A 230686-nucleotide genomic window follows, 5' to 3' on the forward strand; every position below is an offset into this window, starting at 1 on the left:
ACAGGCGCTTATAAATTCAAAAAATTTAATGCCTGGTAAAAAAGTTGTAATTGTGGGCTCTGGTGACATTGGTCTTATTATGGCACGTAGGCTTACTTTAGAGGGCGTAGAGGTTATTTGCGTAATAGAAAACAAAATACTTATGGAGGTCTAAAACAAAACATAAAGCAATGTTTGGAGGACGTTAATATTTCATTATCCACTAATACTGTTATTGCAAATATTTATGGAAAGACAAGGGTTTCTGGGGTTGATGTTGTAAAAGTTGAGAATGGACAAATTGTAGGACAAGTAAGCCATATTACTTGTGATACCATAATTATTTCAGCAGATCTTATTCCAGAAGATAGTATTTTAAAAACGAAAAAAGATAGTATTTTTGTTTGCAAAAATGCACTTTTTGTCCATGGGCTAGTTGATGATGTATCCAATAGTGGTGAAGAAGTAGCTGCAGAGATAAAATCATATTTAAGTGGAGATTATAAAAAGCTTGAGATGTCAAAATATATAGCTAAAAATATACTTCAAACAAGAAAAGCACAAGCGGAGTTTCTATATAACAAGAAGCTCGAAGAAGTAAAATATAAAGATTTAGGTACTATTACTTGCATAAAGTGTCCAAACGGGTGTGAGATAGGCAAATTGTTTAACGGTGGTAAATGCGATAAAGGAGCTGAGTATGCTAAAGAAGAGCTAGCTAATTCGTCTAGAGTGTTGACTTCTTCCATTAAGGTGGTTGGTGGAGAACATCAATTGATAAGCGTAAATACGACAGCCCCAATACCTAAAAGTATGCTTTCAGAAGGAATGAGAATCCTTAAGGACATTGTTATTGAAGCACCGGTGTAGTGTGAGTTATCTTAGAAGATTTTATTGTAGAAGGAGTTAAGTTAATAGCAACAGTGTAAAATATAGTGGCAAGTGTATGCTTGTCGCTTTTTGGGTTCTATGGTAAAATTATATACATTAAAGAGATAACAAAGGGGAATTTAGATGGAGTCTATTAAGAATTTTTTATGCGGTGTGATTATCGGCATTGCCAATGTCATACCAGGTGTCAGTGGTGGCACGATGGCGGTTATTTTAAATGTGTACGATAAGATTTTATTTGCATTCAGTTTGAAACATATAAAAAAGAATATTGTGTTTTTAGGGTTTCTGGGAGCAGGAACTCTTTTTGGTATTCTGTGTTTCAGCAGAGTCATTACATATTTATATGAAAATTATTATATGGTTGTAAATTTCTGTTTTATTGGGTTGGTGCTAGGAAGTGTCCCTATGATTTATGAAAAGGCAAGATTTCAGGGAGTTCAGGCGAAGAATTGGATCCCTTTTGTTCTTACCCTGATATTTATGATTGGTATATCTATATTAAAGATTATGCATGATGAGGCAAACTTGGATACTGTGGCAAACGCAGCAAATGGTGTTCAATCGCTGCCTTATACAACTATGCTGGCATGGCTTTTTATTTCGGCATTTATTAGCACCATTGCTATGCTATTACCGGGTATAAGCGGGTCTTTTATGATGCTTTTATTTGGTTGCTATACTCTGGTAATGAAGGCTATTGCAGATATGAGTTTAATGATACTGTTTATCACAGGGCTAGGGGTAGCTAGTGGAGGCTTGGTTGGAATAAAGCTGATCAAGATTATGCTGAGAAAGCATCCGCAGGCTCTATATTTTGCGATTCTGGGTCTTATGATCGGTTCTATATTCGGCATTTTTCCTGGGTTTAGTTTGGACATGCAGGGCTTATTTGCAATGTGTGGTATGGTTGCCTGCGCAGGAATAAGTTATGGATTTGGGAGGTTTGGAAATAATGGCTAGAGAAATTATCGTGAAAAGGCCGTACAGGCATTTTAAAGGAAAGCTTTATTATGTCTACGACATCGTAATGCATACAGAAACTAGAGAACGGATGGTATCTTATCAGGCCCTATATGAGCCTTATGATATGTTTGTAAGGCCTCTCGATATGTTTGCAGAGGAGATTGATCCAAGTAGGCCAGATAACATTACGAAGCAGGTCTATAGATTTGAACTTTATAATGGAGTATAAGCTACAAGGGGATTAAACTTCATTATTTAAAAATATATTTATACTAGGGGGACCCGTATGAAAAGAGGAAAAGGGATTAGCAGAGTTTTAGTTGTTGTTTTAGTTGTAGCTTGTGCATTATTATTTACAACCACATGTATAGATTTGCCTGAAGGCAGTGTGGGTTCAACAGATAGCAAGATAATTGCTTCAAAACCAGTACAGGAAGATGAGCAGGCGAAGCTGACTGCATTACTGGGGGATTTAAACAAAGATGCGCCAGAGAAAGTTAAGCAGGATGTAGGCACATTATTACATAAAGCTGTGGACTTAAGGCAGGAACGCGAGTCTAAAGAAAATTACAAAATGTCAGAAAAGGAGTATGTGCTTTGGGAAAAGATCACTGGCCTGTTGGATAAAGAAACCATAAGGCAGTTTGGGAAGGATAATTATAAAGAAGATGAGCCTAATCCAAAGTTAGATTATGGCAAAGATACTATGGCGAACCTCAAAAAAACACTGTCAAAGGAAGACTGGGAAAAGTTAAATAAGCTTAGAAATGAATACTTTAAGTCTACAGCCAATGAGGACGAGGAGTACGATGTAGATATTGTGGCAGAGATAAAAGGCATTGTAGGAAAATACAAGGGCCTGGATGCAGATGCAATTCAGTTGAATCTGCTTGATGATAAGAGTCAGAAAAATTTAGGAATATTTTGTATTACACCTGAATGCAAGGCAGTATATCAAGATGGCTCTAAGAATGGGTTAGACTCCCTTTCTAAAGGAGAACAGAAGAAACTAGAAAAAGACTGGAAGGCGGTTACAGACATTCTTCCAGAAGAATTATTTGCTAGTTTTAAGTATTTTAAAGTTGGTGGTGACGGTGAATCCGGAACATATGCTTATGTAATACCTGTAGATGATCAGGGTAAAACTTGGTGTATGACGGTAGACCCTGCCGATATAACGGATGATGGGCTGTTTCCATATACCGTTGTACATGAAATGTGCCACTATTTGACTTTAAATGAAAAACAGGTAGAGTACTACAGGGATAGTGATAAGTATTATCCTGAGGACAGGTATAGCGATTGGGAATGTGTGGCAAAAGAAGATTCTTATTTGCAGGGATATTATAAAGCCTTTTGGAAAGATATAATAAATGATTGGGCTACAGATCCAGAGAATCCGTATTTTTATTATCGCCACCAGTCAGAGTTTGTGACGGGATATGCAGCAACGGAGTGTGCAGAGGACTTAGCGGAATGCTTCTGCGCCTATGTACTTTTAGATTCTGCTGATACCCCGAACATTCAGGCTAAATTTGATTTCTTTGACAGTTATCCGGAATTAAGGCAGCTGAAAAAGCAGATATTGAAGAAGGTAAAAGATAATGATGTTTATGTCAATCCGGAGATTGAACCACAGGACGAAGAAATTTTTGAAGATGCTGCATAAATTACATTAGCAAATTTATTGGAATTAAAAGTGGAGAAAGTGCAAAGTAATTATGGATTAAAATATATTTTCTCAATCTAATTCTTGGTATATAACTTGCAATCTAATAGGGTAGTATAAAGAGGTAAATATAAAAAAAGTATTAATTTCAAGGCTTGAATATAGTTTTGTTATAAAATATAATGAACCCGAATATGGGACTTAGGTGGTAACATTGGAGGGGGAAAATGGAAACGAAAGAATACAAGTTGCTTTTACAGATTGCGGATGACATGAGAAATGTTAAAACTGACATTGCGGAACTAAAAATAGGTTTAGCCAGATTAGAAGCCAGAACAGAAAGATTGGAAGAACGTATGGACAGGCTGGGAGAACGCATGGATCGTTTAGAAAAAACTCAGGATGAATTTGGGAAAATGTTGGATGAACTGAATGAGAAAGTTACGCAAACACAAATTGTGGTTGAGAATGACCTTAGAAAGCAGGTAGGCAGTACCTATGATGGATATTTACAGCTTTCGCAGAAAATGGAACGAATAGCTGAAGCCGCAGGCAATGGTTATGTGGCTAATGTTGATATTTAATAAGCTAATATGATATATTATATCAATTATATAATATGAAAAACAACTCAAACAGGAGGAAAAAGCATAGCAAATTTTCTTAAGTTTTACTATGTCAGATAATTATAATGAAGATTTTGGTAACAGGTGGAGCGGGCTACATTGGCAGTCATACTGTCCGTGTCTTGCAGGAAAAAGGTTATGAGGTTGTAGTTTATGATAATCTTTCAACAGGGCATGAATGGGCACTGAAAAATTGTGAATTGGTAATAGGCGATATAGCTGATACAGAGCGGCTTAAAAGTGTTTTTGATACACATCAAGTGGCAGTAGTTGTACATTTTGCAGCAAGTTCTTTAGTAGGGGAATCAGTGAGTAACCCAGCTAAGTATTATGAGAATAATGTGGTAGGCAGTAAAAGACTTTTAGATACAATGCTTTTAAAGGGCGTGAATAAGTTGGTATTCTCTTCTACTTGTGCAACGTATGGATTGCCAGAGGTTGTGCCCATTACAGAGCAAGAAAAGCAATGTCCTATCAATTCTTACGGGTGGACAAAATTTATGATTGAGAGAATCATGCAGGATTATGGACAGGCTTATGGGTTGAATTCTGTAGCACTTAGGTATTTTAATGCAGCCGGTTCCGCCTATGAGGCAGGACTAGGTGAGGCACATAACCCGGAATCACATGTAATCCCTTTGCTGCTTGAAACGGTCACTGGCAAACGTGAAATGTTTTCTCTATTTGGTCGGGATTACGACACCAAAGACGGAAGCTGCATAAGAGATTATGTTCACGTGAAAGATTTGGCTAGCGCCCATGTGATGGCTCTGGAGAGACTGATGGGGATTAATTCTTTAAACGATACATCTGGTGTACAGGCAGCAGAGCAGCAAGGTTTTGATTGCTTTAATTTAGGAACAGGTGAAGAGGTTTCCGTTTTACAATTAATATCTGTGGTGGAAAAGGTTACTGGTAAGAAGGTACCGTTAAGGATTTGTGAACGAAGAGAAGGAGATCCGCCGGTACTAGTGGCAGATAACAGTAAAGCACTCAATGTCTTAGGTTGGAAACCTATGCATTCAAATATAGAAAACATTGTTCAAAGTGCTTATAAATGGGAGACGATGAAAGCCTTTTGCACAGGTGATGCAAGTCAGATTGGAAATAGGATTTTGTAATATTCATGAATACTCAAGATTAAATTATAAATTATAAACTTGTTAAGTGCTAGTAGATGGGTTTTAATGGGTGCTCTACCCAATGGCTAATGTTATTAATATTTTCTTCGGAATTTACAGATGTATGATATAATAAAGTCGAAAAAATAAATTATGTCATTTGATAAGAGGTGAGTAGGGTGAAAAATTTAAAAGAAATTCGATGGAAGCAAAGATTTCAAAATTTTGATAAAGCGTTCTGCCTGTTTGAAAAATATGCAGATAGGTTAGAGTATACGGAACTTGAACGCGCTGGTCTAATGCAGCTCTTTGAAACTGCCTTTGAACTGGCATGGAAGGTACTTAAAGACTATTTGGAGGTTGAAGGCTATACAGTAGCATCCCCAAGAGAAGCTATTAAAAAAGCTTTTCAGATAGGTGTTATAAAAGATGGAGATACCTGGTTGGAAGCTCTAGAAGACAGAAATTTGACTTCGCACACTTATGATGAAGAAGACGCTATAAAAGCAGTCGTGAGGATTAAAGAAAATTATGTTTCTATATTAGATTCATTACAAAATTTTTTACTAGAAAAATTAAGTGAATCGGGTGGTATGGAATAATGTTTGGACTGAAGGAGAATGAGATAGCTCAGCTAAAGTGCTGTTTTTTGAAATATAAACAAATAGAAAAAGGAATTGTATTTGGAAGTCGAGCAATGGGCAATTATAAAAAGGGTTCGGATGTGGATATTGCACTAGTTGGTGAAAATATTAGTCATAAAATTATTACCCAGATTCTTAATGCTTTAGAAGAAACGGTTATGCCTTATGAATTTGATTTACTTATTTTTAATTCAATCAAAAATAAAGAATTAATCAGGCATATTGAGGAATTTGGGATCGAGATATATTCTACAAGTTAAATTTAAGCTAAGAGCCTTAGAAATGCATATACTATGCATTTCTAAGGCTCTTATTTCATTTTTAACGGATGTTTACCGCTTTGATTAAGATTGACATAGTCCCATCTTCATTCATGATAAATTCGATTTTTTTCTGATTTTCAAGATAGTCTACGGGCAAGCTTATTTCAATGCCTGTATCGGTTGTTATCTTTTGTTTTCTGGCCACTGTTTTTTCAATCTCAGAGGTTACTTCAAAAGCACGTCCTGAAATACCTTTCTGAGCTACTTCATCTTTATAACGTTGCTGAGCAGAGAAATTGCCATCGAATACAGAATTGGTTATTCGGTCTATTTCTACGATACTGCTTTCATCCACGCAGGTTTTTAGTTCAGTTTTTAATTGGGACACCTTTAAAGGGTCATCCCCGTAATATTCTTTGATAACTTTTTCGGCAGCTTTTTCTACAATCTTTACTTTGGTCTTTGGTGAAAGATCAGTAGTAACATTAAGTATACGGTTGGATAGATAGAATTCCTTTGCTCCGTTTATTTCATATTTCTTTTCTTTAAGCATTACGGTGAAATCATCTAATCGTATAAAAGCAAATTCATCTAACTTTTGATTCTCGTTTGCAATCGTTGCATTCTGCTGTACGATTCCTGTTTCTTTTTCATCTCCGACCATGGCAAAGTGGTGTATGTAAGACTGTTTATAATTAAATTTTAATAGGCCAAAGTATATCCCATTATCATACTTAAAGTGACACATAAGAACATCTGCAGCAGGAATGCCAGGGTTTATCACGGCCAGATCAAATATGTTCTGCGCAAGCTGCTGAGAAACAACAATGAAGTTTGCAGGCTCTAAATTGCTGATAGCACTTTTAAATCCTTCTGTATCAAAGTTGTCAGTCGACGCCACAGCATCAGTTGCCAAACCAGGTTCCACCATGTGAACGGTGTCTTCTACATTTGAGGAACCACCTTTTTTAAAGCCGCCTTTCTTGATATCCCCATCCTCCATCGCCCGGGCAATATGAGTTGTTAGAAATTCATTTGCCTGTGGGCTGAAAGACATTAGCTTGTCTGCCAATACAGGTGCATCAATACTTGTATCTAATATATGTAAAATAGCTTTATCTATAATAATATCATTCATTTTATTTTATTATCCTCCAAATTATGGTGAGCTGTAAAACATTCATTTGCTATTATACCACAATATTTCAATGACATTGAAACTTATATTTTCCCTTTTGCAATAATGTTAGTGATTCCTGCCATAATGAAAGCATGACACTTCAATAACTTTAAGTCTATAAAAACGTAAAATAGTCAACAAAAGCTAGAAAACCTTGACCTAAGGCTAGGTAAAAAGCACTAATTATGACAAAACCCTAATTCTCCCAAGATTAAGCACTGGAAATCCCCAATTATTGCAATCAGAGGCTCCAACCACTAATATCGGATTATAATATATGGATACATGGAATTCCATAGTCAAACTCACTGTAGACTTAGAAGTCAAGTTCAAAAACAAAAATACGGACGGGCAAAGCCCATCCGCACATTATATTTGTATCAAAGTTTTCAAATCTAAATAATTTCAAATCAGAAAATCTCTCTAATGCTTATTTCTTAAGAGTAACCTTTGTCATTTGTGCTCCTGTAGGGAAGCTAATTACAATTTTTTCCGTACTTGCAGGTACTGCCTGAATATTTTTTGATTCATCCGCTTTTACGGCCCCCTTCAGATTAACCTTAATGAACGCGCCACTTGCGTCATACTGAACGGTTAAAGGCTGTCCGTCCACGGTTACGGATATATCTCTTGGAGCAGAATCCTCGTTCAAGCCAGCTAAGCCTGCTAATCTTACAGTGTACTCTCCACCTCTTACACAATAGGCGTCAAGTTCCATGGTTGTACCTGTTGCAGCTCTCATGCTTCCATCGAAACCACTTCCTTTTTTAGATGGGTTCTGTCCCCAGACAGTACTTCCAGATAAAGCAGAAACATTATCTGGTATTGCATCGTTGTTTGCATCAACAGCATACTCAGAGTTAAAAATGGTTTTAGAAAAAACATCTATTGCCTGAATAAGCCCGGAATTATCAAGAGTTTCAATACCAAGAAGCTTTCCAATCAAGGCGACATTACCAGCATCTAACATAGCATCATCAAGATAGGTGGCGTTTCTTTCCTGTAAGTTTCTGTAGTATCCAAGAAGTCCTTCAATGTAATAATCTTTATTTTGGAACAAGTGCACAAGAACTAGCATTGGGTCATCTCGGTTAGTATCAATAGCCGTATCAAATATTTTAAATAAGCGATTCCAAACTTCAGGGGAAGCCCTTTCTTTACGCACTGCAATGGAACCTGTTTCAAAAAGTTTGTTATCCTGTTCTGTACTAAAGTAGTAAGGAAGTAAGTAATTTAAAACTGCTTCAGTATTATCCGTTAATTCAGCAGCAAATTTATTTGCTTGATCATAGTTTTCTTCAAGACCGTAGGTGATGGTAGCAACAATATAAGTAGTTTTATAATCATCACTTTCAAATTTATCAATTTTAGTAAGACCAGCCATTTGTTCCATGGTGCAGTTGCCGGAGGCAGCTTTGTAGTGTGCGTAAAGGTTTAGAGCAACAAGCACAGCCATTAAAAGAGTTATAGCAATAATCACTATTCTTGAAACCATACCCCCAGTAACCACTAGTTTACCATTTGGTTTTACACTAACCTCATCTGTGCAGTCTGTTCTATTTGATGAGACATGTTCAACTAATGAAACCTCATCTACAAATAACTTAGAATCGATTATTATTAGCAGTGCTATAATTCCAAAAGCAATAAGCAAGAATGGACCTGTAGACCAAGTAACGTCAGTAATCGCTTGACCAAATATTTGGAATATGCAAGCTGCTAATACAGGAAGAGCAAAAGCACCAGCATTTTTATAGTCAGCAGTTTTACTACGTTTAACTAGTTTAATAATAGACATAACACATAGAACTAATATAGACATAAATAATCCAAAACCAACAATTCCAAGGTCACAAAGAGTCTCAATATAGTGATTATGAACATATTTTGTTTCATAATAGAAATTCTGGACGGAAGCAACTCCGTCTTCGTAACCATTTAGACCATGCCCAATGATAGGACTTTGTTCGAATAATTTCATCCCATCTTGGAAGAAAACCATACGCTGTACAGAGTTTTCGTTTGCCCTTAAATCTTGTATACGATTGGCTGCTATAGCAGGAAGAAGTTTGTAGTCAAGTTTAATTGAGACCATTTCTTTATTAGAATCAGAATTATTATTGGCAGGTGCATAAGTCACTTTTTCGATGCGATTCCCACTTGGGCTGCCTGTAAAAAATAATTTAACAATTTTTGAATCTTCAGGTACAGAGAATTCAGCAGCTTTTAAAGGTCCGTTATAAAGTTCAGTAGAAGTGTGTACCTTAAGATTTGTATAACTTTGTGTAATAATTCTAACTGTAGTAGAGGTCTCAGGGCCTGCGCTTGAACTATCCGTAGACGCTAATTTATATTCCCCTTTGTCAAGATAAAGTGCACGCATTACCGTTTCATTAGCAGTCAAAGTTAAAGGGCCTGTGATGTTAAGCGCAGCAATAATATAGCCAACAATTAGTAGGACTATAATAGCTCCTGTAATCAGGGTACCCTTTGTATTGGAAGCAAGTTTGTCAGTAATAGGCTGACGAACAAAGCTGTCAGCGCACCAAAGAACGACTGCGTTTAAACCGATTGACAGGAGAGGAATCAATGGTGAAGAACCTAGAGTAATAAGTGATACTCCAGTAAACACTAAAGTAATGACAGCCGTTTCAGCCATTAGAATAAAGGTTGAAAGTCGTTCGGATTTATTACTTGTAGCGATCATAAGGATGCAGGCAATTAAGAACATAAACAATGAACCCATACTGAAAAGCAAAATATAGGCTAATGAATTTATAGCCAAAAGTACTATTGAAATCGTACGATTTTTCTTTGAATCACAATGAATAACAAGAAAAATAGAAAGAAATACGCCAAGAGCCATGAAACCAGCAAATGTGTTGGCGTTTCCAAATATACCAGTGATACGAATGCCATCCTCAAATCCGCCCCAATTAGCCATACTGTCTGTAAATAAGCCCATAAAGGCTTTAAAGGCAGCAGCGATGGGACCATTTGAAGCTGCATCAATAGAGACAATAGCAAAAAAAGCAGTTGTTATGGAGGTTATCCCTGAAACAAGTTTAACACCCCTTTTAGTTGGTGCAGTAAATGTAAGCACCACAAAAAACACGGCAATAGCAGCAATTGACTTAGTAAATTCAAATAAAGCTCCTTTAGGAACAGCAGCATAGAATATCGATATGCCGTTCCAGATAACATAACCTACAATAGCGATAAAAAGGGGTGTTGTATAAGATTTAAACACATCTTTTACTTTAGGTGCAAGCATTAGCCCAAGTATTACAATTAAGCATATGAAAGCGGTCCACTTTTGAACCATAAGATCAAAAGAACCCATCATTGCGGTAGCAAGTATGAGAAGTAGTGTAAATACAGCAGGCAGCAGATCCGTGAATTTTTTTGTCATTTTAATTTTTCCCTCCGTTTTAATTAATTAATCTATAATTTTTCCCCATTAATTACGCCTTTGAACAGCGTTAGGAATAATATACGAATATCAAAAATAATGGTCCAGTTTTCTATGTAGTAAATATCGTGCTGAATTCGTTTTTCTATGGAAGTATCACCTCGTAAACCGTTAACTTGTGCCCAGCCTGTAATGCCGGGGCGAACCTGATGCTTCACCATATATAGTGGAATACTTTCTTTAAATTGATCCACAAAGAAGGGTGTTTCCGGTCTTGGACCTACCAGGCTCATATCCCCCTTTAGTACGTTGAAAAATTGTGGCAGCTCATCTATAGAAAACTTGCGTATAAAGGATCCAAATTTAGTTTTTCTGGGATCATCCAGGGTTGTCCAACCAGTTTCTTCTACGGCATTTACCCGCATAGATCGAAATTTATACATAGTAAAAGACTTTTTATTTAATCCAATTCGTTCTTGTTTAAATATAATAGAACCTGGTGACGATAGCTTTGTACCTATAACTGTCACTAACATAATAGGTACAGAAAATAATATCAGCACAAGTGAACCGATTATATCCATAGTTCGTTTTGCCATAGCATTAAGCAAGTTATCCAAAGGGATGCGCCTCATATTGATGAGAGGTATCCCTTCTATTTCGTCCATATATGGATTAGAAGGCATGTACCTAGAATAAAAAGGAATAACGGATAGTTTGGTACCCGATTTTTCACAACTGCTTATAATCTTAGGCAATAGCTGAAATTCATCGGCTTCTAAAGCGACAACAACTTCATCGGCATTAAATAAGTCAAGGGTTTCATAAATGTTATCATAATCTCCTAAATACCGTAGATGTTTTAGTGCTTTGCTGGCAGAAATGTAACCCAGTACAGAGAAGCCTAACGCTTTATTTTTATATACTGCGTTAAGATACTCTTTTGCCAGTGGGCCGGCCCCAATAAGGATTATATGCTTGATATTATATCCTTTTTGACGGTATTTTTTCAAAATATCACGCATAAAGTATCTTTTACAAGCTGTGCCTACTATGTTAAAAATAAAGAAAAACACCAATGTCCATCGGGACAGGTCAATCTTCTTAAACATAAAAAGACAAGTTAAAAGGAATACAATCCCTAAAAGATTAGATTTGATAATAAGCTCAAATTCTTTTAAAAAATCCTTTTGGCGAAAGGATTCATATAAGCCAAAGCCGGTATAGATTAGTAAATAAAGGGGGATAACCACAAGGCCTAAACTTATATATATCTTTAGTGTTACGTGTCCTGATTCACCTTGAAACACAGTGAAACGTATGATGTATGCAAGCACCATTGCCAAAAGAATAATAACGCCATCTGTAAAAATGTTAAATTGATTTAATACTTTTTGATTTTCCTTAATCATATTTGAATTTTCTCCTGAGTTCTAATTATATGGGAATATAGACCATAGGCATAGACATTATATTATAACATATTTAGAGGGAAAATGTGTACAGGATAATATAAAATAACATAAAATGTAATTATTAAAAAATTATTGCGCTTTTTGCCCATAAAATGGTATACTAGAGAATAATAGGGATTTATAAATAGTAAATTTAAAACTAACTAGTAGTGTTCATTGGGGAGAACGAAGCATGAAAAGGAATCAAAGGATTATAGGGATTTTATTGTCGCTGTCTTTAGTATTAGGAACATCTAATTTGGCGTATGGAGCTGTATCGGGAAAGACAGCATCAAGTAATGTGCTTGCGTATGTAAAGCCTGAAATTGTTGTGCAGTTAAATCAAGAGATGCAGATTTTCAAAGATGTAAAAGGACAGAGGGTGTACCCAATCGTTTACAATGGAAGTACATACCTTCCAGTACGTGCAATTTCTGCGCTGATGAATGAAGACATACAGTGGGACAACTATGGCAAAACAGTTTATATTGGGAAAACGTTTAATAATCCAAACAAATCAAAAGCTAAAATGAGTACGGAAAATAAAGGGGCGGCACAGGGGGTTGATCAAGAAGACTATGTTCAGCCAACTTGGAAATCTGCACAGGTAACTGTTAGTGTCAGATCAGACATTACCATAATGTATGATTTTGAGGTGCAGCAATTTAGGGATGCAAGTGAAAATCGTATTTACCCAATTGTATATGAAGGAAGTACGTATTTACCAGTTCGATCCATATCAGGAATGATGAAGAAGCAAATACAGTGGGACAATGTTACGAAAACTATAACCATTGGTGATAAGCAAGAAAAACAAGAGCAAGAAGCAGAGCCTTCTATATATACAAAACGGTTAAAGGCAGAGCTCGAAAGTGCTATTGAAATTTATGATCAAGCTACAGAGAAAATAGTAAATGTGCAAAAGACTACAGATGCTGCCATGAAAGTAATGCTGGCAGATTCTATTAGTGTAGATCTTAAAATTGCTGAAAAACAGACAATTGCTATAAATAATATGAAGAAAAGCAAAATGACAGAGGAAGAGCAAGCGGCGCAGGAAGCTCTATATAATTTTTCAAAGGTCTCAGAAAATTATTTGCTTATTTTAGAAAATATAGCATATTTAGCTGTTGCGAAGGAAGATTATTCTATGTTATCGGATACCTTTGTAAACCTTGCTTTGGACTCTCAGTCAAAAATGAATACGGCGAGGAAGCTTATAGAGGCGTTGTAGACTATAGAATAGAATAGTAAAAATAGATATTGCCAGTGCGATAGAAAGGGTGGGTTCTTTTACCCGCCCTATTTTTACGATAGCAGAAATACTTGCAACGAATTTATGACCAGTTGATGCTGGTCAGGATTTCCATTTCCCCAATTTATGAATTGTATGTATAATATGTAGAAGAGGACAAAGGTAATGGGTAGTTACAATAGATAATAAGTGAATAGTTCAGGAGAAAAAAGATGGTTAAATTTTCAAGAATTGCAATACTTTTATTGATAGATATTTGTATTGTAAACCTTTCATATATTGCAGCATTTTTGCTGAGATTTGATTTTAATGTAAATACTTCCGTATTTGATGCGTGGTTCGGGATATATGCCAATAATTTATTTCCAATTACTATAGCATGTTTAATTGCATTTAGCGTTTTTGGTTTATACACTAGTATGTGGCGCTATGCAGGCACAGAGGAATTGATAAAAATAGTTGGGGCTTCTGGAGTGGCACAGCTATTAGTTATGTTTTATGTAACCTTTTCTGTTTTGTCTATGCCACGAGGGATTTATATTATGGCATTTTTGTTTATGGTTTTTTTGTTATCAGCCTGCAGGATTTCGTATCGTTTTATAAGGAATTTAAGAAATCCAGGAACTTTTAATAGTTTTGTACTGAGGATTGGCAGGAAAGACCTCATTGGCGGAAACGTTACAAAAGTAATGATTGTGGGTGCTGGCGAAGCAGGAGCGTCTATGATAAATGAAATAAAGAACCACCATGAGTATGGTAAAAAAGTAGTGGTTGCCATAGATGATGATGTGTCCAAACAGAAACATCGGATCTGTGGGGTAAAAGTTTATGGCGGACGTGGTGAAATTAAGCATGCGGCCAGAAAATATGCAGTGGATGAAATCATTATTGCAATTCCTTCTGCAAATAAGAAAGCCATACAAGCCATAATGGATGAGTGTAAGCGTACTCGCTGCAAGATTAAGATGTTACCTAGTTTAATTGATTTAATAAATGATAAGGTTAGTATCAGTAAGCTTAGAGATGTAGATATTGAGGATTTTTTAGGGCGTGATCCGGTCCATGTAAACTTGCGAGAAATTAGCAGTTATATAGAGGGTAAAATTGTAATGGTAACAGGTGGAGGCGGATCAATTGGGTCTGAACTCTGCCGTCAGATTGCAAAATTCAGACCACGCCGGCTAATTGCTGTAGATATCTATGAAAACTCTGTATTTGAGCTTTCTAATGAAATTCGTGAAAACTATAGTTTCTTAGAATTTGAAATTGTTATTGCTTCTGTCCGTGATAAAAAACGAATGAGAGAAGTATTTGACAAGTATAAACCCCATGTAATTTTTCATGCAGCGGCTCACAAGCATGTGCCTCTTATGGAAAAAAATCCGAAAGAAGCAGTTGTAAACAACATTCTGGGTACCAAAAATATGATGGATCTAGCAGAAGAATTTGCAACAGAGAAATTTGTAATGATTTCAACAGATAAAGCGGTTAACCCTACTAATGTAATGGGAGCCACTAAGCGTGTAGGGGAAATGATATTACAGGAAAAAAGTCAAAATTCAAGAACTACATTTGCGGCGGTTCGTTTTGGAAATGTTTTAGGGAGTAATGGCTCGGTAATTCCTATTTTCAGAAAGCAGATTGAAAAAGGCGGTCCGGTTACCGTTACTCATAAGGATATAACCAGGTATTTTATGACCATACCAGAGGCTGTTGAATTGGTCATACAGACAGGCGCTATGGCACAGGGGGGCGAAATATTTATTTTAGATATGGGTGAGCCTGTAAAAATATTGGATTTAGCAGAAAATGTTATCCGGCTATCAGGATATGTCCCTTATGTGGATATTGATATTGCGGTTACTGGATTGAGACCGGGAGAGAAACTCTATGAAGAATTGCTACTAGATGAAGAGGGCATAGAGAAAACAGCACATAATAAAATTTATGTAGGTCATCCACTTCCGGCGAATCCAGCATTGAAAGCTATGCTGGATGCAGAAGACCAACAGGAATCCATAGAAAGTGAAGTGAAAAAAGTATCGGATATGAATGAAGCAGAGGTTAAAGAGTGGCTTCATGAAATTGTACCCAATTACACACCACAAAAATAGAGAAAGCGGCAAAGCGTATTGCCGATTGACGATATGAAGGAGAACCATGGATGGATTTAAAGATTGATATTACAAAGACAGGTATTTCCAAAGAAGAAATAGCGAAATATTCAGGGGATATAGAAAATGCCATGGAAAAGCTTTGGTCAGAAAAAGAAGAAATGACAGGCTGGGTCAAGTTACCCATGCAGATAGACCAAGAGGAGTTAGAGAAGATTTTAAATACCGCAATTGCAATTCAGGAACAGTGCGAAGAGATGATTGTGATTGGAATAGGAGGATCCTATCTGGGTACTCGTGCGGCAATTCATGCATTGGTGGGGTTTGATGAAGTTTATGGCACGGGTATACCCTCAAGTTTGTACCCTGCTGTGAAATTCGCGGGAAATACTATGAGTGCAGTTTATTTAAAAAAGCTTTTAGAGGATATTCGAACAAAAGAGGTGTCCCTATGTGTTATTTCTAAATCAGGAACAACGATTGAACCGAGCATAGCTTTTGCTGTGTTGAAAGAGGCCTTAATAAATAAATATGGAAAAGAAAAAGCTGCAAATAGAATTTATGCTATTACAGATGCTGCTAAAGGGGTGCTTCGGGAAGAAGTGGAGTGTGAAGGCTATGAGAGCTTTGTGGTACCAGATGATATCGGAGGCCGTTATTCAGTCCTTTCACCTGTAGGCCTTTTACCAATGGCAGTGGCTGGGATTGATATTAAGACTATGCTGGCCGGTGCAGAGGCAATGGCAACATCACCTAGCTGGGATTTTGATGCTGCAGATTATGCTGCTGTCCGCTATGCTCTTTTGCAATCGGGCAAGGACATAGAAATCTTTGAGTATTACGAACCACAGCTAGAATTCTTTGCTGAGTGGATAAAGCAGCTTTTCGGTGAAAGCGAAGGGAAAGATGGTAAAGGATTATACCCTGATTCCTTGCGGTTTAGTTCAGATTTACACAGCATGGGACAGTTCCTGCAAGAGGGACATCAGATTTTCTTTGAGACGGTTTTAAATATAGAAAAACCCTCCAAGGATATCATTATTCCTGAAAGTGCAGGAGAATTGTTGGCAGGTAAAAGCATCAATCAGGTGAATAAGGCAGCCATGGAAGGTGTAATGTCTGCTCATGAAGAGGCAGGAATTCCTATGGTTAAAATTGATATACCAGAGTTAGACGCTTTTTATTTTGGACAAATGATTTATTTTTTTGAAACTACTTGTGCCATTACATCATATTTAATGGGGGTGAATCCATTTAATCAGCCTGGGGTAGAGCAGTACAAAAGGGAAATGAAGAAAAGATTAACGGAGCTATAGGTTATCTAAAATTGAAATTAGAGAATCAACTGTAAGTTCTCTGAAAACAATGTACAGAATATAGGTAAAATCAGCTGGAAAGTGAAAAAATAAAGATTTGTATCCTAAATCAATGCTTTTCTCCTGTTTAGGGCAAGGTTTTATAAAATTGTGGCACATAAAATAACTATTTTGGGTTATAAGATGTTCGTAAAGCGGCAAAATGGAATCTAGCGTATTAATTTTGCCCTAATTTTTAATCAATAAAGGGTTTTAGGGCAAGATAGTTAGAAGAACTTGCCCTAAAATAATTCAATTAGTTAATTTAGGACACAAATGGAAAAAAACTAATCCGTTTATCCTTATAAAAGCTTAATCTTAATAATATCTTGAAGTTCTTTAACATCAATACCGCCGTCTGCACTCTCAAAGGTAATAATCAGGCGGTCTCCCAAGTTGATACCATGTTCTCGGTATAATAATATCTTTTTAAATGCCTTTTCCAAATATTCCGGGTCATCTATCAATCCAAAATGCTCCCAATATATGATTTTATTATCTCTTGGGCGAAGTATAGTAAAGTCAGGAAAAATCTTTACTTTACCTAATCGTAAAGCAGCTTCGTATCTGTAAGGAACCTGATAGGCATCTAACATACATGCTATTAGAGCCTCTGATTTGGAGCGAACCATTTCACCTTTTGAAGTTTGATGGACTTTATGCTCAGGATATTTATCTGTAGTTTCAAACTGCTCATGAATCCATGTCTTAACATCTTTAGTGTAAGATTCATTATAACATATTAAGGGAAGGTCTTTATATGTACAAGCCAATTTATTACTTATATCATCAGGAGAATAAGCTTGAAACTTTGTAATAAAAGTATCTAGAAGATGTATATTGTTAGAAATAGATTTTATTGATTCTTCTAAAAATCTACGCCTTTTCAATTGCACAACAAAAAAATATTGATTCTGCTTAAGTAGTTTTTGTTCAAACTGCCCAGTACTCGTTTTATATTGGTGATAATAATACACCTTATTATTTCTGTGTTTTTTGCATAACGTGCCTTTGGGAAGCTTTTTTAACTCCGTTTGATATTTAATGAGTAATGTCTGTTCCCATTGATATTCAGCGGTTAAAATACTTTTTATTTCTTCCATATATCCCCTATTAATACAACTCAAAAAACGAAAATAACTTTTTACCAGATTAGATAGGTTTAGCTAAAATGATTTACATATATTTACATTTTAATACGGAACAATAAAAAGTCAAATAAAATTTGACAAAATATTACATTATTGTATGATATAATCAAACAGAATAGCTACTTAAATCAGAAAATTCAAATATGGCAGCAATCTAATCGTTAAAAAAATAACGTTATAAAAATATAGAAAAATAGCAAAAACCCACGGATATTGGGAACTGTAAGGGTTGCATACAAAATACAAACATTGATTGCGTTAAAAAAAAAACAACACAAGTTTGAAGAATATGTTATAATATATTCAATAGCATTGATAATGCTTAGAAGGATGATTACATAAACTAAGGAGGACAATTGTGATGAAGAAAATTGGTGTATTAGGAACAGGTACTATGGGCGCTGGCATTATTCAGGTCCTTGCTCAAAATGGATACGAAGTGGTACTTCGAGCTAGAAGAGAAACTTCAGTTGAAAAGGGTATCGCTACAGTAAATAAGAATTTAGATAAGATGGTTGCTAAGGAAAAGATTACTGCTGCAGACAAAGAGGAAATCATGGGCAGAATTCACGGATCAACTGATATCTCTATCGTTAAAGATGCAGATCTTATTATTGAAGCGGCTACAGAAGACATGGAATCAAAGAAAGCTTTGTTTAAGGAATTAGATGAGCTTTGCAAGCCTGAAACTATTATAGCTACAAACACATCAGCCCTTTCAATTACTGAAATTGCTGCTGCAACAAACAGACCTGACAAGATTATCGGAATGCACTTCTTTAATCCAGTTCCAGCTATGAAGTTAGTTGAAATTGTTAAAGGGCTTACTACCTCAGATGAAACAAGAGAAACAATTCTTGCTTTAACTGCAAATCTTAAAAAGACTCCTGTAGATGTTGCAGAAGCTCCTGGATTTGTTGTAAACAGAATCTTAATTCCAATGGTTAACGAGGCTGTTGGTATACTTGCTGATGGCGTTGCTAATGCAGAAGGCATTGACGAAGCTATGAAGCTTGGTGCGAACCACCCAATGGGACCTTTAGCATTAGGAGACTTAATTGGTCTTGATGTTTGTCTTGCTATCATGGAAACTCTTTATAAAGAATTTGGTGATACAAAGTACAGACCTCACCCATTACTAAGAAAAATGGTTAGAGCAAATAAGCTAGGAAGAAAGACTGGTATTGGTTTCTTCGATTACAGCAAATAAAACTTAGTTTTATATAGAAAAATGTTTAGGTCATCTGTTTACAGATGACCTTTTAAATTTTGGGGAAATATGGATGCAAGAAGCCACATTTTTTCTTGCAAAATAGTACAAATTAGTATATATTGAAGAAATGAGTATAAAAGGGGAAGTAGAAATGAATAACAAAAAACAATTTGCACTATTTTTTTTAATATCGTTTGTAATATTCACAATAGCCCTTATGCCAGTGCGTTTTGCATTAGGAAAGGTTGGGGAGGTTCGTATATTCGGGGGTAGCGAATCAATTATGAAGGATATGGATTATATAGTGGATGAAAGTGGTCCGTATTATGAGTTATTCTCAAAAAGTAATCGTGTAAACATTTTAATTTTAGGGGATAATGACAAACTTACTGACACAATAATGCTTGCAAGCTATGATATGAAAAATCAAAAAGTAGATGTAATTTCAGTACCTCGTGATACGTACTATCCAAGACCTAAATATAAAGGGGCTGCAGCACAAAAAATAAATGCCGTTTATGGAAGTGAAGGCGTTATTGGAACAGCAAAAGCTGTTAGCGACACATTGCTGGGTATTCCTATTAACTATTATGCAATAATTGAGTTTAGTGATGTAGAGAAGATAGTAGATAAAATAGGCGGTGTACCTATGGATATTCCATTTACTATGAAGTATGATGATCCTTATGATAAACCTCCACTCCATATATATATTGAGAAAGGACAGCAGACCCTGAACGGAAAAAAATCTGTACAGTTCTTAAGATATAGGCATGGGTATCCAGAGGGTGATATTGGAAGAGTGAAGGCACAGCAGCAATTTATTCAGTCAGCAGTAAAACAGGCAATCGGTCCAGAACTACCAAGCGTAGTAAAATTGGGATTACAGGAAATAGACTCAGATATAACCTTGGGTATGGCAACAAAAATTGCAACCAAAGCAATTGGCCTTGATACTGAAAATATGTCAACCTATTTGACACCTGGTGGGCCAAAGACCGTAAATGGAGCATCCTATTGGTTTGCTGATACGACTAAAGTTGGTGAAATGATTGAACAAATATATAATCCACCAAGTAAAGATGAATCTGCAAGTGAAGATAAAGCACAAAATGAAGAAGATAAAGAATAATTCACCAAAATACTTAGGAGAGAGCTGCCACAAATTTTGCGGCAGTTCTTTTGATTTTGTAGCCACATTTTTGATTTATAGTATTTATTTTTACGCATAAATAGTATAAAATATAAGTTCAGGAATAATAAAAAGGGAAACGGAAACAAAACAAGAGAGGTTATAAACGGATAAATGAACAGAGCTGAGAAGAAACAAAGGGCAAGGGAACGAGAAGAAAGAGCAAAACAGAGAGAAGTTGAAAAAGCTGGATATGACTATTATGAAGATTATCAGATGGAACAGACAGCTAAAACAGGGAAAAAAATAAAAGTAAAAAAACAAACTAGCGGTGGCAAATTATTTTTAAGGACTTTTATTATTGCATTTGCAATTTTGACAGCAGGAAGTTTAGGAGTAACTTCGGCTATAGACAAAATTGCAAACTATAATCCCTTTGACCCGGGGAAAGAATATACTCCGGTGTTAGAAGAAGAATTACAATTAGAATCTCTAGTAGATGAAAACAGTCCTTTTTTTCAATCGTTTAAAGATTCTAAAAGAGCGAATGTGTTATTGCTTGGAGTAAACGGTGGTTTGACTGATACTATAATGCTTGTAAGTTTCGATATAGAAAATAATAAGGTTGCTGTTATCTCCATACCTAGAGATACATACTATGAAAGAAAAGGGTATAATGGGTTAGCGGAGAAAAAACTAAATGCAGCATATAAAGGGAATCCTGTAAATACGGCAAAAGCAGTAAGCAAACTGCTATGTGGTATGCCTATTAACTATTACGCAGTTATAGAGTATGATGGAGTCGAAAAAATAGTAGACTCAATGGGTGGAGTTCCTATGGACATTCCTAACATACAGAAAAAAGGTGGTATGTATTATAACGATCCTTATGACACACCTCCTTTAAAGATTGCTATTCCTGCGGGGCAACAGACTTTGGACGGCAAGCATGCAGTTCAGTTTTTACGATTTAGACATGGATATGCAGAAGGTGACTTAGGGAGAGTGAAGGCGCAACAGGAATTTGTAAAAAGTGCTTTCAGACAATGCATAGGTTTAAGCCTCCCTTCTGTTGCTAAAACTGTTTTTCAAAATGTAGATTCAGATATTACCCTGGGAACGGCCATAGGACTGGCAAGTAAAGCTGTTGGGATTTCTGGAGATAGCATTTCAACGTACACACTTCCCAATAACCCGGATCCAGAGCCTCCATTCTATGTTTATCCAGATAAGGATAAAACAGAAGATATGATAAGGCAGATCTATTCGGTCCAATCTGATGAAACCACTGAGAGTGCAGTAACGACAGATTAATATGTCAAATTTTTAGCTGACGGAGTGAAGCTTGTCGAAATAATTTAGAAATGTATTATATACCCCCGGGCTTGGGGGTTATATAATATTTTTGAAAGGGAATTTTTATGGAACAAAATGTTTTAAAAAATAAAAAAATCTCAGAGCTAAGGGAAATTGCAAAGGCTTTTTCTATCGAAGGATATGAGAAAATGAAAAAAGCAGAACTTCTTGAAGCACTTGGTGCCGGTGAAAATGCACAAGATGGAAATCATCCAACTGTTATTATTGATCCAGATATTATAAAAGAAGCTGAGACCACAGCTGCACAGAATGAAATGGCAGAGAACGTAAATGTAGCAGGAACAGGATCGGATAATAATGAAATACTTGACCAGAAGCCTCATAAAGACGACAGACCAGAAGTGGAAGGTATACTCGAATTGGCGGATGGCGGGTTTGGATTCTTAAGATTTTCAAATTTTTTAACAAGTGATAAAGATGTATATGTTTCACCGTCACAGATAAGACGATTTAATTTAAAAACCGGTGATAAAATAAAGGGAATATCAAGGAAACCAAATGAGGGGGAACGCTTTGGCGCATTACTTTATGTTCTTACTGTAAATGGTGATGAGCCGGGAGTGGCTATAAAGAGACCTGATTTTGATGATTTAACACCAATATTTCCTAAGGAAAGGATGTCCTTGGAAACGGACGCCAGAAGTGATACAGCTATGAGGCTTATTGACTTGGTTGCACCTATAGGAAAGGGGCAGAGAGGCATTATTGTTGCACCGCCGAAAGCAGGTAAGACTATATTATTGAAGAAGATAGCCAATACGATTGAGTCAAAGTATCCTGAGATTGAGATGATCGTTCTTTTAGTAGACGAAAGACCAGAAGAAGTGACCGATATGAAGAGATCACTTATTAGCGGAGAAGTTATTTATTCTACTTTTGATGAAATGCCTCAGCATCATGTAAAAGTTGCAGAGATGGTTTTGGCCCGTGCCCAGAGATTGGCGGAGCATGGGAAAGATGTAGTCATACTTCTTGACAGTATAACAAGGTTGGCGCGTGCGTATAACCTTGTGGTACCGGCTTCAGGCAGAACCTTATCTGGGGGTCTTGATCCAGGAGCATTACACAAGCCAAAGAAATTTTTTGGTGCAGCAAGGAAACTTGAAGAGGGTGGCAGTATTACCATATTGGCAACAGCTTTAGTAGAAACAGGCAGCCGTATGGATGATGTTATTTTTGAAGAGTTCAAAGGAACTGGTAACATGGAACTTCATTTGGATAGGAAGCTGTCTGAAAAGAGGATTTTCCCAGCTATTAATTTAAATAAGTCAGGAACAAGACGTGAAGATTTACTGATGAGTGCAGAAGAAATCGAAGCTGTATGGATGATGAGAAGAGCCATGGCTAATCTGGGGACTCAGGAAGTGACGGAAACAATTATTGATAATCTTGCTCATACAAGAAATAACGCAGATTTTATTCAAGTAATAAAGAAGAGTAAGCTTGCAGAACAAAAATAGAAGTAAGGAATGTACAAGAACTTACAATAGGAGCAAAATATGGATTTAAGTAAAATATTTTTAAAAGAAGCCTGCCCCACTAGCGTAGGCGGACAGGCGGTTATGGAAGGTATCATGATGCGGGGGGAGGAGCGCACTGCAATAGCCGTACGCATGCCAGATGGTACCATTCACCTGAAAACCGAAAAACTTAAGCCGAGGGGAAGACTGGATAAAATTCCCATTGTCAGGGGGGTTGTATCCTTTGGATCGGCACTTGTTACAGGGACCAAAACACTGATGTACTCTGCTGAAGTTTTGGAGAATTATGAAAACGACCATGCTGAAGAGCTGGCTAAAATGCGCGAAGAGCAAAGAGCGGCAGGAACAGACGAGGGTAGTATTAAAGGACCAGAATATTACGAAAAGGACAAATTCACTTTATGGGTTGAAAAGCACTTTGGTGAAAAAGCAGCATGGAACATTATGATTTATGCTTCAGTTGTGCTTGCGCTTGTCTTTACTGTAGGAATATTTATCGTTGTGCCAACAATTGCAGTTAACTGGTGCAGTGTATTAACTGAGAATGAAGTGGTTCTCAACTTGATTGAGGGTATATTACGTATTGTGTTATTTGCAATATATATATTACTGATTTCAAAGATGGAGGACATTAGGAGAGTATTTCAATTTCATGGAGCAGAACATAAAAGCATCCATTGTTTTGAAAATGGATTAGAACTTACGCCGAAAAACTGTCAGCAGTTTTATACCTTGCATCCAAGGTGCGGAACCAGCTTCCTGATGTTTATTATGGTTCTTAGTTTAATCCTATTTTCACTATTAGGGTGGCCAAATCTGATTTGGCGAGTGACATCTAGAATATTACTGATACCTGTCATAGCTGGACTTTCATATGAATTGTTAAAATGGGCAGGCCGCAGTGATAACAGCCTAGTAAGAATTTTAAGTTTGCCAGGAATATATTTACAGAAACTTACAACCAAGGAACCTGATGAAAAACAGTTGGAAGTGGCTATAATCGCCATGAAAGCCGTTATGGTTCCTAAGGAAACAGAAGAATTAGACCTTTATATGCCAAACTATGAAGCATATACAAAAGAGGTTTTATTAGGTAAATAACCAATCCAAGGGGGAACATATAAAATGGCGATGATTGTAAAAGAAATGCTGGAAATGGGGCAGAGAACACTAGAAGGAGCAGGTATCTATGATGCAAAGGTAGATGCTGAGCGCTTACTATGCTACATGCTCAAACTTGAAAGAGGAGAGCTGTTTATGATTTGGTCCAAAACTATGGATGACAGTCAATGCAATAGTTACTTTGAACTGATAGATACTAGAGCAACAAGACTGCCTTTGCAGCATATAACTGGCGTACAGCAATTTATGGGATATGATTTTAAAGTAGATAAGAATGTTTTGATTCCACGTTTGGATACAGAACTTTTGGCAGAAGCGGTTATGGATTATGCAAATTGCTTTAAGGGTAAAATAACGGTGCTTGATCTTTGTTGTGGAAGTGGTGCCATAGGAATAAGTTTAGCAAAGCTTTGCAAAAATATGAAAATTGTATGCAGTGATATTAGTGAAGATGCTATAAGAGTTACGAGGGAGAATGCCAAGGCATTAAAAGCAAATATAACCATAAAAAAAGGAGATATGTTCGATCCCTTTAAAGGTCGTATGGGCAATACTAAATTTGACATAATAGTTTCTAATCCACCGTACATAGAGTCTGAAGTTATTCCAACATTAGAGGAGGAGGTTCGAGTACATGAACCACAGCTTGCCTTGGATGGAGGAGAAGACGGTTTAGATTTTTACAGACAGATTTTAAAGGAAGCTCCAAAACACTTGAATAGAGGTGGAATGTTATTTTTGGAAGTTGGACACAACCAGGGCAATATCTTAGCAGATAAACTTGCACATATGGTGCAGTATACAGATATAGAAGTTAAAAAAGATTATAATGAGTTTGATAGAGTGTTAATCTGTAAAACTCAAGTGAAATAGAGAAAGTTAGTTTAAATGAATGCTAATAGGGAAAACAGAGTTCTTATATTTTTCGTTATAATTACAACAGCTATTTGTCTTAGAGCTCCCATTACATCGGTGGGCTCTATATTATATTGCATTGTAGAAGACCTGAATTTATCCAACACCATTGCAGGCGCTATTACTACGGTACCTTTAATAGTCATAGCTGTTTTGTCACCCTGCATCAGTAAGATTAGTGAGAAAACTGGTATTATCCAAGCATTATTGCTAGGAATGGTTACGATGTTATTGGGAATTATGCTTAGATCTTTTGGTGGCATATTTGGATTACTTTTGGGCACGGCATTAATAGGAGCGGGCATTGCTTTTGGCAATGTGTTGATTCCGGCAATTATAAAAAGTTTTTTTCCAGATAGAATAGGCACCATGACGGGTGTGTTTACGACTACCATGTCAATTTGCTCAGGAGTAGCAGCGGGCATCAGTGTACCTTTAGCGGCGGAACTGGGCTGGAGGTGGACCTTCTGTATTTGGGCAGTGACTGCTTTGCTGGCAATCATCATTTCTATAATTCAGATTAAAAGAATTCCAAATGTTAGCGATTCATGTGCAAAGACAGAAGTAAAAAGTCAAACGCAGAAACCATTATATAAAATTCCGTTGGCTTGGTGGATAGCTGTAATGTTTGGAGGACAGTCTTGTGTATTCTATATAATGGTTACCTGGCTGCCTACAATAGTTACTGACAGAGGAATTTCTGCTATGTCGGCAGGAGTAATTGCTACAATTTTACAGTTAGCTGCAATTCCTGCAAATTTTGCAACACCTATGCTGGCGGGGTACTTTAAAAATCAAAGCAGATTAGCGGTAAGTGTGGCAGGCCTTGGAATTATTGGACTCTTAGGAATACTATTTGCGAAGTCTATGTTATTATTTGCTATAAGCACAGGAATACTAGCGTTAGGATTAGGCGGAACTTTTAGTCTGAGTTTAGTGATATTTGGTATGAGAACCTCTGATGGCATACAGGCAGCCCGTTTATCAGGATTTGCCCAAAGCGCAGGTTATGTGATGGCTGCTATTGGGCCCACTTTGGCAGGAGCCATATATGATTTTTCTGGAAATTGGGTATTACCAATAACTGTAGCTATTGTGATAATGATATTTGATTTAGTGGCAGCTAACATTGCAGGGGCAGATCGGCAAATTTAGATAAAAGGGTTTTTGTAAAAACCTCTTGCCAATAATCAATGCTTTTGATATACTATACAAGCTGTAGTTTACAGTAATAATGCGGAGGCCGCGGGGCCAAGAGCAAGAGAGGTGCATAGCATGAAGGAAGGAATCCATCCAAGTTATAAGGAATGTAAAGTTACTTGCGCATGCGGCAACACGTTCATGACAAAGTCAAATAAGGAAGAGATCAGAGTTGAAGTTTGTTCATCTTGTCATCCATTCTTTACAGGACAACAGAAGTTCATTAACCGTGGCGGTCGTGTTGAAAAGTTTAAGACAAAGTATAATATCGACTAATGAAGTAGCTTTAAATTAACTGGAAATTTTAATTTCCAGTTTTTTTTTATGATAAATTATGTTATACTAAATAGTTAGTATGGAGAGGACTGGGCATTTGGGCCAAACGGTCCTGGTTCGGCGTTTAGATAGATAACCAATAAATTAAGGAGAACGATAAATGTTTGATAAACTGGATTTTATATTAGAAAAGTATGAAGAGCTTTCTTTGAAAGTTTCTGACCCAGAGATTATTAACAATCAGCCGGTTTGGCAGAAGCATATTAAGGAAATGGGCGAAATGGAGCCTATAGTAAATAAGTACAAAGAGTATAAAAAAGCCAAAGAGGACCTTCAAGCGGCAAAAGAGATGCTTGAAGAAAACGACGAAGAACTTCGTGAAATGGCAAAAATGGAAATTAATGAACTGGAACCTGCTATTGAAAGTATTTCAGATGAACTGAATATTTTACTTCTTCCAAAAGACCCTAATGATGAGAGAAATGTTATTCTTGAAGTAAGAGCGGGAACTGGTGGTGATGAAGCAGCATTATTTGGTGCTGACCTTTTAAGAATGTATATGCGATATGCGGAACGACGTGGATGGAAAACTGAGATTCTTGAGATGAATGACACTGGTATTGGCGGAGTTAAAGAAGCGGTAGTTCTAATAAAGGGTAAGGGAGCATATAGCAGACTGAAATATGAAAGTGGTGCTCACAGAGTACAGCGTGTACCTGAAACAGAGTCTTCAGGACGTATTCATACATCGGCTGCAACTATTGCAGTACTTCCTGAGGTTGATGACGTTGAAGTTTCTATTAACCCAAATGATGTTCGTGTAGACGTATACCGTTCATCTGGTAATGGTGGGCAGTGTGTAAATACAACGGATTCAGCGGTTAGACTTACTCATATGCCAACAGGATTGGTAGTAACCTGTCAGGATGAAAAATCACAAATAAAGAATAAAGAAAAAGCCTTTAAGGTTTTACGCTCAAGATTGTATGATTTAATGCAGCAGGAACAGAATAAGGAAATCGCCGACCAAAGAAAGAGCCAGGTAGGGAGCGGCGATAGAAGTGAAAGAATAAGAACCTACAACTTCCCACAGGGCAGAGTATCCGATCACAGAATTAATCTTACTATATATAAATTGGATTATTTCCTGGATGGTGATTTAGATGAAATTATTGATGGCTTGATTACAAGTGACCAGGCAGAGAAGATGAAAAACTTTTAAGGTATGAATAGATGGAAACTAAACTTTTAGACGTAACAACTGAAAATATCGAACTGGCGGCTGCACTGATTGCTGATGGCAAATTGGTGGCTTTTCCTACAGAAACTGTTTATGGACTTGGAGCAGACGCGATGAATGGCCGGGCAGTGGGGAAAGTGTATGCAGCAAAGGGAAGACCCAGTGACAATCCGATGATTGTTCATATAGCAGAGAAAGAGGAACTAGCCAGGCTTACACCTGTAGTTACACCAATTATGGAAGCTTTAATGGAGACATTTTGGCCAGGTCCACTTACTATGGTAGTAAGAAAAATGCCGGGCATTCCTGATGCTACAACAGGGGGATTAGACACTGTAGGCGTTAGAATGCCCTCTGATGAGATTGCAAGGAAATTAATCAGAAAATCGGGTTGTCCCATCGCGGCTCCCAGTGCCAATATATCAGGAAGACCAAGCCCTACAAAACCAGAGCATGTGGTAGAGGATTTACAAGGCAGAATAGATGCAATCCTTATGGGGCATGATTGTCAGGTAGGGATTGAATCTACAGTTGTAGATGTAACGGATGATATACCTACCATCTTAAGACCAGGTATTATCACCCAGAAAGATTTAGAAAAGGCTGTAGAAAAGCTAGGCAAGAAAGTTGAAATGGACCCTGCTTTATTTGTGAATCGCCCAAGGGACGTTTCCGATAAGGATTTTAAGCCGAAGGCTCCTGGTATGAAATATAAGCATTATGCTCCAAAAGCAGAGATGCTGATAATTTCTGGGGAAATAAGTAAAGTTAAGGCTGAAATAGAAAAATTGAAAGCTGAGAATGAGGCAAAAGGAAAAAACGTAGGAGTGATATTATTTGGAGACCACCAGTTCAAAGAGGCGGCTCACGACTTTTTTGCTAAACTTCGAGACTTTGATGTACAAGCGGTGGATATGATTTTGGCAGGAGCTTTAGATTCTAATGATGGAGTAGGCTTTGCGGTAATGAATAGAATGCTGAAATCAGCAGGATACAGCATTTTAAATGTATAAAAACACCATATATGCAAAAGAAAGGAAAGCAAATATGAAAATAGCAATGGCATGTGACCACGGCGGTTTAGAACTAAAAGAAAGCATTAAAAAGTATTTAGAAGAACAAGGAATTGAAGTTCTTGACTTAGGAACAAATACAACAGATTCTGTTGATTACCCTGAGTATGGAAAGGCATGTGGTGAGGCGGTAGCTTCAGGCAAAGTCGAAAGAGGAATTGTTTGCTGTGGAACAGGCATTGGCATTTCGATTGCAGCAAATAAGGTAAAGGGTGTAAGATGTGCATTATGTACAGATGCACACATGGCAGAAATGACAAGAAAGCATAATGATGCGAATATCCTTGCTATGGGTGGAAGAATTATAGATGTAGAAACAGCAAAGAATATTACACAGACTTGGCTGGATACAAAATTTGAAGGCGGCAGACATCAGCGCCGTATAGATATGTTAAACAATATGTAATAAATTAAATAATTAAATGCAAGCAATGCAGGGAGGAAACAATAAATGGGTAAAGTATATGTATTTGATCATCCGTTAATTCAGCACAAGACAGCAATGATTAGAAAGATAGATACAAGTGTAAAAGATTTCAGAGAAATGGTTAGAGAAATCTCCATGCTTATGGGATATGAGGCTACTAGAAATCTTCCACTTGAAGATGTTGAAATTGAAACACCAATGTGCAAGACAACCATGAAGATGCTTCAGGGTGAAGATATTGCCATAGTTCCAATTTTAAGAGCTGGTCTTGGAATGGTAGACGGAATGTTAGCACTTGTTCCAAATGCAAAGGTTGGACATGTTGGACTATATAGAGACCCAGAAACTCACATTCCTGTAGAGTATTACTGCAAATTGCCAACGGATATTGTAAAAAGACAGGTATTTGTCGTTGACCCTATGCTTGCTACAGGCGGTAGTGCTATTGCTGCTATTGATTTTATAAAGGACAAGGGAGCAAAAGACATCACCTTTATGTGTTTGATTGCTTCTCCTGAGGGGATTGAAGCCTTACAAAAGGCTCATCCGGATGTAGATATCTTTATTGCGGCTAAAGATGAAAAGTTGAATGAAAATGCATATATTATTCCAGGTTTGGGCGATGCTGGGGACCGTTTATACGGTACAAAATAATTGAAAATTTCTAGCAGCTAATAACTGCTGAAATTCTGTATGAGACCTGCAATCCACATCACTGATGTGGGCAGGACTTCAAATGTAGGATTTAGTCACTAGTGCAGAAAAGGTGGCTGATTGGAGGAAGTAGTATGAATTTTATACCAGATAACGTGAGTAAGCATGATAATGTATTTGACGTGCTGAAGGAAAGAGGCTTTATTGAGCAGTGTACGAATGAGGAAGAAATTAAGGAACTTTTAGGAAAAGAAAAAATAAAGTTCTATATAGGATTTGACCCAACCGCAGATTGCCTGCATGTAGGTCACTTTATGCAGGTTATCATCATGATGTACATGCAGAAGTATGGGCATACCCCAATTGTTTTAATTGGCGGAGGAACTGGAATGGTAGGGGACCCGTCAGGCAGAACGGATATGCGTCAAATGATGACGACTGAAACTGTACAGAACAATTGCAATGCTTTTAAGAAACTTTTTGACAAATTTCTTGATTTTGATAATGAATGGGTATATACAGGCGGAGATGGTAAAACTATTGGCAAGGCTTCGGCAAATAAGGAGCCGGATCCGGGAAAAGCTATTTGTGTAAATAATGCGTCTTGGCTTATGAATCTTAACTATATTGAATTTATCAGGGATATTGGAAGACATTTCTCTGTAAATAATATGTTGCGTGCAGAATGCTTCAAGCAGAGATTAGAAAAAGGCCTTTCTTTCCTTGAGTTTAATTACATGCTTATGCAGGCATATGATTTTATGGTAATGGCTAGAGATATTGACTGCAAGATGCAATTTGGTGGAAATGATCAATGGTCCAATGTACTTCAGGGTGTTGATTTGACAAGACGTGAAGTAGACAAACAGGTTTACGGCATGACTTTCTCTCTTCTTACAACCAGTGAAGGCATTAAGATGGGTAAGACTCAGAAGGGCGCTTTATGGCTGAATGCTGAAAAGACTACTCCGTATGAGTTCTATCAATACTGGAGAAATGTTGCAGATCCTGATGTAAACAAATGTCTTCGTATGTTAACTTTTCTTCCTATGGAAGAGGTAGAAAGACTATCGTCTCTTCAGGATGCAGAAATTAACAAAGCAAAAGAAGTTCTGGCATTTGAAGTTACTAAGCTTGTTCATGGTGAAGAAGAGGCTGAAAAAGCTCAGGAGGCGGCCAGAGCTGCATTTAGTGGCGGTGGTGATATGAGTAATATTCCAACAACTAAAATGGCAGCTGCTGACTTTGATGGAGACGGAATGGGCATAGTTAACCTAATTAAGATGCTTAAGTTAGTGCCTAGCAATGGAGAAGGTTTTAGAACCATTGAGGGCGGTGGACTTTTAATTAACGATGAAAAAGTTACAAACCCTAAAATGATGGTTACAAAAGATATGTTTAAAGAAGGTGCCATTATTATTAAAAAAGGTAAGAAGACCTTCCATAAGGTAGAAATCTAAAGGCTTTAAAATGAGATTCTGAAAGTTAGAAACTGAGCAATGTGGTGCTCCCAATAAGGGGGCACCTTTTCTTTTTTTGAAGCTATCAGGACAGACTAGGCAATTGAATTTCGGACATAAATCCTTTATTCTAAAAGATATCAGTGAGGCTAAAATATACAGAAAGCAATTAATAAAAATGAACCAAAATACAAAAGGTCGTCTCTTATATATGTGTACACGGAAAGGAGATAAACATGGAAGATAATAGTGCAGAACTTGTTATAAGACTGCAAAAGGGGGATAAAGCTGCTTTTGATAGAATTTTTAAGTTATATAAAGTTAAAGCAGTAAGGACGGCATACCTTTTAACGAATAATAAAGCTTTAGCTGAAGACATTACCCAGGAGGCTTTCGTTCAATGCTATCTAAAAATTAGAAACCTTAAAAACCCAATGCAATTTAAAACCTGGTTTTTTAAGAGCTTAACAAGAATTGCATGGAGAATGTCTGCAAAAGAAAAAACAGTTGTACCTGTTGAAAATATATTTGAGCTTGCTGATTACAAAGACACAGAACAAATTGAACTGGATTTTATTAATAAAGAAAATGCGGAAAAGATTATGTCAGCTGTTAATAGGCTTGAAGAAAAACAAAAAACAACAGTTTTGCTTTATTATTATAATGAATTTTCTGTTTCAGAAATTGCAAGTATTATGGGATGCTTTGAAGGAACGGTAAAATCAAGGCTGCATACTGCAAGAAAAAATCTAAAGAAAAGTCTGCAGATACAAGAAACAGGTACGGGGGAGGGTGTGACAGATGCGGTCATTTATAAGGTTTGAGGATGAGTTAAAACAAGCAGTTGGGCAGAAGGCAAAAGAAATGAATCCTTCTGCGGATATGTTTGAAGTGATTAATATGAAAATTGAAAGTAGAAATAGGGAGGAACAATATATGAAAACAGGCAGATGTAAAAAGACTAGAGGAATTTTAGTTGCTTGTATGTTATTAGTGTTAACAACGGTTGCTTGCTTTGCAGCAACAAAAATAGTAAATTATTCAGGAAGCTTAGATAATAAATTCGAAAGTTATCCTAGCGAGAGACAAATGGAAAAGGTTGCTGGTTTTGTTCCTAAATATCTTGAGGAGTTTGAAAATGGGTACAAATTCAAAGTAGGTTTCGTGGGTGAGTATGAAGGTAAAAATGTAGAGAACAATACAACAGTAATGTTAAAATCCGCAGATTTTACTTACCTAAAAGGGGATTCAGAACTATATTTATATATTATGGAAAAACCAGAAGGTGTTGAGTTTGACAATGGTTTAGAAGACGGAAAAAAAATTGCGGTTTCAGGGAAAAATAATGTGTATTATTATGATTATTTAAATAAACTTAAGCCGGCGGATTACGTTATGACAGAACAGGATAAGATTGATGAAGCTAATGAAACTTATGTATTTTCTTTCGGAGAAGATTATGATTGTGTAAAGCATATCCAGATACTGGGATGGGAACAAGATGGAATTAGTTATTCTTTAGAATGTTACGATGATAAGCTGACAAAAGAAGAACTGCTGCAAATGGTTGAAGAAATCATTGAGAGCTAAACGGAAAAAAGTCAAAAGAGGCCATCTGCAAATTTTATTATTTGAGATGGCTTTTGTTTTATATAATCTTAAGATTTCTTAAGATTATATAAAGAGTTTTTTAAGAATAAAAGGTTAAATTGAGAGGGTAATTGGCAGAAATGAAAAATTTTTGAAAATAATTGGTAAAAATGTGAAACGTTTTTGCAACTGGTTACGTCTTATATAGTATAGGATTATTGGGACTGGAGATTTTATTGTCGAAAAAAGTAATTGTTTGTCAAAAAATATCTAAAACAGGGGATTGACAGTGTACTACTACAAGTAGTACACTGTAGACACAGAAGGTGTATTGTGAAGTAGTATGTCATAAAAGAGTGGGGGCTCTTGACATATGAAGACAAACAATTAAATTGCTTTAAACTGCGAACTCTAGGGGTGGAGTTCGCTTTTTAAACTTGTTGTAAATAGAGGGGAGACTGATGGAACCGCTAATTAAAGTAAAAAATGTCAGAAAAATATATAGAATGGGCGATGAAAAAGTTGTAGCTCTAAATAATGTAAGCCTGGAAATATATAAGGGAGAAATTGTATGTTTCTTAGGGACTTCGGGGTCGGGTAAATCAACCTTTCTAAATATGGTTGCAGGGCTTGAAAAACCTACAAAAGGCCAGATTTTTATCGGAGGGATACCTATACATAAATTAAATGAAGAGAAGGTAACTTTATTTAGACAAAAAAATATTGGATTTATTTTTCAGGCTTATCATTTACTACCAATGCTGACAGCTGCTGAAAATGTCAGCCTTCCCTTAATTTTTAGAGGTATCGATAAGAAAAAAAGAAATAAAATTGCAGAAGATGCACTGAAAGCAGTAGGACTAAAAGGGTATGGAAATCGTAGACCTACACAAATGAGTGGAGGACAACAGCAGAGGGTTGGAATTGCAAGAGCATTAGCGGGAACTCCTAAAATTATCTTTGCAGATGAACCCACAGGAAATTTGGATACCAATACCACTAAGGAAGTAATGAGCCTTATTGTAAATCAGGTACGACAACATAAACAGACCTTAATAATAGTAACTCATGACAGAAGCATTGCAAATTATGCAGATAAAGTAGTAACAATTCAGGATGGAAATATACTAAGTGTTACTGTAAAGGATAGTGTAGAGAAGGAACAAGAAGAGGGAGAAAAGAGCGATGAACAGTAAAAGAAGTATTGTAAAACGTGGGTTGGGTCTATCAATGGCAATAGCTATGGTGTTCTTATATTCTTTAGCACCAGGATTTATGCCAGCACTTGTAAATGATAGTGTTGCTTATGCAGTCACTAATGGCGGAGTCAAAATAGAAACGATAGGGTCCCCAGGAGGAATGCAGGGAGATAAAAATATTTCTGTAGGTTTTCAAATTGAAAATAATAGAGATGAAACGGTTAATGTACAAAATTTGACCTTGAATATTGAAGGTGCAGGTATTAATATTAACCAAAATGCAGGAAGTGTGTCTATACCCTCAGGGGCCAAGCAAACGGTAAGTTTTATGGTAGAAGTAACAAAATCAGCTAACACAGGAGAAAGAAATTGCAGGTTTTCTGCAAATCTGAAAGATTCTGGGGGAGCAGATTTGCCTAATCAAAAAACTTTGGAACAAAGTACAACTTTTACGGTTTATGAAAGACTATCCACAGATAATAGAGACTCTAAAACTGTAGCAGGAGTGGATATTTCTCATGCAGTACAACCTGCCGGAGGCTTTGTTCAGGGCAACGATAACAAATTGACAATTGAAGTGTACAACTATGGAAACACAACCCTCAAAAATGCAGTAGTCTCTTTGAATCTTCCAGAGGGTTTATCCATTTATAATGGAAGTAATCAAACCCAATTGGGATATGTATCCGTTGGGACAAGAAAGACAGTAGAGTTCCCTATTACGGTAAAAGAAGGCATAGAAAGCAAGAACTATCCAATAGAGGTTGAAGTTTTAGGTCTTAACTATATGAATGGAGACGTTGAAGCAAAGAAAACTTTCTATATTCCTATAGAAGGATCAGGGAATGTTAGTACTGACAACATTTCCATAACAAATGTAAATATTCCAGAGCAGGTCAACTCAGGACAACCTTTTAATCTTGCATTTACTGTTCAAAACACTGGGAATTCAGAGATTAAAAATGTTAAAGTAGCAGTGGAACCTGCTGAAGGTATCATTAATAAATCAAGAAATATTTTTATAGATAATATTCCAAAAGGTGGCAGTAAGCAATATAATATCAAGCTTTATTCTTTTGATGGGGCAGATCAAAAAAGCTACCCTATTAAAATAATGGCATCTCCTACTAATGCCGCTACTTCGGAAAAGGATACCGTTACTGGTGTAACGCAGTACGCCACAGTTACTATTCTATCGGATGGATCAACTGCAAAAAAACCACAATTGTTAATTGACAATTATTCTTATGGTGGCAGTGTTGTTCAGGCTGGGACAGATTTCTATTTAAATATAGGGCTATTTAATACTTCAGGTAAAACCCTTTCAAATGTTAAAGTTTCTTTAACAAATGAAGATGGTGTGTTTGTACCGGTAGGTGGAAGTAATTCATTTTTTATTGATAGTATTAAAGCAAAAGGACATTATACAAAAAGTATCAGGTTAAGTACAAAACCGCAGGCAGAGCAGAAAACCACACCTATAACAGTAAAAATGACATATGAGGCTGGTTCTGGAGATCCCCTTGAGGCAGATGATGTTATAGCTATTCCGGTAACACAAAAAACCAAACTGGTTGTGGATGAAATTGTTCCACCAGCAGAAGTATATGTAGGTCAGCAGGGTACTTGCGAATTAGAATTTTACAATATGGGGAAAACGGTTTTAAGTAATTTAAGGGCAAACTGTGAAGGCAATTTTGATGTTATGGAATCCAATAGTTATTATGCGGGAAACATGGAAAGTGGAAAAAGTGACAGTTACAGATTTAATTTTGTACCAAAAGAAGTAGGCCCAATGACAGGAACTATAACATTTACATATGAAGACGGAAAAGGAGAAGCTCAATTCCTTGAAGTGCCATTTACTTTTGAAGTTATGGAGGCTCCGGTATATGATGAAGAGAATCCTGAAGACATGCAGCCTGAAAAACACACTCCATGGGCTCTTATTATAGCAGGAGGCGTTGTTGTGGTAGGTATTATTGCAGGTATTTTGTTTAAAAAACATAGAAAGAAAAAGCTTAATGCAGCGCTTGAGATAGAAGATGACTATGACATAGAAATCGCGGAGACTGAGGACGTAAATAAAAAGCCAGAGGGCAAATAAGGAGCAGAGGTTATGAATAGTAGAGATTTAATTGACTTGTGTTTTCGCAATTTGCTCAGACGGCGAACAAGAACCCTGCTTGCAGTTGTTGGTGTAATTGTCGGTACCTGCGCTATTGTTGTAATGATGTCCATTGGATTTGGATTAACAGACAGCTATCAGGAACAGATTGAAAGTTATGGTAATCTTCATATGATTACGGTTATGAGTAATGGCAACGGGCAGATGATGCAGCAAATGCAGGATGCCAAAGGAGTAATTAATGATAAGGCACTTAAGGATATGGAAAAAATGGAGGGTGTAGGAGCTGTCACACCAGTCATAAGTGAGTATCTTGTTATTGGTGCGGGTAAGAAGATTGCACAGACTGAGGTACAGGGTATCCGCCCTGAAGTGTTAGAAAAGTTTAACTATAAGGTTCTAGATGGTGGCAGACTTTTAAATTCTACAGATGAGTACGAAATTTTGTTTGGTAATCAAGTTCCAACTTGGTTTCAAGATCCAAAAAGTAGTGACTGGAGTGGAACACCATTAGATGTAATGTCAGTGAAGAAAATGATTATTACTGGGGATGAGAATTATGGGCAGAAAAAACAAAACACAGGCGAAGATGAGTCGGATAAGGTAGTATATAAAGAATATGAAACCAGAGCTGTTGGGGTACTTGAAAACCCTGATGATGATTCGGCATATTGCGCTTATATGAATATTGAAGCGCTTGAAGATATATCTAAGGAAATAAAAAAGGCTAAAAAAGAAAGTACTTTTTCATCAGGGTCTAAAACGTATGATCAGGCATTAGTATATGTAACAGATATCAATGATTCAGCCAAAATAAGTGAACAGCTTCGAGATCAGGGATTCCAGACTTCAAGTCCTAGTGACTGGCTTGAATCCATGAAAGAGACTGCTAAAATGATTCAGGGTATACTAGGCGGCATTGGAGGTATTTCCCTGTTAGTTGCTGCTTTAGGCATAACAAATACAATGATTATGTCCATTTACGAAAGAACAAAAGAAATTGGAGTTATGAAGGTAATTGGGGCAAATCTTCGTGATATCCGTAAAATGTTTTTGCTTGAAGCAGGTTTAATAGGGTTCTTAGGCGGTGTAGTGGGGCTGGCTTTCAGTTTTATTGTTTCATTGCTAATGAATACCGTACTTAAGGATATAATAAGCATAGCACTTGGTAGTATAGGCGGAGGTGGAGGATCCTCCATTTCAAGAATACCCATTTGGCTTGCAGTGGCAGCAGTTGTATTTGCAACTGCAATCGGAGTAATAGCAGGATACTATCCGGCGAAGCGTGCCATGAATTTAAGCGCACTTGAAAGTTTAAGGAATGAATAAATAAATTGTTTAATTAAAATTAGGGGATGTTGCCAAATAGCAAATTGTGAGGTAACATCTCCTTTTTTATGTTATATCCTAAGCTTTGCCACTTTGTTTAAACTATGTTATTATTAACCTTAAGAAATTTGTAAGAGTTTCGACAGTTTTCTTGTAAGAATTAGAATTTATTATATAAATATAATCAGAAAGAAGGCAAAATGGCCAGATGCGCAGTCAGGAGCATGGCTTTCTGTAGTGGAGGTATGAATGAATATTTTAGTATGTGATGATGACAAAGAGATAGTTAATGCCATAGAAGTATATTTGAAAAATGAGGGATATGAGATTTTTAAAGCATACGATGGCTTTCAGGCTCTTGAAATAGTTGACAAAAGCCCAATTCATCTTATTTTGATGGATATTATGATGCCAAACCTTGACGGCATGCGTGCAACTATGAGAATCAGAGAAGGCAAGAATATTCCTATTATCATGCTTTCTGCTAAATCAGAGGATTATGATAAAATCACAGGGCTGAACATAGGCGCTGATGATTACATTACAAAACCATTTAATCCTTTAGAGCTAATTGCCAGGGTCAAATCACAACTAAGGCGGTATGTAAGCCTTGGCAGCCTTGAGAAAAAAAATGGGGTTTTTAAAACAGGGGGACTGGAAATAGACGATGAACAGAAAACTGTTACACTAGATGGTGAGCAGGTGGTTGTAACGCCTATTGAGTACGGAATTTTAAAATTACTAACAGAAAATGCGGGACGTGTATTTTCTATGGAGCAAATATATGAGGCAGTCTGGAATGAGCCCGCATATAACCCGGAAAATACAGTGGCTGTGCATGTAAGACGAATTCGGGAGAAAATCGAAATTAATCCGAAGGATCCTAGATATTTAAAGGTGGTGTGGGGCATTGGATACAAAATTGAAAAAATTTAATGATAATCTGGCAGTAAGAATTTTTGCCTTGATTATGTGCGTAATGTTATTTGTGGCAGCTCTTATTGGAAGTATTGCTACTGTTATTGGGATAGAAAAGGCAGGCAGAAGTTTTACTTTAGATGAAATATTTGGTACCAAAAACTACATAGAGAGTAGTGATTTACAAGGGGAGTTTAGTAAAGAATCTAATGATCTTTTACAGTTAATCGGAGATTACAAGAGTGAAGCAAATATAAAGGCAGGCAAACTATTAGATGAGAATGAAGGTCCATTGTATGAGGCTATTGCACAGCTTTATTTTGATGGAACTTACTACTGCGGGGGTAAGAAAATAGTAGCAAACCAATTGCAGATGTCATACGATTCAGTGCAAAAGGATGGAAAAAATATACCCGTAATGATTATTAACGGAATTCAGTATCCTATGGAAAAAGATATTTATGATTATCAGGATATGGATGCCGAAGAAACGAAAGATTATGCTTATCAATATGTTACTTATGATGCAGATATAGAAAATAATCAGACTGTGAGAAGTGCCTTTATTGAAGCAAATAAACAGCAAATTGAAGAAATAAAAGATACGCTGATTAAAGATCAGCTAAGAAGTTTTAATTCGCTAAAAGATGAAATAAATTCACAAAAAAACATGATATATTTTGTGACAGATGGTATCAACACGCTTACCAATATGAAACTGACAGCATCAGAACAGGGTAAAGTAGTTGTTCCAGATACTAAGGAATTTGAAAAAAATCCCGCATATATGATTTATAAAGGCGGGAAGCTGACAAAAGTACCGGAATCATCAGATAATGCCACCTCATGGGTAAGGGATATTGACCAATCAATTGAAGATTCATATTTTACACTATATAATGATAATTTAAAAGTATATCTTGCTTTTAATGACCATTATATTAATGAGAAACAGTTAGCGTATCAGGATACTTCAGATATTATTCAGCTGGTTCCTTTGATTGCTGGATGTGCGGCTGGAAGTTTATTTCTATTCCTATATCTTGTAGTAACTACTGGAAGAAAAGATGAAGAAGGAAAGCGTAAACTTTATATCTTAGACAGAATCTGGACAGAAGTTCAAATTGCAGCAATTGTGACGTCGGCAGCAGCAGGCTTTTGGGTAGTGGCTTCAACATTAGATAACTGGGAGTACTCTAGAACCATGTCTTCAATGGAAATCGCTATTTTGGCAGCTATTTGTGCGGCAATCGCTGTTATTGGTTTATGGTTTATTCTTTCTTGTGTAAGATTGCTTAAAGCGCATTGCTTTATAAAAAAGGCACTAATTTATAAACTTTGGAATCTAGTTTTTTATAGATGGTGTGGAAGATTATGGAATAGCGTTAAAGATATATATAATGGCAGCAGCTTAATGAAAAAGATAGTTATATGCACGCTAGGGGTATGTGTGCTTTCTGCTACCGTATTTTTAGCACCACTAGTCTTTCTTGTGATAGTTGTCTTCGCACCAAAATGGGTAAAGAAATTTGAAGGGATTAAAGAAGGCATAGAAGAAGTGAAAAACGGTAATTTAACTTATAAAATTCCTATAGAGGGAGATGGAGAATTAGACAGACTTGCACAAAGTATAAACGAAATCTCAGAGGCTTCAAATGTTGCAGTACAAAATGAATTGAAAAATCAGAGAATGAAAACAGATTTGATTTCAAATGTATCGCATGATTTAAAGACGCCGCTAACCTCTATGGTTACTTATATAGATTTGCTCAAAACGGAAGGTCTTGACAGCGAGAATGCTCCTGAATATTTGAGGATACTAGACGAAAAAACAGAGCGTCTGCGTCACTTAACAGAGGATTTATTTGAAGCGGCCAAGGCCTCCAGCGGAGCCATGCCTGTACACTTAGAAAAAGTTGAACTCCTATCTTTGATCAATCAGGGATTAGGTGAAATGGATCAAAGGATTCAGGCATCAGGTTTAGATTTTATTATAAATGCAGATAGAGACAAATATTATGTGATGGCTGACGGCCAATTGCTATGGAGGGTAGTAGAAAATCTTTTTGGTAATGTTTTAAAGTATGCACTTGAAAACAGCCGAGTTTATATTGATGTTAAAGAAATTGGGACTAAAAGTGAAAGTGTTACCAGTGTAATAACCTTAGAAATGAAAAACATTTCTAAAAACCCTTTAAACATCAATGCTGATGAATTGATGGAAAGATTTAAGCGGGGTGATGAGTCTAGAACTACAGAGGGTAGTGGATTAGGCTTAGCTATTGCAAAAGATTTAGTAAAGCTACAAAAAGGCTGGTTTGAAGTGGTTATTGATGGTGATTTGTTTAAAGCACAGGTTATGTTAAATAAATATGTAGATGCCCAGTAAAGGCAAATTTCACCCGATTTATAATAGTTTTAAAGAAGAGGTATAGGCCCACAGGTTATATACCTCTTCTTGTTTTTGTATACATAGTTGTTTGACATGTATACGACACTAGTATAAACTTGAAGAAGTATGGAAATATTTTTGATAAATTGTATCAAGCAAAGAATAATGGCAGAAATCAACATTGTATTACAAAATACGACGGGATATCTTGCAAAAAAAGCAGTGATTTTATATAATGAAAAAATATTAGGTGAAGGTTGATCGGTATTACAGAAATTAAAATGGATACTATATATTTATTGGCGGATATGAATTAATTGAGAGGGGAAAATGATGACAAACATGGGCTTAGTCAGGGTGGCTGCTATATCACCCAAGGTTAAAGTGGCTAATACGCAGTATAATTCAGATGAAATAATTCAGTGCATGAGACAGGCAGCAAGTGAGGAAATGAAAGCGGGGATTGCTATATTTCCCGAATTATGTATTACAGGATATACTTGTGCAGACTTATTTTACCAACCTCATTTGTATGAGCAAAACTTGAAGGGGCTAAAGCAGATTGTGGAAGCATCAAAGGGTTTAGAACTTGTAACAATTGTGGGGTTTTATTTTAAAATTCAGGGTAATTTGTACAATTGTGCAGCATTAATTCAAAATGCCAAGATTAAGGGAATTGTGCCTAAGATGTTTATTCCTAACTACAAAGAGTTTTATGAGGATAGGTGGTTTGCCGCAGGTTCCAATATTATAAAAGAGGTTAAGTCCGTTCGGATATTTGGGGAAGAAGTTCCTTTTGGTACTATTGTATTTAGAGATGAGCAGGCTGGATTTGGGATTGGCCTAGAGATCTGTGAGGATTTGTGGATGCCGATTACTCCAGGTACCCATCTGGCCTTGAATGGAGCAGATATCATTTTTAATGCTTCAGCCAGTAATGAAACGGTTGGAAAAGAAAGTTACAGAAAAAGTATAGCGCTTTCTGAAAGTGCAAAGAGTACTTGTGGTTATGTATATACTTCAGCAGGAGTTAATGAATCCACTACAGACCTTGTGTTTAGTGGACAGACTTTGATTGCAGAGAATGGCTCCCTGATTGCAGAGGGAATGAGATTTCAAAGAGAGAACGTTATTCTAGTTGGGGATATAGATTTTCAGAGGATACAGTTTGAAAGAAGCCACGGTCAGACGTTTAGTAATAGCATCACTGCGTATAGTGATAGAACTAGATGCATAAAGGTAGACTTAGAACCCATAAGGTTAGTAAATTCTGACATGCAGGTGAAGCGACCTTATGAAAAGAATCCATTTGTGCCTGGTAATCCTGCGGTAGTGGATGACAGTTGCCGTGAGATATTTAGTATTCAGACTGCTGGGCTGGCAAAAAGAATTGAGCATTCCCATGCAAAAAAATGTATTGTAGGAATATCAGGGGGGCTGGATTCCACGCTTGCACTGCTTGTTACAGCACAAACACACAAATTGCTGGATAAGCCTGCTTGTGATATAGTTGCAGTTACTATGCCCGGATTTGGAACCACAGGAAAAACATATAATAATGCATTAACCATAATGAGGCTTTTAGGAGCAGAAATCAGGGAAATTCCTATTGGAGACGCTGTCCTAAAACATTTTGAAGATATCGGACAGGATAAAGATGTTCATGATCTGACTTACGAAAATTGTCAGGCTAGAGAGCGTACTCAGATTTTGATGGATGTTTCCAACAAAGAGGGCGGAATTGTTGTAGGTACTGGTGATTTGTCAGAACTGGCACTTGGATGGTGCACTTACAATGGAGATCATATGTCGATGTACGGCGTTAATGCAGGTATTCCAAAGACCTTGGTGAAATTTGTAGTAAAATGGGTTATGGACAATTTGCTGAGTGGAGCATCAGAGGATAAGGGTTTTAGTCGAGACAATGCTTTGCTAAAAAAAACGCTTCAGGATATTTTGGATACCCCTATTTCCCCAGAACTCTTGCCGCCTGACGAAAACGGTGATATAGCACAGAAAACAGAGGATAGCGTTGGACCGTATGTTTTGCATGACTTTTTTATTTTCTATACCCTGCGACATGGGATGCCGCCAAAGAAGCTGCTTAACATAGCAAAGCAAGTATTTGCAGATGACTACGATGAAGAATTTATAAAGAAATGGCTTAAGACTTTTTATAGAAGGTTTTTTAGCCAGCAGTTTAAAAGAAGTTGTATTCCGGATGGGCCTAAAGTTGGATCGGTCAGCCTGTCGCCTCGTGGGGATTGGAGAATGCCAAGTGATGCAGATGTGTCCATGTGGCTGGCTGAGTTAGAATAATTGCAACTTAATTAAATATGAGTATGAATTTAAAAGAAAGGATTTAGTCAGAAACTAAGTCTTTTCTGCGTTTTTGAATGATTCTTTACTTTGAATAATTGGAGGGTGTCGTTTTTGTTTTATTGAGTTACTACATATCCAGGTATATACTGAAGATAAAAAAGAAGTGAGTTAAATTAGGGGGGCGTTAAATGTATTTTAGAAAATATGCATTTGCAACGGTTTTAGCAATAAGCTTAATATTATCTGCCGGTTTTTTATCTGGATGTCAATCTACAACTACACCAGAAGATATTGAAAATATTGCAGACAATATATATGGAAAATTAAATGAAGGTGAAAACACAGCATCTGCTAGCATTTTGGTGGTGAAGGATGGAAAAAAGATTCTGGAAAAATCATATGGACACAAAAATGTAGAAACTGGAGAACTCGCAACCCCAAATACAAGCTACAGACTAGGTTGCCTATCAAAATGTTTTACTTCTGAAAGTATATTAATGTTAAAAGAACGAGGCTTAATAGACTTAGATTGGAAGGTCAATAAGATTCTTAAAGATTTTCCTGATTACGCAGAAGATGTCACTATTGCAGATTTAATGACGAATACCGCAAGGCTACCTGAAATATATAGTTTATATCCAGAAGATGGTACATCTTTATCAGATAGGGATTTATATGAAATCATTAAAAAACATCCCCGCCCATCTTTTCCAGAATCGTCATATGCTGAGATAAGTAATGACGCCGGATTTGTCATTCTTGCTCTAATTGTTGAAGAAGTAACCGGTCAGAACTATCAGGATTTTGTGGATGAAAATATATTTGCACCATTGGGTATGGATAATTCGGCGGCTTTGGTAGAAGGCTATAACTCGGTAGGTGACAGGGCTTATGGCACTATACTTAAAGATGGAAAGTTTGTAATAGGTGATCAGCATGCTTATAGCAGAACCCTTGGCGATGGGGGGATTTATTCAAATGTAAATGATATGTATCTTTGGGATCAGGCAATTGATAAGAGCCAATTGGTAAGTAATAAAACTTTTAACGAAGCAATGAAATTGGGGGTAATAGTTGAACACTGGCAGTATTTAAATGAATTTTGGTGCTATGATAGTACTACTGATAGGCCTGCAAAATTTAGTTGTGGTTGGTATAGTACTACTAACAATGGGTTAGATGCCCTATGGGCAGAGGGTGGCTCCATCGGATTTAGTAACATGTACGTAAAGATTCCAGAAGAAAAGCTAAGTGTCATAATACTAACAAATCTTAAAGGAAACTGGGGCATCATTAAAGAATCTAATTTATTGGTGCAGGCAGCACTTAAGCTGCCTGATAAAAAGTCTTAATCTCTATATTTTAAGAAACTTGATCCTTTATAGAGGGTTGTTAGCAAAGTAAAGTGCTAACAGCCCTCTTTCGTGACCTGAGCATACAACAGAATCCTATTTTAAAGATAAAGCTAGTGCAAAAATGGAAGTAAAATGGTAAACTAGGGATTTTCTCTTAAAATCAGTCAAATACCCAAAAGCCTCAAATAACTAAATATCCCAATAACTAAATCAAAATTAGAAATTCATATAACAAAAAAGTGTAGAAAGTGAATATAAAAAAACAAAAAAATTAAAATAGATTGACTATAAACATTTTACATATTATAATATAAATGTAAAATATTTACATAAGCATTACAGGAAAAAATCATATTGGGAACATTTTGGACTTTTAAACGATGAGAAATACGTAAACAACATTTATGAAAAAATAATTATCTTTGCTCAAAATGACATTGTATTGTGGGACAATTTAATTATTACTTTTGATAAGCCAGATGGTTTCATCGATGTTTGTGAAATTCAATTGCTGATTCGGCCAAAGTTTTTTTGAATTTGTTGCACGCAGTAAAGGATTTAGTATATACTTATATGTGCCCATATGCAATTAGATTGGGTAAGGAAAGGACGACGATAATATGTCGTAAGGTATGACTCATGAAGGAATTTTATATTGCTGATTTTAAAACAGACGAAGAGATAACAGACTTTTTTATCATAAAAACTATAGCATTAAAATTGGGTTCTAATAAGAAACAATACTTAGATCTGTTAGTAGCGGATTCTACAGGAGAAGTAACTGCCAAGAAGTGGGATATTTCAGATTCAGAATTACCATCTATTAATGAGATTAAAGATGGAGATATTGTTAAAATTAAGGCTGTAGTAACACAGTGGAATGGATTGAAACAGCTTAGAGTTATGAAGGTACGAAAAAAAGTTGATAACGATCCTATAGAGTTGATGGATTTAATAAAAGCTGCGCCAGAGCGTGCAGAAGATATGTATGAATACATATATAAACGCGCAGAGGATATGGAAGACAAGCATTTAAAAGCTATTTGCATTAAACTTCTGAATGAAAATAAAGAACGACTAATGTATTATCCAGCAGCGCAGAAAAACCACCATGCACAATTGGCAGGTCTTTTATACCATATAAAGAGAATGCTAATGAACGGAGAAAGAATGTGTCAAGTATATACAAATGTAAATGCAGATTTAGTAGCTGCAGGCGTGATATTACATGACATGGAAAAATTAAATGAAATAGACTCCAATGAGCTGGGTATTTCTACAGGGTATTCTTTTGAAGGGCAATTGTTGGGACATTTAGTGCAGGGAATCAAGTCTATTGAAAAAGTTGCTGAAGAAATTGGGATGCCTAAAGAAAAGACTATTATGTTGGAACACATGATTTTAACTCATCATTATGAACCAGAGTTTGGAAGCCCTAAAAAACCAATGTTTCCTGAGGCCGAGATATTACATTATCTGGATATTATCGATGCAAGAATGTTTGACATGGCAGATGCACTACAAGGCGTGCAGCCGGGTGAGTTTTCTGATAGGGTATGGACTTTAGATAATAGAAAAATTTACAAGCCATTAGGAGAGTAAAGGAGAATCAAAATATGGTCGTTTTGCCAAGAGAAATTAGTGATATAGTTAAAAATCCAAGTAAGGAATTTGAAGAAAATCCAATAGGAATACTTGAGATTATTTCTTTTGCCTGTGAGGCTGAGTTTGATTTAGATGAAACTGTATTTGATGCAGCAGTAGCTAAAGTCAAACTGATAGATAGTGTCTCAGTTGATCAGATTAGAACGCTGTTTGAAAAGATAATTTCTTCTAAGCGGGCGGGCAAAGGTCTTACTTTATTAGCTCGGGTTGGGGCGTTGGATTGTATCTTGGGGGATGAAGTAACACAAAAGCTGTCTAAAGCTGAAAAGGAAGATCTCTCTATTTATGTAGAAAATATTGACAAAACAATGCAAACAAGATTAAGAAGAATAGCATTGTTTTATAAGTGTTTGGCTCCTAAAAAAGCGGAGGCCGCCATAAAAAAATTAGGGTATAGTGAGGAAGATGAAAATTTCCTATTAGATGGAGTTTATCTACTAGATAAAATATATTTTTTGACCAATAAGTACGATTTGAAAAAGTTTCTTGTAAAATACGGTTTGGAAAGATATGAATTTTTAAATAATCTTTCAAAGGCTCAAAGAATTGTGTACGATTTGCCCGTGAACCGTGTAACATCAAGACAATATGTTCTAGACAATATAAAAGAATTTAATGAACCTATTTTTGTGGAGGATTTAGCAATTGGCCAACAAGATTTAAGGGATGAGGGCATAGATGAAAAGGATTTTGACAGAATTCTAGATGAACTTTTAGATTTATCACATATGAAGCCTAATTTAAATACTAAAAAAGATATGCTTGAACATGCACGGAAATATAGCAAAAATAAATGGGCTGCAACTTTTAAAAAACTTAAATATATAAAATAGATAGGAAAAAATATGGCATTGACTGATGTAAAAAAAGGGACAATTGAAGACATAATTTTTAGAAATAAAGAAAATGGATATACCATAGCAGTAGTTGAAGATGAAGATAAAGATGAGATCTTTACGGCTGTGGGATATTTGCCTTTTGCAGACAACGGCAGATGCTATGAATTTATTGGTACATGGAAGACACATCCCACTTATGGGGAACAATTTGAGGTGACAGAGGCGAAAGAGATGCTGCCCACTTCAACTAGAGGCATAGAAGACTTCTTGGCATCTGGAGCCATAAAAGGAATAGGCAAGAAGACTGCAGCTTTAATTGTTGGGAAATTTGGATTAGATACATTAAGGATTATGGAAGAATTACCAGATAGATTGTCAGAGATAGAAGGTATCGGTCCTAAAAAGGCAGATACAATTGGTGAGGCTTTTAAGGAGAAAAGAGCGGTGGCAGAAGTGTCAATGTTTTTACAGCAATTCGGCATAACGGCTAATTATGCTATCCGTTTATATAGAGAATATGGTATGGCAGCTATTGATATTGTATCTCAAAATCCATACCAGCTAGTTAGTGATGTCTATGGTATTGGTTTTAAAAAAGCAGACGCGATTGCAGAAAAGATAGGGTTGGCAAAAGACGATGAATACCGTATCCAGAGTGGGGTTAAATTTACCTTAAATTATTATGTGAACGAAGGCCATACATATATACCACAGAAACTTCTTTGTGAAAAAGCAGGACAGCTTATGGACATTTCCACAGAAGCAGTAAGTGATGTTTTAGTAGGGATGGCTTTCGAAGGTGACCTTCAAATTGAAAATTTGGAAGGGCAGACTGTCGTATTCTTGATGCCTTATTTTATGGCGGAGCAAAACGTATGTAAAAGATTAATTGCAGTAAATAATGCAGCACTTAAAATAATAAATGCTGATCTTGACAGCCTTATAGGTATTACAGAGAATGAAAAAGGATTAGAACTTTCGGAAAACCAAAAATTTGCAGTTAAAAGCTCACTGCAGAATGGAGTTTCTGTTATAACAGGGGGACCTGGGACTGGAAAAACCACAATTATTAATGCAATCATGAATATTTTAGATCATAGTGGTATGAAGACAGCCATAGCTGCCCCTACAGGAAGAGCTGCAAAACGTATAACAGAGACATCGGGGTATTATGCGTCTACTATACACAGACTCTTGGAATATTATTATTCTGAAGGAGAAGATGTGATGAGATTTGGAAAGACTGAAGAAAATCCTTTGGATTATGATGTGGTAATCATTGACGAAGCCTCTATGATTGATATATTACTTATGAATGGACTGATGAACGCTATAGTACCAGGGACCAGGCTGATATTTGTAGGAGATTCGGACCAGTTGCCATCAGTTGGGGCAGGAAATGTTCTTAGAGATATAATTGATAGTGAAGTTATTTATTCAGTAAAACTTACAGAAATTTTTAGGCAGGCCAAAGAAAGTTTGATTGTTGTAAATGCACATAAAATTAACAAAGGGGAAAATCCAGACTGTAATGAAAAGGATAAGGATTTTTTCTTTCTACAAAAAAATAGCGAAAAGGATATGCTAGAAACTATCAAGGATTTATGTGTTAGGAGGTTACCGGCATATTTTAAAGAGTGTGATGCTATGAAGGACATGCAGCTTCTTACTCCGGTAAGAAAAGGCTTGCTGGGAAGTATTAATTTAAATAAAGAAATGCAGGCTGTGCTGAATCCATCCAATCCTGATTTGGCGGAACAGAAATATGGAGAAAAGATTTTTAGGGTTAATGACAAGGTAATGCAGATAAAAAACAATTATCAAATGACTTGGAAGCGTATTGAAGATTTTACAGAAGGTCAGGGTGTTTTTAATGGTGATGTGGGATTTATAAGCCATATTGATAAGGAATTTAACGAGGTCGTCGTTGTATTTGATGATAGTAAGTATGTTACTTATGATGTAACACACCTAGATGAGCTGGAATTGGCTTATGCGGTGACAGTTCATAAAAGCCAAGGAAGTGAATTCCCTATAGTCATAATGCCTGTAACTTGGTTCCCGCCAGTACTAGCTACCAGAAATCTGCTCTACACAGCTGTGACCAGGGGAAAACAGGCTGTTGTTTTAGTAGGTTCTATGAACAAAATGTATGCTATGGTCCAAAACAATAGAATAACGGACAGATTTACAGGATTGAAAGCAAGACTACAAAGCTTATTGTAATTTTACGGAAGTAGGAAGAGATATGGTGGGATTTTCATTAAAAACTGGGGGTAAAGATGACACTGAATCTGGATAAAGTTGAGAGTCTCAGAGAAATGATATTAGATTTATGTTTTCCATCAAATATTTATTGCATTTGCTGCGGAAATTTAATTGATAAGAGCAGAGTGTACTCTTTATGTGACCAATGCTTGGAATCTTTAAACTGGGCCAATGGCAGAACTTGTAGTAAATGTGGGAAGGTTCTGGCTGATACTGAAAAAAGAAAGCTTCTTGATGAAATCAGAGAGGAGCTGGAACTGTGTGATGACTGTAAAAATAACAATTTTTACTTTGACCGTGGGTTCACTTGTATGCAATATGGTTCTGTAGAAAAAGAAATGGTACATAAATATAAATTTAATGGTTGTGCCTATATGGGTGAAAAGCTAGGCAAAATTTTGCTGGATCGGATTTTACTGGAGAATTTGAGGGTGGACATGGTTATGTCAGTTCCTATGCATCCAAAAAACCAGTTGAAACGAGGGTATAATCAATCAGAACTTATGGCGAAAGTAGTTGCCAAAGGACTGGGTGTAGTCTATAATAATCGAGTGCTCCTTCGAAAACATTATAAAGCCCCCATGAACAAGTTGGATGCAGAGCAACGGCATGCAAATGTCAAAGATTCTTATGGAATAGCAGAAGAATCCCTAAGACTGCAAAGAGAACGCATATTGTTAATAGACGATATATACACAACAGGAAGCACTGTGGATGAGTGTAGCAGGATTTTAATGGAAGCGGGGGCCGATAAAGTTTATGTATTGACTCTAGCAGCAGGAGCTAATTAAATAAAATTATTATGCTAATAGCAGCAAAATATATATTGAGATAAGGTGACTGTTCAGGTCTGTGGTTGAAAGTCCAAGCCAGTTACGGGCAAAAGGATCCACGTAAGCTGATCCGCGAGGCGGCAGTGATCATGGCGTAGCTTAGAAGTAAGTCCTCTGACAAAGTCAGGTAAAGGCAAGTGTGGGGTCAAAGACCAGGTCAGCTGAACAGTCACCCTATCTCAATATTTTTATATCTTTTTTTCAGAAAATTGTGGAAAATGTCGAACGTGGGTGATATAATATACTTAACAACTCAATAAAAGGGAGGGCATTTATATGAAGATTATAATTACTAGTAAAAACCTAAGTTCAAGTGACTATCTAAAGGATGCAATTGAGAAGAAGTTGGAAAGACTTAGTAAGTATTTCTCTAATGACATTATAGCAAATGTAATGGTTTCTGCGGAAAGTGATAAACAGAAGATAGAAGCAACTATAAATGCAGGAGGAACTATTTTTAGAGCAGAGGAGTCTGCAAATGTTGCTTATGATGCGATTGATGGAGTTGTTGATAAACTATCATCACAAATGTCAAGATTTAAGACAAAATTGCAGAGAAAGCATAAAGATAATAAGGGGTTCATGTTTGGAGAAATTCCAGACTATGATAATGAAACAGAAGAGATAACGGTTGTAAAGAAAAAGAAAATGGAGATTTGCCCCATGAACACGGAAGAAGCTGTTATGCAGATGGAATTGTTAGGACATGCATTCTTCGTATTCATGAATATGGATACAGAATCTGTAAATGTAGTATATAAAAGAAAGAATGGCAATTACGGCTTGATTGAAACTGTATATTAAATTTAAAACATAAAAACTATAGCAGGGATAAAAACCCTGCTATTTTTTCGTCTTACATTGTACTTTAGCTATTGAAAATACTACTTTTTTTTTGTACAATGGAAGGAGGGTACCAATGGGGATAGAATAGGGGAAAGCATATGCAGAATTATATTAGCAACATAGTTTCTGGTATTAGTATTACGGATGCTATAGATGTTTGTATTGTAGCATTTATAATATATAAAATACTGGGATTTATAAGGGAATCAAGAGCAGAGCAGTTAGTAAAGGGTCTGCTTGTTTTAGTGCTTGCAACCTTAGCCTCTGAGCAGTTTCATCTGTACACTTTAAATTGGATATTAAAGGGAACGATGACGTTGGGAGTTTTGGCTTTAGTTATAGTTTTTCAGCCTGAACTAAGAAGAGGATTGGAATATGTGGGAAGAAGCAAGTTAGTAAAGGCACCTTTCGGACAGTTTGATAAGGATAAAGCTAAAAATATTACTGCTCAGTTTATAAAAGCAGTTGACGATTTTTCGGCCAATAAAGTAGGTGCACTTATTATATTAGAGAGAGAAACCTCTTTAACAGATATTGCTGAAACAGGTACTATATTAAATGCGGAGATATCGACCGAACTTCTAGGAAACATTTTCTATGAGGGGGCTCCACTACATGATGGTGCTGTTATTGTAAGAGGGGATAAAATTTATGCGGCTGGATGCGTGCTTCCATTAACGCAGAATAAAAATTTATCCAAAGAACTTGGAACAAGGCATAGGGCAGGTATTGGTATTACGGAAAATTCTGACGCCATTACGCTTATTGTTTCAGAGGAAACGGGAATTATTTCAATAGCTGTGGATGGCAAATTATCTAGATTCTTGGATATTAAAACGGTTGAGAAGACTTTGCTTAATTTGTTTTTGAATGCCACAGGTGATGAAAAGAATGTAGCAGCAAAAAGTCTGGCTGCAATTTTCAATATGTTGGGGAGAAAAAACGATGCTGCAAAATAAGAATTTTACGAAATTACTTTCAATAGTGTTGGCGATTTTCTTGTGGGTATACGTAGCTGCTGTTGAGAATCCACCAACAAAAGTTAAGATACCAAACGTGCCAATTAAGCTTGTAAATGTAGAGAGCTTAAATCAAAGAGGATTGGCCATTAGTTCTGATGAAGATTATTTTATGGATATTGTTATAGAAGGAACTCGCTCTGATGTATTAAAGATTTCGGCTAATGACATAATTGCCACAGCTGATGTGTTTGGATATGGGGTAGGTGAAAATTATATCCCAGTAACGGTAACACTTCCTGATTCAGTAAGTGTAGCAAACCAGAAAACCACTAGGCTTACTATAAACATAGAAGAACTAGTTTCAGTATATAAACCGGTAAATGTCATCTTTAACGGGGCTATTGATTCTAAACTAGAGGCTACAGTCTTTAGCATGACTCCTGAGGAAGTGGAAGTTAAAGGTGCTAAATCAAGAGTTGCTAGTGTGAAATCAGTAAATGCAACTATTGATGTATCGAAGCTTACAAGCAAATCTCAAGCATTTACAACGGAGTTATCTACTGTAGATTCAAAAGGCCAAAGTGTAAAGAACATTAAATTGTCCTCTGATACTGCTGATATTGAAGCAGCCGTATATCAAATAAAAGAAGTTCCTTTAGAGGTGGAAGTTAAAGGTGAAGTAGATAAGGCGTATCAGGTTACGGATATGAACGTTCCACATAAGGTAAAAATAAAGGGATTAAAAGAAGATTTAGAAAAAATAAGTAAAGTAACGGCAGATCCGATTGATATAAGTAAAGTGACCGGTACTACTGGAATCCCGCTCTCTGTAAAACTGCCTAAGGGAGTCATGCTGGCACAAGAATCACAAAAGGCAGCAGTGAGCATAGATATAAAAGGCATAAGTGTGAAGGAATTTGAGATACCAAGCAGCAGTATTACTGCACTCGGACTTGGAGAAAAACTTTCACTTGTAATAAATACACAGAGTGTTAAGGTCAAAGTCTCAGGGAAAGAGGCCGATGTAGAAAAACTAACAGCTGATGACATTGGGCTTTCTATTGATTTGACAGGGCTTGGAGCAGGAATTTATACGGTTCCTCTGAAGGCTGAAAAAGAAGGTGGCATATCTGAGATTGTGGAAACACCTAGTGAAATTCATATAACGATTAACGAGGCTGTATAACCTCGTTTTTCGTATTTTTTAATACGGAGTGGCGAAGCCACATTTTTTATACATACATTTAGGAGGACTATTTTAATGGGTAGATTGTTTGGAACTGACGGAGTAAGAGGCATAGCAAATTCAGAGCTGACTCCGGAACTGGCTTTTAATCTAGGTAAAGTGGGTGCTTATGTACTTAGCAAAGAAGAGCAGAGACCAGTTGTTCTAATTGGTAAAGATACAAGAATATCAGGAGATATGCTGGAGGATGCGTTAAGTGCAGGCATCCTTGCTATGGGCGGAAATGTTATAAAGGTTGGAGTTTTACCTACGCCTGCAGTTGCATATCTTGTAAAGTATTATAAAGCAACAGCTGGTGTAGTAATATCAGCGTCACATAATACTTTTGAGTACAATGGCATTAAATTTTTTAATTCAGAAGGTTTTAAGCTGGATGATGAATTAGAAGAACAGATTGAAGACATTATTATTAGAAATATTGATATAAACAGCCACATTACAGGGGATAGACTAGGGCGATGCTTAGCAGCAGAGGATGATGCGCTTGATTTATATGTAAAATTCCTTGAGAGCACGATAGATACCAGACTTGATGGAATGAAGATTGTTTTAGATTGTGCAAATGGAGCATCTTATAAAGTGGCAGAAAGAGTTTTCAGTGACTTAGGTGCAGATATTACAGTAATAGCAAATAACCCAGATGGGATTAATATTAATGCAGGATGTGGTTCTACTCATCCTGAAAATTTACAGGCTCGAGTGATAGCAAAGAAGGCTGACTTAGGGCTTGCTTTTGATGGTGACGCAGATAGATTGATTGCTGTTGATGAACTCGGCCGCATTATTGATGGAGATAAAACTATAGTAATGTGTGCAAAAATGCTTAAAGACACAGGCCTTCTAGCAAAGGATAAAGTTACGGCTACAGTTATGAGCAATCTCGGATTTCATAAAGCTGTAGAAGAAATGGGATGTAATGTTGAAGTTACCCAGGTTGGGGATCGATATGTTCTGGAAAGTATGCTTAAAACTGGTGGTGTAATAGGTGGAGAACAGTCAGGGCATATTATTTTCTTAAATTATACGACTACTGGTGACGGTATATTATCTGCATTGCAGCTTGTTAAGGCTATTAAAGCCAGTGAAAAGAAACCTTCTGAAATGTCAGATGAAATCATCATTTATCCGCAGGTTTTGAAAAATGCAGCCATCAAAAATGAAAATAAGAAAAAGTATATGGAGGACCCTGAAGTCAGTGCAGAAATTGCAAGGGTAGAGACATTAATGGCTGGAGAAGGAAGGGTATTAATCAGACCTTCAGGAACAGAACCACTTGTAAGAGTTATGATTGAGGGGCAGAATATAGAAGATATAACAAAATTAGCGCAGGAACTAGCACTTTTGATAACAAAGAGATTGGGATAGGAGGACACTTAATATGTGTGGAATAGTAGGTTACGTAGGTAAAAGGAATATAAGAGATGCAAAAGACATCATTCTCGATGGATTAAAAAAATTAGAATATAGAGGATATGACTCATCAGGTATTGCTTTAAATATAGGAGGCAGACTTGAAGTAAGAAAACATGTCGGAAGAATTACGAACCTTGAAAATCTTATGGCAGGTGAGACTTTAAACAGTAATATAGGTATAGGTCATACCAGATGGGCTACGCATGGGGCCCCATCTGATTTGAACTCACACCCACATTGCAATAGCGATGGATCAATAGCTGTAGTTCATAATGGTATTATTGAAAACTATGTAGAAATAAAAGAATGGCTGTCAAAAGAATTTGGAGTTGTTTTTAAATCTGAAACGGATACGGAAGTGATTGCGCATCTTATTGGTATTTATTATGATGGAGATCTTCAGGAGGCTGTTTACAAAGCTGTTGACAAAATGAGAGGTGCTTATGCAATTGGTGTTGTAGCAGCATCTGAACCTGATAAAATTGTTGCGGTAAGAAAAGATGCTCCTCTTATTGCAGGACTTGGAGAAGGATGTAATTTTATAGCCTCTGATATTCCTGCGCTTTTAAAGCATGTTAGAAAAATTTATTTAATTGAAAACAATGAGACCGTTGTAGTTACAGCAGATGATGTGAAAATTTATAATGAGGCCCGTAAAGAGATAAAACGTGAAGTTTTTCATGTGACTTGGGACGCTGAAGCAGCTGAAAAGGAAGGCTATGACCACTTTATGCTGAAGGAAATACATGAACAGCCAAAAGGAATTTATGAGACTTTAAATAGACGTATTGAAGAAGATGGTAGTATCAAGCTTGATGGCATTAATATGACGAAGGAAGATATCGAAGGCTTTAACAAAGTATTTATTGTTGCCTGTGGCACGGCTTATCACGCAGGGTTAGTTGGCAAATTTGTAATAGAAAATCTTGCAAAGATTCCGGTTGAAATCGATGTGGCTTCGGAATTTAGGTATAGAGACCCATTTGTAGATGACAAAACATTGTTTATCGCTATTAGCCAATCTGGCGAAACGCTGGATACGTTAGCAGCACTACGAGAAGCAAAGAGCAAAGGCGCTAGAATATTATCAGTTGTCAATGTAGTAGGAAGTTCAGTTGCACGGGAATCAGACGATGTATTTTACACTTGGGCAGGCCCGGAAATTGCTGTTGCATCAACTAAGGCTTATACGACTCAGTTAATGTGTATGTATTTAATAGGACTTTACATGGGGCGCACTAAAGGTGTTATTGCTGATGAAAGATATAATCAGTATATGTCAGAGCTTAAGGAAATCCCAGAAAAGCTGACAAAATTGTTAGAAGGTGAATCGTCAATACGCGATTTAGCAAAAGAGCTATATAAGAGAGAGCAGGTTTTCTTTATTGGAAGAGGGCCTGATGCAGGTGTTTCTTATGAAGGTTCCTTAAAGCTGAAAGAAATTTCTTATATAAATTCTTTTGCAATTGCAGCAGGTGAATTGAAGCATGGCACTATTGCGCTTATAGAGAAGGATACACTTGTAATAGCTATTGCTACTCAGGATAAGTTATATGAAAAAATGCTTTCAAATATTCAGGAAGTAAAAGCAAGAGGTGCTTATGTAATAGGCGTTGCAAAAGAAGGTAATAAGGAGATTGAGAAGCAGGCAGATAAGGTTATTTATATTCCAGATTGTATAGATGAAGTGTCACCTCTTCTTTCTGTAGTGCCACTTCAAATTATGGCTTATTATATAGCCAAGGAAAGAGGATGCGATATTGATAAGCCAAAGAATTTGGCTAAGAGTGTAACTGTTGAATAGTTATACTGCCCATTTAAAAACTTATTAAAACTTAAAGTGTGTATTGGGAAAAGGGGAATTTTCATGGGAGTTTTAAAAGGGGACGGCAATAAGAAATCAGATAGATATTTGAAGCTGGCTGTAACTGCGGGTGTTATTGCAGTAGCAGTACTTGCTGTTATAATAATTAAGAGCGCTCTTGATGAAGATATGGCTGTTTCAGCAAAAAACACAAGTTCTGAAAAGAATACTGTAATAGCTGAGGCAGACAAACTGGCACTTGGATATTTTTATGATGAGGCATTGGAGGTTTTGGAAAAAAATCCGGAATTGACGGATGAAAATCTTACTGGGGATGCAATTCAGCTAAAGATAGCTGATATACAAAAACAAAAAGATTCTTTAATAAAATATGAAGGCGTAGTAGAACATGTTTTTTTCCACAGTCTGATTATTTATCCGGAGCTGGCTTTTGATAAGAAGGGACATCCAGCACAGGGGTATAATATGTGGATGACTACTGTTAAAGAATTTAAAGCTATGCTTCCAGAACTTTATAAAAGGGGTTACGTGCTTTATCCTTTAAATGAAACCATTAAAGTGAATGAAGACGGAAGCATAATGCCTAAAGACATTTACTTGCCAAAGGGTAAAAAACCATTAGTTATTTCTATAGATGATGTAAATTATTATGATTATATGAAGCCAGATGGATTTGCTAATCGATTAGTTATCGGATCGGATAAAAGAGTATGGACTGAAGTAATAAATCCTAAAGGAGAAACCCAATTAACTCGTGATGGCGATGTAATGCCGATTTTAGATGACTTTGTATTAAAACATCCGGACTTTTCATGGAAAGGTGCAAAGGGTGTGATAGCGCTGACTGGTTATGAAGGAGCATTGGGATATAGAATTACGGATGACTTACCAGAAGAGGCCAAATGGCAGCAGGAGGTTAAAGCTGTTGCAGATAATCTGAAAGCTGATGGATGGTTGTTTGCTTGTCATAGTTATACACATAATGGCTATTTTAGAACTGGAAAGGTCACCATGGCTCAAATGAAGTATGATACAGACAGATGGAAACAAAAAATTGAACCTTGGGTGGGGAAAACTAATATTTACATATCCCCTTTTGGCTGGCATTGGGATAACAAAAATTCAATACATAGATACATTGCGGATAGTGGATATAAAATATTCTGCCCTGTAGATATCAGCAGGAGAACTATATTTTATAAAGATATAATGGTTATGCCAAGAGTAAATCTAGATGGGTATACCATGCAGAAACGTCCAGATTTCGTAAATCAATATTACTATGATGTGAATAAGGTTTATGATTCGTCAAGACCAGAAGTAAATTACTAGGGGGTTAGAAATGGGAGAAAAACAAAGTATGATAATGGATAGATTCATGAGGAGATTATTTTGCTTTACTATAGGCGCTGTGTTAATCGTAGCATCTTTAGTGGGGCTATCTGGCTGTGGGCATAAAACAGCAGAAGAACAACAAGTAAATAAGCAATTGAAGCTTTATTTTGTAAATAATGACTTTATTGCAACTGGTGATGAAAGTAAGGGTGCATTAATAGCATATGATGAATCAATCTATTTACCTGAAAAGACGCCTAAAGGAATGACAGATGAAGAGGCTGCTTCTTATGCATATACAGAGGCTATTACTCACTTATGGGAAGTACCTAAAGAGTTAAAAAATGCGGACACATTAGTTTCTGAAAAGTTTGGAATGCATAACATTACATGCAAAGAAGGAACTGCTTATGTAGATTTAATCGGAGAAGATTTGAAAGGCAGTGGCGGATCTCTTGAAGAAACAGTGTTTATAAGTCAGATTGTAGAAACTCTTATAAACAGTTTCGATGAAATAGAACGAGTACAATTTTTAGTAGATGGTAAAGAGGCTGAAACGCTTATGGGCCACTGCGATACTACAGAGCCTTTCACAGGGAGCTTATTTAAGTAGCACCTTTAAATAAACGGAAAATGTTAAGAAAACACAATGAAGGAGATAAAGAAATGAATAAATATGAAATCAGAGATATTGCGTTAGCACCATCCGGACATCAAAAAATTGAGTGGGTTAAAAATAACATGCCGCTTCTGAGGGGTTTTGAAGAAGAGTTTGTAAAGACAAAGCCATTTGAGGGCATTAAGATAACACTTTCAGTACACCTTGAGGCTAAAACTGCATATTTATGTAAAGTATTAGCAGCAGGCGGTGCACAGATGTCAGTTACCGGAAGTAATGTGCTTTCTACACAGGATGACATTGCTGCGGCACTAGTTGAAGATGGGCTTATGGTTTATGCATATCATGGAGCAACTTCTGAAGAATATGAAAGACATATTGAGATGAGCCTTGAACATAGACCAAACATTATTATAGACGATGGTGGAGATCTTGTTGGTATGGTTCATAATAAGAGGCCTGATCTTGCTGAAGAAGTCTGGGGTGGCTGCGAAGAAACTACAACGGGTGTTATTAGACTTAAGGCGATGGAACGTGAAGGCGTTCTTAAGTTCCCTATGGTAGCGGTTAACGATGCACAGTGTAAGCACTTATTTGACAATAGATATGGCACAGGTCAGTCTGTTTGGGCTAGTATTATGACAAATACCAATCTAATAGTGGCTGGAAAAACTGTTGTTGTTGCTGGTTATGGATGGTGCTCAAGAGGCATTGCTATGAGAGCAGCAGCTATGGGTGCAAACGTAATCGTTACAGAGATTGATCCAGTGAAGGCTATTGAAGCCCGTATGGATGGGTATAGTGTAATGACTATGGCTAAGGCTGCACCATTAGGAGATATGTTTGTATCAGCTACAGGATGTAACCATACGATTACTATGGAACATATGCTTACTATGAAGGATAGAGCAATCTTGACAAACGCAGGACACTTTGACTGTGAAATCGATATGGCTGGGCTGGAAGAAGCATCCGTAGAAAAAATGGAAACCAGAAAAAACATTATGGGTTACAAACTTGCTAATGGCAGAATGGTAAATGTTATTGCTGAAGGCAGACTTGTAAATATTGCGGCTGCAGATGGGCACCCAGCAGAAATTATGGATATGAGTTTTGCGGTGCAAACTTTATCTGCACTATATATTAAGGAAAATCACAAGAGCTTAAAGAATGGTGTGATTGATGTATCAGCTGAAATCGATGATATTGTTTCAACTAGAAAGCTTGAAGCTTGGGGCATTGAGATTGATAAGCTTACTCCTGAACAGGAAAAGTATCTTAACAGCTGGCAGGTATAATAACCAATAGGACTAGGTTAAATTAGTTATTGAGTATTTCATATATACAAAAATTAAAAATGAAAACAGATTTATTAATCTAGAAAATAGTAACACATTATGGAGAAAAGACATATCATATCATACAAACAATAAATTTTAAAGGAGCAGGTGATTATAAATGTCAAACGGTTGTGGTTTATTTAATGGCGAAGGCGTTGATACTAGCTTACTGTTTTTCTTCTTGCTATTGGTGATTATCTTCTGTAATTGTTATAGCTAAATTAGTAGTACATCAACCCATATCAAAAGTCAGAAAAGGGGCGCTTCAATTGAAGCGCCCTACTTTTTTTATTTGTTACTAAATTCAACGATAGCATAAGGGCTGCCTTCTATATCACATATAGAAACACAAATAACAGAGGACTGATATTTTGTGTCAGTGGATAGTTTTACAAAAACTCTATCCCCTAAAGTGGCCTGCTTTTTATATTCTACTCGGAATTGTGCTACCCTAAAATCATCAGGAAGATAATTATAGGCAATTCTTACATATTGACCATTATTCATATGATTGTTTATATCAAGATGATGAATATTAACATCAAACTCCTCAACAACTTTGGTAGTTTCTGGTAGACATATATGTTTATCCTGGAATGATACGGAGTTACACGGGGTATCTGGATTAATGTCATATTGCTGCCACTCTTCGGGTGGAGTTTTAACAGGTCGTCCGGTTTCAGCATGAATAAAAACCCCCACAGAGTTTGAGGCGATAGCCAGTGCACCTTTGTCATCCCATATCATGCAGTGACGAAGTCCTGTGGCCGATTTAAAACCATAAGCTTGAGTACCAACCGTTATTTTGTCAAAAAGTTTAGGTAGACTAAAAATTTTCACTTGCCAGCAAGTAACTACTAATAGTTTGTTTTTTTCATCAAAATGATCAAGACCTACACCTAAGTCCTCCAATTGAAACATTACACAGTTTTGCATAGCATCTATAATCGCAGGAATAGTCCAGTTTCGGCGTTTGTCAGTTTCACTCATTTTTACACGGTCATTATATGTGTACATTTTAAATTCTCGCTTTTATTCTGCTGCACGTTCTTTCTTCACCAAGAATCTGCTGAATTTCCCAGATATCAGGTGATTGAGAACGACCCATTACAGCAATACGAATAACTGTGCTGACATCACCAACATGGCCTTTATACTGGTCAGGATTCTTTTTGTAATCCTTAGGTTTTGCAGCATATCCCAGTTCGGTACCAATACTTCTGATTTTATCGAACCACACAGACTGATCATCGTTATGGTCATAATTGTCTAAATAGGCAGTTAAAATGGCTTTTGCATCTTCATCACTTACATTTTCAGGATTAACATCTTCAATCTTGAAATAATCATCAAAAAAGTAACTAATAAATTCAAATATCTGTTTTGCAAAGATTAAATCCTTTCTTGGCTTCGCACCTTCACGTCCAAGATTAAGAATCTTTTCGATATACGCTTCATTCCCTTCAAAGAGAGAAAGAATCTCAGGTTTAAATTCTCTGGACCAGTCTTTCATAAATTTACAGAGGTCAGATGCAGGAATTTTAACAAGGACATCTTTACAGATATCATTTAATTTGTTTAAGTCAAATAACGCACCAGAATTGCTCATTTTTTCAACGGTAAATTCAAAGTCATTAATAGGAGCATCAGGATTGGCTATACGCCATTCTTCAAAGTTTGAGTTTAGAATGGTCATAAGATATTCCCTGACAGCAGCAGGGTGGTAACCTTCATTTCTATAGTAATCTAATGAAAGCTCAGGGTCCTTTCGTTTGGAAAGTTTTCTTTTATTGCCTTCTTCGTCGAGCTTCATAAGCTGCGCTGTGTGACAGAAAACTGGCATTTCAAATCCAAGTTTTTCAAATAATTCAACATGAATAGGAAGTGATGGTAACCATTCAGCGCCTCTTACCACGTGTGTAGTTCTCATAAAATGATCATCAACAACGTGTGCGAAGTGATAGGTTGGAATACCATTGGCTTTTAAGATTACTACATCCTGATTATTTTCAGGCATGGTTAAAGTCCCTCTGATACCATCCTCTACGGATATAGCCTTTACTTCTTCAGTTGGAAGTCCATGATTACCGTCAGATTTCAATCGAATAACATAAGATTTACCAGCATTTATATTTTCTTCAATTTCTTCAATAGAAAGGTTACGATTTACTGCCCATTTGCCATATATACCAAAGTTCTCCTTGTTTGCTTCCTGTTTTGCATGGATTTCTTCAAGTTCCTCAGAAGTCAGGAAACAAGGGTAAGCTTGTCCTTTCTGTATCAGTTCTTTTACAAAGCACTGATATATTTCGCCTCGCTGACTTTGGTAGTACGGACCGTAATTACCAATGTGACCGTCAATAGTAGCGCCCTCGTCAAAGTTGATGTCAAAAAATCGAAGGGAATTTATAATAACTTCTACAGCACCATCCACATAGCGCTTGTCATCAGTATCTTCAATTCTAAGATAGAAAGTACCACCACTTTGGTGAGCAAGCCTTTCATCAACAAAAGCGCCATAAAGGTTACCTAAGTGAATAAAACCTGTTGGGCTTGGCCCCAATCGGGTGACTTTTGCACCTGCGGGAAATTGTCTTTCTGGGAATATTTCCTCATAATCAGCAGGTGACTTAGTAATATGCGGAAATAGCAAATCCGCTAATTTATTGTAATTCATATTTCTCCTCCATTTGTTATTTAGTCAACGTAATCAAATGCTACGGGCTTAACATCTTTTGTAAGTGGGTAAAATTTATAACCTTTAGCCTGTAAATCCTCTAGGATACTTGGTAAAGCAGATAATGTATCGGATTTATTACTTAAGTCATGCATCAAAACAATAGACTTATTATATTTTTGTACACCGTTTACCACATTCGTGTAAATCTGATCTCTAGTAACAGTACTGGTGGCATCATCTGCGGAAACATTCCAGTCATAATATGTATAGCCTCTTCTTAACATTTCTGAAATAGTCTGCTGATAAACAGCTCTGTTGTAGGAATTAATACTGCCGCCTGGGAATCTAAAAATTTCGGGTTTTACACCTGTTACTTGTTCAAGCATTAACGCGGTCTGTGCAAAATCATCTAAGAATTCACTGGTTGATTGATATATAGTTGCATATTGGTGACAAGTACTATGAACTCCAATGGTGTGACCTTCATCAATCATCCTTTTGTATAATGCCTGAGATTCCATACTATCACTATAATTAATAAAAAAAGTTGCTTTTACGTTATGTTCTTTAAGTATATCCAAAATTTGGGGGGTTAAACTGGAAGGACCATCGTCAAAAGATAAATAAACGGATTTTGGTAAATCGTTATTGTATTTAAAATCGTTTTCAATTGCCAGCTTTGGGTATAGCTTTTGATATTCAAAAGAGGCTGTGGAATTTTCAGAATTATGGTGATCTAAGAGCATATTGGAATCAGAACTTACGGAAGGGCTTTTAGCAGTTACGGCTAAGCCATTTTCTTGAAGAACTTTTTTCATATGGTGATTAGAAATACCCATCAATACGCATGAAGATACAGAAAAAATAACAACTAGAGCCATAACTATTAATATTATATGTTTAAAAAAACGAACACTTCCAAAATACATTTTGACACCTTCCTTATAAGCTAAATAATATAATCTTAGTATAACATAAACCCAATATCTAGGACCACAAAAAAAGTTATTTTTTTAAAGCGCCACAGCAAAAAAATTATCAATATATCCTTTAGAATTCCTTGAAATTTGCCAAATATTTTGATAAAATGGGGGACAATAGTTTTAGATGAAGGAGAACGGTTATGATTAATTACGTAAGTACACGTGGAAGTATAAATGATAAAACAGCAGCACAGGCTGTTATACAGGGAATTTCAGAAGATAAAGGCCTTTATGTGCCTATGCAGCTGCCAACACTGCCATTTGAATTAGGAGAAATGGTGGGAAAGACATATCAAGAGATAGCTTTTAAAGTAATATCTGCATTTTTTACAGATTATACGGAGGAAGAAATGCAGGCTTGTGTAAAGGGAGCTTATGATAGCAAATTTGAAGAGAAGGAGGTAGCACCTCTTGTAAAAGGTGGTTCAGCCTATTTTTTAGAACTATATCATGGAAGAACAGCAGCTTTTAAGGATATGGCACTTTCTATCCTACCTTATCTTTTAACTACTGCAATGAAGAAAGAAAAAGAGGATAAAAGAATCTGTATACTGACTGCTACGTCTGGGGATACGGGAAAAGCAGCCCTTGAAGGCTTTGCTGATGTACCGGGCACTGAAATCATAGTTTTTTATCCGAATCAGGGAGTTAGCCAGATACAGGAAAGACAGATGGTTACCCAAGAGGGAGAGAACACCCATGTATTTGCCATTAAAGGGAACTTTGATGATGCTCAGACTGGCGTTAAGAGAATTTTTAACGATACGGAATTTGCATTAGAACTGGCTAAAATAAACTGTAAATTATCATCTGCAAATTCCATTAATATAGGAAGACTTGTTCCTCAGGTTGCTTACTATGTTTATTCTTATGCAAAGATGATGGAAAAAGGTGTGCTTAAAGCAGGCGAAAAGATGAATGTAGTTGTTCCAACAGGAAACTTTGGGAATATCCTTGCTGCTTACTATGCAAAGATGATGGGAATTCCTATGGGAAGATTAATTTGTGCTTCTAATGAAAATAAAGTTTTGACTGATTTTATAAATACAGGGGTATATGATATTAAGAGAGATTTCTATTTAACCAATTCACCATCAATGGACATCTTAATTTCCAGTAATCTTGAAAGATTATTATATCATTTATCTGGTGGAAATGCTGCAGAGATTAAGGGACTTATGGAAAGCCTTGACAAAGAAAAAATTTATAAAGTAGGGGACAAGATTCAGAGTGGATTAAAAGACTTTTATGCAGGATTTGCTACAATTGACGAAACAAATAATGCAATTGGTGCAATGTATAAAGCGAATGGTTATCTTATGGATACACACACTGCTGTTGCGTATAAAGTTTATCAGGATTATGTGGCAGCAACAGGAGACAATACGCCTACTGTCATAGCATCCACTGCAAGTGCCTATAAGTTTGCAGACAGTGTAGCTAAGTCTATTGGATTAGGTGAAGAAAAAGATGGGTTTGCATATGTTGAAGCACTTAATAAGAAAACTGGCGTGAGGATTCCAGCTGGATTAAAGGACCTTGAAAATAAAGAAATCAGGCATACAGGTGTACTTGATATTGAACAGATGAAACAATCAATTAAGGCTTTATTAGTATAGTGAGATTACAGGCTGTCTTAAATAAATAATTAGTTTGAGACAGCTTTTATTTAAGATGGAGGTAGAGGATGAATTACGAGCAAGTAATACATACTATGGAAAAGCAAAAAAGGGTTGCTCTTGTTGCTCATGATAACAGGAAGGCAGCATTAGTGGCGTGGTGTGAGGAAAATAAGCACACATTAAAGAGGCATTTTCTGTTAGGTACAGGCACTACTTCAAAATTGATTGCAGAAGCAACAGGTCTTCCTGTGAAAGGATTTAAAAGTGGGCCATTAGGAGGAGATCAGCAAATAGGCGCAAGAATCGCTCAAGGTGAGATTGATATGCTTATATTTTTCTGGGATCCACTTGAAGCTCAGCCCCATGATCCAGATGTAAAGGCATTACTTCGTATTGCTGCTGTTTATGATATACCAGTTGCCAACAATCGTGCAACTGCGGATTTTCTTATATCTTCGGAATACATGAATGGTGAATATAAACATGAAGTGTTTGATTACAATAAGATTCTTGAAGAAAGAGTGAAAAATCTTTCGAAATAAAATTGGCATATGACAACTGCTTTAAAATTATTGAACTAGAGGTGGGATTCTACTAGAACATTAACTGTAAAGCAGAGGTCATATAGTAAGGGTACTTTTATAGTATATCCATTAAAGATGTAACAGTCCCTACTCTAATGGGTAGTTTTTGCAAAAAAATTGCAAAATTATTCTTTTTGTTTATAGATTTATTCTTTTTTAAACAAAAAATAATAAAAATATTGAAATGCTGGTAATATTGTAGTATAATAGCAAATGCGTCTGATAAAAAGAAGCAATATAAACAAAAGAATAACTATGTGGAGGATTGACCGAGTGGCTAAGGAGCTCGCCTGGAAAGCGAGTAAGGTGTAACAGCCCCGTGGGTTCGAGTCCCATGTCCTCCGCCAAAGGAACGCTGAAATTTCAACGTTCCTTTTTCATTTTTTGGCACTTGTCGTAAAATTGTCGTAAAACACTTTTTCTATGCCTTTTTCTTAATAAATTCAGCTGACAAATCAGCAGCAATTGACTGATCTGTTTCTTCAAATAAATGAGTGTAAATATTTAGAGTTGTAGAAAGTTGACTATGACCTAACCGCTTACTAATCTGTAGCTTATCTTTTTGCAGATATGCAAGCATTGAAGTGTGTGTATGCCTTAATCCATGCAAGCCTATATTTCGTAGGTTGTTTTCTTTTAGAAATCGCGTGAACCATCTTTGCAGTACCTGAGGATACATTGGTTGCCCAAATTCTCCTTTTAGTATCGCAGGTGATTCTTCCCACTTTGTTCCTAAACGAATACGCTCCTTACTTTGTTGTAACTTCAATTTCTGTAACACTTCAATTACTTCTACAGGTAGAGATATTACACGATTTGATTTATCGGTCTTAGGAGTATCTTCATACACACCATGACCTCTCTCAATCATTCTGGTTCTTCTTATTTTTATCTCTTTTTTCTCCCAATCTACATCTTCCCAGTTTAGGCCTAAAATTTCGCCTTTACGCAATCCTCCAAATAAAGCGATATATATTGCCACTTTAAATTTTAAATCGTTGTTTTGCGTATTTTCAAGGCAATTAATTAACATTGAAACTTCTGATTTATCATAGTAGTTGGCTTCCTTGTGCTCCTTTTTTGGAAGTACAATATCTCTACATGGATTTTGAGGGATAATATCAAAAGTTACTGCAAACTGTAATATTGTCCTAAATGCAGAGTAATAGTTACGAATTGTTTTGGGAGCTCTTCTTGGTAGATCTACATTATCAGCACGACCTTTGTAGAGTTCGTTAATCCATTGCTGAATGTCAAGACGTTTTATTTTAGAGGCTTTCTTATCTTGGAAATATGGTTTAATAGCAACCTTGATTGAAGTCTTTATACTGAGCTGTGATGATTTTTTTAAATTTAGTTTTGCGTATTCTTCAAAGAATAAGTCGCATAAAGCTCCTACAGTAATGGTACTTGCTTTACTTATACTTCCAGATTCACATTCAACAAAAAATCTAGAAAGTTCTTTTTCAGCTTCACGATCTGAGCTACAATGTACCGTTTTACTATATCTGTTCGCTGTGCCTTTAAAATCGGCGCCGATACATACCTCTAAAAGGTATGAATCTTTTCCCCTCTTTCTATAAGTTCCCGGCATGTCATTACCTCCTTGGTGTTTTGATTTTGGGTACAAAAATACCCTTAAATGCTTGTGCTTTAAGGGCGGTAATGATACAATATGTTTGCGAGACATGGGTTGTATCATTACAACCTATATGCATTAGCTCCCAGCAATGGGGGCTTTTGTTTTTATATTAAGTTATCAAGGCTTACAAACCTTGCAAGGTTCATATCCTGCAGTAGTTGCATCAGTCTTTGTCTTAAAGTAAACTACATTTTCAGCTTTAATGCTATCTGCATATCTACAGTCTAATTTATGATATTTTTTTGTGCTACTATTACCTACATAAGTCGCCTCTGCCTGAGTCACTGATGTAGTATTATTATTATTAACCTGATTGTTGGTAGCAGGTGTAGCGCTTTGAATGTTTGAAGTATTATCTCCAGCATCTGCTATAGTTAATTGCGTTGAAGTATTTAAGCTGTATGTACTACCATTCGTAGTTAATACTATGTTGCCAGATTTCTCTGTACCATACACTTTAGCATTTGTGCCTGAAAATCTTTGTAATGCGGCTAAATGCGGATGCTTATAAGTGTTACCTGTCGCACAGCTTACTATTACTGTCTCAGGCTTAGTTTTTGCTAAGAAATCTGCACTTGATGCTGTGCTACTACCATGATGGCCAGCCTTTAACACATCAATATCACCAAACTTGCTTAAGTTTGCTTTTTCTACTGATTGTTCTGCGTCTCCCATAAATAATATTTTAGTATTATTGTAATCTAACTCTGATACTACACTATTATTATTTGGATCACCGTACGAACCGTCCATTTTCATTACCTTGTATTTAGCACCATTACCTAAGTCAATAGTAAGGTCTGTAGCTGTTGTATGAGCACACCCTTCAGCTGTTACAGCAGTTGCATACTCTTTATAAATATTTGTATCCGCTATTCTGCCATTGTCAATGACCTTGCCTACTTTATAAGCTCCAAGTACCGCTGGTAGTCCACCGATATGGTCCTCATGCTCATGAGTGGCTACCACTACATCTAAGTCACCATCTATATAAGGCTTAATATAATTAACAACAGTCTGAGCTGATTCCTTTGGTCCTGCATCTATAAGTATCTCAAATTGGCCTGCATCAATCAGTATGCTATCCCCTTGACCTACATTTATAAAATGTACCTTTGCTTCGGATGCAACTGGTATAGTAGTTACACTAGCACCGTTTTTTATAACTACAGTCTGGGTTGTCTGGTCCCAGCTTACATTTGCTCCGAAAGCCTCTAATACGGCTCTGATAGGGAGGTACGTTCTATCATCTTTAACAAGTGCAGCTGTATCATTTGGAATTTTTACACCATTTTTTAAAATGTAATTTGCTCCGATTGGTACTTCAACTTTTACGCCGTCTTTTTCAACAATTGCTGTTTGAGAAGCCTGATCCCAGCTAACTTGACATCCATAGGATTCCATAGCAATTCTTAGAGGGACTTGCGTACGATTAGAGTTGTCCACAAATGGTGCACCTGTACTATTGTTAAAGTTTACTTTTGTACCATTAATATCAATGCCAACACCAGCAAAAGCTAATGTTGTTGAGCTTGTAATTAACAGTACAGTTAAAATAGTTGATAAAAATTTTCTCATAATCTTCTCCTTAATTTATTAAAATACATGTCATATAGTTAATACTACACTTTTTAATAAATTAATGCTGTCGTATTTTGACGAATTATAAAAATTATCCAACATGTCTTAAAGTTTCTAATACATCCACACTATACATTTTATCATAATCTCTATTGTTGATATGCTCCATCTCGTGGTCATAGGCTTTTATTTGTGTTTCAGAGTTAAGCTTTGCATTTATAAAAATAGTAAAGCTATCATCAGTATTATATATCGTGAGACCTCTTATTGTGGTAGGCATGTCTAATAGATGCACCTGTATATATTCCAATTATTCATCACCCTTTAATCTTTTTACCATATCAATAACCAATTGAATGTCGTTTTTGCTGACTTTTCTAGAGGCATCAAATAGCATTTTTAAATCTTGGTCTTCATATATTTCTTGAGCTATTGCTGCAGCTTCTGGGTCAAGATAGTATCCTTCTTGTTGCTTTTCTTTTACAGAATCCCATTCAAATAAATCATTAGGGTCAATTCCATATATCTTACATAATAAAGAAATACTATCAACATCAGGGCGGCTTACACCATTTTCCCAATTAGAAATAGTCTTTTTGTTTATTCCAGTTTTCTGCTCCACATCGTCTTGCGTCATGCCTTTTTTTTTCCTAGCTTCTTTAAGCTTATCATTTAGTCCCATGTTTTTTTCACCTCTTATCTATATAATACCTAAAAATCTTGGAATGTCAAGATAAAATTATCCAAAAATATTGGATAAAATTATTGACATCCAACGAAATGGGAGTTAATATATAGAAAAAGTCCAATATGTTGGGATAGAGAAAGGAGGTTACTACAATATGACGGTAGCAGAAAAAATTAAATTAATTATTCGTGATGAAGGATACAAGCAGTATGTTGTTGCAAAAAAAGCAGGAATGAGCGCAAAACAATTTAATGCACTTCTAAATGGAAGAAAAACTTTTACGGTAGACTATCTACCACAAATATGCATTGCAATAAATAAAACTCCAAGTGAAGTGTTAGGTTTTAATGAAATACGCAGTTAGGAGGTAATAACGTGGAAAACATAGTATTTGACAGCCACGAAGCAGCAGAGTACTTACATATACATTATGACACAGTAATTAAGAGCGCCCGCCGTGGTGAAATTCCACACTTTAAAGTGGGAAGAAAGTTATTGTTTAGGAAAGAGAGCATTGATGAATTTATCAGACAGCAAGAAGAAGGTGATTCTAATGACATATGCGCAGCAACGTAAACTAGAACGGCGCGAATCTAGGACAAGCATTCAGATACATAAAGCTCTAATAGGGCAGCTTAAGCCCTCTGATATAGAGATAGTTAAGAATTTAAGAGAGGAAGGTAAAAAGTATGCGTTCAAAAGAAGAAATTAGTACAGAAATCAAGAAGGTCAAGACAGCGCGAAAGGCAGCTGTAAAAAAATTGGACCGTTGCAATGAAAGGTTGGAAGAACTGTACATTGAATTAGAGGAGGTGGTAATGTGTCAAAGCAGCTAGAGCGTTATCGTAGTCGAAGATTTAAACAACTAATACGAAGCTGCACAACTGTAATTTTCGGCACAATGCTAATTTGTACAGGAATTAATTTTCATGCAGATTACAGGCTACAGCAGGAACTGGACACAGTGAAAATGCAGCAGACCGATACACTCAATACTCTGATGTACCACAGAATGTATACGGAGCCAGAGCTGACAGATGCGGATCCAATAACAAAACTGGAGAAGAGGGAGCTAGTTAGCTTAGGAAAATTTAGGATAACTCATTACTGCAGTTGTTCAAAATGTTGTGGTAAAGACGATGGCATAACCTATACCGGAACAAAAGCAACTGTCGGTAGAACCATTGGTGTAGATCCGGAGGTCATACCTCTTGGCAGCACAGTGTACATAGATGGACAAGCCTTTGTGGCTGAGGACGTCGGTGGTGGAATAAGTGGTAACCGGATTGATATGTTTGTAGGGAGCCATCAGGAAGCTATTGAAAAAGGTGTGTATGAGAGTGAGGTGTTTATAGAAATATGAAGATAGTTGAGAATGCAGGGACAATGATGTTAATGCCAGCAGCGCCAGGGACTTGCCCTATATGCGCTACTAAACATGATCCTAATATGCCACATAACAGAGATAGTCTTTACTATCAAGTTAGATTTCAAATGGAAAATGGTAGAGGACCTACTTGGTTAGATGCAATGGAACATTGTTCAGATATAGTGAAAGAAATGTGGACAGAGGCATTAAAAGAGCATGGAATAAATTTAGACAAAGAAAAAGCACCTACAGAGGCGGCAACCTCAGACGTAAGTGCACATTCAAATAATCAAGTTAAGAATACATCAGACAGTAAAAGCTGTCAAGATGCATTAAATAATATTTAAAGGAGATTAGATAGATGAAAACAATTTTTGAGTTAAACATTCATGAGTTATCTCAGACCCTTGCAGACGGCAGTCTGGCAAAATTAGCTGATTCGATTAAGAATCTTGAAAAGAACAGTGCAATAGATTGCGGAAAGCCAGAGCAACAAACAAATGCAGCTCCTGTTGTAACTGAAGCACCGGGAATGACTGTCCCCGTAACAGTTCAACAAAATACTGCTGTTCCACAGGTACAACAGGCTCCATTCGTTCAGCAGCCGATTCCAACAACAATGCCTGTATCAGCACCAGTACCAACTCAGCAACCTCAGATGCAGCCACAGGTTATGCAGCAAAGTGCATTACCGGTAACAGAAACCGTATATACAATGGAACAGCTTGCCATGGCAGGTATGCAGGTATGTGATGCTGGAAAGAGAAATGAAGTTGTTGCCTTACTTACATCCTTTGGTGTATCAGCACTTACTGAACTGCCAAAAGAACAGTATGGCGCCTATGCAACAAAACTTAGGGAAATGGGGGCTAAACTTTAATGGCAAAAGAAAATATGGAGAGAGCGCATGCCTTGCTGTCGGCATCTGCTGCAGCCAGGTGGCTGACCTGTACACCTTCAGCAAGGCTTGAAGAAACCTTGCCAGAACAGACTTCAGAATATGCAGATGAAGGCTCACTTGCCCATGAAATTGGGGAACTGAAAGTTAAAAAGACGTTTATAGAGCCTATGACTCCTACAAAGTTTAAAAACGCACTAAAGAAGCTTCAGCAGAAGCCTTTATACCAAAATGAAATGCTGGGCTTTACAGATGAATACCTGGATTACATAGAGAAAACAGTACATGGATTTACATCGCCGCCTTACATTGCCGTAGAGAAGAAAATTAATTTTTCTGCTTTCGTTCCGGAGGGATTCGGAACCGTTGACTGCATTATAATCGGCGGGGGAAAGATGCACATAATTGATTTTAAATATGGAAAAGGTGTTCCGGTCTCAGCAGAGGATAATCCTCAGATGAAGCTTTATGCACTTGGAGCATATATGGAATATTCATTTCTTTATCCTGTTGAAACAATACGCATGACAATAGTTCAGCCAAGATTAGACAGTACATCGGAATATGAAATTTCAAAGTCAGAATTACTTATGTGGGGTGAACTTATTAAACCTGTTGCCATAAGAGCATTTAACGGGGAAGGAGAGTTTATGCCTTCTGAATATGCCTGCAAGTTTTGCAGGGCGAAGTCACTCTGCAGGGCAAGAATGGATTTTAATATGGAACTGGAACCTGAAAAAGGAAAGTTGCCACCTCTCATATCAAATGAAGAAGTAGGAGCTATCCTGCAGAGAGCCAGAGACATTGCAAAATGGGTAAAAAATCTTGAAGAATATGCGTTGAACACCTGCCTTTCTGGTGGAATAATCCCAGGGTGGAAAGCAGTAGAGGGGCGCAGCAACCGAGAATTTATTGACCAGGATTCAGCGTTTAAAAAACTAATTGATGGAGCAATCGTAGAGGAAACTATGCTTTATAAGAGGGAACCCATAACCCTTACAAAGGTAGAGGAACTTCTTGGCAAAAAACAATTTAAGGAGATCCTGGAAGAATGCGTTGCTAAAAAAGAAGGTAAGCCAGCCCTTGCTGCAGAGTCAGATAAAAGAGAAGCTATACAAAATAAAATAACGCCGGAAGAGGCATTCAAGAATACGGAGGATAAATAATTATGGCAAATTTAACACAAGTAACAACAGGCACAGTACGTTTGAGCTATGCTCACTTATTTCAGCCTTATGCGCATCAGCCAGGGCAGGACGCAAAATACAGCACTACTATCTTAGTACCAAAATCAGATATTGCAACAAAACAAAGAATTGATGAAGCAGTCAATGCAGCTATTCAGTCCGGTATTTCTGAAAAGTGGGGCGGACAGAGACCTCCTATCTTAGCAATACCCGTATACGACGGAGACGGTGCTAGACCAAGTGATGGCATGCCTTTTGGAGCAGAATGCAAGGGGCACTGGGTATTTACAGCTTCAAGTAAGCAACCGATTTCAGTAGTTGATATGAATATTCAGCCCATACTAAATCAAAGTGAGGTATACAGTGGCATGTTTGCCAGAGTGTCTGTACAGTTCTTCCCATATAACAGTAATGGAAAGAAGGGGATAGGCTGTGGGCTTGGACCAGTACAGAAGGTTTCTGATGGAGAACCTTTGGGAGGCGGTATTTCTGCGGAGGCTGCTTTTGGTGGCACTAATTTTGCCCAGCCGGTTCAGCAAGTTCTACCAGTTCAAAGTTATGGACAACCTGCACAGGCCATGCAGCCAGTCCAGAATTATGGTCAGCCAGTTCAACCAATACAGCCTACATATCAACAGCCTGTGACGCAGATTGATCCAGTAACGGGATTACCAATTGCTCCAGGAGGAGTTATGGGAATATGAGGCACTTATCAGTTGATATAGAAACTTTCAGCAGTGTGGATATTACAAAAGCGGGATTGTACAAGTGTGTACAGTCCCCTGATTTTATGATACTGCTATTTGCCTATAGCTTTGATGGTGAGCCGGTAAAGATTATAGATCTTGCTTGCGGAGAAACATTTCCACCGGAAGTCTTGTTCGCACTTGCGGATCCAAATGTAATTAAGCATGCCTATAATGCAGCGTTTGAATGGTACTGCCTGAATAAGTACGGACATTCACCGCTTGAACAGTGGAAATGTACTATGCTGCACGGCCTTTATTGCGGATATACAGCGGGACTGGCGGCCACAGGTGACGCATTGGGTTTACCAAAAGACAAGAAAAAGCTTACAACAGGAAAGGCCTTAATAAAATTGTTCTGCACTCCCTGTAAACCGACAAAGTCAAACGGCGGAAGAAAAAGAAACTGGCCAGCACATGAACCTGAAAAGTGGAGTCTTTTTAAAGAGTACTGCGTTCAGGATGTAGTAACAGAAATGGAAATCGAGAGACGCCTTTCAGCTTTCCCTGTACCAGAAGAAGTGCAAAGTGAATGGGTGCTTGACCAGATTATTAATGCCAGAGGAGTTGCCCTGGACAAAGAATTAATTGATGGGGCCTTAAGTTGCAGCGAAATGATTACACAGGAATTAATGGCCGAGGCGGTAGAAATATCTGGCCTTGATAATCCTAAAAGTGTACAGCAGCTGACTAAATGGCTGGAAGTTGAAACAGGAGAAGAAGTAGACAACCTGAGAAAGGAAACCGTAAAAGATTTAATAAAGGATACGGAAAACGATTTAGCAAGACGCATGCTTGAAATAAGGCAGGAGCTTTCTAAGACTTCTGTAAAAAAATATACGGCTATGGACACGGCTATGTGCTCCGATGAAAGAGTAAGAGGATTGTTACAGTTTTACGGAGCGAACAGGACCGGTAGATGGGCGGGAAGATTAGTTCAGGTGCAGAATCTACCGCGAAATTCCATGGATGATACTATGCTGGGTCTAGCAAGGGAGCTTGTAAGAAAAAAAAGGCTGGAAGATTTAAAAATTATCTTTGGGAACATTCCTGATACTCTTTCACAACTGATAAGAACAGCCTTTATACCTGCAGAGGGCAAAACATTTTATGTAGCAGACTTCTCAGCCATTGAAGCCAGGGTTATTGCGTGGTTAGCAGGAGAGCAATGGAGACTGGATGTATTCGCTACTCATGGAAAAATATATGAGGCCTCTGCATCTGCAATGTTTGGTATACCTATCGAGAAGATAAAAAAGGGAAATCCGGAATACGCCCTAAGGCAGAAAGGAAAGATTGCGGAGCTTGCTCTTGGTTACCAGGGAGCTTCAGGGGCATTAATTACTATGGGAGCTTTGAAAATGGGACTAGCCGAGGAAGAACTACCGGACATTGTCAGAAGGTGGAGAAGCTCCAATAAACGAATTGTTGATCTTTGGTATGCAATTGAAAATGCAGCTATTTCAGTAATGAAAAACGGACAGCCGGCAGGAGTGAAAAACTTGATTTTCGCAAGAGAAGCAGACTATAGGACAGGTCAGGATTTTTTAACAGTATTGCTGCCCTCAGGAAGAAAATTGTTCTATGTAAAGCCTTTTTTATCTCCTAACCAATGGGGTAATGATAGCATCCATTATTATGGTATGGATCAGCAGACAAAAAAATGGACAGTGGTAGACACTTACGGAGGAAAACTTGTTGAAAATATTGTGCAGGCGATTGCCAGGGATTGCTTGATGGTAAGCATCACGAGACTATCTCAGGCAGGATACCACCCGGTTTTTCATATTCACGATGAAGTGATATGTGATGATTTAGACGCTGACATAGATAATATGTGCACAATCATGGGAGAACCTATTCCATGGGCGCCGGGATTGATTTTAAAAGCAGAGGGATTTACCACAAACTACTATAAGAAGGAGTAATCGGCTATGAATTATGACCGTCAAATTAAAATAAGCTCAGCAGGAAACAGAAAATCAGTTTCATGGCCACAGCAGACTCTGTGGTGGAGTGAATTTGTAGAAAAATTAAAAATACCCGTAAGAGGAACAGAAAAACTGGAAGCCTATCTTGCACTGCCTAAATCAAAGCAGGATGAATTAAAAGATGCTGGCGGATTTGTAGGAGGCCTTGTACAGGGTCAGAGAAAAGCAGCCAATGTAACAGGAAGAGATTTAATTACTCTTGACCTTGATAACATCCCCTCTGAGGCAACTAATGATGTTATATGCAGAATAGAAGCACTGGGGTGCGGATATGCCATATACAGTACAAGAAAGCATGAACCAGTTAGGCCAAGACTTCGAATATTACTGCCAATTGACAGGACGGTCACAGTTGATGAATACGAACCAATAGCAAGAAAAATAGCAGGGATTATAGGCATAGAACTATGTGACCCTTCCACATTCCAGGCATCACGTTTAATGTATTGGCCAAGCTGCTGCGCTGACAGTAAATATCTTTTCACCTGCAGTGATAAACCTATGCTGTCAGCCGATGGAGTACTTGCAATGTATGGTGACTGGCATAATATGTCCGAGTGGCCACAGATACCGGGTACACTGCAAAGCACCCAAAGGCTCCTACAAAAACAAGGAGACCCAACAGAAAAGAATGGTGTAGTGGGGGCATTCTGTAAGATTTATGACGTGTACAAAGTAATTGATGAACTTATTCCAGGGACCTATGAACCCTGTGATATTGGAGAACGATTTACATTTACCGGAGGATCTACCACCGGGGGAGCAGTTATATATGAAAACGGTAAATTTATTTACTCACATCATGCTACGGACCCCGCAGGAGGAAGGCTATGTAATGCTTTTGATTTGGTAAGGCTTCATAAATTCGGTGAACTTGATGAGGAAGCCAAGCCCGATACTCCTACAAACAAACTGCCTTCTTACACGGCTATGTGTCAATTTGCAGTCTCTGATATAAACGTAACAGCGCTGCTTAATGCAGAAAGATATGATAACGCTGTAGAAAGTTTCGGCCAGATTCCAAAAGAGACGGAGAACTGGATTAAACTTCTCTCAGTAGCACCTCAGTCAGGAAATCCGGATAAAACAATTGATAATATTATTATCATATTAGAGAATGACCCTCTGCTTAAAGAAAAGCTTGCATTTGATGAATTTGCAAACAGGGGGCTGGTATTAGGAAACTTGCCATGGGACAAGAGAGAGGAAAGACGGCAATGGACAGATGTGGATGATGCAGGGCTGAGACACTACATAGAAAAAGTATACCGGATAACGGGCAAGGAGAAGCTGCTTGATGCAACTGCACTAGTAGCACACAAGAATACCATTAATGACGTAAAGGACTATTTAAACAAACTTGAATGGGATGGAGTTAAGCGCCTTGATACTTTGCTTTCAGACTACTTAGGGGCAGAGGATAGCAACTATACCAGAGCAGTAATAAGAAAAAGTTTAGCAGCCGCTGTGGCCAGGGTAATTGTGCCTGGAATCAAATATGACTATATGCCTATTTTTTCAGGTCCTCAGGGACTTGGCAAAAGCACATTCTTAAGGCTTTTAGGGAAGCACTGGTATTCTGACAGCTTGCAGACTTTTGAAGGCAAAGAAGCTTCGGAAATGGTACAGGGAACCTGGATAAATGAAATAGGCGAATTAAACGGGCTTACTAAATCAGAGACCAATTCGGTAAAGCAGTTTCTATCTAAGACAGTGGATATATACAGAGAAGCGTATGGCCGCAGGACTTCCAGTTTTCCACGTAGATGCGTTTTTTTCGGGACTACAAATGACAGTGAGTTCTTAAGGGATAAAACGGGAAATAGAAGATTCTGGCCAGTGGATGTAGGAATTAACGAGCCGATCAAAAATGTGTTTAGCCAGCTCGAAGATGAAGTAGGACAGATATGGGCTGAAGCTTTTACGGTATGGAGACTGGGAGAACCTTTATACATGTCCGGAGAAGTAGAACAGGAAGCCATGAAGCAGCAAGAAGAACACAGAGAGTGCAACAGTAAGGAAGGCCTTATAATTGAGTTCTTAGAAAGACCGATTCCTCCTGATTGGGATAAAAGAAATATTGGTGAGAGGCGTCTTTATTGGAGTGGTGAGTTTAACAGGACCGGAGGCGAAACGATGCCAAGAGACAAGATATGCGCAGTAGAGATATGGTGCGAATGTTTTAACGGAGAGGCTAAATTCATGAAGAAATCTGATACCAGAGAAATCAATGAAATTCTGGGCACTTTGCAGGGTTGGAAAAAGCAAAAAACCAGTGGGAGGTTTGGAACTTACGGGCTTCAAAGAGGTTATATTAAAGTGTCTACATTCTAGTGTCTACATTCTTAAAAATTCGTCTACATTTGCGGAGAATGTAGACAAACAAAATCTACATTGTCTACATTCTTATTTAAAATGTAGACAAGAATGTAGACAGTTAAAAAGATTGAAAAACACACATTTATTTATATGTGTCTACATTGTCTACATTCTATATCTATATAGATAATAAATAGGTAAATAGGCATATATATACACGCCTGACACGCCTACACGCGTAAAAAGATACGCATGTGTATGCGTATGCGCGTAGCAATAACTGTGCCAAAGGAGAAATAGCATGAAAGAAAAAGTAATAGAGGAATATTTGAGACAAAGAGTGAAAGGTCTCGGAGGCAAGGCGTATAAATTTGAATCGCCGGGCAATGCGGGTGTACCAGACAGACTTGTGGTGTTACCGGGAGGGAGAATCTGTTTTGTAGAGCTGAAAAATGAGACAGGCAGATTATCCAGCATACAGAAAAACAAGATTAGAGAACTTAAAAATCTCGGCTGTGATGTGATTGTGGCATACAGTAAGGACGATGTTGACCGGTTTATTTCCTGTTGCCAAGAGGTGATGGAGGAATGAAGTTTATACCGCATGAGTATCAAAGATATTGTATAAACAGAATGCTTTCGGATAAAGCTTTAGGATTGTTCCTCGATATGGGACTTGGTAAAACGGTAATCACTCTTACCGCAATTAATGACCTTAAGTATAACCGGTTTGAAGTTAGCAAAATCCTTGTAGTAGCCCCAAAGAAAGTAGCTGAAACTACGTGGGGAAAAGAAGCTTCTAAATGGGATCACTTACAGTTACTAAGAGTCATTACTGTGCTTGGCAGCCAAAGTAGAAGAATCAGAGCGTTAAATACACCCGCTGATATATACGTTATAAACCGCGAAAACGTACCGTGGTTAGTTGAATATTACCGAAATGCGTGGCCGTTTGATATGGTTATCGTAGATGAGTTTTCCAGTTTTAAAAGTCACCAGGCGAAAAGATTTAAGAGCCTTACCTGGGTAAGAGATAAGATATACAGATTTGTAGGTCTTACCGGTACACCTGCACCAAACGGACTTCTGGATTTATGGGCCCAGGTGTATCTTCTGGATAAAGGGGAGCGACTCGGTAAAAAGATAACGCATTATCGTGAAAGGTATTTTGAACCTGATCAGAGAGACAGAGATCATGTTTTCAGTTACGCACCAAAGCCAGGAGCAGAGGAAGCAATAAAGACAGCTATATCAGACATATGCGTTTCCATGAAAGCGGAAGACTACTTACAGCTGCCTGATTGTTTATCAGTAACGGTTCCTGTGGTTCTGGATGATAAAGCTGTAAAAGCTTATGAAAAACTGGAGAAGGAAATGCTACTTACAGTTGATGAGAATACTATCGACGCAGGTTCGGCAGCAGTGCTTACAAATAAGCTTTTACAGCTATGTAACGGGGCAGTATATGACGAAAATAGGGAAGTAGTAGAAATCCACAATTGCAAGCTTGAAGCCTTTACAGAACTGGTGGAAGCTTTAAATGGCCAGCCGGCATTAGTATTTTATAATTTCCAGCATGATAAAGCGAGAATTATTAAAGCTACAGCCAAAATGGGGCTTGAAGTTAGGGAACTCAAAACTCCACAAGATGCAGACGATTGGAACAGCAGGCAGATTGATATTCTTCTTGCGCATCCAGCAAGCGCAGCTTATGGACTTAATCTTCAGGAAGGTGGAAATCATGTGATATGGTTTGGGCTTAACTGGTCATTAGAACTTTATCAGCAGGCCAATGCAAGACTACATCGTCAGGGGCAGAAAGAGAAAGTTATTATACACCATCTTGTTGTTGAAGGCGGCAGAGACGAGGACGTTATAGAAGCACTTGAGGATAAGAGTGCAACTCAGGAATCATTAATGCAGAGCTTAAAAGCAAGAATAGATAAATACAAGTAGGAGCAATTTATGGGAAGAGGAATAAAGGCAGGTAAGAAAAAAGAAATTACGCCTAATAAGAATTTTATGCTGATGGAAGAAGCTTATAGAGAAGGTTACAGCAAAGGCATAGAAAAGGGATACTGCCAGGGCAAAGATGATTACCTGGGTTTGTCTAATTTATTATTCCGGGCAGCAACAGCAAAAGAATTTGGATGGGGCCAAGAGGAATTTGAAATATTGGAAAAGAGCATAGATAAAATCACATCTAATGCAAACGAGAGAGGCATTGATGTGGTTGCACTTAACGAAGAACTGAGAAGTTCAATTGAGAATGAGGAGGATGAAATAATGTCAGGTAAAGCAAAATATTCGGAGGATAAATATATTAATTTAATTGAAAGTGGACTGGACAATAAGGAAATCTTTAAAAAGCTGAATGTCCCAACTGGTAGCCAGACAAGGGTTGGGAAACACATAGACAATCTTAGAAAGACCCACGGAGCATTAGAGGTGCACATTAAGGAGCCAGCAAAAGAAGTCATAACTGAAGCTGAAGGCATTAATTATGGCAAAGCTAAGGCACAGGAAATTATTGAGAAAAATCGTATAGATGTTGATAATATTATGAGCAGCATCGAAAACAAGAATAAAGCTTTAAAAGGAGAGAGCGTGGAAGATATGTTTAAGAAAAAGCCGGCAATTATTAATCCTGAATTTGAAGCTGCAGTACAGGATATGTTTCCACCAAAGAAAACACCAGAGGGAACTGTAGATGATGTTGCACCGGTCATTGCTCAAGATATAGATCCGGCTTATAGCTTTGATGGTACTGTAAAAGCTCCCTGTGAAACTTCCGCAGCAGTAGGAGTTATTAACTTCAGAGAAAAAGCAGAATTAGCGTTTAAGCGTGATATGGATGCTTATTCAGACAAGGTGTCCATGCTTACTGAAAAATTGAACAGCGGAGAAATTATTGACCTTGCTGACATAGTTGAATACAACAAGATAGCTGAAAAGTATAGAGGGGTATATGCCGATGAAGCAGCCATTGCCACCATGTAAGGATTGCAGTACCAGGGAACCGGCATGTCAGGGGAAATGTAAGAACTATTTGGAATATAGGAAAAAGTATGCTAAGTACCAGGCAATGGTTCAGGCAGAGAAAAATAAGCAACGGGATGTTGACGGTTTTAAATATCAACAAGTTACATACTGCAAAGGATTAGCTGGGAGGTGATAGGATGGCAGAACAAGACGTTTTAAAGATGGTGGCTACAGATGCTGCCAAAGAAGCTATTAAAATGATAAGAGAAGAGGAACGCAAGGACAAAAAGAAAAGAGCCTTTCAGAATACAAATCTTTTACTGGAGCATTATCTGGAACTTAAGGAATTCTGCAATAATGTTGTGTACGAAAGTGCATACGCAATTGATGTGGAACAGAGTAAACTTTATGAGATCATTGACCAGGTTACGGGAGAAGAAATCTCTGTACGAAGTTTAAAGCGTAGCAAGGAAGTGACCTTGATTATGTTGAATCATGTTGATACAGCGTTAAATTGCCTTTATAAAAAATGCAAGAATGATAGCAACTCTGACATGATGACTAAGTACAAGATAATACATCTATTGCATTTAGATCCTCTGATGCAAAAGTTGAATTGGAGTGAAAGAATTGTACAAGTTGCAATAAGACTCAATTGCTCTGAAAGTACAGTAAGGAGATGGCGTACAGAAATGGTGAATAAATTGGGTATTTACTTATATGGCGTGGAAGGATTGAATTTACTATTGTAAAGAGATATTATCGACTGACTATTATGTGACAAAAAGCTGACATTTACATGACATTTTTACTGTAGTAATATGGTATTGGTGAAAGATGTAAAGAATTTCTCCTTTTGAACCCCGTTACACACACTTTTATACCTGCTGGGTTATCTGGCAGGTATTTCTTTTGTCATATTATGTCGAATCATGTTTGTTGAAATATGGAATAATTGGGAATATGATAAAATGAAAAAGGAGAAAACTAAAAAATGAAACAAGATTATAAACACGTACCAGGAAACAGGACTTTGATGCCATACGTGGTGCAGATTTTAAATGAAAACGACGGAACATTAAGCTATGTGCAAGTGGTTTACATGGTGATGTTTAAATTCAACTTACCTACCAAAATGCTAAAAAAAGCATATAAAGAACTTGGATTTACAGGAAGCTATTTAAGAAAAATAGGAGCTTTAAAGCCTGACTCTAAGAAAGGAATATGGTCACTTCAAGAGGATTATATGAATCTAAGTTTTGACGAAGCAAAACGTATTACATATGACAAGTATGACATCTCGTTAGGTAGGAAATAATCGAGGGCACTTTTTTAGATTAAAAATATACGTTAGGATTTAAACAATATAAAACAAAAGAAGTAGCCGAAACTACTTCTTTTAAGATTTTTTATTTATTTGGTAGTATGATAAAGGTAAAAATGAGGAGGCAGTAATGGACCCATTTGGAATCTCCAATAATATTAATGAACAGTATAAAGAAAACATGAGAGCAATTGATAAGAAACATAAGGAAGACGAAGAATATAAGAAAAAGCTTCTTGATACTACTATGAACCTTAATGAAATAAAAAGTATAGTAGACCAGTTAAAGCTATCCGTTGAAGAATTTAACAATAGCAGTAACAAGATATCAAAAAGAATGTATTGGCTCACAGTTTCAATTGCTGTGTTAACAGTAATATATACCGTGGTTGCCATAATACAATTAATAAAAATGTCGCAATGAAGTTTAGAATCACCTCGGTGGTGGTTTCTTGAGTGAAAAAGAAGGTGAAAAAATGTGGTTTATCAAAGCTGAATTTTGGGACGAATTCCAAAGCTTAATAAAAGAGCGCCGCTATGAAAATGATTTACAAGAAGGGGTTTATAGAATTAAAAACATTGAGAAATTCTGCAAGGAGGGTAAAGGCGTTTCTTTTTACAACAGAAGAACTATAAATAATAAATTACTCAAAGAACTTGAAAAATATAAAAATGATAATAATTACCATGAATATGAAATGGATAAAATAAAAGAGCTCTAAGGGGTTCTTTTTTAATGCATCAAAACAAACAATAAGCAAGGGGTGAGGTGATGCCGAAAGCAAGAAGTCCTGACAGAGATAAAGCTTTTGAGATATATAAAGAACATGACGGAAAAGTTGATTTAGTGAATATTGCACAAAATCTTGGATTGTCAGCTGGTACCGTCAGAGGCTGGAAGAATAAAGACAAATGGGAACAGCGGTTGAATGGAACGCTCCAATCAGAAAATACGGAACGTTCCAAACGATCCGGGGCTCCTAAAAATAATAAAAATGCAGTAGGCCATGGGGCTCCGGAGGGAAATAAAAATTCGGAGAAGCATGGCTTTTTTTCTAAGTGGCTTCCAGCTGAGACAGCGGAGATTATGAAGTCCATAGAGAACCTGGACCCGCTTGATATTCTCTGGGATAATATTCAGCTGCAGTACACCGCTATTATCAGAGCGCAGAAGCTCATGTATGTAAAGGACCAGAAAGATATAACAACAACTAAAATTGGTGAAGGATACAGTGATACAGGAAGTAGTGAAAAGTGGGAAGTGCAACAGGCATGGGATAAACATGCTACTTTCCTGAATGCACAGTCAAGAGCTATGAAAACTCTAGAAGGTATGATGAAGCAATATGACGAACTGCTGCACAAGAACTGGGAGCTGGCCACAGAGGAACAGAAGCAGCGTATTGAGAACCTGAAAGCAAACACTGCTAAGATTAAGGGTGATGATCCTGATAATAATGGAAATGAAGATGATGGGTTCATGGAAGCTCTTTCTGGAAAGGTTGATGACGTATGGCAAGAGTAAAAAAAGCTATATTTAAGTTCAAGCCTTTTTCAAATAAGCAACTTAAGATACTTACTTGGTGGCTTCCTAATTCTCCAGTACATGATAAAGATGGAATAATAGCAGACGGAGCAATCCGATCAGGAAAGACGGTGTCAATGGCACTGTCTTTTATTATGTGGGCCATGTACACTTTCTCTGATGAGAACTTTGCCATGTGCGGTAAGACGATAGGGTCCTTTAGACGTAATGTGCTTACGGTGCTTAAGCTGATGCTTTGGTCCAGAGGGTACAAATGGAAAGACCACAGAGCTGACAATCTTCTGGAAGTTACCCGAAAAGGAGTAACAAATTACTTTTATATCTTTGGTGGTAAGGATGAACGCTCACAGGACCTTATTCAGGGTATTACCTTGGCTGGGGTCTTTTTCGATGAAGTTGCATTGATGCCCGAATCCTTTGTCAACCAGGCTACAGGGCGTTGCTCAGTAGAAGGTTCAAAGTTCTGGTTTAACTGCAACCCTGACGGACCATATCACTGGTTCAAAATAAACTGGATTGATAAAATTGTTGAAAAGAATATTATCTACCTACATTTCACCATGGACGACAACCTGTCCTTATCTGAGAAGATTAAGGCTCGTTACAGGGCAATGTATTCAGGTGTATTCTTCCAGCGATATATATTAGGGTTATGGGTAGTTGCCGAAGGTGTTATCTATGACATGTTTGATAAAGCAAAGCATGTGCTTGATGCAGTTACAGAGTTGGTTATAGATATTTACTATGTCAGCATTGACTACGGTACCCAAAATGCCACGGTATTTCTTCTATGGTGTAAGAACAATAGGGGGCAGTGGGTATGCATCAAAGAGTATTACTATTCTGGCAGGGATGAGGAAAGTCAGAAAACAGATACGGAATATGCAGATGATCTAAAAACTTTCTTAGGTGATATAAAACCAGCAAGGATAATCATTGACCCAAGTGCAGCTTCATTTATAGCAGAATTAAAAAAACGAGGTTACTACATAAAAAAAGCTAAAAATGATGTGTTAGATGGAATCCGTTTCGTAGCTTCTATGTTAAATCAAGAAAAAATATGTTTTTCCGCGGAATGCGTAAATACGATATTAGAGTTTAGTTCTTATATCTGGGACATTAAAGCATCTGAGAGAGGTGAAGATAAACCTATTAAACAACATGACCATGCTATGGATGCAATTCGATATTTCTGTTATACCATACTATACAAAGGTAGAGGGCTTAGAACATTCTAGGTTCTTTTTTTATTGGAGGTGATAGCACTGGGACTGATCAAGACACTGCAGAAAGGAGTGAAAGCAGGTATTATGGCAATTAGTGAAGCGAATCAAGAGCTGAATGATAGCAGAATACTGTTTCTTATAAATGAGTTTAACAGTTCTGAGAGGCGTACGTTGATGGAAACCGGGGAGAGATATTACCGTGTTGGAAACGATATTAAGAATCGGAAGAGCAAAGAGGGAAAGGCAAATAATAAGCTTGCACACTCTAAGTATAAAGGGGAAGTGGATGAAAAAGTTTCTTACCTACTTTCCCGAGATATTACGCTAAAAGGGAAAGATAAGAACTTAGTAGAACAGGTAAAAGATATACTGGGTAAGCGTTTTCAGTACCAGCTTTCCTTACTGGGATACGGAGCAAGTAACAAGGGGATTGGATGGTTACAACCATATATTGATCAAAATGGTAATTTAAAAACTATGGTTATTCCAGCAGAGCAGTGTATCCCAGTATGGCGTGATAGTTCTCATGAAGAATTAGACACCATGATTAGGGTTTATCCAACACTTGTATGGGAGTTTAATCAACGCAAGACAGTTACGAACGTTGAAGTCTGGACTCAAGACAGTGTTAAATATTATCGACTTTCAGGTACTTCACTCCTTATTCCGTACAATGTTATAAATCAAGAACAGAATGGCCCCATAGCACACTTTAAAAAAGGAGAAGAGTGGAAAACATGGGGGAAGGTTCCGTTTATTCCATTTAAGAATAATCATTTAGAATTGCCGGATATTGTATTTGTAAAGTCTCTTTTGGATGCTTATGATAGCTCTAGATCTGACGTGGCCGATTATGTAGAAGAGGTAAAAAATCTTATTTTTATTCTATATGGATACGGTGGTCAAGACATTCATGAATTTATGCGTAAATTAAATGAGGATAGGGCAATCCCGCTTGATGCGACAAAAGAAGATGGTGCAGGTGTAGATGCATTGACACCCTCAATGGACATTACAGCACTTAGAGAACACTATGAACAGCTTAAGCGAGATATTACGGAAGATGGTCAGACAATTAACAAGGACTTAGATAAGTTTGGAGCTTCCCCCTCCGGAGTTGCATTGAAATTTATGTATGCAGGTTTGGATTTAAAAGCTAATGCCATGGAAACACAGTTTAAATTTGCCCTTGATACTCTAATGTACTTTGTTGGAGTCTACCTCGGCGAAAATGGTATTGGAAGTAGTTCCGTGCCAGATATTGATGTAGTATTTAACAGAGATATGCAAATTAATGAATCGGAGAAAATTCAGAACTGTACTAATTCTAAAGGCACAATTTCAGATGAAACTATACTTGCTAATCATCCATGGGTCAAAGATGTTGAAACAGAAAAAGCAGCACTGCAACAGCAGAACCAAGAAGCTTTGCCATATAAGGATAAAATACCTATAGGTGGTTCAGATGGTAAAGAATAGTCAGTATTGGGAGAATCGTGTAGCAAAGAAAACATGGCAGACTTACAACGATCTTGAAGAGCGTAACTGGGCACTATTTGAAATGTATCAGGAAGCTTCAGGAAACATATCCAATGAACTCTACAAGGTTGCAGAAAGAATAAATGGCGGCAAAGCTGTCAGTCTTACAGATATGCATAAGTTTAATAGGCTCATGGGTCTCAAAAAAAGTTTTGAGAAAACCATTAGAGAATTAGTTGAGCAGACAGAGGAATTTGCAAAAGAAAACATGCAGCAAGGCTTTAAAGATACATATAAAGCAGCTAGAACAGCAATATCAAGTACAGCTTTTACAATGCCCGATAAAAGGCTTATGGATGAAATGCTGGATAGACCATGGAGAGGTGACAGTTTCTCATCCCGGCTTTGGAAGAACACTTCTATTTTGGCAAACAACTTGAATGAAAGTTTAGTAATCGGGTTACAGCAAGGCAAGACTATTTCAGAAATAAGTATAAAAATGGCTAACGATATGATGCAAGGTTTTAATGTAACACACAGGCTTGTACGGACTGAAACCATGCATTATCTTAATAACTCAGCAGTCAGAGCTTATAAAGATGCTGGAATAGAGTATGTACAGATTTGGGCAGCTGAAGATGAACGTACCTGCAAGCACTGTATGCAATACCATGAGAAGATTTATCCTATAGATAAGGCTCCAATTCTTCCAATACATGCACATTGCCGGTGTACATATTTACCAGTGACAGATAAGAGTTTAATACCGGCGCAACCAGTAGAGAGAAATACGTTTAAAAGGGTTGAATATAATTCACAGGGCGACTATTCTATTAAACTTAGTGGCTATAATAAAACCGTTAATAAAGGATTATCAGAAGCAGCTGAAAATGTCGCAAGGCTAGGTAGTAAAGACAATAAAGAACATTTACACCTTATAAACTTACGGACTGGAGAAAAGATTTTTTATTGTGCCGGCGAATATAGCGCTGTAGGGGGTCCAGAGTTTTGGAAATTCATTGATGCAAATAAGCAGACAGAAATAGCTTTTATTCATAATCATAATACAGACAGCTTTTTCTCTGAAACTGATATAAAAACTCTACTTATTTGTGAAAACATTTCAGCAATGATTGCAGTGAGAAATGACGGTGTTAAGTACATTGCAAAGAAAAAGAAAGGTGTTTCAGCCGTTACAAGTAGATTGGATGAATTGTATAAAGATGATATAGAAGCGTTGAATAATAAAGTTAAACAGGGTATAATACCTATGGAAGATAGGGCGGTATTAAGAGAAGAATTGATAGTAAATAATGCTCTTAGAGATTTTGTTGAGGAAGGGATTGAATTTGATGGAAGAGAGAAATGATAAGTGGCTTACACCAACTTTAAAGGAAGCACCATTTTATTATCCAGGAATTACTTTAGAAGAGTACGAAAGGGAACGCGAATATTTCCAAAATCATCAGACCCCAAAAGATATGATTAATTATGCTCCTTTGTGGAAACAGAAAGAGGGAAGTAAAAATTGAAAATAGTATGTTCTGAATGTGGTCATGAATTTGAATCTTCCAACGATATGCTGATGGAACGTCCTTATAAGGCCCAGTTCATAGAAGTATATTACAGCTGTCCAGGATGCGGCAATGATTTTAGAGTATGCTTACCTAATGCTGAAACTAAGAGATTGCAGAAACAGATAAGCATATCTGAAAAAGCTGGAAACGACACCAAAAAGCTCAAAGAAAAATTGAAGAAAGAATTAGATAGAATAAATGGTAGATAGCCGCTCAACATATGTTAGGCGGTATTTTTATAAGTTGATTTAAGACAGTCAGAAATGACTGTCTTTTGTTATATCCGCCCTTTTTTAGAAGTTGCAGGGCATAAAGAACAACAAGACTCTGAACCGGAAGCAACCGGTATATAAATGCTATGGAGGGAAAGAAAATGGATTGGCTAAAGAAGTTATTAGAAAACGCAAAAATTGTTGATGGAAAATTAGATATAGATGCACTTATGGAAGCTGTAAAAACGGAATTTCCTAAGAATGCTGTACCTAAGGAAACATACAACGATGTAGCGGGGCAGTTGAAAACCGCTAGTGGAACGATTGAGACTCTTAAGAAAGAGCACAAGGATGTGGAAACACTGCAGCAAACTATTAAAACTCATGAAGATACTATTAAAACGATGAAAACAGATCATGAGAAAGCTGTAAATGATATGGCTGTTAATGCTGCCATTGAAAAAGCCCTGACAAATAGTAAGGCAAAACATAGTGATTTGCTTGCAGAAAAGTTCGATCGTGAAAAGATTGTGGTTAAGGAAGGTACAGTAACGGGAGTCGATGAGCAACTAAAGGGCTTAAAAGAAAGTTATAAGGACCTATTTGAAGAAAAGCTGTCAGGTAATCCACCAGCAAGTCCGGATACCGGGAACTTAAAAGGCGGGAATACTTATGAGGCAATTTTAGCTAATGCAGATAATATGACCGCAGAAGAGATTGCGGCTCAGTTTTCAAATTTAAAGTAAAGAAAGGGTGATAAAGAATGTCAGTAGAAAAATTTAAACCTACATTATGGGAAGGCGCATTAATTGCGAACTTCCATTCAGTATCTATTTCAGATGCTATGTTTACAAAGCCAACAGAAATTAAAGGAAATAAGATTATTTTTAACAGAGTTGGTGGCGGCGCAATTAAAGATTATACAGGGGCTGTTGCATGGGATGAGATTAATACAACCCCTATTGAAATGACTTTTGGACAGAAAAAATATTTTGCTTTTGCGCTTGATGATTGCGATAAGGTGCAGCTAAAAGGCGATGTGATGACTGCAACAACAGCGGAACATGCAGCAGTATTAGCTGAAACTTATGACGGGTACAATCTAACAAAGCTGATTGCAGGAGTAAAAAGTGGCAACGCAATTGGTTCTGCTACAAATAAGATTCTGTTAGTGCCAAAGAATGCCTATGATTACATAGTTGACCTTGGTACTATTCTTGGAACGAACAAAGTTCCTAAGACAGATCGATTTGTAACAGTTAATTCTGTGATTTTAGGATTGTTGTCAAAAGATCCACGATTTACCGCTAATCCAAACGTTTTAGCAAATGGTGTGGTTGAGGGACAGAAAATTGGAGGAATGCAGGTAATGTGCTCAGAAGAACTACCAGCAAATAAGATTGTGGCACATCATAAGAGTGCTTTCGGTGCAGCTAAGCAGCTTGATGAAATCGAAGCCATGAGATTACAGTCTGCTTTCGCTGATGGCATTAGAGGCCTCTGTATGTATGATAATGTAACACTAAGAAGTGAAGCTATTTCTGTATTACATTATACTGCAGGTACGGTAGATGATACTCCGGCTACTAAGGTTGTTGTAACAAATACAGCGGAAAATCCAGTTAATACAAAAGCAGTTACAGTATAATGCGGGAGGGTTCGCCCTCCCTATTTATTAGGGGGTGAGTACCATCGAAGAAAGAATATTAGCATCCCTAAAGCTTAGGGTAAAAAATGTATCAGATGAATTGCTGAAAGACCTTACCACGGATGCTATAACTGATGTAAGGACATTTACCAATATATCCAAGGATGAGGAGTTACCTGGTGGATGTGAAACAATAGTAAAAGATTTAGTAGTCCGCAAAATAAATCGGTTAGGTTCAGAGGGAATTGCTTCTGAAAGCCACAGCGGTGTAAGTCAAACATACGAACCTGATTTACCTGAAGATATAAAAAAGAAACTAAATCGATTTAGGAGGCTGCCATGAGTATAAATCAAGAAATGCGTCCATTGATGTTGCAAAAGAGAAAAGATGGGGAGTCACCTACAGGCGCGGTAAAGTATGAGTGGGAAGACGTGAAAACTATTGACGTTGCTGTTTATAAAACAAATAGTACTTTAAATACTCAGAATGTTAGGTACAATGAAAGCTCTCATACGGGACTAACTTATGAAAAAGAAGTTGAGGAAAATCTGTATAGGCTAGTTGATGGTGAAAGAGTATATGATATAACGCTTGCAGACACTAAAAATAGACTCACATCGTTGCTTCTGAAGGAGATTGATACAAATGTCTAGTAATGATGATTTTGTAAGGTCAATAGAAGATGCCACATTACAGCTGATACAGCAGGTAAAAGGCAATACGAGAAGGGCATGCCTCTTTATTGAATCCGAAGCAAAGAAAAATTGCCCTCTAGATCAGGGGCCTTTGAGAGCTGCTATGTTTTCACAGGTAAACTCTACTTCAACAGAAATTGTTGGCACAGTAGGAAACAATAGTGAGACTGCACCTTATGTACACCAGGGGACTGGTATATATGCTGTTGAGGGGAATGGCAGACGAACCCCCTGGAAGTATAAAGCAACTGGAGGAAAATATAAAGGATGGCATGTAACAAGAGGACAGCGGGCAAAACCATTCTTGGATAAAGCCAAGATAGATAATAGGGTGAAAATAAACCATATGCTAGGGGGTGAGTAAATGCTGGAAGTTGTGATAAAACAGGTAATTGAAAGTATTACTAAGCCTATTATAGGTGATAAAAAAGTATTTCCGGTTATGGGTACTTGTAAGCCTCCACTTGTAACTTATACGATTACTCCAGTGGCTGGTGGAACGGTAAAGGAAAGCCAGATTGAAGTTAAGGCTATTGCTGGGGATATAGACAAGGCTATTGAAATTAGAGAGGCTATTTCTGGTAAGCTGGACATGACGGCAGATATTCCTTCAATAGAAGTGGGGAATATTGTTTTTCGGAGCGGGTTAGCTGGAGGAGGTATGCTCTTTAATGACAGTATACAAACGTGGGAGCTAAATAGTATTTTTATAATTACATGGAGGTGTAAAGATTGAGTGATAAAAACGAAATTATATTAGGTGCTGGAGAAGTATTCATGTATGAATTTACAGGAACAACGGTACCTGATACAGTAACGATTGAAACAGAGGGAAATAATGTAGGGCACTGCTCTGGGGGTTTTACAATAAACTATAAGCCGGAGAAATACGATGTAAAAAACCAATACGGTAAAACTGTTAAGTCTTTTATTACCAAAGAAGAAATAACAGCCAAAACTGGTATTTTAAGCTGGGATTTGAAAAGGCTTGAACTATTATCAACTGCAAAAATTACAGAGGATACGGTTAAAAAGCTACGTAAACTTACCTTTGGCGGCGGTGGTGCTTTAAAAACAGTATTATTGCGTTTTGTACATACAAAGTCTAATGGTAAAAAGATTCGTTTTACCATGATTGGCCAAGGCGGTAACGGCTTTTCTTTGGAGTTCGGAGAAAAGGAATTAACGGTAGACAGTGAAATTGCTGCTATCGAGTATGTTAAGAACTTTTTGGCTGAGTTTGAAGAAGAATTGGAGGGAACAGTAAATGGTTGATATCGATAGATATATGAATATTACTGAAGAGTTTATTTTTAAAGGTAAGAAGCTTCATGTGAAACAGCCCTCAGCTAAAGCTACTAAGGAAATAGGGAAACTTGAAACTGCTATGAATGAAGATAACGCATTAGATATGAAGTGCAAAATCACACAAATTGTATTAAACAACAATGAAGAAGGTGTGAACTTTGCCATTGAGGAAGTAGAAGAACTTCCTTTTAAGGTACAGGATGTAATAATAAGAAAAGTCACCGAAATGAAGGTGCAGGCAGATAATGACCCAAACTAAAACTCCCGATTCCAACAGGTCCCATCGGTGAGGCAATAGTATCAAAATATTTTAGTCAAGAAGAATGGGAAAAGCACTATTCATGCTGTACAACTGAAATAAAAGATATAAGCGAATATACAGGACTTAGCTTCAGTGAAGTTTTAGGACTGCCATATTCGCTCTATTTGTTGTATCGAAAAGAAGCATGGCTTCACGAGCTTAAGCATAGTGAATCGGGAAGAGAAATACTAAAAACATTGTGGAGATTACAGCAGACTGAAGCTAATACTGATTCAATTAGGCAGTTTGAGAAGATAAGGAAGGAGTGATTGTTTGGAAGCTGGAATAAGACTTGCGCCATTGCTTACAGAAATTAGAGTAGATATCAATGGCTTTAGAAATCAAATGAGCAGAGCTGCTGTTGAAGGCAGAAATGAAGCTGAAAGAATAAGCGAAGGGCTTTCAAATGTCACGAAAGTTGGAGATAAGCTGTCAAGCGTTGGTGGAACGTTAATAAAAAGTGTCACGTTGCCTTTAGCAGGAGCGGGTATTGCAGCAGGTAAGATGGCAATTGACTTTGAAAGTAGTTTTGCAAAGGTATCTACACTTTTAGATAGTAGTGTTGTTGATTATGGGAAGTATAAAAATGACCTTTTGGATGCATCTACAGAGAGCAAAGTTGCAGTTGATGAATTTTCGGAAGCTGTATATGGATCCATCTCTGCGGGGGTTGACCAGACTAAGGCAATACAGTTTACAACAGATGCAATGAAATTAGCAAAAGGTGGTTTTACTGATGGAGCAAAAGCGGTGGATGTAATGACTACCGCAATAAACGGTTATGGACTGAAAGCTGAGGATGCAAGTAAAATATCAGATATGCTTATTACAACACAAAACTTAGGTAAGACAACAGTTGATGAACTTGCATCTAGTATGGGTGCTGTAATACCAGTTGCTTCTTCTGTCAATTTTGGCATGGAAGAATTGTCTGCATCTTACGCACAACTTACCAAAAATGGTATTGCGACTGCAGAATCAGGAACTTATCTGAAATCTATGTTATCTGAATTAGGAAAAAGCGGCAGTATTACAGATAAGACCCTTAGAAGTTTAACGGGTAAAGGATTCGCTGATTTGAAGAAAGAAGGAAAATCTACATCAGAAATATTAATGCTTCTTAAAGAGACTGCTGAAAAAGATGGAAAAACTTTAAAGGATATGTTTGGTTCTGTAGAAGCTGGGTCCGCCGCATTGGTTTTGGCTAAGGGTGATGGTGAAGAGTATAACGGAATGCTTTCAGCTATGCAAGACAGTGCCGGTGCTACTCAAGATGCTTTTGACAAGATGGATGCAACACCAGCTCAAAAATTATCAGGGGCAATGAACTCTCTTAAAAACTCTGCTATAAAGCTAGGTGTCGAGTTAATACCTATAGCCACAAAGGCAGCTGAAGTTATATCCAAGCTTGCGGACAAATTAGCAGGATTATCCGATGAACAAAAAGAAAACATTGTTAAATGGGCAGGTATAGCGTTAGTTGCTGGTCCAGTTCTAAAGATGGTTGGCGGTGGTATAAGTACTTTTGTAAAATTTAAGTCAATCCTCGGTGGGACTTCTACAGCGCTTAGCTTATTAGGTGGAGGCATGGGAACCGCAACAACGGCTGCTTCTGGATTAGGTACAGCGGCGGGGGTAGCAGGGGGCGCTACAGGATTGGGTGGCATTGCAGCTGGCTTAGGGAGTGCAGCTATAGCAGCAGCACCTTTTGCATTAGCAATCGCTGGTGTCGGTGTAACTGCATATGCGGTACATAAAGAGCTATCAAAAGAAGTCATACCAACGGTAGATTTATTTGCAGATAAAGTTGAATATGCATCGGGTACTGTAAATACTGGTATGGGGAGTATGGCGACAAGCGTACAAACAAGTGTAACTAAAATTTCGGATGCAACCAAGACAGCCGTACAATCTTATGTGGACATGGATGATGAAGTAACAAAAGCACTATATAGCCAAGAAGTGAATCAAACCGTGATAACCGATAAAATTGCATCAGATATGGTAAGTAAATTTACAAGTATGGGCACCAGTATTAAGGATGCTGAGCAGAAGAATTATGAGGAACGTCTTGGAAATCTAAATAAATATTTTACTGATAGCTCCGCGCTCTCTGAAACTAGAGAAAGTGAAGTGTTACAGTTCATTACTACAAAGCATGAAGAAAGACAAAAAATAATAGATGATGCTACTTCAAGAATAACGCAAATATATGCGAATGCAAAAGAAGAGCATAGGAAAATTACAGAACAGGAAATGGAAGAGATTGAAAGTTTGCAGTCACAAATGAGAGACAATGCAATAACTCAACTATCCTCCACCGAAGAAGAGGCAGCTGTTATAAGACAGCGCATGAAAGATTATCAAGGAAGGCTTACGGCTGAAATGGCAGCGGAAATGATTACTAATGCTAATAAGGCAAGAGACGGTGAAATTAAAGCGGCAGAAAAGAAATATGATGAGACAATTAAGCAAGCGGCAAGGCTGAAAGAGGCTGGTGCCATTACGGAAAAAGAATATGAGGCAATGGTGACTGAAGCTAAGAAAACTAAGGATGATCAAGTTAAAGCTGCAAAAGATGCATGTAAAGGTGTAAAGGATGAGATAAAAAAAGCAACTCCAGGAATCGAGAAAGAAGTAAATACTCAGACTGGTAAAATTAAAACCTCATATGATAAGTTGAAAGAAGGTCTAGGGGGATTTTTCAGCTGGCTCTTCGGCCAAAATAAGGAAGCAGAAAAAGCAACTAAAAGATTAGAAACAACCAATACTGTCATAAATGAATCTGCTGCTACGGGCCTTGAATATGTTCCTTTTGATGGATACGTCACAGAACTACATAAAGGTGAAAGAGTATTAACTGCATCAGAAAATAAAGCCTATAACAGAGGGAGTCAGAGTGGTGGAGATACTTATATTTTTAACAGCCCTAAAGCTCTTACTCCGGCTGAAAGTGCAAGGCAGATGGTCAAGGCTAAGAGAGAAATGCTTCTTGATTTTTAGTGGAGGTGGTATATGGAGCTTGAATTAACCAATAAAGTAACAGGGCAAAGAATACAGTTACTATCAGAGAATAAAGATTTTATAATTCAAAAGGTAGACTTTGGACAGGTAAAAGGCAGACATAGTACTACGCAATATATAAACTTAGTAGGGAGTGAAATTGATGCGACAGTTCTTGGAACAAGGGACATATCAATAAAAGGTACAGTATGCAGTAGCGCTGCTAACAATTTAGCTGAAAAAAAGAGTAGATTAAATAGGCTTATAAATCCAAGGCATGATTTAATTATAAGTATAGGAAAGTATCAGATAAAAGCAAGACCAGACTCATCTATTAAATATGGTGTAGGTTATCAGGAGAATAATAATCTCTTTTGTGAGTTCTTAATTTCATGTAGTGCATATGAACCGGTTTTTAAGCGAATTAACGAAGAAGTATTTTATTATTCGAGTGCAAATAAAGTACCTTTGTTTCCTTTAATTATACCAAAATCAAAGGGTATATGCTTTGGTAAAATATCATCCATATCCACTAAAAATGTACCTAACGATGGAGATATAGAGACAGGCTTTGTAGTGAGGTTTATAGCAGATGAAGGGGGTGTTACTAACCCTAAAATAACAAATAATAAGACAGGTAAGTTTATAGAGGTTATTGTAAACATGCTAAAAGACGATATAGTGGAATTGTCCACAGTGACTGGAAATAAACATGTAAAGTTTATCCGGGGCAATACTGAAACAGATATTTTCAAATTAGTTTCCAAGAAATCCACCATGAGCATGACTCTTAATACTGGGGTGAATGATATAGCCATAACAGCTGCAAGAAACGCCTCTAACCTTAATAACATAATTAAATTTACCCCTTTATATTTGGAGGTGCAGGAATAATGGAAATCTATATACTTAATGAAAAGATGGACAGAATTGGTACTGTTGATGTATATCAATCCTTTAGCTGGAATACCTCATATAGTGATGTTGGCTCATTTGAATTACACTGCCCTGTAAAGTTGTTTGCCTTACTTAAAGAAGATAGGATTGTCCAAAACACAGAGGATGATAAGCACAACGGCATAATAGAACGCATTGAAAAGTCGCAGGATGATGAAGGTGTGGAAAAGCTGATAGTAAAGGGCAGAATGATAGAGGCATATTTAGACAGGAGAATTGCACTTGGCAGTTATACTTTTGTAGACATGCAGCCAGCACAGATTGCCTGTAATCTTATAACTCAAAATGTCATTGCTCCGTCAGATGCAAATAGAAAAATAGATATGCAAATAGGCGAACTTGTAAATGCTGACGAGGGGACAGTATGTTATGCCGGGGCAAATGAAAAAATTTTAGATATAACTAAAAAGCTATGCGATGCAGCGCAATTAGGCTTTAGGCTATATGCAGACGATGAAAACAAAAAGTTTATCTTTGATGTATTTAAAGGAGTAAACCGTACAGAAGAAGATAACACAACAACGTCTATAGAAGTACAAAAGGCTATAAATGTTTTAAATGCAGGGCATTTTGAAAACTATCTTACAGGGTGGAATCCGATAGATGGAGGCACCAATTATCAGGGTGAAGAAGTCTTGTCAGTAGAGCCTAATCCAAGACTGTTTAAAAAGACTAAAATAAAGGACAGATATGCTGAATACTGGAAAACCACAGGTAAGTTTAGACGTTGGGTATACTTCTTCCGGAAGGCTGGTTATATATACGGAGATATACAACTAAATAAGGACCACATTTATTATATAGATATAAAGTGTAGTAACCCAACAGATTCGGTACTTGGATACGGAATTATTGATAGTGAGGGGGGTTACACTTTTAACGTTGATAAAACAAGTGGATTTGAGAGATTTAACACCTTTTATGTACCTGAAAGTAGTGGAACATACAAGTTTGCAATGGCTTATGGTGAACTGCCAGAAATAGAAGGTTTAACGGTGGAAACTGAATATGGTGGAATGATAGATCTTACGGCTACTTTCGGTGTTGGAAAAGAACCAGACTTAGATTGGTGTAACAACAATATGTATTATGAAAATGGCATATGGAAGTATAAAGTTGAAATTATCAGTTTTATACCCAACAGTGCGGATCAGGTAGTGTTAAGTAGAGATAGAGATACTCTGGTTGAAGTAGAGTATCTTAAAAACATTACCAATGAATGTACCACAATTTATGTAAAAGGTGATGGAATAGATACTACTGTAAGTACTGGTAATATAGTAGGACTGTTACGTAAAGAACGTTTCTTGGACTTATCCGGAATAACCAGAGTAAGAGACAGTGTTACTATTCCAGAACCAAGTTATATAGCAATGCTTCAAACAAATGCAAAGGCCACACTAAGAAAATTAGTTGTAAATGAAATAATAGACGGTAAATTGTACCTACTAAGCAATAAAAAGTTTGGTAGGGATTTTTATTTAGGGGACATAGTCACATGTACAGATGACAGCATAGGCTTCTCCACAAACTTACGTATTACAGCTGCTACAGAAACTTGGGACATAAATGGATATCAGATAAGCGTAATTTTGGGGGATGATATCCCAGATATTTATGAAACAATAAAATTGGTCACGAAAGGAGCAAAATAAATGAGTATAACAATGAAGGCTATGCCTTTTGACTCTGAGGTTACATTAAACCCTCAAACAGGACAAGAGGAATATGATAGGGTTGCACACTCCAGAGATTTAGCTGACTGGCTGGCAGCATATTTCAGCAACGGTATTCTGGTTAGAGGTTCAGACTTATTAACAAATGAATTACAGGTGCTACACCTGTCTACCATGACTTGTGTAGTTAAGCCAGGAATAATCGTTATAAACGGGAGGACAGGCTTTCTTGAAGCACAAGAAACTATAGAGTTTTCTGTAGGTGAAAGTAATCCTAGAATAGACAGGGTTGTTGCAGAGCTAAACCTTGCAGAAAGAAATGTATATATAAAGATTTTAAAAGGTAGTGCCGCAGTCACTCCTGCAGTTCCGAATATCATACAAACTGAAGATGTTTATCAGATACCCCTTGCACAGGCAAGAATAAATGCTAATCAGTCCGTAATTGCCTCTGTAACGGATGAAAGAGCTGGGTATATCAGTAATGTGCTTTTAAATCAGGCTCCAAGGACAGACGTGCAAGCTGCAGAAATAAAAATATCTGAGGCTGTAAGGACATTATATGGACTATCTATAGATAATGCTAATGTAGATAAAACTTTGCAGAAATATATGCAAGGTGGACTATTGAATGCCTTACTAACTGGGTTCTATAAAACCTCTGATGTTGGGGATATTTTAACCACAGATACACTATTAAAAGCATTAAATAAATTACAAAACAAAATTAACATCGTAAGTGGTAGTGCTACAGCAAGCGGTACTAATCAGTCTATTAGTGTAGGATTTACACCTAAGTTAGTAATAACACAGTATAGTGATAATGATGGTATTGCTGCTGCAAACATATTCAGCACTAATGGTCGGATTAGTGTAAGTAGTGGTAAAGCTTATACAAGTGAGTACTCTGCTATTGTTCCAAATGGGTTTCAACAATCAGGCAGAAGTGGTACTGTAATATACTATACTGCTATAGGATAGGAGGATAAAGATGATAGTATTTGAAAATAAAGGCTTTCAAACTAGGAGTGATAAACCTAATGAGGATTGGACAGGTGAAGCAAAATTTATTGCTGAAGATGGTACAGAATTGGCAAATAAAATTCTTAGCCTATATCCTTATTATAATTTTGTTTTAGATAAAGAAGGCAAGCTAATTGACGTTGTTGCCATAGAAAAACCACCTACACCAGCACCAACAGAAGAAGAGGTCAGAGAAAAATATGAGTCCTTGTCCAAGGAATATATACATGACAAAGTTTCTGGGTATTCACATGATGATGAAACTAAAATAATACGAGAGTATCTGGCTAATATGGATAATGCAACCTATAAAACGGCATTTGAAGGCTATAACGTTTATGTAGAAGAATGTAAGCAAAGAGCACATAAAGAAGTTTATGGATAAATAGCAGAGGCAACTAACAGTCTTATATAACATGATACAGGCACGCATGGTGCGTGTTTTTTTAATGCATTTGAAAGAAGGTGGAAAATTGATAGTATTTAATCATTTGCCGGTTGAGCCATTAAGGGTTACAAGTAAATTCGGACCTAGAAATACAGGCATAAAGGGTGCTTCGACATACCATAAAGGCATTGACTTAGGCAGAGACTTTTCAAAGCCAGAAACGCCCATTTTGTCTGTGGCAGATGGCGTTGTCTTTAACAACTTCTGGAATGACTATAAGGGTTGGGTTGTTATAATCGACCATGGAGGTTTCAAAACCTTATATCAGCATTTAAAGGGCCAAAGTCCACTCGCAAAAGGACAGAAGATAAAAGCAGGAAATCAGATAGGCATTATGGGTGCATCAACCAGAAATATTAAAAATATGGCTATGCATCTACACATGGAGTTAATTGTAAATGGTAAGCAGATAGATCCATTACCATATTTACAAAATATACAGGAGGTAGAAGATATGACAGAAGCAGAGGTAAGAAAAATAGTTAAAGAAATGTTAGCAGGAAGTGGAGATACACCATCAAGCTGGGCTAAAGAAGCATGGGAAGAAGCTAAGAAAAACGGTATCACAGATGGAACAAAACCACAAGGAAGTGTAACCAAGGAACAAGTGGTAGTAATGCTTAATAGGGTAAAGTAGGAGGCTAAAATGAATTGGATTGCACAATATTGGCTAGAGGCATGTTTTGGGCTACTCTCCATAGCTGTGACATTTGGAGCCAAGCGAATATTTACTAAATTTAAAGCTATAAAAGAGGAACAGGCAGCACAGAGTAGGGGTATACAAGCGTTGCTCAGAGACAGTATTGTGCGAGCCTATTACCATTACTGCGATGACGAGGTTATAACTTTACATGGCTTGCAAAATGTAAATGCTATGTACGAGGAATACCATAATCTAGGCGGTAATGGAACAATTACAAAACTTGTAAATGATATAAGAAAATTTGAAGTAGTTGACAGGAGGGACAAAAATGAAAATTAATTGGAAATTAAGATTAAAAAATAAAACTACATTTGCTGCACTTGTTGCGTGTATTGTAGCTTTTGTATATCAAGTGCTTGGTATATTGGGAGTAACAGCTCCTATATCAGAGGACCAGTTTACACAGATTGCTGGACTTGTAGTTAACTTGCTTACTGCAATAGGGGTGCTGACAGACCCGACCACTTCAGGAACAGGGGACAGTCAGCAGGCCATGACGTATAAGCAACCTAAATAATAATTAGTTAAGCCACCTAGGAGTAATCCTGGGTGGCCACTATAATATTAACCAATTTTAGGTTAATATTATTTATATAAAATATAGAAAAATTATCTAAAAATTGTTGACATTTATTTTTATTTATATATAATAAGTATATGGATAATGATTCCATAAAGGAGAAGGAGGATATATTATGTTGACAGATTTCGGAAAAATGTGCAGAAAAATCAGGATTGATGCTGATGAGATTCTTGCGACTATGGCCGAAAGACTCGGAGTTGCAGCTTCATTCCTGTCGGCTGTTGAAAATGGAAGAAAAAATGTACCAGTAGGTTGGTGTGATGCAATTACTAAAGAATATAATTTATCTGATGCAGATGGGCAGAAATTAGTAATAGCAGCAGAAAATTCACAAAAACAAGTTAAAATTCAGCTTGAAAACTTAAAGTCTCAGGACAGGGATTTAGTTATGTCCTTTGCAAGAAAATTTGAACAGTTAAACTCAAAAGAAAAATCTGAGATTTATAAGATTCTAAAGAACGATTAAAAAGGGGTGATGAAGTTAGTGGACAGTTTTTATAGAGCTAAGCCTTTATCAAGGGAAGGTATCGCAAATATAGCTAAAAAAGTTAGAAGAATTTTTGGAATAAGCGATGATACATATTATGTTGATGTAATTGAATTGCTTGAAAAAACTATTCCTAAATTCATAGAAGAATTTCATTGTGAGGTTCGGCCTGATTATGAAATGCAGGAAATGGCAATAACATATCCCAATGAAAACAAAATTGAAATCCGCGAAAGTGTTTATCTGGGTGCAGTGCATGGAAATGGTAGAGATCGCTTTACAATTATCCATGAAATAGGGCATTATGTACTACATGATGAAATTTCAACGTGTTTTGCGAGAAGAAGCGAGAAAATAAAAACTTATGAAAATCCTGAATGGCAGGCTGACGCTTTTGCCGGAGAGTTTCTAATGCTCCGTACATTAATAGCCGATATGAGCTCTGTAAAGGTGGCTAATAAGTGTGGCGTTTCACCTGCTGCTGCGAGATATCAGTGCAAAAAAATAAATGAGATATAAAATCCCACTTACTTTTAAGTGTTTTGATAAATATAAACTGTTGATTGTTGGCGCAATCAACATTCATGGACACATGGCTCGCATGGTCCGCTCTCTTTTAAAGATTTCTTATTTTACCATAAATATGAGAAGAAATCAAGAGTTTTGTTTCGAGCCAGAAAGGAATATGGTGAGAACATGACTTATCCAATTGACCCAAATAGGAAAATAAAAGGATTTATCTTTAGAGCATCATTTACACGAGATGGTGTTACATATTATGCTAAGAATTATGGAAAAAGAGCATTTAAGATTCCTCTTTATTATTAGTTAATAAACATGTTTGACTGATAAATTACCAGGCAAAAACTTAACTATTGAAAATTATAATAAAGGAGGGATTCTTAAATGCTAAGTGTAATTAAAGAATATAAAGGTTTTTTTGTACTTGTTATAGTGATAATTGCTGTTGCCGTATTAATCTCTTTTGCGTCAAGCTTTTACTACTCATTCTTAGGGTTTGAAAGAGTAAAAGATTTAGATGGAGCAACAGACCGTGGAAAGACAATAATGACCAATTGGTTATACGCAGGGGTAGGACTTGATACAGATTATGTTAGCTATGAAGGAATAAATTGGGGTACCAATATTACAATTGAGGCTAAAGGTAAATCTGTAGAAGGAAAATATTTTGGATATAACACACAAGATGATTGCCATTACGTATATCTAGCCCCATTAATAATAGGCGGCGAAAAAGTCTACAAAATTAGTGAAGAAGCTTGCTGGATAACTGCGAATCCAACCGAATAAGTAAATACAGAGATGAAATTAAAGAATTATAATTTAGTTGTCGTAAAAGTTGTCGTAAAACTATAAATTTAGCTAACATTCATAAACATTTTTAAACATTAATAAAAAGGCTCAGCGTATTGGAATTAACACGTTTGAGCCTTTGTTAACATATTGTACCATTATCATAAATTTAAATTCGAGTCCCATGTCCTCCGCCAAAACAAAAAAGAGACTTTCGGGTCTCTTTTTGTTTTGCTTGGAGACAAGACGAGAATCCGCGATTTTTTGTTGCGTGATAGCCTATTCATATTTTATAGAGCAATAAAAAGGAACTTCTTCAGGACTCAAAGTATCCTGAAGAAGCTCACAATAAAATTTTAAAATACATTCAATTATACTAATTTAAAATCCCAAGCGAATCAAAAGGAAAGGCTCTAAAATATACAACCCCAGTGATTTCATTAACATTAATGAATCCAACCGCAGGGTCACGACTGTCAGAACTATGTTCTCTATTATCACCTAAGGCGAAAATACTATTTTCAGGCACTACATAAACGCCATCACCATAAGTAATATTTGTACCAATGTAGGGTTCATTTAGCTGAGTACCATTTCTATAAACATTGCCATTAGAAATAGTAATTACATCACCTTCAATACCAATCACTCTTTTAATCAATACTTTATGAGAGAAAGAGTTGAGCTTGATATTAGTGTTGAAAGTAACTATATCTCCATAATTAAATGAATTTTTATATGTAGATACTTTTTCTGTTAATAGTAAATCATGATTTTGTAAAGTTGGCTGCATGGATTCACCTAAAACAAAAGTTGGTTTTGTAATGAAAAATAATAATAAAATAAATATTATAAAAAATTTATACTCTTTAATGAAATTTTTAACCATAATAATCTCCCCAAATAATCTCCCAATATTTTTATACAAGTATAACATAAAATCTTTAAAATAGGATTAGAAAAATAAAAAATGAAGGTAACAGTTTACAAAGAAAATAAAAACTCGTTTCTTTTACTGTAATTAAAAATCACCGGTGAAAAAGTTAAAACAATTAATTTTATGAAAGAAAAGAGGTAAAAATTATGTCGTATACTAAATGTGAATTATTTGTTGATGCCCTTGCTGAAGAAGTGTTAAACATTAGTCCCAAGAATCATGAAAGATTTTGCTTTAAACCTAATAAGATTTTTAAAGATGATTTAGGCATAACTTCAACTGGAAAGTTAGTTATACTGTCAGAAGGGGATTACAGAATCACAGCTTCTGCTAATATCTATGGAGGTGCTGCTAATGATTTTGTACATTTTGGTTTTGATACTTTAGGCCGTGATGGAGAAACTGGTGCTGGAAAGTATTATGATTATTTACAGACTACAGTAAAATGTGACAGTTCTGGTAATGGAGCACAGATCTTTGGTAATGTTAGCGATGTTGCTCATTTCACGGCAGGTCAAGTTATTGGTTGCATATATCTTAGAGGAAATGAAAATACAGTAAATATTAAGGCCTGTTGCCCAATGATGACAATTGAAAAAATTGGATAATGTAAAAGTCTAAAATATAGCTCCTTTTTATGGGGCTATATTTTTTTACTTGGAATTTTACCTTTAGAATTGCAAGTGACGGGAAGCATAAAACCATATTGTTAAAATATACAATAAAGAAAGAAGTAAACAATATAAAACAATTTATATAACGTTGCGTTTGATGCTAGGCTTGTCAAGTGTTAGTGCTTTGGCGGATGAAGGGGATATTTGGCAAGAAAAAACATATCACAAACTCCTATTTCTTTTATTTTAGTAAATAAGGTTGACAAAAGCACGCATTATTGCGTGTTTTTTAATATACATTTTTTAAGCCCAAAGGGCAGAAAGAGAGGACAATATGTTAAAGAAGGAATTTTCAAAGAAGTATGATGGAGTAATTAGAGACATTGCTATTAAGCAGCAGGTGGACATGGGAACAGCCACAGATATGCTTATATACGAAATCAGAGTACACGCGGGTACTGTAAAGAGACAGGATACCTACATAGATGAGGTTGACTGGAAGCAGGCAAAAAAAGATTTAGACAGCATTACAGACTAGCAGCAAAGGAGCCCTCGGGCTCCTTATTTTTTATGAAATAAGGTGACAAAATGAAAACAAGCGCCTTTAATCACAAGTAACAAATAATAGTCCCCAATAATATATTGTAATATGTTGAATAAAAAGGAGGATATAGAATGAGAAGGGTTAGGAGATGTCAAAACATTTGTATTCCAATTAATCAAGTAAATCTAATATTTGACTCAAGAACAACATGGAGAGATCTTACTGTTTGGCTTAGATCTTATGTGCACACTAAACAGGGAGGATTAGGTGATTTAGATGCAATAAAGGAGAAATTGAATGCGGTACTGGTAAAATCTACCAATATTTTTAGTTTAATATTTGGAGAGCAGTCTGCCGATGAATACGTAGATCTGTGGAACAACTTTATTAATTATTATGATAAACTGATTGAAGCCCAAATCAGTGGAGACATGGAAACAGTAAATAAAAATAAAGAAAAGCTACAGGAAAATTCGGTGCAGACAGCTTGGTTTTTAGCACATATCAATCCTTACTGGACAGAAAGCGAATGGATAGAATTGCTCTCACTATATAATCAAATGTCCATTGACCAATCAACTGCACTTTTAAACAAAGACGATAAAAAAGATATATATGGATTTGATAAGCTCTTAACTCTCTCTTCGAGGATAGGAGACTATTACTCACAAGGCATACTTGACTATTTAATTTATACTAGTAGAGTCATGACATAATAAAATACATAGCAGAACTGTTGCAAAAGTGTTGCAGAATTATTTAAAATGTCAAAAAATAATTTATAAAATATATAAATAAATTTCAAAGGGGGACAAAAAACACAGGTGTGGAAATGGTTTGCAAGTATAATTAAGAAAAAATAAATCATTTCTTTAAAGGAGGAAACGAAAATGGAAGAAAACATGAAAAAACCGGCATTAGGAGTAGCACTGGCAATTATACTCTTCTTGTTTGGAAGTTTCGCTGTACAACTAGTTACAATAGGAACACCTGATGTGCATATGACGCTGATTTTTGCTACAGTATTTGCTGTAGTAATGCTTGCTATTTTTAACAAGACACCTTTATCACTTATAGAGGCAGGAGTTATTCACGGAACTAAGATAGCAACTATATCCATGATGATCCTGATGTTTATCGGAGTTATGATTCCTGCATGGATTGCAGCAGGAACAATTCCATCACTGATTTATTATGGGGTACAGATCATATCACCTTCAGTATTTTTACTGACTACGATCTTGGTATGCTCTTTATCATGTCTTGCAACCGGAACTTCCTGGGGTACTGCAGCAACTTTCGGTGTAGCACTTATGGGTATTGGAGGAGGCCTTGGTGTCGATCCTGCCATGACAGCAGGTGCTGTTATTTCAGGGGCTATCTTTGGTGATAAGCTGTCTCCAATTTCGGATACCGTTAACTTGTCATCCGCTACCTGTGAAGTTAATGTTTTCGCACATATTAAAAGTGTAGCTACTGCAACTGTACCTGGGTACATACTTGCTTTAGTAGTAGCAGTTGTTCTAGGAATGAAACATTCTAAAGGTCAAATTACCAGCGATCAAGTAAGTACTTTGCTTTCCGCATTGAGTACACACTTTAACGTAACACCACTTTACGCACTTATTAGTTTAATACCAATGATTCTGGTTGTGGTACTGGCATTAAGAAAGTTTAATGCACTTGCAACAATTGTAATTAGCGCAATGATAGGAATGATAATCGCTATTATATTTCAAGGCTATAACCTTCAAGAAATGATGTCCTTCATGAACTATGGTTATGTGATAGATACTGGAAATGTGGATGTGGACAAGCTGCTGAACAGAGGTGGTCTGCAGTCTATGATGTGGACCGTATCCATTGGATATTTGGGTCTCTCGTATGGTGGAATACTGGAAAAAACAGGGGTACTTGATACATTGCTGTTCAGTGCAAAAGCTATTACAAGTAATGCACGTAATTTAATATTAACTCACATGTTGGCAGGAATGGCAACGGTTATGGCAACAGCCAGCCCATATGTATGCATTTTGATCCCAGGCAGAATGTTTATTGCAGGTTACGACAAGTTAGGAATTAAAAGAACCGTTGCATCCAGAACCTTAGAACACTCTGGTATTTGTTTAGACCCTTTACTACCATGGTCGCTTGGGGCTGTTTACTTCTCAGGAGTACTTGGTGTCAGCCCTCTAGAGTACGCACCATATGCTGTATTGTGTTGGGCCGTGCCAATAATTGCAGCATTTTACGCTATAACAGGTATCTTCGTATGGAAAGAAGATTCTCCATTAAAAGATGCTGAATCGGAAAAAACAGTAGTTAAGACGAAAGCATAATTAAAGGGGTGAAAATAATGGAACTAGATGTATTGCTTAAAAATGGAATTATATATACAATGGAAGAAGAGGGCAAAACAGTTGAAGCATTGGGTATAAAAGATGGCAAAATTGTATTTGCAGGAAGCGACTGCGAAGCAGAGGGCTTTAACAGCTTAAATATAGTTAATTTACAGGGGCAGGCAGTTATTCCCGGTATGGCTGATTCTCACATGCATATGTATGCCTATTGCCAGAATCAGACTTCTGTCAACTTAGAGCAGGCCAAAAGTATGGATGAGATGATTGTGCTTATGAAGAAAAAAGCAGAAAAAACACCTGAAGGAAACTGGATTAAGGGTGTAAACTTTGATCAGACAAAGTTTAAGGAAAATCGTTTCCCTACGCGTCAGGACTTGGACAAGATTAGTACCGTGCATCCGATTGTAATTAAAAGATGCTGCCTACATGCGGTCGTAGCCAATACTAAGGCCTTGGAACTAGCTGGCGTAGGGGCAGGGTACGATGGTGGTACTGGTGGCATTGTTGAATTCGATGAAAATGGTATGCCTAATGGGATTTTAAGAGAACAGAGTACCAAGGTCTTTGACGAGATTATGCCAGATCCTCTTTTTGACAAAGAAGAAAAGAAAAGAATTTTTCAACAGGTGCTTGCAGACATGTCTTCTAAGGGAGTTACAACGATTCACACTTATGCTGCAAAAATCTGGCGTTATGATGAAGATATTAATACATATCGCGGTCTTGACAACGCTGGGGAACTTCCAGTCCGAGTTACAGTGTATATGGATGAACTATTTACCCCAGAAATTTTAACGGAAGATCAGAAGGATGATGCACACAGGATAGTGCAATTTGGAGGGTATAAGCTATTTTCCGATGGTTCCCTTGGGTCTAGGTCAGCGGCGTTACAGGAACCATATAATGATGATCCTGAAAATAGAGGCTTTGTAGTTTGTGAGCAGGAAGAATTTAATGCAAAAGTGCTGCAAGCTTATGAAAAGGGTCTGCAGCCAGCAATTCATGCAATTGGTGACCGAGCGCTTGATATGACCCTTACAGCTATAGAAGAAACGCTGCGGGTTACAAAAGAAAATGGAATGTCAGAAGAAGAGCAGAAACATCGTCTGCCGTTCCGAATTATTCATGTACAGATGGTTAACGATGAACTGGTTGAGCGTATGAAGAAGCTTCCGCTGGTACTTGACATACAGCCTGTATTTCTTGGCACGGATGCTCGTTGGATTGAAGATCGTATCGGCAGTAAACGTGCAAAGGGAGCATATGCCTGGAAGACACTAAAAAATGAAGGATTCATTCAAACAGGAGGATCTGATTGCCCCGTTGAATCTTTTGACCCGATTGCAGGAATATTTTCTGCTGTTGCCCGTTGTGATAAGGATGGACAGCCTGCAGGCGGCTATGGTCCTCAAGAAAAATTATCGGTATATGAAGCAATTGAAGTTTTTACAAAAAATGTTCATTATGCCACTGGGCAGCAGGACAAGTTAGGGACCTTAGAAGTAGGAAAGTTTGCCGACTTAGTCGTATTAGATTGCAATCCTTTTGAGATTGATGAAATGGCACTAAAAGATATCAAAGTACAGCAAACATATATTGCAGGAAAAAGAGTATTTTAAAACCTAATTCCATATAATAATTGATGGGAATGGCTGGAGGAACAGAGAATGTATGCAGACATATTAATTAAAAATGCAAAGTGTTTAACGATGAAGAACGGAACTACTGCCGATTGGATTGCTATTCATAATGGAACAATCCTTGCTTTAGGAATGAATACTGCGTATTGCGATTTGGTGGCCGATCATACGGTTATAATTGATGCTGGTGGAAATACCGTTCTCCCTGGATTTATTGACAGTCATTTCCATGTTGTACAAACTGCTTTAAATGCAAGAAGCATAAATTTAAGAGGAGTGTGCAGCTTTGAACAAATTGGCGATCAGATACAAAAAGCAGCACTGGAAAAGCCAGGGCAAAGTATTACTGGTATACGTCTGCAGGTAGAGCAGCTCAAAGAAAAGAGCTTCCCTGACCGGCTGACGTTGGACCGGTATTGCAGTGATGTTCCTGTTTGGATTAATTGCCTGGATTATCAAGTGAGTATGCTGAATACTTATGGACTTTTGTATTATAAAGTCCCGTTTAATATGGAAGGTGTAGAAAAGGATGGTCACGATGTTGCCACAGGTATATTCCGAGGAAAGGCAAATGCCGTACTGCGAACGAATATATTAGAAGGCATATCTGATAAAGTTCGAAAAGAAGCGGTTATGGATATCATTCCAGGACTTCTTTCGGTAGGAATAACTACTGCCAATGCAATGGAAGGCGGCTATATGTACAGCGATAAAGATGCAGACTTTATTTTTGAATACGGCAGTGAATTTCCTGTGGATATGGCACTTTTTTATCAATCCCTTGATATGGAAAAGATTAAGAGGATGAATTTAAAACGTATTGGCGGGAGCTTTTATTTAGATGGAACAATGGGGGCAAGGACTGCAGCGCTTTCCTTTGAATATGCGGATTGTCCAGGTAGAATGGGGAGTTTGCGCTATTCGCAAAGTGAATTAAATGAATTTGTGACAGAATGTTATAAAAATAATTTACAGTTGTCGCTGTATGCTATTGGGGACAGGGCTATCGGGGCGGCTCTTAATGCACATGAATACGCATTGTATTACACTGGAATAACAGGTCTTAGACATAGGCTTGAACACGTGGAGCTTGCCAATGCTGAGCATATACGAAAAGCTAAAGAGATGGGAATTATTTTTTCCATGAATCCCACGTATGAAGCATATTGGGGGGGACCTGATAAAATGTATTCACAACGTTTGGGTGAAAATTATGTGAGAACGAACTTGTTCAGAGAGATAATTGACGAAGGGGTCTGCCTTGTTGGGGGATCTGACAGCGATATAACGGAGTACAATCCTATGATTGGTATTGCAGCAGCAGTGAATCATCCTGTTAAACAGCACCGGATTAGTGTGTATGAGGCATTGGAAATGTATACATGTAAGGGGGCATACGCTATCTTTGAAGAAGACAAAAGAGGAACGTTGGAAGCAGGTAAGATCGCGGATGTTATTCTTCTTGACAGTGATATTCTTTCCACCCCGCATGATAATTTAAATCAGGTAAAAGTGATAGCCACAATTAAGTCTGGAGATATACTCTACAATACTATATGTTAAATACAGAATAGGAAGTTGCAATTATGCTGAATCTTAATTTTTTGGGAAAAGCAAGGGTAGAATATAATGGAAAAAGCGTGGTAGAGAGTTTTAGAAACAAAACCATAGCTCTGATTTGTTTGCTTGTCATAAACAATGACAAATATTTAAGCCGAGAAAAAATACTTGACTATCTTTGGCCTGACAGCAGTGAAGAGGCTGCAAAAAATAACCTAAGGTTTAATCTATGGCTGATCAAGAAAAACATTGGTACAAGTGAGACTGACCAGGAGTTTCTTTTTATAGACAAAGATCATTGTGGAATTAATATGAATTATGAATTTCAATGTGATATTTTGGACATTATGAATTTTAAGCCTCAACAAGACCGACCTATTGAAAGTTTGCTTAGATTGAAAAACATGTTTGTGGGAGAGTTTTTAGAGGGATGCTATTATAATAATTGCGACGATTTTAATGAAATTATTATTTTTGAGCGTACTCGGTTCGAAAATTTCAGGGTTCAAATTTTAAAAGGTTTGGAAGAATTATATGAGAAAGATGGCAAAACCGAGGAGTGCTTAAATATACTGAAAGAAATTTTGGATATTGAGCAATATGATGAAGAAGTGGCGGCCAAAATACTTACTTTATATATGAAAATTGGAAATCGTGGCTCAGGAATAGTTTTTTATAATTCATTCCGTGACAGGCTTGCCAGCAGACTTGGAATTCAGCCTTCTGAGAAACTGCGTAAAAAATATGAGGAGATTAAGCAAAGTGAAGAAACAAACTCTCAGCATGGTGATGTGAAGTGTATAAAGCTACAGACAATCTGCATTAAAGATGTTCAGTACTTCTGGATGGCAGATGTGGTAGGAAAGCTCTTTGCGCTAAAACAACTAAAGTGTGATACAAGATTAAACGAAAGAATGCTGAAGGTTCTTGGATATATACAGCCTGATGTTATACCAAATCCAAAGAGTGAGGGCGAGGCTGAAGTGCCAGCTGTTCAGATTGTGAATGCCTTTATTCATTTGATTTTAAGTATATGTAAGGATTATAAGCTAACCATTTTCATTTCTGGGGGTGAAGAAATGGATTCTGTATCAGATGGTGTTTCAAAATATTTAAAGAGCAGTAAAGTAGATGGGTTAAGTATTATAGCAAATTGAATCTAGTGAAACTTAATCTGTAAGATAAATCGCCCCGGATTCTGAATAAGATAAAAGGTCCAACGCGTTAACATGAACGTGATTGGACCTTCTTATTTAATGTGTTTATCTTTAAAATGGGTTATTGCTTTTCAGCAATTGTTAGCATTTCAGAAACATCACAAGTCTTGTGTAAAAAATCACCTCTGAGCATTTTTAATACAACCTTTTCATTTTCTATTTCCAACTCTGTACGTGCACCGAGTTTACGTAATATTGGAAGTGGAGGACACCACCCCTGTAAAGCATGCTGAAGTAGGAAAAAACCAATAGTTCCTGGTAAAAGGAACCAGATACACTGGCTTTTTTTCAAACCTAGTATTGAGCTTATCAATACAACCGATGCAGCATTTGCTTCCAGAATCCGTTCGATATCCCACTCATAATTTAAATTCTTTATTTTGTCCGATAACGCGCTATCACTACTATCCACATAATTTTTTAAAGAGCAAAGTGTCTGACTTCTGATTTGTAAATTTACATTTTTATTTGTATAATTTGGAACCCTTTGTGTTGTTGAAGGAAATATTTTCTTTATCATATCAGTTCTTATCCTTTTTAATTCGTTAAGTTTAGGTCGCCCCTGTTAACTCTTAGGATTTCCTAACTGTTAAATTTTATTACAACATTTTCTAAATATACAATGCAGTAGAGTTTGCTAAGCGTTCATTTATAAAGTGCCGCTATTTTTAATTACTAACCACGGATTCTGGCACTGTAGTATTTACTGCGGCATCTGTGCTGGCCTGCAGTGCTGAGCCTGTGGTTTCTTCTGAGCCTATTCCAAATTTCTTATCATAAGTTTCTTCTTTTAAGGATAACATGCCATCTGTTTTTTCATAAGTAATAGAGGCTGTTCCATTTAGTTTTGAAACAAGCCAAACGATAGATAAGTTTTCAACATTTCCTAATTTAGAATCAACGGAACTAGCAAAACTATCAGAATAGTCTTTAATGATTTGCTGGCTGTCAGAGGGAGTATGTTTTCTATTCCAAGAGATAATAGCGTAAATGTTGTAATTATCTGATGTAGATGATTTTGTGACGGTTAAACTGTCAATTTTAGTACCATCTGCAGCATTAATAAGCCTCTTTGTAAATACTTCTACATTTTTCTCAGATGAACTGGTTGTTAATAAATCAGAGCTGACGGAACTGTCTGCAGCCAGACTAGAATCAGTAGTAGTGTCATTTTTTTTAGTGGCAGAGTCTGTAGATTCTGTCAGATTATCTTTGCCAGTATTTTCATTATCACTTTTTCCACAAGAATTAAAGCTTAATAGTAATACACATATTAAAATTAATAATAAAGTTTTTTTCATAATAAATTTTCTCCAATATTCTAATACTATTTATGTGTGAATGTATCAATAAAATAATATAAAAAGTAAGGTGATAGTTATGAAAGAAAAATTGTGGAATCAAACGATACAAGCAAATTTGTTTTTTTCGGTGTTTATTTATTTGCCCATTTTAATACCATTTTCATCATTCATTACTGCCTATAGAGTTTTATTTCAAATTATACTTTTACACTTACTAATAGTTACGGCTGTTTTATATAATATATCATCCATGGAAGAATAAAAGAAAAATGAAGCACTTAGGATAAGCGGCTTCATTTTATACAAAGCGGTCTCCACCTCTGGAAGCATCATTGATTAATATTTCCCGCTGTTGGGCAAATACAAGTTTAATTAGATTATCCACTGTTTTTCCATTTGCCTCTATCCATTTTACACGATATTTATAATTCCAATCCGCTCTCGTCTTTGTAAAGTCAATTCGGTCTAGAATTTCACTGTTAAATTCAAAGTCTGTTCCACGAAATGAAAATCTAATTAATAGTTCAGAATGAAGTATCATCTGGTCATTGCACATAAAAGCGCAGCCACCACCACTAAGGTCTACAATTCTACCAGATCGTTCGATAGAGGTGTCTGTGTTAGCTTCACTTGCCATAATATAGAAATTTAAATTTACACTTACGGATTGTCTGAAGAATTCTCTTCTTTGTGTAACTTCAGGCCCGGAAATGGCTTGAAATTTACAAGCAGACAAGTTGTCCATTTTTTCTATGCCAAGATAATGAATTATCCAAAGAATAATGCCTTCTTTACCTTTTGCATAAAGTTCGTAAGTCTGGTCTTTAAAAAATATAACCGGTCTACCAGTTTCCGATGACGGAATCATAGTAAAAAAAGTATTATTTAAACCGATATCCTGAATTTTTGTTTTATAGTAATGTTTTTGCAGCTCCTTGTCTGTAATACAAATTTCTACGGTATCTGATATGTTTAAATTTGAAATCATTTTTTTCTCCCCAAAGTATATAACAGGTTGTTTTTATTAATAATAGTTTAACCGTTTCAATTCTATAATATCTATGAAATGAAGTAAAGTAATTTTCGTCAAAATTCGTTGTGATTCGTGGATTTTTTATGGTAGCTTTAAATAATTATTGTTGATATGTAGAATGGAGAGGAATATAATAGAAGATGTAAAAATTCTGACATCCAAGAGTTAATCTGAGGTGGAAGACGCAAAAGAGAACGTGAAAAAGTATTGATTAGTTGATATGCGTCTTTTAGACGCTTTTTTTGTACGATAAAAAGACATGAAGAAAGGATAAATGCATAGAGTGGAAACTAGAGTTGCCCTGCTTGGGATTATTATTGAGAACAAGGATTCAATTGAGAAAATAAATAGTTTATTGCATGAGTATAGGGAGTATATAATAGGCCGTATGGGCATACCTTATGAGAAACGGAAAATAAGCGTTATTAGTATAGCCTTAGATGCGCCTACGGATATTGTAAGCGCTTTATCTGGGAAAATAGGCAGGCTTCCTGGCGTGAGCACTAAGGCGGTGTATTCAAAAGTATGAAGGAATTAATCGACAAGCTCCATATCGAGCAGAAACTGGAACCGCTTGAATTCAAAAATCTGTTGCAAATGGAGGAAAATCAGCGGTATGATTTTGAGGAGAAAGACAAAATAAGCACGTATTTATTTGAAAAAGCCAGAACAGTACGACAGGAGTATTACGGGAATAAGGTTTTTACAAGAGGACTTATCGAGCTTACAAATTACTGTAAAAATGATTGTTATTATTGCGGTATAAGACGAAGCAATTCAAATGCGCTGCGGTATAGATTAGAAAAAGAAGATATTTTAAGCTGCTGTGAAACTGGTTATTTTTTAGGATTTCGGACCTTTGTACTGCAAGGGGGAGAAGATAGGTATTATACGGATAGAATAATGACGGATATTATATATACTATTAAAAGTAAGTATCCAGACTGTGCGGTAACACTTTCTTTAGGTGAAAAAGAATATGAAACCTATAAGGCATATTTTGATGCAGGGGCAGACAGGTATCTTTTAAGACATGAGACTTCGAACTCAGAGCATTATAGAAAACTTCATCCCGAGGAAATGTCTTTGTCTCATAGGAAAAAATGTTTAGAGAAATTAAAAGAAATTGGGTTCCAAGTTGGTTGTGGAATAATGGTTGGCTCCCCTTTCCAGACTATAGATCATTTGGTGGAAGATTTGGTATACATGAAGGAACTTTCACCGCATATGGTTGGGATTGGACCCTTTATACCACATCATGATACACCTTTTGCAAAGGAAAATAGTGGGACAATGGAGCAGACCTTGTTTTTATTAGGTTTAATCAGGCTTATGCTGCCTAAAGTATTGCTGCCAGCAACAACGGCATTAGGCACAATTAATCCTAAAGGACGTGAAATGGGTATTCTTGCAGGAGCTAATGTGGTGATGCCAAATCTTTCACCTTTAAGGGTAAGAAAAAATTATGGATTATATGATAATAAAATTTGTACAGGCGATGAAGCAGCAGAATGCCGGCAATGTATGGATTTGAGAATGAAATCAATCGGGTATGAAATTGTTTCTGAAAGGGGCGATTTTATAAAATAAATTTACTGAAGGGGAAGTCATACTGACCCACAAGAAAGGAAAGAATAATGTACAATCCAAAATCATTAAAAGCAGAAGAATTTATTTCACATGAAGAGGTACTGGAAAGCATTGAATATGCGGAAAAAAACAAGCATAACCTTGAACTGATTGACCGCATTATCACTAAGGCAAAGGATAGAAAAGGTCTTTCGCATAAAGAGGCTTCAGTACTTTTAGCTTGTGATATTGAAGAAAAAAATCAAGAAATTTATGCTTTAGCAGAACAAATCAAAAAGGATTTTTATGGTAACCGTATCGTAATGTTTGCCCCTTTATATTTATCCAATTATTGCGTAAATGGCTGTGTGTACTGTCCATATCATAAGAAAAACAGTCATATTGCAAGAAAGAAATTGACTCAGGAGGAAGTAGAAAAGGAAGTAATTGCACTACAGGATATGGGGCATAAACGTCTTGCAATTGAAGCGGGAGAAGATCCTGAGATGAATCCAATTGAATATATATTAGATTGTATCAAGACTATATATGGAATTAAACATAAAAATGGCGCTATTCGCCGTGTTAATGTAAACATTGCAGCCACAACAGTTGAAAATTATAAGAAGCTTGCCGACGCAGGAATTGGGACTTATATCTTATTCCAGGAAACTTATCATAAGGAAAGCTATGAAAAACTTCACCCAACTGGACCGAAACATAATTATGCTTATCATACAGAAGCGATGGACAGAGCTATGCAGGGGGGCATTGATGATGTGGGACTTGGTGTATTATTTGGACTTGAATTATATAAGTATGAATTTGCAGCACTTTTAATGCATGCAGAGCACTTGGAGGCTGTAGCTGGGGTAGGACCTCATACTATCAGTGTCCCTAGAATCCGCCGTGCAGACGATATTGATCCCGATGTATTTGATAATGGTATTGATGATGACACCTTTGCAAAAATTGTTGCATGTATCAGGGTCTCTGTTCCATATACAGGTATGATTGTTTCTACAAGAGAGAGCCAGAAATGTCGAGAAAAGGTATTGCACCTAGGAGTTTCCCAAGTTAGCGGAGGTTCAAGAACCAGTGTGGGTGGATATGTTGAGCCAGAACCTGAAGAGGAAAATTCTGCGCAGTTTGAGGTCAGCGATACCAGATGTCTTGATGATGTAGTAAAATGGCTGATGGACATGGGATATATTCCAAGTTTCTGTACTGCATGCTATAGAGAAGGCAGAACAGGTGACAGATTTATGGAACTTTGCAAGAAGCAGCAGATACAAAATTGCTGTCATCCAAACGCACTAATGACTTTAAAAGAATATCTGGAAGATTATGCAACTCCTGAGACTAAAAAAATTGGTGAAGAACTTATTTTAAAGGAAATGCAGAATGTTTCGTCGGAAAAAGCCAGAAATATAGCTTTAAATTATCTAAAAGAAATTGAAGCTGGAAAGAGAGATTTTAGATTTTAATAGTAGATTTATTAGAAAGTGCCCATTTTAAATGAGCACTTTCTATATTTTTATGGTTCTTTATTTTTTTGTAAATCTTCCCATTCCTAATTTAATCTATAAATCCACACGATTAAGAAACTTCCCTGCCACAAATGCCTCCAGATTAGCCACACAGCCATCAATAATGATTTGACGCATTTCTTTAGGGGACCAGCACATATGAGGCGTTATAAAGCAGTTTGGTAGACTGACAAGCGAATTGGCAGGATCCGGAGGTTCTTTTTCCAGCACATCCAGACCAGCAGCAGCTAATTTACCTGACTTTAAAGCTTCTGCCACATCTGATTCGTTAAGCAGTATACCTCGTGCAGTATTAATTAAAATAGCGCCATCTTTCATTTGAGTAATAAAGTCTTTATTTATAAATCTCATATTATTTTCTGTAGCAGGACAGTGAAGAGAAAGTATGTCTGATTTTATTGCGGCTTCTTTATTTTGACTGAAGACATTAATTGTCATACCAAAAGCTTTCGCAATTTCGCCAACCTTTTTTCCTATATTACCATACCCAATGATGCCAAGACTTTTACCATTTAAAAGAATTATGGGGGATTTCCAATAGCAAAAATCCTTAGACGTAAACCATTCTCCATCTTTAACAGATTTATTGTGCAGTGCGACCTGACTGCAGATTTCTAAAATAAGAGCAAAAGTATGCTGAGCCACAGCATCAGTAGAATACGCAGGAATATTGCACACTGCGATTCCTAGCTCTCTGCATATATTTAAATCTACATTGTTATATCCAGTGGCCATAACCCCTACAAATTTTAAATTCTTGCATTGAGTAAGAATTTCTTTATGAAGTGATATTTTACTTACAAATACTGCTTCAGCATCACCAATTCTTTCCATAACCAGTCCGTCAGGGGTACGGGGATAGACTGTTAATTCTCCAAACTTATCGAAACTTTCCCAAGAAAGCTCAGGGTCAATAGTAGCCCCATCAAGTATAACCATTTTCATATTTACCACTCTCCTTATCAAAGAAATAGTTATTTTATTACATTTATATAAAAAGTATAATTTGTTAAAAATAAATAGGATAAGCTTATATTACATGATTATCCTTTGAAGGTCTATTCATTTATGCAATCCTTTATGTTTATCAGCAAAATGGCAGATGGTAAATTATATCATAAATTTTAGTAGATTTATGATATAATAGTCTGATTAAAAACAGTTGTGGAGGTAAAAATGCTAAAGTATGCGTTTATTTCTGAGATAAAAGGGGTAACCCCTGAAAACTACTATGCTATCTATGAGAACGAGGAATGCTTTAACTTAATAATAGGTTCACCTAATATGCAAAACACAGAAGAACTTGTAAAGAGATTAGCGTCTGAAGGATATACAATGATGAATTTCTGCGGAGCATTTAACGAGGAACTGTTAGAGAAATTAAGGACAGCTACAGGCAGAAATGTGAAAATGGCTTATGTCAGATATTTTCCAGAGGAACTTGAAAAGTTGACAAAGTTACCATCATTAAAAGAATTTGGGTTAATTATAGAAGGTGCTGATAAATTAACGGAGGTCTGCATAGAATCAGATAGCTGTAATATTCATGCATACTTTGTAAGGGATATGGAGATGGCTAAAGAAGCCGCAAAAAAGTTGGTAGAAAAAGGAGTATACTTTATAGAAATGTGTGGATGGTTTTAGGAAGATATGACCCGTGACATAATTCATGCGATATCAAGTTCTGTTCCAGTGGGATCTGCAGGAATTCAGGGCTGAATAATAAAGAGCTAATTTTTAAACATAATAATAACAAAAAGGAAAATAATAGAAGATGACATTAATGGAAATTGTTTTAATTGGCGTGGGCCTGGCAATGGATGCTGTGGCGGTATCTATGACAAATGGAATGGTATATAGAAACCTGGGAGTCAAAGAATACATAGCCATGCCTGTATTTTTCGGTGTGTTTCAGGCTATTATGCCTCTAATTGGAAATTTTGCAGGGGGCTTATTTACCAGCTTTATTTCAAAGTATGCAGGCATAGTGATACTGTTAATTTTGGGAGTTATTGGCGGTAAGATGATAAAAGAAGGATTTGAACACAGGAGTGACCCAAAAAAAGTGGCCATTGGGAAAAGGCTTAGTTTAGGGGTTCTTATTTTTCAGGCAATTGCCACTAGCATCGATGCTTTTGCAGTAGGTGTTGGTTTTAGTGCTATGCAGGTGAACATTATTCAGGCAGTTGTGATAATTGCCATAGTTACAATAATTTTAACAACAATAGCAATAGTCATTGGACGAAAGTTTGGGGACATATTAGGCAGCAGTGCCGAAATCTTAGGTGGAGTAATCTTAGTAGTCATTGGAATTAAAGCTATAATTACCTAATTAGTAAAAGGAGATAAAAAGAAAATGAGAATAGACCATAGAGAAAACAATCAAATCAGAGATTTGAAGATAACAAATAATTATTTAATGAGTGCAGAGGGTTCGGTACTGATTGAAATGGGAAATACAAAAGTTATATGTACAGCCTCGGTAGATGATTCAACTGCGAAACACTTGAAAGGAACTGGTCAGGGATGGATTACAGCAGAATACGGAATGCTTCCACGTTCTACAGCAACCAGAAAAACCAGAGACTCCAGCCGTGGAAAGATTGATGGAAGAAGTATGGAAATCCAAAGACTGATAGGAAGATCACTTCGTTCTGTAGTAGATATGGTGAAGCTTGGCGAAAGAACTATCTGGATTGACTGTGATGTTATACAAGCAGACGGCGGTACTCGAACTGCCAGCATTACAGGAGCATTTGTTGCAATGGTAGAGGCTATGAAGTGGATGAAGAGCCAAGGCATGATTAAAGAAATTCCTGTGATGGGTCTCGTTTCTGCAATTAGTGTAGGTATAGTAGAAGGTGAAAGAATGTTAGACTTATGCTACCACGAAGATTCCAGGGCACAAGTAGATATGAATGTTGTAATGACAGATAAAGGCGAATATATTGAAGTGCAGGGAACAGGAGAAGAATCACCTTTTACAGCTAGCGATTTGACAGAGCTTTTAGCATTGGCTGCAGAGGGATGCACTGAGCTAAATAAGGTGCAAAAATCTATAACAGGCCAAATTTAAAAGCTTATGTAGAGAAAAATAAAGAGGAGGAAAAATGAATGGCAATGATCGTAGTTGCAGCTTCTCAGAATCAACATAAAATTGATGAAATGGAAGCTATTACAGAAAAGTTTGGAATGAAAATAGTAGGCCGGGATGATTTTGGCTTACCAAAGGTTAAGATAGATGAAGATGGAGATACTTTTGAAGCAAATTCTTTGAAGAAGGCAAGAGAAATCTGCATGATGTGTAATCAGATTACTATTGCTGATGATTCAGGCTTGGTAGTAGATGCACTGGATGGTGCTCCGGGAGTATATTCCTCAAGATTTGCAAGTGAAGAAGGAAATGACAAGAAAAACAATGCCAAGCTGTTAGAACTTTTAAAAGATGTACCTGTGGAAAAAAGAACAGCTAGATTCGTTTCAGTTATTACGATGATTTATCCTAATGGAAAGAAAATTGTTGCAAGAGGAGAATGCGAAGGGCATATAATGTTTGAGGAGTCTGGTGACAATGGATTTGGATATGATCCGTTATTCAGACCATTAGGTTATGAAATAAGTTTTGGAGAGATTCCAGCAGAAGAGAAAAATAAAATCAGCCATAGAGCAAAAGCTTTGGCAGAATTACAGAAACAATTAGAGCAGCTCCATTAATTTAAAGGTGGAATATGAATAAAAAAAGACTTATACAAATGATTATGTTGGGCATTAAGCAGATTCGGGATCCATATTATCAAGGTTTTGCAGCAAAACTAGCATTTTATTTTTTGATGTCTATTGTACCAACCATTATAGTGCTTTCGCAATTACTTGGCGTATTTTCTATATCTTTGGGAGCATTAAGTGATTTGATCCAAAAGTACGTTGCAAAAGATGCGGCAGATGTAGTACTTAAACTGATTTCATACCAATCTACAAAGACTATGAATTTCGTTTTTGTGGCTATTACCTTATGGGCAGCATCCCGAGCAGAGTATGCGCTTATGCATATAGCTAATTTCACACTTACGGGAGGAAAAAGTACAGGAAATGGTTACTGGCGTGAGAGGATAAGAGCTATTAAAACCATGGCGCTTACTTTATTTACCTTGGCATTTGGATTGATTATTTTAGTTTATGGGGAAATCATAATTGATATAATAGCTGCTACACTGATGACAACCATTGGTATAAATTATAAAGTTAATATGTTCTGGCTTGTACTACGATGGCCTGTAACTATGGCACTTTATTTTATGATGGTCAGCTATAGTTATTATATATTGCCTTCACAGAAACTTAAATTTAGTCAGATCATGCCAGGCAGTATTTTTGCTTCTGTGGGGATGTTAGTGGTCACATTTGGCTTCAAAATATATACAGAATATATTTCTAACTATGATATACTTTATGGCTCCATGGCAGCAATTGTTGCTGTAATGATGTGGTTCTACTTCCTTGCATGGGCATTGGTGGTAGGAATTCTTTGTAATAAGGTATGGGCAGATACAAAACGTAGTTAACATTTTGCGAGCAGCAGTGCAGTATACCCTCGCATCTCTGAGCAGATAGGTTGTCTCCGTATTTCTAAGCAGTAGTATAGATTGAATCCTATAGATTAGCTATAGACTAAAAAAGCTGACTTCTATTCAATATAGAAATCAGCTTTTTTATTTCACTTTGTACTATTTAGTGATTACTCTAATTTTAATGATTCCAGGAACATTAAGCTTTGATGCAACTTCAGCTTCTGTTACACTACCATCAATATCAAGAAGTGTGCAGGCATAATCACCTTTACTTTTGTTTAGAAGATTATTGATGTTTAGGTTTAAATCTGACACTGCACTGGTTACCGCACTTAGCATGGCAGGAATGTTTTTATTTAAAACACATATTCTTGTGCCGCTTACAGGACCTAAGCTGCAAGTAGGGAAATTAACTGAATTAGTAATATTACCATTTTCAATATAATCCATTAATTCTTCCGCTGCCATAACTGCACAGTTGTCTTCGGCCTCTTCTGTGGAAGCGCCAAGATGAGGAATGCAGATAACCCCTTCTTTACCAACTAACTTATTGTTAGGGAAATCCGTAATGTATTTTTTAACTTTTCCAGAGGCAAGAGCTACAAGCATATCATCATCATTTACCAGTTTATCTCTTGAGAAGTTAAGGAAAGTGATACCGTCCTTCATAAGAGCGATTGTATCCTTATTTATCATACCTTTTGTTTTGTCCATAGCAGGAACGTGTATAGAAACGTAATCACAATTCGGAAGCAGTTCTTCAAGAGAATGTACTACAGGAATCGTATTTGAAAGATTGTGAGCTGCATTTAAGGTTATGTATGGGTCATTACCAATCACTTTCATGCCAAGTTTCTCAGCAGCATTGGCAACAGACACGCCAATTGCGCCTAGCCCAATAACCCCTAAAGTCTTTCCTTTTATTTCAGTTCCAGCAAACTGGCTCTTGCCCTTTTCTACAGCCTTTGCTGCATCTTCGTTACCAACTAATCCATAAGACCATGTTATAGCATCCGGAATGTTTCTTGCACCCAGGAACAAACCAGCTATAACTAATTCCTTTACAGCGTTTGCGTTAGCACCAGGAGTGTTAAAAGCAACGATGCCTTCTTCAGAGCATCTATCTACAGGAATGTTGTTAACACCTGCACCAGCTCTTGCAATGGCAAGAAGATTTTTTGAAAAATCCATAGAAAGCATATCCTGGCTTCTTACAAGAATACCATGTGCTGAATTAACATCATCAGTAATTGTATATTGTTCTGTAAGTCGGCCAAGGCCTACAGGAGAAATTTTGTTTAGTGTTGCGATATTGAACATTTTTGTCACCTCATACAAATTTTATTAGAAATTTTGTGAATAATCACATTAAAATTGCCTTGTTGCACATTATACCACTTTACTAGCCATGAGTAAAGTGCTATAATAATATTTAATTTACATTTAGAACAGTCTGATGTATTGTTAATCATAACAATAAAATATATGAAAGAGGTGAATTTTTAATGAATCAAAACAACGGCAGAGTATATAACTTTTCAGCTGGACCTTCTATGCTGCCCTTAGAAGTTATGGAAGACGTAGCTAGGGAGCTAACAAATTATAAAGGCTGTGGACAGTCGGTAATGGAAATGAGTCATCGATCAAAGGAATTTGGAGCAATTTTAGAGGAAACAGAAAAGAGCCTTAGAACTCTTATGAACATTCCTGAAAATTATAAAGTATTATTCCTTCAGGGTGGTGGCACATTACAATTTTCAATGGTTCCTATTAATCTTCTTAGAAAATCCAAGAAAGCAGATTATATAGTAACTGGTACTTGGGCTAAGAAAGCAGCAGCCGAAGCAAAGAAATTTGGAGATATTAAAATAGTAGCATCTTCAGCAGATACTACTTTCTCATATATTCCTAAAGTAAATAAGGAAGACTTTAGAGAAGATGCAGATTATGTACATATTACATTTAATAACACTATTTATGGTACACATTATGGCTATATTCCTGAAACTGGAGATATTCCACTAGTTGCAGATATGTCATCCTGCATTCTTTCAGAAGAAATTGATGTAACAAAGTTTGGTTTGATTTATGCAGGGGCACAGAAGAATATTGCACCAGCAGGAGTTACTATTGTTATAATAAGAGAGGACTTACTTGGTTTTGCACCGGAAGAAGCTCCTACTTATTTAGATTATAAAGTACATGCAGATAATGATTCAATGTATAATACCCCTCCATGCTTTACAATTTATGTGGCAGGCGAAGTGTTTAAACACATTTTGAAAAATGGTGGAGTTGCTCCGTTAAATAAAATAGATATTGAGAAAGCTGGAAAGCTTTACAAATATATTGATGAAAGCAAACTATACAGCTGCCCTGTTCAAGAGGATAGTCGTTCTCTTATGAATGTTGTATTTGTAACAGGTGATGCTGATTTAGATAAGAAATTTATTGCTGAAGCAAAAACTATAGGCCTTGTAAATCTTGCTGGACACCGTTCAATCGGTGGTATGAGAGCAAGTATTTACAATGCTATGCCAATGGAAGGCGTTGAAAAACTGATTGAATTCATGAAGAAGTTTGAGGCAGAAAACGCAAAATAGACTTTAGGATATTAACAAGCAAAAGTGATAAGAATTAAAAAATTCTTATCACTTTTCGCGTTTCATTTAAAAATTAGATAAAATTAGTTAATAAGGTAAAATGAGGGAGTATTATGAAGTATTTAATTATAGTTCCCGATGGAGCAGGGGACGAAAAGATTGAAGAGTTAGGCGGAAAAACACCGCTTGAAGTGGCAGCTATGCCGATGATTAATGAACTTGCTGCAAAAGGTGAGGTGGGCATGGTTCAGACTATACCAAATGGCGTGGCACCGGGCAGTGATGCTGCAAACTTATCCGTAATGGGGTATGATCCAGCGGTTTATTTAACTGGAAGATCTCCACTTGAAGCTGCAAGTATTGGTATAGACATGTCTGAAACAGATGTAGCTTTTAGAACGAACATTATTACATTAGTTGATCCTGCAACAGGCCGGCCTGCGGATGAAACGACTCAGACTGCCTATGAGGATTTAATTATTACAGACCATAGTTCGGGTGATATTACAACAGAAGAGGCTGATGTACTAATTAAGGCGGTGCAGCACAAACTAGGAAATGATAAAATACAGTTCTATACGGGTGTAAGCTATCGTCACTGTATGATCGTAAAAGAGGGATCTACTGATTATCAGCTAACTCCTCCTCATGATGTACTTGGAAAAAGAGTTGGAGATTATCTGCCTAAGGGAGAAGGCACTGTCGAAGGTGCAGAATCCCAGGAGGCTGGCTTTATTACAAAATTAATGAAGGAAAGCTATGAACTGCTGAGATGCCATCCAGTCAATCAGAAGAGAATTGCCAAGGGCTTAAATTCTGCTAATACAACTTGGATTTGGGGACAAGGAAAGAAGCCTAGCTTATCTTCTTTCTATGATAAATATAAAATCACAGGAACAGCTGTTTCTGCGGTAGATTTAATTAAGGGTATTGCCATTTGTGCAGGGTTGGATTCTGTAGATGTAGAAGGAGCGACTGGAACCTTACACACTAACTTTGAAGGTAAAGCACAAGCTGCAGTAGAAGAATTTAAAAGAGGTAAAGATTTTGTTTATATGCATCTTGAAGGCCCTGACGAATGCTCTCATCAGGGAGACCAGCCAGGAAAAATTAAATGTATGGAATTAATTGATGAAAAAATTGCGAAGCCGCTTGTTGAATACTTAAGAAGCACAGGGGAAGCATTTAAAGTCTTGGTGGTGCCAGATCATAGAACGCCGCTTTGCATAAGAACTCATTCATCAACACCGGTACCTTTTGTGATTTATGACAGTACAAAGGAACAAAATCTTGATAACGCTAGAGCATTTAACGAAACTTCTGGTATAATGGGAAAGAGCTTTGGCAGTGGATATGAATTAGCGGATTATTTTTTTAAGAGATAAAATTAGATTTGGGGAAACAATGAAGAAAACTATTACAACAATGATTGTGTTATTTTCCTTGATTGCAAGCTTGAGTGCAAATACTGCAGCTGTTTTTGCTGAAACAACTGTAAATGGTACTTCTTCAGCAGATGTCGCTGCAAATGTACCGTCAATTGTGGCAGAGACAGGGGTATTAATTGATGCAAAAACAGGCATGGTATTGTACAATAAGGGAATGGATATACAAAAAGAACCTGCAAGTACTACTAAAATCATTACGGGACTTTTAGCAATAGAAAAATTACCACTGGATAAGGTGGTAACAATTGATGCAGAAACGCCTTTCACCGAGGGCAGCAGAATATACCTTATGGAAGGGGAGAAAATTACAGTAAAAGATTTACTGTATGCGTTGTTTTTAGAATCCGCCAATGATGCAGCAGTTGCCTTAGGCATAGCGATGGCAGGGAATGTTGATGATTTTGCTGTAATGATGAATGAGAAGGCAAAAGAGTTAGGGGCAAAGAATACAAACTTCCGTAACCCCAATGGCTTACATTTAGAGGGGCATGTTACCACAGCTTATGATTTAGCCATGATAGCCAAAGGTGCCATGGAAAATCCTACTTTTAGAAAATATGTAAGCACATATAAGTATACAATTCAGCCTACTAATAAACAGCAAGAACCAAGATATTTGTATAATACGAACAGACTACTTTATGACACCAGAACAAAAGTATCCGCCAATGGAGTGATACGTCCTGCAAAATATGATGGAGTTACCGGAATAAAGACGGGCTATACCGGTGAGGCAGGAGGATGTCTTGTATCTGGAGCAGCGCGAGAAGGAACAGAGCTTATTGCTGTGGACATGAAGTCAACAGATTCTGGAAGATTTGGAGATGCTATTGCTCTTCTGGACTGGGGATTCCAAAATTATCATTCGGTAAAAATTGTAAATAAAGCAACGGATATGGGTACAATAAAGGTATCCAAAGGTGCAGAAAAAAAAGTGTCACTGGTTACAGAAACGGACGGATATGCTACCCTTCCAATTAGTCAAAATGCAAAAAGCCTTAAAAAGGTTGTGAAATTAGCAGACAAAATTGAAGCACCGGTGCAGGATGGACAGGTAGTAGGAAGCATTAATTTCTTTCAGGGGGAAATCCTCATGAGCTCTGTAAACATTGTAGCCGCACAAGCTGTTAAAGAAGGAGCGCTTCTTTCTATACTGGGTAATTTTACTAAGGGTACTGGTAAAATTTATATGATTTTGGGTATTATAGCAGGGATAGTAGCTGCAGCTACAGGCGCATTGCTTTTCATCAGATATAGAAATATTAAGCGTAGGAAACAAAGAAGAGCAGAACGAGCAATGAGAATTGCCATGGAGAGAGAAAGAGATCGATTGTATTACAATAAAGAGAAATTTATAAATAGGTAGATATGTTTGATATTAAAGAAAATCTAAAAAAGCTCCCGGATACTCCGGGAGTTTATATACATAAGGACAAACTGGGGCAGGTTATTTATGTAGGGAAAGCCATTTCCTTAAAGAATCGTGTGCGTCAGTATTTTCAATCGCCTAAAAGCATGCCTGCAAAGGTTAGGGCTATGGTGAGCCACATTGAAGAATTTGAGTATATTACTACTAATACTGAGATGGAGGCGCTAATTTTAGAGTGTACACTGATAAAACGTTACATGCCTAAATACAATGTTTTATTAAGAGATGATAAAACATATCCTTATATAAAAATAACCATGAATGAGGAATATCCAAGGCTGATTAAGACCAGGAGAGTTGAGAAGGATGATGGCAGATATTTTGGTCCCTATACTGATGTGGGGGCAGTGAATCAAATGATAGATTTACTTAATAATATATTCGCACTTAAGAGATGTCCCACAAAGAAATTTCCAGAGATTATAAAGCCTTGTTTGAATTATCATATAAATCAGTGCAGAGGTATCTGTAATGGAAAGGTAAGCAGGGAATCCTACATGCAGGATGTGGCACAAATCATAGAATTCTTGAATGGTAAAACGAAGCCATTTGTAGATATGCTTACTGAAAAAATGTTTGAAGAATCAGAGATGCTAAATTTTGAAAAGGCTGCAGAATATAGAGATTATATAGAGGCAGCTAAAACAATCACTGAAAAACAGCATGTGGTAATGCTTGGAATTAAGGATTTGGATATTGCATTAGCAATCTCCAGTAGCCAAAAATCTTACGTTGTATTATTCTTTGTACGAAATGGAAAACTGATTGGCCGTGAAAACTTTGCTATGGAGGGAACACAAGATAAGGATGAACTGGTATGCGAATTTCTGAAGCAGTATTATAGCGAAAATCCAAATATTCCATATGAAATTTTGGTAGAACGACCTTTAGAAGAAGCAGGTTTAATAGCAGATTTCTTGAGTGAGGTTGCTGGCAGACAGGTGAAAATAACGGTTCCTCAAAGAGGAGACAAGAGAGACTTATTACAGTTAGCACAGAAAGATTCCATAGAAATGCTAAAAACCATTGACGAACGTGAAAATAACCAAAGAGCAAGACGCGCAGCCATTTCAAAAGAAATAGGGAATTTGATTGATTTAATTACTGGAGGATTACCAGATGGGCGACTAGAGCAGTCAAACCACATAGCAGATTTAGGAAAAAAGCAGATTGCTGAAGTTCAGGAATCTGACAATCAAGCTAAAGAATTTAGAGATTACAGAGTAGAGGCTTATGATATTTCTAATACCAACGGGGTGGATTCTGTAGGCGCAATGGTGGTATTTGAAGGCTTAAAACCTAACAAAAAAGAATACCGAAGATTTAAAATCCGAACCATCGAAGGACCAAATGATTATGGCAGCATGCAGGAGGTTATATATCGAAGATTCAAAAGGGCGCTTGAAGGTGACCCTGCCTTCAGCACATTGCCTCATATACTTTTTATTGATGGAGGAAAGGGTCAAGTATCTGCTGTGCAACAGATACTTAGCGCCATGAATTTGAATACAGCAGTTGCAGGAATGGCTAAGGACGATAAACACCGAACCAGGGCATTGGTATATAAAGTTTATGGAACAGAAGAATATGAAGAGATTTTACTGAAGGAGCATCCACTGCTGTTTAAATATACCGGGGTTATTCAAGAGGAAGTTCACAGATTTGCAATAGATTATCACAGAGGATTGCGTGGAAAACGAATCCAAGGATCTGCCCTGGATGAAATTGATGGTGTTGGACCACAAAGGCGGAATTCTCTTCTAGCACATTTTGGAAGTCTTGAGAGGATTAGAAATGCCACAATAGAAGAATTATGTATGGCTCCAGGTATAACAGAATATGTAGCAAACAATATCAAAGAATATTTTGATTGATAAAGGCAAATTATGGTGGTATAGTAATGATGATAGTATATGAAAATTTGCATATACTAAGGAAATTACCAAAACGATTTTTACATGGAGGACTTAAATATGTCAGATAAAGAGAAGTGCACTGGCGGTTGTGACTGCGGATGTGGTGAACACGAACACGAAGATTCAGATTTTTTAACTTTAGAATTTGATGATGGCGTAGAAGTAGAATGCGAAATTATGGGTGTGTTCGATTTTGAAGGAAAAGAATACATCGCGCTTATTCCAGATGACGGAACAGATGATGTTTACATCTATGGATATAAGGAAGTTGGCGAAGAAGAGTTTGAATTAGTTGATATTGATGATGATGCAGAATTTGAAAAGGTTGTTGCTGAATTTGATAAGTTAACAGCAGAAGAAGCTTAATCGTTTTCAAGCGTTTAATAACATGAAAAACAAAATACGTTAATTAAATAAGAAACAAAAAACAGGGAGCGGAATTGCTCTCTGTTTTTTGTTTTGCTGATTTTTTATTTATTTAGGGGAAAATCCATAAGGATAGTTAAATTTTATGGGGATAAAATTTAAACAATTCCCTTAATTTTTTTAAGAATATACCAATTAAAAACTAATGTCAATAGGCAGTTGAAAATACTATATTCTAAATAGTAAGAATAGTACGAATTTGTTATAAGATTGCCATAAAATTACATGTTTTGTACGCAATCTTGCTATTGTATACTTGATACGTATAATCATAGTCCTATTAAGTAGAATTAGAAAAATTTAATGGAATTCAGTATGTTATCGACTTCTGGCTTTCTTTATAAAAGCTATACCAATCAGCGTAAAAAGAAAAAGTCCTGTTATAGTATAAGACTTAAATCCAAAAGTAAGTAAATCAAATATACAATACACAGAGCCTGATAAAAATAATATACCAATGATTAAACTCTTTTTATCCATACTTATTTAAACCTCCGATTGTCAAAAGTAATAATAATAAATAACAACTTTGCTTACAAATCAATATTAAATTTAATTATATCATAAAAAAAGTAAATATTTAATAGTTGAATTATTTTTTTGTTTCGGATATAGTAGCTGTGTATGGTCGAAAGCATGGCCAATCAGTTGGAGGATGTTATGAAAAAATATGATATTATAATTGCCGGAGCTGGTGCAAGTGGAGTATTCTTATCATACGAACTTACGAAGCTTAACAATACAGCAAAAATTTTAATGGTAGATAAAGGTGCACCACTTGAAAAAAGGGTATGCCCAATTAAATTAGGAAAAACGAATAACTGCATAAAATGTGAGCCTTGCCATATCATGAATGGATACGGAGGTGCAGGGACATTATCAGATGGAAAATACAATATTACAACTAAGTTTGGTGGAGATTTACATGCTTACATAGGTCAAGAGCAGGCAATGGACCTTATGGAGTATGTTGATGATGTGCTTTGCAACTTTGGAGGAGCAGACGCTAAGCTTTATTCTACAGGGAATTCTGATTTGAAGACTACGGCTTTAAGAAACAACCTGAACTTGCTTGATGCTAAAGTAAGACATTTGGGAACCGATAGAAATGTTCAGATTTTAGAAAGAATTTGTAACTATACAAAAGACAGAATTGACATGGAGTTTTACGCAACGATATCTGAGGTTACTCAAAACTCAGATGGAACCTTTAATGTAAAAACAAACAAAGGTGGAGAGTACCAATGTAATGATTTGGTTTTAGCAACTGGACGTTCTGGCTCCAAGTGGATTTCACGTATCTGTGAGCAAATGAAAATTGGATTAGAACAAAACAGAGTTGACATCGGGGTTCGTGTTGAACTTCCCGCTGAGATCTTTAAGCACATTACAGATGAAGTATATGAAAGCAAGATAGTATATAAAACAGATAAGTATAATGACATGGTTAGGACCTTCTGCATGAATCCTTATGGTGAAGTTGTTGCAGAGAATACAAATGGCATTGTAACCGTAAATGGACACAGTTATGCTGATCCATCCCTTAGAACAGAAAACACAAACTTTGCACTTTTAGTTTCCAATAAACTGACTGCACCGTTTAAAGACAGCAATGAGTATGGTGAATCAATTGCGAAGCTTTCCAATATGTTAGGCGGTGGAGTTTTAATGCAGAGGTTTGGAGATCTTGTAAAAGGAAGAAGAAGTAGTGATAGACGTATGGAAAAATGCTTTACGCGGCCTACATTAAAAGCTACACCTGGAGATCTGAGCCTTGTACTGCCGAAGAGACAGTTGGATAACATTATAGAAATGATTTATGCATTAGATAAAATTGCACCGGGAACAGCTAATGAGGATACATTACTTTATGGTGTAGAAGTTAAGTTCTACAATTCAAGGGTAGAGGTAAATGAAAATCTTGAAACTAAAGTAAATGGGCTATATGCTTTAGGTGATGGCTCGGGGGTTACACACTCCCTATCACAGGCATCTGCCAGCGGAGTTCATTTAGGTCGGATTTTGGCGAAGAAATATTCTAAATAGCAAAATTGCGCAATAAAAGTAAGATGAAGTAGCAACAACTTCATCTTATTTTTTATTTTTCGACACAAATAGACAGAAAAATACAAAAAAAGAAGTGAATTATGTAGAAATTATGTAGAAATTGTGTTGAAAAATTTAAAATATATGCTATAATAATAAAAAAATAATTGCATCGTTTTTATGATATACGTGATATGCAATGTATATTATTAGTTAATGTTTTAATCCAATTTGATTGTGGGATGCGGATGGTTAAAACTGAAGATTTTAGCAAAGCAGTCGAAAGACTGTGACGCAAAGCTATAGGGCCTGAACTCAAAGACAAAGAGATGGTAGCCAGTTGCATGAATAGGAACTCCTGGTGCAATAGGAGTTTTTTTCGTGGACAAGAAGCAGTACATCTGAATAGCCTGGGGTGCATGAGGGTCAAAGGAGTGTGAAACCATGAGCAATATAGGGATAGCTGTAGTTGAGATAACTAAAGCAAATGTACACAGATTGCTATATGCAAATAAAAATTATTACATGACTAGAAAATATAAGCCGGAAGAATTACAAGAAACATACGAAAATAATGTAGTTGAGCTTATGGATACGGAAAGCAAAATTCGTATGAATATTTTAGTTGAAGAGGCTTTAAGGTACAAAAAGAATAGTATAAATTTTGACATAAAGGTTAACTGCAAGGATGGAGAATGCAAGTGTCTGCTGTGTAAAGGAAAATTTATATATAAACCAGAAAGAGTTACTATGAATATTGTTGAGACGGATATAACAGGTGTAAGTGAAAGCCTTGCGGCTGGCATTTTGTAGCAATTTTGCATGCATTTGGTAAGGGCTACAGAAAAGGGTACATTTTTCTACAATATTTTATCTTTTATGACGCAAAATAGTTGCAAAAACTGCCGAATAATATATAATTTACGTAGGCTAAAAAATGGGTTGATGATACCCATTTTTTTGGAAGGGTGCAAAAAAATGTAAATTATGTAGGGAAGCAAGTTTATATTACGTTATATTAGATGTCACGGATGACAGAATTCAGAAAAAACCAGAAAGGTGGTATGTATATTGTCATTTTTAAGTTCCATGAATATAAGTGCTTCAGCATTAACAGCACAAAGGCAAAGACTTGATATTATTTCAGAAAATGTTTCAAATATTGACACAACAAGAACTGAATCCGGGGGACCTTATAGAAGAAAGATGGTTGTTTTTGAAGACAAAGCGGGAGATGTTTCTTTTAAGGATTCCCTCAACAATGCAATTGTCGAAAGAGGTGCCAACGGCAGATTGGTTAGAAGGGACTACTCACCAGGAGTGAGGGTCAGCGACATTGTAGAAGATCAGAGCGATCTTAAAACGGAATACAATCCAGATCATCCGGATGCGGACGCAAATGGGTATGTTAAACTTCCAAATGTAAACATGCTGGAAGAGACCATGGACAGTATGTCAGCCACAAGATCATATCAGGCAAATGTTACGGTTTTAAATGCAGTAAAACTTATGGCACAGAAGGCACTGGATATTGGCAGATAACTTTAGCTAGCGTGTGAAGAAATTTAATTGGAGGTAATAATCATATGTTTATAGATCCCATGCAGGCAATTAATAATATTGCGAATATAAGCCAGATAAATAAAATTGATGGAAACAATAAGGCAGCAAATGGCGTAACTGAGGGAAATGATACTGGGGCAGCGCAAGGTGCACAAGTTCCGTTTAAATCCGTGTTTGAAGATGCAGTGAAAGATGTTATCAGTACAGATAAGCAGGTAAATGTGGATGCAGAAATGCTTGCAACAGGACAGAGTGATAATTTACATCAGTACAGCATTGACATCGCAAAGGCTCAGCTATCAATAGACCTATTGGTTGAACTAAGAAATAAAGCACTTGATTCATACAGCGAAATCATGCGTATGAGTGTGTAATGTAGGATAAGGTGGCAGGAAATTGCGAGAACGTTTAGGAGAACTATTTACACAAATAAGAGAAAAGCTGGTAGCCATTAACGCTAAGTTAAGCAAAAAGGCTAAAATTATTATTGCAATTGTAACGATTTTAGTAATTGTAATTGCATTTGCATTAGCTCTTGCACTTAATACGACTAATTATTCGGTACTCTATACAGGACTTGATGAAGCAGAAGCCACAAAGATAATTGGCGTACTAGAGGAACAGGCTATCCAGTATGAGCATAAAGATGGAACAATTTTGGTTCCAGAAGAAATGGTTGACAAAGTCAAAGTAGCTTTAGCTGCGGAAGGCTACCCTAAAAGCGGATTTACATATGATATTTTCAAAGATAATGTCAGCTTACTGGCTACAGATTTTGAAAAGTATAAATATGCACAATTTGAATTAGAAAGCCGGATGGCTGAAACAATAAAGCAGTTTGACGGTGTTGAAAACGCCACTGTTGCCATAGCCATGGCAGATGAACAAAAATATGCTTTGCAGGAGGATGTAAAAGAATCTTCTGCATCAGTTACAGTGACCATGGAAGATGGCGGCTCACCAAGTAAAAAACAGGTTAAAGGTATTCAGAGACTGGTGGCAAAGGGCGTGCCAGGAATGAAAATCGAAAATGTAGCGGTTATTGATGGCAATGGTGAAGAGGTAAGTTCCAGCGAGGATAATTCGCAAGAAGGTGCTACAGCGTTAAAGCTTAACATTGAAAAACAAATCGAAAGTAGCACTAAAGGAAAGATTTTAGAATTATTCCAGCCAGTATTCGGTAAAGAGAATATTCGAGTAAGTGTAAAATGTTCAGTTGATATCGATAAAAAGATTAAAGAAATTATAGAATATATTCCTTCACAGGATAACAAGGGTGTTCTGTCAAAGTCTACATCAACATATGAAGTACAAGGACAAGGAAAGGTGACAACAGGCGTACCAGGAACTGAAACCAATGCAGATATTCCAGTATATCCTGGTGTTACTACAGATGGAAATGATATTTACTTTAAAGATGACAGGGCGTTAGAATATCTAGTAAGCCAGGTTAAAGAACAGGTTCAAAGTGATGCTGGCGAAATGACAGATATGACCATATCAGTAGCGGTTGATAGTGCAAGTTTAACTCCGGCAAAAGCTGGCGAAATGAGGCAGACCATCGCTATGACTGCTGGTATTGACCCAGAACTTGCAGACACTAAGGTTGCTATTTTTAATGCTGAGTTCTACAAGACAGAGCCAGAACAATTGACTGGAATTACGGCTATACTTGACGCAAATCCACTGTTAAAGATTATAATACCAGCTGTGTTAGCGTTAATAATTGCCTTAATTGCCGTAATTATGGTTGTTATTAAGAAGGCTAAGCTGAAGAAGAGAGTACAAGAATTGGCAGCAGAGGAAGCAAATCGTATCCAGGCTCCTGAAGAATTGATACGCCTTGATGAACTTGGGAAAACAAGGGAAGAGGAACTTAAGAGCCAGATTCAGGACTTTACGGATATCAATCCAGAAATATCAGCTCAATTGCTTAAGACTTGGTTAAGAGGAGAAGAGGAGAATGAGTAAAGACGTGAGCGGTTTGACACCTCAGCAAAAGGCAGCAGCTGTAGTTATTTCACTTGGAGCTGAGAGAGCCTCTAAAATATACAAATTTCTTGGTGAGGAGGATTTGGAAATCCTCACCTTGGAAATAGCAAAACTTAATCACGTTTCACCGAACCAAACAGAAGCGGCAATGGATGACTTCTATAAGCTTTGTTTAACTCAGAAAGTTATTACTGAGGGTGGGGTGGATTACGCTAAGACGGTACTTGAGAAAGCTTTTGGGCCGCAGACGGCGACCACCTTATTGGAGAGGGTTACTAGAAATCTAAAAACAAGAGCTTTTGAGTTTATCAGAAAGACGGACAGTAAGAATCTTTTTGCAATTATACAACATGAAAGGCCTCAGACCATTGCACTTATTCTATCTTATGCAAAATCCGAACAGGCATCAGAAATAATAACTGAACTTCCAAAGGATAAGCAAGTAAAAGTTGTAGAGTGTATTGCAAGAATGGATAGTGCGTCTCCGGAAACGATTAAGATTGTTGAAAATATATTGGAGAAAAAGTTTGCCTCTGTACTATCTATGGATTTTGCACAGGTTGGCGGTGTAGATTACATTGCTGAAGTAATGAACAATATTGACAGAAGTAACGAAAAATACATATTTGATGAATTAAGTAAGAAAGACATTAAGCTTGCTGACGACATTAGAAACAGGATGTTTGTATTTGAAGACATTACATTACTTGATGACAGAGGCATACAAGAATTCTTACGTGAAGTTGAGACGCAAGATATTGTTTATGCTTTAAAGGGTTCTACGCAAGAAGTGTCCAATATGATTTTCTCAAATATGTCAAGCCGTATGGCCGAAACTGTTAAGAGTGAGTTGGAATTCACATATAATGTTCGCTTAAAGGATGTAGAAGAAGCACAGCAAAAGATTGTTGCGGTTATAAGACGTCTGGAAGAAGAAGGAAGGCTTATGATCAATAAGGGCGGAAAGGATGAGATAATTGCGTAAAACCTATGAAGGTTTACAAGTTCAGACCTCTCTGGAAAAGGCGGAAAGGCGTTTAGCCGAAGCCATAGAGCTTGCAAAAATACAAAGCAATGAAAAACATTCCGAAGCCAGTGAGGCTCAAAAGGCTGTTGAAGATGCTATGTCTGAATTTAAAAAAGCAGCTATGGAAGAGCAGAAGAGTGAAGACTTAAAGCTTAAAAACGGCCTGAAGACGATTTATGGATATACGCCGGAATTTTCTAGCCATGGTAAAATCGAAAATGATATTACAGAGATAGATGACGACAAAAAAAAGCTTGTAGCAAGCATTCTAGGTGAAAAGATTATACATAAAGACGAAGAGCCGTTACTAGTAGATAAAAGCTTGCTTAATGAAGAATTTCATGATGGATATGACTCGCTTAATAAAATTGCGGCTTTTAACAATGCTCTGAAGCAGATAAACAACCAGTCACCAGAGGAAAGCATGCTAAATGAAAGCGAAGATTATGAAATGAAGTGCTTTAATGAGAAAAATATCTTTGATGGAGAAACCTACGAAGCAGATGATATAATGCCGTCAAACTTCTATCTTGATTCTTTTGATGATGAGGCTGAACAAGAGGTTAAGCCATATGATATTAATGAAGCACTTATATTAGGAGATGTTATACCGCCGGACAGCATTTCAGAAGACCTAGAAAATCCTTTGGAAAACATAGAGGAAACTAATGAGCCCGATGAACAGATTCAAGAAATAAACAGGAGTGAGATTCTGGAGCAAGCGAAGCAGCAAGCTGAGGAAATTTTGGAAAATGCAAGGTCTGAAGCGCAAAAGATTTTACAAGAATCTCAGCAGCGTGCTCAAAAAATCATAGATGAAAAGGTTGAACACACTTTGGCAGCCGCCTCTGAAAAGGGGTTTGCTGAAGGGTTTGAAAAGGGACAGAATGAGGGCTTTATAGCTGCAGAGAATGCGGTTAATGAAGGTATGATTCAAGAGGCTGAAGCCTTTAGAGGAGAACTTGAATTATCTATTCAAGAGTTTAATGAAAGTAAAAATGAAATTTTACAAAATAATATAAATCAATTAACTGATTTGGCCATTAACGTAGCTGAAAAGGTAATAAAGATTAGCTTGAAATCTAGTAAAGATGTAGTTGCTAAAATGATAGTTGCAGCTGCAGAGGATTGCAGAGATAAGCAGTGGGCAAAGGTCTATATTTCCCATGAAGATAAAGCAATTGCGATGAATCTTGAAAAGGACTTGATTGATGCCTTAAATCAAATTTCTGCAAATGTTAAAGTTGTTGTAATGGAAGATGAACCTTCAGGGACGTGTATAATTGAGTCCCCAGATCAAATAGTAGACGCTAGTGTAGGTACACAGCTGGACAATATCAGGCAAATTGCTAGCGATAACAAAATATAGGGGGAAAAAGGCTTGTATTTAAAAGAATTGTCAGAGCTTATAAAAAACTCGGAAACCTTCGAACATATTGGCAAAATAGAAAATATAGTTGGTATGAGTATTGAAGCTTCAGGCATAAAAGCAAGCATTGGAGACATAAATGTTATAACCTCAAAAGACGGAAAACGAAAAGTTATGTCTGAGGTGGTAGGCTTTAGAGGCGATAAAACCATATTAATGCCATATGATTTTATTGAAGGAATGGGATCAGGTGACTTTGTAAGAAGTACAAAGAAAAGACTGAGAATTCCAGTTGGAGAGTTTTTATGCGGCAGAACGATTAATGCAATGGGAGAACCTATTGATGGAATGGGTCCTGTTGATCATTCTGCCTTGTATAGCGTAGAAAATAATTATATAAATCCGTTAAGCAGGCCCGCTATAGTTGATAGAGTTGATTTTGGAATTAAGGCGATAGACGGATTCCTTACTATAGGTAAGGGCCAGAGAATTGGTATATTTGCAGGAAGCGGTGTTGGTAAAAGTACACTTTTGGGGATGATTGCCAAACAAGCTTCGGCTGATATAAATGTAATTGCATTGGTAGGCGAAAGAGGCAGAGAAGTTAAAGAATTTATAGAAAGAGACTTAGGACCAGAGGGAATGGCGAGATCTGTACTTGTGGTTGCTACTTCAGACCAGCCAGCAGTACAAAGGGCTAAGTGCCCTATTGTGGCAACAGCAATTGCAGAATATTTTAAAGACCAGGGTAAGGATGTGCTGCTGATGATGGATTCGTTAACTAGATTTGCCATGGCACAAAGAGAAATTGGATTGGCAGTAGGAGAGCCGCCAGTGGCTAGAGGATATACCCCATCAATCTATGCAGAGATGCCTAAACTGCTTGAAAGAAGTGGGAATTTCGAGAATGGTTCTATAACAGGTATATATACTGTTTTGGTTGAAGGTGATGATACAAATGAGCCTATAGCCGATACTGTAAGAGGTATTTTAGATGGACATATTATATTGTCAAGAAAACTTGCAGCTAGAAATCATTTTCCTGCAATTGAGGTAAGCGGCAGTATTTCCAGATTGATGGCTGCTATTGTAGATGAAAACCATAAGGCTATGGCATCTAAAATAAGGGATTTGCTAGCTGTATATGAAGAAAATGCGGATTTAATATCAATTGGAGCTTATAAATCAGGTGCCAACGCGAAATTAGACAATGCAGTGGCTAGAATTGACGCCATCAATAATTTCTTAAAACAGAAGACTACAGAATTTTTCAACTACGATGATATGTTAGAGGCAATGACCAGAATTTTGGAATAATCGTTGAAAAAAAGGGGAAAAAGGTATAAAATAGAATAATATGGCGAAGTTTAAATTTTCTTTAAAATCTGTGGAAAAATATAGAAATATTACGTTGGATGAAGCGAAGGCAAAGTATGCCAAGGCTGTATCTGATGTGAATAAACAAAACGATATTTTATTGAGCATAAAGAAAGAGCTTGCCGAAATAAACAGGGAACTTAATTATAAGAACAGCCAGGGCATAACAATATTAGAGCATCAGGGCTACAAAGTATATATAAAAATATTAGAGAATAACATAAAAAATGAAGAAGACAAACTGAAGGGGTTAAAGAAGATAGAACACAGGCGGAGAAAAGAATTAATTGTTGCAAAGACTGATGTTATGTCTATAGAGAAACTTCGGGAAAAAAGGTTTGAAGAATATAGAAAAGAAGAAACCAAGAAAGAAGAACTGGCAACTGAGGAATTTGTATCCAATCAGTTATCTAGTCGTAAATAGCGACTTGATATATATTTAATTTTAACTGTATTCAATAGTTAAAAAGTACTTTTTATGACCTATTCCAATTTGTCAAGCAAATTGATGGAAGGTCAGATGCTAGAAAATCACAAATTTTAATTTGTAGATTTTCATCGTAAACAATTTTATAAGAAAGGAGGTCCTTAAATGAACGCAGGAGTGTGTTTTCAAACATCAGCAGGCAGTAATACAACTGCAAAAACAGGAAGCACTCAGTTTGTAAGCTCCAAAAATGGCGCAAGTAATTCTTTTAAAAAGGAAATGGATAAGGCCTTTGACAGAAACCAAAGTACCACAAATGATGCAGGCACAAGCAGTTCGACAAACAAAGTTACATCAAATAAGGCACAGCAAAAAACAGATTCAAAGGAATATCCAGAGAAAGATGTGAATTCTGCACAAGACAATCAGAACATGGATGTCACAAAGGAGGCCCAAGTGTTAGCAGCGGCTCAGATTCAGCAGCCCAATATGATAACAGTGAATACCCAGATGACCACGTGTGATGCCCTACAGCAGATGCAGAGTGAAGTGGTTAACAATGCATTACTTGGAGTAGTTGTGGAAAAACCAGAATCCAATTTAGCTGAGGTTCTTGGCAAAGCTGAGGAAACAGTAGAGAGTGAAATTAAATTACCTTTCCAGAATAATGTTGATTTAGTCAAATCAGCTATGCTTAAATCTGCACAAAGTGACAGTCAAGAAAACCAAATGCAGAATTTTGCAGACACTTTGACAAATGCCAATCAGGTGAAAGGCGAGAAAGTACAGGAAGGTGCTCAGACTGAGTCAGCAAATTTGCAGACTTCAGAGGTTGAAACAGATGATCCAAAATTAGAACAAATGGATATGCCAGAGGAAAATGTACTTGCCAAAACCAACAGTTTAGATTTATCTAAGGTTAATATTAAGGTTGCTGAGGCACCTATTGATACAAACCAGGCGGATATGGCTAAACAGTTGGCAGATAAAATTATGTACAAGCTTAGTGATGGAAAACAAGAATTTGATTTAGAACTGAATCCAAAGGATTTGGGAAAAGTCAATGTGAAAATGATATTCCAAAACGGCAGTGCAGAATTGATATTAAGTACATCTAATTCAAAAGCACATCAATTGCTTTCAATGCAGGCGGATGCGTTACGAGGAATATTAGAGTCAAATACAGGAATGGACAGCACCATTAATCTAAAACAGGCAGAGAACAGTGATGGACAGTTTGACAGAGATAATTTCCAAGAACAAAGCAATAACCAGCAGAATCAACAGCAACAACAGAAGGAAAAGAAACTGGCTGGAGATATCTCATTTATTGATAGGCTGAGACTGGGTCTAGCGGATGATTTAGAAGAGGCAGTATAGAAAGGAGGAATAAGTTTGGCAGATGCTACAATTAATGATAAGATTTTATCTTCATTAAAATCTCTTACAACGGATAAAAGTAAAAGTACTTCAGCAAAAGCTGATTTTAACCTGCAAACTATGGACTGGCTGAATCTTTTGGTTGCACAGCTTAAAAATCAAGATATGAACAATACCATGGATAATTCAGAAATGATGAGTCAGATGGCACAGTATTCACAGATACAGGCTGTAAATGACATGGTTTCCATGCAGGAAGATATGTATGCGATGAATAATACTTCATATGCAACTTCTTTGATGGGAAAAAACGTAACTGTCGCATCAATTGAAACGAGCAAGGGCTCAGATGGAAAAACTACAGATAAGCTAATTACCACAAAAGGTGTTGTCACAGGTGTTACTTTGTTTGAAGGAGAACCAATAATCTATATTGGAGACAAAAAGTTTTCTCTAAAACAAATAATGATTGTTGGGGATGTGCCTCAAAAAGATAGTACTAGTACTGATCCTGCTAAAAAAGAAGAGCCTGGGACTGATCCTGCTAAGACAGAATAAAATAAAATAGGGAGGTGCTGAAAATGGCTGATATTAAGGTAGGGAATAACTATCAGAATATTAATCAATTGGTAGGGGCAAAAAGCGTAAACAACGTTAATAGTTTAAATCGCAATACAGGTACTACACCAATAGGCGCAGATTTTGGAACTCTCTTAAAAGAACAGCTTGATAAAAATAGTGGCATAGATAAAAATCAGGGGCTGCAGTTCTCAAAGCATGCTCAGGAGAGAGTTACACAAAGAGGGATTGAATTAACACCAGAACTGATGGATGACCTAAATGCAGCAGTTAAAAAGGCAGATGCAAAAGGAGCTAAGGATGTGGTTATATTTGATTCAATGAATGCATTTATCGTAAACGTGCCAAATAAAACGGTGGTTACAACCATGACTGGCAGTGAAATGAGAGACAATGTGTTTACAAACATAGACAGCGCAGTGATACTGTAAATCGTAAATAAACAATTTAATAAGACCGTGAAAAAATAACTGGACCATTTATGGAGGTTATGAGATATGTGGACTGATATATCTCGTCGCGGTTCTGGAAGGAGAAAATAGATGGTTAAATCGATGTTTGCTGCAGTAGCGGGGCTTCGTGCTCATCAAGCTAAGATGGACGTTATAGGCAATAATATTGCCAATGTTAATACATATGGATACAAGGCTGCAAGAGCAACTTTTAGAGATGTATTTTATTCAACTTCATCTGGTGCGGGTAATGCAGGAGATAAATATGGGGGTACAAATCCTTCACAGCTAGGTTATGGATCGAAGATAGGTTCAATAGATTCTCTTATGACTGGAGGAGGAACGGCTACTACAGATAATCCGACAGACTGCATGGTTGTAGGAAATGGCTTTTTTCTTGTAGGTTCTAAACCCACTGAAAAAGATGGAGTGACGGGGCTTAAAGTTTCAACAGAAGCTGGAAAATTAGGGGAAGTAAATCAAACGGACGTTTCTGCACTAAGTCTTACAAGAGTGGGCATATTCAACTTTGATGGATCAGGAAATCTAGTGGATTCCAATGGTAGAATGGTATATGGTTTTGCAAGTAAATATGATTCTGCTACAAGTAAATATTCATTAAATATGGATGCAGCTACTGCTCTTAAAATACCTAGTAAGAACGCTGACGCAGACGCGTATGAGCCCATGGCATTAAAGAACATTACAATTGGTAAGGATGGAAGCATAGTAGGAACCAACGACCAAGATAAATCAATCTTAATTGGTAAGATTGCTATGGCCAACGTGCCAAACCCAAATGCTCTTGAAAGAGGGGAAAATTCATACTACACGGCAAAGGCAAATACGGGTACTATAACAGTAAATCCATCTGGACAGAATTCTACAGGTACTATAGAATCCGGATGCTTAGAAATGTCAAATGTAGATTTATCGAAAGAATTTACAGATATGATTACTACACAGAGAGGTTTCCAGGCAAATACAAGAATTATTACAGTAACTGATACCATGCTTGAAGAATTAGTTAATCTGAAAAGATAGTCAAATAAGACATGGAGGGGCTAAAGGGCTCCTCCATGCAATATAGTGAAGTGAGTGGGATAAGATGATAAAACTAACAAGACTAAACGGAGTTGAGTTTCTGTTAAATCAGACACAGATTCAAATTATTGAGTCAATACCCGAGTCAAAGGTGGTTCTAGAGAATAAAGATTATTACTTGGTTAAAGAGTCCTTTGATGAAATAATTAATCAAATTATTGAATTTAATGCAAATGTAGCAGATAAAGAAAGCTACTTAAAGGCGAAACGACGTTTGGCAGAAATGGCAGAGTCGGAAGATAATCTTTAGTGTATCTACATAGGAGAAACAAATGGATATAGCTACTATATTAGGAATAATATCAGGATTTGGACTTATTGTTTTTGGAATAGGTTTTGGAAAATTGGGCAATTTCATTGACCCACAGAGTTTGGCGATTACTATCGGAGGAACCCTTGCGGTTATGGTTGCAGGTGCACCGGGTGAGATATTAAAGGCCATTCCTAAGCATATGAAAATTGCCATAGGTGGGAAAAAATATGACCCTAAATTTTATATTGAGTTAATAGTAGATTTAGCCCAATCTGCGAGAAAAAATGGATTACTTTCACTAGAAGCAAGAGCTGAAGAAATAGAAGATGTTTTTTTGAAGGATAGTGTCCTTTTAATTGTAGATGCTATTGATTCAGATAAGGTGAAGCAGTTGATGGAAGAGGAACTCAATTATTTGGATGAAAGGCATGCTCGAGCTTTTGGATTTTATGAGCTTGCTGCAGGTACTTGCCCCGCTTTTGGTATGATAGGTACATTGATAGGATTGGTTAATATGCTTAAAGGGCTTAATATAGAAGGCGGAGGTGCAGGCGATATTGGACCTGCCATGTCTACAGCACTTATTACTACTTTTTATGGTTCACTATTTGCCAATGTAGTATTCTTCCCTATTGCAAATAAACTTAAGGTGAGGCATGCGGAAGAGATGTTATGTAAACAGATGATTGTAGAAGGTATTTTATCCATACAATCAGGAGAAAATCCAAAGTTTATTAAAGAGAAATTAATTTCCTATTTATCAGAGGCAGAAAAAGCGGATTTAGCTGAATCAGCTCAATAAAAAGGATTTACATATATTACGCTTTTTAGCGGAGCAGTGAAAGGAGGATAGTATGGCAGAAAAAAAGAAGCATGAAGCTCCTAAAAATAACTGGATGGACACTTATGGAGATATGGTAACGCTTCTATTATGCTTTTTCGTGTTGCTGTTTTCTATTTCTACTGTAAATGCTGAGAAATGGGTAATGGTTGTGAAAAGTTTTAATCCTGCAGCTGCAGAAAATATAAGCCAACTGATCCAAGAGGATCCTGGTGAGCAAAATGGAGAACAAGCTGTTGGACAAAAAGCTGGGGGCCTAATGACAGACGAGAAAAGCTTTGATCAAATCTATTGGTCTATGAAGAAATTTGTAGAAGACAATAATCTGCAAGACAGCATTGAAGTTAAAAAAGGTAAAGATTTTACTTTTATTATATTTAGAAATAATATTTTCTTTAATGGAGACAGCTATGTATTAAGGCAAGAGGGAAAAGACATTCTTGATGTGCTTTGTAGTGCTATTACACCAGTAGCGGATCAGGTTGGCGAAATCCGAGTGATGGGACACACCAACCAGGCAGATCCCAATAAGCCCAATCCCATAGAGGGCGATCGCTTCTTGTCATCAAATAGAGCCACGCAGGTTTTGGTCTATATAGAAACTAAAAATTTAGTGGATGGTAAAAAACTGTTTTCAATGGGCTATGGGCAGCATTACCCTATTGCTTCCTTCGTAACAGAAGCAGATCGAGCAAAAAATAGACGTGTCGAAATTTATATAGCTAAAAACGATGCAACAAAATATACTTTGGATGAGGTTTATGACAAGATTGATAAAAGCTCAGAAGAAAGCACTGAGCAAAAACAAGATCAGAATTCAAAACCTGAGAATCCAGTGACAGAAGAAGAGGTCTAAAGTTATAAAAAATAGGAGATTTAGATGGCTGACGTATTATCACAAAGTCAAATTGACGCCTTGCTCAATTCTCTAAGTTCTCCAGAAGCGGTAGCTGAGGAAGAAAAGCTAATTGAGGAAGAAGAAACCAGGAAAATAAAAAAATATGACTTTAAGACTCCTAAAAAATTCACAAGAGATCGACTAAAGCTAGTATTTAGTGTGTATGAGAATTTTGCAAGAGTAATGTCATCATATTTAACCAGTATGTTACGTCTTTCCTGCCAGGTTGAGATGGTGGATATAGAAGAGCAAAAGTATTTTGAATTTAACAATGCTTTATCAGAGAATGATATAGTAGCCATGGTAGATGGATCAGTAAACAATGGAAAAGGTGATTCAGAAGCGCTGATGATTCAAATGAGCAACTCTGTAATATATGCGCTTATCGATAGAATGATAGGAGGAACAGGAGAAGCTGACAGCCTTGAAGCTGATGGCGGCTTTACAGACATAGAGATATCACTTTTTGAAAATGTTATGGTTCATTTACTGCCTATAATGGAGGAATCATGGCAAAGCTATTTTGATGTGGCTTTCAAATTTGATAAAATAGAAACGAATCCTAGATTGATTCAAAGTATTCAGGCAGATGAAATTGTAGTAATTGTTGTTCTAAACATGGAAATAAAAGGTACTACAGGAACTTTCAATATCTGCATTCCCGGTGGAATCATGGAGGATGTGTTTAAGCTTGCAGACCAGGCTAATATTTCTGGAAGAAAGAGAGAGCATCAGGATGATTTTTCCAGAGAAGAAATCCTAGACAGCCTAAAGGATTCCCAGTTGGAACTCCGCGCATTTTTAGGAGAAGCAAGTATCTTACTAGAAGATGTGTATTCCTTAAAGCCTGGGGATGTTATAAATTTAAGAAAGCCGAAAGACTCAGAGGTGGCCATATACATAGAGGATAAACCATGGTATAAAGGCCGTCTTGGAGAAAAGAAGGGCAGTGTTGCAGTTAAGATAACCGGAACAACAATAACCCGGTAATAGCAGAGGTGATATATGAGCGATAATAATAATTATTTTACCCCCATGGAGATAGATGGCATTGGTGAAATACTAAATATAAGTTTAGGATCTTCAGCAACTGCCATGTCAGATATGCTAGGGAGAAAGGTTACCATTACAACTCCTAATGTAAAAGTTAGGGACTATGAAGACTTTGAAATAAGTGAAGTAGAGCCTGCAGTTGGAGTTGAAATTACATATGTAACCGGGCTTGATGGAAACAACCTGATGTTGCTTAGAAAAGATGACGTCAGAAAAATTCTGGAAATACTTATGTATACAGAAATTGAGGAAGAAAATTTTGAGTTGGATGAACTTTCGCTAAGCGCTGTCTGTGAACTTATGAATCAGATGATGGGTGCATCGGCAACTGCATTAGCGGATGTTATAGGAACTATGGTGAATATATCCACACCTGTAGCATTTGAAGTAGAAGATCCAGATGCGTTTAAGCAGAAGTATTTTAAAACGGATGAACCTATGGTAGAAGTATATTTTAACATTGAAATTGAAGATACTTTTTCCAGTAAGTTTATCACAATGCTATCAGTGGATTTATGCAAAAAACTAATATCATCATTTGGATTTATGGATGGCGATGATAGTTCTGAAGCAAAGCCTGTAACAGAGTCTGTGCAGACTAGTCCAGAGGCCCCAGGGCAGGGTGAATTGTCTCAAGAAGATATAAATAAAATGATAGCCGGGGCAGCAAATGCAGCAGTCAATCCGACAGCTCCAGCGCAGGCTGTACCACAGCAACAGATGCAGCCGCAAGGAATGCCGATGCAAGGTATGCCAATGCAAGGGTATCCACAGCAAATGTACGCACAACCACAATATTCTAGAGATCCTAGATTAATTAATGTGCAGCCTATACAGCAGAATTTTGAAATTACACCTGCTGAAGCAGGAACGAATCTTGATTTAATCATGAAAGTTCCACTTCAGGTCTCCGTTGAAATTGGAAGGACTAAGAAGCTTGTCAAAGAAATACTGGAATTTGGACAAGGTTCTTTAGTAGTTTTGGATAAATTAGCAGGGGATCAGGTTGATGTATATGTTAATGGTCAATGTATCGCCAAAGGCGATGTTGTAGTAGTTGATGATAACTTTGGTGTGAGAATCACTGAAGTAATCAAAAAGGCTGATATAATAAACAGCCTGTAGATATAAAATAAGTAAAATAAATAAGAAGCTATAGTATTTTAAAGTGCTTGATAAAAGAAAGAGGTAAAGAAATGGCAAAGATTTTGTTAGTTGATGATGCTGCATTTATGCGTATGATGATTAAAGACACTCTGTCAAAGAATGGTTATACAGATTTATATGAAGCTGGAGATGGAGCTCAGGCTGTTGAAAAGTACGAGGAAATCAAACCAGATTTAGTAATTATGGATATTACTATGCCAAATATGGATGGACTGGAAGCTCTAAAGGCTATTACAGCAAAACACCCTGATGCTAAGGTAGTTATGTGTTCCGCAATGGGTCAGGAAGCAATGGTTATAGAAGCTATCAAGCTTGGCGCGAAGGACTTTATCGTTAAACCATTTAAGCCAGATAGAATATTAAAGACTGTATCTGCGGTTTTACCACAGGCTTAGTCGTCTAAGGAGTGATTAGAATTTTAGGTACTATTATACCATTAATACTGGCATTATTGGCAGTGGTTGCTGTCATCTATTTAAGCTACATATTTAGTAAGTATGTAGCTTTAGGTGCTAGTAAGATGAGCGGCACCAGATATATGCGTGTGGTAGACAGAATGATGCTGGGACAGGATAAAATGATGATGATTGTTCAAATAGGTGACAGCTATTATTTGACAGGCGTTACTTCCCAAAATGTTCAGATTTTAAAAGAACTTTCGGGAGATGAATTAATCGAAATGGAAGCTGGCGTTCAGTCGACACCGCTTCAGCAAGTTGTATCTTTTAAGAGTGCATTACAAAAGCACATGAACAAAAAAGATAATTAGTACGATAAAAATCTATAAATTAAAATTTATGATTTTTTAGCATCTGACCTTCCAACAATTTGTTTCACAAATTGGGATAGGTCATTAAGGAAATAAGGTATAGTTAAATGACTGATTCAATTCTTTCAATAAACGGAACAGGCATGCAAACACTGGAGATATTAACGCTCTTGACGCTGATTGCTCTGCTGCCGTCTATATTGATTATGATGACTTGTTTCACAAGAATAGTCATAGTCCTTTCGCTTTTGCGAAATGCTTTAGGTCTTCAGCAGACACCGCCAAATACTGTTATTATCGGTATTGCACTATTTTTATCTTTATTTATAATGCAGCCTGTTATATCAGATATAAATCAAAATGCATATGAGCCTTATAAATCAGATTTGATAACCCAGCAACAGGCCATAGACAACGCGTCTGTACCACTGAAGAAATTCATGCTAAAACAGACCAAAATAGATTCTTTGAATGTATTTTTAAATTTTGCAGATATGAAGAGACCTAAGAATTTAATGGAGATTCCTATGCATATAGTAATTCCAGCATTTATGACTAGTGAACTTAGCCGTGCTTTTCTTATGGGATTTTTACTTTATATACCTTTCTTAGTAATCGATATCATTGTGGCCAGTGTACTTATGTCAATGGGTATGGTTATGCTGCCGCCTTCGATGATTTCTACGCCGTTTAAGCTACTGTTATTTGTAGTTGTAAATGGATGGTCGCTGCTTTTCAGCACTCTGGTGAGCAGTTTTAACTGACGAGTTATTTTTTAGACGGGGGCAAAAATGGAATCATATACACCAATTTTTGATATGTTGCAGACAGCTGTAATGGTAGCTGCTAAGGTTTCCGCACCAATACTTTTAATTAGTATGGCCGTGGGCCTTGTCATTGCCATATTTCAAGCTGCTACGTCCATTCAGGAACAGACTATTACTTTTGTACCAAAACTTTTTATAATTGGTATCATTTTAGTTATGTCAGGTTCGTGGATTATGGCAACGATGGTAGATTTTACGAAAGCCATTTTTGCTACTATGCTGGAGTTATAAAACATGCAGCAACTTTTAGGAATTGACAATTTAATAGCCTTTGGATTGATTTTTATGAGAATGGCAGGGTGCATTGCATTTAATCCCATATTAGGCAGAAGAAATGTTCCACAAGTTTTGAAAGTGGGCATGTCTTTGATGCTTGCAATTCTTATATACTCTTATTCAGATATTTCAACCATTGGCGTAATTAATTCCACTGTAGAATATATTATGCTTGCATTAAAGGAATTCTGCGTTGGCTTTGTTATAGGCTTCGTTGTAAGCCTTTTTTCATATATTATTATACTTGGTGGTGAAATTATTGACATGCAGATGGGCTTATCTATGTCAAAAGTATACGACCCGGCTAGTAATGTTTCCATGTCACTAAATGCAACATTTTATAACATATTGTTTATGTTTATGTTTTTTACGGTAAATGGTCATCTAACTTTGTTTAAGTTATTTTTAGATTTAGAAAAGGTTATTCCTTATGGTCATGTTTTACTGGGAAGTGATGTGGCAGCCAGCATGATTTCGGTATTCTGTCAGTGCACAGTTTTAGGGCTTAAGCTTGCAATGCCTATGGTAGCGCTTCAATTTTTCATAGAAATGGGATTTGGAATATTGATGAGAAATATTCCACAAATCAATGTGATTATGATAAATATACAGGCAAAGATATTTGTTGGATTCATATTTTTAATTATAATCTTTACGCCGACCATGTCTTTTGTAGAGGGGATGATTGAAGACTTATTTAATGCTATTATTCAGATAGCAAAATTAATGGGGTGATGAGGCTTGTCAGATTCTAAAACAGAAAAAGCCACGCCGAAAAAACGTAAAGATGAGCGAAAAAAGGGTAATGTTCCCCAAAGTAAGGACATTACAAGTTTAGTATCTTTACTTGTTGTTTTTTCAGTGCTGAAAATGATTTTTCCATATATATATGGGGCGGCTAAGCGCTTTATTATATTTATAATGGGAGAGGTGGCAACCATAGATGTCTTTACGGATAGTACAATCAATAGTTTGGTAGGTGAGGTTGTAAAACTTTTAGTAATCGCTATTGTACCAGTATTGATCATTAGTGCAGTAATACCAATTATTTCAACAGGCGCACAGACGAGGTTTCTGTTTGCATCAGAGTCACTAAAGCCTACTTTAGATAAATTTAATCCCATAAACGGAATTAAAAGAATGTTTTCCATACGCAGTAGTGTTGAATTAGTCAAGAATTTGATAAAAATAACGATCATTACAGTTATTTTATATAAATTTATTTATGCCAGATTCACAGAGATTGCTAAAATGTTGTTTGTTGAACCACTTCAATCTTCCATATATTTGCTTGATGCGGTTGTAAAGATGGTCTATATGGTAAGTATAATCTTTATTTTTGTTGCAGGCCTTGACTATCTATACCAGCGATGGGAATATGAACGTAAAATCAAGATGAGTAAGCAGGAAATTAAGGAAGAATTTAAGCAAATGGAAGGCGACCCTCAGATTAAGGGTAAAATCAAACAGAAACAGCGTGAAATGGCTACTGCAAGAATGATGCAGGCCGTACCTACTGCGGATGTGGTTATAAGAAACCCGACCCATTTTGCTGTAGCTCTTAAGTATGATACAGAAACAGACCGGGCCCCTGTGGTTGTTGCAAAGGGGCAGGATGAACTGGCACTCCGAATTGTAGCTGTGGCCGAAAAGGCTGGAGTTTATATTATAGAAGATAGGCCGCTGGCAAGGGCTATTTATGCCACTGCAGAGGTTAAAATGGAAATTCCTTATGCCTACTATACAGCTATTGCAGAAGTGTTTGCCTTAGTTTATAGCATAAGAAATAATGACAAAGATAAAAAGAGGAATTAGCGTATGGCAGCAGATATACTTAGAGTAACAACGCCACTTACAGGGCAGGACCCGGCCACCAGGGTACGATCAAACACTCAGGAGCCAGCCAGTACAAATATTAATAATGTTATCAATCCGAATCGTGTTCCAAAAACCGATTCAAAAGGATTATATAATGACCAAGAGACAAATAAATTTTCTCCAAACTTGAAGTCCAATTTTGACGCATTTTTGCAGAAACTAGCCAATACTCCAGGCATGTCAATGGAGGCGGCGAAATTATTCTTTACTAGATATGGCAGCATTGTTAACGCTGGGATGGGAGAAGGAATTGCTGCTGAAATGGGCAAATATCTGGAAATGATGAAGGTAAATGATACGGAACTATTAGCGTTACTTAAGGGAATGCAAAGTTCTTCAGTAAAATTCACTGGAGATTTTTTCGATGTTCTAAGAAATTTAATGAGTAATAAAAATATTTCTACGGATGCCAAGTCATTGATTTTAGATTTTCTAAAAAGATACGATGCAATTACAGCAAACAGCCATAGCCTAGAAAACATTATGTCGAATCTAAACAATATCGCAGATAGAATGATGAAATCTTCAGCAGAACAATTAAGGGAATTGGTTTCAACCTTGGACACCACGTCAGGCAAAGGAAACGTAGCTGAAAACCTTGCGAATATGAGAGAAAATATTATTCCACTTTTAGCTAAGTATATATCTCAAACTAAGGATTATGGTAGTGTCAGAGACAATATAAGTTTATTTATTCTAAATTTTACTAGATATGAGATGGGGAGTAAAGAAGCATTTTCCGATGCCTTAAACTCTTTACTAGGCATACCAGAGGTGGCTTCAAAGGTTTCTAATAGTATGGTGGCTGAATTGGTAGATGGTATTTTCGCCAACATACCGGGTGATCATGCAAAAGTGCTGCAGGATCAATTGGTTACCGTATTAACCAAAGGATTAGATGGACAAGCAGGATATCAGAATACACAAGTATTTCAGAATATATTGCAGTCAGCGCTTTTAAATGAAAGCGTGTATATGCCTTTGCTGCATATGATGATTCCTGCAGATTACAATGGAAAACAAATGTTTTCTGAAGTATGGGTAGATCCTGACAGCAATGAAAGAAATAATAATGAAGGTGGAAATGCTGTTAAGCTTTTGGTAAAATTTGATATAAAGGATTTAGGATTTTTTGAGATGATTATGCTGGTTCAGAATAGTAAAGTAGATATGCAGCTATTTTATCCTGAACATTTAGAACCAATGAAGAGTCAGATTAAAGACGGTATATTTACTATTGTACAGAGAAACGATTTGAAATTCAGGTCTTATATGGCAGATAAGTGTGTTCAGCCAAAACCTATTTCTGATGTATTCCCAAAGCTCTTTGAAGGGAGGAACATGGTAAATGTCACAGTATAATGGGTCTAAAAAAGCAGTTGCTTTAAAATATGATGAAAGTCAGGGTACTGCACCAATAATTGTAGCCTCGGGGCTGGGACACATGGCTGAAAAGATTGTAGAGGTGGCAAATCAATCAGATGTGCCAGTATATGAGGATACCTCTTTAGCCACAGTACTCTCCCAGTTGGAATTAGGAGCACAAATTCCAGAGGAAGTATACAGAGCAGTTGTGGAAATTTATGTGTTTTTCTTGAATCTTCAATCTAAGTAGAGAATTGAAAGGAGGGCGTCATGAGTATTAGTTCGATTGCATTAAATGCGAATTCAGCAGGTAATAGTTATAAAAGTCTTAATTATGGGCAGGGTTATGGAAATTATCAGAATCAGTACAATGCCGAAGATAAGACCAGTCAAAATAAAGGGCAGTTTAGTATGAATCATTCTGCAAATTCTTCTGTAGATCAGGATGTAGATATGACAAACCCTACGGAGCAGGCTGCACAAAGTAAAAAAATTGACAATGGTGAATGTGAGACTTGTAAAAATAGAAAATATCAAGATGTTTCAGACGACTCCGGAGTTTCCTATCAAACTCCTACTAAGATTTCGCCCAGTAATGCCGCATCTGCAGTTATGAGCCATGAGCAGGAACACGTAGTTCGAAATCAGGCTAAGGCAGAGAGGGACGATAGAGAAGTGCTGTCTCAATCTGTGGTGCTGCACACTGCTATATGCCCTGAATGTGGGAAAGCATATGTTTCAGGGGGTACCACCACAACGGTAACAAAAGCAGATACCAGCGATGTTGAAGGAATGCCTACAGAGGATAATGGATTGGGCGGAAGGTTGGATGTAATAGTATAGATAATATAATGAATGCTTGAAATAGTAGGGAGGAATAAATGGATAATAACTATGCCGTTTTTAAAGTAAATATATATGATGAATTCGCCTGCATTGAATCAAAATGTAAACAAAACTGCTGTCGTGCTGGATGGGATATAATTTGGAGTAAGAATGAATGCGAAAAAATATACAAGTCTAAGGCTTTAAAAAAATCTTTTCACCAAATGGAAAAACATTTTGTAAAGTGCAATGGAACTCAAAAGTATATGAAACTGAAAAATACGATAGAGGATGCATGTCCATTTCTTTCTGAGCAAAATTTATGTAGAATTCAATTAACAACTAATTATAATTATTTATCACAAACTTGCAAAGTATACCCACGCTTGCTGATGGAATATAAGGATTACTTTGAGTTTTCTATTTCATCAGGTTGTGAAAAAGTAGTTGAAATGCTTTTGGAAAACAGGGAAGCACTTGGATTTACTCAGTCAAATAATAACTTAGCGGAGATTAGAAATTCATATGGGCGAAGTGGTAAAGATTTTCCGTCAAACATATATAAAGACCGTCCTATTTTAAATTATTGGATTGATATAAAATACTTGGTAATAGAGATACTAAGTGATCGGAGCTATTCAATTGAAGAACGGCTTTTTATTACAGGGATGGCCATGGAGTTGTTAAGAGATATCGAAAATGAAGGTAATGTAGAGATTATTCCACAGTTTGTGGATATGTTTTTATCCGAAAATAGCTGTGGAAAAATAAAACAACAATTAAACAGTATAGAAATAAATAAAGAAAATAGAGTAATTCATTGTCTAAGTTATATGACACTTATATTTTATCAAGAAAAATCTTGCAAAAGCATACTAGAAAAAGGACAAAAAAATATAGGGGTAGATGTAGGAAAAGTTGAAGAAGTGAATCAAGTAAAGAATTTTACGATATCTACTGATTATGATAAAGCTGCTTATGCAACATGTGAGAAGCTTTATTTGGATTTTATAGCGGATAAAGAGTATTTTTTGGAAAATGTGCTTATATTAAACTTTACTAATATGTGTATGCCATTTTGTGATACCAGTAAAGATATTTTTGATAATTATTATACATTCATTATCTGTTTTTGTATTTTTAAGTTTGCTTTGACTACAAATACGGATGAGAATTTTAGTATTGAAGAGTTAATTAGAATAACAGTTTTAAGTTCAAGGTCTATGGCGCATAATTCAAAGATCGTTCCTTTATTAGATGAATTTAGATTACAGTTTAAGGATATTAATTTAGATAATATGGCAAATTTATTGCTCTAAACACAATTTAATCTCAATAATCCTCCAGATTAGTTGGAGGATTATTTTTAATATTGACACTTGTACTAATTCTATTATGATTTGTGGTAAAATGTCGATATATAAACAATACTAAGGACGAAAAATAGGTGATTTATTATGCATTTGATTATGTTATCCGGAGGCTCGGGACAAAGGCTTTGGCCTTTGTCAAACCATGTACGCTCAAAACAGTTTTTAAAGATACTTGACGGAATAGATGGAAGAAAAGAGTCTATGGTTCAGAGAGTATATAGACAGCTTAAAGAGGTTGGAGGATGGGACTCGGTGTCCGTAGTTGCGGGAATTACACAAAGAGAACAGATTATATCTCAACTTGGAACAGAGGTAAACTTAATAGTGGAACCTGACAGAAGAGATACTTTCCCTGCCATAGCATTGGCATGCTCATATTTATATAGTGAAAAAAAGATAAGACCAGATGAAAATGTAGTTGTCCTTCCAATAGATTCTTACGTAGAAAATGAATATTTTGAAAAACTAGAAGACATTTCGAAAGTATTAGATTCTAATGACGTTGAACTGGTACTTTTGGGAGCTGTACCTGTAAAACCGTCAGAAAAGTATGGGTATATTGTGCCTAAACGACAAGATAACAGCAATCACAATTTGAAAACCCAATCACATAATAAAAATCAAGAATTTAACGTAGCATACTTTAAAGAGAAACCTGAACTAAAAACAGCAGAACAATTAATACAAAATGGCGCCCTTTGGAACTGTGGAGTATTTGGACTTAAACTTGGGTATGTGTTTGACATTTTAAAAGAGAAATATGGCACGACAGATTTTTCGTTTAATAATTTACAAAAATCTTTTAAGAACCTAAAGAAAACTAGCTTTGACTATGAGGTCGTTGAAAAAGCAGAAAATATTAAAGTAATAAAATATCAAGGCCAGTGGAAAGACCTAGGAACATGGGAAACTCTTACAGAGGAACTGGGAGAAGCCACCATAGGTAATGCGACAATTGACTGCTTATGTACGAATACGCATATTATCAATGAGCTTGATGTTCCAGTTATTGCAATGGGAATTCAGGATAGCGTGGTTGTAGCAAGTCATGACGGCATATTGGTTGCAAATAAAGGGGAAACTTACAGGCTTAAAGAATTTTCAGGAATAACAATGGGCAGGCCTATGTGTGAAGAACGCCGCTGGGGCAAATACATAGTGTTAGAACATGGACAGTCTTCTGAAGGGCAGGAGGTTCTGACAAAGCGGCTTCATATACATACTGGAAAGCAGATAAGCTATCAATACCATAATCATAGAAAAGAAGTCTGGACAATAGTTGGTGGATTTGGAGAATTATACCTTGAAGATAAAATCTATGAAGTGAAGTGCGGCGATGTAATTGTTATTGAACCTAAGATGAAACATGGCATTAAGGCTATACAAGAATTGGAAATAATTGAAGTGCAAATGGGAGACCAGCTTATAGAAGAAGATATAATAAGACTTGAATTAGAGTGGTAATGGTAAAAGTGTAAAACTGGAAAGGCTATGAAATGAATAAAGTTGCATTGATAACAGGAATAACAGGACAAGATGGATCATACCTGGCAGAACTTTTGCTTGAAAAGGGATATGATGTACATGGAATTCTTCGAAGAAGCTCCTCTTTTAATACTGACAGAATAGAACATTTATATATAGATGAATTAATTGAAGATATGCATAAGGAAAGAAAGCTAAAGCTTCATTATGGGGATATGACGGATTCAACGAATCTTGTTTCCATTATACAAAAAGTGAAGCCTGATGAAATATACAATCTTGCGGCACAATCCCATGTTAAAGTCTCTTTTGAAGTACCTGAATATACAGCAAATGCAGATGGAATAGGCACTTTAAGATTACTTGAATCCATAAGGCTGCTGGAAATGGAAAAGCATACAAGAATTTATCAAGCCTCTACCTCAGAACTGTTTGGAAAGGTTCAGGAAGTACCGCAGAATGAAAACACACCCTTTTATCCAATGAGCCCATATGGTGTGGCAAAAATGTATGCCTTTTGGATCACAAGAAATTACCGTGAAGCCTATGAGATGTTTGCATCAAATGGTATTTTGTTTAATCATGAATCTCCAAGAAGAGGTGAAACCTTTGTAACAAGGAAAATTACCCTTGCGGCGGCAAGAATTAAGCAAGGTAAGCAAAAGAAACTATATTTGGGGAACTTAAATGCCAAAAGAGACTGGGGCCATGCAAAGGATTATGTGGAATGTATGTGGAGAATATTACAGCATGAAAAACCAGATGATTTTGTCATTGCCACAGGCGAGATGCACACAGTAAGAGAATTTTGTGATTTAGCCTTTAAAGCAGTAGGGATTCATTTGGAATGGCAGGGAGAAGGAATAGAAGAAAGAGGTATTGACATTAAAACCGGAAATATTTTGATAGAAGTTGACCCTAAGTATTTTAGGCCTACAGAAGTAGAACAGCTTTTAGGAGATCCTTCAAAAGCAAAAAAACAGCTTGGATGGAATCCAACCCAGACAAAGTTTGAACAGCTAGTAAGTGAAATGGCAGAAGCAGATATGAAATATGTTAGGAAAGAGGAACATATAAGAAAAGCGTTCGATTAGGGTGTACAAAAATGAAGAAAAATTCAAAGATATATGTAGCAGGTCATAGGGGACTTGTTGGTTCTGCAATAGTTAGAAATCTTAAAGCTCAGGGATATACAAATTTAATCCTAAGAACCCATGAGGAACTAGACCTTACCAGACAGGAAAGAGTTGAAGCATTTTTTTTACAAGAAAAACCTGATTATGTTTTCCTTGCTGCCGCTAAGGTTGGTGGAATTGGAGCTAACGTAAAATATCCCGTAGAGTTTCTAATGGACAATCTGCTGATACAAAACAATATATTAAAAGCTGCATTTGAAAATAAAGTAGAGAAGCTTATGTTTTTAGGCAGTTCTTGTATTTATCCTACCAAAGCGCCTCAACCGTTAAAAGAAGAATATTTACTTACAGGGTTGCTTGAACCCACCAATGAAGGCTATGCATTAGCCAAGATTGCAGGGCTTAAAGCCTGTGAATACTATAACAGGCAATATGGAGCTAAATTTATTAGTGTTATGCCCCCCAATTTATATGGCATAAATGATAATTTTAACCTTGAAAATGCACATATAGTTGCATCTTTGATCGGTAAAATGCATGAAGCAAAGCTGTCGGGAGCACCTCAAATTGAAGTTTGGGGTACAGGTAATCAGTATAGAGAGCTTATGTTTGTGGATGATATGGCAGAAGCAACTATTTATTTTATGTGTACTTATGATAAACCTGAGTTTATAAATATAGGGCTTGGAAAAGACTATACCGTCCGAGAAATTGCAGAAACCATTAAAGAAGTAGTTGGTTACACTGGAGAAATTTGGTTTAATACAGAAAAGCCTGATGGAATGTACAGAAAAGTTCTTGATGTAAGTAAAATGCAAAAATTAGGCTGGAGCTATAAAACAGAATTGCGTGAGGGACTTGAAAAAACATATAATTGGTATTTAGAAAATAGAGCACGATAACAAATCACAATAGAAAATGGGGAAAGATATGATAATTAACTATCCACTTGCAAGTGATACGTGGGATGAGAAAGAAATAGAGGCAATTAATAGAGTGATTGCTAGTAATAGATTCAGTATGGGAAATGAAGTGGCTGCATTTGAACGAGAATTTGCGAATTACTTTGGCAGCAAATATGCTGTAATGGTTAATTCTGGATCATCGGCTAACCTTATAGCAGTAGCAGCTGTTGTTTTGTCAGAAAAATATGGGTTGTCAAAGGAAGATGAAGTAATCGTGCCTGCTGTATCATGGGCAACCACGTATACGCCGCTTCACCAACATGGACTTAAGCTTAGATTTGTGGACGTTGATGTTGAAACCTTGAATATTAATCTGGATAAGCTGGAAGAAGCTATTACCGATGAAACAAAAGCTGTATTTGCAGTTAACTTGCTTGGCAATCCAAATGAATTTGACAGATTAAAGGCTATATGTGAAAAGCATAAGTTGATTTTGATGGAAGATAATTGTGAATCCATGGGAGCCAAGTATAAAGGAAAGTACACAGGAACATTTGGTGTATTTGGAACCTTTAGTACTTTTTATTCACATCATATGGCTACTATGGAAGGTGGAATGATTCTCACAGATGATGATGAACTCTATGAAATAATGGTTTCAATACGTTCCCACGGCTGGACAAGAAATCTTAGCAAAGAAAGCAAATTCAATACTTCAGCAGATGAGTTTTATAGCTTATTTAATTTTGTGCTCCCAGGATATAATGTCAGACCTATAGAAATGGAGGCGGCTATTGGGAGAGAACAATTAAAAAAGCTGGAAGTGTTTTTGGAAAATAGAAGAGAAAACGGAAAATGTTTTGAAGAATTGGTTGCTAGTAAAAGTAATATATCTACTCAGAAAAATGTGGATGAAAGTTCATATTTCGGATTCCCTATTCTATTTAATACTTCGGAGGAAAGAACAAAGGCAGTAAAACTGTTTCGGGAATTAAATATTGAATGCAGGCCTATAGTAGCAGGAAATTTTACTAGAAATGAAGTGATAAAGTTTTTTGATTACAGTATATATGGAGAGTTGAAAAATGCTGACAAGATTCACGATTGTGGATTGTTTATTGGAAATCATCATTTGGATTGTATAAATCAGATAAAGACTATAGTAAATATAATTAAATAACAATATAAAAAACATAAACTTAAAAAGGCAGCCTGACATAGGTATTTTATACTTTGATGTCAGAGCTGCCTTTATTACACGAGGCAGTTAATACTTGGAATTTCTAGATACTAGATAAATGTTAAGTTTTGTAGTAAAATGTCGATATATTAATTAATGAAATGTAGAATTTACTTAGGAATTATATTCAAAATGAATTGAAGACAATGTCACCAAAAGGAGTTGGATAGTATAGATGAAAGTAGTAATTTTAGCAGGAGGCTTGGGCACACGTATATCCGAAGAAAGTCATTTAAAACCAAAACCAATGATTGAAATTGGTGACAGACCTATACTTTGGCATATCATGAAACACTATTCTTATTATGGATTTAATGAGTTTATCATTTGTTTGGGATACAAGGGACATATGATAAAGGAATTCTTTGCAGATTATTATCTGCACATGTCTGATGTCACCTTTGACTTTACCGCTGAAAACAAAATGGAGATTCATCAAAATGTAGCAGAACCATGGAAAGTTACTTTGGTTGATACAGGCTTAAATACCCAGACCGGAGGCAGACTGGCAAGAGTTAAAAAGTATATAAGCGATGAACGATTTATGTTGACATATGGAGATGGTGTAAGCAATGTAAACTTACAAAAGCTTTTAAGTTTTCATGAGAAAAATAAAAAAATGGTAACCATAACAGCCATCCAGCCTGGAGGGCGTTTTGGCATGCTTGATATAAATGAAGAAACGCAACAATTAAATGGCTTTGTAGAAAAAGCCAAGGAAGATGGTGGCTGGATTAATGGCGGCTTCATGGTGATGGAACCAGATGTGTTTGATTATCTGGAGGGTGATAATTGTGTGCTTGAGAAACAGCCAATGAGAAATATGACAACAGAAGGAAAGACTTGTGCTTATAAGCATACAGGCTTTTGGCAGTGTATGGATACACAGAGAGATAAGGGAATGCTTACCGCACTTTGGGAATCGGGAAAAGCCCCTTGGAAAATGTGGTAATAAAACAATAAAAAAATTAAATTTTAAGTGTAAACAACTATAGTATATAAGGAGAAGCATGTGAAAATTGCATTATTTAATGGTGGGTTAGGGAATCAGGTTTTTCAGTATATTTTTGCTAGATATATTGAGGAATCAACTGGAGAAATATGTTTCCTAGATGATTCCTACTTTTATCTAACGGAAGAAAAAAGAAAACAAGAAGAAAAAGGTGGAATTGTAACTGTCCATAACGGTTATGAGATAGAGAAAGTGTTTCCCAATGCAAAAGCTAGTTTATTGAGTAAACAGTTTACTGCAGATGTTTGGAATTATATGATGGAAAATAAGCGTTTAGGAATATCCATTGAGCAGCAGCTTCTGGATGCAGGCTTAAATATATCAGTAATAAGGGAGACTGGAGAAGTCTCTTTTAATGGAAATATATTTGATGCTCCACCGAATGAATTCTCTCCGCAAATTTCTAATTTACCTAGGGATTTAGATTTATATTATTCAGGGTACTGGATAAATAAAGGATGGTTTGCAGCTAATAGTGAGATATTAAGACACGAGTTAAAGTTTCCAAGCATTACAGATAAAATAAATATGGAGTATCAAGAAGCAATTGTGAAAACTAATTCAGTTGCAGTACATATTCGCAGAGGGGATTTTGTAACAATTGGATGGGCATTATCTGAAGAATACTATGCAAATGCTGTTAATGTTATGAAAAACAATTTTAATGACGCTATTTTTTATATATTTTCAGATGATTTAAATTGGTGCAAAGAAAATGCGGAAACACTAGGTTTAAACCTAGGAAAGGATAAAGCAATTTATGTGGATGGAAATTATGATAGGGAGAATAACTATATTGACATGCAGCTTATGAGCACTTGTAAACATATGATTATTTCAAACAGCAGTTTTTCCTATTTAGCCGCATTATTAAATGAAAATAAAGATAAGCTAGTTATCAATCCAACCAATAGAGAGGTATAGTAGGTGTACAAAGATAAAAAGGTATTTATAACAGGTCATACTGGATTTAAGGGAAGCTGGCTCTGTGCAGTTTTGTGTTACTTAGGAGCTGAGGTAACTGGGTTTTCTTTGCAACCAGAGAGTGAACCTAACCTTTTTGGATTGGCAGGTATTGAAAAAGATGTTAAGTCAGTTTATGGAGACATAAGAGATTTAAAAGCACTTAATCAGGCATTAAATGATAGTAAAGCAGAAATTGTTTTTCATATGGCGGCTCAGCCTTTGGTAAGAGAATCCTATGTTAATCCAAGATATACATATGAAGTGAATGTTATGGGAACCGTAAATTTGTTAGAAGCGGTTAGAAATTGTGCTTCTGTAAGGTCAGTAGTAAATGTTACTACTGATAAGGTGTATGAGAATAAGGAACGACAGGAAGGTTACATTGAAAATGACAGGCTTGATGGATATGATCCTTATGCCAACAGTAAATCCTGCAGCGAATTAATAACTGCAAGTTATAGAAGAAGCTTTTTCTCTGAGCAGGTTCAGTCGGGAAGAAAAGTGGCTATCTCTACGGCAAGAGCTGGAAATGTAATTGGCGGCGGTGATTTTGCAAAGGACAGAATTATCCCTGATTGTGCAAGGACGGCACTTGGAATGAATACTAATGAAAATATTATTATTCGGAATCCCAATGCTATCAGACCGTATCAACATGTATTGGAACCGTTATTTGCATATTTAGAAATTGCCATGAGACAGTACCAAGATATTTCTTATAGTGGAGCTTATAACATAGGACCAAAAGAAGAGGATTGCATCACAACAAAAGAATTGGTAGAAATGTTCTGCAAGGAATGGCAAGATGATTTAAGTTGGCAAGTGCAACAAAATGAAACTGAAAATCAACAGAAACATGAGGCTAATTTTTTAAAATTAAATTCAAGAAAAATAAGAGAAACTTTTAAATATGAGCCAAGGTGGAATATAGAAAAGGCAATAGAAAAGACTGCTGAATGGTATAAGTGTTATCACCAGAATGGTGACAATCGGCAATGCATGGAGAAGCAAATAAAAGATTTTATTCAAGATAATCGCAAAGAATAGATTTAATTTAGTGGAGAGAATATGGTTAATGAGCAAGAAGCTTCAGATAGAAAGCAAATTTTAAAATTAGTAGCCCAATATGCTGAAAAGTATCATCAAAGGAAACCTTATGAGGCGGGTCATCGAATAAATTATGCGGGAAGAGTTTATGGAAAAGAAGAAATGAGTGCCTTAGTAGACAGTGCACTGGAATTTTGGCTGACCGCAGGGAAACATACAGAGCAGTTTGAACGGGAGTTTGCAGATTATTTAGGATCCCAGTTCTGTTGTTTGGTAAATTCAGGTTCTTCAGCTAATCTGTTGGCATTTATGGCATTGACTTCACCGTTATTGGAAGAAAGAACAATTAAGCGTGGTGATGAGGTTATTACGGTTGCAGCTGGATTCCCCACCACTATTGCACCTATAGTACAGTATGGAGCTATTCCAGTATTTGTTGATGTAACCATACCTGAGTACAACATAGATGTTACATTATTGGAAAAGGCTTTAAGCCATAAGACAAAAGCTGTGATGCTCGCGCATACTCTTGGGAATCCTTTCGATATAAAAGCAGTAATGGAGTTTTGCAAAAAACATAACTTATGGTTAATTGAAGACAACTGCGATGCTTTAGGGTCTAAATACATTTTAGATGATAAAGTGAATTATACAGGGACTATAGGCGACATTGGTACTTCAAGTTTTTATCCACCGCATCATATGACCATGGGTGAGGGGGGAGCTGTTTATACAGATAATCCATTGCTAAATAAAATAATCAGATCCATGAGGGACTGGGGCAGAGATTGTAGCTGTCCTTCAGGAATGGATAACTTATGTGGACATAGGTTTGACAAACAATATGGACAACTTCCAATGGGATATGATCATAAGTACGTTTATTCCCATTTTGGATATAATCTAAAAGCGACAGATATGCAGGCAACCATTGGAGTAGAGCAACTGAAAAGAATGCCTGAATTCATAGAAAAGAGAATACATAATTTTAATAGACTAGCAGACGGGTTAAAAGAGCTTGAGGATAAAATTATTCTTCCACAAGCTACGGAAAGTTCAGAACCCAGTTGGTTTGGATTTATGTTGACTTGTAAAGAAGGAGTATCACGAGATAAAATGGTACAATTCCTTGAATATAATGGAATACAGACAAGAATGCTGTTTGCGGGTAATATGATTAAACAGCCATGCTTTGATGAAATGCGTAAAGATAATCATGGGTTTAGAGTAGTAAGAGCACTGACGAATACAGATATAATCATGAGAGACAGCTTTTGGGTAGGTGTTTACCCAGGGATGACAGATGAAATGATTGATTATATGATTGAAAAAATATATGAATTTATAAGAAATGCTAGAGTTTAATTTGGCATACAGGCTAAGAGAGAAAGGCAAAATATGAAATTATCAGATTATGTTTTAAAATTTTTAGAAGATAAAAAAATAGAAACCATGTTTTTTGTACCTGGTGGTGGCTGTATGCATTTAGCTGATTCTTTGGCACAAAGTAAAAAAATAAATGCTGTAAATCTTTTACACGAACAGAGCGTGGCCATAGCAGCAGAAAGTTATGCATTTACTAGCGGACATATGGGGGCAGCTCTAGTAACTACGGGCCCAGGAGGAACAAATGCGGTCACCGGAGTATTATCAGCTTACTTAGATAGTATTCCTTGCATTTTTATTTCAGGTCAGGTAAAAACCAGTGATTTAAAAACCCATTTTGGGGTTCGTTCACATGGCTCTCAAGAAGCTGATATTGTAGGAATTGTTAAAGACATTACTAAGTATGCGGTAATGGTTACAGATAAAAGTTCTATCAGATACCATTTAGAAAAAGCCTGGTATGAAGCAAATAGTGGGAGAAAAGGTCCGGTTTGGGTTGATATACCGTTGGATATACAGGGGAGTAATATAGAACCAGACCATTTAATAAATTTTACGGAACCCACCGAAACAAAAGCGAATCTGCAGGAGGAAGCAAAAAATATACTGTCCTATATAAGAAAGTCTAAACGTCCTATTATAATTGCAGGAAATGGAATCCGCGGAGCTGAAGAACAATTTTATAACTTAATAGAAAGACTAAACATACCAGTTATTCCTACATGGAAAGCTGTAGACCTACTTGCAAATAATCATCCATTATTTGCAGGAAAATGTGGAACATTGGGTGAACGCGCAGCAAATTTTGCTATGCAGACATCGGATTTAATCATAAGTTTAGGTAGTAAATTAGATTTCTCTATCACAGGATTTGACAGATCACGATGGGCAGTCAAAGCAAAAAAAATAGTAGTGGAGATAGATGAAACAGAAATTTATAAGCTACAGACTAAAATAGGCATGCCTATTGTGGCCGATGTAAAACTTGTAATAGAGGCAATGTTAGATCAAATAGAAAACAATAAAGAATTTAATCTGGATTGTGATTTTAGTAAATGGATAAATAAAATCCATGAATGGAAAAGTAAATATCCAATCAGCAAGCCTGCAAATGCATTAGGCATTATGAACGCTTCAGAGATTTCTACCTATGATTTAATTGAAGAAATTTCAAAGCAGGCAGAAGAGAATACTGTAATAGTGCCATCTAGTGCAGGGACGGTAGCAGAGATTTGCTATCAGGCTTTAAGAATAAAAAAGGGGCAAAAAGTCCGTTCTAATCATGGATTAGGTTCTATGGGATATGAACTGCCGGCGGCCATTGGTGCATATTATGCTACAGGTAATCCTGTTATAACAGTGACGGGTGATGGAGGTATGCAGCTAAACATACAAGAACTTGCTATTATAGCAGGGAGAAATCTTCCGATTAAGATATTCGTAGTAAATAATCAAGGGTATTCATCTATAAGAAACATGCAGAGGAATCACTTTGAAGGACGATATATAGGCAGTAATGTGGAAACTGGTCTTTTGCTGCCTGATATGGAAACGTTGGCTAAAGCATATGGGATACAAAGTAATACAGTAGAAAAACCAGAAAGTTTAGAAAGAGCAGTTGAAGAGGTACTTTCTAGTCAGGGTGCTTTTTTGTGTGATGTGCATATAGACCCATTCTGTATAGTGTCACCAAGGTCAACCAGCAAAGTATTACCTGATGGAAGCATTGTGAGTACACCTCTGGAAGATTTATTTCCTTTTCTGCAAGAAGATGAACTAAAAAGAGAATTAGAGGTGGAAAATCTTTAATATGAAGCAAGAAAGATACTTAGGTGAATTAGATTTGAGTAAAACTTATATAGTGACTGGAGCAACCTCGTTTATCGCTTCAGGGCTTTTAAGAGAATTAATAAAACAGGGTAAAAAAGTATACGCCGTATGCAGGCCAAATTCGAAGAAAAAATACAGGATACCTAAAAGTGATAAAATTGAAATTGTAGAATGTGAATTAGAGCGTTTATCAGAACTAAGTAGTAAGATAAATGAGAAATGTGATGTATTTTTCCACTTGGCATGGGCTGGCACAGGTGATAAAGATAACCTATATCTTCAAAACCAAAATGTGCAATATACCCTTGATGCAGTATCTGCAGCTAGTGCATTAGGGTGTGATACTTTTGTAGGAGCAGGAAGTCAAGCTGAATATGGTCTTGCAAATACAAAGCTAAAACCAGATACTCCGGTTTCCCCTATTACAGGATATGGGATGGGAAAGTTGTGTGCAGGTCTTATGAGCAGAAAGGCATGTGAACAGCTTGAAATTAGACATGTATGGGCAAGAATATTAAGCATATATGGTCCTATGGATGCTTCCTCAACATTAGTAATGTCTATGATAAATAAACTCCTAAAAGGAGAAAGCCCTAAGCTGACCAACGGAGAGCAGATTTGGGATTATCTATATATAGATGATTGTGCTAAAGCCTTATACTTATTGTCAGAGTATGGACAAGCCTCTCAGATTTATAATGTGGGAAGTGGAGAAGAAGTTTTATTAAAAAAATATGCAGAAAAAATTCAAAAGGTAGTAAACCCTGATGTGTCAATACAATTTGGGGCCGTTCCTTATAATGAAAATACACCAATGTTTTTGTCTGCAGACATTACAAGTCTTAAAAGGGACACTGGGTTTTCACCTAAAATAAGTTTTGAAGAGGGGATCAACAAAGTACTGGCGAGCTATCAGCCATAAAAGTTATTGTAAACCGTTATAAGGGAAGGATGTTTAGTATGAATAATGTATGCATTAAAGACCGAAAAATTGGAGCAGGGCAGCCCTGCTATATAATAGCAGAAATAGGCATTAATCATAATGGAGATATAAATATAGCCAAGAAACTAATTAAAGAAGCAAAAGAGGCTGGTTGTGATGCTGTTAAATTCCAAAAGCGAACAGTGGATGTTGTCTATACAAAGGATGAATTAGAAAAGCTAAGAGAAAATCCTTTTGGACCTACAAATGGTGATTTGAAAAGAGGATTGGAATTTTCAAAAGAAAATTATGCTGAAATTGATAAGTATTGTAAAGAATTAGACATAACTTGGTTTGCTTCACCTTGGGATGAAGCCTCAGTAGATTTTTTAGAAGAATTTGATGCACCTTGCTATAAAATTGCATCGGCATCTTTAACTGATGATGGGCTTTTAAAGCATATAAAGTCAAAAAATAAACCGATCATTATGTCTGTTGGCATGAGCAGTGAAGCTGAAGTAGAACATGCAGTAAACGTTTTAGGTCAAGAGAACTTGATTTTACTTCACACAGTAAGCACATATCCTGCTAAGAATGAAAATGTAAACTTAAAGGCTATAAAAACTCTGGAGGTAAAATATCCTAACATTCCTATAGGCTATTCAGGGCATGAGGCAAGAGAAACGATTAGTTTAGCAGCTGTGGCTATGGGAGCATGTATAATTGAAAGACATTTTACTTTAGATAAAAATATGTGGGGCTCCGATCAGAAAGCTTCTATTGAACCACAAGAAATGAAGCATTTGATAGGAGATATCAGGTGTATTGAATCAGCCATGGGTACAGGGAAAATTGAATGTATTGAAGATGAAATACCAGTTAAGGAAAAGCTAAGACGTAAATAAACTGAGAAAAGCTAAGCAGGTGTAAAAATGTCAAAAGAAATAAAGGTTGTACTTCTGGATATAGATGGTGTTGTTACAAACGGCAAAGTGTTGGTAAATTCGGAGGGACAAGAAATAAAGCAGATTGATTTCAAAGACCTAGATGGTGCATTTGAAATCAAACGAATGGGGTTAAAACTAGGTTTTTTAACAAAAGAGCAGACTGCTATCACAGAATTCTTTAAAGAAAGATTTAGGCCGGATTTCTTTTATAATGGTATTTCCAATAAACTACAGACAATTGATGAGATTTGCAAGGAATTAGGTATCACTCGTGAAAATGTATGCTATATGGGTGATGGCAAATATGATATAGATGGTGTAGCCAATGTAGGCTTGGGAGTATGCCCTAATAACGCAATTCCAGAGGTTAAAGAGGTAGCTACTTTAGTTTTAAGTAAAGATGGCGGAGATGGATGTGTTTGGCAGCTTGTAGAGCATCTGAAATGCCTTACAGAACGGAATGATTTTACCAATAGTTTGTTAGAGCATATAGAAGTAGTAAATAAGATTAAGCTCGATAAAGATTTGCAGAAAGTTATAGTGAATGTGGCGGAAAAAATAACAGAGTGCTATAAAAACAAGGGCAGAGTTTTATTAGCTGGCAACGGAGGAAGTGCTTCAGATGCTCAGCATCTTGCAACTGAATTTGTCAGCAGATTTTACTTTAACAGACCCCCACTTGATGCAGAAAGCTTAGCTTCTAATGTTGCTACACTTACGGCGCTAGGCAACGATTATGCTTTTGATAATATATTTTCGAGGCAGATAGAGGCTAAGGCTAAAAAAGGAGACATTTTTATTGGAATATCTACTAGCGGTAAATCCAAAAATGTCGTAGAAGCTTTTAGGGCTGCTAGAGAAAAAGAGGCTGTTGTGGTAGCTATGATTGGTGAAAACGTTACAAAGGATGTAAAAGACTATGCTGATTATATCATAAGCGTGCCAAGCAGTATTACACCAAGGATACAAGAATGTCATATACTTATTGGACATATGATATGCGAAATAGTTGAACGGAAGATGTTTGGATAGTAGTATGACGAATAAGATGACTAATCTTCAATCTACTGAGAATTAGTCAAGCTGTTATATAACAATAGGGATGGCAAATGTATTGAAAAAACGGAGGCAGGCTAAACGTGGAAAATGAGGAATTAAGATTGAGGATACTAGACTTGTTGGATACCTTGCAACAAGCTTCTAGTGAATTATATGGACTGGCTTCTTCAGGAAGAGAGCAGCAGGTGCATGAACTAGCATATGATATGAAGGAAGCTCTTCATGTGATTCTTGCTAATAGTCTGGAATTGGAAAAATCAGATAGTAGAATAAAACTTTCTCCAGCGGTTGAGTCCATAGAAGAATCTTTGCTAAGAGTATTGCTTTTTTTCAATGAAGGAAAGCTACAGAGATTTCAGGATAAAATTGAATTTGAACTGATTCCTCTTTTACAGGAAGCTTTAGGCCAATTTTATATTTGGGGATACAAGGTAAATCAAGAAAATGGGTTTCAAGAATACTTACTCAAGGATAGAGCTCAATTTTTTAAGAACGATTATATTGAACATGCAGTAGAAACAGGAAAATATAAATATGAAATAGCTTTTATTGTGCTAGCTTATAATAAATTAGAGTATACAAAACTTTGTGTAGAATCTCTACTAAAAAATATACCTTCTGATTGCAGATACGAGTTGATTTTAATAAATCATGGTTCTAACGATGGAACAAAAGACTTTTTCGAAAGTATAAATCCAACTAAATTATTAGATATTAAAACAAATGGTGGTGGGATGGATGCGTCGGCTAGAATTATAGAATCTAAATTTGTAATGCAGATTAGTAATGATGTGGTTATAACTCCGGGGGCCATTGAAAATATGATTGCTTGTATAAAGTCGGATTCTAACATTGCCTGGGTAGTACCAACGACTCCAAATGTAAGTAATTTACAGACAATTGAGGCTGAATATAATACTATGGAGCAAATGTTGGAGTTTGGGAGAAATAATAATCAGAAAAACCCCTATTTATGGGAACAAAGAACTAGATTATGTAATCCAATATCTTTATACCGTTCAGAAGTATTTCTATCTTCAAAAGGTCCAGGAATATTGGGTTATTTACATACGGAGAAGGAGCAGTCTTTTACTGACGATCGGATTTCGTTATTATTACGTCGTAAAGGGTATAAAATGATGTTAGTGAAAGATGCTTACTGTCACCATTTTGGATCTATAACATTAAAAAATGAAATCCAACAAAAAAATGAGCAGTTATTTTATATGGAGGGACGTAAGGAATTTTATAAAGCTTTTCAAATTGACCCATGGGGAACTGGATTTTGTTATGATGTGGAATTGTGTAATCAAGTAGTTGCTAATGAGGTCAACCATGTGGATATTCTTGGTATTAATTGTGGAATAGGAAGCAATTCCTTGAAATTGAAAGAGCAATTAAAGGAATATTGTCATAATAAAGATGTTACACTTTATAATGTGACAGATGAAGAAAGGTTTTTATTGGACTTAAAAGGAATAAGTGACATAGCATTTGTTATTAATAAAGTTGCTGAATTAGACGATCTTTTATGTGAAAAAAAGTTTCATTATATTATATGGGAAGATCCTTTTTTAAATGAGAATATGTTTGCTACACTTTATAAAAAAATTATTAAAAGTTTATCTCCAGGTGGGCAGGTTTTTATTAAAACCAATGTTCAAAATAAAAAATGGCTAGATAAAAACAAGTCTAACATTACTATAATGTTAGGAAAATCATGGAATGTGTTAAAAAGATAATAGTTTAGACAAAGGAAATGGAGAATTTAATGTATAACGACATTTATGATAAAGAGCAATTTGCATATATGCACAATACACTTTGCAAATGGCTTAAATTGAAAATAGAGGGAAAAGGATTGTCGGAGATACTAAAAAAAAGAGATATTGATACTATAATGATTTATGGTATTGGTGGACTAGGTGAGTATGTGTATGATGAATTGAAAAATTCAGATATACATATATCTTATATTATAGATAGACGATATAAAGATTTTCCTAATGGCTTTAATGGAATATCAGTTATTGGTATAAAACAAATACCATACAAATTTGACGGTTATATTTTGATAACTCCTATTTTTTATTTTCAGGATGTTTTAAATGATTTAATGAACTATGGTGTTAAAATGGAAAAGGTAATGTCATTAAGTATGTTGCTAGCATAGGAAAGGAAACAAAATGAAAAAAATTGGAATTATTACAGTGCCTTATTTTGAAAATTTTGGATCTGTATTGCAGGCATTTGCTTTAAAAAAATATCTTGAAAAATATCGACAATGTAAAGCAGATATTATTCCTTTTCAACCTGAATACCAAGATTATATCTATTTTCAAGACTTAGATTTACAGAAAAAGTATTTAAAGAAACAAGACCTTTTCAACCAATTTAGAAAAGAATATTTAAATCTGTTAATAAAATCTATAGATGAAAGCGAATTATCTAATTTTAATTATGACTATTATATAACAGGTAGTGATCAAATTTGGAATCCTGAGATTACAAAGTTTCATCCAGCATATTTTTTAGATTTTGTAAAAGGCAATAAAGTGAAAATAGCTTATGCTGCAAGCATGGCATTAAACCCTAAGAAACAAACGGTGAATGATAAAATGTTTGCAGATTTAATACCAAATTTGGACTATATCTCTATAAGAGAAAAAACGCACCAGAATTATTTGCAACAGTTTACACATAAAAAGGTGGAAAGGGTGATAGACCCTACTATGTTACTTAACATAGAGGACTACTCAGAGATTATCAGTGAGAATAGTGATATGAAAGAGCCATATTTACTTTTATACTTTTTGACACATGATTCTTCTGCTGTAGATTATGGAAATGTGTTGGCTAAAAAGTTTGGACTTAAAGTAATACACTATTTTGCAGATTATCCTGACAGAGTATTTGTAAATGGTTCGAAAAATTTTGCTTTTGCAGGGCCTAAAGAGTTTCTGGGATATGTTAAGAATGCAAGCTTGGTATTTACGAATTCCTTTCATGGTACAGTCTTTTCTATATTATTTGAACGACCGTTTTACACATATACCGCTAGGCGCGATATGTTATCACGAGTTTTGGATTTAACTGAAATGCTAGGGTTGGAAGATAGAAGATTTAATAGTGAAACGGATTTAGGTGGATTAAGCTTAGATGTTGATTTTCTGAAGACTAAAGCTAGGATAGAGATAGAAAGGGAAAAGGCTAAGCATTTTTTGAGCGAAGCTTTATTATAAAGGCATAAGCACGGAAGGAGAAAGTGGAGATGGATATTAGACAGTGGAAGGCAAAATATTTAGCTTTGGATATGATTGAAGACTATGAGGTTGCTAAGAATGTTATAGTAGAATTTAAAGAGTGCTTTAAAAATAAAGAAGCAATTATATATGGAGCAGGGGTTGTTGGACAGGAAGTCTATAATTTGTTCTTAGAGTTGGGGGTTAAAGTTGCAACTATTGTTGATAAAAATTATAGAAACTGTAAGTTTGAAAAATGTGAGGTTAGTGCTACAAATACAATTAAATTACTTAATCAAGCTAATAAATATGAAGTGTTTTTAGCGGTAGGTGAATTCCGTGAAAAAGAAATGTTAGATGATTTCAATAAACTAGGTACAGTATTTCAGAATCCTCATTTTGCATTAAGAATTCAAAAAATTTTACAAAGTGCTATTTGCTATAATAAGGCATGTAATGATCAGGAAATTTATTTACCAAATTGTTATGAATGTGTTGTTTTTGAAAATGAGTGTGGGGCATTGCAAAAATATGCTCAGAAATTAAATCATTTTACTGGTAAAAAAACTAATGCCTCAAAAAATTTCAAAACTGTAGGATATATCCTTGGACAAGTATGTACATTGAGCTGCAAATGTTGTAACGAATCGGTACCGTATGTGAGTAAGATAATGAAAAAATTTGTTAAGAAGGATACTGTTTTAAAAGATATTGAGAAAGTAGCTGCATCTTGTGAATTCTTAGGGATAGTGGAGTTGGTGGGTGGTGAACCACTTTTGCACCCAGAGTTAGACAAAATTTTACAAGGCATTATGCAAATAGAAAATGTAGGGATTATTCATATTTTCACATCGGGGACTGTAGTTCCAAACGAAGAAATTATTAAATTACTGGAGAATCCTAGAATTGTTATATATGTTTCCAATTATGGAGATACAATACCAGAAAAATTACAGAATAATATATTAGAAACAAAACAACTTCTAAAACGTAAAGGAGTTTTACATAAGGAAGGAAACTGCACAAGTTGGATGGATTTTTCTACATATGATTATATAAAGGAAAGTGATGAAGAATTAAAGAATAGGTTTAAAAATTGTTATCTGGGAGATTGCCACAGACTTTATGAGGGATATTTATATCGATGCTCCCATCATTATGCGGGAACAATTTTAGATATTTTTAAAGAAGAAAATGATCGGATTAGTATACACGCCTATACCCAGGAAGAGTTAGCTGTAAAGTTAGAACTGTTTGAGAGTGCAGAGACAGCCGAGGCTTGTAAATTTTGTAAAATGCCTTTTGATGCTGAGATTATAGGTGTTGCGGAACAAATGGAAAAATAATGCGTAAGGAATATGATTAGATATGATGAAAATTGAAGAACAAAATGTAAGGACGCCTTTAGAAACCGTAGTGCCTTTAGATACTCCTTATGTAATATATATTGATCCTTGTGGTGAATGCAATTTTGAATGCTATTTCTGCCCTTGTAGGAAAAGTAGCTTCAGGAATGAAGAACGCTATCAAACAATGTCTTTTGAACTTTTCAAGAAAATAGTTGATGATATGAAGGGCTTTAAGAATCAGGTTAAAGTGGTTGACTTATGGGCGTGGGGTGAACCTTTTTTAAATAAAGACTTGATTAAAATGATTAGATACCTGAAAGAAAGCAAGGTTTGCAGAGATATACGAACATGCACAAATGGCTCTTTGTTAAATCCTAAAATGAATCAGGAGTTAGTGGATAGTGGATTAGATTTAATAAGAATTTCGGTGGAAGGTCTAAATGCAGGCCATTATAAGGAAATATGTAATGTAGATTTTGATTTTGATGAATTAATTTATAATGTTAAAGATTTATATAAACGAAGCAGAGGAAAATTGAAAGTTTCAATAAAAATTGTAGAGGTAATGTTAAAAACACAGGAGGATATAGATAATTTTTATAAATTATTTGATTCTATAAGTGATTATACTTTTATTGAAGATGTAGTAGATGCCTTCCCTGGATTTGATGGATTTCAAAAACCAGATAATACTAAAGTGAACTTTAGAAAATGGAATTCTTATAAAGATAGAGGAAATTATGTATGTACAAAGCCTTTGGTTCAGATGGCAATTCATTCAAATGGAATAGTAAGTGCTTGTTGTAATGACTGGAAGTTTGCTACACAATATGGAGATTTAAATCATAATAATCTGGTTGAGTTATGGCATTCAGATAGGCTTAAAAATTTTAGATTACAGCATTTGGAGATGGATAGAAGCAAAATACCATATTGTAATATTTGTGCCTGCGAATCAGAAGATGATATAGATGATGTAAGACATATTATTGCGGAAAGGGTTAGAAGTGTTAAGGGATGGAATTATTAAAAGAACAACGAAATGAAACGAGAAACATGAGAGTGAATTTAGAAGAAGCTGTGCCATTAAGAGCTCCTTTTGTAATGTTTATTGACCCCTGTGGCGCTTGCAATTTTTCTTGTAATTTTTGCCCTTGTAATAAATCAGATTATAAAAAAGAAGAACGACATAAGATAATGTCTTTGGAATTGTTTAAAAAAGTAATAGATGATGTTTGTGAGTTTGAAGAGCAAGTAAAGGTGATATATCTATATGGATTTGGGGAACCTCTTTTAAATAAAGATATAAGTAAAATGGCAAAGTACATAAAACAAAAAAAGGCATGTAGAGAAATTAGATTAGTAACTAATGGATCTTTACTAAATCCTAAATTAAATCAGGAACTAGTTGACTCTGGGATAGACTTAATAAGAATTTCTGTAGAAGCACTAGATAGTCAAGATTATAACAAACTTTGCGGTGTAGATTTAAATTATGAAAATTTTTTGGAAAATATTAAGGATTTATACTATAAGAGCCGAGGCAAAACTAAAATTGCAGCTAAAATTGTTAATGCTACTTTAAAAAATGAAAAAGATACTAAACGATTTTTTGATATTTATACTCCAATTACGGATTTTACATTTGTGGAAGATATAGTTGAAGGCTGGCCAGAGTTTGAGGAAATGGTTATGCCACAAGGTAAATTGATTGAAACGGATAATTGGATTTGGAAAAGAAGGAATTATACAAAATGCTCTTTTGCACTAACTATGATGATGATTCATGCTAATGGTGAAGTGTGCCCTTGCCCAAATGATTGGAAATTTGCTAATTCGTATGGTAATGTAAAAACAGATAAAGTTAAGGAATTATGGCAATCTAAACAATTGAGAAACTTTCAATTATTGCATTTAGAAAAGGATAGAAGTCAAATAAATTTTTGTAGACATTGTATATGTAGTGGCTATGATAAAATTGATGGAGTAGAAAAGAAAATCGCACAAAAAATAAAAGTGTAAGTATTTTATAATAATAAAAATAGAAATAGCGTTCATTAAGAAAGTAATTATTAAGGTATTATATATGAATTATAAAGAATGTATTAAAGATGAGATTGAAAAAATAATTATTTCATTCAAAGAAAAAACAAAACTTGAATATAATAGGTGGACAACTTGGCAAGTTTCCACAGGAGGAAAAGTTATTGTTTTTGGTGCAAGCAGTATGGGTGAAAAATGTTGCAATTATCTAGAAAAAATTGGTGTTAAAATTGATTTGATTTGTGATAATGATTTAAATAAACAAGGCATTTTTTTGACTGAAAAAGGGACTAGAATAAAAATAGTGTCTGTGGAAGAAGCATTAAGTAACACAATTTCGGGATTATGTTTTGTAGCAGCAGGAATACAACATTTTAATGCTATTAAGGAGCAATTGGAAAAGTATAAACTTAATGAGATTGTTTTTCGGATGCATTTAGATTTTTCTTTAGAATCTATGTTATTGGTTGAATCAATAGGTGCAAAAGGAATTGTTGATAATATCAAAGAACTTTTTAGTTTTTTTGATGATGAAGAATCATGTAAGATTTTGTGGTGTCATATAAGAGAGGTCTTTGAGCTAGATGAAAAAAAAATCGAGAAAGAAACTAGTTTTAAAGAGTTATGTAATCGCTCACAGTATTTTTTAAACCAAGGAAATTTTTTAGGGGAACAGCAAGTAATGATTGATTGTGGTGCATTTACAGGAGACACCCTTGAAGATTTAATTTATGTTATAAAATATCATAAATTTAAGAGTTATGAATGTTATGAATTAGACGCTACAAATTTTAAAATTTTACAGAATAATATAAAAAAGTTACCTAATTTTATTAAGAATAGGATTGTGGCTCATAATTGCGGAGTAGGGGCTACAGTTAAAGATATTGTATATAATTTTAATTGCGGATGTACTCGCATTGGATTAAATGGAAATATGCATGGAAAGATTGTAACTTTAGACCAAGAGTTTGAAAATAAAAGTGTTACTTTTTTAAAAATGGATATTGAAGGCAGCGAGAAAGAAGCTTTGCAAGGTGCAAGAAATCTTATAAAAAGAAATAAACCAATATGTGCAATTTGTGTGTATCATAATGTTTCTGATTTATGGGAAATCCCCAAAATGCTGAAAGAATATGTTCCTGAATATCAATTCATTTTAAGACATCATACAGAAATTTGGGATGATACTGTTTGTTATGCAAGAATAGGAGGATGGAATGAATAGGGTAGAGCATCGTGTTTGTGAAATCTGTGAAGAGAAGTATAATTTAAAGGTATTAAAAAAAATAAGTTATTGTTTACCAAAAAAATATAAGATTCAATCTGAATATGATGTGGTTTATTGTGAAAAATGTGGGTTTTGCTATGCGGATACATTGGCAACACTAGAAGATTATGATAATTACTATAATAATTACAATTATTATAGTATATCAAATGTAGATAATTCATTGAATAATTTGCCCAAAAATTCTATAAAAGAAATTTTTAATAATAACTTTAATAAGGAAGATAGAATATTAGATGTTGGTTTTGGAAAAGCTGAACTGTTATTAAATTTACATCAAGAGGGGTTTTATAAAATATATGGGGTAGATCCTTCCATAGAAAGTGTAGAAAATGCAAAAAAACATGGGATAAAAGCTTATGTAGGTTCGATATATAGACTCCAAGAAGTAGTTGATGAGAAAATGGATGTAATAATTCTTACAGGAGTTTTGGAGCATTTGCTTAAACCAGCATTAGCATTAAAGTGTATTTCAAAATGCATTAAGGAAGGTGGACATTTAGTTATTGGAGTTCCTAATTGTGAAAACTTGAATTTTGATAATACCCCAGTATCAAATAATTTTAATCAAGAGCATATTAATTATTTTTCTAAATTGTCGCTTTGTAATATGATGAGTAAAAATGGATTTAATGCAGTAAAAATTATAGATGACAAAAATTATGTTGATATATTTGCTATATTTAAATACAGTTCTGTTAGTAAGGAGGATATTAAGCTAGATACAATTACAAGAGCTTCCATAGAGAATTACTTGCATAGGCAGGAAAAAGAAACAGAGCAATACAATAAAAAGCTAAAGCTATATATTGATAAAAATAGTCAGATATTAGTATGGGGAACAGGTGCATTTACTATGAATTTATTGTTAAATTCAGATTTACAAAAATGTAATATTGCAGCATTTATTGACAATAATCCTTTGAAATATGGTACTGAATTATATGATAAGGAAATTGTATCACCTAAAGACATTAATAACTATACTCAGGCAAAAGCTATAATAATATGTTGCTTTAAAGATGCAGAAAACATCAAACAGCAGATACAAGAAATGAATTGTACGAAAGAAATTATAGTATTATAAATAATAAGATTGAGAATATATGTATTATGAAAATAATTAACTGTACTCAAGCCCAACTGCTTGAGAAAATCAAAAATAACAATTTAAAAGTAATCTGTTTTGGTACAGGCCTTATGGCTAAACAGGCTTTGGTGAATGAAGAAATTGCAGAGGCAGTAGTGGCATGTGTAGATAATGATTGTGAAAAACAGGGGAAAGATTTTTTATGGAGGGGATGGCAATATCCGATTATTGCCCCCAATCAAATTGAAAGATATCTTACTGGCGAGGATGAAGAAAAACTTATTGTTCTTATAGCAAGCTCCCATTTTGATGTTATCTCTAAGCAATTAGCTGAAATACAGGCATTAAATGAGATTGAGCTTTACATATACCCACTATTAAGGCTTAACTTTACAACTGAAAGTATAGAGTTTTTTGAAACGAGGTTTGTGGATGAGGCTGTAAAGGAATATCAATCAGTGTTAGAGGCTCAAAACGAGAAGCTGGAGAATATAAACAATAAGACTGAAGAGTTATGCCAGACTTTGCGAGAAAACTTTAAAAATGGTAAAAAAACAGCTATTATTCCGCGTATTATGATTATGCCGACGACTAGATGTAACATGAAATGTAAAGATTGTTCATCTTTGCTACCTTACTTTAAAAATCCACAAGATTTAAATATAGATACAATTATCCAGGATTTAGATATTTTTTTTAATGCTATAGATAGATGTATTCGTTTAACAGTTGGTGGAGAGCCTTTTTTGTACCCAGAATTAGAGACATTACTAAAATATCTGATAAAGCAGCCTAAACTTGATGGAATACTTATGATAACTAATAGCACCTTGGTTCCCAAGGAAGAAGTAGTACCATTACTTGAAAATTCTAAAGTCTTTATTGAGATTAGTGATTATGGTCATATTGAAAAGATGAGCAGACTAGTGGCTAGTTTTGAGAAACGAAGGATTAGTTTTAAAGTTTTATCAGAGCAGTTTTGGACTGACATGGGAAACACTGATTTTAGGGATAAGAGCAAAGAAATCTTGCGTTATGAGTATTTAAACTGCGATCAAGGCAGAGTAATCAAAGCAATATTTAATGGAAAACTTTATATTTGCGGCCGAAGTGCTAGGATGCATGCTTTGGGGGCATATGTTTCTGAACATGATTTTATAGAATTAAAGTCAACAGACTGCAAAGAGCAAACTGTAGAAAAAATTGATAGGCTTTATTTTGTAGACTATGCGGATGCATGTAATTTCTGTGATTGTGGACATTTTCCAACAAAAGTAATCCCAGCTGGTATACAGCTTGGGGGAAATATGCAACAATCAAAATATACACTGGTAGAGAGAGACGAATATGAAAATTTGAAACGATTAATGGATATAAGGGTTTCTGATAAATTGTAGGTGGAGTGGTATCATGTTAGAAAAAGAGCAGATATTTGTGGCAAAAACATTTAAAGAGCATTTTAAAGGGGACGATAAAAGTCCCCTTGTTTTATATGGAATAGGAAGAAATACAGAGGCTATTTTGCAGTGTTGCAGCAATTTAAATATAAAAGGGCTTATGGATCAAGATTCAGTGGGACAGTTTAAAATTGGCAAAAAAGTACTTTCATATGAAGAAATTATAGAACTAAGACCTAAGATAGTAATTGTAGCGAGAGATTCTGTTGTAAATATTATTTATAACAGAATTGCTTTCTTAGAAGAAAAGGGCATTAAAGTATATAAAATTGATGGCACTAAACTTTGCAAAGACGGATTGAAATATGACAACGAAGAATTGCCGTATTGGAGCGTCAGTGAGAAGGCTTTAGAGAAAGCTATCGATCAACATAAGGTGATTTCATTTGACATATTTGATACTTTGATAATGAGAAGACTTATTAAGCATGACAGACTATCATTTGAAGACGAAAAGAAGTATTTAGTTAAGCGTGATATTATGATAGAAATGCTGAATTATGCCATGCGACAGGGGAAAAAAATATTTTTGGTATCAGACATGTATTATAGTTCAAAAGAGTTGAGAGAACTTCTTGAGCATTGTGGAATTATGGAGAAATATGAAATAATCGTTTCTTGTGAGCATGATGTGACAAAAGAAGATGGCGGCTTATTTAAGATATTAAAGTTAAAAGTGAGAAAACAGCTTGGACAGGAAGCAGAAGAGAGTATACTACATATTGGCGATAACCGGATAGCAGATGGGGAAATGGCTGAGAGCGCAGGAATAAATACATTTTTAATTATGAGCAGTTACGAGCTGTTGATGGCTTCTTCAATGCAGAGTATTTTAGTCAAGCCAGGGGGCTTAAGGTGGAATCAGAATGTAGGTTATTTTATTTCTTCATTTTTTAATAATCCATTTGCACTTTCTGGACAAAATGGGTATGTTAAGGCAGGCAACCTACAGGAGTTAGGTTATTTTTTCATAGCTCCTTTGATTTATGAGTATATGTTGTGGCTCATAAATCAGATATTGCAGGATGATATAGAGCAAATGCTATTTGCATCTAGAGATGGGTGGCTGCCATATTTAATTTATGAGAAAATGAAACAAAAGAATACTAATTTACCAAATGCTATTTATTTTAAAACTTCACGCAGGTCAGTAACAGTTGCTGCTATAAGAGATAGAGCAGATATAAATAGACTTACTAAACGTAAATTTTCAGGCAGTATAAAGAACTTTTTTCAAGAAAGGTTCGGAATTTTAGCAAAGGAAGATGGAATCTGGGAAAACACAGAAACACAGACTAACAAGCTTTTAGATCAGTATGAACGTTTAATCTTAGAAAATGCTGCTATAGAAAGGGCAAGCTATTTAAATTATTTAAGGGCAAAGGGCATAAATGATAAATCAAAACAAGGACTCTTCGATTTTGTAGCAGGTGGGACAGTTCAGTACCACTTGGAAAAGCTTATTGAGCAAAAGGTGCAAGGATATTACTTTGCTACGATGAATCTTCCCAATGATTTCTATGAAGAAGGATGTATATCAGCCCCATTTGGCAACATTACCTCATACGGTTTGGATACAAAGTTATCAAAACATTACTTAGTAATGGAATCAATTTTGACCGATCAAGATAACACTTTTGTTAAAATAGATACAAATAACAAGCTTGTTTTTGCAGAAGGTGAAAATAAAAAATATCAACAGATGAAAAAAATTCACCAAGGAATACTTCGGTATGTAGAGGATAGATTGGAGCTGGACAATGTTTTTACCAATGAAAAAAATTTTGAATGGGACTTTAGTGGTCCGGATGGCCTGTTTGGATACGTTTTTGAAGAAAAGAATGCAATATCGGATCAATTGAAAGCTGAGTTCGAAAATGATGACCTATATGATGGACAACAAGTTTATAACAGTTTTTAAGTACTTGTTGGTACTATTATATAATAGAACATAGTAGTTGTGAGGTTTATTGAAGTTATATATAATAATAGATAATGCTGTATAAAACCAGACTCTTGGGAGGAGAAACAAATGAATAAAAAAAACGATGTAATATTATCAATCGGACTAATCGTAAAAAATGAAGAACAAAATTTGACACGTTGTTTAGATTCTTTAGAAAGCCTAATGAAGGAGGTCCCTTGCCAGTTGATTATAACAGATACTGGCTCAACGGACAAAACAGTAGAAATAGCAAAGAAATATACGGAGGAGGTATATTCCTTTGAATGGTGCGACGATTTCGCAGCAGCACGTAATTTTGGCCTTGAAAAAGCAAAAGGCAAGTGGTTTATGTTTATGGATGCGGATGAATGGTTTGATGAATGCTCCGATATAGTAGAATTCTTTAAAACTGAAGAGTATAAAAAGTATAATAGTGCATCATACAAAATAAGAAACTTTATACACAAAAACGATGAAAATGATTATTTAGAACAGTACATAGTAAGAATGTTTAAAAGAACTAAGTCCATGGAGTTTAAGGGTAGAATTCATGAATATCTTCCCAAAAAGGAACCCAATAAACTGCTTTCATCTTTTGTTAAGCATACTTCATATGCAAACGATTTTGATATAGAAAAAAGTAAGGAGAGACATGAGAGAAATATAAAATTACTTTTGAAGGATTATAATGAAAACCCATCGGACATGAGAACGGCATATTTATTGGCGCAGCAGTATAAAGCTGGAGCAATGGAAGATGAATTTAAATTATTTGTGAGAGAAAAATGTAAGCTGCTTGAGGAAAATGATAGCACTAATTTATATTTTTCTTATTTTCTATACTATAGCGCATTATCCTATAAAGATCGTTTTCAATATAAGGGCATTGAGCTTCTTGAAAGAAATTCCAAAAACAGACGGAAAGAGAGCGCTTGGGATTTAGACTTAACTGCGGTTTTAGCAAGTTTGTATCATGTAGCGGGAGAGACGGATAAGGCACTTGAACTATGCGATAAATTTCTAAAATTATTTGATAAATTCGAAAAAGGTAAATTAGTATTAGGCGAGGCATTTTTATTGTGTCCACCTAAATTTACAGATAAAAACTATTGCCTTTCAGTGAGGCTATTGAAAATAAAGGGATTGATCTTAAAACAAAAAATTGGTGAGGCTAATGAAGAACTATGTAATTTAGATTTTTCTGATATGCCAAAGGAAGAACTGGTTGAGGCAGTAAAAATCTTATGCTTTTGTGCAGATAGTATAGATAATTTTAAGTTAGTAGCACAAAAATATAAAGAATGTAAACCTTTAAACAGACAAGTAATTATAGATGTGGCTGAGGAGTTAGCTATTAATAGCGGAGATGCTATGCTGAACATCTGTGTTGCATTTAACGAAGAATTGGATAAAGAGATTAATAAGGAGTGTTGCGACGAGTATTTAATGTTGCAGAACTTTAGGTATAGCATGTTTATAAACAAGGCCGATCAAATTGACGTATTGAAGCAATATCTGGAAGAAAAGCATGTATTAGCTCAGGAAATTTGTTCAGAAATGATAATCTGGGCAATGATTTTTGATTTGGATATAGATGAGATTATAGAAAAGATAGATCATGATGATATACAATTATACACAAGAAAAGCTTTTGCTATTTACAATAATTTGGACGTATTTATACTAAGAAATCTTGAAGGTAGTTCAGATATAAGTTCCAATATTGAAACCAGGAAACTATATTTAATATTGTGTGTCAGTGAAATCGCAATTCTAAAAACGGGATCAGGACTAGATAATGAACAAAAGGAAGCGTTATTTAAAAAATATATAGATATAGGTGATATGTATTTAAAAAGAATATATAAGGCAGACATCCTGACAGATATTGGGATATTAAATTTAGATAGAAGCAGCAGATTTATTTATTTTGCTAAAAAGGCATTAATGGCTATAGAAAATAATCATTTTAAAGAGGGTATGAGTTGCTATAGAGTTGCCGTAAAAAACTATCCGGTTATGGCTGATATTGTAAAATTAATGCTGGATAGTATGTTATCACAGGATAAGCATGCTTCAAATAAAAATAGGATTAATGAACTGGAATTTAACTTATATGCCAATAGAATCAAAGAGAAGATTAAAGAGATAAACCAGCAGGGTTTTCATGATGAAGCTATCAAGCTATTGAATGAGTATAAAATAATAAATGGAAAAGATGAAAAAGGAATATCCGAACTAGAGAGAGTCCTTGAAATGGATAACTAACAAAGAGAAAATAAAAAGCAGGCTCGTACGGTGCCTGCTTTTTTATGCCCTTAAAGAGCGAAAATTTAATTAAGTGGATTCCTAAGCTTAGGTTTAGCCTAAAAGCTTAAGAACACCCTGTGGTAACTGGTTAGCCTGAGCCAACATAGCCTGAGAAGCCTGTACTAAGATGTTGTTCTTAGTATACTGCATCATTTCCTTCGCCATATCTGTATCTCTGATACGTGATTCAGCAGAAGTCATATTTTCTTCAGTTACACCTAAGTTATTGATAGTGTGCTCTAATCTGTTCTGTACAGCACCTAAATCACCTCTAGTTCCAGAAACACTGTTAATAGCAGCGTTAATCTTAGCAATAGCAGCTTTCGCTCCATCCTGAGTACTGATATCTACGTCAGAAAGACCTAAAGTCTTGGTATCCATACTGTTAACACGAACAGAAACCTTGTTATAAGCAGCAGCGGAGTCGCCAATCTGAAGATCTAGTGAACCACTTAGACCTTCTGCACCAGTACCAGATTTAGCACCAGAACCGGTAGTAACCTTAGTGCCAACAGTTAAAGTTGCATCAGAAGCTAAGTCCAATTTTTGAGCAGCAGCAGTATCTAGATCAGTAGATTGGAATAATGTACCTTTTTGAATATCCCCAGATGTAAATCTTACTGTTGCACCAGCATCTTCAAGCATCTTGTTCAGTTCATCCTGGGAGTATGTCTTATTTCCAAAATCCAAGGAAATTGAAACGCTACCATCTGCTGCATCAAACGTTACACCTTTTTCACCTTTACTCTGGAAAAATTCGATTTTATTAGTTTTAGCACCAGCTACAGTGGATTGCATTTCAATTTTGCCTAAGGTACCAGTTGCCTGAGTAGCAGTATTTGCCTTAACACTAGTAATTGAAGCCTGAGTTGAATCAACGGCATCGGAAACAGTGATTCTGTCTGATGAAATACTCATCTTGATACCAGCATCGCCCATTAGCTTGTCGATATCTGACTGAGTATAAGACTTCCCCTCTTTCAATGTAACGGTGTAGTTAAACACATCTTTACCAAGAGCTTTACTTTGTGTTTCATCGTAAACCTTTAAAACTGCTTCTTTATCAGCAGTAGTAGTGGTGCTAAGTGTCACTGTATCGTCTTTATTAATTCCTGTAAAAGATATGGCAACGTCTTTGCCATTATCATCTACAATTTTATTCTTAATTCCAGGATCAGCCTTTGCAATGGTTACACCAGTACTTCCAGCACCACCCATAGAACCGTCAAGAAGCTTGATACCGTTAAAGTTAGTTCCTTCGGAAATTCTGTCGATTTCAGATTTTAATGAAGTGACTTCTTTCTGTAAGTTTTTTCTGTCAGTTTCGTTATCAAAAGTTCCATTAGCAGACTGGTCTGCTAATTCAACCATTCTGTTCAGCATGCTGTGAACTTCAGTTAAAGCTCCTTCAGCAGTCTGTACTAGGGAGATACCATCGTTAGCATTGTCCTGAGCCTTCTTTAGACCAGTGATCTGTGATCTCATTTTTTCGGAAATTGCTAATCCAGCAGCATCGTCGCCAGCTCTGTTGATTTTGTAACCAGATGATAATTTTTCTAAGTTCTTGCCTAAAGCAGTGTTGTTTCCACCTAGCTGTCTGTAAGAGTTTTGTGCAGCTATATTATGTTGTATTCTCATTTTAATTCCTCCTTGAATTATCTTGAGCAATCCGTTGCTCATTTAAAATGATGATAAAAATTATTGAGAACCAATCCACAATCCGTACTATTATAGCTTGGTATCTTTATGTGTAATATATCGTTTATTTAGATAAAAACTTAAGTCTTTTTACGAAAAAAATTGTCAAAAAACAAAAAAATTTTGCCACTATAAAATAGGGCAAAACTAATTTCATTTTTATTTCTTTTCTTTAAATTTCCCAGCAAAATTAGCGATGTTAGAAAGGGTTTCCGCTGTAGGAATCTTTGCTGTAGAGGCAGCTTCCATATTTAAATCGCCTGCCTCTTTAAGCTCTTTCCTCAGAATCTTAACATCCTTAGGGGCATCAATGGCAATACGTACCCGATCCCCATTAATTTCAGCAATAGATATTTGGATATTTTCCCCCAAAAGGAACGATTCACCTTGCTTTCTTGTTAATATAAGCATGGTTATACCTCCTTAACTGTTACAGGGTGCCGCATAGAATAATCGGAATCCTCTAAGATAAACTGTTTGGCCAGTTTATTTTCTAAATTGATGATAATAGGGCATTTTAAGTTGATTGTTGATTCTTCAAAGTTATCGTTAATAACAGCTACGCAGCAAACTGTATGTTTCGTTTCTTGTCCCAGTTGAATCTCGGCTAAAAGCTTATCAGAAAGCTGATAAGGATCGTATTCAGAGCATACATAGTAAGGATTTATTACGATTAATGCCAGGTTTGGATCTTCCACAGACTGTAGGCAAAGCAGGAAATCTTCACTGGACTCATCATTATTATCTAAAAAACTTAATAAAATATACTTCAGTTTATCCTCAAAGCCAAAGAGGCCGGAAGTAAAGGTTATAATTTCCTCTTGTTTTATGGTGATATCACCAAAATATTTTGTGTTCATTCATTACTCCCTCAAATTTTTCTTAAAAGCATTATACGTCTGTTTCAACATAATCTGGATTAGCACTTGGTGGGACATAAATAGGACCGCCTATATATTTTACGATGACCTGAGGACGTTGTGTCACAATAAATTCGATATCTCCAGGAACAAATTTAAGCGGCTGTTTATTCTGCTTAAAATCAAAGTTCAGTTTATCCATTTCATATTTTATGGACATCTCACCAGGCTCAAAAGTGATATCAGCGGGGCAGTCAGGTATCCATTTAATATTTGGAGTAACGTGGTCATCTGTACGTAAGCGCAGGTCTGCAATTTGATTCAGAGCATCGTCTGTAAACTTAACGTTCATCAGAATGTCGCCTTCTTGAACATATCGGGCAGTGGCCTCATATGCGGCCTGCTTACCGGCAGAAGCATAGCTTTTTACACTATCCGTAGCAGATTCGTTGCTTGCACTTTTTCTGGCTTCGTAGGTGTCAATATTTAATTTAATGGGCCTGCTTTTTATTTCCAGCCCGCCTTTATCCGTATGCATCTCTAATTCAGCTGTAGACTGTGCTGGTACAAATTGGCCCTCCGTTATTTTAAAATCAATAGCAATGGGAATTGTTTTGATTTCTATAAGCTGCTGCATTTTGATCCCTCCTTGAAAAAAACACACATTTTAGGACATAAAATCTATAAAAGAATTGGATAAAATATTTTTACCGGTTTTAAGCAGCGCCTGATACATGTAGTCAATGGTGTTTAAGTTCATAATTGCTTCTTCTGAATCAATGTATTCTGTATTACTAACCTTGGTTGCTAAGTTATCCTGGATGTCTTCAAGCCTGCTTTGCGAGTATTCTAAAAACATACTGTCACTGCCTATTTGTGTCGTAGCGTTTAAAACATTTTGCTTCAAATCTTTAAATTTGGTTAAATAGGGATCTAAAGCTGAGGGATCGCAATCCTTTTCAAGCATTGTAGCCATCTGTCCAATTAGTGAAACGATATTGTTGGAGAGTCCGTCTCCATCAGAGCCGTATCCTAAAACATTAATGCCTGCAGTGGCCGTGTTGAAAACACTGCTGGATACGATTTCCCCATCTTTAAAACTAAGGCCAAAGCCTAAATCTGTGTAAAGGGTATCTCCAGAGAGCTGCTTTAAAAGTGTGTTAGAATCTTCAGTCTGTCCGGCCTTTTCAGTACCTGTTGGCCACATATAGTCGGTTTTCCCGTTTACATCTACACCTCGATAGGTTAGGGTATCTCCTTTTAGTACAAAAGGCACATCACTTACATTGTTTCCACCAAATAGAAATTTATCTCCATATTTTGTATTCATATCGTTAATAATTGTTTCCTGAGCACCTCTGAACAGCTTAGCAACGATGGCTTTATCGGAGGCCTGGTCCTTGGTACCCGTCTTAACTCCAAGCAAATTGTTATACACATCTTCTAAGGCTTTACTAACCTGCGTCAGGGTGCCTTGCTTTGTATTAACCGTAGACTGGGCATCTTCATTGTTTGCCACATAGTCATTAGCCTGCGAAACCTGACGTCTAAGCTGATAAGCCTTAGCTGCACCAGCTGGGTTTTCCGACCCTTTAAAGAACTTACGGCCCGTACCTACTTGCTTATTTACATAATTTAAATCATTTAATGTGCCGCTTATACGACTTGTATATTGACGCGCCATCATAGTTTGAGTAACTCTCATAGTCTATTCACCTCATTTTCTTATCTACCAACCGTACCCATTTGGTTTATTATTCGCTCTACAGACTCATCAAGGGCAGTCATTAATCTGGCTGCTGCATTGTATGCCTTTTGATACTGCATAATACTGACACCTTCTTCGTCAAGGGAAACGGTGGATATGCCATCTTTAGCAGTCTGGATACTTTTTAGGATCGTTTCATGATTAGCAGAAAGATTGCTAGTGGAACTTACGTCCAAAGATAGTACATTCGCAATATTTGCTAGGTATTCTCCAAATGTTCCCTTGTATAAAAAGCTTTGACTTCTGTAATCTAATTTGCTTTGGCTGTTGGTATCTAAAATAAGATTCCCATCTTTATCCTTAGAATTGGATCCATCAGGTTCAGTTTTATATAGGACACCATCAGCATTAGCAACTGTGACAGTCGTTTTCTTGCCTGAAACATCAGTTGTCGTCATGGTATAGTTTCCATCAACATCTTTACCGTTTGCCAGAACAGTTACACCGTCTGAACCCATGTAAGTGTTTGAACTTGCGGCGGATGCTGGTAATTTTGTGGAATCCAGCTGATACTTTCCGGTGCTTCCGTTTCCTTCGTAAAGAAGGCCGCTACTGTTAACAGCTGTGATGTTTCCTGAACCATCCGTATATGTATAGATGTTTGGACCGGTGTTTGTATATAAATGCCCATCATCATCAGTATAATCCGAACCAGACGGTGTCAGCGTTTTGGATTTATAGATAGAAGGGACTAAAGCCCCGTTTAACGTATAGTTACCATTCGCATCTTTCCCATTAGTAATTGCAGTTAATCCGTCAGCAGCAAGATAAGTATTTGAGTTCGCAGGGGTTGCGGATAACATGTTGGCATCCAGCTGATGCTCTCCAGTGGTGCCGTCGCCTTTATATAAGATACCGTCACTATTTACAGCTGTGACGTTTCCGAAACCATCATCATAAGCAAATACGTTATCAGCAGTTTTTGTATAGGTATTCCCACCAGAGGTATAATGAGTCGCATCTACATATGTAAGAGATATGGATTTAAAATTTACCATATCTTTATTGGAAACTAAAGCACCATTTAAAGTATAATTTCCGTTGGAATCTCTACCGTTTGCAACAATGCTGGTTGTACCATCAGCAGCAGTTTTTAAATAATTTCCGTTGGCATCTTTATTGGGTACTGGCCCAGTAGAGTAATTCAGTTTTGCGGAAATAGTTGAAATCATCAATAATATATTATCATTTTGACCAGTGCCACTAGTGCTGCTGCCTACTTGGGTTTGTTTAGTTGCAGTGACACCATATGTTCCATTTAGCCAGCCATCTGCAATCTTCAAATTTGAAGCAGTAAATTGACTGGAACCGTCGGATGTTTGAAAAAGATTTTCCTTTATGGTAGTCTTTTCTTTATCATTTAATTTATTTAAAGTATTTGCCAGCTTATCTGCCAGAGAATCAAGCATACTTTCATAATAACCTATACCACGGGTTTCATTTGCTTTATAATCAAATATCCCCTCGCTGTTCAGCATATCGATAGCACCTTTAAGAGAGCCAGGAGATGCAAGTTTTTCAGCATCAAAATTATCAGTAAACTTCACCCCTATTTGCGCTAGACCATCTCTGTCAAGCTGAGTACATTTACTGCCCGCATCCCACTTAATCGGATTACCATCGCTATCCTTAATATCGTTAACACCAGCTTTAAAGGTATAGTAGCAGCTGGTAAAATCCCCAGCAACCAAATAATTCTGAGCGGCTGTTATATTATAAGGGGGAGCAGAAAGAATTGAATTTAATTTAGCATCACAAGCGGTTCTACCATTTACATATTCAGTGGCTGCATTTTTATATTCAGTAAGTGTATCTTTTTCTTTTAATGCGGCTTGTTTCTGAGTAACAAGAGCATCTTTAGCAGTGACTGCGTCTGATATAGCTTTTCTTAAAGTTTGCAGTTCGGTTGCCGTAGGTGGATTAGCAGTATCCGCAAGTTTCGTATCAAGAGCTGCCTGAGCATCCGTTACTGCAGTCGTGGCTGTTGCAATTTGATCATCCAATCCATTTGTATCAGTGATGGATTTATCGATAGCAGCAATTTTGTTTGGAATACGTGTATAATCAAGTGGACCGCCAGCAGGCGACGAACTTGCATCGCTGGGATAAAGCTTCGCCAATGCCTTATTAACATTCTGCAGTGAAGTATTACTAAAAGATATGGACTGCAGTAAATCATTAATCTTGGTTAAAGTTTCCTTTGCAGGTAATGCGGAATTATCAATGGTTACAATGGCCCTGTCAGTACCATCTTTGCCCTTTGTTTTTACATTAAAAGTGGCTGCAGTATCATTATAAATTAATGGCTGACTGCTGCCGTCTTCACCAACCATGCTGATAGAAACATCTTCAACAATAATTCCACCAGCAACTTCTTTAGGCGTATATTTTACATCGATCTTCATATAATCTGAAAGTTGGTCTAAAAGTAAATTCCTTTCATCTTTAAGCTCTAAAGCAGGACCACCATTGCACTGAACATTACGAATACTTTTGTTTAGCTCAGAAATATTAGTCATTAAATCATTAAGGGTTTTCCCAGTAACTTCTTTTAGGTTATATTCTTTTTGTTCTCGAACAGTAGAAATCTGACGTGCATACTGATTAAACTGCTTTACTAATGTAGAAGCAGCATTTCTTGCAATACTATCAAATTCTGAACTATCTGCATTCCCAGCTAAGGACTGTAGCTTTGTAACAAAATCATTGAAGCTAGTCATAAGACCTTTCTTTTCGATTTCATCAACAACTAAAGATAGATCATTCATGGTATCAAGTTTTGCTCCTTGCTCACCTAAGTTCGCCGCTTCTCTTCGATAGCGGACATCAAGAAACTGGTCTCTGCTCTGGGATATGCTTCCCACAATAACACCTTGACCAACCATAGTAGAGCTACGAGTTCCATACCTATCACCATAGCCTCCGGCAGCAGCAGAATAGATATCAGCCCGTTGTCTTGTGTAACCTGTTGTGCTTACATTAGAAATGTTCTGACCCGTAACGTCTAATTGTTTTTGTGCAGTATTTAAGCCTCTCAGGGCTGTTGTAAAAGAGTAAAATGTTGATCTTAACATGTTATCCTCCGTATATTAAGCTTTAGTTGATTTAAATCTACTAATTCTATTATTCACATCGTCATTTTGGTTTGCGATTTTATCATAAATACCGCTTTGAACACTTTGGGGTGGGGCGGCACTAATTCTTTCTATGAAAGCATCAATAGTATGAAGCCTTATATCGATATATGTTTTTATTGTACTAATAATTTCTTTAAATTGTTTTGTCTTTATAGATAAGACCTGATACGAATTTTCCAATTCAACTCTAAGTGAGTCCTCGGTCTGTTCAATTTGGTTTATAATCTGTCGATATGTCAGGCCCTCAACACCAAGCCGCTTCTGAGTAGCTTCTCTTTTCCCATCTAAGCCTCTAAGCTGAAGGATATATGCTTGTTCTTCCTTTAAAAACATATCCATCTGATCCATTTTTTTATCTTTAATGGCTTCTAATTTTTCTTGTTCAAAACTAATTAGTTTATCCATTAGTTTGATATATTCGTCCATTATCTCTTTAATTTCTACATAGTTATTCATAATTAAGCTCCCATCAGATAATTTATTTTAGAATTTAAGCGTTTTCTGATTCGCTTCCAGCTAATAGTATTTTCTTTGCAACTTCATTGGCTCCAATTTCGTATTCGCCTCTGGAAATCTGTCCTGCAAGGTTATCCAGTTCTTCAGCGGGAATATCTGCTTTTACTTCAGCAGAAATTTTGCCCTTTAATGTATTCACAAATTGTGCTTCAGCAATTTGTTCCTTGGAAGCACTTATAGTAATGGAATCCATGTTCTGAAGGTGCCCCTTAAATTTTGGCTTTTCAGTATTGGGTTGATTTTGTATACTTTTTTTATTAATTGGGGTATTAAAATAATTCCCTGTAATTTTCATAATAAACACCTCTTTGTTCAGCTTAGTTATATAAAACTTCAACCTATATATCGGCTATAAAATGTAAACCTTTAATAATTTTTTGAAATTTTTATGAAAAGCGATAATTTAAAGTAATAAAGAGGCCAGTGATTATATAAAAAAAGAGAGATTTAAATGTCTTCGAAATCTCTCTTTTTACAATATCTATAATTAAATTTCTTCACTCCACTTTATGATAGCAACGTCGTGATCATTAAGTGAGTCTGCATAGTTTGCATCATTTCCATTTATCTTTAAGACAAGCTCACCTTTAGGCTTTGCAACATCTAGGTCAGCATATTTTAGAAGATGCATTAGGATTAAAGGTTCCTCTGTCTCTTGAAATAAATGCACGGGATTCCCATTTAAGGTCACCGATATTTCGGTACGTTTTAATGTATCTGTATTATCCTCAAAATCATCATCTGCAAGTAACAGAGAAACGTTAGACTGCTCTAGAGCATGAGAATAAATTTTATTAATTTCCACATTACTTATTTTTGCATCAGAATTTACTTTCGATTCAGAATCGTTACTATTGAATTCAATAGTAGGAATTGGGGGAACAGCCATACTTGACAAGTGATCAGAGTATTCTATCTCATCCTCATCCAGCACAGTTACATTAATCTGGTCCATGTAACTGATTTTACGAGCTTCTAAAGCATCTTTATCCTGGAAATCAATTTTCAGGTCATTGACCATAAGCAAAGTTATATCCTTTAAATTAAACTCGGATAAAGCCTCTTGTAACGTTAGTGATGGCGGTTGACCATTTTTTGCTAATGTAACGGTGATCTCATCACCTTGCTTGATTTCTGTCTCAATAGTAGCAGGGAAACCATTCACCAGCAATTCTCCAGGTATTCCAGGAGTTCCTTTTACTGTTTTCTTAACGCCATTTAATGTATACACTAAATTTGGCGGGGTAAGACCAATCAAATTGGAAGGTTTTATACCTGAAAACATAAGTGCATCAATAACTTTGATAGTTTGATGATTGAATAGCATAATGCGTTTACCATTTACCGATATAGCGAAAAAGTCACATCCTCTGTAAAGGGAGGAAACAATACCTATACCGATTGGAGTAACAAAAGCCGGGCTATATAAACTTTCACTAAATAAAGATAAGTTATTGTCCGTATTTACAACACCAATAGCAACCCTGTTAGCAGCCATGCCAAGTTTTTCAGCAACAACCTTACAAAGACCTCGAATCTGGCTGCCACCGCCAACTAAAAATACGGCGGCTGGTGCGGAACCATTTATAAGTAGTACTCTCTGACTGATAGCATCTGCCAAGGAGTTAATCGTTTCTTTTACAGATGCAAAAGCCTCATCAGGGGTCAGTGTAACCTGATTGCCAAGAATATCTTTAAATTCAATTTTTTCTTCACCGCTCAGCATAAGCTTAATTCGTTCGGCTGTAGCAAAATTCGTAAGATAATGCTGCATAAGCGCTTCGGTGATTTCATCACCTGCAATCGTGACCATATCATAAGCGATGACACTGCCATCACGAGAAATTGCAATATCAGAAGTACCTCCCCCGATATCAACCAGCGCAATATTTAAGAATCTTACATCATCAGGAACAACAGCATGTATTGCTGCGATAGGCTCAAGTGTTAAATTATCCACTTCAAGTCCACAACGTGCTGTTACCGCATAAAGGCTGACTAATACACTGGAGGGTAAGAAGGCTGCAATAATATTGGCTACAGCTTTTGTGCCTTTTTGACCTTCTAGATTTTTAATTTTATAATCATCCAATGAATAGTCAGTAACGCTATATCCGACACAATAATAATCCCTGCCACCTGATTCCAGATTAGAGGATTCAGATAAGAAGGCTTCCTGTGCTTTCTCTATAGCAGAGTATTCCATGTATTGGATTATTTTTTGTGTAATAGGTTCATTGGGAATTAAATCATATGAAAAAGAAGCTGAAGCAGTACGTAAAGCTCGTCCAGCAGCAGCAATAGAAACCTTAGTAAAGGTCTGTCCGCTACGCTGCTCCAGTTTTGATTTAACGCTGTTTGCTATACGTGCAACTAAGTCTATGTCTTCAATCTGGCCATCACGCATAGCTCGTTTTTCATGAAATTCTTGTTCATAATCTAAGATACTAAAATTACCATCTTTTAATGCACCCACGATACCTACAACAGATCGTGTACCAATATCTAGTGCAAAAACAATTTTTCTGTCATCCATGTTAGACTTGTAACTCCTTTATTATCCTAGTGTGTTAAGGTGTTTTATAAGTAAGTTGGGGATTTCTTTGTTACTAGCTTGAATCATAACAGCACCAATATTTTGTGCTACCATAGGCATTCCATAAACAACACAGGATTCCTGACTTTCACCAAGGGTGTAAGCTCCTTTATTTTTCATTTCTAATAGACCTGAAGCACCATCTTTTCCCATTCCTGTCAAAATAATACCAACGTTCTTTCTTGATGATTCTTTAGCAACTGAATCAAATAAAGCATCAACAGAAGGGCAGTGACCACTGACTTTCTCAGTACCCTTACAACTAAGCTTGTAAGTACCTGCCACCTTGATTAGCCTCATCTGGCAATCACCTGGCGCGATATATACCTGACCGGGAACTACAACATCATTATCCTGCGCTTCTTTGACATTCATAGCACACAGTTTGTTTAAACGTTCAGCATAAAGCTTTGTAAAAACTGGCGGCATGTGCTGAACGATAAGTAGTGGAGGAATCTTTGCAGGAAGCCTTTTTAATACTTCAAAAATAGCTTCGGTACCTCCAGTAGAAGCCCCAAGCGCAATAAGCGCAGAATTACAAATGCTATCTGAAAAATCGGAAGGGGACTTCCCTAAAATACTATTTACTGAATTTGTAGCAGTAGAGATTTCAGCAGCATGCACGGTTTCAGCAACAGGCCGAGCCAATAAATGATTTGAAATTTTTGCTATAGAAGCCACCTTAATCTTTGAAACAAGTTCATCAATAAAGGCTTCTGGAGAAACTGAACGACTTGCATCAGGCTTTTTTACAAAATCTAATGCTCCTGCCTGTAACGCATCAAATACATTAATATTGGCTGAACTGACTAATATAATAGGCAGTGGGGCTGTAGACATAAGTTTTTTAGTTAATTCAATGCCGCTCATTTTGGGCATTTCAACATCTAATGTTACTATATCAGGCTTAAGACTGGCAATTTTTTCCTGGGCATCAAAAGCATCATATGCAGCTCCGACAACCTGTATACCGGCTTTACTGGACAAATTAGTAGAAATTAATGTTCTGTACACTGCGGAGTCGTCAACCACTAATACGCGTATGTTTCTACCTTCAATTGCCATAAGACTACCTCCTTAAAGTGGCTTTCTGTAAGTCGCAGGCATAATGTATTCAAAATCGGACTCATCTCTGTCTACAGTTTCTGAATGACCGATTAATAAATAGCCACCTGGATTTAAAGCATCATAGTATCTTTGTATCAAAGCAGCCTTAGTAGGTTTGTCAAAATAAATCATAACATTTCGGCAGAAAATAACATCAAATTTAGTTTTAAACTGAATAGGTTCCATCAGATTAAAAGTTTTAAAAATAACATTTTTTCTCAATTCGTCAGTAACCTGATAACCATCGTCCTTTTTTGTAAAATAAGAACTCTTCCATACTTCAGGAAGTGCTTTTAAAGAATCTCCATTATAAAACCCCTTTGTAGCCTTTCCTAAAGCATTTTGCGATATATCAGTAGCTAAAAGCCGAGTATCCCACTTAACTGGCTTTGATTTAAAATATTCTTTCATTATTATTGAAAGAGTATAGGGTTCCTCACCTGAGGAACAGCCCGCGCTCCAAACGCTAAGGCTGTGATTTTTATTAGTTTTCTCCAAATAAGGTAAAATAATATCATTAAAAAAAGTAAAATGATTTTCTTCCCTCATGAAGAACGTATGATTTGTAGTCAACTTGTTAAGCATCATTTCCATATCATTACTATTTTTCGTAGAGATAATATGGTCAACGTATTCCGTAAAAGATTTATAGCCTTCAGCAGTAAGATAATTTGAAAGTCTGCCTTCAATTAAAACTTTTTTTGCTTTTAAGTTTATACCATAATTTTTAATGATAAAATCAGTTAATCTAACAAAATCTTTTTCTGAAATAGTAAGCATAACATGTCTCCTTTTGAACAGATGTATACTTATACAACTTTAGTAAGTGTGGATAAGTCGAAGATTAAATGTACCATTTCTTCAATTTCTACAATACCTGTAATCAGGTCGTGCTTATTATTTGCTGGAGGTGGAGCAATAGCAGTCTTTTCAACATCAGCAACAAGGAATACCTCATCCACCAATATACCTAAAGTAGTTGAATTCACTTCAAGTATTATAATGCATGACTTAATGCTTGCAGTGTCTACGGCTTCATGATTACCCAGCTTCAGACGTAAATCTAAAACAGGAATAATCTGACCTCTCAAGTTTATAACGCCCTTTATGTAATCTGGAAGTAATGGGAATTGGGTAATAGAGAATACATTAATAATTTCCATCACATAGTCAGTATTCATGGCAAATGGTTTTTCGCCTACAGTGAATGTAAGCAGTTTTAACATTGCAGCATCAACTTTATCTTCAGATACGTAGTCACTTTCCATAGCTGCTTCTTCTAAAGCCCCATCCTTAGGAGCATTATTTCTGCTATCAAGTCTGCCAGTTGCAAAGTTGAAGATGTTTGGCACATCAAGAATAATACTGATATTGCCATCACCAAGGATAGTGCAGCCTGTTATACCAAAATCGCGAAGATTATAAGCGCCGAAGTATAGTGGGAGAGGTTTAACCACTACCTGATGCTGCCCAATTAGCTCATCAACTAGTAAGCAGTAGGAAGCCCCTGCAAACTCTACCCACATAATGATACCTTCTTCAATATCGTCAATGGCTCCACCGATTTTATATAGATTATTTAATCGTACAAGTGTTATAAATTCCTCTCCACGTTGAATCATCTCACCTCGGGCAGCGTCATTTATAATGTCATCTTTTGTAGCCTTAAAGGACTGACGGATATTTGCAATAGGAATTGTAAACTGGTAATCACCAACTATGCATTCCATACCATCAATAATAGCAAGGGTAAGAGGAATCTTAAAGGTAGTAAGAGTTCCTTCACCAATTTCCGAGGAAATATATACAGTACCCCCAACTTTTTCTATATTTTTAGTAACAACATCCATGCCGACTCCCCTGCCAGAGAATTCCGTAACTTTTTCTTTAGTTGAAAAACCAGGAAGAAGGGTAAGCTGGAGGATTTCTTTCTTGGAATATTCGTTGTCAGGCTTAGTTAATAACCCTTTTTCTTTGGCAGAAGCAAGAATCTTTTCAGGATCCATCCCTCGCCCATCATCTGAAATTGTTATAATAACTTCACTACCAGTATGCTCAGCTTTTAATGTAATCGTGCCTTCTTTTGGTTTTCCAAGAGCAATACGATCATTCACATCTGGTTCAATACCATGATCCATGGAGTTTCGAACAATATGCATTAAAGGGTCCTGAATACTATCAACAATTGTTTTATCAATTTCAGTATCGTTTCCTATGGTAACAAGCTGAACGTCTTTGCCAAGTTTTTGACCCATGTCACGTACGATTCTATTCATTTTCTGGAATACACCTGCAACAGGGACCATCCTTACAGACATAACTATGTCCTGAAGTTCAGTTGTCAGCTTTCGAAGCTGCCTTGCGGATTTAGTGAAATTGTCAAGCTTAAGATCCTTCAAATCTGAAGAAGAGGTAACCATAGACTGCGTAATAACCAGTTCTCCAACTAGAGCCATTAATGAATCCAGCTTTGAAAGATTTACGTTAATCAAATTAGTCTTGCTATGCTTGGCAAGGTCAGGTTTATCTTCTTTTTTTACCTCGGTTTTTGCATCAGCTTTCTTTGCTTCTTCATTTTTGTCAAGATTGTTAGTATCTGGAGTTTTTTCTTCCATAACTTTAACCTCCTCTGTCTCTACAGGAGTGACAACTTCTGTTCTAGCAGCAACCAAAATTTCATAATTATCTACATATATATCCTGCTTTATTATTTCTAATCCATTAATAAAGTCTTCATCACATCTGAAACTAATAGTCAAACCATGTTCGATGATGTACTGGGTTATTTCAGTTGTGGCTTCAATACTGGCAGGGGTTGTATCGATATCATCGATACATGACTCGGAAATATTTTTAAGAAGCATAATTGCTCTTAAACTCTCCATTCCACTACTTTGATCGAAAAATAATTGGACTGAAAGCCCTGAATGATCAGTAGATAGAGGGACTGAAGCCGCTGCGTCCTTATCGGAGACAGGAACTACAGAATCGTCGGGAGTATCTCCCTTCATAACGGCAAGTAACTGCTCAATTTCAGAAACTATTCCGTCAGCGCTTTCTTCCTGAGAACCGCCACCTTCAATAATAGCAACTTGAGCTTTTAAAAAATCACTGGCCTTAAACATAAGATTAAACAGTTTCTGACTGTATTTTTCTTCTACAGATCCATTTTCACGTATAACAAAGAACATATCTTCTATTCTATGTGCAACTGTCATTAGAGAATTAAACTGCATCATGGCTGAAGAGCCTTTTATAGTATGCATGATTCTAAAAATCTCATTTATCTGGTCAGTTGAAAAAAATTCTGCACTTTCTGCTTCGAGTAGTAACTCGTCTAACTGCTCTAAAAGTGTATTTGTTTCGAACAAATACATGTCCAACATATTGTCTAAACCATTATCCATAACACGAACACCACCTTACAATTGATGCTAATTTTGCATAAACTTATATAACCTATATATTAGCATAGTATTTTTAAATTATAAATAGAAATTTGTCAAAATATGAAAGAAAATAAGTAAAATCAAATAAATTAAAAGGGAAAAGAAATTAACAATACGATTTGTTTCCAAATTATTGAAGATATCACTGGTATAATATATAATAATTTAAAAATATTACGAGATTTTATTAAAGAAATAAAATTTTATGTCGAAATATTATATGGCGATATTACTATATGTGAAAGGAGACGCGATAATTATGAAGAAAATACTTATGATATTATTGTGCGGAGTGTTTGTATGTGCCGGAGCCTATGTTACTACGGGTGAAAGTTACGCAGGACACTGGGCAGATCAATATCTGAACAATTTAGTCTCGCAGAAGATTATGCGTGGAGACGATGAAGGAGATCTTAATCCGGATGATTCTATAACAAGAGCGGAATTTGTTGCTATGATGAACAGAGCTTTTGGATATAGTCAAAAAGGAACGATAGCTTTTAATGATGTACCACAAGAACAGTGGTACTATGATGATATCAGCATTGCAAAAAAGCAAGGCTATTTTAATGGTATCTATCCAGATACAGCTGGACCAGACAAGCCTTTGAAACGTGAAGAGGCAGTTACCATGCTTTGCCGTGCACTTAAAATACAAGGTGTTGAAAGTGACCCGCTTCAGTTTGCAGATAGCAGGGACTTTAGCGGCTGGAGTAAAGAATATATAAATGCTGCAGTCGAAAAGAAATTCTTATCTGGTTATCCAGATCAGACCTTTAAACCTGCTGATTATATGAAACGTGGAGAAATGGCTAAAGTTTTATCAGAAGTTGCTGGTGAAATAGTAAAAGATCAAGGCTCCAATTATATAGGATACGCCAATGGCAATGTTTCTGTTGTAGAGACAGGGGCAAGCTTAAGAAATACAATTGTTCCAGGAGATTTATATATTACTGCCGGAATGGGTACGGGTTATACCCAGCTAGAGAACATAACGGTAGGCGGCGATTTGATTATTAGTGGGACCGGAAATGCTCAGAGCGGAGAGGTAAGTGTTATTCTTACTGATTGCGATATCAATAATCTTGTTATTGATTCTGGCAATGGTAATACCATGAGCGTTCGTGCGGAAGGCGGAAGTGTTATTCGCAATACAACCGTTAAGAGCAGTGCATATCTGGAGGAAGATAATTCGAAATCAACTGCATTTAAAGATGTAATATTGAAAGGACCAAGTGGAACAACACTTAATCTTTCAGGTGCTTTTGAAAATGTTTCAGTGAATGCAGAAAATAATAAACTTAGTGTGGATAAGGGTACGGTAGACTCCCTAACAGTAGATGAAGATGCTGTAAAAGGATCTGTTTTCATACAGAAAGATACTACGGTATATGCTCTTTTCTGTGATACTGCGTCAACTGTGACTGGTACAGGAAAAGTTGAAGAAATTTCAATTAATGCAAATGATTGCAATATCTCTATGCTGCCTGAGCACATATATATCAGACCAGGGGTTACAGCAACTGTAAATGGACAGAAGATGACCAGTGTTGATGCGGAAGCAAACAATGCAAATCCAGAGTTCTTGTCCTCATATCCAAAGTATCAGGATTTACTGTCAACAAGTGTAAAGCTGTTGGCCAAGACCAATAAGCCAGGGAAAGTATACTGGGCTGTAAAGAATATTGATTTAGTTAATTCAGGAATGTCTGAAGAAGAAGTGAAAAACCCAGATAGCCGCTATGTTGTTAAATCAGGAAATGTTAACGTAGTTGGAGATAAAGAAGTGACGATTAGTGTTACAGGACTGACTAGTGGTGTGACGTATGAGTATTATATGGTGTTTGAGGACTTAAAAGAAGACAGATCAGGTGTTGAAAAACAAACATTTAAGACGGTAGACATTGTAGCACCTAAGTTCTTAAATAGTACGCCTAAGATAATAAAATCATCAAAAGATTCAATTACTATGGTAGCGATGCCATCTAAGAATGTGACAATTTGCTGGGCTGTACTGCCAGCAAAATCAGTTCCGCCTACTATTGAATCTTTATCTCAGCTTAAAGTTTCAGGGGCTCTTGCTCTGGGATCTGAAAGTAACTGTGAAATGAATGACCCGAGAGAAATCCCTATGCAGGGTACAGGGGATAAGCAGCTGGTAGAAAACGTTACATATGATATTTATATGGTATTGAGGGATGACAGTGGAAACTTATCAAATTTAGCTAAAGTAACGGGAGCCACTTTAGACCAGACTCCACCTAAATTTATGGATGGTTATCCTTGGAACGAGCCAAGTGAGGCTACATCCTTAAAGATCAGGCATATGGCTACGGAAGAAGGGACTTTATATTGGGCAGTTTACCCAATGGACTTTAAGTTCCCGCCAGTAGACAATTTCGAATCCATAACGGATGCAGCTATCATAAAAGAACTAAAGATACGAGCTATAACAACTGGCCAAAAGGCTGTCAAAAGTGGTAAAGTTACGGTTTCAGAGCAAAAAGACGCTACTTTAGGCATTTCGGGTTTGGCTAAACAGACTCCATATGATATCTATTTCCTTTTAATGGATAAGGCGGGAAACTATTCAGAGCCAGCATCTTTATTAGGAATAAAGACTTTGGATAAGTCAGCACCAGTTGCTACTATGGAATTTGATAAAGTTATAACCGGTAAGCCAACTATAGAGTCAGATATTAAAATAGTGTTTGATGAGATAGTGTACTATTATGGTGATGATGGGACTAAAACAAGATTAGCAACATTACAAGATAAAAGTAAACTAAAAAATATTCTTGTACTTTATGATTTATTAAAAACAACAACAAATAAGCAAGTGCCTGATTCGTTTATAGACTTTACTAAAGCTCAGATTGCAGAGAAAGATGGAAAAACAATTATTACCTTTAAAAAGGATTGTTTTGCAAATGGTAAAGGCCTTAATACAGGAGGATCTTATCAGTTTGAAGTAAGTAACATCATAGATTCTGACAACAATGCTATGCAGCAGAAGACTAGGATTAATGCATTCAATACCGTTCCACCTCGGGTATTTGTTGGAAGATACAATGGACAAGTAGATTTGGAAGCACAAAGAGAACTAGCCTTTACTATTAATCCTGATTTACCAATAAACAGTGATGCATACTATGATATAGTTCTTCATTCAAATCAAGTAATAAATGTAGATATTTATAAGGTTAGTGGCACTACGGCTACAGCTATTGCTACAAATAAAATTATAGAAGCGGGCCAGGCCAGAACCCTTGCAGATTTGGTTGGACCTACAAGCAACAGAAAATTTACTAAATTTGATCAATTAACAGATGAGTCCTACAGCTATATCGTTCATATCAATAAAATGAATGGTATAGATAATCCAGCTGCATGGGATGGCGAATTGAACTTGCAGGCTCTTGCTGTAATAGGGGAAGATACTAAATTAGATGGTTTAGCAGGAAAATTGATTATGGCAAATGCACCAGCAGACCCTATTGCATACATAGAATCTAACTCGGATGTTCTAACGGTAACAGATCCTACTGTATATAGAATGACTAAAGTATATGCAGATACAGAACAGCCTAAACTAGAAAGACTGGATTTTGAGGTATACGATACAGCTACAAAGGTTACAGCCACTGCGGATAAAGCAGGTAAACTATATTATGTTGCAGTTCCTAAAGCTTCTTTGCCAGCAAATTTTGAGCCTACTGTAGACTTAGTGCTTGCAGGACTTCCAGCTTATCACGGAAGTAAGTCTGGTACACTTGAAATGCCAAAAGCAAGAACTGATTATTATGTTGAGCTTAGTGAACTTAAGCCGGATACAGAGTATGCATTCTTCTACGTATTAAGAGGAAAGACGGCAGAAAATCTAGTTGCTGAACAGAAAAGTTTTACAACTAATGAATACACAAAACCTGTATTCCTAAATGATACTCCAAGAGCTGGGAATGAGAAGGGTAAAGACTTTGTACAAATGATGGTAAATATGAACACGCCTTCTACAGTTTATTGGGTTATGTATCCAAGTGGAAGATATACTACAGCTGCAGGAATTAATCAGATAAAAGCGACAGACATTAGAGGAACTACAAATACATCTGGAGATGTTATAGATTTTGGAACCTTTGACGTCACTGCATCTGCCATAGATTTTTCTACAAAATGCGAGCATATGGTTTCTGGATTAACTTATGACTTCTTTGCTGTTGCTATAAGTAAATATGGGCAACAGGTTTCAGATGTTAAGATGGTTAAAGGCTTAAGAAGTTCGGATATGACTCCACCGGATATCAGGGATGTTAACTCATTGCTTGCAGAAACGACATCTGGCAGCGGTATTTACGAGGGCTCTGTAACCATTACATTTACTGAACCTCTATACTATAGACAGGACGTAAATGGACAAGCTATAGCACTTACGGACGCTACATTTACAAAGGAGATCTTTGTATATGATAGTAATCGTATAACAGACTTAGAGATAGTAAAGAAGATATTTACAACGGATGAAGATATACAGAAAAATAAGCCACTAATCGGTACAGTTATAAGCTTTAAGGGAATGAGAGATGGACTTAGCATAGGCATCCCAGGAAGCATTTATGATGCCAGCGGAAATGAAGCGGGACAGCTTGTTATAAGATGTGAAGCGGGAAAACTTGAAGTAAGTCTTGCTAAAAAAATAATTGTACAGTAAGGTTTAATTTCAGAAAATCAAAATAAGCAGTTTAAATACAAAACCCCTAAGGCTACTTAGGGGTTTTGTGTATTTTTTTGTCAAATCTTATTGTTAAAGTATTCAAAAAATAGTATAATAAATAAATACTGATTGTAAAAGAAACAAGTGGTGTAAAAAAATTACATTAATTGAAAAAACATACATAAGGAAGGAAAGAAATATGAGCTGGATAGACAATAATAACATAACTTTATCACAGAAGAGCTTGGATTATTTATGGGAAAAACAGAGAATTATTTCTGAAAATATTGCAAATAATGATACTCCAGGATATAAAGCAAAAACCATATCTTTTGAGGATGAACTTAGTTCACAGCTGGATAAATTTAAGAATCAAAAGAATCCTGACAAAGATGAAATCCGAAAGGCTATTTTAGGTTCTAAGATGAAAGTTGATGTTAGTGAAGAAGAAAGCAACAGGCTGGATGGCAATAATGTCAACCTTGATGTGGAACAGATAGAATTAGGTAGAGCACAGCTTCAATATCAATATCAGGTATTTCAAATTAATGACCAGTTCAGCAGAATAAAATCTGCTATAGGTAAGTAGGCAAGGAATGGTGCATTTAACATGCAAAGACAAAATAGACATAGATTAAAAGAGGATATCAAATGAAAAAACTGTTAGATCACGTCGTAGCGTTATTCGTTTTGATGGTTGTTGTACTGTTGGTAGTCCCATTAAATCCGTTTATTCTGGATATGATGTTTATTATCAACATTACAGTTTCCCTGATAATCCTGCTTACCACCATGTACATAAGTGAAGCTTTGGAATTTTCCATATTTCCATCACTTTTGCTGATAACAACCTTGTTCCGGTTATCTCTGAACATTTCCTCAACGAGACTTATTTTAACAGAGCAGGGAGCCGCAGGGCAGGTTATTGCAACTTTTGGTAATTTCGTACTACGGGGAAACATTGTAGTCGGTGTTATTATATTCTTAATCCTAGTTTTGGTTCAGTTTATAGTAATCACTAAGGGCGCTGAACGTGTAGCTGAAGTAGCGGCAAGATTTACTCTGGATGCTATGCCCGGCAAACAAATGGCTATAGATGCAGATTTAAGTTCAGGACTTATTACAGAGGATGAAGCAAGAACCCGAAGAAGCAAGATTCAAAGAGAATCGGATTTCTACGGAGCCATGGATGGTGCAACCAAGATTGTAAAAGGTGATGCGATTATGTCCATCATCATCACATTAATAAACTTTATTGCAGGAACCATTATCGGAGTTGTGCAAAGCGGACTTCCTTTTTCCCAAGTCTTAAACATATATTCCATTGCAACTATAGGAGATGGATTGGTATCACAGATACCAGCACTTTTAATTTCAACAGCTACAGGCATGATTGTAACTAGATCAGTAGCAGAAGGAACCTTGAGTGAAGATGTAATTAAGCAGTTTACTTCACAGCCAAAGGTTCTTATTATTTCAGGAGGGGTTATGCTCTTGCTGAACCTGATCCCTGGAGCACCTCATACACAGCCAACCATCTTAGGAATTTTCCTTATTGTGTTAGGATTTAGGTTGTTGAGATCTAGAGCAGCGGAGGAACAACAGCTAGGTATGGCTGAGGCAGAGGCGGATATTTATCCAGAAGAACAATTCGATGAAAATGCATATTTCAAAGATATAAATAATATTTACTCCTTGATAAATGTAGAGCCTATTGAGATGGAGTTTGGATACAGCTTGATCCCGCTTGTGGATGAAAGCAGTGGGGGAAACCTGATAAACAGAATCGTAATATTTAGGCGGCAATTTGCTCAGGAAATGGGTTTTGTCGTGCCTTCTGTCCGGTTAAGAGATAGCGCGGCACTAAATGCAAATCAATACGTTATAAAACTAAAAGGCGAGGAGATTGCCAGAGGAGAGTTGTTAGTAGACTATTATTTAGCACTCCAGCCTCCAAGGCCAGCAGGCGATATTGATGGTATAGATACGATAGAACCTGCCTATGGTATACCGAGTAAATGGATTACCCCTGAAAAAAGGGATATGGCAGAAGTATATGGTTATACAGTTATAGACCCGCTGTCTGTAATGCTTACACACTTGTCAGAAACCGTAAGGCGTCATGCCCATGAACTTCTAACTCGAGCAGAAGTAATACAAATCATTGAAAATACAAAAAAAACTTCACCAGAGCTTACCGAAGAAGCAGTGCCTAATGTTATTTCTTATGGTACATTGCAGAAAGTTCTGTATAACCTTTTAAAAGAAGGAATTCCAATAAAAGACATGATTACTATCTTGGAGAGCCTTATTGACTCCGCGCAGGGAACTAATGATATAGATGTTATGACTGAAAATGTTCGCAGCGCACTTAAACGTACTATAACGAGACGGTTCTGTGAAAATGGACAACTTAAGGTAGTTACACTGGATAGTGAGATTGAAAAGGCTGTTTTATCCAGTCTTACAAGAAGTGAGCAGGGAATATACCTTGCACTAAGCCCAGATTTAATTCAAAAGATTGTAACGCAGCTGGGTGAACATATAGGTAAGTTCAAGGAGCTAAACACGGTTCCTGTCATACTTACAAGCAATGTTATAAGAGTCTACTTCTATAGACTTATAGAACAATTCTACCCGAATGTGTATGTTCTTGCTTTTAATGAAGTAGCAAATAATGTACAAATTCAGGCACTAGGCAACATTAGTATGTAATTAATTTAGAGCAGAAGGAATTGGAACATGATGGATGATAACTTGCTAAAATCAAAAACTGTAGAAGATTTGTTTAAACTTTATCGCGAAAGTGGCGATATATATATTAAACAAGAAATTGTTATGCGTTACAGTGGCATGGTTAAAACAATTGCAATACAACTTAGAGGCGTATATGTAAGTTTTACAGATATGGATGACATTATAAATGAAGGAATTATCACATTAATGCAGGCCGTAGATAAATTTGATCCTGATAAAAATGTTAAGTTTGAAAGCTATGCCTCTCTTAGAATAAGAGGAGCTATAGTAGATTTGGCAAGAAAACAGGATTGGGTTCCGCGTAATGTAAGAAAATTGGGGAAAGCAATTGACCAGACTTTTTCAGAACTATATTTTCAGCTTGGAAGATATCCCACAGATGAAGAAGTTGCAGGTCATCTAGAGATCACCGTAGAAAAATATTATAAAGCATTAGGTGAAACAAATTTATTTAATATTTTATCGCTTGATGCACTTGTAGATGGCGTCCAGGAAGAAGGGCACAATGAGAAGTTTTTAAAAGATCATAATTCAGAAACTATGCCGTCCCTGAGCCTGGAACAGAAGGAATTGCAGAATATTCTGAAGAACTCAGTAGAAGGTCTCAGAGAAAACGAACAGATGGTGGTTTCGCTGTACTATAGAAAAGAACTTAGCATGAAGCAGATTGCTAAGGTTATGGGGATAAGCGAACCAAGAGTCTCTCAATTACATTCTGCTGCCTTAAAAAAACTTAAGATTAATTTACAAAGTTACTATACCGCTTAAAAGGAGAATAATAATGTTTAAAGGCTATTATATGGCGGCGTCAGGTATGCTGACCCAGTCAAGAGTATTGAATAACATCAGTAATAATATGTCAAATGTATCTACACCAGGGTATAAGGAGGATACACTTGCGACAACAACTTTTGGAGATGTTTTAATAAACAGAACTGGGAACAAAGATAAGAGTGTATACACACCACTCAATAATTCTTCAGCAATTAAAACTGCAGATGAACTGGTAACAAATTATACGGCTGGAACATTAGATTTCACAGATAGAAAGTTAGACTTTGCAGTGGGAGGTAACGGATTCTTTCAAATTCAGACACCTAATGGAGAAACTAGGTATACAAGAAATGGTTCCTTTAACATAGATGCTGATGGGTATTTATCGCTGCAGCACATAGGAAGAGTAATGGGCGAAAATGGTCCTATCCAAGTAGGAACAGACAAAATTAGTGTCAATACAGAAGGAAACATTACGGATTCAGAAACTGGAGAAGCACTTGGGAAGATAAGCTTGGTGAATTTCACAGATTATACTCAAGTACAAAAAGTGGATGAAGGAATGTTTAAAACAACAAATCCTTTAAATGCTGTTGTGACTGATGGAGTAGTCAAGCAGGGAACACTAGAGCGTTCTAATGTACAGGCCATGGATGAAATGATGGCTATGATGTCCAGTCAGAGAGCGTTTCAGAGTGCCAGCCAGATTGCTAAGGCATACGATCAGTTAATGGGTAAAGCGGTTGAGCTAGCGGCGTTATAATTAGGGAGGTTGTTAAATGGATATTTCTTTCTACACTGCAGGAGTAGGTGCTAAAGCACAACAGTCAAAGCTGGATGTAATAGGCAACAATATGGCAAATGTTAACACAACAGCGTATAAGTCTCAAAGTGCCGGCTTTGTAGATTTACTATATAGTAATATAAGGGATTCTGCAGACAAAGATTCACAACTTAAGGTTGGCAGTGGTACCCGTCTAGATAAAACGGATAGTAATTTTAATAACGGCGGAGTTCAGCCCACTGACAATCCAACCGATTATACCATAGTTGGCTCCGGTTTTTTTGCAGTTCAAAATCCTGCTACTAATGAAATATATTATACGAGAGACGGGAGTTTTCAGCATTCCCTTAGAAATGATGGTGAATTTTATTTAGTAACTGCAAATGGTGAACTTGTTCTTGATAAGAATTTAGAAAGAATAAAAGTTGATTTACCAGGTAAAGAAGATACGAAAGATACCAAAGGTACAAAGGATACAAACAACGCAAAAGCGGCAGAAGAAGTGCAAAAACCAGGGGTATTTGATTTTAAGATAAAAGACGGTATGCTTCTGCAAGGAGACAATTTGTTTTCACCTACAGCTAAAAACGGTGCGCCTATACTAAAAGAAGATGCACAGCTTCAATCCGGATATTTGGAACTTTCCAATGTAGAGGTTTCCAATGAAATGGTAAAACTTATTGAAACACAAAGAGCTTATTCAATGTCATTAAAGATGGTACAGACTTCAAATGAAATAGAAGAGGTTATCAATAACCTTAGATAATTAGTTATTACTTATTTATCAAACTAGGAGTATCTGAGATGAGTAGAATGTCGAACACAACGGAAGAGAAAAAAAGTGGACTTGAGCAGAAGGTTGACAAGTTTTATCATAAAGCAGTGGGGATGTTTACGCATAGTACTGATAATGAAAACTTACAAGAAGAAAATATTCCTTCTGTTTCAGTGCAGAGTAATGAGAAAGTGCAAACTGAACAGGAAATGCAGCTTGTGGAAGAGACTATGAATATTGAAGAAATTTTTGATGAAGCTGTCGTGATAGAAGATGTGAATATAAAGAGTGATATTCTGAATAGTAAACAGACATCTAAGAAGGAAGAACAAACTGATAAACTTGATAATACTGATGAACTTAATGATATGGATGAACTTGACAGCTTGTTAGATCAAAAGGAGAAAGAACTAGCTTTTGACCAAAGTGCAGATAAATCTGAGGTAGAGAAAAATCCTGTCACATTTACGTTATTTTTTTCGGCTGATAAGATGAATGCGTATATAAGGGCACAAGATTATAGGCGCGGAAAAGATGTAGACAATCGGATATCTACAGATGTGATATATGAACTATTAAAAGAAAAAGATGTTACATATGGTATTGATGAAGCTGGCATAGTGGAATATTGCAAGGGTGACGCATTTTATAAAGATTTTCAGGTGGCAACAGGACTAAGACCGGTTAAAGGTGAAGATGGAAGCATCGAGTATTTCTTTTCAATGGATTTAAGAAGTTCCCCCACCGAAAATGATGACGGTACAGTGAATTATAAAGAACTGGGACTTGTACGCAATGTAAATGCGGGGGATGTTTTATGCAGGATTACCCCTCAGACTGACGGAATTGAAGGCATAGATGTTTTTGGTAAACCTGTAAAAGCTACACCTGGAAAACCAGCGGTTATAAACAGTGGGAAAGGTGTAGAGGTATCAGAGGATGGACTTGAGTTTATTGCGATAAACAATGGAATGGTGGAAATTAATAAGGGTGCGGTTGAAATCAAAGAAGTTTATACGATTTCTGGTGACGTAGGCCCAGCTACAGGAAATATTCGGTTTAATGGGGCTGTTGTGGTTATGGGGAGCGTCCTTTCTGATTATGCCATTTATGCAAACGGAGACATCGTTGTTAACGGCTATGTTGAAGCGAGCATTTTAAACTCAACTGGTGATATTGTGATAAAAAATGGCATTAACGGTATGAAAAAAGGTTTCCTTAAGGCAGATGGCGATGTGACTGTAAAATTTGCTGAAATGGCCAGGATTGTAGCTGGACAAAATTTTTATTGTGATTATTGTATTAATTGTGATGTCAGAGCCGTTGAATCGATTATTGGTAAAGGCAAAAGAGCTTCTCTGCTTGGAGGTAATTATATAGCAGGGAAAACTATTGAGGTCAATACAATTGGAAGCGATTTAAATATTCCGATGGATGTTCAGATAATTCCTAATTGGCAGGATATTAGAAATTTAAAGACTAAGCCAGAAGAACGAATTAGAGAAAATCAGGAAATTATGTCACAATATGAAGATGCATTTTCTAAGTTGAAACATTCTTATGATTTACTGGATGGGGAGATAACCAGAGCTTCTAGAAAGAACAGCATGGATACAGAAGAAGAAATAAAGGCAAAGAAGAAAAAAGTTTTAATGCTCATGCAGAAAAAAACAGATATCAGGCGTGAGATGATTGAACTTCAAGAAAAAAAAGATAAGCTAAATGCTGACGGCTCCTGTGAAGGGTGTATGGTGATAGCTAGAAAAGTAATTCACACAAGTGTCAGAGTTATAATTGGAACGGCTATGTTTAGAATTAATGGGCACATGGATCATCAAACCTTTATTGAAGACAATGGGACCATTGAATCTCATAATGTGACTCCTGGTTCTGTATAAAGATGTAGTAAGGTAAGTTGTTTAGATCATTTAGATATTGAAGCAAGAAAAAAATGTGTAAGAGGGAGAAAATATAATGGGTATAAAAAGCTATGAGGATTTGGACAGTATGCAGCTAGATGCATTAAGAGAAATAGGGAATATAGGTTCCGGAAATGCTGCAACTGCATTATCTGCAACTATTGGTAAACCCGTTAATATAGATGTACCTAGTGTAAAAATTCTGGACATTAATGAAGCCGTAGAAGCATTAGGCGGTGCAGAAAAAATTGTCGCAGGTATACTTGTTAAACTGGAGGAGGGCATACATGGAGCGATGATGAGCATTCAAACTTTGGATGTTATCAACCTGATGCTAGACAGTTTACTTGGAATAACAGTTGAAAACTATGAAGATATGGATGAAATGCATATATCAGCTGTATGTGAAATTGGTAATATATTAATGGCATCTTATGTAAATGCTATTGCAGATATGACCGGTATGGCCGTAAATATTTCAGTGCCTGCTATATCCATAAATATGATGGGGGCGCTTATAACGGTGCCTATGGCTACATACTGCTATGAGGCTGATAAGATAATGATGATTGAGGGGAAATTCTCATTTGATGGGATTATGCATAAACATAATTTATTATTAATACCAGATGTAGATTCATTGACAAGAGTTCTAACAAGATTAGGAGTATATAATGAGTAATATGGCTACTGTGGGTATTGCTGAAATGGGTGTTGTAAAAGGGGACGACAAATTAATTACTTATGCTTTGGGCTCCTGCATCGGAGTATGTATCCATGACAAAAATTCAAAGATTGCAGGTATGGTACATATCATGCTGCCAACAGTTCCTACGGATGGCAGCGGAAAATCTGTATGCAGATATGCAGATTCAGGGATTCCAGCCCTTGTTAAAAAAATGGAAAGTATAGGGGCGGTACGAAGAAGTATGACTGCAAAAATTGCTGGGGGAGCCAAAATGTTTAATATACCGGGTGATTCTGTGGTAGGAAACATCGGGGAGAGAAATCTTGAAGCTGTTAAAAAGACTTTAGCAGAAATGCGTATTCCCATAATTGGGCAGGACGTAGGTTCAGATTATGCAAGAACCATGACCTTTAACGCAGATGATGGAATGGTAACCATTAAAGCCTTTTCTAAAGGCACTAGTACATGGTAATAGCAGAGCCAGCTTTTTAAAGCTGGCTCTTGGTTTATTATTAACCTATTTTAATCTTTTGTCTGAATACTTTTCTATAATTTTTTCTATCACTGATTCTGAATGGGCAAGAGCGCGTATAAGCATGGGGTTATATTTGTGCTGAAATGTAAGTACTCTTTCCATGGCAACTTCAAATACATTGTCAACAACTCCGTAAAAATCACGAGAAAACCGGTCAAAATCTGCTGCAAGGCTTACAACTTGTGCGGAAAGCGGAATTTCATTCCCTTTTAATCCATTAGGATAACCAGAGCCATCCCAGTTTTCATGATGGTTTTGCGCAATATTTATTGTTAGTTGTGTATAACTACTTAGAGCAGGGTTATTATTGATTTGTAATAGTTCAGCTCCCCTTGTAGTATGAGAATTATATGTAGCACGCTGCTGTTCAGTTAAAATATCTACATTTCTTAAAATCTCATCAGGAATTGCTACTTTTCCAATATCATGATATGTAGATGCACGTATAATCAGTTCTATTTGTGATTCATTCAGGTTAACACCACTAGCACTATTTTTAGCTAGTGTTTTTAGAAGCGTTCCTGTAAAAAGGGAAACCCTTTTTAAATGATAAGGTGTTTCAATCTGACGTAAACTATATAGATTTTTTAATGTTTTATTTAAAAACTTATCAAACTCTTTTAAATTTTCAATGTCAGCATCAGTATCAGATACCAACTTGTTTAGCGCATTGCCTGGTATCTTTGAAGAATTTCCTAAGAGTGATAACACCCTTTGCCTAAAGAAATCAGGTTCAAATGGTTTTACCATAAAGTCAGAGGCTCCATACTGAAAAGCCTTTAATATGTTTTCCTTTATGGCTTCAGTTCCTGTTAGAATAATGGGGATATTTTTAGCATGATCAATCAATTTAATATGTTGTAATACATCAAATCCATCCATGCGAGGTAATGAAATATCAATTATAGCCAATTTAATATGATCAATCTCTTCAATGAAAAGTTCTATTGTTCGCAGCCCGTTATTGGACTCTAAAATAGTATAAGTGTTTTTTAATGCATTATACATAATAGAACGGTCGAAACTTGAAGCGTCTGCAATAAGTATTTTCTTATCTGTGTTCATAGCTCATCAACCCCTTTTACATAATATCCTGAAATAACTTTCTTTTTATTTCTTATTTGGGCTAGGGTGGTTAGGATTAATTTTAACTTTTATACATGCTTTTGTAATTTCGGAAGCCAAATCAGTTCCGTATTGAAGTTCGTAAGAGGCAAGCTTCTGGAAAAGCTGATCTTTTTCAATTACAGTATATAGTGGTTTTATATGATTTAAGGCTAAGGCCATTACAGCATACACACAATCCTGACAAGTACACATGTTAAAACTTTGCATAATCTCAGGAACTTTGGTTTTCATAGCCTCTTCGGCTAGATTGTGTAGTGCTTTAGTGCATTCATTGTATACATTGGACGGGCATGACTCAATATTTACAACTGGTGTAATATTTGGGTGTTCTATTGGTGCAACCTCTTCTTCATCATTAAAATCTTCTAAAATATAAACTTCACTTTTTACTTTTGGAGTTTCTTTTTCTGGAGATTGTTGTATACCGAATTTTGCCATAAAAGTTGTTGAATAAGGTGGGCGTTCATTTGTACCTGGGTCTTCTTCGTAAGTTGCACTTGAATCACTTTTTTTACTTAGTTCATTATTTAGTTCTTTTTCTAAATCGGATTTAACTAAATCGGAGAGAATGTCAGGTTGTGTGGAACCCTGCAGTTCGACAACGACTTCTTTCCTTGACGTTTCTGAAACTGTTCTCTGCTCTAATTCAACTTTGGACACAGGGATACTTTCTTCTGAAAATTCGCCACTGCCGTTAGTCAGCAAACTTAAAACATGTGCTGTTTTATTACTTTTCTTAGGCATATTTTATAAACCCCCACGAATTAGTTCTTTTACAAAGTTATAATAATCTACGCAAGCATTGGATTTGGGTGCATAATCAAGAAGGCCAAGGCCGTGGGCCGGAGCCTCTGCAACGGCTACACTGTTTCTAATAACGGTATCAGCAACCTTTGTACCCAGCTGCAAAGCAATAGCTTGTGTCATTTCAGATACTTCTTTTGTCAAAGAAGCCCTTTTGTTGTACTTCGTAAGTAAAATACAGGTTAAATTGAGCTTCGGGTTATAATATTTTTTTACATTTTCAATCGTATCTTTAATCTGAGTAATCCCTAAAAGACTTAGGATTTCAGGAATCATGGGGATAATTAAGTCGTCTGCACAGACATAAGCATTTACTGTTAATATATTGAGGGCCGGCGGAGTATCGATAACAACATAATCGTAGATATCTTTAATATCTTTAATAGCTTCTGTCAATAAGAACTCTCTGCCTGAGTGATTAAATTCTAATTCGGCTGTGCTTAATAGTATATTTGAAGGAATAAAATGACCACAGTCAATGGATCGGATTGACTCTGTAATTGTTGCTTTACCCTTGAATACATCGTATAGAGTTACCCCTTCTTCAATGTTAATTCCTAAGCTAAAACCTAAACTTCCCTGTGGGTCTAAATCAATACCAAGAACTTTATAACCCATTCTTGAAAGCCCACTTATAAGTGCATTGCAAGTCGTTGTTTTTGCAACACCACCTTTTTGGTTTGTCACTGCTATTACTTTTGCCAATTTTTATCTCCCCTTATGTAAATTTGTTATATTTATTAATCTATTTTAACACATTTTATTAATTTTTTCCTTAATATATTTTAGCATATGACGATATATAAGTATATAAAATTTAGTATTTTGATAGTTTATATACATATGAAATATTAGGGCAGGGATGTCAAAATATAATAATAAGTTTAGGGAGGAATGGTTATGACAAGTGTAAATAGTCTTTCATCAAGTACAAGCAGTACAAAAACTTCGGGTTATACAGCAAAAGGTTTTACTGGCCTTGCTAGTGGTATGGATACAGAAGAAGTTGTTCAAGCAATGACATCGGATATACAAGCTAAAATTGATAAAGTGAAACAGGAACAACAGAAGTATACTTGGAAACAGGAGGCGTATAGAACAGTAATATCATCATTAACAAGCTTTCAAGATAAGTTCTTTTCTTACTCATCTCCATCTACTAATTTGTTAAATACAGCACTTTATAATTGCAGCAAGAAAGTTTCACAAGGGGCAAATGCAAGCAAGATTTCAGTAACTAGTTCCAGTACTTCAAATGATGCTGCATATAAAATCACAAGTGTTAAAGCGTTAGCGACAAAGACAAGAGGAGTGGGAAACTGTAGCATAGGGGGAAATACGATTTCCAGTGGGGATATTAGTTTTGCACCCAGAACCACCAATGTTGTAGCGGGTAAGGAATTTAATATTACTTATGATAATGTTAAGTACACTTTGACTATACCTGACTCAGGAAATGTAAGTCCAGAGTATCAGGGACTAACTACAAGTACACTGCTGAATGAGGCACTAAGAATGGTTAAGGTTGAGGGTAGCAGTACAACCAGTTTAGCGGATAAGCTTACTTTTACTACAAGTGGAGATAAGCTTGAACTTAAATCAACATATAGTGGAGATTCTAGATCCTTTACTATTACCGGGGCAGATTCCACCACTTTGGGCGCGCTTGGATTTAATGAGGGACAAAGTGGCAGTGCTTCAAATCCTATTGTGGCAGTTAACCCTATTAATGTGTTACAGACAGGCCCGTTTTCTGTAGAAGGAAAGAAGCTGACTTTTAATTTAGATGGGTTAAGCAAGACTATAAGTTTCACTGAAGCGGAATCTAATGACATCATGAATGCTGGTGATGATAATGCCAAAATGGCAATGCTGGCTCAGACAATAAATAATAAACTTAAGGACAGTTTTGGTCAAGTCAAAGTCAATGGAATCGACGTCAACAAAGTCTCGGCTACAGCAGTAGGTACAAAATTGAATTTTGTAGTACAAGATTCTACGTCGGTTTTAAAAATCACTTCGCCAACATTGGACACTATCGGAACCAATAGTATATTTGGAATGGAAAGCGGTATCACAAACAGATTAGATAATTCAAAAACTATAGCACAGTTAGCGCAGCTAGCGCCGAGTGGGATTACCCCAACTACTGATAATACGGATCCAAACAAAAAACTATACAAAATAACGGTAAATGGCAAAGATTTTGAGTTTAAAGGCAGTGATCAACTGTCAAGTGTGCTGAGTAAAATAAACACCGATGCAGATGCGGGTGTTACCATAAACTACTTAAATACTACAAATAAGTTTGACATAACTTCGGATGAATATGGGAAGCTGGGGAAAATTAACATTTCAGATGGTGGAAGCGGGGATCTTGCAAAGACATTGTTTGGGAATATCGCAGATAGTACATTGACTACAGATGAAGCCAAAGGTATTACTGGTGGTACGGATTTAGAAATGACCATTCGTTATGATGGGGACACAGTGGATACTCCTATAACGAGAAACTCCAACACGGTCAGCCTTGATGGGATAAAGTTTAATGTAGAAGGGACTTTTGAAAGCACAACAGAGGCAGTTTCCTTTAAAACGGAGTCAAATACGGATGATACCATTAAAGTTATTAAACAAATGGCAGAGGAATATAACAAAATCTTGGATTCAGTTAATGAACTAGTTACAACAAAGAGCCGAACCAATAAGAGAAATCAGGCTACATATGAGCCTTTAACGGATGCGCAGAAAGCTAAAATGACATCCAGCGAAATTGAAAAGTGGGAAACAAAAGCCCAAAAAGGTATATTGTTTGGTGATAGCACTTTATCTCAGCTGGCTTCAACTTTACGGTTTGCTTTCTCATCAATGGTGGGGGATATGGGGTTTGCCAAAGATATAGGAATAACAGCAGCATCATCTTATTCAGGAAATGGAAAAATAACCATTAACGAAACCAAACTAAAAGAAGCTCTGACAAACGATCCTGAAAAAGTAAAAGCAATGTTTACAGCTTCTGCTGAAGAAGCACCTAATCTTGCACAACCTACTTTGTCAGGAGGATTTGCAACCAGAGTAAAAACTGTTATGGAAACTTATGCAAAAAGTACAGGTGCATATAAGGGAAAACTTGTTCAATTGGCTGGTCTTCAAAACAATGCGACTACAAATGATAATTACATTGACAGACAGCAAAAGATTTTGTCTAACAAGTTGGAAAATCTTGAGACTTTGCTTAAAAAAAGACAGGATAGATATCAAAGTCAATTTACAAAATTAGAAACCTATATATCTAAGATGAATTCACAGAGCTCATGGCTGTCTTCTTCAACTTCCTCATAATGAAAGAAAAGCAATTATGAGAATTAGAAACAAATGTACTTGCAGGCTAATGAAAGAAAGGATGTTAATACTTTATGATGAATTATGGTTATCAGCAATATAAAACACAATCAGTAGAAACCATGACAAAAGGGGAAATGCTTATTTTATTGTATGACGAAATAAACAAGAGACTTCTAAGAGCAAGAACATATTTCGAAAAGGGTGATATCGATTTATTTGAGGCAGATGTCCAAAGAGCTATAGATATTGTAAATTATCTTATAGAAAGTCTTGACAGAAAGTACCCAATAAGTAATGATTTATATAGATTATATGATTTTATGACTTTTGAGTTGATGAGGCTTAAGAGCGGCAGAAATTTAGATTTAATTGATGACATTACACCTTTGGTTAAGGATCTTAGTGAGAGTTTTAGAGAAGCAGATCGGCTTACGAAAAAGGATCCAAGCGTTGGGGCAGGTATTGGAGGCGGTACTACAAGCGTGACTTTTGGTGTAGGTTGACGGAGGCGATAACAATTGGACAGTTTTACAGCAACGAACAAAATTTTAGAAAATTTAAAGATGAAATACAGATATATAGACAACATTATGAACTTGACAAAGGACATGGAAAGAGCTATGATGGCAAATGATTCTATATCTTTTGGGTCTACCCTTGATATGAGGGGAGATGTTATGATTCTAGTGGATAAACTAGATGAGGAAAACAGGGAAATTGTCAGTCGTTTACCCGGGGCTCTTAAAGAACGTATTTCAGCGATTGTAATGCCTAAACGAGAAGCAGCGGGAGAATCTGTTACATTAGACAATCCACTTGAGACTAATATTTATGATACAAACAAAAGAATTGCGGCACTATTATCAAAGATTATAAAGCTGGATAGTGACATAAACCAAAAGATAAAAGGGCAGAAACAACCTCCCAGATTAAGTAATATGAGAGGATAAATAAAATCATAAATACCAAGGAGAGAACATGGAAAGTTTAAAGCAGAAAATATTAGCTGAAGGTCAAGTTTTAGGAGAAGATATTGTAAAGGTTGACGGATTTTTAAATCACCAGATTGACGTAAAGTTTATGGAACAGATTGGAAAAGAGTTTAGAGCCCGTTTTAATGATGTTAAAGTAGATCGAATTCTGACTGTTGAATCCAGTGGTATTTCTATTGCTTGTGAAGCTTCTAAATATTTTGAGTATATTCCTGTAGTGTTTGCTAAAAAAGTAGCGCCAAATACCATGGCGGAAGGATGCTATAGTGCTGAAGCTAAGTCTTTTACAAAAGGAACTGTCTCGAATCTCAGAGTTGCGAAGAGATTTTTACAACCGGGTGAAAAAGTTCTTATCGTCGATGATTTCTTAGCTTCCGGGGAAGCTTCCATTGCACTTGCCAAGATGGTTAGAAAAGCAGGAGCAGAAGTGGTAGGCGTAGGTGCAGTGATAGAAAAAGAATTTCAGGGAGGCAGTGCTAAGCTTCGTGAAATGGGATGCAGAGTAGAGTCTCTTGTTGTTATAAAGAAATTTGAGAACGGCAAGATTGTATTTTCATAGTGATGTTTACATCGTGATGCTGCATCACGAATTATAATACAAAAATAAAGGATTAAAGTTCACACCAATGCGAACTTTAATCTTTTTTTGTTATTTTCTTTACGTAAATTTGTAAGAAATGACTTTACTATGATAATTTTGGTTATTATAATGATAATACAAATCCAAATTGAATATTAAATTGAATATGAAGAAGGAGAAGAAAGATGAAAAAGTTTTTAGCTATTTTATTGGCATTAGTTTTGGCATTCAGCTTTGCTGCATGTGGCGGATCAGATACTTCAGAAGATAAGGCTGCAGATGACGTGTTAAAAGTAGGGTTTATCTACATTGGAAGTATTAATGATGGCGGATATACTCAGGCACAGCATGAAGGTACGGTTGCTATGGAAAAGTACTTTAAAGGTAAGGTAAAAGCTGTTTATCAGGAAAATGTAAGTGATCAAGATAAATCAGCTGTTGTGACTGCTGCTACAAACCTTATTGATCAGGGTTGTAAAGTAATTGTTGGGACAAGCTATGGCTTCATGGATGGACTTGATGAATTAGCTAATTCAGATGACTATAAAGATATTAAATTCCTTCACTTCTCAGGAAATAAAATGAATGATACTAACTTTGGGAACTACTTTGGCGCTACTGAACAGCCTAGATATTTAACAGGTATCATTGCAGGCATGATGACAAAGTCAAATAAACTTGGTTATGTTGCAGCTTATCCTTATACAGAAGTACAGATTGGGATAAATGCATTTACACTGGGTGCACAGTCTGTTAACAAAGATGTAGAAGTAAAAGTTGTTTACATTAACAGTTGGTATGACCCTGAAAAGGAAAGAAGTGCTGCAGATGAATTGTTAGCTCAGGGCTGTGATATTATTACACAGCACAGCGATACTACAGGACCTCAGGTCGCTGCTGCAGAAGCTGGTAAGTATGCTATTGGTTACAATCTGGACAATAGCAAGGTAGAAGCAGTAAAGGCTTCTTACTTGACATCACCTACATGGCATCATGAAAAGTTCCTAATTCCTACCATTGAGAAGATTATGGCTGGAACTTGGACTCCTGAATCATACTACGGTACCATGGCAGATGGTTATGTTGACATTGCACCTATGACGGATTTAGTGCCTGCAGATGTACAGGCTAAGGTCGAAGACGTTAAGGCTAAGATGATATCTGGAGAGTTCAGTCCATTCTCTGGAGAAATTTATTACAATGACGGAAAAGTACTTTGCGAAAAGGGACAGACTCTTGATAGAGCTGCAATTTGGAGCATTAACGGACTAGTAAAAGGTGCAACTGGAACAAAATAATAATCAGCATTTTCACCTTTTGAATTAGAATCATAAATTACTATTAGATGGGTATGTCATAATCGACATACCCACTTTATTTTCTACAAATTACATGCTATACTAAAGGGTATTGGTTATCCCAATTATAATAAAATACAGTAGCGGAGGAATTCATGAGCGAAAAGCGAGTAGCTATACAAATGAATAATATTACAAAGACTTTTGGCGCACTGAAGGCGAATGAAGATGTCAACCTGACTGTTTATGAAGGTGAGGTTCATGCGCTTCTAGGTGAAAACGGTGCAGGAAAGAGTACTCTTATGAATATGCTGTCAGGTATTTATACTCCTGACGGAGGAACCATTCATATTTATGGCGAGGAAGTTCATTTTGCTTCCCCTAAGGATTCTATAAATATGGGGATTGGCATGATTCATCAGCATTTTAAACTGATCGATATTTTGTCAGCAAAAGATAATGTTGTTCTTGGACAAGGAAAGGGCTTTTTCAGTAAGGGCAAAGCCATGTCTAAAAAAGTAAAAGAAATTTCAGACCAGTATGGATTAGACATTAACACGGATAAGAAGGTTTATGATATGTCTGTTGGAGAAAAACAGACTTTAGAAATTATAAAGGTATTGTTTAGAGGGGCTAAAATTCTTATTTTGGATGAACCTACAGCGGTTTTGACCCCGCAGGAAATAGAAAAACTATTTCATATTATTAGAAACATGAAGGCACAGGGCTGTGCTGTTGTAATCATAACTCATAAGCTAAATGAAGTTATGGAAATCAGTGACAGAATTACGGTATTAAGAAAGGGACGTTCTATCGAAACTGTAAATACCAATGATGTTGAAGTTTCAAACTTGATTGAAATGATGGTTGGAAAGAAAATGGATCTTTCATTGGAGAGAGAAACCATAAAAGATAAGAGGCTATTGCTTGAACTTGAAAATGTTACTGTATTAGACAGGGAGAAGAAACCCGCTTTAGCGGATGCAACCTTTAGTTTATATGGTGGAGAAATTTTAGGCGTTGCAGGCGTTGCAGGAAGTGGACAAAAAGAACTCTGTGAAGCAATTGCAGGACTTGACCCCACTGAAAAAGGGAGGATTTTATTTGAAGGAGAAAGCCTTACTGGTAAAACCCCTAAGGATATTATTAAACTTGGTATAAGTATGGGATTTATACCAGAAGATAGATTAGGTATGGGACTGGTAGGAAGTATGGATATTGTTCATAATCTGATTTTAAAGGACTATCAGAACACGCCTGGTGTGCTTTTGAAAAAGGGTCCATGTGTAGAGAAAGCTAAACAAATTGTCGAAGAGCTAGATATTCAGACAACTAGTATATATGCTCCTGTAAAGAAGATGTCCGGAGGAAATATACAAAAAGTACTATTAGGAAGAGAAATTGATTTAAACCCAAAAGTATTGATTACTGCATATCCTGTAAGAGGATTAGATATTGGTGCATCATATAAGATATATGATCTGTTAAATGACCAGAAGAAAAATGGGGTAGGCGTATTATTTATTGGCGAAGATTTAGACGTTCTGCTTGAACTCTGTGACAGAATTATGGTTATGTGCGGGGGTAAAATAACAGGTATAGTAAACGCGGATCAGGTAACCAAAGAGGAAATTGGACTGCTTATGACAGGAACATTATTGGAAGAAGAGGAGGTTGGATATAATGAGCTTGCTTAAAATAACGAAAAGAGACAACCTTAATAAAAAACAGGAACTTATAATTAGAGTACTTGCTATAGTTCTTTCCATAGTTTGTGCTGGCTTGATTTTGGTGATTTTTGGACTAAACCCTCTTAATGTATTCAAAGCTATTATTGATGGATCTATAGGTACTGACCTTAGAATAAAGCAGACTATAATTAAAGCTATTCCGCTCATTATAACTTCATTAGGTATTTTAGTTGCATTTAAAATGAAGTTCTGGAATATTGGAGGAGAAGGGCAAATTGTAATGGGTGCTATGGCCGCCACCTTTGTTGCTCTTAATTTTGGAGATTTGCCTAAACCAGTAATGCTATTGTTAATGGCAGTCAGTGCTATGATTGTTGGCGGTTTTTGGGCCTTTATCCCAGCGATATTTAAAGCAAAAATGGGGACGAATGAAACTATATTTACATTAATGATGAATTATATAGGGATCAAATTTGTTACTTATCTTCAGTATGGACCTTGGATGGATCCAAATGCTAATGGATTCCCCAGAGTAGCACCTTTCTCGGAAAATGCTATTTTACCATCCGTACTAGGTGTCCATGCAGGATGGATTATTGCCATCCTATGTACAGCCCTTATTTTCTTTCTTATGAAATACACAAAATTAGGATATGAAATAACTGTTGTAGGGGAAAGTTTTGAAACTGCCAGATATGCAGGAATGAATATAAATAAAATAATTATTGTTGCTATGATGATTTCAGGGGGGCTTTGTGGCCTGGTGGGTATGATTCAGGCTTCAGCTATTGAAAAAACTCTTGTGGCTGGTATTTCAGGGGGGTATGGATTTACTGCTATTATTACTGCATGGCTGGCAAGATTAAATGCAGTTGCTACTTTATTTGTCTGTCTGGTATTTGCTATGCTTATTCAGGGTGGTGCTTATATTCAGTTAGCTATGAATGTTCCAAGTTCCGTTGCCAGTGTAGTTCAGGGAACTATTTTATTCTTTGTACTTGGAAGTGAATTCTTTCTTCAGTATAGAGTTGGTTTTACTCATAAACTGGGTAGACGAGCTGAAAAGGAGGTGGCATAATAATGGAAGCTTTCTTAGCAGCATGTGTAGTTGCGGGGACTCCGCTAGTGTTTGCCACTGTAGGTGAACTAATAACCGAAAAATCGGGAAGTTTGAACTTAGGGGTGGAAGGTATGATGCTGATGGGAGCCGTTATGGGCTTTGTTGCAGCATATAATACCGGAAATCCAGTACTGGCAATTTTGTGTGCAGCGCTTGCAGGTGCAGGAGGTGCATTCATATTTGCAATTATTACAGTTACACTGAGGGCAAATCAAACTGTTACGGGATTAACCTTAACTATTTTTGGAACTGGATTTGCCAGTTTTGTGGGACAGCCTATGATAGGATTTTCACTACCAGGATCAGTAAGCTCATTTTTCACTAAAACACCAATACCTGTTTTGGCGGATATCCCGGTATTAGGGCCGATATTCTTTAAGCAGGACTTATTTGTATATTTTGCGTATATCATTGTAATTTTTTTCTGCGTGTATATGTATAAAACTCGTTTGGGGTTAAACATGAGAGCTGTTGGAGAGAATGCAGCAGCAGCAGATGCATCAGGGATTAATGTGACCTTATATAAATATGTACACATTATAGTAGGGGGATCCCTTTGCGGACTTGGAGGTGCCTATCTGTCATTGATTCGTGTACCTATTTGGCAGTCTGATGTAGTTACAGGAAGAGGCTGGATAGCAGTAGCCCTAGTAATATTTGCATCATGGAATCCCATCAAAGCTTTAATTGGTGCAATATTCTTTGGAGGATTAAGTATATTGGGTCTTAGGCTTCAGGCGATGGGTTTTACAATCTCACAGTACCTTGTAGATATGATTCCTTATTTGGCAACGGTAATCATTGTTATTATCAGTTCACATAAGAAAAAGAAGGAAAATCAGCCTCCAGCTGATTTAGGAAACAACTATTTCAGAGAAGAACGTTAAAAAATGAATAATTTAGTGGCAATAAGAAAATAATGAGCGAGGTGCGTTAATATTTTATGAACTTGTTTCATAAAAATATATTAACAAGCCTCGCTTTATTAGGGGTTGTTTTAAGTTGAGATTATAGATATAATTAAAAATATACGCAATTGTATATGGGGATAAAAATTAGGGGATTTAGAATATGAAAATTTTGATTAAAACACTTTTTATTGCATTAGCAGTAACTATACCGGCGACGTCATTTTGCTTAGGTGCGAATATCGTTACCAGAATGCCTGATGTTTATCAATACGAATTTAAGGCAACCGAGGCATTAAAGAATGTTGAATTAAGCAAGAATGATGATGAAATGGGGGAGTTTATTTCAGACTTTATGTTTGGCAAACAGGCTCAATTTCAATTATTAATAGAGGATGAAGACAAACCGCAGTCAATTTTTACTGAAAACGAAATGTCGGCTATGGCAAATGCCAGAAAGTATATGAATATAGTAGCTGCTTTAGGGTTTGTGGCGTGTGTTCTTATGGTGGTATCTTTTATAATGCTTAAAAAGTATGAGTTTAACAGAGAGATACGTAAACAATATAAATTAGGTGCTATTATTTATGTCTGCTTGATAGTGGGTTATCTGGTGGGGTTCTATGTGGCCGCTAAAACAGGGCATTCCTTGCTTGATATGTTGGCGTATGTGCCTGATGAGGAAGATTTGCTGCCACAAATCATGACAGAAGGATTGCAAGTACGGTTATATTACTCTACGGCGGTAGTTTCTACAATTATCATGGCTATAATGGGTTACGCAATGTTTAAAATAACTGAGCCGAAAAAAATATTTTCCAGAAGCTATTATTAGTTGGGTAGGGCTGTAACAGAGAGGAGAGTTATGGTATATGTGCATTTGGCAGAGGGCTTTGAGGAAATTGAGGCTCTTGCATGCGTAGATATAATGCGGAGAGCTGATATTGAAACGAAAACGGTAAGTATTACAGGTCAAAAACTTGTAAAAAGCGTTAGAGGTGTAGTTATAGCAGCGGATGTTTTATATGAAGAGGCTGATTATAAATCATGCCATATGATCGTTCTTCCAGGAGGGATGCCTGGAGCTAAAAATCTTGGCGAGCATAAAGGACTGCTTAGCAATATTCAAGAATTCGCCCAAAATAATAAGTGGGTTGCTGCTATTTGTGCAGCTCCGATGATTTTAGGGCATGAAGGTCTGCTGAAAGGCAGAAAGGCCACTATTTTTCCAGGAATGGAGGAGCATTTGGTAGGGGCAGAAGCAGTTCCGAACAGAGTTGTTATAGATGGGAACCTTATCACTTCAAAAGGGCCGGGCACAGCCATGGAATTTACTCTTGCAATAGTGGGTGTGATAAAAGGGCAGGAAACTGCTGAAAAATTAAAGAAAGATTTGGTAATGTTTAATGGACAATAAAGTAGATTATCATTTACACACATATTACTCGGATGGCTCAATGTCTCCGACTGATATTGTGAAAAGAGCTAAGGATTTAGAATACACAGAGATTGCTATAACAGATCATGAAGGAATTGACGGCGTTAAAGAAGCACAAATTGCTGGAAAAGCACTTGATATTCATGTTATTTCGGGGATTGAATTTTCTACAGCCTACAAAGATCAGGAATCTGGAGAAGCGGTCAATTTGCATATCCTTGGATATCGTATAGATATAAAGAACAAAGCATTAAATGCGGAACTGCAAGAAATAAGAGAAAAACGTAAAAATAGAAACGATAAGCTTCTAACCGTGCTAAAGGATATGGGGTTTGAGTTAGCTAAGGAAGATTTGTACTTTGAAGAGGATCAAGATTACATTGGCAAACCTGTTATTGCAAGAGCTATGCTGAAGCGTGGTTATATCAAGGATGCAAAAGAGGCTTTTGAACCAGGAAAGTTTTTGGAATCACCAGAGGCAAAAGCTGTGAAAAAGGACAAAATTTCAGTGGAAAGGGCAATCGAGCTTATTAGAGGGGCTGGTGGTACAGCTGTGCTGGCACATCCAATGAAAATAAAAAAGCTGGGAGAACGTGATACAGAGGAATTTTATGGAAAGCTGGATTTATTGGTGAGAAAGCTTAAGGTGATAGGGCTAAAAGGTATGGAGTGTTTTCATACTGATCATACACAAGAAGAAAGCTTAAAGCTGGTTGAACTTGCAGAAAAATATCATTTACACATAACGGAAGGGTCGGATTATCATGGTCCGGAATTTGAAAAATAGACGGATATCCCCGTCTTATTTTTTTAAAAGTAGGTTGACATATTTTTACATATAATATAAAATATAGAAAAGTAAAAATATGTAAATCAGAGAGGAGATTAATGATGACTGTAAATGAAAAGAAAAATGAGGAGGTTACTTTCGAAATTATAGAACACATAGGGGTGATTGCAAAGTATACTAATCATTGGACGAAAGAACTGAACAAAATTTCATGGAATGGAAGTAACCCGAAGTTTGACATACGTGATTGGGATGAGCATCATGAACATATGTCCCGGGGAATTACTTTACATGATGATGAGATGCAGATTGTGTATGAATTGTTAAAGAATAACTTTCTAAAACCTTTATTAGAAGAGCAAGCAGTTTAGAACGTTATTGGAGTTTAATGCATATAGTATAGAAAAGAAAATCACAAATCTTAGTTTGTAGATTTTATTGTTAATGCATTATGAAGGAGGTACAAAAATGGCAAACTGTGGATGCAATGGAGTAGGTGGAGTAGGCGGAATTGACTCTAGTTTACTTTTCTTCTTTTTAATTTTAATTTTAATGTTCTGCCAGCCTGGAATTTTTGGTTGCGGCGATACATGTGACAGAAGCTGCTAGTAAAAATCAAATAGTAGTAAAACAAAAAGGACGGTTCCTCTGCTTTTTAACAGAGGAACCGTCCTTTTGTTTAATAAAGTTAGATTATGAATGAGTCTGATGACCTTTAAAGAATGTGATTGCATAAAGTCCGGATATACCAACAAGTGCAAAAATAATTCTACTTATTAGTTCGAGGTTCGTACCAAAAATGCTAGAAATCAAATCATATCTGAAAAAACCAATAAGACCCCAATTTATAGCACCAATTATTATAAGTGCAAGTACTAATTTTCTCAAAGCTATCACTCCTTTCCGAAGAGTATTTTGCCCACTTTCATCAGAAATATGATATAATATCCATTATTGCAAAAGGGGGGCATTTAATTTATGGAAATTATGCTAAAAATTGGACCAAGAGAGCAAGAAATAAAAAAAGAAATAAAAGAGAATTGCACTGTTGCAGATATTGTAGAAGAAGTTCGAGGTAGATTACCCTATACAATTTTAGTGGCACGTATAGACAACGAAATTGTTGAACTTACACAAAAAATTAATAAACCTTGTAAAATAGAATTGCTTGATATGAGAAATCAATCAGCTAATTTAATATATCAATATAGTCTGTCATTAATATATTTAAAAGCGGTTAATGATGTTCTAGGTGAGACAATTGTGGAAATACAAAATTCCATTAATAAAGGCTTGTATACCATGATTAGAAGAAAGCAACCAGTTACTCAGGCTGAAGTAGATGGTATAGAAAAACGAATGCATGAATTAGTTGAGGCGGATATTCTGTATAAAAAAGAAGGAAAGTGTCATTCCCTGGAAGGATTTGAAGCTTTCTTTTGTGGATTGATGGTGCCATCTACTGGATATATAAAATATTTTGAACTTAGGAAATATAGAAGAGGTGTCTTGCTAAGATTTCCTCATCCTAAAAATCCTAGTATAATCCCTGAGTATGTTGACGAAGTTAAGCTGTATGGTGCGTTTGGAGAGGCTACAAATTGGGGAAGATTGATGGAAGTATCCTATGTGGAAGATTTAAATGCAAAAGTGAGAAATGGAGACTATAAGGAACTGATACAGCTTTCCGAAGCTTTGCATGAAAAAAAGGTTGCTGAACTTGCCGACATTATAAAAAAAGAAAAAAAGAGAATTATTTTGATAGCAGGGCCTTCCTCATCAGGGAAAACGACTTTTGCCAACAGGCTGTTGATACAGCTTAAAGTAAACGGACTAAAACCTCTATATATGGGGACTGACGATTATTTTGTAGAAAGAGAAAGTACTCCCCTTGATGAAAACGGAGAACCTAACTTTGAAGATTTAGAGGCTATTGATATACAGCTTTTCAATGCCAATATGAATTCTTTATTAGCTGGCGAAGTAGTTGATCTGCCAAGTTTCGATTTTTTAGATGGTCACAAAAAATTTGGAAAGCGCAGGATGAAAATAACTGCTGATCAGCCGATTATTATTGAAGGAATTCATGCACTAAATAAGGAATTAACAGCGCTCATTCCAGATGCTGAAAAATTTAAAATTTATATTAGCCCGTTAACTCAATTAAATATAGATGAACACAATAGAATTCCAACCACTGATGCACGTATGCTTAGGAGAATGGTTAGAGATTATAACTTTAGAGGCCATTCAGCTAAAAGTACTATAAATGCATGGCCGAAGGTTAGAACGGGAGAGGATAAGAATATATTCCCTTTTAGCAATGAAGCGGATGCCTTTTTTAACTCTGTGCATTTATATGAAATTTCAGTACTGAAAAAATATGCAGAACCTTTGTTAAAGGACATAAAGAAAGAAGATATTGAATATAGTGAAGCGGTACGTCTCCTAAAGTTTTTAGATTTTTTTGAAGCAATTGAGGATGATTCTATAATTGCGAATAATTCAATTTTAAGAGAATTTATTGGAGGAAGTATTTTAGTATGAGTGATATAGCTGTTATTGGAGGAATTGCAGTAGACATTGAAGGCCATCCTTATGATGTGCTTAGAAAGGGAGAGTCTAATCCAGGGAAAATATCCATTTCATATGGCGGTGTTGGAAGGAATATAACTGAGAACCTAGCAAGAATGGGGGCTAATGTTTCTTTCATATCTGCAGTAGGGCATGATTTTGTAGGAAAAGTGGCAGTACAAGAACTGTCTGCACTGGGAGTAGGCGTGGAACATATTTATATGCTTGAGGATGAAAATACTGCCATGTATTTATCAATTTTAAATAGTATAGGTGATATGGAGATGGCTCTTTGCAACATGGATGTGTTGGAACGGATTTCCATTGATATAATTGACCAAGCTATGCCAATTCTTAAAACTTCAAAAATAGTGGGAATTGATGCTAATTTGACCGATGACGTACAAAAATATATTATGGATAAACTGCCTGGAGTGCCGTTATTTTTAGATCCTGTTTCTGCGCCGAAAGCACAACGGTCCCAAAAATATATAGGACGATTTCATACCATAAAACCCAATATAGGAGAAGCGGAAGTTTTATCTGGAATGAAGATAACAGATGAAAAAGATTTGTTGGAAGTTGGTAAATATTTTATTGCGCAGGGAGTAAAACAGCTTTTTATTACGTTAAATGCAAGAGGTGTATACTATAAGGATACCATTGAGGAAGGCATTATAAGACCAGGTAAAGTTGATATAGTTAGTGCAACGGGAGCAGGAGATGCTTTTTCTGCCGCAATAATGGACAGTTTTATTAGAGGCAAAAACATAGTAGAAACATCCTTCTATGGAATGGCTGCTTCAAGGGTCGCAATGGGGGCAAGGACGGCAGTAAATTCTAAGATGACTCCGGAAACATTAGTCGGAATATGTTGCAATTTGGAATATTTTAGGTTATAATGTATAAATAGTATTTCGAATAAATTTATTGCTATTAATTAATGGGTTAAAAACTGATTGAGAGTTAAAGCTTATAATTAGGCAGTATAACATATGATTAGGAGGATTTTTATATGGATGATAATTTAAATAACCAGCAAAATCAGGAACAAAATGACCAACAGCAAAATGAACAGCAGCAGAGTCAGCAGCAAAATGAACAACAAAATTATCAGCAATATTACCAGCAATATGTTCAGCAAAGTCAGCAGCCCAATAACCAGCAAAATGGCCAAACTCCGTCAAATGGAAAAGCAATTGCATCTCTTGTCTTGGGTATTGTTGCTTTAGTTTGCGTCTTTTTTGGATATACTTCTTTACTGGGAATTATTTTGGCAATTGTGGGGGTTGTTTTAGGTACAGCCGCTAAAAATGAACAGCCATCAGGTATGGCAACAGCAGGAATAGTGCTAAGTATAATAGCACTGGGAATTTGTGCAGTTGCATTTTTGGCATGTATTGCATGTGCTGGTGCTTTGGCTGCTTTATAATCACGGATAAACTAAATTAATAGACGGGCGTTGCTGTTTATTCAGTGATGGCCCGTTTTGTTTTTGGAGGGCAAATGTATGTTTCCTATAATAAATATTTTTGGCTTTAAAGTTGCTTCTTATGGGTTAATTAACTTAATTGCATTTGCGGTGGGTATAATAACAGCTTGTTTTAGAGCGAAAAAATATGAAATTTCTCCAGAACAAGAGTTTTTAATGCTGGTTCATGCTTTAATTGGAGCCATTGTTGGAGGAAAATTACTGTATTTAATCTCTAAACTAGGGGAAATATGGGATTATAAAGCTATAATATTTAAGAATATGAATAATTTTACTGCCTATATGGAGGGCGGGTTTGTTTTCTACGGAGGCCTAATTGGTGGATTAACTGCAGCTTTTATGTATTGCCGTTACTATAAGAAACCAGCTATAAGAATGATTGAAATATCTGTACCATCGATACCTTTGATGCATGGTATAGGTAGGATTGGATGCTTTATGGCCGGATGCTGTTATGGCATCCCTACGAAATCAAAGCTAAGTGTAATTTATACTAACTCCATTGCTGCTCCCAATGGTATTCCTTTTTTTCCAGTACAGCTTTTAGAAGCAGGGGTGAATTTTATTTTGTTTATTTTACTTATGGTTTATGCCAAGAAGTGGCGTAAACCATATAAAATGTTAGGGCTGTATTTAGTACTTTATTCTATAGAACGATTTTTCCTTGAATTTCTCAGGGGTGATAGTATACGAGGAATATATGGGGGGATGTCCTTATCTCAATGGCTTAGCCTTTTTATTGTTTTACCAATTGGAATGTTGTTATTTTCTTCCCGTCATTTAAAATCAAAAATGCAATAATAGTAAGCTTTGTAAAAAAAATGAGCCCAGTAATGTTGAATTTACTGGGCTTTTACAATTTAAAACAATTTTTTTGTAAATTATTTTAAAAAGAGAATAAAAAAGACAGATAAGTTAAAGATAGAACAAACGAAACACTAGGGTGCGTGTATAGATAATGACCCCTGTAGGCATTGAAAACAAGGAAATGTAACCTATAAAAAAGTTTAAAAATCTTTCAATTATTTTTCAAAAAAGTATTGCATTTAGTTGAAAAGTGTTATATAGTGTAAAGGCTTGCTTAAGGCGATGAAGTAGGAAGTTGCTGAGCTATCAGGTAATTTCTACTGAGAATTGTCCTCACAAGATGGGGGCGAAGGGATTCGTCAGCTTTTGTCTGTGTTAATAAAATGAAACACACGGAGACGTGTGCAAAGTAAGCGATTCCACCGCATGCGTTCAAAAGTAGGCGTTAGAACCCCTTGTACAGGCGTAGCGAAAACGTACAAAAAATAGGAGGAAAGAAAAATGAGCGAACAACAAAAAATTAGAATTAAGCTTAAGGCATATGACCACAAGTCATTAGATTTGTCT

At 36.4% G+C, this 230686-nt stretch carries 222 protein-coding genes, 1 tRNA gene and 1 riboswitch (2 of these 224 cut by a window edge); of the genes, 190 read left to right on the forward strand and 33 right to left on the reverse strand.

Features of this window, described 5'->3' with window-relative positions:
* From RTW14_RS00785 to RTW14_RS00825, 9 genes are all read left to right on the forward strand, one after another.
* Positions 1 to 154 carry the end of an FAD/NAD(P)-binding oxidoreductase gene (locus RTW14_RS00785; RefSeq protein WP_312647433.1) on the forward strand. Its footprint begins 221 nt before the window's first position, so the window shows 154 of its 375 coding nt (coding positions 222-375); the start codon falls outside the window, past its left edge; the stop codon is at positions 152 to 154.
* The gene (locus tag RTW14_RS00790; protein ID WP_312647434.1) at positions 118 to 849 is read left to right on the forward strand and encodes a DUF1667 domain-containing protein; all 732 of its coding nucleotides are present in this window, start codon (positions 118 to 120) and stop codon (positions 847 to 849) included. The genes RTW14_RS00785 and RTW14_RS00790 overlap by 37 nt, the downstream gene beginning before the upstream one ends.
* 144 nt (positions 850 to 993) lie before the next feature.
* Positions 994 to 1833 (forward strand): DUF368 domain-containing protein, encoded by an 840-nt coding sequence (locus RTW14_RS00795; protein WP_312647436.1) that lies wholly within the window; start codon positions 994 to 996, stop codon positions 1831 to 1833.
* Positions 1826 to 2065 (forward strand): DUF1653 domain-containing protein, encoded by a 240-nt coding sequence (locus RTW14_RS00800; protein ID WP_312647438.1) that lies wholly within the window; start codon positions 1826 to 1828, stop codon positions 2063 to 2065. Before RTW14_RS00795 ends, RTW14_RS00800 begins: the two co-directional genes overlap by 8 nt.
* Positions 2066 to 2122: 57 nt before the next feature.
* Positions 2123 to 3505 carry a hypothetical protein gene (locus RTW14_RS00805; RefSeq protein WP_312647440.1) on the forward strand — a complete coding sequence of 461 codons (1383 nt, stop codon included), beginning with the start codon at positions 2123 to 2125 and terminating at the stop codon, positions 3503 to 3505.
* Between the two features lie 227 nt (positions 3506 to 3732).
* Positions 3733 to 4089 carry a hypothetical protein gene (locus RTW14_RS00810; RefSeq protein WP_312647442.1) on the forward strand — a complete coding sequence of 119 codons (357 nt, stop codon included), beginning with the start codon at positions 3733 to 3735 and terminating at the stop codon, positions 4087 to 4089.
* A gap of 107 nt (positions 4090 to 4196) precedes the next feature.
* Positions 4197 to 5252 (forward strand): UDP-glucose 4-epimerase GalE, encoded by a 1056-nt coding sequence (gene galE, locus RTW14_RS00815; protein ID WP_312647444.1) that lies wholly within the window; start codon positions 4197 to 4199, stop codon positions 5250 to 5252.
* A 179-nt stretch (positions 5253 to 5431) separates the two neighbouring features.
* The gene (locus RTW14_RS00820; protein ID WP_312647445.1) at positions 5432 to 5854 is read left to right on the forward strand and encodes a nucleotidyltransferase substrate binding protein; all 423 of its coding nucleotides are present in this window, start codon (positions 5432 to 5434) and stop codon (positions 5852 to 5854) included.
* Positions 5854 to 6156, forward strand: a complete 303-nt coding sequence (locus RTW14_RS00825; protein WP_312647446.1) for a nucleotidyltransferase domain-containing protein — start codon at positions 5854 to 5856, stop codon at positions 6154 to 6156. Before RTW14_RS00820 ends, RTW14_RS00825 begins: the two co-directional genes overlap by 1 nt.
* 61 nt (positions 6157 to 6217) lie before the next feature.
* Here RTW14_RS00825 and RTW14_RS00830 read toward each other — a convergent pair whose 3' ends face one another.
* The 3 genes from RTW14_RS00830 to RTW14_RS00840 all read right to left on the reverse strand — a co-directional run bounded on the left by RTW14_RS00830 (position 6218) and on the right by RTW14_RS00840 (position 12163).
* The gene (locus RTW14_RS00830; protein WP_312647447.1) at positions 6218 to 7297 is read right to left on the reverse strand and encodes a nucleoid-associated protein; all 1080 of its coding nucleotides are present in this window, start codon (positions 7295 to 7297) and stop codon (positions 6218 to 6220) included.
* A gap of 472 nt (positions 7298 to 7769) precedes the next feature.
* Positions 7770 to 10751, reverse strand: a complete 2982-nt coding sequence (locus RTW14_RS00835; protein ID WP_312647448.1) for an O-antigen ligase family protein — start codon at positions 10749 to 10751, stop codon at positions 7770 to 7772.
* Between the two features lie 32 nt (positions 10752 to 10783).
* On the reverse strand, positions 10784 to 12163 hold the full coding sequence (locus tag RTW14_RS00840; RefSeq protein WP_312647449.1) for an undecaprenyl-phosphate glucose phosphotransferase: 1380 nt from the start codon (positions 12161 to 12163) through the stop codon (positions 10784 to 10786).
* A 235-nt stretch (positions 12164 to 12398) separates the two neighbouring features.
* Between RTW14_RS00840 and RTW14_RS00845 the strand changes: the two genes are divergently transcribed.
* The 3 genes from RTW14_RS00845 (at position 12399) to RTW14_RS00855 (ending at position 16890) form a co-directional block, all read left to right on the forward strand.
* On the forward strand, positions 12399 to 13439 hold the full coding sequence (locus tag RTW14_RS00845; RefSeq protein WP_312647451.1) for a stalk domain-containing protein: 1041 nt from the start codon (positions 12399 to 12401) through the stop codon (positions 13437 to 13439).
* A gap of 233 nt (positions 13440 to 13672) precedes the next feature.
* On the forward strand, positions 13673 to 15574 hold the full coding sequence (locus tag RTW14_RS00850; protein WP_312647452.1) for a polysaccharide biosynthesis protein: 1902 nt from the start codon (positions 13673 to 13675) through the stop codon (positions 15572 to 15574).
* Between the two features lie 50 nt (positions 15575 to 15624).
* Positions 15625 to 16890 (forward strand): glucose-6-phosphate isomerase, encoded by a 1266-nt coding sequence (locus RTW14_RS00855; protein WP_312647453.1) that lies wholly within the window; start codon positions 15625 to 15627, stop codon positions 16888 to 16890.
* 341 nt (positions 16891 to 17231) lie between these two features.
* On the opposite strand, the gene RTW14_RS00860 is transcribed toward RTW14_RS00855, so the two are convergent.
* Entirely contained in the window at positions 17232 to 18032 is an 801-nt protein-coding gene (locus tag RTW14_RS00860) for a hypothetical protein (RefSeq protein WP_312647454.1), read from the reverse strand.
* A 409-nt stretch (positions 18033 to 18441) separates the two neighbouring features.
* Here RTW14_RS00860 and RTW14_RS00865 point away from each other — a divergent pair, with 409 nt between their 5' ends.
* The 34 genes from RTW14_RS00865 (at position 18442) to RTW14_RS01030 (ending at position 60032) form a co-directional block, all read left to right on the forward strand.
* The gene (locus tag RTW14_RS00865; RefSeq protein ID WP_312647455.1) at positions 18442 to 19290 is read left to right on the forward strand and encodes a 3-hydroxybutyryl-CoA dehydrogenase; all 849 of its coding nucleotides are present in this window, start codon (positions 18442 to 18444) and stop codon (positions 19288 to 19290) included.
* A gap of 154 nt (positions 19291 to 19444) precedes the next feature.
* The gene (locus RTW14_RS00870; protein ID WP_312647456.1) at positions 19445 to 20425 is read left to right on the forward strand and encodes an LCP family protein; all 981 of its coding nucleotides are present in this window, start codon (positions 19445 to 19447) and stop codon (positions 20423 to 20425) included.
* Between the two features lie 174 nt (positions 20426 to 20599).
* A complete protein-coding gene (locus tag RTW14_RS00875) occupies positions 20600 to 21739 on the forward strand; it encodes an LCP family protein (protein ID WP_312647458.1) in 1140 nt (379 codons plus the stop codon).
* Between the two features lie 107 nt (positions 21740 to 21846).
* Positions 21847 to 23262: a transcription termination factor Rho gene (rho, locus tag RTW14_RS00880; RefSeq protein ID WP_312647460.1), complete on the forward strand. Its 1416-nt coding sequence runs from the start codon at positions 21847 to 21849 to the stop codon at positions 23260 to 23262.
* Positions 23263 to 23301: 39 nt separating this feature from the next.
* On the forward strand, positions 23302 to 24384 hold the full coding sequence (locus RTW14_RS00885) for a DUF1385 domain-containing protein (protein ID WP_312647461.1): 1083 nt from the start codon (positions 23302 to 23304) through the stop codon (positions 24382 to 24384).
* 24 nt (positions 24385 to 24408) lie between these two features.
* Positions 24409 to 25278 (forward strand): peptide chain release factor N(5)-glutamine methyltransferase, encoded by an 870-nt coding sequence (gene prmC, locus RTW14_RS00890; RefSeq protein ID WP_312647463.1) that lies wholly within the window; start codon positions 24409 to 24411, stop codon positions 25276 to 25278.
* A gap of 15 nt (positions 25279 to 25293) precedes the next feature.
* Positions 25294 to 26475 (forward strand): CynX/NimT family MFS transporter, encoded by a 1182-nt coding sequence (locus tag RTW14_RS00895; RefSeq protein ID WP_312647464.1) that lies wholly within the window; start codon positions 25294 to 25296, stop codon positions 26473 to 26475.
* Positions 26476 to 26595: 120 nt separating this feature from the next.
* Complete coding sequence (rpmE, locus tag RTW14_RS00900) at positions 26596 to 26796, forward strand: 50S ribosomal protein L31 (protein WP_312647466.1); 201 nt, start codon at positions 26596 to 26598, stop codon at positions 26794 to 26796.
* Between the two features lie 160 nt (positions 26797 to 26956).
* The gene (prfA, locus tag RTW14_RS00905; RefSeq protein ID WP_312647468.1) at positions 26957 to 28018 is read left to right on the forward strand and encodes a peptide chain release factor 1; all 1062 of its coding nucleotides are present in this window, start codon (positions 26957 to 26959) and stop codon (positions 28016 to 28018) included.
* An 11-nt stretch (positions 28019 to 28029) separates the two neighbouring features.
* Positions 28030 to 29049: an L-threonylcarbamoyladenylate synthase gene (locus tag RTW14_RS00910; protein WP_312647470.1), complete on the forward strand. Its 1020-nt coding sequence runs from the start codon at positions 28030 to 28032 to the stop codon at positions 29047 to 29049.
* 34 nt (positions 29050 to 29083) lie between these two features.
* A complete protein-coding gene (gene rpiB / locus RTW14_RS00915; protein WP_312647471.1) occupies positions 29084 to 29515 on the forward strand; it encodes a ribose 5-phosphate isomerase B in 432 nt (143 codons plus the stop codon).
* Between the two features lie 45 nt (positions 29516 to 29560).
* Entirely contained in the window at positions 29561 to 30190 is a 630-nt protein-coding gene (gene upp / locus RTW14_RS00920; RefSeq protein WP_312647473.1) for a uracil phosphoribosyltransferase, read from the forward strand.
* A gap of 134 nt (positions 30191 to 30324) precedes the next feature.
* Positions 30325 to 31650 carry a tyrosine--tRNA ligase gene (gene tyrS / locus RTW14_RS00925; RefSeq protein ID WP_312647474.1) on the forward strand — a complete coding sequence of 442 codons (1326 nt, stop codon included), beginning with the start codon at positions 30325 to 30327 and terminating at the stop codon, positions 31648 to 31650.
* Between the two features lie 236 nt (positions 31651 to 31886).
* Positions 31887 to 32474, forward strand: coding sequence for an RNA polymerase sigma factor (locus RTW14_RS00930; protein ID WP_312647476.1), 588 nt, complete (start codon positions 31887 to 31889; stop codon positions 32472 to 32474).
* Positions 32452 to 33240, forward strand: a complete 789-nt coding sequence (locus tag RTW14_RS00935; protein WP_312647478.1) for a hypothetical protein — start codon at positions 32452 to 32454, stop codon at positions 33238 to 33240. The genes RTW14_RS00930 and RTW14_RS00935 overlap by 23 nt, the downstream gene beginning before the upstream one ends.
* A 461-nt stretch (positions 33241 to 33701) precedes the next feature.
* Entirely contained in the window at positions 33702 to 34436 is a 735-nt protein-coding gene (locus RTW14_RS00940) for an ABC transporter ATP-binding protein (RefSeq protein ID WP_312647481.1), read from the forward strand.
* Positions 34426 to 36546 carry a COG1361 S-layer family protein gene (locus RTW14_RS00945; RefSeq protein WP_312647485.1) on the forward strand — a complete coding sequence of 707 codons (2121 nt, stop codon included), beginning with the start codon at positions 34426 to 34428 and terminating at the stop codon, positions 36544 to 36546. The genes RTW14_RS00940 and RTW14_RS00945 overlap by 11 nt, the downstream gene beginning before the upstream one ends.
* A gap of 12 nt (positions 36547 to 36558) precedes the next feature.
* On the forward strand, positions 36559 to 37896 hold the full coding sequence (locus RTW14_RS00950) for an ABC transporter permease (protein ID WP_312647489.1): 1338 nt from the start codon (positions 36559 to 36561) through the stop codon (positions 37894 to 37896).
* A 249-nt stretch (positions 37897 to 38145) separates the two neighbouring features.
* The gene (locus RTW14_RS00955) at positions 38146 to 38832 is read left to right on the forward strand and encodes a response regulator transcription factor (protein ID WP_312647490.1); all 687 of its coding nucleotides are present in this window, start codon (positions 38146 to 38148) and stop codon (positions 38830 to 38832) included.
* Positions 38807 to 41203 carry a HAMP domain-containing sensor histidine kinase gene (locus RTW14_RS00960; RefSeq protein WP_312647491.1) on the forward strand — a complete coding sequence of 799 codons (2397 nt, stop codon included), beginning with the start codon at positions 38807 to 38809 and terminating at the stop codon, positions 41201 to 41203. The genes RTW14_RS00955 and RTW14_RS00960 overlap by 26 nt, the downstream gene beginning before the upstream one ends.
* Before the next feature lie 333 nt (positions 41204 to 41536).
* Complete coding sequence (locus RTW14_RS00965; RefSeq protein ID WP_331654372.1) at positions 41537 to 43525, forward strand: NAD(+) synthase; 1989 nt, start codon at positions 41537 to 41539, stop codon at positions 43523 to 43525.
* Between the two features lie 191 nt (positions 43526 to 43716).
* The gene (locus RTW14_RS00970) at positions 43717 to 44880 is read left to right on the forward strand and encodes a serine hydrolase domain-containing protein (protein ID WP_312647494.1); all 1164 of its coding nucleotides are present in this window, start codon (positions 43717 to 43719) and stop codon (positions 44878 to 44880) included.
* Positions 44881 to 45522: 642 nt separating this feature from the next.
* Positions 45523 to 46485, forward strand: coding sequence for a 3'-5' exoribonuclease YhaM family protein (locus RTW14_RS00975; RefSeq protein ID WP_312647495.1), 963 nt, complete (start codon positions 45523 to 45525; stop codon positions 46483 to 46485).
* A gap of 14 nt (positions 46486 to 46499) precedes the next feature.
* The gene (locus RTW14_RS00980) at positions 46500 to 47381 is read left to right on the forward strand and encodes a hypothetical protein (protein WP_312647497.1); all 882 of its coding nucleotides are present in this window, start codon (positions 46500 to 46502) and stop codon (positions 47379 to 47381) included.
* Positions 47382 to 47393: 12 nt separating this feature from the next.
* Complete coding sequence (gene recD2, locus RTW14_RS00985) at positions 47394 to 49613, forward strand: SF1B family DNA helicase RecD2 (protein WP_312647499.1); 2220 nt, start codon at positions 47394 to 47396, stop codon at positions 49611 to 49613.
* Positions 49614 to 49669: 56 nt separating this feature from the next.
* Positions 49670 to 50446, forward strand: a complete 777-nt coding sequence (locus tag RTW14_RS00990) for a ComF family protein (protein ID WP_312647501.1) — start codon at positions 49670 to 49672, stop codon at positions 50444 to 50446.
* Between the two features lie 318 nt (positions 50447 to 50764).
* A complete protein-coding gene (hpf, locus tag RTW14_RS00995) occupies positions 50765 to 51292 on the forward strand; it encodes a ribosome hibernation-promoting factor, HPF/YfiA family (protein WP_312647502.1) in 528 nt (175 codons plus the stop codon).
* Positions 51293 to 51432: 140 nt separating this feature from the next.
* Positions 51433 to 52293, forward strand: a complete 861-nt coding sequence (gene cdaA, locus RTW14_RS01000; RefSeq protein ID WP_312647503.1) for a diadenylate cyclase CdaA — start codon at positions 51433 to 51435, stop codon at positions 52291 to 52293.
* On the forward strand, positions 52280 to 53482 hold the full coding sequence (locus tag RTW14_RS01005; protein WP_312647504.1) for a CdaR family protein: 1203 nt from the start codon (positions 52280 to 52282) through the stop codon (positions 53480 to 53482). The genes cdaA and RTW14_RS01005 overlap by 14 nt, the downstream gene beginning before the upstream one ends.
* 75 nt (positions 53483 to 53557) lie before the next feature.
* Positions 53558 to 54907: a phosphoglucosamine mutase gene (glmM, locus tag RTW14_RS01010; protein ID WP_312647506.1), complete on the forward strand. Its 1350-nt coding sequence runs from the start codon at positions 53558 to 53560 to the stop codon at positions 54905 to 54907.
* A gap of 13 nt (positions 54908 to 54920) precedes the next feature.
* Positions 54921 to 56759, forward strand: a complete 1839-nt coding sequence (gene glmS, locus RTW14_RS01015; protein WP_312647507.1) for a glutamine--fructose-6-phosphate transaminase (isomerizing) — start codon at positions 54921 to 54923, stop codon at positions 56757 to 56759.
* Positions 56760 to 56822: 63 nt separating this feature from the next.
* Complete coding sequence (locus RTW14_RS01020; RefSeq protein ID WP_312647509.1) at positions 56823 to 58112, forward strand: hypothetical protein; 1290 nt, start codon at positions 56823 to 56825, stop codon at positions 58110 to 58112.
* A gap of 10 nt (positions 58113 to 58122) precedes the next feature.
* Complete coding sequence (locus RTW14_RS01025; RefSeq protein ID WP_312647510.1) at positions 58123 to 58728, forward strand: GerMN domain-containing protein; 606 nt, start codon at positions 58123 to 58125, stop codon at positions 58726 to 58728.
* A gap of 53 nt (positions 58729 to 58781) precedes the next feature.
* The gene (locus RTW14_RS01030) at positions 58782 to 60032 is read left to right on the forward strand and encodes an adenosylhomocysteinase (protein ID WP_312647511.1); all 1251 of its coding nucleotides are present in this window, start codon (positions 58782 to 58784) and stop codon (positions 60030 to 60032) included.
* A gap of 330 nt (positions 60033 to 60362) precedes the next feature.
* Here RTW14_RS01030 and RTW14_RS01035 read toward each other — a convergent pair whose 3' ends face one another.
* The 3 genes from RTW14_RS01035 to RTW14_RS01045 are packed head-to-tail and all read right to left on the reverse strand — an operon-like array spanning position 60363 to position 63683.
* Positions 60363 to 61091 carry an acyl-[acyl-carrier-protein] thioesterase gene (locus RTW14_RS01035; protein WP_312647513.1) on the reverse strand — a complete coding sequence of 243 codons (729 nt, stop codon included), beginning with the start codon at positions 61089 to 61091 and terminating at the stop codon, positions 60363 to 60365.
* Position 61092: 1 nt separating this feature from the next.
* Positions 61093 to 62751: a glutamate--tRNA ligase gene (gene gltX / locus RTW14_RS01040; RefSeq protein ID WP_312647515.1), complete on the reverse strand. Its 1659-nt coding sequence runs from the start codon at positions 62749 to 62751 to the stop codon at positions 61093 to 61095.
* 20 nt (positions 62752 to 62771) lie between these two features.
* Positions 62772 to 63683 carry a polysaccharide deacetylase family protein gene (locus RTW14_RS01045; protein ID WP_312647517.1) on the reverse strand — a complete coding sequence of 304 codons (912 nt, stop codon included), beginning with the start codon at positions 63681 to 63683 and terminating at the stop codon, positions 62772 to 62774.
* Positions 63684 to 63877: 194 nt separating this feature from the next.
* Between RTW14_RS01045 and thrC the strand changes: the two genes are divergently transcribed.
* The 3 genes from thrC (at position 63878) to RTW14_RS01060 (ending at position 66290) form a co-directional block, all read left to right on the forward strand.
* Positions 63878 to 65356 (forward strand): threonine synthase, encoded by a 1479-nt coding sequence (thrC, locus tag RTW14_RS01050; RefSeq protein WP_312647519.1) that lies wholly within the window; start codon positions 63878 to 63880, stop codon positions 65354 to 65356.
* 68 nt (positions 65357 to 65424) lie between these two features.
* Complete coding sequence (locus RTW14_RS01055; protein WP_312647521.1) at positions 65425 to 65901, forward strand: methylglyoxal synthase; 477 nt, start codon at positions 65425 to 65427, stop codon at positions 65899 to 65901.
* A 301-nt stretch (positions 65902 to 66202) separates the two neighbouring features.
* Positions 66203 to 66290: transfer RNA gene (locus RTW14_RS01060), tRNA-Ser, on the forward strand.
* Between the two features lie 74 nt (positions 66291 to 66364).
* Here the strand turns inward: RTW14_RS01060 and RTW14_RS01065 are convergent.
* From RTW14_RS01065 to RTW14_RS01080, 4 genes are all read right to left on the reverse strand, one after another.
* The gene (locus tag RTW14_RS01065; RefSeq protein WP_312647523.1) at positions 66365 to 67537 is read right to left on the reverse strand and encodes a tyrosine-type recombinase/integrase; all 1173 of its coding nucleotides are present in this window, start codon (positions 67535 to 67537) and stop codon (positions 66365 to 66367) included.
* 165 nt (positions 67538 to 67702) lie between these two features.
* Positions 67703 to 69163, reverse strand: coding sequence for a stalk domain-containing protein (locus RTW14_RS01070; RefSeq protein ID WP_312647525.1), 1461 nt, complete (start codon positions 69161 to 69163; stop codon positions 67703 to 67705).
* 94 nt (positions 69164 to 69257) lie between these two features.
* Positions 69258 to 69476, reverse strand: coding sequence for a hypothetical protein (locus tag RTW14_RS01075; protein ID WP_312647527.1), 219 nt, complete (start codon positions 69474 to 69476; stop codon positions 69258 to 69260).
* Entirely contained in the window at positions 69477 to 69848 is a 372-nt protein-coding gene (locus RTW14_RS01080) for a helix-turn-helix domain-containing protein (RefSeq protein ID WP_312647529.1), read from the reverse strand.
* Between the two features lie 160 nt (positions 69849 to 70008).
* Between RTW14_RS01080 and RTW14_RS01085 the strand changes: the two genes are divergently transcribed.
* The 43 genes from RTW14_RS01085 to RTW14_RS01295 all read left to right on the forward strand — a co-directional run bounded on the left by RTW14_RS01085 (position 70009) and on the right by RTW14_RS01295 (position 102854).
* Entirely contained in the window at positions 70009 to 70218 is a 210-nt protein-coding gene (locus RTW14_RS01085; protein ID WP_312647531.1) for a helix-turn-helix domain-containing protein, read from the forward strand.
* Between the two features lie 11 nt (positions 70219 to 70229).
* Positions 70230 to 70430: a helix-turn-helix domain-containing protein gene (locus RTW14_RS01090; protein ID WP_312647533.1), complete on the forward strand. Its 201-nt coding sequence runs from the start codon at positions 70230 to 70232 to the stop codon at positions 70428 to 70430.
* A 113-nt stretch (positions 70431 to 70543) separates the two neighbouring features.
* On the forward strand, positions 70544 to 70690 hold the full coding sequence (locus RTW14_RS01095) for a hypothetical protein (RefSeq protein ID WP_312647535.1): 147 nt from the start codon (positions 70544 to 70546) through the stop codon (positions 70688 to 70690).
* Positions 70675 to 71217, forward strand: a complete 543-nt coding sequence (locus RTW14_RS01100) for a 3D domain-containing protein (RefSeq protein ID WP_312647536.1) — start codon at positions 70675 to 70677, stop codon at positions 71215 to 71217. Before RTW14_RS01095 ends, RTW14_RS01100 begins: the two co-directional genes overlap by 16 nt.
* Positions 71214 to 71570, forward strand: a complete 357-nt coding sequence (locus RTW14_RS01105) for a hypothetical protein (RefSeq protein ID WP_312647538.1) — start codon at positions 71214 to 71216, stop codon at positions 71568 to 71570. The genes RTW14_RS01100 and RTW14_RS01105 overlap by 4 nt, the downstream gene beginning before the upstream one ends.
* A 14-nt stretch (positions 71571 to 71584) precedes the next feature.
* Entirely contained in the window at positions 71585 to 72103 is a 519-nt protein-coding gene (locus tag RTW14_RS01110) for a hypothetical protein (protein WP_312647539.1), read from the forward strand.
* Positions 72103 to 73287 (forward strand): DUF2800 domain-containing protein, encoded by a 1185-nt coding sequence (locus RTW14_RS01115; protein WP_312647540.1) that lies wholly within the window; start codon positions 72103 to 72105, stop codon positions 73285 to 73287. The genes RTW14_RS01110 and RTW14_RS01115 overlap by 1 nt, the downstream gene beginning before the upstream one ends.
* 2 nt (positions 73288 to 73289) lie before the next feature.
* Complete coding sequence (locus RTW14_RS01120) at positions 73290 to 74012, forward strand: DUF2815 family protein (RefSeq protein ID WP_312647541.1); 723 nt, start codon at positions 73290 to 73292, stop codon at positions 74010 to 74012.
* A complete protein-coding gene (locus tag RTW14_RS01125) occupies positions 74009 to 75982 on the forward strand; it encodes a DNA polymerase (protein WP_312647543.1) in 1974 nt (657 codons plus the stop codon). Before RTW14_RS01120 ends, RTW14_RS01125 begins: the two co-directional genes overlap by 4 nt.
* 6 nt (positions 75983 to 75988) lie before the next feature.
* Positions 75989 to 78379 (forward strand): virulence-associated E family protein, encoded by a 2391-nt coding sequence (locus tag RTW14_RS01130; protein ID WP_312647544.1) that lies wholly within the window; start codon positions 75989 to 75991, stop codon positions 78377 to 78379.
* Between the two features lie 313 nt (positions 78380 to 78692).
* Entirely contained in the window at positions 78693 to 78956 is a 264-nt protein-coding gene (locus RTW14_RS01135) for a VRR-NUC domain-containing protein (protein WP_312647546.1), read from the forward strand.
* Entirely contained in the window at positions 78953 to 80320 is a 1368-nt protein-coding gene (locus RTW14_RS01140; protein WP_312647547.1) for a DEAD/DEAH box helicase, read from the forward strand. The genes RTW14_RS01135 and RTW14_RS01140 overlap by 4 nt, the downstream gene beginning before the upstream one ends.
* Before the next feature lie 9 nt (positions 80321 to 80329).
* Positions 80330 to 81364 carry a hypothetical protein gene (locus RTW14_RS01145; RefSeq protein ID WP_312647548.1) on the forward strand — a complete coding sequence of 345 codons (1035 nt, stop codon included), beginning with the start codon at positions 80330 to 80332 and terminating at the stop codon, positions 81362 to 81364.
* A complete protein-coding gene (locus tag RTW14_RS01150; RefSeq protein WP_312647549.1) occupies positions 81339 to 81539 on the forward strand; it encodes a hypothetical protein in 201 nt (66 codons plus the stop codon). The genes RTW14_RS01145 and RTW14_RS01150 overlap by 26 nt, the downstream gene beginning before the upstream one ends.
* A gap of 4 nt (positions 81540 to 81543) precedes the next feature.
* Positions 81544 to 82098: a hypothetical protein gene (locus tag RTW14_RS01155; protein WP_312647551.1), complete on the forward strand. Its 555-nt coding sequence runs from the start codon at positions 81544 to 81546 to the stop codon at positions 82096 to 82098.
* Positions 82099 to 82340: 242 nt separating this feature from the next.
* Complete coding sequence (locus tag RTW14_RS01160; RefSeq protein ID WP_312647553.1) at positions 82341 to 82664, forward strand: hypothetical protein; 324 nt, start codon at positions 82341 to 82343, stop codon at positions 82662 to 82664.
* A 136-nt stretch (positions 82665 to 82800) separates the two neighbouring features.
* Positions 82801 to 83094 (forward strand): hypothetical protein, encoded by a 294-nt coding sequence (locus tag RTW14_RS01165; protein WP_312647555.1) that lies wholly within the window; start codon positions 82801 to 82803, stop codon positions 83092 to 83094.
* A 28-nt stretch (positions 83095 to 83122) separates the two neighbouring features.
* Positions 83123 to 83392, forward strand: a complete 270-nt coding sequence (locus tag RTW14_RS01170) for a hypothetical protein (RefSeq protein ID WP_312647557.1) — start codon at positions 83123 to 83125, stop codon at positions 83390 to 83392.
* Between the two features lie 50 nt (positions 83393 to 83442).
* A complete protein-coding gene (gene terS / locus RTW14_RS01175; RefSeq protein ID WP_312647559.1) occupies positions 83443 to 84195 on the forward strand; it encodes a phage terminase small subunit in 753 nt (250 codons plus the stop codon).
* Positions 84183 to 85454, forward strand: a complete 1272-nt coding sequence (locus RTW14_RS01180; protein ID WP_312647560.1) for a PBSX family phage terminase large subunit — start codon at positions 84183 to 84185, stop codon at positions 85452 to 85454. The genes terS and RTW14_RS01180 overlap by 13 nt, the downstream gene beginning before the upstream one ends.
* Positions 85455 to 85526: 72 nt before the next feature.
* Positions 85527 to 86921 (forward strand): phage portal protein, encoded by a 1395-nt coding sequence (locus tag RTW14_RS01185; protein ID WP_312647561.1) that lies wholly within the window; start codon positions 85527 to 85529, stop codon positions 86919 to 86921.
* Complete coding sequence (locus RTW14_RS01190) at positions 86908 to 88290, forward strand: minor capsid protein (protein ID WP_312647563.1); 1383 nt, start codon at positions 86908 to 86910, stop codon at positions 88288 to 88290. Before RTW14_RS01185 ends, RTW14_RS01190 begins: the two co-directional genes overlap by 14 nt.
* Positions 88274 to 88453 carry a hypothetical protein gene (locus RTW14_RS01195; RefSeq protein WP_312647564.1) on the forward strand — a complete coding sequence of 60 codons (180 nt, stop codon included), beginning with the start codon at positions 88274 to 88276 and terminating at the stop codon, positions 88451 to 88453. The genes RTW14_RS01190 and RTW14_RS01195 overlap by 17 nt, the downstream gene beginning before the upstream one ends.
* On the forward strand, positions 88450 to 88707 hold the full coding sequence (locus RTW14_RS01200; protein ID WP_312647565.1) for a hypothetical protein: 258 nt from the start codon (positions 88450 to 88452) through the stop codon (positions 88705 to 88707). The genes RTW14_RS01195 and RTW14_RS01200 overlap by 4 nt, the downstream gene beginning before the upstream one ends.
* A 164-nt stretch (positions 88708 to 88871) precedes the next feature.
* Positions 88872 to 89456 (forward strand): phage scaffolding protein, encoded by a 585-nt coding sequence (locus RTW14_RS01205; protein WP_312647566.1) that lies wholly within the window; start codon positions 88872 to 88874, stop codon positions 89454 to 89456.
* A gap of 17 nt (positions 89457 to 89473) precedes the next feature.
* The gene (locus RTW14_RS01210) at positions 89474 to 90358 is read left to right on the forward strand and encodes a hypothetical protein (RefSeq protein WP_312647567.1); all 885 of its coding nucleotides are present in this window, start codon (positions 89474 to 89476) and stop codon (positions 90356 to 90358) included.
* Positions 90359 to 90392: 34 nt separating this feature from the next.
* Positions 90393 to 90701, forward strand: coding sequence for a phage head-tail connector protein (locus RTW14_RS01215; protein WP_312647568.1), 309 nt, complete (start codon positions 90393 to 90395; stop codon positions 90699 to 90701).
* The gene (locus RTW14_RS01220; protein WP_312647569.1) at positions 90698 to 91012 is read left to right on the forward strand and encodes a phage head completion protein; all 315 of its coding nucleotides are present in this window, start codon (positions 90698 to 90700) and stop codon (positions 91010 to 91012) included. Before RTW14_RS01215 ends, RTW14_RS01220 begins: the two co-directional genes overlap by 4 nt.
* Positions 91005 to 91418: an HK97 gp10 family phage protein gene (locus RTW14_RS01225; RefSeq protein ID WP_312647570.1), complete on the forward strand. Its 414-nt coding sequence runs from the start codon at positions 91005 to 91007 to the stop codon at positions 91416 to 91418. The genes RTW14_RS01220 and RTW14_RS01225 overlap by 8 nt, the downstream gene beginning before the upstream one ends.
* The gene (locus RTW14_RS01230; protein ID WP_312647571.1) at positions 91419 to 91790 is read left to right on the forward strand and encodes a hypothetical protein; all 372 of its coding nucleotides are present in this window, start codon (positions 91419 to 91421) and stop codon (positions 91788 to 91790) included.
* Positions 91787 to 92329, forward strand: coding sequence for a hypothetical protein (locus tag RTW14_RS01235; protein ID WP_312647573.1), 543 nt, complete (start codon positions 91787 to 91789; stop codon positions 92327 to 92329). Before RTW14_RS01230 ends, RTW14_RS01235 begins: the two co-directional genes overlap by 4 nt.
* On the forward strand, positions 92322 to 92621 hold the full coding sequence (locus tag RTW14_RS01240) for a hypothetical protein (protein WP_312647574.1): 300 nt from the start codon (positions 92322 to 92324) through the stop codon (positions 92619 to 92621). The genes RTW14_RS01235 and RTW14_RS01240 overlap by 8 nt, the downstream gene beginning before the upstream one ends.
* A gap of 315 nt (positions 92622 to 92936) precedes the next feature.
* Complete coding sequence (locus RTW14_RS01245) at positions 92937 to 95666, forward strand: phage tail tape measure protein (protein ID WP_312647575.1); 2730 nt, start codon at positions 92937 to 92939, stop codon at positions 95664 to 95666.
* A 12-nt stretch (positions 95667 to 95678) separates the two neighbouring features.
* Complete coding sequence (locus RTW14_RS01250; RefSeq protein WP_312647577.1) at positions 95679 to 96560, forward strand: phage distal tail protein; 882 nt, start codon at positions 95679 to 95681, stop codon at positions 96558 to 96560.
* Entirely contained in the window at positions 96560 to 98278 is a 1719-nt protein-coding gene (locus RTW14_RS01255) for a Gp37-like protein (protein WP_312647579.1), read from the forward strand. Before RTW14_RS01250 ends, RTW14_RS01255 begins: the two co-directional genes overlap by 1 nt.
* Entirely contained in the window at positions 98279 to 99280 is a 1002-nt protein-coding gene (locus RTW14_RS01260; RefSeq protein WP_312647581.1) for a hypothetical protein, read from the forward strand. It begins immediately after the preceding gene.
* Positions 99281 to 99290: 10 nt separating this feature from the next.
* A complete protein-coding gene (locus RTW14_RS01265) occupies positions 99291 to 99707 on the forward strand; it encodes a hypothetical protein (RefSeq protein ID WP_312647582.1) in 417 nt (138 codons plus the stop codon).
* 88 nt (positions 99708 to 99795) lie between these two features.
* On the forward strand, positions 99796 to 100407 hold the full coding sequence (locus RTW14_RS01270; protein ID WP_312647583.1) for a M23 family metallopeptidase: 612 nt from the start codon (positions 99796 to 99798) through the stop codon (positions 100405 to 100407).
* A gap of 9 nt (positions 100408 to 100416) precedes the next feature.
* Positions 100417 to 100752: a hypothetical protein gene (locus tag RTW14_RS01275; protein WP_312647585.1), complete on the forward strand. Its 336-nt coding sequence runs from the start codon at positions 100417 to 100419 to the stop codon at positions 100750 to 100752.
* Positions 100742 to 100990: a phage holin gene (locus RTW14_RS01280; protein ID WP_312647586.1), complete on the forward strand. Its 249-nt coding sequence runs from the start codon at positions 100742 to 100744 to the stop codon at positions 100988 to 100990. The genes RTW14_RS01275 and RTW14_RS01280 overlap by 11 nt, the downstream gene beginning before the upstream one ends.
* 178 nt (positions 100991 to 101168) lie before the next feature.
* A complete protein-coding gene (locus RTW14_RS01285; RefSeq protein ID WP_312647588.1) occupies positions 101169 to 101522 on the forward strand; it encodes a helix-turn-helix domain-containing protein in 354 nt (117 codons plus the stop codon).
* An 18-nt stretch (positions 101523 to 101540) separates the two neighbouring features.
* On the forward strand, positions 101541 to 102062 hold the full coding sequence (locus tag RTW14_RS01290; protein ID WP_312647590.1) for an ImmA/IrrE family metallo-endopeptidase: 522 nt from the start codon (positions 101541 to 101543) through the stop codon (positions 102060 to 102062).
* 387 nt (positions 102063 to 102449) lie between these two features.
* Positions 102450 to 102854, forward strand: a complete 405-nt coding sequence (locus tag RTW14_RS01295; protein ID WP_312647594.1) for a hypothetical protein — start codon at positions 102450 to 102452, stop codon at positions 102852 to 102854.
* A gap of 379 nt (positions 102855 to 103233) precedes the next feature.
* Here RTW14_RS01295 and lepB read toward each other — a convergent pair whose 3' ends face one another.
* The gene (lepB, locus tag RTW14_RS01300) at positions 103234 to 103746 is read right to left on the reverse strand and encodes a signal peptidase I (protein WP_312647595.1); all 513 of its coding nucleotides are present in this window, start codon (positions 103744 to 103746) and stop codon (positions 103234 to 103236) included.
* A 194-nt stretch (positions 103747 to 103940) separates the two neighbouring features.
* On the opposite strand from lepB, the gene RTW14_RS01305 reads away from it, so the two are divergent.
* The 7 genes from RTW14_RS01305 to RTW14_RS01335 all read left to right on the forward strand — a co-directional run bounded on the left by RTW14_RS01305 (position 103941) and on the right by RTW14_RS01335 (position 111669).
* Complete coding sequence (locus tag RTW14_RS01305) at positions 103941 to 104402, forward strand: hypothetical protein (RefSeq protein WP_312647598.1); 462 nt, start codon at positions 103941 to 103943, stop codon at positions 104400 to 104402.
* Between the two features lie 340 nt (positions 104403 to 104742).
* Complete coding sequence (locus tag RTW14_RS01310; protein ID WP_312647599.1) at positions 104743 to 104946, forward strand: hypothetical protein; 204 nt, start codon at positions 104743 to 104745, stop codon at positions 104944 to 104946.
* Positions 104947 to 105083: 137 nt separating this feature from the next.
* Entirely contained in the window at positions 105084 to 105668 is a 585-nt protein-coding gene (locus RTW14_RS01315; protein ID WP_312647601.1) for a hypothetical protein, read from the forward strand.
* Between the two features lie 174 nt (positions 105669 to 105842).
* Positions 105843 to 107291, forward strand: coding sequence for a Na+/H+ antiporter NhaC (nhaC, locus tag RTW14_RS01320; protein WP_312647602.1), 1449 nt, complete (start codon positions 105843 to 105845; stop codon positions 107289 to 107291).
* Between the two features lie 17 nt (positions 107292 to 107308).
* Complete coding sequence (locus tag RTW14_RS01325; RefSeq protein ID WP_312647604.1) at positions 107309 to 108931, forward strand: amidohydrolase; 1623 nt, start codon at positions 107309 to 107311, stop codon at positions 108929 to 108931.
* 48 nt (positions 108932 to 108979) lie between these two features.
* Positions 108980 to 110515: an amidohydrolase gene (locus tag RTW14_RS01330; RefSeq protein WP_312647606.1), complete on the forward strand. Its 1536-nt coding sequence runs from the start codon at positions 108980 to 108982 to the stop codon at positions 110513 to 110515.
* 23 nt (positions 110516 to 110538) lie between these two features.
* Positions 110539 to 111669, forward strand: a complete 1131-nt coding sequence (locus tag RTW14_RS01335; protein ID WP_312647607.1) for an AfsR/SARP family transcriptional regulator — start codon at positions 110539 to 110541, stop codon at positions 111667 to 111669.
* A 121-nt stretch (positions 111670 to 111790) separates the two neighbouring features.
* On the opposite strand, the gene RTW14_RS01340 is transcribed toward RTW14_RS01335, so the two are convergent.
* From RTW14_RS01340 to RTW14_RS01350, 3 genes are all read right to left on the reverse strand, one after another.
* Entirely contained in the window at positions 111791 to 112249 is a 459-nt protein-coding gene (locus tag RTW14_RS01340) for a YgaP-like transmembrane domain (protein WP_312647609.1), read from the reverse strand.
* Between the two features lie 148 nt (positions 112250 to 112397).
* On the reverse strand, positions 112398 to 113030 hold the full coding sequence (locus RTW14_RS01345; RefSeq protein WP_312647611.1) for a hypothetical protein: 633 nt from the start codon (positions 113028 to 113030) through the stop codon (positions 112398 to 112400).
* 301 nt (positions 113031 to 113331) lie between these two features.
* Positions 113332 to 114021, reverse strand: coding sequence for a flagellar brake protein (locus RTW14_RS01350; RefSeq protein ID WP_312647613.1), 690 nt, complete (start codon positions 114019 to 114021; stop codon positions 113332 to 113334).
* Between the two features lie 319 nt (positions 114022 to 114340).
* On the opposite strand from RTW14_RS01350, the gene RTW14_RS01355 reads away from it, so the two are divergent.
* From RTW14_RS01355 to hydG, 3 genes are read left to right on the forward strand one after another with little or no spacing between them, the layout of a single operon-like run.
* The gene (locus RTW14_RS01355; protein ID WP_331654373.1) at positions 114341 to 114595 is read left to right on the forward strand and encodes a TM1266 family iron-only hydrogenase system putative regulator; all 255 of its coding nucleotides are present in this window, start codon (positions 114341 to 114343) and stop codon (positions 114593 to 114595) included.
* Positions 114592 to 115656: a [FeFe] hydrogenase H-cluster radical SAM maturase HydE gene (gene hydE, locus RTW14_RS01360; protein WP_312647615.1), complete on the forward strand. Its 1065-nt coding sequence runs from the start codon at positions 114592 to 114594 to the stop codon at positions 115654 to 115656. Before RTW14_RS01355 ends, hydE begins: the two co-directional genes overlap by 4 nt.
* Positions 115657 to 115703: 47 nt before the next feature.
* Positions 115704 to 117122: a [FeFe] hydrogenase H-cluster radical SAM maturase HydG gene (gene hydG / locus RTW14_RS01365; RefSeq protein ID WP_312647616.1), complete on the forward strand. Its 1419-nt coding sequence runs from the start codon at positions 115704 to 115706 to the stop codon at positions 117120 to 117122.
* Between the two features lie 96 nt (positions 117123 to 117218).
* On the opposite strand, the gene RTW14_RS01370 is transcribed toward hydG, so the two are convergent.
* On the reverse strand, positions 117219 to 118130 hold the full coding sequence (locus tag RTW14_RS01370) for a D-2-hydroxyacid dehydrogenase (RefSeq protein ID WP_312647617.1): 912 nt from the start codon (positions 118128 to 118130) through the stop codon (positions 117219 to 117221).
* Between the two features lie 231 nt (positions 118131 to 118361).
* On the opposite strand from RTW14_RS01370, the gene RTW14_RS01375 reads away from it, so the two are divergent.
* The 5 genes from RTW14_RS01375 to RTW14_RS01395 all read left to right on the forward strand — a co-directional run bounded on the left by RTW14_RS01375 (position 118362) and on the right by RTW14_RS01395 (position 121747).
* On the forward strand, positions 118362 to 118829 hold the full coding sequence (locus RTW14_RS01375; RefSeq protein WP_312647618.1) for a DUF6506 family protein: 468 nt from the start codon (positions 118362 to 118364) through the stop codon (positions 118827 to 118829).
* 139 nt (positions 118830 to 118968) lie between these two features.
* Positions 118969 to 119517: a manganese efflux pump MntP gene (locus RTW14_RS01380; RefSeq protein WP_312647620.1), complete on the forward strand. Its 549-nt coding sequence runs from the start codon at positions 118969 to 118971 to the stop codon at positions 119515 to 119517.
* Between the two features lie 24 nt (positions 119518 to 119541).
* The gene (gene rph, locus RTW14_RS01385) at positions 119542 to 120261 is read left to right on the forward strand and encodes a ribonuclease PH (RefSeq protein ID WP_312647622.1); all 720 of its coding nucleotides are present in this window, start codon (positions 119542 to 119544) and stop codon (positions 120259 to 120261) included.
* Between the two features lie 38 nt (positions 120262 to 120299).
* On the forward strand, positions 120300 to 120899 hold the full coding sequence (rdgB, locus tag RTW14_RS01390; RefSeq protein WP_312647623.1) for an RdgB/HAM1 family non-canonical purine NTP pyrophosphatase: 600 nt from the start codon (positions 120300 to 120302) through the stop codon (positions 120897 to 120899).
* Positions 120900 to 120913: 14 nt separating this feature from the next.
* Complete coding sequence (locus RTW14_RS01395) at positions 120914 to 121747, forward strand: YihY/virulence factor BrkB family protein (protein ID WP_312647625.1); 834 nt, start codon at positions 120914 to 120916, stop codon at positions 121745 to 121747.
* 162 nt (positions 121748 to 121909) lie between these two features.
* On the opposite strand, the gene RTW14_RS01400 is transcribed toward RTW14_RS01395, so the two are convergent.
* Complete coding sequence (locus RTW14_RS01400) at positions 121910 to 123073, reverse strand: 3-phosphoglycerate dehydrogenase family protein (protein ID WP_312647627.1); 1164 nt, start codon at positions 123071 to 123073, stop codon at positions 121910 to 121912.
* A gap of 185 nt (positions 123074 to 123258) precedes the next feature.
* On the opposite strand from RTW14_RS01400, the gene serC reads away from it, so the two are divergent.
* From serC to RTW14_RS01680, 56 genes are all read left to right on the forward strand, one after another.
* Positions 123259 to 124356 carry a 3-phosphoserine/phosphohydroxythreonine transaminase gene (serC, locus tag RTW14_RS01405; RefSeq protein WP_312647628.1) on the forward strand — a complete coding sequence of 366 codons (1098 nt, stop codon included), beginning with the start codon at positions 123259 to 123261 and terminating at the stop codon, positions 124354 to 124356.
* A 113-nt stretch (positions 124357 to 124469) separates the two neighbouring features.
* On the forward strand, positions 124470 to 125741 hold the full coding sequence (locus tag RTW14_RS01410; protein WP_312647630.1) for a cofactor-independent phosphoglycerate mutase: 1272 nt from the start codon (positions 124470 to 124472) through the stop codon (positions 125739 to 125741).
* A 19-nt stretch (positions 125742 to 125760) separates the two neighbouring features.
* Positions 125761 to 127170 (forward strand): D-alanyl-D-alanine carboxypeptidase family protein, encoded by a 1410-nt coding sequence (locus RTW14_RS01415; protein ID WP_312647633.1) that lies wholly within the window; start codon positions 125761 to 125763, stop codon positions 127168 to 127170.
* Positions 127171 to 127172: 2 nt separating this feature from the next.
* On the forward strand, positions 127173 to 129107 hold the full coding sequence (uvrC, locus tag RTW14_RS01420; RefSeq protein WP_312647635.1) for an excinuclease ABC subunit UvrC: 1935 nt from the start codon (positions 127173 to 127175) through the stop codon (positions 129105 to 129107).
* 99 nt (positions 129108 to 129206) lie between these two features.
* The gene (locus RTW14_RS01425) at positions 129207 to 129515 is read left to right on the forward strand and encodes a DUF1292 domain-containing protein (protein ID WP_312647636.1); all 309 of its coding nucleotides are present in this window, start codon (positions 129207 to 129209) and stop codon (positions 129513 to 129515) included.
* 720 nt (positions 129516 to 130235) lie between these two features.
* A complete protein-coding gene (locus tag RTW14_RS01430) occupies positions 130236 to 131621 on the forward strand; it encodes an NAD(P)/FAD-dependent oxidoreductase (protein WP_312647637.1) in 1386 nt (461 codons plus the stop codon).
* 259 nt (positions 131622 to 131880) lie between these two features.
* A riboswitch (cyclic di-GMP riboswitch) is annotated at positions 131881 to 131969 on the forward strand.
* 96 nt (positions 131970 to 132065) lie between these two features.
* Positions 132066 to 132434: a hypothetical protein gene (locus RTW14_RS01435; protein WP_312647638.1), complete on the forward strand. Its 369-nt coding sequence runs from the start codon at positions 132066 to 132068 to the stop codon at positions 132432 to 132434.
* 258 nt (positions 132435 to 132692) lie between these two features.
* Positions 132693 to 133163 carry a flagellar basal body rod protein FlgC gene (gene flgC, locus RTW14_RS01440; RefSeq protein ID WP_312647639.1) on the forward strand — a complete coding sequence of 157 codons (471 nt, stop codon included), beginning with the start codon at positions 132693 to 132695 and terminating at the stop codon, positions 133161 to 133163.
* Positions 133164 to 133207: 44 nt separating this feature from the next.
* Complete coding sequence (gene fliE, locus RTW14_RS01445; RefSeq protein WP_312647640.1) at positions 133208 to 133558, forward strand: flagellar hook-basal body complex protein FliE; 351 nt, start codon at positions 133208 to 133210, stop codon at positions 133556 to 133558.
* Between the two features lie 22 nt (positions 133559 to 133580).
* Positions 133581 to 135155, forward strand: coding sequence for a flagellar basal-body MS-ring/collar protein FliF (gene fliF, locus RTW14_RS01450; RefSeq protein WP_312647641.1), 1575 nt, complete (start codon positions 133581 to 133583; stop codon positions 135153 to 135155).
* The gene (gene fliG / locus RTW14_RS01455; RefSeq protein ID WP_312647643.1) at positions 135148 to 136161 is read left to right on the forward strand and encodes a flagellar motor switch protein FliG; all 1014 of its coding nucleotides are present in this window, start codon (positions 135148 to 135150) and stop codon (positions 136159 to 136161) included. Before fliF ends, fliG begins: the two co-directional genes overlap by 8 nt.
* Entirely contained in the window at positions 136154 to 137572 is a 1419-nt protein-coding gene (locus tag RTW14_RS01460) for a FliH/SctL family protein (RefSeq protein WP_312647644.1), read from the forward strand. Before fliG ends, RTW14_RS01460 begins: the two co-directional genes overlap by 8 nt.
* 12 nt (positions 137573 to 137584) lie before the next feature.
* Positions 137585 to 138889 (forward strand): flagellar protein export ATPase FliI, encoded by a 1305-nt coding sequence (fliI, locus tag RTW14_RS01465; RefSeq protein ID WP_312647645.1) that lies wholly within the window; start codon positions 137585 to 137587, stop codon positions 138887 to 138889.
* A 40-nt stretch (positions 138890 to 138929) separates the two neighbouring features.
* Positions 138930 to 139373: a flagellar export protein FliJ gene (gene fliJ, locus RTW14_RS01470; RefSeq protein ID WP_312647647.1), complete on the forward strand. Its 444-nt coding sequence runs from the start codon at positions 138930 to 138932 to the stop codon at positions 139371 to 139373.
* A 168-nt stretch (positions 139374 to 139541) separates the two neighbouring features.
* Positions 139542 to 140756, forward strand: a complete 1215-nt coding sequence (locus RTW14_RS01475; protein WP_312647648.1) for a flagellar hook-length control protein FliK — start codon at positions 139542 to 139544, stop codon at positions 140754 to 140756.
* Positions 140757 to 140771: 15 nt separating this feature from the next.
* Positions 140772 to 141314, forward strand: a complete 543-nt coding sequence (locus RTW14_RS01480; RefSeq protein WP_312647650.1) for a flagellar hook capping FlgD N-terminal domain-containing protein — start codon at positions 140772 to 140774, stop codon at positions 141312 to 141314.
* Between the two features lie 23 nt (positions 141315 to 141337).
* The gene (locus RTW14_RS01485) at positions 141338 to 141766 is read left to right on the forward strand and encodes a TIGR02530 family flagellar biosynthesis protein (protein ID WP_312647651.1); all 429 of its coding nucleotides are present in this window, start codon (positions 141338 to 141340) and stop codon (positions 141764 to 141766) included.
* A gap of 111 nt (positions 141767 to 141877) precedes the next feature.
* On the forward strand, positions 141878 to 142831 hold the full coding sequence (locus tag RTW14_RS01490; protein ID WP_312647653.1) for a flagellar hook-basal body complex protein: 954 nt from the start codon (positions 141878 to 141880) through the stop codon (positions 142829 to 142831).
* Between the two features lie 64 nt (positions 142832 to 142895).
* Positions 142896 to 143141, forward strand: a complete 246-nt coding sequence (locus RTW14_RS01495; protein WP_312647654.1) for a flagellar FlbD family protein — start codon at positions 142896 to 142898, stop codon at positions 143139 to 143141.
* Between the two features lie 22 nt (positions 143142 to 143163).
* Positions 143164 to 143946, forward strand: a complete 783-nt coding sequence (locus tag RTW14_RS01500; RefSeq protein WP_312647656.1) for a motility protein A — start codon at positions 143164 to 143166, stop codon at positions 143944 to 143946.
* Positions 143947 to 143998: 52 nt separating this feature from the next.
* Positions 143999 to 144841: a flagellar motor protein MotB gene (locus RTW14_RS01505; RefSeq protein WP_312647658.1), complete on the forward strand. Its 843-nt coding sequence runs from the start codon at positions 143999 to 144001 to the stop codon at positions 144839 to 144841.
* Positions 144842 to 144865: 24 nt separating this feature from the next.
* Positions 144866 to 145873: a flagellar motor switch protein FliM gene (gene fliM / locus RTW14_RS01510; RefSeq protein ID WP_312647659.1), complete on the forward strand. Its 1008-nt coding sequence runs from the start codon at positions 144866 to 144868 to the stop codon at positions 145871 to 145873.
* Positions 145874 to 145888: 15 nt separating this feature from the next.
* Positions 145889 to 147061, forward strand: a complete 1173-nt coding sequence (gene fliY, locus RTW14_RS01515; RefSeq protein ID WP_312647660.1) for a flagellar motor switch phosphatase FliY — start codon at positions 145889 to 145891, stop codon at positions 147059 to 147061.
* A gap of 71 nt (positions 147062 to 147132) precedes the next feature.
* Positions 147133 to 147498, forward strand: coding sequence for a response regulator (locus RTW14_RS01520; protein ID WP_312647663.1), 366 nt, complete (start codon positions 147133 to 147135; stop codon positions 147496 to 147498).
* 11 nt (positions 147499 to 147509) lie between these two features.
* On the forward strand, positions 147510 to 147872 hold the full coding sequence (gene fliO, locus RTW14_RS01525) for a flagellar biosynthetic protein FliO (protein WP_312647665.1): 363 nt from the start codon (positions 147510 to 147512) through the stop codon (positions 147870 to 147872).
* Between the two features lie 107 nt (positions 147873 to 147979).
* Positions 147980 to 148636 (forward strand): flagellar type III secretion system pore protein FliP, encoded by a 657-nt coding sequence (gene fliP / locus RTW14_RS01530; protein WP_312647667.1) that lies wholly within the window; start codon positions 147980 to 147982, stop codon positions 148634 to 148636.
* 27 nt (positions 148637 to 148663) lie between these two features.
* Positions 148664 to 148930, forward strand: coding sequence for a flagellar biosynthetic protein FliQ (locus tag RTW14_RS01535; protein WP_312647669.1), 267 nt, complete (start codon positions 148664 to 148666; stop codon positions 148928 to 148930).
* 3 nt (positions 148931 to 148933) lie between these two features.
* Positions 148934 to 149710 carry a flagellar biosynthetic protein FliR gene (locus RTW14_RS01540; RefSeq protein WP_312647671.1) on the forward strand — a complete coding sequence of 259 codons (777 nt, stop codon included), beginning with the start codon at positions 148934 to 148936 and terminating at the stop codon, positions 149708 to 149710.
* 6 nt (positions 149711 to 149716) lie between these two features.
* Positions 149717 to 150790 carry a flagellar biosynthesis protein FlhB gene (gene flhB, locus RTW14_RS01545; RefSeq protein WP_312647673.1) on the forward strand — a complete coding sequence of 358 codons (1074 nt, stop codon included), beginning with the start codon at positions 149717 to 149719 and terminating at the stop codon, positions 150788 to 150790.
* A 3-nt stretch (positions 150791 to 150793) separates the two neighbouring features.
* Positions 150794 to 152215, forward strand: coding sequence for a hypothetical protein (locus tag RTW14_RS01550; protein ID WP_312647674.1), 1422 nt, complete (start codon positions 150794 to 150796; stop codon positions 152213 to 152215).
* The gene (locus RTW14_RS01555) at positions 152202 to 152468 is read left to right on the forward strand and encodes an EscU/YscU/HrcU family type III secretion system export apparatus switch protein (RefSeq protein ID WP_312647675.1); all 267 of its coding nucleotides are present in this window, start codon (positions 152202 to 152204) and stop codon (positions 152466 to 152468) included. The genes RTW14_RS01550 and RTW14_RS01555 overlap by 14 nt, the downstream gene beginning before the upstream one ends.
* Before the next feature lie 20 nt (positions 152469 to 152488).
* Positions 152489 to 153061: a hypothetical protein gene (locus RTW14_RS01560; RefSeq protein WP_312647677.1), complete on the forward strand. Its 573-nt coding sequence runs from the start codon at positions 152489 to 152491 to the stop codon at positions 153059 to 153061.
* A gap of 38 nt (positions 153062 to 153099) precedes the next feature.
* A complete protein-coding gene (gene fliB, locus RTW14_RS01565) occupies positions 153100 to 154362 on the forward strand; it encodes a flagellin lysine-N-methylase (RefSeq protein ID WP_312647679.1) in 1263 nt (420 codons plus the stop codon).
* Between the two features lie 138 nt (positions 154363 to 154500).
* A complete protein-coding gene (locus RTW14_RS01570) occupies positions 154501 to 155880 on the forward strand; it encodes a sugar phosphate nucleotidyltransferase (RefSeq protein ID WP_312647680.1) in 1380 nt (459 codons plus the stop codon).
* A 32-nt stretch (positions 155881 to 155912) separates the two neighbouring features.
* Positions 155913 to 156995, forward strand: a complete 1083-nt coding sequence (gmd, locus tag RTW14_RS01575; RefSeq protein ID WP_312647681.1) for a GDP-mannose 4,6-dehydratase — start codon at positions 155913 to 155915, stop codon at positions 156993 to 156995.
* Positions 156996 to 157006: 11 nt separating this feature from the next.
* A complete protein-coding gene (locus RTW14_RS01580; protein WP_312647683.1) occupies positions 157007 to 157939 on the forward strand; it encodes a GDP-L-fucose synthase family protein in 933 nt (310 codons plus the stop codon).
* 28 nt (positions 157940 to 157967) lie between these two features.
* Complete coding sequence (locus RTW14_RS01585; RefSeq protein ID WP_312647684.1) at positions 157968 to 159122, forward strand: DegT/DnrJ/EryC1/StrS family aminotransferase; 1155 nt, start codon at positions 157968 to 157970, stop codon at positions 159120 to 159122.
* Between the two features lie 235 nt (positions 159123 to 159357).
* Positions 159358 to 160134 (forward strand): glucose-1-phosphate cytidylyltransferase, encoded by a 777-nt coding sequence (gene rfbF / locus RTW14_RS01590; protein ID WP_312647685.1) that lies wholly within the window; start codon positions 159358 to 159360, stop codon positions 160132 to 160134.
* 60 nt (positions 160135 to 160194) lie between these two features.
* A complete protein-coding gene (locus tag RTW14_RS01595; RefSeq protein WP_312647687.1) occupies positions 160195 to 161118 on the forward strand; it encodes an alpha-1,2-fucosyltransferase in 924 nt (307 codons plus the stop codon).
* 3 nt (positions 161119 to 161121) lie between these two features.
* A complete protein-coding gene (rfbG, locus tag RTW14_RS01600) occupies positions 161122 to 162207 on the forward strand; it encodes a CDP-glucose 4,6-dehydratase (RefSeq protein ID WP_312647688.1) in 1086 nt (361 codons plus the stop codon).
* Positions 162208 to 162228: 21 nt separating this feature from the next.
* Positions 162229 to 163572 (forward strand): lipopolysaccharide biosynthesis protein RfbH, encoded by a 1344-nt coding sequence (rfbH, locus tag RTW14_RS01605; RefSeq protein WP_312647689.1) that lies wholly within the window; start codon positions 162229 to 162231, stop codon positions 163570 to 163572.
* A 33-nt stretch (positions 163573 to 163605) separates the two neighbouring features.
* Complete coding sequence (locus RTW14_RS01610; protein WP_312647690.1) at positions 163606 to 165402, forward strand: thiamine pyrophosphate-binding protein; 1797 nt, start codon at positions 163606 to 163608, stop codon at positions 165400 to 165402.
* A gap of 1 nt (position 165403) precedes the next feature.
* Complete coding sequence (locus tag RTW14_RS01615; RefSeq protein ID WP_312647692.1) at positions 165404 to 166345, forward strand: NAD-dependent epimerase/dehydratase family protein; 942 nt, start codon at positions 165404 to 165406, stop codon at positions 166343 to 166345.
* A gap of 38 nt (positions 166346 to 166383) precedes the next feature.
* A complete protein-coding gene (locus RTW14_RS01620) occupies positions 166384 to 167250 on the forward strand; it encodes an N-acetylneuraminate synthase family protein (protein WP_312647694.1) in 867 nt (288 codons plus the stop codon).
* Positions 167251 to 167277: 27 nt separating this feature from the next.
* Positions 167278 to 168324 carry an SIS domain-containing protein gene (locus tag RTW14_RS01625; RefSeq protein ID WP_312647695.1) on the forward strand — a complete coding sequence of 349 codons (1047 nt, stop codon included), beginning with the start codon at positions 167278 to 167280 and terminating at the stop codon, positions 168322 to 168324.
* 107 nt (positions 168325 to 168431) lie between these two features.
* The gene (locus RTW14_RS01630; RefSeq protein ID WP_312647697.1) at positions 168432 to 170093 is read left to right on the forward strand and encodes a glycosyltransferase; all 1662 of its coding nucleotides are present in this window, start codon (positions 168432 to 168434) and stop codon (positions 170091 to 170093) included.
* Positions 170094 to 170122: 29 nt separating this feature from the next.
* A complete protein-coding gene (locus tag RTW14_RS01635; RefSeq protein ID WP_312647699.1) occupies positions 170123 to 170524 on the forward strand; it encodes a hypothetical protein in 402 nt (133 codons plus the stop codon).
* Between the two features lie 13 nt (positions 170525 to 170537).
* A complete protein-coding gene (locus tag RTW14_RS01640) occupies positions 170538 to 171593 on the forward strand; it encodes a polysaccharide pyruvyl transferase family protein (protein WP_312647702.1) in 1056 nt (351 codons plus the stop codon).
* A gap of 29 nt (positions 171594 to 171622) precedes the next feature.
* On the forward strand, positions 171623 to 172939 hold the full coding sequence (locus tag RTW14_RS01645; protein ID WP_312647704.1) for a radical SAM protein: 1317 nt from the start codon (positions 171623 to 171625) through the stop codon (positions 172937 to 172939).
* Between the two features lie 22 nt (positions 172940 to 172961).
* Positions 172962 to 173972, forward strand: a complete 1011-nt coding sequence (locus RTW14_RS01650) for a radical SAM/SPASM domain-containing protein (RefSeq protein ID WP_312647706.1) — start codon at positions 172962 to 172964, stop codon at positions 173970 to 173972.
* Positions 173960 to 174964 (forward strand): radical SAM protein, encoded by a 1005-nt coding sequence (locus RTW14_RS01655; RefSeq protein ID WP_312647707.1) that lies wholly within the window; start codon positions 173960 to 173962, stop codon positions 174962 to 174964. Before RTW14_RS01650 ends, RTW14_RS01655 begins: the two co-directional genes overlap by 13 nt.
* Positions 174965 to 175028: 64 nt before the next feature.
* A complete protein-coding gene (locus RTW14_RS01660; RefSeq protein ID WP_312647712.1) occupies positions 175029 to 176213 on the forward strand; it encodes an FkbM family methyltransferase in 1185 nt (394 codons plus the stop codon).
* Positions 176206 to 177363 (forward strand): class I SAM-dependent methyltransferase, encoded by a 1158-nt coding sequence (locus RTW14_RS01665; protein WP_312647713.1) that lies wholly within the window; start codon positions 176206 to 176208, stop codon positions 177361 to 177363. The genes RTW14_RS01660 and RTW14_RS01665 overlap by 8 nt, the downstream gene beginning before the upstream one ends.
* Positions 177364 to 177389: 26 nt before the next feature.
* Positions 177390 to 178763: a radical SAM protein gene (locus RTW14_RS01670; RefSeq protein ID WP_312647715.1), complete on the forward strand. Its 1374-nt coding sequence runs from the start codon at positions 177390 to 177392 to the stop codon at positions 178761 to 178763.
* A 13-nt stretch (positions 178764 to 178776) separates the two neighbouring features.
* On the forward strand, positions 178777 to 180744 hold the full coding sequence (locus RTW14_RS01675) for an HAD-IA family hydrolase (RefSeq protein ID WP_312647717.1): 1968 nt from the start codon (positions 178777 to 178779) through the stop codon (positions 180742 to 180744).
* A gap of 111 nt (positions 180745 to 180855) precedes the next feature.
* Positions 180856 to 183036: a glycosyltransferase family 2 protein gene (locus RTW14_RS01680; RefSeq protein WP_312647719.1), complete on the forward strand. Its 2181-nt coding sequence runs from the start codon at positions 180856 to 180858 to the stop codon at positions 183034 to 183036.
* A gap of 93 nt (positions 183037 to 183129) precedes the next feature.
* On the opposite strand, the gene RTW14_RS01685 is transcribed toward RTW14_RS01680, so the two are convergent.
* The 12 genes from RTW14_RS01685 to RTW14_RS01740 all read right to left on the reverse strand — a co-directional run bounded on the left by RTW14_RS01685 (position 183130) and on the right by RTW14_RS01740 (position 198167).
* Positions 183130 to 184716, reverse strand: coding sequence for a flagellin N-terminal helical domain-containing protein (locus RTW14_RS01685; protein WP_312647720.1), 1587 nt, complete (start codon positions 184714 to 184716; stop codon positions 183130 to 183132).
* Positions 184717 to 184935: 219 nt separating this feature from the next.
* Positions 184936 to 185187 carry a carbon storage regulator gene (locus RTW14_RS01690; protein WP_312647722.1) on the reverse strand — a complete coding sequence of 84 codons (252 nt, stop codon included), beginning with the start codon at positions 185185 to 185187 and terminating at the stop codon, positions 184936 to 184938.
* A 2-nt stretch (positions 185188 to 185189) separates the two neighbouring features.
* Positions 185190 to 185636, reverse strand: a complete 447-nt coding sequence (gene fliW / locus RTW14_RS01695; protein ID WP_312647724.1) for a flagellar assembly protein FliW — start codon at positions 185634 to 185636, stop codon at positions 185190 to 185192.
* Between the two features lie 31 nt (positions 185637 to 185667).
* Positions 185668 to 186273 carry a DUF6470 family protein gene (locus RTW14_RS01700; RefSeq protein ID WP_312647726.1) on the reverse strand — a complete coding sequence of 202 codons (606 nt, stop codon included), beginning with the start codon at positions 186271 to 186273 and terminating at the stop codon, positions 185668 to 185670.
* Positions 186274 to 186303: 30 nt separating this feature from the next.
* On the reverse strand, positions 186304 to 187341 hold the full coding sequence (locus RTW14_RS01705) for a flagellin N-terminal helical domain-containing protein (protein WP_312647727.1): 1038 nt from the start codon (positions 187339 to 187341) through the stop codon (positions 186304 to 186306).
* A 20-nt stretch (positions 187342 to 187361) separates the two neighbouring features.
* Positions 187362 to 190478, reverse strand: coding sequence for a FlgK family flagellar hook-associated protein (locus RTW14_RS01710; protein WP_312647728.1), 3117 nt, complete (start codon positions 190476 to 190478; stop codon positions 187362 to 187364).
* 15 nt (positions 190479 to 190493) lie between these two features.
* Entirely contained in the window at positions 190494 to 190997 is a 504-nt protein-coding gene (gene flgN, locus RTW14_RS01715) for a flagellar export chaperone FlgN (protein WP_312647730.1), read from the reverse strand.
* Between the two features lie 34 nt (positions 190998 to 191031).
* Positions 191032 to 191352, reverse strand: coding sequence for a flagellar biosynthesis anti-sigma factor FlgM (locus RTW14_RS01720; protein ID WP_312647731.1), 321 nt, complete (start codon positions 191350 to 191352; stop codon positions 191032 to 191034).
* 192 nt (positions 191353 to 191544) lie between these two features.
* Complete coding sequence (locus RTW14_RS01725) at positions 191545 to 193593, reverse strand: cell division protein FtsA (protein ID WP_312647732.1); 2049 nt, start codon at positions 193591 to 193593, stop codon at positions 191545 to 191547.
* Between the two features lie 21 nt (positions 193594 to 193614).
* A complete protein-coding gene (locus tag RTW14_RS01730) occupies positions 193615 to 194718 on the reverse strand; it encodes a protein-glutamate methylesterase/protein-glutamine glutaminase (protein ID WP_312647734.1) in 1104 nt (367 codons plus the stop codon).
* Positions 194719 to 194730: 12 nt separating this feature from the next.
* Positions 194731 to 195540 carry a CheR family methyltransferase gene (locus RTW14_RS01735; RefSeq protein WP_312647736.1) on the reverse strand — a complete coding sequence of 270 codons (810 nt, stop codon included), beginning with the start codon at positions 195538 to 195540 and terminating at the stop codon, positions 194731 to 194733.
* A gap of 29 nt (positions 195541 to 195569) precedes the next feature.
* The gene (locus tag RTW14_RS01740) at positions 195570 to 198167 is read right to left on the reverse strand and encodes a chemotaxis protein CheA (protein WP_312647738.1); all 2598 of its coding nucleotides are present in this window, start codon (positions 198165 to 198167) and stop codon (positions 195570 to 195572) included.
* A 301-nt stretch (positions 198168 to 198468) separates the two neighbouring features.
* Between RTW14_RS01740 and RTW14_RS01745 the strand changes: the two genes are divergently transcribed.
* The 9 genes from RTW14_RS01745 (at position 198469) to RTW14_RS01785 (ending at position 211089) form a co-directional block, all read left to right on the forward strand.
* On the forward strand, positions 198469 to 202917 hold the full coding sequence (locus tag RTW14_RS01745; RefSeq protein WP_312647740.1) for an S-layer homology domain-containing protein: 4449 nt from the start codon (positions 198469 to 198471) through the stop codon (positions 202915 to 202917).
* Between the two features lie 202 nt (positions 202918 to 203119).
* Complete coding sequence (gene flgB, locus RTW14_RS01750; RefSeq protein ID WP_312647742.1) at positions 203120 to 203509, forward strand: flagellar basal body rod protein FlgB; 390 nt, start codon at positions 203120 to 203122, stop codon at positions 203507 to 203509.
* 62 nt (positions 203510 to 203571) lie between these two features.
* Positions 203572 to 205635 carry a flagellar biosynthesis protein FlhA gene (gene flhA / locus RTW14_RS01755; RefSeq protein WP_312647744.1) on the forward strand — a complete coding sequence of 688 codons (2064 nt, stop codon included), beginning with the start codon at positions 203572 to 203574 and terminating at the stop codon, positions 205633 to 205635.
* Between the two features lie 27 nt (positions 205636 to 205662).
* Positions 205663 to 206445: a sigma-70 family RNA polymerase sigma factor gene (locus RTW14_RS01760; RefSeq protein ID WP_312647746.1), complete on the forward strand. Its 783-nt coding sequence runs from the start codon at positions 205663 to 205665 to the stop codon at positions 206443 to 206445.
* Between the two features lie 13 nt (positions 206446 to 206458).
* Positions 206459 to 207214 (forward strand): flagellar hook-basal body protein, encoded by a 756-nt coding sequence (locus RTW14_RS01765; RefSeq protein ID WP_312647747.1) that lies wholly within the window; start codon positions 206459 to 206461, stop codon positions 207212 to 207214.
* 16 nt (positions 207215 to 207230) lie between these two features.
* The gene (locus tag RTW14_RS01770; RefSeq protein ID WP_312647749.1) at positions 207231 to 208001 is read left to right on the forward strand and encodes a flagellar hook-basal body protein; all 771 of its coding nucleotides are present in this window, start codon (positions 207231 to 207233) and stop codon (positions 207999 to 208001) included.
* A gap of 38 nt (positions 208002 to 208039) precedes the next feature.
* Complete coding sequence (locus RTW14_RS01775; protein ID WP_312647751.1) at positions 208040 to 209908, forward strand: DUF342 domain-containing protein; 1869 nt, start codon at positions 208040 to 208042, stop codon at positions 209906 to 209908.
* 76 nt (positions 209909 to 209984) lie between these two features.
* Positions 209985 to 210611, forward strand: coding sequence for a chemotaxis protein CheC (locus RTW14_RS01780; RefSeq protein WP_312647753.1), 627 nt, complete (start codon positions 209985 to 209987; stop codon positions 210609 to 210611).
* Complete coding sequence (locus tag RTW14_RS01785; RefSeq protein ID WP_312647756.1) at positions 210604 to 211089, forward strand: chemotaxis protein CheD; 486 nt, start codon at positions 210604 to 210606, stop codon at positions 211087 to 211089. Before RTW14_RS01780 ends, RTW14_RS01785 begins: the two co-directional genes overlap by 8 nt.
* Before the next feature lie 45 nt (positions 211090 to 211134).
* Here the strand turns inward: RTW14_RS01785 and RTW14_RS01790 are convergent, their stop codons facing one another.
* Genes RTW14_RS01790 through RTW14_RS01800 form a run of 3 tightly spaced genes read right to left on the reverse strand, consistent with a single transcriptional unit; the run spans position 211135 to position 213789 of the window.
* The gene (locus RTW14_RS01790) at positions 211135 to 212217 is read right to left on the reverse strand and encodes a response regulator (RefSeq protein WP_312647758.1); all 1083 of its coding nucleotides are present in this window, start codon (positions 212215 to 212217) and stop codon (positions 211135 to 211137) included.
* A 45-nt stretch (positions 212218 to 212262) separates the two neighbouring features.
* Positions 212263 to 213024, reverse strand: coding sequence for a late competence development ComFB family protein (locus RTW14_RS01795; RefSeq protein WP_312647759.1), 762 nt, complete (start codon positions 213022 to 213024; stop codon positions 212263 to 212265).
* A 3-nt stretch (positions 213025 to 213027) separates the two neighbouring features.
* Positions 213028 to 213789 carry a ParA family protein gene (locus RTW14_RS01800; RefSeq protein ID WP_312647760.1) on the reverse strand — a complete coding sequence of 254 codons (762 nt, stop codon included), beginning with the start codon at positions 213787 to 213789 and terminating at the stop codon, positions 213028 to 213030.
* 195 nt (positions 213790 to 213984) lie between these two features.
* On the opposite strand from RTW14_RS01800, the gene fliD reads away from it, so the two are divergent.
* From fliD to RTW14_RS01865, 13 genes are all read left to right on the forward strand, one after another.
* On the forward strand, positions 213985 to 216426 hold the full coding sequence (gene fliD, locus RTW14_RS01805; protein WP_312647761.1) for a flagellar filament capping protein FliD: 2442 nt from the start codon (positions 213985 to 213987) through the stop codon (positions 216424 to 216426).
* Positions 216427 to 216500: 74 nt separating this feature from the next.
* Entirely contained in the window at positions 216501 to 216932 is a 432-nt protein-coding gene (locus tag RTW14_RS01810; RefSeq protein ID WP_312647763.1) for a flagellar export chaperone FliS, read from the forward strand.
* A 15-nt stretch (positions 216933 to 216947) separates the two neighbouring features.
* Complete coding sequence (locus RTW14_RS01815) at positions 216948 to 217379, forward strand: hypothetical protein (protein ID WP_312647764.1); 432 nt, start codon at positions 216948 to 216950, stop codon at positions 217377 to 217379.
* 28 nt (positions 217380 to 217407) lie between these two features.
* Positions 217408 to 217980: a xanthine phosphoribosyltransferase gene (locus RTW14_RS01820; RefSeq protein ID WP_312647766.1), complete on the forward strand. Its 573-nt coding sequence runs from the start codon at positions 217408 to 217410 to the stop codon at positions 217978 to 217980.
* A gap of 206 nt (positions 217981 to 218186) precedes the next feature.
* Complete coding sequence (locus tag RTW14_RS01825) at positions 218187 to 219299, forward strand: BMP family ABC transporter substrate-binding protein (RefSeq protein WP_312647767.1); 1113 nt, start codon at positions 218187 to 218189, stop codon at positions 219297 to 219299.
* Positions 219300 to 219454: 155 nt separating this feature from the next.
* A complete protein-coding gene (locus tag RTW14_RS01830) occupies positions 219455 to 220996 on the forward strand; it encodes an ABC transporter ATP-binding protein (RefSeq protein ID WP_312647768.1) in 1542 nt (513 codons plus the stop codon).
* Positions 220983 to 222068: an ABC transporter permease gene (locus RTW14_RS01835; RefSeq protein ID WP_331654374.1), complete on the forward strand. Its 1086-nt coding sequence runs from the start codon at positions 220983 to 220985 to the stop codon at positions 222066 to 222068. Before RTW14_RS01830 ends, RTW14_RS01835 begins: the two co-directional genes overlap by 14 nt.
* Before the next feature lie 2 nt (positions 222069 to 222070).
* Positions 222071 to 222997, forward strand: coding sequence for an ABC transporter permease (locus RTW14_RS01840; protein WP_312647770.1), 927 nt, complete (start codon positions 222071 to 222073; stop codon positions 222995 to 222997).
* A 184-nt stretch (positions 222998 to 223181) separates the two neighbouring features.
* A complete protein-coding gene (locus tag RTW14_RS01845) occupies positions 223182 to 223853 on the forward strand; it encodes a DUF1461 domain-containing protein (RefSeq protein WP_312647772.1) in 672 nt (223 codons plus the stop codon).
* A gap of 30 nt (positions 223854 to 223883) precedes the next feature.
* Entirely contained in the window at positions 223884 to 224435 is a 552-nt protein-coding gene (locus RTW14_RS01850; RefSeq protein WP_312647773.1) for a DJ-1 family glyoxalase III, read from the forward strand.
* Positions 224425 to 225243, forward strand: coding sequence for a PHP domain-containing protein (locus tag RTW14_RS01855; protein ID WP_312647774.1), 819 nt, complete (start codon positions 224425 to 224427; stop codon positions 225241 to 225243). The genes RTW14_RS01850 and RTW14_RS01855 overlap by 11 nt, the downstream gene beginning before the upstream one ends.
* Before the next feature lie 101 nt (positions 225244 to 225344).
* Positions 225345 to 225617, forward strand: coding sequence for a YdbC family protein (locus RTW14_RS01860; RefSeq protein WP_312647775.1), 273 nt, complete (start codon positions 225345 to 225347; stop codon positions 225615 to 225617).
* A gap of 97 nt (positions 225618 to 225714) precedes the next feature.
* Complete coding sequence (locus tag RTW14_RS01865; protein WP_312647777.1) at positions 225715 to 225855, forward strand: hypothetical protein; 141 nt, start codon at positions 225715 to 225717, stop codon at positions 225853 to 225855.
* An 84-nt stretch (positions 225856 to 225939) separates the two neighbouring features.
* Here RTW14_RS01865 and RTW14_RS01870 read toward each other — a convergent pair whose 3' ends face one another.
* The gene (locus tag RTW14_RS01870; RefSeq protein ID WP_312647779.1) at positions 225940 to 226134 is read right to left on the reverse strand and encodes a DUF378 domain-containing protein; all 195 of its coding nucleotides are present in this window, start codon (positions 226132 to 226134) and stop codon (positions 225940 to 225942) included.
* Between the two features lie 90 nt (positions 226135 to 226224).
* On the opposite strand from RTW14_RS01870, the gene RTW14_RS01875 reads away from it, so the two are divergent.
* The 5 genes from RTW14_RS01875 to rpsJ form a co-directional block, all read left to right on the forward strand.
* Positions 226225 to 227793 carry a nucleoside kinase gene (locus RTW14_RS01875; protein ID WP_312647780.1) on the forward strand — a complete coding sequence of 523 codons (1569 nt, stop codon included), beginning with the start codon at positions 226225 to 226227 and terminating at the stop codon, positions 227791 to 227793.
* On the forward strand, positions 227790 to 228722 hold the full coding sequence (locus tag RTW14_RS01880) for a carbohydrate kinase family protein (protein WP_312647782.1): 933 nt from the start codon (positions 227790 to 227792) through the stop codon (positions 228720 to 228722). The genes RTW14_RS01875 and RTW14_RS01880 overlap by 4 nt, the downstream gene beginning before the upstream one ends.
* A 113-nt stretch (positions 228723 to 228835) precedes the next feature.
* Positions 228836 to 229252, forward strand: coding sequence for a hypothetical protein (locus tag RTW14_RS01885; RefSeq protein WP_312647784.1), 417 nt, complete (start codon positions 228836 to 228838; stop codon positions 229250 to 229252).
* A gap of 78 nt (positions 229253 to 229330) precedes the next feature.
* On the forward strand, positions 229331 to 230113 hold the full coding sequence (locus tag RTW14_RS01890; RefSeq protein ID WP_312647786.1) for a prolipoprotein diacylglyceryl transferase: 783 nt from the start codon (positions 229331 to 229333) through the stop codon (positions 230111 to 230113).
* Positions 230114 to 230620: 507 nt separating this feature from the next.
* Positions 230621 to 230686, forward strand: the 5' portion of a protein-coding gene (rpsJ, locus tag RTW14_RS01895) for a 30S ribosomal protein S10 (RefSeq protein WP_163065292.1). 246 nt of this gene lie beyond the right edge of the window; only the first 66 of its 312 coding nucleotides appear in the window; its start codon is at positions 230621 to 230623; its stop codon lies off the right edge, out of view.

This window comes from Aminipila sp., assembly GCF_032051575.1.
Lineage (GTDB): Bacteria > Bacillota > Clostridia > Peptostreptococcales > Anaerovoracaceae > Aminipila.

Excerpts from the sequence above, each read along its gene's own strand:
- RTW14_RS00795 (WP_312647436.1), top strand. The coding sequence starts at position 994 with ATGGAGTCTATTAAGAATTTTTTATGCGGTGTGATTATCGGCATTGCC.
- RTW14_RS00800 (WP_312647438.1), top strand. The coding sequence starts at position 1,826 with ATGGCTAGAGAAATTATCGTGAAAAGGCCGTACAGGCATTTTAAAGGA.
- RTW14_RS00805 (WP_312647440.1), top strand. The coding sequence starts at position 2,123 with ATGAAAAGAGGAAAAGGGATTAGCAGAGTTTTAGTTGTTGTTTTAGTT.
- RTW14_RS00810 (WP_312647442.1), top strand. The coding sequence starts at position 3,733 with ATGGAAACGAAAGAATACAAGTTGCTTTTACAGATTGCGGATGACATG.
- galE (WP_312647444.1), top strand. The coding sequence starts at position 4,197 with ATGAAGATTTTGGTAACAGGTGGAGCGGGCTACATTGGCAGTCATACT.
- RTW14_RS00825 (WP_312647446.1), top strand. The coding sequence starts at position 5,854 with ATGTTTGGACTGAAGGAGAATGAGATAGCTCAGCTAAAGTGCTGTTTT.
- RTW14_RS00830 (WP_312647447.1), bottom strand. The coding sequence starts at position 7,297 with ATGAATGATATTATTATAGATAAAGCTATTTTACATATATTAGATACA.
- RTW14_RS00835 (WP_312647448.1), bottom strand. The coding sequence starts at position 10,751 with ATGACAAAAAAATTCACGGATCTGCTGCCTGCTGTATTTACACTACTT.
- RTW14_RS00840 (WP_312647449.1), bottom strand. The coding sequence starts at position 12,163 with ATGATTAAGGAAAATCAAAAAGTATTAAATCAATTTAACATTTTTACA.
- RTW14_RS00845 (WP_312647451.1), top strand. The coding sequence starts at position 12,399 with ATGAAAAGGAATCAAAGGATTATAGGGATTTTATTGTCGCTGTCTTTA.
- RTW14_RS00850 (WP_312647452.1), top strand. The coding sequence starts at position 13,673 with ATGGTTAAATTTTCAAGAATTGCAATACTTTTATTGATAGATATTTGT.
- RTW14_RS00855 (WP_312647453.1), top strand. The coding sequence starts at position 15,625 with ATGGATTTAAAGATTGATATTACAAAGACAGGTATTTCCAAAGAAGAA.
- RTW14_RS00860 (WP_312647454.1), bottom strand. The coding sequence starts at position 18,032 with ATGGAAGAAATAAAAAGTATTTTAACCGCTGAATATCAATGGGAACAG.
- RTW14_RS00865 (WP_312647455.1), top strand. The coding sequence starts at position 18,442 with ATGAAGAAAATTGGTGTATTAGGAACAGGTACTATGGGCGCTGGCATT.
- RTW14_RS00870 (WP_312647456.1), top strand. The coding sequence starts at position 19,445 with ATGAATAACAAAAAACAATTTGCACTATTTTTTTTAATATCGTTTGTA.
- RTW14_RS00875 (WP_312647458.1), top strand. The coding sequence starts at position 20,600 with ATGAACAGAGCTGAGAAGAAACAAAGGGCAAGGGAACGAGAAGAAAGA.
- rho (WP_312647460.1), top strand. The coding sequence starts at position 21,847 with ATGGAACAAAATGTTTTAAAAAATAAAAAAATCTCAGAGCTAAGGGAA.
- RTW14_RS00885 (WP_312647461.1), top strand. The coding sequence starts at position 23,302 with ATGGATTTAAGTAAAATATTTTTAAAAGAAGCCTGCCCCACTAGCGTA.
- prmC (WP_312647463.1), top strand. The coding sequence starts at position 24,409 with ATGGCGATGATTGTAAAAGAAATGCTGGAAATGGGGCAGAGAACACTA.
- RTW14_RS00895 (WP_312647464.1), top strand. The coding sequence starts at position 25,294 with ATGAATGCTAATAGGGAAAACAGAGTTCTTATATTTTTCGTTATAATT.
- rpmE (WP_312647466.1), top strand. The coding sequence starts at position 26,596 with ATGAAGGAAGGAATCCATCCAAGTTATAAGGAATGTAAAGTTACTTGC.
- prfA (WP_312647468.1), top strand. The coding sequence starts at position 26,957 with ATGTTTGATAAACTGGATTTTATATTAGAAAAGTATGAAGAGCTTTCT.
- RTW14_RS00910 (WP_312647470.1), top strand. The coding sequence starts at position 28,030 with ATGGAAACTAAACTTTTAGACGTAACAACTGAAAATATCGAACTGGCG.
- rpiB (WP_312647471.1), top strand. The coding sequence starts at position 29,084 with ATGAAAATAGCAATGGCATGTGACCACGGCGGTTTAGAACTAAAAGAA.
- upp (WP_312647473.1), top strand. The coding sequence starts at position 29,561 with ATGGGTAAAGTATATGTATTTGATCATCCGTTAATTCAGCACAAGACA.
- tyrS (WP_312647474.1), top strand. The coding sequence starts at position 30,325 with ATGAATTTTATACCAGATAACGTGAGTAAGCATGATAATGTATTTGAC.
- RTW14_RS00930 (WP_312647476.1), top strand. The coding sequence starts at position 31,887 with ATGGAAGATAATAGTGCAGAACTTGTTATAAGACTGCAAAAGGGGGAT.
- RTW14_RS00935 (WP_312647478.1), top strand. The coding sequence starts at position 32,452 with ATGCGGTCATTTATAAGGTTTGAGGATGAGTTAAAACAAGCAGTTGGG.
- RTW14_RS00940 (WP_312647481.1), top strand. The coding sequence starts at position 33,702 with ATGGAACCGCTAATTAAAGTAAAAAATGTCAGAAAAATATATAGAATG.
- RTW14_RS00945 (WP_312647485.1), top strand. The coding sequence starts at position 34,426 with ATGAACAGTAAAAGAAGTATTGTAAAACGTGGGTTGGGTCTATCAATG.
- RTW14_RS00950 (WP_312647489.1), top strand. The coding sequence starts at position 36,559 with ATGAATAGTAGAGATTTAATTGACTTGTGTTTTCGCAATTTGCTCAGA.
- RTW14_RS00955 (WP_312647490.1), top strand. The coding sequence starts at position 38,146 with ATGAATATTTTAGTATGTGATGATGACAAAGAGATAGTTAATGCCATA.
- RTW14_RS00965 (WP_331654372.1), top strand. The coding sequence starts at position 41,537 with ATGATGACAAACATGGGCTTAGTCAGGGTGGCTGCTATATCACCCAAG.
- RTW14_RS00970 (WP_312647494.1), top strand. The coding sequence starts at position 43,717 with ATGTATTTTAGAAAATATGCATTTGCAACGGTTTTAGCAATAAGCTTA.
- RTW14_RS00975 (WP_312647495.1), top strand. The coding sequence starts at position 45,523 with ATGAAGGAATTTTATATTGCTGATTTTAAAACAGACGAAGAGATAACA.
- RTW14_RS00980 (WP_312647497.1), top strand. The coding sequence starts at position 46,500 with ATGGTCGTTTTGCCAAGAGAAATTAGTGATATAGTTAAAAATCCAAGT.
- recD2 (WP_312647499.1), top strand. The coding sequence starts at position 47,394 with ATGGCATTGACTGATGTAAAAAAAGGGACAATTGAAGACATAATTTTT.
- RTW14_RS00990 (WP_312647501.1), top strand. The coding sequence starts at position 49,670 with ATGACACTGAATCTGGATAAAGTTGAGAGTCTCAGAGAAATGATATTA.
- hpf (WP_312647502.1), top strand. The coding sequence starts at position 50,765 with ATGAAGATTATAATTACTAGTAAAAACCTAAGTTCAAGTGACTATCTA.
- cdaA (WP_312647503.1), top strand. The coding sequence starts at position 51,433 with ATGCAGAATTATATTAGCAACATAGTTTCTGGTATTAGTATTACGGAT.
- RTW14_RS01005 (WP_312647504.1), top strand. The coding sequence starts at position 52,280 with ATGCTGCAAAATAAGAATTTTACGAAATTACTTTCAATAGTGTTGGCG.
- glmM (WP_312647506.1), top strand. The coding sequence starts at position 53,558 with ATGGGTAGATTGTTTGGAACTGACGGAGTAAGAGGCATAGCAAATTCA.
- glmS (WP_312647507.1), top strand. The coding sequence starts at position 54,921 with ATGTGTGGAATAGTAGGTTACGTAGGTAAAAGGAATATAAGAGATGCA.
- RTW14_RS01020 (WP_312647509.1), top strand. The coding sequence starts at position 56,823 with ATGGGAGTTTTAAAAGGGGACGGCAATAAGAAATCAGATAGATATTTG.
- RTW14_RS01025 (WP_312647510.1), top strand. The coding sequence starts at position 58,123 with ATGGGAGAAAAACAAAGTATGATAATGGATAGATTCATGAGGAGATTA.
- RTW14_RS01030 (WP_312647511.1), top strand. The coding sequence starts at position 58,782 with ATGAATAAATATGAAATCAGAGATATTGCGTTAGCACCATCCGGACAT.
- RTW14_RS01035 (WP_312647513.1), bottom strand. The coding sequence starts at position 61,091 with ATGTACACATATAATGACCGTGTAAAAATGAGTGAAACTGACAAACGC.
- gltX (WP_312647515.1), bottom strand. The coding sequence starts at position 62,751 with ATGAATTACAATAAATTAGCGGATTTGCTATTTCCGCATATTACTAAG.
- RTW14_RS01045 (WP_312647517.1), bottom strand. The coding sequence starts at position 63,683 with ATGTATTTTGGAAGTGTTCGTTTTTTTAAACATATAATATTAATAGTT.
- thrC (WP_312647519.1), top strand. The coding sequence starts at position 63,878 with ATGATTAATTACGTAAGTACACGTGGAAGTATAAATGATAAAACAGCA.
- RTW14_RS01055 (WP_312647521.1), top strand. The coding sequence starts at position 65,425 with ATGAATTACGAGCAAGTAATACATACTATGGAAAAGCAAAAAAGGGTT.
- RTW14_RS01065 (WP_312647523.1), bottom strand. The coding sequence starts at position 67,537 with ATGCCGGGAACTTATAGAAAGAGGGGAAAAGATTCATACCTTTTAGAG.
- RTW14_RS01070 (WP_312647525.1), bottom strand. The coding sequence starts at position 69,163 with ATGAGAAAATTTTTATCAACTATTTTAACTGTACTGTTAATTACAAGC.
- RTW14_RS01080 (WP_312647529.1), bottom strand. The coding sequence starts at position 69,848 with ATGGGACTAAATGATAAGCTTAAAGAAGCTAGGAAAAAAAAAGGCATG.
- RTW14_RS01085 (WP_312647531.1), top strand. The coding sequence starts at position 70,009 with ATGACGGTAGCAGAAAAAATTAAATTAATTATTCGTGATGAAGGATAC.
- RTW14_RS01095 (WP_312647535.1), top strand. The coding sequence starts at position 70,544 with ATGCGTTCAAAAGAAGAAATTAGTACAGAAATCAAGAAGGTCAAGACA.
- RTW14_RS01105 (WP_312647538.1), top strand. The coding sequence starts at position 71,214 with ATGAAGATAGTTGAGAATGCAGGGACAATGATGTTAATGCCAGCAGCG.
- RTW14_RS01110 (WP_312647539.1), top strand. The coding sequence starts at position 71,585 with ATGAAAACAATTTTTGAGTTAAACATTCATGAGTTATCTCAGACCCTT.
- RTW14_RS01115 (WP_312647540.1), top strand. The coding sequence starts at position 72,103 with ATGGCAAAAGAAAATATGGAGAGAGCGCATGCCTTGCTGTCGGCATCT.
- RTW14_RS01120 (WP_312647541.1), top strand. The coding sequence starts at position 73,290 with ATGGCAAATTTAACACAAGTAACAACAGGCACAGTACGTTTGAGCTAT.
- RTW14_RS01125 (WP_312647543.1), top strand. The coding sequence starts at position 74,009 with ATGAGGCACTTATCAGTTGATATAGAAACTTTCAGCAGTGTGGATATT.
- RTW14_RS01130 (WP_312647544.1), top strand. The coding sequence starts at position 75,989 with ATGAATTATGACCGTCAAATTAAAATAAGCTCAGCAGGAAACAGAAAA.
- RTW14_RS01140 (WP_312647547.1), top strand. The coding sequence starts at position 78,953 with ATGAAGTTTATACCGCATGAGTATCAAAGATATTGTATAAACAGAATG.
- RTW14_RS01145 (WP_312647548.1), top strand. The coding sequence starts at position 80,330 with ATGGGAAGAGGAATAAAGGCAGGTAAGAAAAAAGAAATTACGCCTAAT.
- RTW14_RS01150 (WP_312647549.1), top strand. The coding sequence starts at position 81,339 with ATGAAGCAGCCATTGCCACCATGTAAGGATTGCAGTACCAGGGAACCG.
- RTW14_RS01155 (WP_312647551.1), top strand. The coding sequence starts at position 81,544 with ATGGCAGAACAAGACGTTTTAAAGATGGTGGCTACAGATGCTGCCAAA.
- RTW14_RS01160 (WP_312647553.1), top strand. The coding sequence starts at position 82,341 with ATGAAACAAGATTATAAACACGTACCAGGAAACAGGACTTTGATGCCA.
- RTW14_RS01165 (WP_312647555.1), top strand. The coding sequence starts at position 82,801 with ATGGACCCATTTGGAATCTCCAATAATATTAATGAACAGTATAAAGAA.
- terS (WP_312647559.1), top strand. The coding sequence starts at position 83,443 with ATGCCGAAAGCAAGAAGTCCTGACAGAGATAAAGCTTTTGAGATATAT.
- RTW14_RS01180 (WP_312647560.1), top strand. The coding sequence starts at position 84,183 with ATGGCAAGAGTAAAAAAAGCTATATTTAAGTTCAAGCCTTTTTCAAAT.
- RTW14_RS01185 (WP_312647561.1), top strand. The coding sequence starts at position 85,527 with ATGGCAATTAGTGAAGCGAATCAAGAGCTGAATGATAGCAGAATACTG.
- RTW14_RS01190 (WP_312647563.1), top strand. The coding sequence starts at position 86,908 with ATGGTAAAGAATAGTCAGTATTGGGAGAATCGTGTAGCAAAGAAAACA.
- RTW14_RS01195 (WP_312647564.1), top strand. The coding sequence starts at position 88,274 with ATGGAAGAGAGAAATGATAAGTGGCTTACACCAACTTTAAAGGAAGCA.
- RTW14_RS01205 (WP_312647566.1), top strand. The coding sequence starts at position 88,872 with ATGGATTGGCTAAAGAAGTTATTAGAAAACGCAAAAATTGTTGATGGA.
- RTW14_RS01210 (WP_312647567.1), top strand. The coding sequence starts at position 89,474 with ATGTCAGTAGAAAAATTTAAACCTACATTATGGGAAGGCGCATTAATT.
- RTW14_RS01220 (WP_312647569.1), top strand. The coding sequence starts at position 90,698 with ATGAGTATAAATCAAGAAATGCGTCCATTGATGTTGCAAAAGAGAAAA.
- RTW14_RS01225 (WP_312647570.1), top strand. The coding sequence starts at position 91,005 with ATGTCTAGTAATGATGATTTTGTAAGGTCAATAGAAGATGCCACATTA.
- RTW14_RS01230 (WP_312647571.1), top strand. The coding sequence starts at position 91,419 with ATGCTGGAAGTTGTGATAAAACAGGTAATTGAAAGTATTACTAAGCCT.
- RTW14_RS01240 (WP_312647574.1), top strand. The coding sequence starts at position 92,322 with ATGGTTGATATCGATAGATATATGAATATTACTGAAGAGTTTATTTTT.
- RTW14_RS01250 (WP_312647577.1), top strand. The coding sequence starts at position 95,679 with ATGGAGCTTGAATTAACCAATAAAGTAACAGGGCAAAGAATACAGTTA.
- RTW14_RS01255 (WP_312647579.1), top strand. The coding sequence starts at position 96,560 with ATGGAAATCTATATACTTAATGAAAAGATGGACAGAATTGGTACTGTT.
- RTW14_RS01260 (WP_312647581.1), top strand. The coding sequence starts at position 98,279 with ATGAGTATAACAATGAAGGCTATGCCTTTTGACTCTGAGGTTACATTA.
- RTW14_RS01265 (WP_312647582.1), top strand. The coding sequence starts at position 99,291 with ATGATAGTATTTGAAAATAAAGGCTTTCAAACTAGGAGTGATAAACCT.
- RTW14_RS01275 (WP_312647585.1), top strand. The coding sequence starts at position 100,417 with ATGAATTGGATTGCACAATATTGGCTAGAGGCATGTTTTGGGCTACTC.
- RTW14_RS01280 (WP_312647586.1), top strand. The coding sequence starts at position 100,742 with ATGAAAATTAATTGGAAATTAAGATTAAAAAATAAAACTACATTTGCT.
- RTW14_RS01285 (WP_312647588.1), top strand. The coding sequence starts at position 101,169 with ATGTTGACAGATTTCGGAAAAATGTGCAGAAAAATCAGGATTGATGCT.
- RTW14_RS01295 (WP_312647594.1), top strand. The coding sequence starts at position 102,450 with ATGCTAAGTGTAATTAAAGAATATAAAGGTTTTTTTGTACTTGTTATA.
- lepB (WP_312647595.1), bottom strand. The coding sequence starts at position 103,746 with ATGGTTAAAAATTTCATTAAAGAGTATAAATTTTTTATAATATTTATT.
- RTW14_RS01305 (WP_312647598.1), top strand. The coding sequence starts at position 103,941 with ATGTCGTATACTAAATGTGAATTATTTGTTGATGCCCTTGCTGAAGAA.
- RTW14_RS01310 (WP_312647599.1), top strand. The coding sequence starts at position 104,743 with ATGTTAAAGAAGGAATTTTCAAAGAAGTATGATGGAGTAATTAGAGAC.
- RTW14_RS01315 (WP_312647601.1), top strand. The coding sequence starts at position 105,084 with ATGAGAAGGGTTAGGAGATGTCAAAACATTTGTATTCCAATTAATCAA.
- nhaC (WP_312647602.1), top strand. The coding sequence starts at position 105,843 with ATGGAAGAAAACATGAAAAAACCGGCATTAGGAGTAGCACTGGCAATT.
- RTW14_RS01325 (WP_312647604.1), top strand. The coding sequence starts at position 107,309 with ATGGAACTAGATGTATTGCTTAAAAATGGAATTATATATACAATGGAA.
- RTW14_RS01330 (WP_312647606.1), top strand. The coding sequence starts at position 108,980 with ATGTATGCAGACATATTAATTAAAAATGCAAAGTGTTTAACGATGAAG.
- RTW14_RS01335 (WP_312647607.1), top strand. The coding sequence starts at position 110,539 with ATGCTGAATCTTAATTTTTTGGGAAAAGCAAGGGTAGAATATAATGGA.
- RTW14_RS01340 (WP_312647609.1), bottom strand. The coding sequence starts at position 112,249 with ATGATAAAGAAAATATTTCCTTCAACAACACAAAGGGTTCCAAATTAT.
- RTW14_RS01345 (WP_312647611.1), bottom strand. The coding sequence starts at position 113,030 with ATGAAAAAAACTTTATTATTAATTTTAATATGTGTATTACTATTAAGC.
- RTW14_RS01350 (WP_312647613.1), bottom strand. The coding sequence starts at position 114,021 with ATGATTTCAAATTTAAACATATCAGATACCGTAGAAATTTGTATTACA.
- RTW14_RS01355 (WP_331654373.1), top strand. The coding sequence starts at position 114,341 with ATGCATAGAGTGGAAACTAGAGTTGCCCTGCTTGGGATTATTATTGAG.
- hydE (WP_312647615.1), top strand. The coding sequence starts at position 114,592 with ATGAAGGAATTAATCGACAAGCTCCATATCGAGCAGAAACTGGAACCG.
- hydG (WP_312647616.1), top strand. The coding sequence starts at position 115,704 with ATGTACAATCCAAAATCATTAAAAGCAGAAGAATTTATTTCACATGAA.
- RTW14_RS01370 (WP_312647617.1), bottom strand. The coding sequence starts at position 118,130 with ATGAAAATGGTTATACTTGATGGGGCTACTATTGACCCTGAGCTTTCT.
- RTW14_RS01375 (WP_312647618.1), top strand. The coding sequence starts at position 118,362 with ATGCTAAAGTATGCGTTTATTTCTGAGATAAAAGGGGTAACCCCTGAA.
- RTW14_RS01380 (WP_312647620.1), top strand. The coding sequence starts at position 118,969 with ATGGAAATTGTTTTAATTGGCGTGGGCCTGGCAATGGATGCTGTGGCG.
- rph (WP_312647622.1), top strand. The coding sequence starts at position 119,542 with ATGAGAATAGACCATAGAGAAAACAATCAAATCAGAGATTTGAAGATA.
- rdgB (WP_312647623.1), top strand. The coding sequence starts at position 120,300 with ATGGCAATGATCGTAGTTGCAGCTTCTCAGAATCAACATAAAATTGAT.
- RTW14_RS01395 (WP_312647625.1), top strand. The coding sequence starts at position 120,914 with ATGAATAAAAAAAGACTTATACAAATGATTATGTTGGGCATTAAGCAG.
- RTW14_RS01400 (WP_312647627.1), bottom strand. The coding sequence starts at position 123,073 with ATGTTCAATATCGCAACACTAAACAAAATTTCTCCTGTAGGCCTTGGC.
- serC (WP_312647628.1), top strand. The coding sequence starts at position 123,259 with ATGAATCAAAACAACGGCAGAGTATATAACTTTTCAGCTGGACCTTCT.
- RTW14_RS01410 (WP_312647630.1), top strand. The coding sequence starts at position 124,470 with ATGAAGTATTTAATTATAGTTCCCGATGGAGCAGGGGACGAAAAGATT.
- RTW14_RS01415 (WP_312647633.1), top strand. The coding sequence starts at position 125,761 with ATGAAGAAAACTATTACAACAATGATTGTGTTATTTTCCTTGATTGCA.
- uvrC (WP_312647635.1), top strand. The coding sequence starts at position 127,173 with ATGTTTGATATTAAAGAAAATCTAAAAAAGCTCCCGGATACTCCGGGA.
- RTW14_RS01425 (WP_312647636.1), top strand. The coding sequence starts at position 129,207 with ATGTCAGATAAAGAGAAGTGCACTGGCGGTTGTGACTGCGGATGTGGT.
- RTW14_RS01430 (WP_312647637.1), top strand. The coding sequence starts at position 130,236 with ATGAAAAAATATGATATTATAATTGCCGGAGCTGGTGCAAGTGGAGTA.
- RTW14_RS01435 (WP_312647638.1), top strand. The coding sequence starts at position 132,066 with ATGAGCAATATAGGGATAGCTGTAGTTGAGATAACTAAAGCAAATGTA.
- fliE (WP_312647640.1), top strand. The coding sequence starts at position 133,208 with ATGTTTATAGATCCCATGCAGGCAATTAATAATATTGCGAATATAAGC.
- fliG (WP_312647643.1), top strand. The coding sequence starts at position 135,148 with ATGAGTAAAGACGTGAGCGGTTTGACACCTCAGCAAAAGGCAGCAGCT.
- fliJ (WP_312647647.1), top strand. The coding sequence starts at position 138,930 with ATGGCGAAGTTTAAATTTTCTTTAAAATCTGTGGAAAAATATAGAAAT.
- RTW14_RS01475 (WP_312647648.1), top strand. The coding sequence starts at position 139,542 with ATGAACGCAGGAGTGTGTTTTCAAACATCAGCAGGCAGTAATACAACT.
- RTW14_RS01485 (WP_312647651.1), top strand. The coding sequence starts at position 141,338 with ATGGCTGATATTAAGGTAGGGAATAACTATCAGAATATTAATCAATTG.
- RTW14_RS01490 (WP_312647653.1), top strand. The coding sequence starts at position 141,878 with ATGGTTAAATCGATGTTTGCTGCAGTAGCGGGGCTTCGTGCTCATCAA.
- RTW14_RS01495 (WP_312647654.1), top strand. The coding sequence starts at position 142,896 with ATGATAAAACTAACAAGACTAAACGGAGTTGAGTTTCTGTTAAATCAG.
- RTW14_RS01500 (WP_312647656.1), top strand. The coding sequence starts at position 143,164 with ATGGATATAGCTACTATATTAGGAATAATATCAGGATTTGGACTTATT.
- RTW14_RS01505 (WP_312647658.1), top strand. The coding sequence starts at position 143,999 with ATGGCAGAAAAAAAGAAGCATGAAGCTCCTAAAAATAACTGGATGGAC.
- fliM (WP_312647659.1), top strand. The coding sequence starts at position 144,866 with ATGGCTGACGTATTATCACAAAGTCAAATTGACGCCTTGCTCAATTCT.
- fliY (WP_312647660.1), top strand. The coding sequence starts at position 145,889 with ATGAGCGATAATAATAATTATTTTACCCCCATGGAGATAGATGGCATT.
- RTW14_RS01520 (WP_312647663.1), top strand. The coding sequence starts at position 147,133 with ATGGCAAAGATTTTGTTAGTTGATGATGCTGCATTTATGCGTATGATG.
- fliP (WP_312647667.1), top strand. The coding sequence starts at position 147,980 with ATGACTGATTCAATTCTTTCAATAAACGGAACAGGCATGCAAACACTG.
- RTW14_RS01535 (WP_312647669.1), top strand. The coding sequence starts at position 148,664 with ATGGAATCATATACACCAATTTTTGATATGTTGCAGACAGCTGTAATG.
- RTW14_RS01540 (WP_312647671.1), top strand. The coding sequence starts at position 148,934 with ATGCAGCAACTTTTAGGAATTGACAATTTAATAGCCTTTGGATTGATT.
- RTW14_RS01550 (WP_312647674.1), top strand. The coding sequence starts at position 150,794 with ATGGCAGCAGATATACTTAGAGTAACAACGCCACTTACAGGGCAGGAC.
- RTW14_RS01555 (WP_312647675.1), top strand. The coding sequence starts at position 152,202 with ATGTCACAGTATAATGGGTCTAAAAAAGCAGTTGCTTTAAAATATGAT.
- RTW14_RS01560 (WP_312647677.1), top strand. The coding sequence starts at position 152,489 with ATGAGTATTAGTTCGATTGCATTAAATGCGAATTCAGCAGGTAATAGT.
- fliB (WP_312647679.1), top strand. The coding sequence starts at position 153,100 with ATGGATAATAACTATGCCGTTTTTAAAGTAAATATATATGATGAATTC.
- RTW14_RS01570 (WP_312647680.1), top strand. The coding sequence starts at position 154,501 with ATGCATTTGATTATGTTATCCGGAGGCTCGGGACAAAGGCTTTGGCCT.
- gmd (WP_312647681.1), top strand. The coding sequence starts at position 155,913 with ATGAATAAAGTTGCATTGATAACAGGAATAACAGGACAAGATGGATCA.
- RTW14_RS01580 (WP_312647683.1), top strand. The coding sequence starts at position 157,007 with ATGAAGAAAAATTCAAAGATATATGTAGCAGGTCATAGGGGACTTGTT.
- RTW14_RS01585 (WP_312647684.1), top strand. The coding sequence starts at position 157,968 with ATGATAATTAACTATCCACTTGCAAGTGATACGTGGGATGAGAAAGAA.
- rfbF (WP_312647685.1), top strand. The coding sequence starts at position 159,358 with ATGAAAGTAGTAATTTTAGCAGGAGGCTTGGGCACACGTATATCCGAA.
- rfbH (WP_312647689.1), top strand. The coding sequence starts at position 162,229 with ATGGTTAATGAGCAAGAAGCTTCAGATAGAAAGCAAATTTTAAAATTA.
- RTW14_RS01610 (WP_312647690.1), top strand. The coding sequence starts at position 163,606 with ATGAAATTATCAGATTATGTTTTAAAATTTTTAGAAGATAAAAAAATA.
- RTW14_RS01615 (WP_312647692.1), top strand. The coding sequence starts at position 165,404 with ATGAAGCAAGAAAGATACTTAGGTGAATTAGATTTGAGTAAAACTTAT.
- RTW14_RS01620 (WP_312647694.1), top strand. The coding sequence starts at position 166,384 with ATGAATAATGTATGCATTAAAGACCGAAAAATTGGAGCAGGGCAGCCC.
- RTW14_RS01625 (WP_312647695.1), top strand. The coding sequence starts at position 167,278 with ATGTCAAAAGAAATAAAGGTTGTACTTCTGGATATAGATGGTGTTGTT.
- RTW14_RS01635 (WP_312647699.1), top strand. The coding sequence starts at position 170,123 with ATGTATAACGACATTTATGATAAAGAGCAATTTGCATATATGCACAAT.
- RTW14_RS01640 (WP_312647702.1), top strand. The coding sequence starts at position 170,538 with ATGAAAAAAATTGGAATTATTACAGTGCCTTATTTTGAAAATTTTGGA.
- RTW14_RS01645 (WP_312647704.1), top strand. The coding sequence starts at position 171,623 with ATGGATATTAGACAGTGGAAGGCAAAATATTTAGCTTTGGATATGATT.
- RTW14_RS01650 (WP_312647706.1), top strand. The coding sequence starts at position 172,962 with ATGATGAAAATTGAAGAACAAAATGTAAGGACGCCTTTAGAAACCGTA.
- RTW14_RS01655 (WP_312647707.1), top strand. The coding sequence starts at position 173,960 with ATGGAATTATTAAAAGAACAACGAAATGAAACGAGAAACATGAGAGTG.
- RTW14_RS01660 (WP_312647712.1), top strand. The coding sequence starts at position 175,029 with ATGAATTATAAAGAATGTATTAAAGATGAGATTGAAAAAATAATTATT.
- RTW14_RS01665 (WP_312647713.1), top strand. The coding sequence starts at position 176,206 with ATGAATAGGGTAGAGCATCGTGTTTGTGAAATCTGTGAAGAGAAGTAT.
- RTW14_RS01670 (WP_312647715.1), top strand. The coding sequence starts at position 177,390 with ATGAAAATAATTAACTGTACTCAAGCCCAACTGCTTGAGAAAATCAAA.
- RTW14_RS01675 (WP_312647717.1), top strand. The coding sequence starts at position 178,777 with ATGTTAGAAAAAGAGCAGATATTTGTGGCAAAAACATTTAAAGAGCAT.
- RTW14_RS01680 (WP_312647719.1), top strand. The coding sequence starts at position 180,856 with ATGAATAAAAAAAACGATGTAATATTATCAATCGGACTAATCGTAAAA.
- RTW14_RS01685 (WP_312647720.1), bottom strand. The coding sequence starts at position 184,716 with ATGAGAATACAACATAATATAGCTGCACAAAACTCTTACAGACAGCTA.
- RTW14_RS01690 (WP_312647722.1), bottom strand. The coding sequence starts at position 185,187 with ATGCTTATATTAACAAGAAAGCAAGGTGAATCGTTCCTTTTGGGGGAA.
- fliW (WP_312647724.1), bottom strand. The coding sequence starts at position 185,636 with ATGAACACAAAATATTTTGGTGATATCACCATAAAACAAGAGGAAATT.
- RTW14_RS01700 (WP_312647726.1), bottom strand. The coding sequence starts at position 186,273 with ATGCAGCAGCTTATAGAAATCAAAACAATTCCCATTGCTATTGATTTT.
- RTW14_RS01705 (WP_312647727.1), bottom strand. The coding sequence starts at position 187,341 with ATGAGAGTTACTCAAACTATGATGGCGCGTCAATATACAAGTCGTATA.
- RTW14_RS01710 (WP_312647728.1), bottom strand. The coding sequence starts at position 190,478 with ATGTTAAGATCAACATTTTACTCTTTTACAACAGCCCTGAGAGGCTTA.
- flgN (WP_312647730.1), bottom strand. The coding sequence starts at position 190,997 with ATGAATAACTATGTAGAAATTAAAGAGATAATGGACGAATATATCAAA.
- RTW14_RS01720 (WP_312647731.1), bottom strand. The coding sequence starts at position 191,352 with ATGAAAATTACAGGGAATTATTTTAATACCCCAATTAATAAAAAAAGT.
- RTW14_RS01725 (WP_312647732.1), bottom strand. The coding sequence starts at position 193,593 with ATGGATGACAGAAAAATTGTTTTTGCACTAGATATTGGTACACGATCT.
- RTW14_RS01730 (WP_312647734.1), bottom strand. The coding sequence starts at position 194,718 with ATGGCAATTGAAGGTAGAAACATACGCGTATTAGTGGTTGACGACTCC.
- RTW14_RS01735 (WP_312647736.1), bottom strand. The coding sequence starts at position 195,540 with ATGCTTACTATTTCAGAAAAAGATTTTGTTAGATTAACTGATTTTATC.
- RTW14_RS01740 (WP_312647738.1), bottom strand. The coding sequence starts at position 198,167 with ATGGATAATGGTTTAGACAATATGTTGGACATGTATTTGTTCGAAACA.
- RTW14_RS01745 (WP_312647740.1), top strand. The coding sequence starts at position 198,469 with ATGAAGAAAATACTTATGATATTATTGTGCGGAGTGTTTGTATGTGCC.
- flgB (WP_312647742.1), top strand. The coding sequence starts at position 203,120 with ATGAGCTGGATAGACAATAATAACATAACTTTATCACAGAAGAGCTTG.
- flhA (WP_312647744.1), top strand. The coding sequence starts at position 203,572 with ATGAAAAAACTGTTAGATCACGTCGTAGCGTTATTCGTTTTGATGGTT.
- RTW14_RS01760 (WP_312647746.1), top strand. The coding sequence starts at position 205,663 with ATGATGGATGATAACTTGCTAAAATCAAAAACTGTAGAAGATTTGTTT.
- RTW14_RS01765 (WP_312647747.1), top strand. The coding sequence starts at position 206,459 with ATGTTTAAAGGCTATTATATGGCGGCGTCAGGTATGCTGACCCAGTCA.
- RTW14_RS01770 (WP_312647749.1), top strand. The coding sequence starts at position 207,231 with ATGGATATTTCTTTCTACACTGCAGGAGTAGGTGCTAAAGCACAACAG.
- RTW14_RS01775 (WP_312647751.1), top strand. The coding sequence starts at position 208,040 with ATGAGTAGAATGTCGAACACAACGGAAGAGAAAAAAAGTGGACTTGAG.
- RTW14_RS01780 (WP_312647753.1), top strand. The coding sequence starts at position 209,985 with ATGGGTATAAAAAGCTATGAGGATTTGGACAGTATGCAGCTAGATGCA.
- RTW14_RS01785 (WP_312647756.1), top strand. The coding sequence starts at position 210,604 with ATGAGTAATATGGCTACTGTGGGTATTGCTGAAATGGGTGTTGTAAAA.
- RTW14_RS01790 (WP_312647758.1), bottom strand. The coding sequence starts at position 212,217 with ATGAACACAGATAAGAAAATACTTATTGCAGACGCTTCAAGTTTCGAC.
- RTW14_RS01795 (WP_312647759.1), bottom strand. The coding sequence starts at position 213,024 with ATGCCTAAGAAAAGTAATAAAACAGCACATGTTTTAAGTTTGCTGACT.
- fliD (WP_312647761.1), top strand. The coding sequence starts at position 213,985 with ATGACAAGTGTAAATAGTCTTTCATCAAGTACAAGCAGTACAAAAACT.
- RTW14_RS01810 (WP_312647763.1), top strand. The coding sequence starts at position 216,501 with ATGATGAATTATGGTTATCAGCAATATAAAACACAATCAGTAGAAACC.
- RTW14_RS01820 (WP_312647766.1), top strand. The coding sequence starts at position 217,408 with ATGGAAAGTTTAAAGCAGAAAATATTAGCTGAAGGTCAAGTTTTAGGA.
- RTW14_RS01825 (WP_312647767.1), top strand. The coding sequence starts at position 218,187 with ATGAAAAAGTTTTTAGCTATTTTATTGGCATTAGTTTTGGCATTCAGC.
- RTW14_RS01830 (WP_312647768.1), top strand. The coding sequence starts at position 219,455 with ATGAGCGAAAAGCGAGTAGCTATACAAATGAATAATATTACAAAGACT.
- RTW14_RS01835 (WP_331654374.1), top strand. The coding sequence starts at position 220,983 with ATGAGCTTGCTTAAAATAACGAAAAGAGACAACCTTAATAAAAAACAG.
- RTW14_RS01840 (WP_312647770.1), top strand. The coding sequence starts at position 222,071 with ATGGAAGCTTTCTTAGCAGCATGTGTAGTTGCGGGGACTCCGCTAGTG.
- RTW14_RS01845 (WP_312647772.1), top strand. The coding sequence starts at position 223,182 with ATGAAAATTTTGATTAAAACACTTTTTATTGCATTAGCAGTAACTATA.
- RTW14_RS01850 (WP_312647773.1), top strand. The coding sequence starts at position 223,884 with ATGGTATATGTGCATTTGGCAGAGGGCTTTGAGGAAATTGAGGCTCTT.
- RTW14_RS01855 (WP_312647774.1), top strand. The coding sequence starts at position 224,425 with ATGGACAATAAAGTAGATTATCATTTACACACATATTACTCGGATGGC.
- RTW14_RS01860 (WP_312647775.1), top strand. The coding sequence starts at position 225,345 with ATGATGACTGTAAATGAAAAGAAAAATGAGGAGGTTACTTTCGAAATT.
- RTW14_RS01865 (WP_312647777.1), top strand. The coding sequence starts at position 225,715 with ATGGCAAACTGTGGATGCAATGGAGTAGGTGGAGTAGGCGGAATTGAC.
- RTW14_RS01875 (WP_312647780.1), top strand. The coding sequence starts at position 226,225 with ATGGAAATTATGCTAAAAATTGGACCAAGAGAGCAAGAAATAAAAAAA.
- RTW14_RS01880 (WP_312647782.1), top strand. The coding sequence starts at position 227,790 with ATGAGTGATATAGCTGTTATTGGAGGAATTGCAGTAGACATTGAAGGC.
- RTW14_RS01885 (WP_312647784.1), top strand. The coding sequence starts at position 228,836 with ATGGATGATAATTTAAATAACCAGCAAAATCAGGAACAAAATGACCAA.
- RTW14_RS01890 (WP_312647786.1), top strand. The coding sequence starts at position 229,331 with ATGTTTCCTATAATAAATATTTTTGGCTTTAAAGTTGCTTCTTATGGG.